The 228633-nt window shown below is 68.7% G+C and carries 199 protein-coding genes (2 of these 199 running past the window's edge); 115 read left to right on the plus strand and 84 right to left on the minus strand.

Annotated features, from left to right (window positions below):
• The 12 genes from AC07OH_RS17595 to AC07OH_RS17650 form a co-directional block, all read left to right on the plus strand.
• Window positions 1-551 carry the 3' portion of a hydrolase gene (locus AC07OH_RS17595; RefSeq protein WP_495301566.1) on the plus strand. It extends 103 nt beyond the left edge of the window, so the window shows 551 of its 654 coding nt (coding positions 104-654); its start codon lies beyond the left edge, outside the window; its stop codon occupies window positions 549-551.
• Between the two features lie 29 nt (window positions 552-580).
• Window positions 581-877 carry a DUF1427 family protein gene (locus AC07OH_RS17600; RefSeq protein ID WP_159273859.1) on the plus strand — a complete coding sequence of 99 codons (297 nt, stop codon included), beginning with the start codon at window positions 581-583 and terminating at the stop codon, window positions 875-877.
• Between the two features lie 80 nt (window positions 878-957).
• Entirely contained in the window at window positions 958-2850 is a 1893-nt protein-coding gene (locus AC07OH_RS17605) for an amidohydrolase (protein ID WP_495272494.1), read from the plus strand.
• A gap of 8 nt (window positions 2851-2858) precedes the next feature.
• Window positions 2859-3257, plus strand: coding sequence for a DoxX family protein (locus AC07OH_RS17610; RefSeq protein ID WP_492679213.1), 399 nt, complete (start codon window positions 2859-2861; stop codon window positions 3255-3257).
• Window positions 3250-4833 carry an MFS transporter gene (locus AC07OH_RS17615; protein ID WP_070060141.1) on the plus strand — a complete coding sequence of 528 codons (1584 nt, stop codon included), beginning with the start codon at window positions 3250-3252 and terminating at the stop codon, window positions 4831-4833. The genes AC07OH_RS17610 and AC07OH_RS17615 overlap by 8 nt, the downstream gene beginning before the upstream one ends.
• Before the next feature lie 60 nt (window positions 4834-4893).
• Window positions 4894-5715, plus strand: a complete 822-nt coding sequence (locus tag AC07OH_RS17620; protein ID WP_495301567.1) for an alpha/beta fold hydrolase — start codon at window positions 4894-4896, stop codon at window positions 5713-5715.
• A gap of 86 nt (window positions 5716-5801) precedes the next feature.
• The gene (gene dapF, locus AC07OH_RS17625; RefSeq protein ID WP_495301568.1) at window positions 5802-6686 is read left to right on the plus strand and encodes a diaminopimelate epimerase; all 885 of its coding nucleotides are present in this window, start codon (window positions 5802-5804) and stop codon (window positions 6684-6686) included.
• The gene (locus AC07OH_RS17630; protein WP_489059355.1) at window positions 6683-7378 is read left to right on the plus strand and encodes a DUF484 family protein; all 696 of its coding nucleotides are present in this window, start codon (window positions 6683-6685) and stop codon (window positions 7376-7378) included. The genes dapF and AC07OH_RS17630 overlap by 4 nt, the downstream gene beginning before the upstream one ends.
• Window positions 7375-8019: a YdcF family protein gene (locus tag AC07OH_RS17635; protein ID WP_495301569.1), complete on the plus strand. Its 645-nt coding sequence runs from the start codon at window positions 7375-7377 to the stop codon at window positions 8017-8019. The genes AC07OH_RS17630 and AC07OH_RS17635 overlap by 4 nt, the downstream gene beginning before the upstream one ends.
• 41 nt (window positions 8020-8060) lie before the next feature.
• Complete coding sequence (locus AC07OH_RS17640) at window positions 8061-8981, plus strand: tyrosine recombinase XerC (RefSeq protein WP_495301570.1); 921 nt, start codon at window positions 8061-8063, stop codon at window positions 8979-8981.
• 61 nt (window positions 8982-9042) lie between these two features.
• The gene (locus AC07OH_RS17645) at window positions 9043-10257 is read left to right on the plus strand and encodes a class I SAM-dependent rRNA methyltransferase (protein ID WP_070060137.1); all 1215 of its coding nucleotides are present in this window, start codon (window positions 9043-9045) and stop codon (window positions 10255-10257) included.
• 101 nt (window positions 10258-10358) lie between these two features.
• On the plus strand, window positions 10359-11411 hold the full coding sequence (locus AC07OH_RS17650) for a CobW family GTP-binding protein (RefSeq protein WP_307695610.1): 1053 nt from the start codon (window positions 10359-10361) through the stop codon (window positions 11409-11411).
• A gap of 71 nt (window positions 11412-11482) precedes the next feature.
• Here AC07OH_RS17650 and AC07OH_RS17655 read toward each other — a convergent pair whose 3' ends face one another.
• Window positions 11483-13000, minus strand: coding sequence for a YdgA family protein (locus AC07OH_RS17655; RefSeq protein ID WP_495301571.1), 1518 nt, complete (start codon window positions 12998-13000; stop codon window positions 11483-11485).
• Window positions 13001-13672: 672 nt separating this feature from the next.
• Here AC07OH_RS17655 and dksA point away from each other — a divergent pair.
• The 21 genes from dksA to AC07OH_RS17760 all read left to right on the plus strand — a co-directional run bounded on the left by dksA (window position 13673) and on the right by AC07OH_RS17760 (window position 37796).
• Window positions 13673-14338 (plus strand): RNA polymerase-binding protein DksA, encoded by a 666-nt coding sequence (gene dksA / locus AC07OH_RS17660; RefSeq protein WP_489059348.1) that lies wholly within the window; start codon window positions 13673-13675, stop codon window positions 14336-14338.
• Between the two features lie 83 nt (window positions 14339-14421).
• The gene (locus AC07OH_RS17665; protein WP_495301572.1) at window positions 14422-16044 is read left to right on the plus strand and encodes an STAS domain-containing protein; all 1623 of its coding nucleotides are present in this window, start codon (window positions 14422-14424) and stop codon (window positions 16042-16044) included.
• 104 nt (window positions 16045-16148) lie between these two features.
• On the plus strand, window positions 16149-16694 hold the full coding sequence (gene hslV, locus AC07OH_RS17670; RefSeq protein ID WP_042578379.1) for an ATP-dependent protease subunit HslV: 546 nt from the start codon (window positions 16149-16151) through the stop codon (window positions 16692-16694).
• Window positions 16695-16696: 2 nt separating this feature from the next.
• Complete coding sequence (hslU, locus tag AC07OH_RS17675; RefSeq protein WP_307583008.1) at window positions 16697-18025, plus strand: ATP-dependent protease ATPase subunit HslU; 1329 nt, start codon at window positions 16697-16699, stop codon at window positions 18023-18025.
• 273 nt (window positions 18026-18298) lie between these two features.
• The gene (gene mraZ, locus AC07OH_RS17680) at window positions 18299-18727 is read left to right on the plus strand and encodes a division/cell wall cluster transcriptional repressor MraZ (RefSeq protein ID WP_056576192.1); all 429 of its coding nucleotides are present in this window, start codon (window positions 18299-18301) and stop codon (window positions 18725-18727) included.
• 8 nt (window positions 18728-18735) lie between these two features.
• Entirely contained in the window at window positions 18736-19659 is a 924-nt protein-coding gene (rsmH, locus tag AC07OH_RS17685) for a 16S rRNA (cytosine(1402)-N(4))-methyltransferase RsmH (RefSeq protein ID WP_062474238.1), read from the plus strand.
• 2 nt (window positions 19660-19661) lie between these two features.
• Window positions 19662-20006 carry a cell division protein FtsL gene (ftsL, locus tag AC07OH_RS17690; RefSeq protein ID WP_489059342.1) on the plus strand — a complete coding sequence of 115 codons (345 nt, stop codon included), beginning with the start codon at window positions 19662-19664 and terminating at the stop codon, window positions 20004-20006.
• Window positions 20003-21757, plus strand: coding sequence for a peptidoglycan D,D-transpeptidase FtsI family protein (locus AC07OH_RS17695; RefSeq protein WP_492679227.1), 1755 nt, complete (start codon window positions 20003-20005; stop codon window positions 21755-21757). The genes ftsL and AC07OH_RS17695 overlap by 4 nt, the downstream gene beginning before the upstream one ends.
• Before the next feature lies 1 nt (window position 21758).
• Entirely contained in the window at window positions 21759-23315 is a 1557-nt protein-coding gene (locus AC07OH_RS17700; protein WP_495301573.1) for a UDP-N-acetylmuramoyl-L-alanyl-D-glutamate--2,6-diaminopimelate ligase, read from the plus strand.
• A gap of 5 nt (window positions 23316-23320) precedes the next feature.
• Complete coding sequence (locus tag AC07OH_RS17705; RefSeq protein WP_495301788.1) at window positions 23321-24760, plus strand: UDP-N-acetylmuramoyl-tripeptide--D-alanyl-D-alanine ligase; 1440 nt, start codon at window positions 23321-23323, stop codon at window positions 24758-24760.
• A gap of 15 nt (window positions 24761-24775) precedes the next feature.
• Window positions 24776-25954 (plus strand): phospho-N-acetylmuramoyl-pentapeptide-transferase, encoded by a 1179-nt coding sequence (mraY, locus tag AC07OH_RS17710; RefSeq protein ID WP_099795073.1) that lies wholly within the window; start codon window positions 24776-24778, stop codon window positions 25952-25954.
• Between the two features lie 10 nt (window positions 25955-25964).
• Window positions 25965-28238 carry a UDP-N-acetylmuramoyl-L-alanine--D-glutamate ligase gene (murD, locus tag AC07OH_RS17715; RefSeq protein ID WP_495301574.1) on the plus strand — a complete coding sequence of 758 codons (2274 nt, stop codon included), beginning with the start codon at window positions 25965-25967 and terminating at the stop codon, window positions 28236-28238.
• A complete protein-coding gene (gene ftsW / locus AC07OH_RS17720) occupies window positions 28235-29530 on the plus strand; it encodes a putative lipid II flippase FtsW (RefSeq protein WP_495301575.1) in 1296 nt (431 codons plus the stop codon). The genes murD and ftsW overlap by 4 nt, the downstream gene beginning before the upstream one ends.
• Window positions 29527-30588, plus strand: a complete 1062-nt coding sequence (gene murG, locus AC07OH_RS17725) for an undecaprenyldiphospho-muramoylpentapeptide beta-N-acetylglucosaminyltransferase (RefSeq protein ID WP_495301576.1) — start codon at window positions 29527-29529, stop codon at window positions 30586-30588. Before ftsW ends, murG begins: the two co-directional genes overlap by 4 nt.
• Window positions 30585-32048 (plus strand): UDP-N-acetylmuramate--L-alanine ligase, encoded by a 1464-nt coding sequence (gene murC / locus AC07OH_RS17730; RefSeq protein ID WP_495301577.1) that lies wholly within the window; start codon window positions 30585-30587, stop codon window positions 32046-32048. Before murG ends, murC begins: the two co-directional genes overlap by 4 nt.
• The gene (locus AC07OH_RS17735) at window positions 32045-33016 is read left to right on the plus strand and encodes a D-alanine--D-alanine ligase (RefSeq protein WP_139703002.1); all 972 of its coding nucleotides are present in this window, start codon (window positions 32045-32047) and stop codon (window positions 33014-33016) included. Before murC ends, AC07OH_RS17735 begins: the two co-directional genes overlap by 4 nt.
• A 3-nt stretch (window positions 33017-33019) precedes the next feature.
• Window positions 33020-33808 (plus strand): cell division protein FtsQ/DivIB, encoded by a 789-nt coding sequence (locus tag AC07OH_RS17740; protein ID WP_062474220.1) that lies wholly within the window; start codon window positions 33020-33022, stop codon window positions 33806-33808.
• A 20-nt stretch (window positions 33809-33828) separates the two neighbouring features.
• Window positions 33829-35058 (plus strand): cell division protein FtsA, encoded by a 1230-nt coding sequence (gene ftsA, locus AC07OH_RS17745; RefSeq protein ID WP_056575685.1) that lies wholly within the window; start codon window positions 33829-33831, stop codon window positions 35056-35058.
• A gap of 170 nt (window positions 35059-35228) precedes the next feature.
• Window positions 35229-36443, plus strand: coding sequence for a cell division protein FtsZ (gene ftsZ / locus AC07OH_RS17750; RefSeq protein WP_495301578.1), 1215 nt, complete (start codon window positions 35229-35231; stop codon window positions 36441-36443).
• Window positions 36444-36670: 227 nt separating this feature from the next.
• The gene (gene lpxC / locus AC07OH_RS17755; protein ID WP_056575680.1) at window positions 36671-37594 is read left to right on the plus strand and encodes a UDP-3-O-acyl-N-acetylglucosamine deacetylase; all 924 of its coding nucleotides are present in this window, start codon (window positions 36671-36673) and stop codon (window positions 37592-37594) included.
• Between the two features lie 25 nt (window positions 37595-37619).
• On the plus strand, window positions 37620-37796 hold the full coding sequence (locus tag AC07OH_RS17760) for a hypothetical protein (protein ID WP_167394968.1): 177 nt from the start codon (window positions 37620-37622) through the stop codon (window positions 37794-37796).
• A gap of 10 nt (window positions 37797-37806) precedes the next feature.
• Here AC07OH_RS17760 and AC07OH_RS17765 read toward each other — a convergent pair whose 3' ends face one another.
• Window positions 37807-38748, minus strand: coding sequence for a LysR family transcriptional regulator (locus tag AC07OH_RS17765; RefSeq protein WP_495301579.1), 942 nt, complete (start codon window positions 38746-38748; stop codon window positions 37807-37809).
• A gap of 123 nt (window positions 38749-38871) precedes the next feature.
• Between AC07OH_RS17765 and AC07OH_RS17770 the strand changes: the two genes are divergently transcribed.
• On the plus strand, window positions 38872-40194 hold the full coding sequence (locus AC07OH_RS17770; RefSeq protein WP_495301580.1) for an alpha-methylserine aldolase: 1323 nt from the start codon (window positions 38872-38874) through the stop codon (window positions 40192-40194).
• A 4-nt stretch (window positions 40195-40198) separates the two neighbouring features.
• Here AC07OH_RS17770 and ruvC read toward each other — a convergent pair whose 3' ends face one another.
• Window positions 40199-40747, minus strand: a complete 549-nt coding sequence (gene ruvC / locus AC07OH_RS17775) for a crossover junction endodeoxyribonuclease RuvC (RefSeq protein WP_062474210.1) — start codon at window positions 40745-40747, stop codon at window positions 40199-40201.
• Between the two features lie 148 nt (window positions 40748-40895).
• Between ruvC and AC07OH_RS17780 the strand changes: the two genes are divergently transcribed.
• The gene (locus AC07OH_RS17780) at window positions 40896-42980 is read left to right on the plus strand and encodes a tetratricopeptide repeat protein (RefSeq protein ID WP_495301581.1); all 2085 of its coding nucleotides are present in this window, start codon (window positions 40896-40898) and stop codon (window positions 42978-42980) included.
• 19 nt (window positions 42981-42999) lie between these two features.
• On the opposite strand, the gene AC07OH_RS17785 is transcribed toward AC07OH_RS17780, so the two are convergent.
• On the minus strand, window positions 43000-43989 hold the full coding sequence (locus AC07OH_RS17785) for a phosphatidate cytidylyltransferase (protein ID WP_489059326.1): 990 nt from the start codon (window positions 43987-43989) through the stop codon (window positions 43000-43002).
• Window positions 43990-43993: 4 nt separating this feature from the next.
• Window positions 43994-44863, minus strand: coding sequence for a lysophospholipid acyltransferase family protein (locus tag AC07OH_RS17790; protein WP_495301582.1), 870 nt, complete (start codon window positions 44861-44863; stop codon window positions 43994-43996).
• Window positions 44864-44872: 9 nt separating this feature from the next.
• Between AC07OH_RS17790 and AC07OH_RS17795 the strand changes: the two genes are divergently transcribed.
• A complete protein-coding gene (locus tag AC07OH_RS17795) occupies window positions 44873-45310 on the plus strand; it encodes a ribosomal maturation YjgA family protein (RefSeq protein ID WP_095747432.1) in 438 nt (145 codons plus the stop codon).
• Here AC07OH_RS17795 and mtgA read toward each other — a convergent pair.
• The 5 genes from mtgA to AC07OH_RS17820 are packed head-to-tail and all read right to left on the minus strand — an operon-like array spanning window position 45255 to window position 50503.
• A complete protein-coding gene (gene mtgA / locus AC07OH_RS17800) occupies window positions 45255-45998 on the minus strand; it encodes a monofunctional biosynthetic peptidoglycan transglycosylase (protein WP_495301583.1) in 744 nt (247 codons plus the stop codon). The two genes, AC07OH_RS17795 and mtgA, sit on opposite strands and share 56 nt — an antisense overlap.
• Window positions 45995-46852 (minus strand): shikimate dehydrogenase, encoded by an 858-nt coding sequence (gene aroE, locus AC07OH_RS17805; RefSeq protein ID WP_495301584.1) that lies wholly within the window; start codon window positions 46850-46852, stop codon window positions 45995-45997. Before aroE ends, mtgA begins: the two co-directional genes overlap by 4 nt.
• Before the next feature lie 35 nt (window positions 46853-46887).
• Entirely contained in the window at window positions 46888-47739 is an 852-nt protein-coding gene (locus tag AC07OH_RS17810; protein ID WP_095948186.1) for an energy transducer TonB, read from the minus strand.
• A 49-nt stretch (window positions 47740-47788) separates the two neighbouring features.
• The gene (locus tag AC07OH_RS17815; protein ID WP_495301585.1) at window positions 47789-49858 is read right to left on the minus strand and encodes a ribonuclease catalytic domain-containing protein; all 2070 of its coding nucleotides are present in this window, start codon (window positions 49856-49858) and stop codon (window positions 47789-47791) included.
• 51 nt (window positions 49859-49909) lie between these two features.
• Window positions 49910-50503 carry a YqiA/YcfP family alpha/beta fold hydrolase gene (locus AC07OH_RS17820; RefSeq protein ID WP_489059315.1) on the minus strand — a complete coding sequence of 198 codons (594 nt, stop codon included), beginning with the start codon at window positions 50501-50503 and terminating at the stop codon, window positions 49910-49912.
• 280 nt (window positions 50504-50783) lie between these two features.
• On the opposite strand from AC07OH_RS17820, the gene AC07OH_RS17825 reads away from it, so the two are divergent.
• The 6 genes from AC07OH_RS17825 (at window position 50784) to AC07OH_RS17850 (ending at window position 58044) form a co-directional block, all read left to right on the plus strand.
• Window positions 50784-51527 carry a response regulator gene (locus AC07OH_RS17825; RefSeq protein WP_495301586.1) on the plus strand — a complete coding sequence of 248 codons (744 nt, stop codon included), beginning with the start codon at window positions 50784-50786 and terminating at the stop codon, window positions 51525-51527.
• 6 nt (window positions 51528-51533) lie between these two features.
• Entirely contained in the window at window positions 51534-53369 is a 1836-nt protein-coding gene (locus tag AC07OH_RS17830; RefSeq protein WP_495301587.1) for a sensor histidine kinase, read from the plus strand.
• A gap of 35 nt (window positions 53370-53404) precedes the next feature.
• The gene (rodA, locus tag AC07OH_RS17835) at window positions 53405-54559 is read left to right on the plus strand and encodes a rod shape-determining protein RodA (protein ID WP_489059309.1); all 1155 of its coding nucleotides are present in this window, start codon (window positions 53405-53407) and stop codon (window positions 54557-54559) included.
• Between the two features lie 48 nt (window positions 54560-54607).
• Window positions 54608-56068: a metalloprotease TldD gene (gene tldD, locus AC07OH_RS17840; RefSeq protein WP_495301588.1), complete on the plus strand. Its 1461-nt coding sequence runs from the start codon at window positions 54608-54610 to the stop codon at window positions 56066-56068.
• Window positions 56069-56150: 82 nt separating this feature from the next.
• Complete coding sequence (locus AC07OH_RS17845) at window positions 56151-56690, plus strand: hypothetical protein (RefSeq protein WP_159278550.1); 540 nt, start codon at window positions 56151-56153, stop codon at window positions 56688-56690.
• Between the two features lie 235 nt (window positions 56691-56925).
• Complete coding sequence (locus tag AC07OH_RS17850; protein ID WP_495301589.1) at window positions 56926-58044, plus strand: 3-deoxy-7-phosphoheptulonate synthase; 1119 nt, start codon at window positions 56926-56928, stop codon at window positions 58042-58044.
• A 16-nt stretch (window positions 58045-58060) separates the two neighbouring features.
• Here AC07OH_RS17850 and AC07OH_RS17855 read toward each other — a convergent pair whose 3' ends face one another.
• Together AC07OH_RS17855 and mpl are read right to left on the minus strand one after the other, a co-directional pair.
• Window positions 58061-58570, minus strand: a complete 510-nt coding sequence (locus tag AC07OH_RS17855) for a cupin domain-containing protein (RefSeq protein ID WP_495301590.1) — start codon at window positions 58568-58570, stop codon at window positions 58061-58063.
• Entirely contained in the window at window positions 58567-59979 is a 1413-nt protein-coding gene (mpl, locus tag AC07OH_RS17860; RefSeq protein WP_495301591.1) for a UDP-N-acetylmuramate:L-alanyl-gamma-D-glutamyl-meso-diaminopimelate ligase, read from the minus strand. The genes AC07OH_RS17855 and mpl overlap by 4 nt, the downstream gene beginning before the upstream one ends.
• A gap of 101 nt (window positions 59980-60080) precedes the next feature.
• On the opposite strand from mpl, the gene AC07OH_RS17865 reads away from it, so the two are divergent.
• The 7 genes from AC07OH_RS17865 (at window position 60081) to AC07OH_RS17895 (ending at window position 66492) form a co-directional block, all read left to right on the plus strand.
• Window positions 60081-60677 carry a hypothetical protein gene (locus AC07OH_RS17865; protein WP_062481235.1) on the plus strand — a complete coding sequence of 199 codons (597 nt, stop codon included), beginning with the start codon at window positions 60081-60083 and terminating at the stop codon, window positions 60675-60677.
• The gene (locus AC07OH_RS17870; protein ID WP_495301592.1) at window positions 60677-61237 is read left to right on the plus strand and encodes a TlpA family protein disulfide reductase; all 561 of its coding nucleotides are present in this window, start codon (window positions 60677-60679) and stop codon (window positions 61235-61237) included. The genes AC07OH_RS17865 and AC07OH_RS17870 overlap by 1 nt, the downstream gene beginning before the upstream one ends.
• Before the next feature lie 101 nt (window positions 61238-61338).
• A complete protein-coding gene (gene accB, locus AC07OH_RS17875) occupies window positions 61339-61797 on the plus strand; it encodes an acetyl-CoA carboxylase biotin carboxyl carrier protein (RefSeq protein ID WP_489059298.1) in 459 nt (152 codons plus the stop codon).
• A 2-nt stretch (window positions 61798-61799) separates the two neighbouring features.
• Window positions 61800-63149, plus strand: a complete 1350-nt coding sequence (accC, locus tag AC07OH_RS17880) for an acetyl-CoA carboxylase biotin carboxylase subunit (RefSeq protein WP_056575613.1) — start codon at window positions 61800-61802, stop codon at window positions 63147-63149.
• Window positions 63150-63169: 20 nt separating this feature from the next.
• The gene (prmA, locus tag AC07OH_RS17885; RefSeq protein WP_159278547.1) at window positions 63170-64060 is read left to right on the plus strand and encodes a 50S ribosomal protein L11 methyltransferase; all 891 of its coding nucleotides are present in this window, start codon (window positions 63170-63172) and stop codon (window positions 64058-64060) included.
• An 82-nt stretch (window positions 64061-64142) separates the two neighbouring features.
• The gene (locus AC07OH_RS17890) at window positions 64143-65531 is read left to right on the plus strand and encodes a zinc-ribbon and DUF3426 domain-containing protein (RefSeq protein WP_495301593.1); all 1389 of its coding nucleotides are present in this window, start codon (window positions 64143-64145) and stop codon (window positions 65529-65531) included.
• Between the two features lie 58 nt (window positions 65532-65589).
• Window positions 65590-66492, plus strand: coding sequence for a carbohydrate kinase family protein (locus AC07OH_RS17895; RefSeq protein WP_153280623.1), 903 nt, complete (start codon window positions 65590-65592; stop codon window positions 66490-66492).
• A 114-nt stretch (window positions 66493-66606) separates the two neighbouring features.
• On the opposite strand, the gene AC07OH_RS17900 is transcribed toward AC07OH_RS17895, so the two are convergent.
• The 8 genes from AC07OH_RS17900 to AC07OH_RS17935 form a co-directional block, all read right to left on the minus strand.
• Complete coding sequence (locus AC07OH_RS17900) at window positions 66607-67167, minus strand: histone H1-like DNA-binding protein (protein WP_489059292.1); 561 nt, start codon at window positions 67165-67167, stop codon at window positions 66607-66609.
• A 199-nt stretch (window positions 67168-67366) separates the two neighbouring features.
• Complete coding sequence (locus tag AC07OH_RS17905; protein ID WP_099795108.1) at window positions 67367-68557, minus strand: ribonucleotide-diphosphate reductase subunit beta; 1191 nt, start codon at window positions 68555-68557, stop codon at window positions 67367-67369.
• 212 nt (window positions 68558-68769) lie between these two features.
• A complete protein-coding gene (locus tag AC07OH_RS17910; RefSeq protein ID WP_495301594.1) occupies window positions 68770-71682 on the minus strand; it encodes a ribonucleoside-diphosphate reductase subunit alpha in 2913 nt (970 codons plus the stop codon).
• A gap of 348 nt (window positions 71683-72030) precedes the next feature.
• The gene (ampD, locus tag AC07OH_RS17915; protein ID WP_495301595.1) at window positions 72031-72648 is read right to left on the minus strand and encodes a 1,6-anhydro-N-acetylmuramyl-L-alanine amidase AmpD; all 618 of its coding nucleotides are present in this window, start codon (window positions 72646-72648) and stop codon (window positions 72031-72033) included.
• Window positions 72635-74185, minus strand: a complete 1551-nt coding sequence (locus tag AC07OH_RS17920) for a sigma-54-dependent transcriptional regulator (RefSeq protein WP_495301596.1) — start codon at window positions 74183-74185, stop codon at window positions 72635-72637. Before AC07OH_RS17920 ends, ampD begins: the two co-directional genes overlap by 14 nt.
• A 5-nt stretch (window positions 74186-74190) precedes the next feature.
• Window positions 74191-75888 carry a two-component system sensor histidine kinase NtrB gene (locus AC07OH_RS17925; protein WP_495301597.1) on the minus strand — a complete coding sequence of 566 codons (1698 nt, stop codon included), beginning with the start codon at window positions 75886-75888 and terminating at the stop codon, window positions 74191-74193.
• Window positions 75885-76142, minus strand: coding sequence for a PP0621 family protein (locus AC07OH_RS17930; RefSeq protein ID WP_495301598.1), 258 nt, complete (start codon window positions 76140-76142; stop codon window positions 75885-75887). The genes AC07OH_RS17925 and AC07OH_RS17930 overlap by 4 nt, the downstream gene beginning before the upstream one ends.
• On the minus strand, window positions 76139-76951 hold the full coding sequence (locus AC07OH_RS17935; protein ID WP_056575582.1) for a cytochrome C assembly family protein: 813 nt from the start codon (window positions 76949-76951) through the stop codon (window positions 76139-76141). The genes AC07OH_RS17930 and AC07OH_RS17935 overlap by 4 nt, the downstream gene beginning before the upstream one ends.
• A 161-nt stretch (window positions 76952-77112) precedes the next feature.
• On the opposite strand from AC07OH_RS17935, the gene ffh reads away from it, so the two are divergent.
• A complete protein-coding gene (ffh, locus tag AC07OH_RS17940) occupies window positions 77113-78501 on the plus strand; it encodes a signal recognition particle protein (protein ID WP_495301599.1) in 1389 nt (462 codons plus the stop codon).
• 74 nt (window positions 78502-78575) lie between these two features.
• On the opposite strand, the gene AC07OH_RS17945 is transcribed toward ffh, so the two are convergent.
• From AC07OH_RS17945 to AC07OH_RS17985, 9 genes are all read right to left on the minus strand, one after another.
• A complete protein-coding gene (locus tag AC07OH_RS17945; protein ID WP_495301600.1) occupies window positions 78576-79715 on the minus strand; it encodes an AAA family ATPase in 1140 nt (379 codons plus the stop codon).
• Window positions 79712-80629, minus strand: a complete 918-nt coding sequence (locus AC07OH_RS17950; protein WP_495301601.1) for an RNA ligase family protein — start codon at window positions 80627-80629, stop codon at window positions 79712-79714. The genes AC07OH_RS17945 and AC07OH_RS17950 overlap by 4 nt, the downstream gene beginning before the upstream one ends.
• Window positions 80630-80939: 310 nt before the next feature.
• Window positions 80940-82958, minus strand: coding sequence for a glucans biosynthesis glucosyltransferase MdoH (gene mdoH, locus AC07OH_RS17955; RefSeq protein WP_495301602.1), 2019 nt, complete (start codon window positions 82956-82958; stop codon window positions 80940-80942).
• A gap of 8 nt (window positions 82959-82966) precedes the next feature.
• Entirely contained in the window at window positions 82967-83167 is a 201-nt protein-coding gene (locus AC07OH_RS17960; protein WP_082818265.1) for a hypothetical protein, read from the minus strand.
• Between the two features lie 193 nt (window positions 83168-83360).
• Window positions 83361-84749, minus strand: coding sequence for a sigma 54-interacting transcriptional regulator (locus tag AC07OH_RS17965; protein WP_070060101.1), 1389 nt, complete (start codon window positions 84747-84749; stop codon window positions 83361-83363).
• On the minus strand, window positions 84746-85354 hold the full coding sequence (locus AC07OH_RS17970; protein ID WP_495301603.1) for a hypothetical protein: 609 nt from the start codon (window positions 85352-85354) through the stop codon (window positions 84746-84748). Before AC07OH_RS17970 ends, AC07OH_RS17965 begins: the two co-directional genes overlap by 4 nt.
• A gap of 85 nt (window positions 85355-85439) precedes the next feature.
• Window positions 85440-86867 (minus strand): sensor histidine kinase, encoded by a 1428-nt coding sequence (locus AC07OH_RS17975; RefSeq protein WP_492698031.1) that lies wholly within the window; start codon window positions 86865-86867, stop codon window positions 85440-85442.
• Window positions 86867-88228: a tRNA (N6-isopentenyl adenosine(37)-C2)-methylthiotransferase MiaB gene (gene miaB, locus AC07OH_RS17980; RefSeq protein WP_159278536.1), complete on the minus strand. Its 1362-nt coding sequence runs from the start codon at window positions 88226-88228 to the stop codon at window positions 86867-86869. Before miaB ends, AC07OH_RS17975 begins: the two co-directional genes overlap by 1 nt.
• An 89-nt stretch (window positions 88229-88317) precedes the next feature.
• Window positions 88318-88776 carry a hypothetical protein gene (locus AC07OH_RS17985; protein WP_492679305.1) on the minus strand — a complete coding sequence of 153 codons (459 nt, stop codon included), beginning with the start codon at window positions 88774-88776 and terminating at the stop codon, window positions 88318-88320.
• A gap of 253 nt (window positions 88777-89029) precedes the next feature.
• Here AC07OH_RS17985 and AC07OH_RS17990 point away from each other — a divergent pair, with 253 nt between their 5' ends.
• The gene (locus AC07OH_RS17990) at window positions 89030-90184 is read left to right on the plus strand and encodes an efflux RND transporter periplasmic adaptor subunit (protein WP_489059462.1); all 1155 of its coding nucleotides are present in this window, start codon (window positions 89030-89032) and stop codon (window positions 90182-90184) included.
• Window positions 90181-93348 carry an efflux RND transporter permease subunit gene (locus AC07OH_RS17995; RefSeq protein WP_495301604.1) on the plus strand — a complete coding sequence of 1056 codons (3168 nt, stop codon included), beginning with the start codon at window positions 90181-90183 and terminating at the stop codon, window positions 93346-93348. The genes AC07OH_RS17990 and AC07OH_RS17995 overlap by 4 nt, the downstream gene beginning before the upstream one ends.
• A gap of 240 nt (window positions 93349-93588) precedes the next feature.
• Here the strand turns inward: AC07OH_RS17995 and AC07OH_RS18000 are convergent, their stop codons facing one another.
• The 6 genes from AC07OH_RS18000 to AC07OH_RS18025 all read right to left on the minus strand — a co-directional run bounded on the left by AC07OH_RS18000 (window position 93589) and on the right by AC07OH_RS18025 (window position 97829).
• Window positions 93589-94281, minus strand: a complete 693-nt coding sequence (locus AC07OH_RS18000; RefSeq protein WP_495301605.1) for a Crp/Fnr family transcriptional regulator — start codon at window positions 94279-94281, stop codon at window positions 93589-93591.
• 45 nt (window positions 94282-94326) lie between these two features.
• A complete protein-coding gene (locus AC07OH_RS18005) occupies window positions 94327-94977 on the minus strand; it encodes a histidine phosphatase family protein (protein ID WP_492698028.1) in 651 nt (216 codons plus the stop codon).
• 22 nt (window positions 94978-94999) lie between these two features.
• Window positions 95000-95596 (minus strand): DUF4136 domain-containing protein, encoded by a 597-nt coding sequence (locus AC07OH_RS18010; protein WP_495301606.1) that lies wholly within the window; start codon window positions 95594-95596, stop codon window positions 95000-95002.
• 73 nt (window positions 95597-95669) lie between these two features.
• A complete protein-coding gene (gene ttcA / locus AC07OH_RS18015; RefSeq protein WP_487848062.1) occupies window positions 95670-96599 on the minus strand; it encodes a tRNA 2-thiocytidine(32) synthetase TtcA in 930 nt (309 codons plus the stop codon).
• A gap of 52 nt (window positions 96600-96651) precedes the next feature.
• Window positions 96652-97029 (minus strand): dihydroneopterin aldolase, encoded by a 378-nt coding sequence (locus AC07OH_RS18020; RefSeq protein ID WP_056576172.1) that lies wholly within the window; start codon window positions 97027-97029, stop codon window positions 96652-96654.
• A gap of 14 nt (window positions 97030-97043) precedes the next feature.
• Window positions 97044-97829 (minus strand): SDR family oxidoreductase, encoded by a 786-nt coding sequence (locus AC07OH_RS18025; protein ID WP_495301607.1) that lies wholly within the window; start codon window positions 97827-97829, stop codon window positions 97044-97046.
• A gap of 42 nt (window positions 97830-97871) precedes the next feature.
• Between AC07OH_RS18025 and AC07OH_RS18030 the strand changes: the two genes are divergently transcribed.
• From AC07OH_RS18030 to AC07OH_RS18065, 8 genes are all read left to right on the plus strand, one after another.
• On the plus strand, window positions 97872-98984 hold the full coding sequence (locus tag AC07OH_RS18030) for a class I SAM-dependent methyltransferase (RefSeq protein ID WP_495301608.1): 1113 nt from the start codon (window positions 97872-97874) through the stop codon (window positions 98982-98984).
• A 375-nt stretch (window positions 98985-99359) separates the two neighbouring features.
• A complete protein-coding gene (locus tag AC07OH_RS18035) occupies window positions 99360-100259 on the plus strand; it encodes a TauD/TfdA dioxygenase family protein (protein ID WP_495301609.1) in 900 nt (299 codons plus the stop codon).
• A 29-nt stretch (window positions 100260-100288) separates the two neighbouring features.
• On the plus strand, window positions 100289-101299 hold the full coding sequence (locus tag AC07OH_RS18040) for an ABC transporter substrate-binding protein (protein ID WP_495301610.1): 1011 nt from the start codon (window positions 100289-100291) through the stop codon (window positions 101297-101299).
• 4 nt (window positions 101300-101303) lie between these two features.
• On the plus strand, window positions 101304-102203 hold the full coding sequence (locus AC07OH_RS18045; RefSeq protein ID WP_495301611.1) for an ABC transporter ATP-binding protein: 900 nt from the start codon (window positions 101304-101306) through the stop codon (window positions 102201-102203).
• Window positions 102200-103069, plus strand: a complete 870-nt coding sequence (locus AC07OH_RS18050; protein WP_492732239.1) for an ABC transporter permease — start codon at window positions 102200-102202, stop codon at window positions 103067-103069. Before AC07OH_RS18045 ends, AC07OH_RS18050 begins: the two co-directional genes overlap by 4 nt.
• Before the next feature lie 99 nt (window positions 103070-103168).
• The gene (gene hisN, locus AC07OH_RS18055; protein WP_495301612.1) at window positions 103169-103945 is read left to right on the plus strand and encodes a histidinol-phosphatase; all 777 of its coding nucleotides are present in this window, start codon (window positions 103169-103171) and stop codon (window positions 103943-103945) included.
• Window positions 103946-103954: 9 nt separating this feature from the next.
• Entirely contained in the window at window positions 103955-104149 is a 195-nt protein-coding gene (locus tag AC07OH_RS18060; protein WP_056575522.1) for a DUF2905 domain-containing protein, read from the plus strand.
• Window positions 104150-104179: 30 nt separating this feature from the next.
• Window positions 104180-105106 (plus strand): ROK family protein, encoded by a 927-nt coding sequence (locus AC07OH_RS18065; protein ID WP_307583105.1) that lies wholly within the window; start codon window positions 104180-104182, stop codon window positions 105104-105106.
• Here AC07OH_RS18065 and AC07OH_RS18070 read toward each other — a convergent pair.
• The gene (locus tag AC07OH_RS18070; RefSeq protein WP_495301613.1) at window positions 105079-106593 is read right to left on the minus strand and encodes an aminotransferase-like domain-containing protein; all 1515 of its coding nucleotides are present in this window, start codon (window positions 106591-106593) and stop codon (window positions 105079-105081) included. The two genes, AC07OH_RS18065 and AC07OH_RS18070, sit on opposite strands and share 28 nt — an antisense overlap.
• 172 nt (window positions 106594-106765) lie before the next feature.
• On the opposite strand from AC07OH_RS18070, the gene AC07OH_RS18075 reads away from it, so the two are divergent.
• On the plus strand, window positions 106766-107104 hold the full coding sequence (locus AC07OH_RS18075) for a hypothetical protein (RefSeq protein WP_495301614.1): 339 nt from the start codon (window positions 106766-106768) through the stop codon (window positions 107102-107104).
• A gap of 39 nt (window positions 107105-107143) precedes the next feature.
• Here AC07OH_RS18075 and glmU read toward each other — a convergent pair whose 3' ends face one another.
• Complete coding sequence (glmU, locus tag AC07OH_RS18080; protein WP_495301615.1) at window positions 107144-108574, minus strand: bifunctional UDP-N-acetylglucosamine diphosphorylase/glucosamine-1-phosphate N-acetyltransferase GlmU; 1431 nt, start codon at window positions 108572-108574, stop codon at window positions 107144-107146.
• Window positions 108575-108623: 49 nt separating this feature from the next.
• Between glmU and AC07OH_RS18085 the strand changes: the two genes are divergently transcribed.
• On the plus strand, window positions 108624-109472 hold the full coding sequence (locus tag AC07OH_RS18085; RefSeq protein ID WP_495301616.1) for a DUF6279 family lipoprotein: 849 nt from the start codon (window positions 108624-108626) through the stop codon (window positions 109470-109472).
• 12 nt (window positions 109473-109484) lie between these two features.
• Here the strand turns inward: AC07OH_RS18085 and AC07OH_RS18090 are convergent, their stop codons facing one another.
• Window positions 109485-110255 (minus strand): Crp/Fnr family transcriptional regulator, encoded by a 771-nt coding sequence (locus tag AC07OH_RS18090; protein WP_495301617.1) that lies wholly within the window; start codon window positions 110253-110255, stop codon window positions 109485-109487.
• A 92-nt stretch (window positions 110256-110347) separates the two neighbouring features.
• On the opposite strand from AC07OH_RS18090, the gene AC07OH_RS18095 reads away from it, so the two are divergent.
• Window positions 110348-110764, plus strand: a complete 417-nt coding sequence (locus tag AC07OH_RS18095) for a BLUF domain-containing protein (RefSeq protein ID WP_495301618.1) — start codon at window positions 110348-110350, stop codon at window positions 110762-110764.
• A 98-nt stretch (window positions 110765-110862) separates the two neighbouring features.
• Here AC07OH_RS18095 and AC07OH_RS18100 read toward each other — a convergent pair whose 3' ends face one another.
• Complete coding sequence (locus AC07OH_RS18100) at window positions 110863-111180, minus strand: DUF2917 domain-containing protein (protein WP_062477930.1); 318 nt, start codon at window positions 111178-111180, stop codon at window positions 110863-110865.
• A 175-nt stretch (window positions 111181-111355) separates the two neighbouring features.
• Here AC07OH_RS18100 and AC07OH_RS18105 point away from each other — a divergent pair, with 175 nt between their 5' ends.
• Complete coding sequence (locus AC07OH_RS18105) at window positions 111356-112339, plus strand: LysR substrate-binding domain-containing protein (RefSeq protein ID WP_495301619.1); 984 nt, start codon at window positions 111356-111358, stop codon at window positions 112337-112339.
• 6 nt (window positions 112340-112345) lie between these two features.
• Here the strand turns inward: AC07OH_RS18105 and AC07OH_RS18110 are convergent, their stop codons facing one another.
• Entirely contained in the window at window positions 112346-112963 is a 618-nt protein-coding gene (locus AC07OH_RS18110; RefSeq protein WP_095743648.1) for a 5-formyltetrahydrofolate cyclo-ligase, read from the minus strand.
• 9 nt (window positions 112964-112972) lie between these two features.
• Between AC07OH_RS18110 and AC07OH_RS18115 the strand changes: the two genes are divergently transcribed.
• The 3 genes from AC07OH_RS18115 (at window position 112973) to AC07OH_RS18125 (ending at window position 116358) form a co-directional block, all read left to right on the plus strand.
• The gene (locus AC07OH_RS18115) at window positions 112973-115003 is read left to right on the plus strand and encodes a lytic transglycosylase domain-containing protein (protein WP_495301620.1); all 2031 of its coding nucleotides are present in this window, start codon (window positions 112973-112975) and stop codon (window positions 115001-115003) included.
• Between the two features lies 1 nt (window position 115004).
• The gene (locus tag AC07OH_RS18120; RefSeq protein WP_495301621.1) at window positions 115005-115562 is read left to right on the plus strand and encodes an MgtC/SapB family protein; all 558 of its coding nucleotides are present in this window, start codon (window positions 115005-115007) and stop codon (window positions 115560-115562) included.
• A 109-nt stretch (window positions 115563-115671) separates the two neighbouring features.
• Window positions 115672-116358, plus strand: coding sequence for a glutathione S-transferase family protein (locus tag AC07OH_RS18125; RefSeq protein WP_495301622.1), 687 nt, complete (start codon window positions 115672-115674; stop codon window positions 116356-116358).
• Window positions 116359-116374: 16 nt separating this feature from the next.
• Here AC07OH_RS18125 and AC07OH_RS18130 read toward each other — a convergent pair whose 3' ends face one another.
• Window positions 116375-117112: an OmpW/AlkL family protein gene (locus AC07OH_RS18130; protein ID WP_489059235.1), complete on the minus strand. Its 738-nt coding sequence runs from the start codon at window positions 117110-117112 to the stop codon at window positions 116375-116377.
• Between the two features lie 165 nt (window positions 117113-117277).
• On the opposite strand from AC07OH_RS18130, the gene AC07OH_RS18135 reads away from it, so the two are divergent.
• The 4 genes from AC07OH_RS18135 (at window position 117278) to otsA (ending at window position 122715) form a co-directional block, all read left to right on the plus strand.
• The gene (locus tag AC07OH_RS18135) at window positions 117278-118549 is read left to right on the plus strand and encodes a multifunctional CCA addition/repair protein (protein WP_495272357.1); all 1272 of its coding nucleotides are present in this window, start codon (window positions 117278-117280) and stop codon (window positions 118547-118549) included.
• Between the two features lie 73 nt (window positions 118550-118622).
• A complete protein-coding gene (gene otsB, locus AC07OH_RS18140; protein ID WP_495301623.1) occupies window positions 118623-119414 on the plus strand; it encodes a trehalose-phosphatase in 792 nt (263 codons plus the stop codon).
• Window positions 119411-121333, plus strand: coding sequence for a glycoside hydrolase family 15 protein (locus AC07OH_RS18145; RefSeq protein ID WP_495301624.1), 1923 nt, complete (start codon window positions 119411-119413; stop codon window positions 121331-121333). The genes otsB and AC07OH_RS18145 overlap by 4 nt, the downstream gene beginning before the upstream one ends.
• A complete protein-coding gene (gene otsA / locus AC07OH_RS18150) occupies window positions 121330-122715 on the plus strand; it encodes an alpha,alpha-trehalose-phosphate synthase (UDP-forming) (protein ID WP_489059228.1) in 1386 nt (461 codons plus the stop codon). Before AC07OH_RS18145 ends, otsA begins: the two co-directional genes overlap by 4 nt.
• An 18-nt stretch (window positions 122716-122733) precedes the next feature.
• Here otsA and AC07OH_RS18155 read toward each other — a convergent pair whose 3' ends face one another.
• The gene (locus AC07OH_RS18155; protein ID WP_495301625.1) at window positions 122734-123216 is read right to left on the minus strand and encodes an Lrp/AsnC family transcriptional regulator; all 483 of its coding nucleotides are present in this window, start codon (window positions 123214-123216) and stop codon (window positions 122734-122736) included.
• A gap of 141 nt (window positions 123217-123357) precedes the next feature.
• On the opposite strand from AC07OH_RS18155, the gene glmS reads away from it, so the two are divergent.
• Window positions 123358-125238: a glutamine--fructose-6-phosphate transaminase (isomerizing) gene (gene glmS, locus AC07OH_RS18160; RefSeq protein ID WP_070060065.1), complete on the plus strand. Its 1881-nt coding sequence runs from the start codon at window positions 123358-123360 to the stop codon at window positions 125236-125238.
• 245 nt (window positions 125239-125483) lie between these two features.
• Here the strand turns inward: glmS and AC07OH_RS18165 are convergent, their stop codons facing one another.
• Together AC07OH_RS18165 and AC07OH_RS18170 are read right to left on the minus strand one after the other, a co-directional pair.
• Window positions 125484-126290, minus strand: a complete 807-nt coding sequence (locus AC07OH_RS18165; protein ID WP_495301626.1) for a DUF1266 domain-containing protein — start codon at window positions 126288-126290, stop codon at window positions 125484-125486.
• 3 nt (window positions 126291-126293) lie between these two features.
• Window positions 126294-126815: a hypothetical protein gene (locus tag AC07OH_RS18170; protein WP_495301627.1), complete on the minus strand. Its 522-nt coding sequence runs from the start codon at window positions 126813-126815 to the stop codon at window positions 126294-126296.
• Window positions 126816-127276: 461 nt separating this feature from the next.
• On the opposite strand from AC07OH_RS18170, the gene AC07OH_RS18175 reads away from it, so the two are divergent.
• Window positions 127277-127663: a hypothetical protein gene (locus AC07OH_RS18175; protein WP_495301628.1), complete on the plus strand. Its 387-nt coding sequence runs from the start codon at window positions 127277-127279 to the stop codon at window positions 127661-127663.
• A 102-nt stretch (window positions 127664-127765) separates the two neighbouring features.
• Here the strand turns inward: AC07OH_RS18175 and AC07OH_RS18180 are convergent, their stop codons facing one another.
• Genes AC07OH_RS18180 through AC07OH_RS18200 form a run of 5 tightly spaced genes read right to left on the minus strand, consistent with a single transcriptional unit; the run spans window position 127766 to window position 135340 of the window.
• On the minus strand, window positions 127766-128263 hold the full coding sequence (locus AC07OH_RS18180; RefSeq protein WP_495301629.1) for a pentapeptide repeat-containing protein: 498 nt from the start codon (window positions 128261-128263) through the stop codon (window positions 127766-127768).
• A gap of 57 nt (window positions 128264-128320) precedes the next feature.
• Entirely contained in the window at window positions 128321-129058 is a 738-nt protein-coding gene (locus AC07OH_RS18185) for a putative type VI secretion system effector (RefSeq protein WP_495301630.1), read from the minus strand.
• A complete protein-coding gene (locus AC07OH_RS18190) occupies window positions 129055-131817 on the minus strand; it encodes a T6SS effector BTH_I2691 family protein (RefSeq protein ID WP_495301631.1) in 2763 nt (920 codons plus the stop codon). Before AC07OH_RS18190 ends, AC07OH_RS18185 begins: the two co-directional genes overlap by 4 nt.
• Before the next feature lie 6 nt (window positions 131818-131823).
• On the minus strand, window positions 131824-132825 hold the full coding sequence (locus AC07OH_RS18195; protein ID WP_495301632.1) for a DUF4123 domain-containing protein: 1002 nt from the start codon (window positions 132823-132825) through the stop codon (window positions 131824-131826).
• 7 nt (window positions 132826-132832) lie between these two features.
• Window positions 132833-135340, minus strand: coding sequence for a type VI secretion system Vgr family protein (locus AC07OH_RS18200; protein ID WP_495301633.1), 2508 nt, complete (start codon window positions 135338-135340; stop codon window positions 132833-132835).
• Window positions 135341-135808: 468 nt separating this feature from the next.
• Here AC07OH_RS18200 and AC07OH_RS18205 point away from each other — a divergent pair, with 468 nt between their 5' ends.
• The 4 genes from AC07OH_RS18205 to AC07OH_RS18220 all read left to right on the plus strand — a co-directional run bounded on the left by AC07OH_RS18205 (window position 135809) and on the right by AC07OH_RS18220 (window position 140034).
• Window positions 135809-136492 carry a response regulator transcription factor gene (locus tag AC07OH_RS18205; RefSeq protein WP_062481198.1) on the plus strand — a complete coding sequence of 228 codons (684 nt, stop codon included), beginning with the start codon at window positions 135809-135811 and terminating at the stop codon, window positions 136490-136492.
• Entirely contained in the window at window positions 136489-137862 is a 1374-nt protein-coding gene (locus AC07OH_RS18210) for a sensor histidine kinase (RefSeq protein WP_495301634.1), read from the plus strand. The genes AC07OH_RS18205 and AC07OH_RS18210 overlap by 4 nt, the downstream gene beginning before the upstream one ends.
• Before the next feature lie 138 nt (window positions 137863-138000).
• Window positions 138001-138489: a tripartite tricarboxylate transporter TctB family protein gene (locus tag AC07OH_RS18215; protein ID WP_139705330.1), complete on the plus strand. Its 489-nt coding sequence runs from the start codon at window positions 138001-138003 to the stop codon at window positions 138487-138489.
• A gap of 33 nt (window positions 138490-138522) precedes the next feature.
• A complete protein-coding gene (locus AC07OH_RS18220) occupies window positions 138523-140034 on the plus strand; it encodes a tripartite tricarboxylate transporter permease (RefSeq protein WP_070060062.1) in 1512 nt (503 codons plus the stop codon).
• 29 nt (window positions 140035-140063) lie between these two features.
• On the opposite strand, the gene AC07OH_RS18225 is transcribed toward AC07OH_RS18220, so the two are convergent.
• Window positions 140064-140576 carry a bacteriohemerythrin gene (locus AC07OH_RS18225; protein WP_495301635.1) on the minus strand — a complete coding sequence of 171 codons (513 nt, stop codon included), beginning with the start codon at window positions 140574-140576 and terminating at the stop codon, window positions 140064-140066.
• A 118-nt stretch (window positions 140577-140694) separates the two neighbouring features.
• On the opposite strand from AC07OH_RS18225, the gene AC07OH_RS18230 reads away from it, so the two are divergent.
• Window positions 140695-141123 carry a YbaN family protein gene (locus AC07OH_RS18230; protein WP_495301636.1) on the plus strand — a complete coding sequence of 143 codons (429 nt, stop codon included), beginning with the start codon at window positions 140695-140697 and terminating at the stop codon, window positions 141121-141123.
• On the opposite strand, the gene AC07OH_RS18235 is transcribed toward AC07OH_RS18230, so the two are convergent.
• Together AC07OH_RS18235 and AC07OH_RS18240 are read right to left on the minus strand one after the other, a co-directional pair.
• On the minus strand, window positions 141124-141543 hold the full coding sequence (locus tag AC07OH_RS18235; RefSeq protein ID WP_495301637.1) for an outer membrane protein assembly factor BamE: 420 nt from the start codon (window positions 141541-141543) through the stop codon (window positions 141124-141126).
• A gap of 44 nt (window positions 141544-141587) precedes the next feature.
• Complete coding sequence (locus tag AC07OH_RS18240; RefSeq protein WP_495301638.1) at window positions 141588-143057, minus strand: YadA family autotransporter adhesin; 1470 nt, start codon at window positions 143055-143057, stop codon at window positions 141588-141590.
• 170 nt (window positions 143058-143227) lie between these two features.
• On the opposite strand from AC07OH_RS18240, the gene AC07OH_RS18245 reads away from it, so the two are divergent.
• On the plus strand, window positions 143228-143620 hold the full coding sequence (locus AC07OH_RS18245) for a carboxymuconolactone decarboxylase family protein (protein WP_062481171.1): 393 nt from the start codon (window positions 143228-143230) through the stop codon (window positions 143618-143620).
• Window positions 143621-143626: 6 nt separating this feature from the next.
• On the opposite strand, the gene putA is transcribed toward AC07OH_RS18245, so the two are convergent.
• Window positions 143627-147367: a trifunctional transcriptional regulator/proline dehydrogenase/L-glutamate gamma-semialdehyde dehydrogenase gene (putA, locus tag AC07OH_RS18250; RefSeq protein ID WP_495301639.1), complete on the minus strand. Its 3741-nt coding sequence runs from the start codon at window positions 147365-147367 to the stop codon at window positions 143627-143629.
• Window positions 147368-147526: 159 nt separating this feature from the next.
• Here putA and AC07OH_RS18255 point away from each other — a divergent pair, with 159 nt between their 5' ends.
• From AC07OH_RS18255 to AC07OH_RS18270, 4 genes are read left to right on the plus strand one after another with little or no spacing between them, the layout of a single operon-like run.
• On the plus strand, window positions 147527-148132 hold the full coding sequence (locus AC07OH_RS18255) for a helix-turn-helix domain-containing protein (protein WP_390346575.1): 606 nt from the start codon (window positions 147527-147529) through the stop codon (window positions 148130-148132).
• On the plus strand, window positions 148129-148680 hold the full coding sequence (locus AC07OH_RS18260; RefSeq protein ID WP_495301640.1) for a GNAT family N-acetyltransferase: 552 nt from the start codon (window positions 148129-148131) through the stop codon (window positions 148678-148680). The genes AC07OH_RS18255 and AC07OH_RS18260 overlap by 4 nt, the downstream gene beginning before the upstream one ends.
• On the plus strand, window positions 148677-149456 hold the full coding sequence (locus AC07OH_RS18265) for a class I SAM-dependent methyltransferase (protein ID WP_495301641.1): 780 nt from the start codon (window positions 148677-148679) through the stop codon (window positions 149454-149456). The genes AC07OH_RS18260 and AC07OH_RS18265 overlap by 4 nt, the downstream gene beginning before the upstream one ends.
• A 44-nt stretch (window positions 149457-149500) precedes the next feature.
• Window positions 149501-149884 carry a PaaI family thioesterase gene (locus AC07OH_RS18270; protein WP_495301642.1) on the plus strand — a complete coding sequence of 128 codons (384 nt, stop codon included), beginning with the start codon at window positions 149501-149503 and terminating at the stop codon, window positions 149882-149884.
• A 7-nt stretch (window positions 149885-149891) separates the two neighbouring features.
• Here the strand turns inward: AC07OH_RS18270 and AC07OH_RS18275 are convergent, their stop codons facing one another.
• Window positions 149892-150866, minus strand: a complete 975-nt coding sequence (locus tag AC07OH_RS18275; protein WP_390346572.1) for a DMT family transporter — start codon at window positions 150864-150866, stop codon at window positions 149892-149894.
• 141 nt (window positions 150867-151007) lie between these two features.
• Here AC07OH_RS18275 and AC07OH_RS18280 point away from each other — a divergent pair, with 141 nt between their 5' ends.
• The 4 genes from AC07OH_RS18280 to AC07OH_RS18295 all read left to right on the plus strand — a co-directional run bounded on the left by AC07OH_RS18280 (window position 151008) and on the right by AC07OH_RS18295 (window position 158743).
• Window positions 151008-151886, plus strand: a complete 879-nt coding sequence (locus AC07OH_RS18280) for a LysR family transcriptional regulator (RefSeq protein ID WP_495301643.1) — start codon at window positions 151008-151010, stop codon at window positions 151884-151886.
• 70 nt (window positions 151887-151956) lie between these two features.
• Window positions 151957-156744, plus strand: coding sequence for a CapA family protein (locus AC07OH_RS18285; RefSeq protein ID WP_495301644.1), 4788 nt, complete (start codon window positions 151957-151959; stop codon window positions 156742-156744).
• Window positions 156741-157700 carry an alpha/beta hydrolase family protein gene (locus AC07OH_RS18290; protein ID WP_495301645.1) on the plus strand — a complete coding sequence of 320 codons (960 nt, stop codon included), beginning with the start codon at window positions 156741-156743 and terminating at the stop codon, window positions 157698-157700. The genes AC07OH_RS18285 and AC07OH_RS18290 overlap by 4 nt, the downstream gene beginning before the upstream one ends.
• Entirely contained in the window at window positions 157697-158743 is a 1047-nt protein-coding gene (locus AC07OH_RS18295; protein ID WP_495301646.1) for an aldose epimerase family protein, read from the plus strand. The genes AC07OH_RS18290 and AC07OH_RS18295 overlap by 4 nt, the downstream gene beginning before the upstream one ends.
• A gap of 7 nt (window positions 158744-158750) precedes the next feature.
• Here the strand turns inward: AC07OH_RS18295 and AC07OH_RS18300 are convergent, their stop codons facing one another.
• On the minus strand, window positions 158751-158996 hold the full coding sequence (locus AC07OH_RS18300; protein ID WP_495301647.1) for a DUF2798 domain-containing protein: 246 nt from the start codon (window positions 158994-158996) through the stop codon (window positions 158751-158753).
• Between the two features lie 233 nt (window positions 158997-159229).
• Between AC07OH_RS18300 and AC07OH_RS18305 the strand changes: the two genes are divergently transcribed.
• Complete coding sequence (locus AC07OH_RS18305; RefSeq protein WP_139700859.1) at window positions 159230-160135, plus strand: LysR family transcriptional regulator; 906 nt, start codon at window positions 159230-159232, stop codon at window positions 160133-160135.
• Here AC07OH_RS18305 and AC07OH_RS18310 read toward each other — a convergent pair.
• Window positions 160132-161076, minus strand: coding sequence for an SMP-30/gluconolactonase/LRE family protein (locus tag AC07OH_RS18310; RefSeq protein ID WP_495301648.1), 945 nt, complete (start codon window positions 161074-161076; stop codon window positions 160132-160134). The genes AC07OH_RS18305 and AC07OH_RS18310 overlap by 4 nt on opposite strands.
• Window positions 161077-161184: 108 nt before the next feature.
• Between AC07OH_RS18310 and AC07OH_RS18315 the strand changes: the two genes are divergently transcribed.
• Window positions 161185-161985, plus strand: a complete 801-nt coding sequence (locus AC07OH_RS18315; protein WP_495301649.1) for an SDR family NAD(P)-dependent oxidoreductase — start codon at window positions 161185-161187, stop codon at window positions 161983-161985.
• Here the strand turns inward: AC07OH_RS18315 and AC07OH_RS18320 are convergent, their stop codons facing one another.
• Window positions 161986-162945, minus strand: coding sequence for a LysR family transcriptional regulator (locus tag AC07OH_RS18320; protein WP_369644706.1), 960 nt, complete (start codon window positions 162943-162945; stop codon window positions 161986-161988).
• Between the two features lie 147 nt (window positions 162946-163092).
• On the opposite strand from AC07OH_RS18320, the gene AC07OH_RS18325 reads away from it, so the two are divergent.
• The 10 genes from AC07OH_RS18325 (at window position 163093) to AC07OH_RS18370 (ending at window position 175824) form a co-directional block, all read left to right on the plus strand.
• On the plus strand, window positions 163093-164547 hold the full coding sequence (locus tag AC07OH_RS18325; protein ID WP_495301650.1) for an aldehyde dehydrogenase family protein: 1455 nt from the start codon (window positions 163093-163095) through the stop codon (window positions 164545-164547).
• Between the two features lie 61 nt (window positions 164548-164608).
• Complete coding sequence (locus AC07OH_RS18330) at window positions 164609-165574, plus strand: ABC transporter substrate-binding protein (protein WP_062480580.1); 966 nt, start codon at window positions 164609-164611, stop codon at window positions 165572-165574.
• Window positions 165575-165586: 12 nt separating this feature from the next.
• Window positions 165587-166657: a multiple monosaccharide ABC transporter substrate-binding protein gene (gene chvE, locus AC07OH_RS18335; protein WP_062480578.1), complete on the plus strand. Its 1071-nt coding sequence runs from the start codon at window positions 165587-165589 to the stop codon at window positions 166655-166657.
• Window positions 166658-166689: 32 nt separating this feature from the next.
• A complete protein-coding gene (mmsA, locus tag AC07OH_RS18340; protein ID WP_495301789.1) occupies window positions 166690-168216 on the plus strand; it encodes a multiple monosaccharide ABC transporter ATP-binding protein in 1527 nt (508 codons plus the stop codon).
• Window positions 168203-169411 (plus strand): multiple monosaccharide ABC transporter permease, encoded by a 1209-nt coding sequence (gene mmsB / locus AC07OH_RS18345; RefSeq protein ID WP_495301651.1) that lies wholly within the window; start codon window positions 168203-168205, stop codon window positions 169409-169411. The genes mmsA and mmsB overlap by 14 nt, the downstream gene beginning before the upstream one ends.
• A 4-nt stretch (window positions 169412-169415) precedes the next feature.
• Entirely contained in the window at window positions 169416-170936 is a 1521-nt protein-coding gene (locus AC07OH_RS18350) for a sugar ABC transporter ATP-binding protein (protein WP_495301652.1), read from the plus strand.
• Window positions 170937-171084: 148 nt separating this feature from the next.
• Entirely contained in the window at window positions 171085-172119 is a 1035-nt protein-coding gene (locus AC07OH_RS18355; RefSeq protein WP_495301653.1) for an ABC transporter permease, read from the plus strand.
• A complete protein-coding gene (gene yjfF, locus AC07OH_RS18360; RefSeq protein ID WP_495301654.1) occupies window positions 172116-173150 on the plus strand; it encodes a galactofuranose ABC transporter, permease protein YjfF in 1035 nt (344 codons plus the stop codon). The genes AC07OH_RS18355 and yjfF overlap by 4 nt, the downstream gene beginning before the upstream one ends.
• A 10-nt stretch (window positions 173151-173160) precedes the next feature.
• Entirely contained in the window at window positions 173161-174897 is a 1737-nt protein-coding gene (locus AC07OH_RS18365) for an IlvD/Edd family dehydratase (protein WP_139700879.1), read from the plus strand.
• 9 nt (window positions 174898-174906) lie between these two features.
• Window positions 174907-175824 (plus strand): dihydrodipicolinate synthase family protein, encoded by a 918-nt coding sequence (locus AC07OH_RS18370; protein ID WP_495301655.1) that lies wholly within the window; start codon window positions 174907-174909, stop codon window positions 175822-175824.
• Window positions 175825-175872: 48 nt separating this feature from the next.
• Here the strand turns inward: AC07OH_RS18370 and AC07OH_RS18375 are convergent, their stop codons facing one another.
• The 5 genes from AC07OH_RS18375 to AC07OH_RS18395 all read right to left on the minus strand — a co-directional run bounded on the left by AC07OH_RS18375 (window position 175873) and on the right by AC07OH_RS18395 (window position 182390).
• Complete coding sequence (locus tag AC07OH_RS18375) at window positions 175873-176142, minus strand: hypothetical protein (RefSeq protein WP_489059158.1); 270 nt, start codon at window positions 176140-176142, stop codon at window positions 175873-175875.
• Between the two features lie 148 nt (window positions 176143-176290).
• Window positions 176291-176776 carry a hypothetical protein gene (locus AC07OH_RS18380; RefSeq protein ID WP_495301656.1) on the minus strand — a complete coding sequence of 162 codons (486 nt, stop codon included), beginning with the start codon at window positions 176774-176776 and terminating at the stop codon, window positions 176291-176293.
• A gap of 91 nt (window positions 176777-176867) precedes the next feature.
• Complete coding sequence (locus AC07OH_RS18385) at window positions 176868-177284, minus strand: hypothetical protein (RefSeq protein ID WP_489059154.1); 417 nt, start codon at window positions 177282-177284, stop codon at window positions 176868-176870.
• A 207-nt stretch (window positions 177285-177491) separates the two neighbouring features.
• On the minus strand, window positions 177492-180059 hold the full coding sequence (gene cphA / locus AC07OH_RS18390; RefSeq protein WP_495301657.1) for a cyanophycin synthetase: 2568 nt from the start codon (window positions 180057-180059) through the stop codon (window positions 177492-177494).
• A gap of 87 nt (window positions 180060-180146) precedes the next feature.
• Window positions 180147-182390 (minus strand): cyanophycin synthetase, encoded by a 2244-nt coding sequence (locus AC07OH_RS18395; protein WP_495301658.1) that lies wholly within the window; start codon window positions 182388-182390, stop codon window positions 180147-180149.
• A gap of 139 nt (window positions 182391-182529) precedes the next feature.
• Here AC07OH_RS18395 and AC07OH_RS18400 point away from each other — a divergent pair, with 139 nt between their 5' ends.
• Both AC07OH_RS18400 and AC07OH_RS18405 read left to right on the plus strand, forming a co-directional pair.
• Window positions 182530-184818 (plus strand): cyanophycin metabolism-associated ABC transporter, encoded by a 2289-nt coding sequence (locus AC07OH_RS18400; RefSeq protein ID WP_495301659.1) that lies wholly within the window; start codon window positions 182530-182532, stop codon window positions 184816-184818.
• Complete coding sequence (locus AC07OH_RS18405) at window positions 184818-185294, plus strand: cyanophycin metabolism-associated DUF1854 family protein (RefSeq protein ID WP_495301660.1); 477 nt, start codon at window positions 184818-184820, stop codon at window positions 185292-185294. Before AC07OH_RS18400 ends, AC07OH_RS18405 begins: the two co-directional genes overlap by 1 nt.
• A 59-nt stretch (window positions 185295-185353) precedes the next feature.
• Here AC07OH_RS18405 and AC07OH_RS18410 read toward each other — a convergent pair whose 3' ends face one another.
• The 4 genes from AC07OH_RS18410 to AC07OH_RS18425 all read right to left on the minus strand — a co-directional run bounded on the left by AC07OH_RS18410 (window position 185354) and on the right by AC07OH_RS18425 (window position 189657).
• The gene (locus AC07OH_RS18410; protein WP_495301661.1) at window positions 185354-186067 is read right to left on the minus strand and encodes a hypothetical protein; all 714 of its coding nucleotides are present in this window, start codon (window positions 186065-186067) and stop codon (window positions 185354-185356) included.
• Entirely contained in the window at window positions 186064-187596 is a 1533-nt protein-coding gene (locus tag AC07OH_RS18415; RefSeq protein ID WP_495301662.1) for an alkaline phosphatase, read from the minus strand. Before AC07OH_RS18415 ends, AC07OH_RS18410 begins: the two co-directional genes overlap by 4 nt.
• A gap of 32 nt (window positions 187597-187628) precedes the next feature.
• Complete coding sequence (locus AC07OH_RS18420) at window positions 187629-189101, minus strand: alkaline phosphatase (RefSeq protein WP_495301663.1); 1473 nt, start codon at window positions 189099-189101, stop codon at window positions 187629-187631.
• 118 nt (window positions 189102-189219) lie between these two features.
• Window positions 189220-189657: a DUF2177 family protein gene (locus AC07OH_RS18425; RefSeq protein WP_495301664.1), complete on the minus strand. Its 438-nt coding sequence runs from the start codon at window positions 189655-189657 to the stop codon at window positions 189220-189222.
• Window positions 189658-189706: 49 nt separating this feature from the next.
• Between AC07OH_RS18425 and AC07OH_RS18430 the strand changes: the two genes are divergently transcribed.
• Both AC07OH_RS18430 and queC read left to right on the plus strand, forming a co-directional pair.
• Window positions 189707-190420 (plus strand): hypothetical protein, encoded by a 714-nt coding sequence (locus AC07OH_RS18430; RefSeq protein ID WP_495301665.1) that lies wholly within the window; start codon window positions 189707-189709, stop codon window positions 190418-190420.
• Window positions 190421-190469: 49 nt separating this feature from the next.
• The gene (gene queC / locus AC07OH_RS18435; protein WP_492742338.1) at window positions 190470-191180 is read left to right on the plus strand and encodes a 7-cyano-7-deazaguanine synthase QueC; all 711 of its coding nucleotides are present in this window, start codon (window positions 190470-190472) and stop codon (window positions 191178-191180) included.
• Here the strand turns inward: queC and AC07OH_RS18440 are convergent.
• Together AC07OH_RS18440 and AC07OH_RS18445 are read right to left on the minus strand one after the other, a co-directional pair.
• Entirely contained in the window at window positions 191156-192973 is a 1818-nt protein-coding gene (locus AC07OH_RS18440; RefSeq protein ID WP_495301666.1) for an ABC transporter ATP-binding protein/permease, read from the minus strand. The genes queC and AC07OH_RS18440 overlap by 25 nt on opposite strands.
• Window positions 192974-193079: 106 nt before the next feature.
• On the minus strand, window positions 193080-193640 hold the full coding sequence (locus AC07OH_RS18445; protein ID WP_495301667.1) for a phosphonate degradation HD-domain oxygenase: 561 nt from the start codon (window positions 193638-193640) through the stop codon (window positions 193080-193082).
• 206 nt (window positions 193641-193846) lie between these two features.
• Here AC07OH_RS18445 and AC07OH_RS18450 point away from each other — a divergent pair, with 206 nt between their 5' ends.
• The 6 genes from AC07OH_RS18450 (at window position 193847) to AC07OH_RS18475 (ending at window position 200342) form a co-directional block, all read left to right on the plus strand.
• Window positions 193847-194881: a putative 2-aminoethylphosphonate ABC transporter substrate-binding protein gene (locus AC07OH_RS18450; protein WP_495301668.1), complete on the plus strand. Its 1035-nt coding sequence runs from the start codon at window positions 193847-193849 to the stop codon at window positions 194879-194881.
• Window positions 194882-194999: 118 nt separating this feature from the next.
• Window positions 195000-196073, plus strand: a complete 1074-nt coding sequence (locus AC07OH_RS18455; protein ID WP_495301669.1) for an ABC transporter ATP-binding protein — start codon at window positions 195000-195002, stop codon at window positions 196071-196073.
• 324 nt (window positions 196074-196397) lie between these two features.
• On the plus strand, window positions 196398-198107 hold the full coding sequence (locus tag AC07OH_RS18460) for a putative 2-aminoethylphosphonate ABC transporter permease subunit (RefSeq protein ID WP_495301670.1): 1710 nt from the start codon (window positions 196398-196400) through the stop codon (window positions 198105-198107).
• Complete coding sequence (locus AC07OH_RS18465) at window positions 198107-199240, plus strand: TIGR03364 family FAD-dependent oxidoreductase (protein WP_495301671.1); 1134 nt, start codon at window positions 198107-198109, stop codon at window positions 199238-199240. The genes AC07OH_RS18460 and AC07OH_RS18465 overlap by 1 nt, the downstream gene beginning before the upstream one ends.
• A 37-nt stretch (window positions 199241-199277) precedes the next feature.
• Window positions 199278-200111: a phosphonoacetaldehyde hydrolase gene (phnX, locus tag AC07OH_RS18470; protein ID WP_495301672.1), complete on the plus strand. Its 834-nt coding sequence runs from the start codon at window positions 199278-199280 to the stop codon at window positions 200109-200111.
• An 81-nt stretch (window positions 200112-200192) separates the two neighbouring features.
• Window positions 200193-200342 carry a hypothetical protein gene (locus tag AC07OH_RS18475; RefSeq protein WP_167394971.1) on the plus strand — a complete coding sequence of 50 codons (150 nt, stop codon included), beginning with the start codon at window positions 200193-200195 and terminating at the stop codon, window positions 200340-200342.
• A 40-nt stretch (window positions 200343-200382) separates the two neighbouring features.
• On the opposite strand, the gene AC07OH_RS18480 is transcribed toward AC07OH_RS18475, so the two are convergent.
• A complete protein-coding gene (locus AC07OH_RS18480; protein ID WP_495301673.1) occupies window positions 200383-200835 on the minus strand; it encodes a GNAT family N-acetyltransferase in 453 nt (150 codons plus the stop codon).
• A gap of 98 nt (window positions 200836-200933) precedes the next feature.
• On the opposite strand from AC07OH_RS18480, the gene AC07OH_RS18485 reads away from it, so the two are divergent.
• Window positions 200934-202205 (plus strand): MFS transporter, encoded by a 1272-nt coding sequence (locus AC07OH_RS18485; RefSeq protein ID WP_495301674.1) that lies wholly within the window; start codon window positions 200934-200936, stop codon window positions 202203-202205.
• Between the two features lie 21 nt (window positions 202206-202226).
• Here the strand turns inward: AC07OH_RS18485 and AC07OH_RS18490 are convergent, their stop codons facing one another.
• Window positions 202227-202610: an Imm1 family immunity protein gene (locus AC07OH_RS18490; RefSeq protein WP_495301675.1), complete on the minus strand. Its 384-nt coding sequence runs from the start codon at window positions 202608-202610 to the stop codon at window positions 202227-202229.
• 256 nt (window positions 202611-202866) lie between these two features.
• Between AC07OH_RS18490 and AC07OH_RS18495 the strand changes: the two genes are divergently transcribed.
• Window positions 202867-203289 carry a tripartite tricarboxylate transporter TctB family protein gene (locus AC07OH_RS18495; RefSeq protein ID WP_373669313.1) on the plus strand — a complete coding sequence of 141 codons (423 nt, stop codon included), beginning with the start codon at window positions 202867-202869 and terminating at the stop codon, window positions 203287-203289.
• A 10-nt stretch (window positions 203290-203299) separates the two neighbouring features.
• The gene (locus AC07OH_RS18500; protein WP_492679449.1) at window positions 203300-204823 is read left to right on the plus strand and encodes a tripartite tricarboxylate transporter permease; all 1524 of its coding nucleotides are present in this window, start codon (window positions 203300-203302) and stop codon (window positions 204821-204823) included.
• Between the two features lie 47 nt (window positions 204824-204870).
• On the opposite strand, the gene AC07OH_RS18505 is transcribed toward AC07OH_RS18500, so the two are convergent.
• Window positions 204871-206289 (minus strand): aminotransferase-like domain-containing protein, encoded by a 1419-nt coding sequence (locus tag AC07OH_RS18505; RefSeq protein WP_495301676.1) that lies wholly within the window; start codon window positions 206287-206289, stop codon window positions 204871-204873.
• 99 nt (window positions 206290-206388) lie between these two features.
• Here AC07OH_RS18505 and AC07OH_RS18510 point away from each other — a divergent pair, with 99 nt between their 5' ends.
• The 3 genes from AC07OH_RS18510 to AC07OH_RS18520 are packed head-to-tail and all read left to right on the plus strand — an operon-like array spanning window position 206389 to window position 208605.
• Window positions 206389-206577, plus strand: a complete 189-nt coding sequence (locus AC07OH_RS18510; RefSeq protein WP_056573062.1) for a DUF2970 domain-containing protein — start codon at window positions 206389-206391, stop codon at window positions 206575-206577.
• Window positions 206577-207299, plus strand: a complete 723-nt coding sequence (locus tag AC07OH_RS18515; RefSeq protein ID WP_495301677.1) for a c-type cytochrome — start codon at window positions 206577-206579, stop codon at window positions 207297-207299. The genes AC07OH_RS18510 and AC07OH_RS18515 overlap by 1 nt, the downstream gene beginning before the upstream one ends.
• Before the next feature lie 7 nt (window positions 207300-207306).
• On the plus strand, window positions 207307-208605 hold the full coding sequence (locus AC07OH_RS18520; protein ID WP_495301678.1) for a c-type cytochrome: 1299 nt from the start codon (window positions 207307-207309) through the stop codon (window positions 208603-208605).
• A gap of 18 nt (window positions 208606-208623) precedes the next feature.
• Here AC07OH_RS18520 and AC07OH_RS18525 read toward each other — a convergent pair whose 3' ends face one another.
• The 13 genes from AC07OH_RS18525 to gspN all read right to left on the minus strand — a co-directional run.
• Window positions 208624-210633: a lipoxygenase family protein gene (locus AC07OH_RS18525; RefSeq protein ID WP_495301679.1), complete on the minus strand. Its 2010-nt coding sequence runs from the start codon at window positions 210631-210633 to the stop codon at window positions 208624-208626.
• A gap of 180 nt (window positions 210634-210813) precedes the next feature.
• Entirely contained in the window at window positions 210814-212250 is a 1437-nt protein-coding gene (locus AC07OH_RS18530; RefSeq protein WP_495301680.1) for an 8-oxoguanine deaminase, read from the minus strand.
• Window positions 212247-213662 carry a nucleobase:cation symporter-2 family protein gene (locus AC07OH_RS18535; RefSeq protein WP_495301681.1) on the minus strand — a complete coding sequence of 472 codons (1416 nt, stop codon included), beginning with the start codon at window positions 213660-213662 and terminating at the stop codon, window positions 212247-212249. The genes AC07OH_RS18530 and AC07OH_RS18535 overlap by 4 nt, the downstream gene beginning before the upstream one ends.
• Window positions 213663-213780: 118 nt before the next feature.
• Window positions 213781-214683, minus strand: coding sequence for a LysR substrate-binding domain-containing protein (locus tag AC07OH_RS18540; protein ID WP_095948271.1), 903 nt, complete (start codon window positions 214681-214683; stop codon window positions 213781-213783).
• Between the two features lie 48 nt (window positions 214684-214731).
• Entirely contained in the window at window positions 214732-216975 is a 2244-nt protein-coding gene (locus tag AC07OH_RS18545; protein ID WP_495301682.1) for a phosphocholine-specific phospholipase C, read from the minus strand.
• Between the two features lie 15 nt (window positions 216976-216990).
• Complete coding sequence (locus AC07OH_RS18550) at window positions 216991-219210, minus strand: phosphocholine-specific phospholipase C (RefSeq protein ID WP_495301683.1); 2220 nt, start codon at window positions 219208-219210, stop codon at window positions 216991-216993.
• Between the two features lie 32 nt (window positions 219211-219242).
• On the minus strand, window positions 219243-219425 hold the full coding sequence (locus tag AC07OH_RS18555) for a hypothetical protein (RefSeq protein ID WP_495301684.1): 183 nt from the start codon (window positions 219423-219425) through the stop codon (window positions 219243-219245).
• A gap of 50 nt (window positions 219426-219475) precedes the next feature.
• On the minus strand, window positions 219476-221533 hold the full coding sequence (locus tag AC07OH_RS18560; protein ID WP_495301685.1) for a LamG-like jellyroll fold domain-containing protein: 2058 nt from the start codon (window positions 221531-221533) through the stop codon (window positions 219476-219478).
• 468 nt (window positions 221534-222001) lie between these two features.
• A complete protein-coding gene (locus AC07OH_RS18565; protein WP_099795206.1) occupies window positions 222002-222901 on the minus strand; it encodes a 5'-nucleotidase in 900 nt (299 codons plus the stop codon).
• Window positions 222902-222923: 22 nt separating this feature from the next.
• Window positions 222924-224168, minus strand: coding sequence for a type II secretion system inner membrane protein GspF (gspF, locus tag AC07OH_RS18570; protein WP_495301686.1), 1245 nt, complete (start codon window positions 224166-224168; stop codon window positions 222924-222926).
• A 9-nt stretch (window positions 224169-224177) separates the two neighbouring features.
• The gene (locus AC07OH_RS18575; RefSeq protein ID WP_062472610.1) at window positions 224178-225569 is read right to left on the minus strand and encodes a GspE/PulE family protein; all 1392 of its coding nucleotides are present in this window, start codon (window positions 225567-225569) and stop codon (window positions 224178-224180) included.
• A gap of 27 nt (window positions 225570-225596) precedes the next feature.
• On the minus strand, window positions 225597-227930 hold the full coding sequence (gspD, locus tag AC07OH_RS18580; RefSeq protein WP_495301687.1) for a type II secretion system secretin GspD: 2334 nt from the start codon (window positions 227928-227930) through the stop codon (window positions 225597-225599).
• A 7-nt stretch (window positions 227931-227937) separates the two neighbouring features.
• Window positions 227938-228633, minus strand: partial view of a type II secretion system protein N gene (gene gspN / locus AC07OH_RS18585; RefSeq protein ID WP_495301688.1) — the 3' portion only. The gene runs 108 nt beyond the window's last position; only the last 696 of its 804 coding nucleotides appear in the window; its start codon lies beyond the right edge, outside the window; the stop codon is at window positions 227938-227940.

Raw genomic sequence — 228633 nt, forward strand, 5'->3', positions numbered from 1 at the left:
ACTCGACCGACGCCGTGAACCTGCGCAACAACGCCGCGCTGGTGGCGCAGGCGGCGGCCGGCTTCAAGGTGTCGACCATCCTCACGACCGTGGCCGAGAAGAGTTTTTCGGGCCCGATGTTCAGCGAGATCACCGACGCCTTCCCCGGCCAGAAGATGCTGGACCGCACCTCGATGAACACCTGGGAAGACGCCGCCGTGATCGAGCGCGTGAACGCCATCGGCAAGCCGCGCATCGTGCTGGCCGGCCTGTGGACCAGCGTGTGCATCGTGGGCCCGGCGCTGTCGGCGCTGGACCAGGGCTTCGAGGTGTACGTGATTGCCGACGCCTGCGGCGACGTGTCCACCGAGGCGCACAACCGCGCGATGGAGCGCATGGTGCAGGCCGGCGCGCAGCCGATGACCTCGCTGCAGTACCTGCTGGAGCTGCAGCGCGACTGGGCGCGTGGCGACACCTACGAGTTGACGACCGGTATTGCGAAGAAGGTGGGCGGCGCCTACGGTCTGGGCGTGACGTACGCCAAGACGATGTTCGGCGCCCACGAGGGTTGAGCGCAGCGCACCCGGAAGGCCGACCGACCATGAAGACCTATGTCGTTTCCCTCGCGCTCGGCCTGCTGGTCGGCGTGATCTACGCGCTCTTCCAGGTGCGCTCGCCGGCGCCGCCGGTGATCGCCCTGGTGGGCCTGCTGGGCATCCTGCTCGGCGAGCAGATCCCGCCGCTGGTGCGGCAGGTGTTCGACCGGCCGGCCGCCACCTCGTGGCTGCATGACCAGGTCAAGCCGCACGTGTTCGGCGAACTGCCGACCTGCGCACAGCCTGGGGCGGTGAAGTCTGCCGCCGCCGGCAGCCGCCCGTCCGAGCGGAGCGACGCATGAACGCCCCCGACCCGCAACGCCGCCACTTCCTGGGCGCCCTCGGCGCCTTTGCAGCCACCTCCCTCGCACCCGCATCCACCATGGCCACCACCCAGACCCCCGACCTCATCCTGCGCAACGGCCGCTTCACCACGCTGGACCGTGCCAACCCCACGGCCGACGCGGTGGCCATCAAGGACGGCCGCTTCACCCGCGTGGGCCGCGCCGAAGACGTGCTGCCGCTGGCCGGCAGCCACACCCGCGTGATCGACCTGCAGGGCCAGCGCGTGCTGCCGGGCCTCATCGACAACCACCTGCACATCATTCGCGGCGGCCTGAACTACAACATGGAGCTGCGCTGGGACGGCGTGAAGAGCCTGGCCGATGCCATGGGCATGCTCAAGCGCCAGGTGGCGATCACGCCCGCGCCGCAGTGGGTGCGCGTGGTGGGCGGCTTCACCGAGCACCAGTTCGTCGAGAAGCGCCTGCCGACCCTGGCCGAGCTGAACGCGGTGGCGCCCGACACGCCGGTGTTCATCCTGCACCTGTACGACCGCGCGCTGCTCAACGGCGCCGCGCTGCGCGCCGTGGGCTACACCAAGGACACGCCCGCGCCGCCCGGCGGCGAGATCGTGCGCGACAGCGCCGGCAACCCCACGGGCCTGCTGCTGGCCAAGCCGAACGCGGCCATCCTGTACGCCACGCTGGCCAAGGGGCCGAAGCTGCCGTTCGACTACCAGCTCAATTCCACGCGCCACTTCATGCGCGAGCTCAACCGCCTGGGCGTGACCGGCGCCATCGACGCGGGCGGCGGCAACCAGAACTACCCCGACGACTACGAGGTGATCCAGAAGCTGCACGACGACGGGCAGCTCACGATCCGCCTGGCCTACAACCTGTTCACGCAGAAGCCCAAGGCCGAGAAGGACGACTTCCTGAACTGGACCGCGAACTCCAGATACAAGCAGGGCGACGACTACTTCCGCCACAACGGCGCGGGCGAGATGCTGGTGTTCTCGGCGGCCGACTTCGAAGACTTCCGCCAGCCGCGCCCCGACATGGCGCCCGAGATGGAAGGCGACCTCGAAGGCGTGGTGCGCATCCTGGCGCAGAACCGCTGGCCCTGGCGCATGCACGCGACCTACGACGAAACCATCAGCCGCTCGCTCGACGTGTTCGAGAAGGTCAACAAGGACACACCGCTGGCCGGCCTGAACTGGTTCTTCGACCATGCCGAGACGATTTCCGAGAAGTCGATGGACCGCATCGCCGCGCTCGGCGGCGGCGTGGCGGTGCAGCACCGCATGGCCTACCAGGGCGAGTACTTCGTCGAGCGCTACGGCCCCGGCGCGGCCGAGGCCACGCCGCCGGTCAAGAAGATGCTCGAGCGCGGCCTGAAGGTGTCGGCCGGCACCGACGCGACGCGCGTGGCCTCGTACAACCCGTGGGTGTCGCTGTCGTGGCTGGTCACGGGCAAGACGGTGGGCGGCATGCAGCTGTACCCGCAGCGCAACTGCCTGGACCGCGAAGCCGCGCTGCGCATGTGGACCGAGAACGTCACCTGGTTCTCGAACGAGGAGGGCAAGAAGGGCCGCATCCAGGAAGGCCAGCTGGCCGACCTGGTGGTGCCCGACCGCGATTTCTTCGCCTGCGCCGAATCGGAGATTGCCGACACCACGGCGCTGCTCACGATGGTGGGCGGCAAGGTGGTCTACGGCGCCGGCCCGTTCGCCGCGCACGACGAAGGCGGCCTGCCGCCCGCCATGCCCGACTGGTCGCCCGCGCGCACCTTCGGCGGCTATGCGGGCTGGGCCGACACGGCAGAGGGCGCACCGCTGCAGAAGGTGATGCGCAACGCCGCGATGTCGTGCGCCTGCGCCAACGACTGCAACGTGCACGGCCACAGCCACGCGACGGCCTGGAGCAGCAAGCTGCCCATCGCCGACCTGAAGAGCTTCTGGGGCGCGCTGGGTTGCGCCTGCTGGGCGGTGTGATGAAGGCCATGCACTGGACCCTGTCGCCCGCCGTGCGCTGGATCGCCTTGCTGCTGCTGTGCGCGGCCTACCTGCAGGGCGGCCTGAACAAGGCGCTGGACTTCAATGCCGCCATCGCCGAGATGAACCACTTCGGCCTGGCGCCGGCCGGCCCGCTGGCCGTGGCGGTGATCGTGCTGGAGCTGGGCGCCGCGGCGCTCATCCTCACCGGCTTCTGGCGCTGGCTCGGCGCGCTCGCGCTGGGCGGCTTCACGCTCATGGCGACCTTCGTCGCGCTGCGTTTCTGGGAGATGCCGCTGGGGCAGGAACGCTTCATGGCGGCCAACTCCTTCTTCGAACACCTGGGCCTGGTCGGCGGCTTCGTGCTCGTCGCCTGGCTCGACCTCCAGGAGCGCCACGATGACTGAGCCCCAAGCCAAAGCCGCCGGCGCCTTCGCGCCACTGCGCCAGCCGGTCTTCGCCGTGCTGTGGGCCGCCACGGTGCTGGGCAACATCGGCAGCTTCATGCGCGACGTGGCCAGCTCGTGGCTGGTGACCGACCTGTCGGCCAGCCCGACGGCGGTGGCGCTGATCCAGACGGCGGCGACGCTGCCGATCTTTCTGCTGGCGATTCCGGCGGGGGTGCTGTCGGACATCCTCGACCGCCGGCGCTTCCTGATCTTCGTGCAGGTGCTGCTGGCTGCGGTGAGCGGCACGCTGCTGGTGCTGTCGCACACGGGCACGCTCACGGTCGAGTACCTGATTGCGCTGACCTTCGTGGGCGGCATCGGCGCGGCGCTCATGGGGCCGACCTGGCAGTCGATCGTGCCGGAGCTGGTGCCGCGCAGCGAGCTCAAGGGCGCGGTGGCGCTGAACTCGCTGGGCATCAACATCGCGCGCTCCATCGGGCCGGCGGCGGGCGGGCTGATTCTGGCGAGCTTCGGCGCGGCCGCCACCTACGGGCTGGACGTGCTGAGCTATGTGTTCGTGATCGCGGCGCTCCTGTGGTGGAAGCGCCCGGCGGCGGTGGACAGCGGGCTGTCCGAGAACTTCTTCGGCGCCTTCCGCGCGGGCCTTCGCTACACGCGGGCCAGCAAGGAGCTGCACGTGGTGCTGCTGCGCGCGGCGGTGTTCTTCCTGTTCGCCAGCTCGGTGTGGGCGCTGCTGCCGCTGGTGGCGCGCCAGATGCTGGGCGGCACGGCGAGCTTCTACGGCATCCTGCTCGGCGCGGTGGGCGCGGGCGCCATCGGTGGCGCGCTGGTGATGCCGCGGCTGCGTGCACGGCTCGATGCCGATGGCATGCTGCTGCTGGCCTCGCTGCTCACGGCCGCGGTGATGGGCGCCCTGGTGTTCGCGCCGCCGCAATGGCTGGCGGTGCCGATGCTGGGCGTGCTCGGCCTGGGCTGGATCATTGCGCTGACCACGCTCAACGGCGTGGCGCAGTCGATCCTGCCGAACTGGGTGCGCGGGCGCGGGCTGGCCGTGTACCTCACGGTGTTCAACGGCGCCATGGCCGCCGGCAGCCTGGGCTGGGGCCTGGTGGCGCAGCAGATCGGCGTGCCGGCCACGCTGGTGGCGGGCGCGGTGGGGCTGGTGGTGATGGGGCTGGTGTTCCATCGCGTGCGGCTGCCCGCCGGCGAGGCCGACCTGCAGGCCTCGAACCACTGGCCCGAGCCGCTCTTGGCCGAGCCGGTGGCGCACGACCGCGGGCCCGTGATGATCCAGGTCGAGTACCGCATCCGCAAGGAAGACCGGCCGGCGTTCCTCGATGCGATGAAGCGCCTGTCGCTGGAGCGCCGCCGCGACGGCGCCTACGCCTGGGGCGTGCACGAGCACACGGCCGACGCCGAGCGCGTGATGGAGTGGTTCCTCGTGGAGTCGTGGGCCGAGCACCTGCGCCAGCACCACCGCGTGTCGCACGCCGACGCCGACCTGCAGGCCGAGGCGCTGCGCTTTCACATCGGCCCGGGCAAGCCCGAGGTGCATCACTTCCTGGCGCTCTGAGCGGCGCGGATTCTTCTTTCTCTTTCCCTTTCACCCTTTTGCCCATCTCAAGGAAAAACCATGACCACACTGACCCTTCGCGACGGCACCGAGCTCTATTACAAGGACTGGGGCAGCGGCCAGCCCATCGTCTTCAGCCACGGCTGGCCGCTGAGCGCCGACATGTGGGACGCCCAGATGCTGTTCTTTGCCGAGCGCGGCTACCGCGTCATCGCGTTCGACCGCCGCGGTTTCGGCCGCTCCAGCCAGCCCTGGACCGGCTACGACTACGACACCTTCGCCGACGACATCGCCGAGCTGATCGAAACGCTCGACCTGAAGAACGTGATCCTGGCGGGCTTCTCGATGGGCGGCGGCGACGTCACGCGCTACCTCGCGCGCAAGGGCAGCGCGCGCGTGGCCAAGCTGGCGCTCATCAGCGCGGTGACGCCGCTGTTCATGAAGACGCCCGACCATCCCGTGGGCCCCGAGGCCTCGCTCTTCGCGGGCATCCGCGCCGGGCTGGCCGCCGACCGGGCGCAGTTCATCGACGACTTCAGCACGCTGTTCTACGGCACCAACCGCCCGGGCGCGAAGGTGTCGCAGGGCGTGTTCAAGCAGACGCTGCAGATCGCGCTGCAGGCCTCGATCAAGGCCACCATCGACTGCGTGACGGCGTTCTCCGAGACCGACTTCCGCCCCGACATGGCGAAGATCGACGTGCCCACGCTGGTGATCCACGGCGGCGACGACCAGGTCGTGCCCTTCGAGGCCACGGGCAAGCTGGCGGCCGAAATGATCAAGGGCAGCCAGCTCAAGTTGTACGCCGGCGCGCCGCACGCCACCTGCACCACGCACGCGGCGCAGGTGAACGCCGACCTGCTGGCGTTCATCCAGGGCTGAGGCCGGGCACGCACACACGCGCAGAAAGGGCCGCGCCCTGCGGCCCTTCCGGCGCGAAGGGCGGCGCCGGTGGCGATAATCCGGCGATGCGAATCCGCTTTACCAAGATGCAGGGAGCCGGCAACGATTTCGTCGTGCTGGACGAAACGCGCGGCACGCTGGGCCTCACGGCCGCGCAGTACCGCTTCCTGGCCGACCGCCATTTCGGCGTCGGCGCCGACCAGATCCTCACGGTGCGCCCGTCGCCCGCTGCAGGCATCGACTTCCAGTACGTGATCCACAACGCCGACGGCGGCGAGGTGGAGCAGTGCGGCAACGGGGCGCGCTGTTTCATGCGCTTCGTGAGCGAGCACGGCCTGACCGAGAAGAAAGACGTGCGCGTGCAGACGCTGGCCGGCGTGATCGAACCCCGCATGGGCGACGACGGCCGTGTGACGGTCGACATGGGCGCCCCGGTCTTCGAGCCGGCGCGCGTGCCCTTCGACACGGCCGGGCTCGACCCGCAGCACCGGGGCGACTGGCAGACCTGGCACCTGGCGCTGGGCACCCGGGCCGGCAGCGCTATCGTTTCGGTAGCGGTGCTGTCCATGGGCAACCCGCACGCGGTGCAGGTGGTCGACAACGTCGACACCGCGCCGGTGGCCGAGCAGGGCCCGCAGATCGAGCATCACCCGCGTTTTCCGCAGCGCGTGAACGCGGGCTTCATGCAGGTGGTCGACCGTACCCACATCAAGCTGCGGGTGTTCGAGCGCGGCGCCGGCGAAACGCTGGCCTGCGGCACGGGCGCCTGCGCGGCCGTGGTGGCGGGCATTCGCCTGGGGCTGCTGGACACCCGCGTCGACGTGCAGACGCACGGCGGCATTCTCACGATCGAGTGGCAGGGCGACGGCCGGCCGGTGCTCATGACAGGACCGGCCACGACGGTGTTCGAGGGCGAGATCGACGTGCCCGACATTTCGGAACAGCCATGACCCCATTCACCCACGACAACAACGCCATGAACCCGATCACCGAAGACGACATCGCGAACTACCTGTCGAACACCCCCGACTTCTTCGAACGCCACGCCCAGCTGCTGGCGCAGGTGCAGCTCACCAGCCCGCACGGCAACCGCGCCGTGAGCCTGCAGGAGCGCCAGGCCGAGATGCTGCGCGAGAAGATCAAGGCGCTGGAGCACCGCCTGATGGACATGGTGCGCCACGGCACCGAAAACGTGGTCATCGCCGACCGCCTGCAGCGCTGGACCAAGGGCCTGTTGACCACGCGCGACCCGCGCAGCCTGCCGTACCGCATTGCGGTCGACCTGCAGTCGCTGTTCCTGGTGCCGCAAACGGCCATCAAGGTGTGGGACTGCGGCACCGAGTACCTGAACGAAGCCTATGCCCAGTGGGTGAGCGACGACGTGAAGGCGCTGGCCACCTCGCTCACCTCGCCGTACTGCGGGCTCAACGCGGGCTTCGAGGCGGCCAACTGGCTGCCCGAGCCGCAGGGCGCGGCGTCGATCGCGCTGATTCCGCTGCGCGCCGACGCCGAATCGCCGGCTTTCGGCCTGCTGGTGCTGGCCTCGCCGGACGCGCAGCGCTTCAACGCCGAAATGGGCACGGACTTTCTCGAGCGCATCGCCGAGCTGTCGTCGGGCGCGCTGTCGCGGCTGCGCCCTTGAGCCGTTCCGCGCGAAGCGGGTGGCGCCGCCGGCCTTGGCTGACCGGCCTGTGCGTGGTCCTGCTGGCCGGCGTGCTGACGTATGCCGCCATCGCGGGCGTGATCTGGCAGCGTGCCGAGGCCGCCCTGGCCGGCCCGCTGCCGCGCGCGGCCGACGTGGCGCTGGTGCTGGGCAACCGCGCCTACCTCGACGGCAAGCCCAACCCCTGCCTCACGGGCCGGGTCGACCAGGGCATCGTGCTGGCGCGCGCCGGTCGCGCGCAGACGCTGGTGTTCTCGGGCGGCGTCGACGTGGAAGACGGCCGCATCGAAGCCGAGGTGATGCGCGACCACGCCACGGCCGAGGGCTACACGGGGCCGATGGTGCTGGAGTCGGTGTCGTCGTCCACGCGCGCCAACCTGTCGCTGTCGCGCACGCTGCTCGAAGCCAACGGCGTGCGCAGCGTGATCATCGTGTCGGAGCCGTACCACCTGTGGCGCATCGAGCGGCTGGTGCGTGCCAGCGGCTTCGACCAGGCCTTCGACGTGCAGTACGCCGCCGCGCCCACCTCGTGCTGGCGCCGCTGGGGCATGCTGTTCAAGGGCGCATTGCGCGAGCCGGCGGCGATCGTGAACAATGCATCGCTGGGCTATCTGTTCTAGTTCTAGCTAACGGGCCCGGGCGCCGCACGGAGCACGACGACATGGAATGGATCGACAAATACCTCGAACACGTGCGCGTGGAGCGCCGGCTCGCGCCGCGCACGGTCGAGCTGTATGCGTTCCACCTGCGCGCGCTGACCGACCACGCGGCCGAGGCCAGCCTGCCGCTGGACCGCGTGCAGACCGCCCACATCCGCCGCTGGATGGCGCAGCTGCACAGCGCCGGGCGCGAGCCGCGCGGCATCGCGCTGGTGCTGTCGTGCTGGCGCAGCTTCTACCGCTGGCTCGGCCATGAAGGGTTGATCGGCTTCAACCCGGTGCAGGACGTGCACGCACCCAAGGCGGGCCGGCCGCTGCCGAAGGCGCTGGGCGTGGACGACGCGGTGCGCCTGGCCGAGCTGTACGACCCCGAGGCCGACCCCTGGACCGAAGCGCGCGACGGCGCCATCGTCGAAATGCTTTACGGCTGCGGCCTGCGCGTGAGCGAGCTCACGGGGCTCGACGCCCAGGCCAGCGCCACGGCGCTCGGCTGGGTCGATCTCGATGCGATGGAAGCCCACGTGCTCGGCAAGGGCAGCAAGCGGCGCAGCGTGCCCGTGGGCAGCAAGGCGGCCGAGGCGCTGCGCGACTGGCTCGCGGTGCGCGGCGAGCGCCAGGAGCCGGCGCTGTTCGTCAGCGCGCGCGGCGCACGCATGTCGTCGCAGGCGGTGTGGAAGCTGCTGCGCGAGCGCAGCCTGAAGGCCGGCCTGGCCGCGCCGGTGCATCCGCACATGCTGCGCCACTCGTTCGCGAGCCACGTGCTGCAGTCGAGCAGCGACCTGCGCGCGGTGCAGGAGCTGCTGGGCCATGCCAACATCGCGACCACGCAGGTCTACACGCGGCTGGACTTCCAGCACCTGGCCAAGGTCTACGACGCGGCGCATCCGCGCGCCAAGGCCCGGCCGGACAAGGACGGCAAGTAGCCACGGCCCGTCGCCTGCATCGTTTTCTTTCGTCTTTCATTTCTTCTTTCATTCATCTCCCATGAAAACCCTCCGCCTCAAGCCGGGCAAGGAGCGCTCGCTCCAACGCCGCCATCCCTGGGTCTTCGAATCCGCCATTGCGCGCGGCGGCGCGGACTCGGGGGAAACGGTGCGCGTGGAGTCGCACGACGGCCACTTTCTCGCGTGGGCGGCCTTCGGCCCGACCTCCAAGATCCGGGCACGGGCCTGGAGCTTTGACGAGAAGCAGCGCATCGACGCTGCTTTTTTTTCCACGGTCTGTGCGCGCGCAGTGCATGCGCGCGGCCTCTTCGACCTGCAGAGCGACGGTGTGCGGCTGGTGCACGGCGAGGCCGACGGCCTGCCGGGGCTGATCGTCGACCGCTATGGCGACACGCTGGTGGCGCAGTTCCTGTCGGCCGGCGTGGAGCGCTGGAAAGACGTGCTGGCCGATGCGCTGCTCAAGGCCACGGGGCTCACCAAACTGTATGAACGCTCCGACGCCAGCGGCCGCGAGCGCGAGGGTCTGAAGCCCGTCACGGGCTGGCTGCGCGGCGAGGGCCCCACCCAGATCACCATCCGCGAGCACGGCTGGCAGCTGTCGCTGGACATCGCCACCGGCCACAAGACCGGCTTCTACCTCGACCAGCGCGACAGTCGCCAGCGCTTTGCCGAGCTGGCGCAGCACCGGCGCTTCCGGCGCGTGCTCAACTGCTTCTGCTACACGGGCGGCTTCACCGTGGCGGCGCTCGCGGGCCTGAAGGCGGCCGGGGCGCTCGAGGGCGCCTCGCTGGTGTCGGTCGATTCGTCTCAGCCCGCGCTTGAGCGGGCGCGCGCGCACCTGGCGCTCAACGGCTTCGAAGGGCAGGGCATTGCCACGGAGTTTCTCGACGCCAACGTGAACACGGTGCTGCGCGAGTTCATCGACCAGGGCCGCACCTTCGACGCCATCGTGCTCGACCCGCCGAAGTTCGCGCCCACGGTGGCGCACGCCGAGCGCGCCGCGCGTGCCTATAAAGACATCAACCGCCTGGCGCTCAAGCTGCTGGAGCCGGGCGGCGTGCTGCTCACCTTTTCCTGCTCGGGCGGCATCAGTGCCGACCTGTTCCACAAGATCGTGGCCTCGGCGGGGCTGGATGCCGGCGTGGACGGTTACATCGCCGAACGCCTGGGCGCCTCGCCCGACCACCCGATGACCATCGAGTTCCCGGAAGGCGAGTACCTGAAGGGGCTGGTGGTGGTGAGAAAGCCCCTGTGAACGAGGGCTTGACCCCGTCGGCAACGCAACTCAGTGGCATTGGCTAAACTGCCCGCCAATCCCCCGCCTTTTTCTGTTTTCCGTTTCCGGAGCACTTTTCCATGGCCCTCATTCCCGCGACCATCCTGACCGGCTTTCTCGGCTCGGGCAAAACCACGCTGCTCAAGCGCATCCTGACCGAGGCCCATGGCCAGAAGATCGCGGTCATCGAGAACGAGTTCGGCGAAGAGAACATCGACAGCGACATCCTCGTGACCGAGTCGAAGGAGCAGATCGTGCAGATGAGCAATGGCTGCGTCTGCTGCACCATCCGCGAAGACCTGCGCGAGGCCCTGCAGCTGCTGGCCGCCAAGAAGCGCCAGGGCCTGCTCGACTTCGACCGCGTGGTGATCGAGACCACCGGCCTGGCCGACCCCGGCCCGGTGGCGCAGACCTTCTTCATGGACGACGAGATCGCCGAGAGCTACCTGCTCGACTCGATCCTCACGCTGGTCGACGCCAAGCACGCGCCGCAGCAGCTCAACGACCGCCAGGAAGCGCGCCGCCAGGTGGGCTTTGCCGACCAGATCTTCATCAGCAAGAGCGAGCTGGTGTCGGCCGAAGAGACCGACGCGCTCATCCATCGCCTGAAGCACATGAACCCGCGCGCGCCGCAGCAGAAAGCGCACTTCGGCGACGTGCCGCTGAAGGACATCTTCGACCTGCGCGGCTTCAACCTGAACGCCAAGCTGGACATCGACCCCGACTTCCTGAAGGAAGACGACCACGATCACCACGACCATGACCACGCGCATGGCGAGGCGTGCGACCACCCCTCGCACAAGCACGAAGGCCACGGCCACCATCACCACACGGACGACGACGTGAAGAGCTTCGTCTACAAGGCCGACCGGCCTTTCGACCCGGCCAAGCTCGAAGACTTCCTGGGCGCCATCGTGAACATCTACGGCCCGCGCATGCTGCGCTACAAGGGCGTGCTGAACATGAAGGGCACCGAGCGCAAGGTGATCTTCCAGGGCGTGCACCAGCTCATGGGCAGCGACCTGGGCCCGGAGTGGGGCAAGGACGAGGCGCGCCAGAGCCGCATGGTGTTCATCGGCATCGAGCTGCCGCGCGAGATCCTGGAGCAGGGGCTGGAGCAGTGCCTGGTCTGAGCACGCCCGCTTGAAATAAAAAACGGCGCTGACCGCGAGGTCAGCGCCGTTTTTCATGGGGCAGACAACGGCTACTTGCCGAAATTCCCCATCGGCTTGCCCAGGAGCTTGAGCTGGCCTTCGCTGAACTCGACCTGGCTGACCACGTCGTCGCCTGCGCGCTTCACGTAGCCGTTCTGCTCGGCCTGTTCGATCAGGCCCGCCACCATTTCAGGCGGCGGCATCTGGCCGCTCTCGGCGCCGGTTTCGGCCAGCTTCTCGATCCACTTCACGGGCACGCGCGCGTTGGCCTTGAGCACGCCGCGCTGGAGCACCAGCGTGTTGCCGGGCAGCTTCAGGTCTTCGTCGGTCACGCCAGCGAGGGCCACCGAGTAGCTGAGTTCGGCGCTCTTGCCGCCGATTTCGATCAGCATGCGGTCCAGGCCTGCTTCGGGGCTGTGCTTGGCCATGGCCTTGAGGTCGGGCGCGAGCTGCTTGATCAGCGCCTGCATCGCGTCCTTCTGGCCCTTGCTGCGCTGGCCGCAACCGGCGCCGTCGGTCGACTGCAGCCAGGCGTCGGCCAGCTTCTTGTAGCCGGCCGTCTGGATGCGGCGCGCACTGCTGGCGATCTCGAACTTGTCGATGGTGGTCTCGTTGACCTTGCCCTTGCCCTTGAAGGCGCCTTCGGAGGCGTACAGGCCGTCCTTGATGGTGGCTTCGCCGGTCAGGTCGATGCTTTGCAGCAGCACCCTGATCGCCTTGGCGGGGGCGGCACCCTCGCCGCCGGGGACCAGGCCCTTGGGCGCGTTCAGCTCGAAGCTGTCGAGCCGGCCTTCGGACTTGCCGGTGGCCAGGAGCCAGCCGGCGCTCCCGTCCATGTCGGCCTTGGCGGTGAGCTTGCCCATCTTGACCTGCACGCCCTTGGAGGCGGTGTTGACGTCCAGGCCGGGCATCGTCATGTCGTAGCGCAGGTGGGTGCGGGCCGCGTTCATGTCCAGGCGGGCCTGTGCGCCTTGCCAGGCGAATTCGCCCTTGCCTTCTTCGACCAGCTTCGCGGGCGCGACGGTGAGGTCGCTGGTGAAGCCGCCGCCGAAGCCGACCTTGGTGTGCGCGGTCAGCGGCTTGGCCTTGCCGAACAGCTTTTCGGCCTCGGCCTGCGCCTTGGCGTCGAGCACCAGCTCGCTGTCGATGACGGCCGCGGCCAGCGTGGCGCCGGCGATCGGGCCGTGGCGGATGGTGTCGCGGAAGGTGATGCGCACGGGCTTGGGCGGGGTGGCCACGGCGTCGCTGTCGTCTTCGCTCGGCTCTTCTTCCTCGCCTTCGGTCGTGGCCTGGGCGGCTGCGGCCGGCGCGGCGGCGGGTGCCGATGCAGCAGGGGCGGTGGCGGCTTCGGCCGGGCAGCCCAGCTCGAGCGTCACCGTGCTCACGGCGCCGAAGAAGTTGCGCTCGTAGCTGCGCTCGATCACGCGCACCAGCGCGGTCTGCTTCGGCAGTTCGCCGAGCGCGACGTCGTAGCTCGATTTGATCTGCGTGCCTGCCCACCAAGTGCTGCCGCCGTAGGCGACGGCGATGGCCGCGGCCAGGACTCCCAATACTGCTTTTTTGCTCAAGATTTCTTTCCGATCAGTTGTATTTGAATGGCGGGTGCGGCGCCTCCCGGCGCGCACACCGTGCCTGCGCCGCCTCCTCCGGCGGCGCCGCAAGATGCTAACGGAGCAGGGCAGTGCGGTACCCCATGGCGCTGCGTTTCGAGTTCTCTATACAATCGCGCGCCTGTTCCGGGAGCCATGCTTCGTCCACAGGGGCGAGATATGACTTACGGCACGGGGCGCCAAGGGTTTTTGGCGGGCTTTCGGGGGTATAACCCCGGGGTTCGCCCACCTGCGGACGCCCCCCGACACGTGGAGCCCGCGCGGCCTGACACCCGCAACGACTCCCTTGGGAGGAGACACCCAGTGAAAGCGCGTTCCAGTTCGTACAAGGAGCCAGTCACCGTGAAGAAACCCGCCGTCAAGGCCACGCCAGCCACCAAGCCCGCCGCAAAGAAGGCGCCGGCTGCGAAGGCTGTACCCGCGGCGAAGAAGGTTTCCGCCACCGCTGCTGCTGCACCTGCCGCGAAAGAGAAAAGCGCTGCCAAAAAGCCTGCGGCAACCCCGGCCAAGACCGGGACCGCGGCTGCCAAGAAGTCCGCCAAGCCCGCAACGAAATCCGCGGGCGCGGCGCCTACGTCATCCCAACCGGTCGGCCGTCCTGCGGCCACCCTTTCTGCTCCCCCGACCCCCATGAAAAAAACGGCTGCCGCCTCTTCTTCCGCCCCGGCGACACCCTCGATCCCCGCTACGCCCGCTCCCGCCGCGCGTGGTGGCCGCGTGTCCCGGCTGTCGCAACTCACCGTGCCCTCGATGCCGCAATCCGTGGCCTCGACCGCCGCCAAATCCAGCTTCTCGCAGGCACCTTCCACCGCGCTGGTGCCGCCGCCGCCCCTGGCCGTCAAGAAGGACCCGAAGCTGGCCAACAACTGGAAGACCAAGACGCCCGCCGAGATGAGCGACGCCGAGGTCATCGCGATGCCCGACGACGAGTACATGAACGACAAGCAGATGGCGTTCTTCCGCCTGAAGCTTGAAGAACTCAAGCGCGGCATCCTCGAGAACGCCGGTGAAACCACCGAGCACCTGCGCGAAGACACCGTGGTCGTGCCCGACCCGGCCGACCGCGCCACCATCGAGGAAGAGCACGCGCTCGAATTGCGCACGCGCGACCGCGAACGCAAGCTGCTCAAGAAGATCGAGCAGTCGATCCAGCGCATCGACGCCGGCGACTACGGCTACTGCGACGAGACCGGCGAGCCCATCGGCGTCGGCCGCCTGCTGGCCCGTCCGACCGCCACGCTCTCGCTCGAAGCGCAGCAGCGCCGCGAGCTGAAGCAGAAAATGTTCGGGGATTAACAGCAGCAAGGTAGAGCGAAATTCGCGCTTTCGATAACCTTCTCTGAATGCCAAAGGAAGAGTCAGGCCGCCTTTTTTCGAAGGTGGCCAAGTTCGTTCGAAATCCCCTGAAAGACTGGTCGGAGCTGGACACCCCGTCCTCCGACTCGTCGCTGCCCGAGCAGACCTACAGCCGCGAGATGCTGAAGGAAATGATCGAGCGGCGTCAGCGCAACGACTTCGTGCGCCGCCGCGAGTTCGACATGCTGCGCAAGCTGCGCCAACGCGAAGCGGCGGCCCATGCCTTCGAGGCGACGGTCACGCCCTCGTCGTTCAACCTCAACAGCACCTCCGAAAAGCCCGAGGGCCGCGCACTCACGCTCAAGAAGATCGACGAGATCGAAGAGCAGATGTCGCAGCAGTGGTGGAAGGGCCGCGGGCCGAACGGCGAGACGCTGGTCAATCCGCCGCCCGACGCCGGCGCTGAAACGCTGCCGCCGGTCGACAGCGGGGGCGACCAGTTGCCGGCTGATCCAGGCGCTCCGGCGGCTTCCGCGCCCGTCGCCGCAGCGCCGGCGGTTGCTGCTGCAGCTGCTGCCCCCGCGCCGCAGCCGTCCCGGCTTGCGCACGACGGCGCGCTTGAAGAAGCCGTGATCCGTTTTGCGCACGGCGACGACACCGGCGCCGAAGCCATCCTGTTGCAAGCACTCGCCGCCGAAGTTGCGCCCGTCACCGAAGACGGCGCCGCCGCCGCCACGCTGGAGCGCGACGACGCCCGCTGGCGCGCGCTGTTCGACCTGTACCGTGCCACCGGCGACGCCGCCAAGTTCGCGGCCGCCCGCATGCGCTACGCGCAGCGCATGAAGCGCATGGGGCCTGACTGGGTCTCGCTCGACGAGCTTGCCCGCAGCGTGAAGGCCGTCACCGCCAGCGAGGACGCCGAAGCGGCTTCCGACACCACCGGCGCCGCCGACTGGGCCAGCCCTGCGCACCTGACGCGCGAGGGGCTCATGGCGCTCACGCGCGCGCTCTCGCAGGCCGGCATGGTCTGGACGCTCGACTGGCGCGCGCTCACCGAGATCGATCCGCCCGCCGCCGCGCCGCTGCGCATCCTGTTCGCGCACTGGTCCGACTCGCCGGTGCAGCTGCGCTTCTTCGGTGCCTCGCAGCTCATGGCGGTGCTGGCCGCGGCCACGCCCAACAACGAGCGCCATCCCGACGACGCCTGGTGGCAGCTGCGCCTCGCGGCGCTGCGCATGATGCACCTGCCCGACGACTTCGAGCTGGTGGCGCTCAACTACTGCATCACCTACGAGGTGTCGCCGCCCTCCTGGCAGGACCCGAAGGGCGAGTGCACCTCGCTGGCCGCGCCGCCGGCGAGCCGGCCGAGTTCGGTCTGGTCGCTGCTGTCGGTCGGGGGCGATTCCGAGAGCTTCCCGTCCACCGACAGCGGCTTTGCCGCGCTGGCGGGCGACCTGCGTGGCGACTCGCTGTCGTGCTGGCAGCGCCTGGACCACGACCTGCGCCACACGACGGCGCCGGTCATCTCGTGCGCGGCCCTGCTGCGCATGGACCTGACGGCGGCCGGCACGCTGCTGAGCTGGGTCCGCGAGCGCGACGCGAACGGCGAGCGGGTGCAGTTCGTCGACGCGCACCGGCTGATTGCTGCGCTCTTTGGGCTGATCGGCATCACCGACCACGCCACGGTCGCAGTCCGCAAGAACTGACCCCGTCACAGGGGTTCCGCGGCCCCGGCGGGGCCGTGTTTTCCGCCAGCAGCTTGTCCGACCTCAGGGGTTGCATTGCCTTGGCCCATCCCCAGATGGCTGCGATGGAACAGTTTCACGGCACCACCATCGTGAGCGTGCGCCGCAAGACCCCCCAAGGCGATCAGGTCGCCATCGGCGGGGACGGGCAGGTCACTCTCGGCAACATCGTCATCAAGGGCACGGCGCGCAAGGTGCGGCGGCTCTATCACGGCAAGGTCCTGGCGGGGTTCGCCGGCGCCACGGCCGATGCCTTCACGCTCTTCGAGCGTTTCGAGGCCAAGCTCGAGAAGCACCAGGGTCACCTGACCCGCGCAGCGGTCGAGCTCACCAAGGACTGGCGCACCGACCGCGTGCTGCGCAAGCTCGAAGCCATGCTGGCCGTGGCCGACGCCACGACTTCGCTCATCATCACCGGCAATGGCGACGTGTTGGAGCCTGAAGACGGCGTGATTGCCATCGGTTCGGGCGGTGCCTACGCCCAGTCGGCGGCCAAGGCGCTGATCGACAACACCGACCTCTCGGCCGAGCAGATCGTGCGCAAATCGCTGGCGATCGCCGGAGAAATCTGCATTTACACGAACATGAACCACACGGTGGAAGCGCTCTGACCATGTCCATGACCCCCCAGGAAATCGTCTCCGAGCTCGACAACCACATCGTCGGCCAGCCCGCCGCCAAGCGTGCCGTGGCCATTGCGCTGCGCAACCGCTGGCGCCGCCAGAAGGTCGACGACTCGCTGCGCCACGAGATCACGCCCAAGAACATCCTCATGATCGGCCCGACGGGCGTCGGCAAGACCGAAATCGCCCGCCGCCTGGCCCGCCTGGCCGACGCGCCGTTCATCAAGGTCGAGGCCACCAAGTTCACCGAGGTGGGCTACGTGGGCAAGGACGTCGACTCGATCATTCGCGACCTCGCCGAGATCGCCGTCAAGCAGACGCGCGAATCCGAAAGCGTGAAGGTGCGTGCCCGCGCCGAAGACGCGGCCGAAGAGCGCATCCTCGACGCGCTGCTGCCTCCGGCGCGTGGCGTCGATGGTGCCGCGCCCGCACTCGACAGCCCCAACCCGACGCGCCAGGCCTTCCGCAAGAAGCTGCGCGAGCACCAGCTCGACGACAAGGAGATCGAGCTCGACCTCGCCGAAACCCGTGCGCCGCTGGAGATCATGGGCCCGGCCGGCATGGAGGAAATGACCGAGCAATTGCGCGGCATGTTCGGCCAGCTCGGCGGCGGCAAGCGCAAGACGCGCAAGCTCAAGATCGCCGAAGCGATGCGCCTCTTGATCGACGAAGAGGCCGCCAAGCTGGTCAATGAGGACGAGATCCGCACGCAGGCCATCGCCAACGCCGAGCAGAACGGCATCGTGTTCATCGACGAGATCGACAAGGTCGCCACGCGCAGCGACGCGCAAGGCTCCGACGTCTCGCGCCAGGGCGTGCAGCGCGACCTGCTGCCGCTCGTGGAAGGCACGGCCGTGTCGACCAAGTACGGCGTGGTGCGCACCGACCACATGCTGTTCATCGCGAGCGGCGCCTTCCACCTGAGCAAGCCGAGCGACCTGATCCCCGAGCTGCAGGGGCGCTTTCCGATCCGCGTCGAGCTGCAGTCGCTCTCGGTGTCGGACTTCGAGAGCATCCTCACGCAGACCCGCGCGTCGCTCGTGAAGCAGTACCAGGCGCTGCTGGCCACCGAAGGCGTGACGCTCGACTTCGCGCCCGACGGCATCACGCGGCTAGCGGCCATCGCCTTCGAGGTGAACGAGCGCACCGAGAACATCGGCGCGCGCCGTTTGTCGACCGTGATGGAGCGCCTGCTCGATGAGGTAAGCTTCGATGCCACCCGCATCGAGGGCCAGACGGTCCGCATCGATGCCGCTTATGTCGACGAGCGCCTCGCGGCACTAAGTCACGACGAAGACCTTTCGCGCTTCATCCTCTGAAGCCGCCTCCCTCGGCCCCTGTAACGGGGTCGTCCTTCACGCATCACTTTCACTGCGTGAGCTAAGTACTTCATTTTCAACACAATTCGCCGATTTCCAGGTTTGGAAATCGGCGCTAAGTCGTTGATTCCATTACAAAAAATACCCCCGAGCCCCAGTTGCGTCGCAAGTGTTTCCTGCTACAGTGGAAAAAAGTGCAGTTAAGTGGGAAAAAGTGCGGGCAACGCCCCTTCCGGGTGTCGCGGCACCTCCCACCACAGGGGTTTCGTGGTCGTGTTTCAAGGCGCTTCATCGCTCAGTCTGGATGCCAAGGGGCGGCTCTCCGTGCCGACCCGGCATCGCGACGTCCTGAGCGCCACGGCAGGCGGCCAGCTCACGATCACCAAGCATCCGCACGGATGCCTGATGGTGTTCCCCCGTCCCGAATGGGAAAAATTCCGCGAACGCATTGCTGCGCTGCCGATGTCGGCGCAGTGGTGGAAGCGCGTCTTCCTTGGTAACGCGATGGACGTCGAGATGGACGGCACCGGCCGCGTGCTGGTGTCGCCCGAGCTGCGCGCCGCCACCGGCATCAACCGCGAGACGCTGCTGCTGGGCATGGGCAACCACTTCGAACTCTGGGACAAGGCCACCTACGAGGCCAAGGAGGCCGAGGCCACCCAGGGCGAGATGCCGGATGTGTTTCAGGACTTCGCGTTCTGAGGAGCCCCGTGAACACCCCCCTGACCCACACGACCGTCTTGTTGAACGAGGCGGTGGAAGCCCTTCTTTCCGGCAGCGCGGCAGCCACGGGCACGTACGTGGACGCCACCTTCGGCCGCGGAGGACATGCGCGCGCCATCCTCGCGCGGCTGGCGCCGGAAGGCAGGCTCATCGCATTCGACAAGGATGCAGAAGCGGTGGCCGAAGCAGCGCGCATCTCGGATGCGCGTTTTTCTATCCGCCACCAGGGATTCCGCTCGCTGGGCGAATTGCCCGACGCCAGCGTCAACGGCCTGTTGATGGACCTGGGCGTGAGTTCGCCGCAGATCGACAACCCGGTGCGCGGCTTCAGTTTCCGTTTCGACGGTCCGCTCGACATGCGCATGGACACCACGCGCGGCGAGAGCGTGGCCGAATGGCTGGCAACGGCTGAACTTCAACAAATTGCAGAGGTGATCCGTGACTATGGCGAAGAACGGTTTGCTGTTCAGATTGCAAAGGCGATTGTTGCTCGCAGACAAGAACGGGGCGCAATTTCAACCACCACCGAACTGGCCGAGCTCGTGGCTGGCACGGTCAAAACCCGCGAGCAGGGCCAGAACCCTGCAACGCGCACATTTCAGGCTTTTCGGATTTTCATCAACGCCGAGCTTGAGGAGCTGCAACAAGCGCTAGAAGCCAGCCTGTCGGTGCTCGCGCCCGGCGGCCGGCTCGCGGTGATCAGCTTCCATTCGCTCGAAGACCGCATCGTCAAGCAGTTCATCGCCAAGCACTCGAAGGAGGTCTACGACCGCCGCGCGCCCTTCGCCGCGCCCAAGGTGATGAAGCTGCACGCGCTCGAGCGCATCAAGCCGTCCGAAGAAGAAGTGCGCGGCAACCCGCGCTCGCGCAGCGCCATCCTTCGGGTGGCCGAACGCACGGAGGCCGGGTAGCCATGGCGCGCATCAACCTGCTCCTTCTGCTGGCCGTCATTGCGACGGCTTTGTACCTTGTGCACACCCAGTACCAGTCGCGCCAGCTCTACACGGAGTTCGACCGCGCCCAGCAGGAGACGCGCAAGCTCGAAACCGAGCATGACCGCCTGCAGGTGGAAAAGCGCGCACAGGCCACGCCGCTGCGTGTGGAGAAGCTCGCCAAGGAGCAGCTGCAGATGCGCACGGCCTCGCCGGCCATCACGCAGTACGTGCGCCCCGACGGCTCGGTGATCCCGGCCATCGCACCGCTGCCGCCCACCACGCCGCCCAAGCCCGGCGCCGCCACCGCGAGGCCCGCCCGATGAGCCGCGGCAACCGCAGCGTGCGCTACACCACCAGCCCCTTGCTCGCGAGCAAGACGCCGGTGTGGCGCAGCAAGTTCATCGTCGCCGGCATCGCCTTCGGCTTCGTCATGCTGGCGGGGCGGGCTGCGTACGTGCAGGTCTTCAACAACAGCTTCTTCCAGCGCCAGGGCGAAGTGCGCTTTGCGCGCACGCTGGAGCTGCCGGCCAACCGCGGACGCATCCTCGACCGCAACGGGCTCATCCTCGCCTCCAGCGTGGTGGCGCCCAGCATCTGGGCCATTCCCGAAGACGTGGAGCGCGACGACCCCGAGGTGCGCGCCAAGCTCAAGCAGGTGGCCAAGCTGCTGGGCATGCCGCAGAAGGACTTCGACAAGAAGCTCGAGGACGAAGACAAGACCTTCGTCTGGATCAAGCGCCAGGTCGACGAGCCCATCGCCAAGCAGATCGCCGCGCTCAACCTCAAGGGCATCTACCAGCGCAAGGAATACAAGCGCCAGTACCCCGAGGGCGAGGCGGCCGCGCACGTGGTGGGTTTCACCAACGTGGAAGACAACGGCCAGGAAGGCATCGAGCTGGGGTTCAACAAGGAGTTGGCCGGCAAGGCCGGCTCGCGCCGCGTCATCAAGGACCGGCTGGGCCGTGTGGTCGAGGGCGTGGGCGAGCAGGTGCCGCCGGTCGAAGGCCGCGACATCCAGCTGAGCATCGACAGCAAGGTGCAGTTCTTCGCCTACCAGAAGCTGCGCGACGCCGTCACCGCACGCCGCGCCAAGGCCGGCAGCGTGGTGGTGCTCGACAGCACCACCGGCGAGGTGCTGGCGCTGGCCAACTACCCGAGCTACGTGCCCGACAAGCGCCAGAACCTCACCGGCGAGCAGCTGCGCAACCGCGCGCTCACCGACACCTTCGAGCCCGGCTCGACCATGAAGCCGATCACCGTGGCGATGGCGCTGGAGGCCGGCCGCGTGAAGCCCTCGACCATCATCGACACCGCGCCCGGGCGCTACCAGCTGGGCGGCTTCACCATCAGCGACACCCACAACTACGGTTCGCTGACCGTGGAGGGCGTGATCCAGAAGTCGAGCAACGTGGGCGCGCTCAAGATCGCCCAGAAGATGACGCCCCACGAGATGTGGGACACCTACACCGCGCTGGGCTACGGCCAGAAGCCGCAGATCCAGTTCCCCGGCGCCGTGACGGGCCGGCTGCGCCCGTGGAAGACCTGGAAGCCGGTCGAGCAAGCGACCATGGCCTACGGCTACGGCCTGTCGGCGTCGCTGTTCCAGATGGCGCATTCGTACACCTCGTTCGCGCACGACGGCTCGCTCATTCCGGTCACCATTTTGAAGAACGCCGAGCCGCCGGTCGGCGTGCGCGTGTTCTCGCCGTCCAACGCGCTCGCCGTGCGCAAGATGCTGCAGATGGCCGCCGGCCCCGGCGGCACCGGCACGCGCGCGCAGACGGTGGGCTACTCGGTCGGCGGCAAGTCGGGCACGGCCCACAAGCAGGTCGGCAAGGGCTACGCCAGCAACAAGTACCGCGCCTGGTTCACCGGCATGGCGCCGATCGAGAAGCCGCGCATCATCGTCGCGGTGATGATCGACGAGCCGACCGACGGCCAGTACTTCGGCGGCCTCGCCGCGGCGCCCGTGTTCAGTGAAGTCGTGCAGCAGACCCTGCGCATGATGAACGTCCCGCCCGATCTGGCGGTCAAACCCCTCGTGCAGACGCAAGACGTCCCCGAGAGCTTCTGACATGCTGACACTCACTTCCCCCACCACCGCCGCGTTCTGGCTGAAAGAACGCGTGCAGGGCGCGCTGCTCGCCGACAGTCGCGCGGTCGGCCCGGGCGATGCCTTCATCGCCTGGCCCGGTGCCGCGACCGACGGCCGCCAGCACGTGGCGGCCGCGCTGGCGCAGGGCGCCGTGGCCTGCCTCGTCGAGCACGAGGGCGTGGACGCCTTCGGTTTCGATGGCGACGAGCGCATCGTGAGCTACCCCGGCCTCAAGGCCGCCACCGGCCCGATCGCCGCCGCCTTCTACGACAACCCCTCGGCGCAGCTCGATCTGCTGGCCGTGACCGGCACCAACGGCAAGACCTCCACCGCGTGGTGGCTGGCCGAATCGCTGTCCACGTTGCGTGCGGCCGGCGGCGTGCGCGCCATGCGCCCCGACGGCACCACCGAGCGCGGCGCCCCGTCGCCTTGCGCCGTGGTCGGCACGCTGGGCATCGGCGTGCCGCCCGAACTCACCTACACCGGCCTGACCACGCCCGACCCCGTGATGCTGCAGCGCGCGTTGCGCGACTTCGTCACCGAAGGCTTCGGCGCCTGCGCGATCGAGGCCTCGTCCATCGGCATCGCCGAACGCCGGCTCGACGGTTGCCGCATCGCGGTCGCCGTGTTCACCAATTTCACGCAGGACCACCTCGACTACCACGGCAGCATGGACGCCTACTGGCAGGCCAAGGCCGAGCTGTTCCGCTGGCCCGGCCTGCGCGCCGCGGTGATCAACATCGACGACATGCATGGCGCCAGCCTGTGCGCCAACCTGCTCGACGCCGGCATCGGCGCGCTCGACGTCTGGACCGTCTCGGCCGTCGGCAAGCCCGCACGGCTCATGGCGCGCGACATCGGCTACGACGCGCAGGGCCTGCAGTTCACCGTGGCCGAGCACGGCAGCACGGCGCCGGCCGAGCGGCTCGCCACCGGGCTGATCGGCCAGTACAACGTCGCCAACCTGCTCGGCGTGCTCGGCACCCTGCGCGCGCTGGGCCTGACGCTCGCACAGGCCGTGGCCGCCTGCGCCCACCTCAGCAGCGTGCCGGGCCGGATGGACCGCGTGCAGCCGACCGAGGGTGCGCCGCTGGCCGTGGTCGACTACGCCCACACGCCCGACGCCCTCGACAAGGCCCTCGCCGGCCTGCGCCCGCTGGCCAAGCAACGCGGCGGCGCGCTGTGGTGCGTGTTCGGCTGCGGCGGCAACCGCGACCCGATCAAGCGCCCGCTGATGGCGGCCGTCGCCGAACGGCAGGCCGACCACGTCGTGCTCACCAGCGACAACCCGCGCAACGAGAACCCCGACGCGATCATCAGCCAGGCGCTGCGCGGCTTCACGCGCGTCGAGGCGGCCCGCGTGCAGGTCGACCGCGCGCGCGCCATCGCCGAAACCATCGCCCAGGCCGCACCACAAGACGTGGTGCTGATCGCCGGCAAGGGCCACGAAGAGTGGCAGGAGATCGCGGGCCAGCGCCTGCCGTTCTCCGACAAGACCCACGCGCTCGACGCGCTCGCGAAGCGGGGTGCCGCATGACCGCCATGGCCACGCCCATCTCCACCCCGTTGAACCTCACGCTGGCGCAGGCGCAGCAATGGGTGCCGGGTTCGCGCCTCGTGGGCGACCCGGCCACCGTGATCGCGCGCGTCCACACCGACACCCGCACCCTGGCCGCCGGCGACCTGTTCGTCGCGCTCAAGGGCGAGCGCTTCGACGCCAACGACTTCCTGGCCGACGCGAAGAAGCAGGGCGCCGTGGCCGCCATTGCGCACGGCGGCCTCGAAGCCGCCGGGCTTGCCGGCCTCGAGGTGGCTGACTCGCTCATCGCGCTCGGTGCGCTGGGCGCCGGCTGGCGCGCGCAGTTCCAGCTGCCGCTGATCGCCGTCACCGGCAGCAACGGCAAGACCACGGTCACGCAGATGATCGCGGCCGTGCTCGCCGCCTTCCGCGCCGACCGCGCGCTGGCCACGGCCGGCAACTTCAACAACGAGATCGGCGTGCCGCTCACGCTGATGCGCCTGCGCGCGCAGCACCAGCTGGCGGTGCTCGAACTGGGCATGAACCATCCGGGCGAGATCGCGCGACTGGCCGCCATGTCGCGCCCGACCATCGCGCTGGTCAACAACGCGCAGCGCGAGCACCAGGAGTTCATGGCCAGCGTCGAGGCGGTCGCCATCGAGAACGCCGCCGTGTTCGCCGAACTGCCCGACGACGGCACCGCCGTGTTCCCCTACGGCGACACCTTCACCTCGCTGTGGACCGACCTGGCACGCCAGAGCGGTTCGCGCCGCTGCCTGACCTTCGGCGAGCACGCCGACGCCGACATTTCGCTCGACGGCGCCGAATGGCAGCAGGGCGCCTGGCGCGTTCGTGTGCGCACGCCGCTGGGTGCCTTCGATGCGCGCCTGCACATCGCGGGCCGCCACAACGTGGGCAACGCGCTCGCTGCCACCGCCTGCGCGCTGGCGGCCGGCGTGTCGCTCGACACCATCGCCGCGGGCCTGTCGGCCTTCGAGCCGGTCAAGGGCCGTTCGCGCGCCAGCGAGATCGTGCTGCCCGGCGGGCACGCGCTCACGCTGGTCGACGACAGCTACAACGCCAACCCCGACTCGGTGATTGCCGCCATCGACGTGCTCACCGGCCTGCCCGCGCCACGCCTGCTGGTGCTCGGCGAAATGGGCGAGGTCGGCGACCGCTCACCGGAATTTCACGCCGAGGTCGGCGCCTGGGCGCGCCAGCGCGGCATCGACGCCGTCTACACGCTGGGCGGCGAGACCGTGCATGCGGCGACGGCTTTCAACAACAACGATGGTGTCGATGGACGCCATTTCGACGATTTCGACACGCTCCGCGCGGCCGTGCTCGCCCGCCTGCCGCAGCTGGGCAGCGTGCTGGTCAAGGGGTCGCGCTTCATGAAGATGGAGCGCGTGGTGCAGGCGATCGAAGCACAACAACAAAAGGAGGCCGGTCATGACGCATGAGCCGCGCAACACAACATGCTGATGTCCCTGGCCCAATGGCTGCAGACGCTGTCGCCCGAGTTCGGGTTCTTGCGCGTTTTCAACTACCTCACGTTCCGCGCGCTCATGGCCGCGCTGACCGCGCTCGTGGTCGGCCTGGTGGCCGGCCCCTATGTGATTCGTCGCCTCGCCGCGCTCAAGATCGGCCAGCCGATCCGCGGCTACGGCATGGAAACGCACCTGACCAAGAGCGGCACGCCGACCATGGGCGGCGTGCTCGTGCTGTTCGCCATCGCCTTCGCCACCTTGCTGTGGTTCGACATCTCGAACCGCTTCGTGTGGATCGTGCTGTGGGTCACGATGGGCTTCGGCGCCATCGGCTGGGTGGACGACTGGCGCAAGGTGGTGCGCAAGGACCCCGAAGGCATGCGCTCGCGCGAGAAGTACTTCTGGCAATCGCTGGTCGGCCTGCTCGCGGGCTTCTACCTGCTGTTCAGCATTTCCGAGAGCTCCAACTGGCGCGTGCTCGAGCTGTTCTACGCCTGGGTGCGCTCGGGCTTCGACCTCGACTTTCCGCCCAAGATCAACCTGCTGGTGCCCTTCTTCAAGGAAGTGAGCTACCCGCTGGGCGGCATCGGCTTCGTGATCCTCACGTACCTCGTGATCGTGGGCGCGAGCAACGCCGTGAACCTCACGGACGGCCTCGACGGCCTGGCGATCATGCCGGTGGTGATGGTGGGCTCGGCGCTGGGCGTGTTCGCCTACGTCACGGGCAGCGCGGTGTACTCCAAGTACCTGCTGTTCCCCAACATTCCGGGTTCGGGCGAGCTGCTGGTGTTCTGCTCGGCCATGGCCGGTGCGGGGCTCGCGTTCCTCTGGTTCAACACCCATCCGGCGCAGGTCTTCATGGGCGACGTGGGCGCGCTCGCACTGGGCGGCGCGCTGGGCACCATTGCGGTCATCGTGCGCCAGGAGATCGTGTTCTTCATCATGGGCGGCATCTTCGTGGTCGAGGCGATCTCGGTGATGGCGCAGGTCATGTACTTCAAGTACACGAAGAAGCGCTACGGCGAAGGCCGCCGCGTGCTCAAGATGGCGCCGCTGCACCACCACTTCGAGAAGAGCGGCTGGCGCGAGACGCAGGTCGTCGTGCGCTTCTGGATCATCACGATGCTGCTGTGCCTCATCGGCCTGTCGACGCTGAAGCTGCGGTAACCACACAACCATGCGGCACCTGAAAGACCTCCCCGTTCTCATCCTCGGCCTCGGCGCGTCCGGGCTGGCGATGGCGCGCTGGTGCGCGCGCCACGGCGCGGTCGTGACCGTGGCCGACACGCGCGAGGCACCGGCCTCGCTCGCGACGCTGCAGGCCGAGCTGCCCGATGTCACGTTCATCGGCGGGCCGTTCACGGCCGCGCTGGTCGAAGGCACGCCGATCCGCGCCGTCTACCGCTCGCCGGGCCTGTCGCCCGCGACGCTGGCACCGGTCGTCGACGCCGCCAAGGCCGTGGGCCTCGTGGTCGGCGGTGAGCTGGACCTGTTCGCGCGTGCGCTGCTCGACCTGCGGACGGTCGAGGTGCCGGTGGTGGAGGCTGAGGCTGACGTGCCGGCTGAAGCCGCTGTCGCCGAACCTGTCGTCGAAACGCCTGCCCAGGCCGAGCTGGCCTTGAGCGAGGAAGCCCCTGTGGCGGATGCTGCGGTGGTCGAGACGCCGGAAGTGCCTGCGCCGGAGACGACAGCGGTTGTCGAAGGCGAGGCCGAAGCGGCTGCACCCGTCGACGCTGTTGAGGCGACCGAGGCCGCTGCACCCACGGAGGCCGTGGTCGCCGAGTCGACCGAAGCCGCACCGCCAGTCGATGCGACTGCCGCAGAAGCCGAACCCGTCGCTTCCGTCGAACCGACCGAAGCCGCCGAACCCACGCCGCCCGCCATGGCCGAAGCCATGCCGCGCGACGCGTCGCTGAGCGTCCCGGTGACGCCACCCACCGAAGACGTCGTCGCCGAAGACGCCGCCACGGAAGAAGGCGCAGCGCCGACCGCCACCGGCGACGCACCCGATGCGCCGCCCGCACCCGCGTCCGCCGCCAGCCTCTCCCGGCTCCCGCCTCCCGGCAAGCCCTACGTGCCCACCGCGGCGCGCGAGGCCGCCGCGTTCGTCGCCACGATCGCCGAGCTCTCGGCCACCAACCCGGCGTCGGCCGCGGTCGAGGAAGACACGCCCCAGATGGTGCTCGTGCCGGAACCCGAGCCCGAAGCGCCCAAGGGTTACACACCGGCCGTGCTCGCGGTCACCGGCACCAACGGCAAGACCACCGTCACCTCGCTCACCGGCCAGCTGGTCGAGCGCGCGGGCAAGACCGTGGCCGTGGCCGGCAACATCGGCCCGACACTGCTCGACACGCTGGCTGCGCACCTCGACGCCGACACGCTGCCCGAGGTGTGGGTGCTTGAACTCTCGAGCTTCCAGCTCGACGGCGTGCAGGGCTTCGAGCCCACGGCCGCGACCGTGCTCAACCTCACGCAGGACCACCTCGACTGGCATGGCGACATGCCGGCGTATGCGGCTGCCAAGGCGCGCATCTTCGGCGCCAAGGGTCTGTTGATCCTGAACCGCGACGACGCCGGGGTGATGGCCATGCTGCCGCCGCCCGTCCGCGTGAAGCTGCAGCGTCCGCAGATCCGCGCCCACGTCACCTTCGGCGGCGCGATGCCGCTGCGTCCCGGCGACTACGGCATCGAGCGCATCAACGGCGTGGCCTGGCTGGTGCGCGCGCTGGAGGCCGACGAAACGCAGAAGCGCAAGCGCGGCGCGGTGGTCGAAGAAGAAATCTTCTTCCAGCGCCTCATGCCCGCCGACGCGCTGCGCATCCGCGGCCGACACAACGCCATGAACGCCCTGGCGGCGCTCGCGCTCGCCAGCGCCGCCGACTGCCCGCTGGGCCCGATGCTGTACGGCCTGCGCGAGTACCGCGGCGAGCCGCACCGCGTCGAACCGATCGCCATCGTGGACGAGGTCGAGTTCTTCGACGACAGCAAGGGCACCAACGTCGGCGCCACCGTGGCCGCACTGAGCGGCCTCGGCGAGGAGCGCCGCGTGGTCGTGATCCTCGGCGGCGAAGGCAAGGGCCAGGACTTCGAGCCGCTGGCCGACCCCGTGCGCCAGTACGCGCGCGCCGTCGTGCTCATCGGCCGCGACGCCCCGCTGATCGAGGCCGCGCTGGCCTCCACCGGCGTGTCGCTGAAGCACGCGGGCTCGATGGAAGAAGCCGTGAAGCTCGCCGCCGCGCGCGCCCACCCCGGCGATGCCGTGCTGCTGTCACCGGCCTGTGCGAGCTTCGACATGTTCAAGGACTACGCGCACCGCGCCGAGGTGTTCTGTGAGGCCGTCGAGGCCTACGCCGACAGCCCGCGCGAGGCCGTGGGTGGCGACGACGCGGTGGTGTCGTACGTGCCCGGCGCGTCGCTGTCCACCGCCGGATCGATGGAGGACCCGATTTGAACTCCGCAGCCGCAGGCCAGGAAACCCGCACCGGCAGCCGTTTCGGCGGCTGGTTCCGGCGCGCCCGCAGCGGCATGGACGCGCTGCCCGTGCACCTGCCCGTGCGGCTGGGCGGCGCCGGCATCGCGCAGACCAAGGCCACGCCGATGCGCGTGCTGGGCTTCGACCAGGCGCTGGTCTGGGTCACGGTCGCGCTGATGACCTGGGGCCTGATCATGGTGTATTCGGCCTCGATCGCGCTGCCCGACAACCCGCGCTTCGCACGCGCCGGCTACAGCGCCTCGTACTTCCTCACGCGACACGCGGCTTCGCTGGTCATCGCCTTCATCGCCGCGCTGCTGACCTTCCAGGTTCCCATGAAGACCTGGGAGCGCGTCGCGCCCTGGCTCTTCGTGGCTTCGCTGCTGCTGCTGGTGGCGGTGCTCATTCCGCACATCGGCATCAACGTGAACGGCGCGCGCCGCTGGTTGCCGATGGGCTTCATGCGCTTCCAGCCGTCGGAGCTGGCCAAGTTTGCGATGGTGCTCTATGCCGCCAGCTACATGGTGCGCAAGATGGAGATCAAGGAACGCTTCTTCCGCGCCGTGCTGCCGATGGGCATCGCGGTGGTGGTGGTCGGCATGCTGGTGATGGCCGAGCCCGACATGGGCGCCTTCATGGTGATCGCCGTGATCGCCATGGGCATCCTGTTCCTGGGCGGCGTGAACGCGCGCATGTTCTTCGTGATCGCGACGCTGGTGGTGGTGGCCTTCGGCTCCATCGTGGCGAGCAGCCCGTGGCGCCGCGAGCGCATCTTTGCGTACCTCGATCCGTGGAGCGAAGAGCACGCGCTGGGCAAGGGCTACCAGCTGTCGCACTCGCTGATCGCCATCGGCCGCGGCGAGGTCTTCGGCGTGGGCCTGGGCGGCAGCGTCGAGAAGCTGCATTGGCTGCCCGAAGCGCACACCGACTTCCTGCTGGCCGTGATCGGCGAAGAGTTCGGCCTGGTCGGCGTGCTGCTGATCATCGGTATGTTCCTCTGGCTCACGCGCCGGATCATGCACATCGGCCGCCAGGCGATCGCGCTCGACCGCGTGTTCTCGGGCCTCGTGGCGCAGGGCGTGGGCGTGTGGATGGGCTTCCAGGCCTTCATCAACATGGGCGTGAACCTCGGCGCACTGCCGACCAAGGGCCTGACCTTGCCGCTGATGAGCTTCGGCGGCTCGGCGATCCTGATGAACCTCGTGGCGCTGGCCGTGGTGCTGCGCATCGACTACGAGAACCGCGTGCTGATGCGGGGAGGTCGCGTATGACGCGCACTGCGCTGGTCATGGCGGGCGGCACGGGCGGCCACATCTTCCCGGGTCTCGCGGTGGCCGAGGCCCTGCGCGAGCGCGGCTGGCGCGTGCACTGGCTGGGCGCGCCCGGCAGCATGGAAGAAAAACTCGTGCCCCCGCGCGGCTTCGCCTTCGAGCCCGTGCAGTTCGGCGGCGTGCGTGGCAAGGGTCCGCTCACCTTGTTCCTGCTGCCGCTGAAGCTGCTGCGTGCCTTCTGGCAGAGCCTGGCCGTGGTGCGCCGCGTGAAGCCCGACGTGCTGGTGGGCCTCGGTGGCTACATCACCTTCCCGGGCGGAATGATGGGTGTGTTGATGGGCAAGCCGCTGGTGCTGCACGAGCAGAACTCGGTGGCCGGTCTCGCCAACAAGGTGCTGGCGGGCGTGGCCGACCGCGTGTTCACGGCCTTCCCGAACGTGCTGAAGAAGGCGCAGTGGGTGGGCAATCCGCTGCGCGCGGCGTTCACCTCGCAGCCCGATCCGGCCACGCGCTTCGCGGGCCGCACGGGGCCGCTCAAATTGCTGGTGGTCGGCGGCAGCTTGGGCGCGCGTGCGCTCAACGCCGTGGTGCCGCAGGCGCTGGCACACATCGCGCCGGCCGAACGCCCGCAGGTGCTGCACCAGAGCGGCGCCAAGCAGATCGACGAGTTGCGCGCCAACTATGCGGCGGCCGGCGTCGAGGGCGAACTCACGCCCTTCATCGACGACACCGCGCAGGCATACGCCGAAGCCGACCTCATCGTCGCGCGGGCGGGTGCCAGCACCGTCACCGAAATCGCGGCCGTCGGCGCAGCAGCGCTGTTCGTGCCTTTCCCCTCGGCGGTCGACGACCACCAGACCACCAACGCGCGCTTCCTCGTGGACGCGGGCGGCGGCTGGCTGGTGCAACAGACCGACCTCACCCCTGAATTGCTGGCTGATTTGCTACAGAAAACCGAACGCGCGACCTTGATCGACCGGGCCACCAAGGCCAAGACCCTGCAGAAGACCGAAGCAGTGGACGCGGTTGTCCGCGCCTGCGAGGAGCTTGCGAAATGAAGCACGCGATCCGTCACATCCACTTCGTCGGCGTCGGCGGCTCGGGCATGAGCGGCATCGCCGAGGTGCTGTTGAACCTGGGCTACCGCATCACCGGCTCCGACCTGTCCGACAGCGCCACGCTGCGCCGCCTCGCGGGCCTGGGCATCGGCACCTTCGTGGGCCATGCCGCCGCGCACATCGACGGCGCGGACGCGGTCGTCACCTCCACCGCCGTGCAGTCGGACAACCCCGAGGTGCTGGCCGCGCGCGAAAAGCGCATTCCGGTCGTGCCGCGCGCGCTCATGCTCGCGGAGCTGATGCGCCTGAAGCAGGGCATCGCCATTGCCGGCACGCACGGCAAGACCACCACCACCAGCCTGGCCGCGAGCGTGCTCGAGGCCGCCGGGCTCGACCCGACCTTCGTGATCGGCGGGCGCCTGAACAGCGCCGGCGCCAACGCGCAGCTGGGCAGCGGCGACTACATCGTGGTCGAGGCCGACGAGTCGGACGCCTCGTTCCTGAACCTGCTGCCCGTGATGGCGGTGGTCACGAACATCGACGCCGACCACATGGAGACCTACGGGCACGACTTCGCGAAGCTGAAGAAGGCCTTCGTCGATTTCCTGCACCGCATGCCGTTCTACGGCGTGGCCATCCTGTGCACCGACGATCCGGCGGTGCGCGAGATCGTGGCCGACGTGACCTGCCCGGTCACCAGCTACGGCTTCGGCGAGGACGCCCAGGTGCGCGCCATCGACGTGCGCGCCGTCGGCGGCCAGATGCATTTCACCGCGCAGCGCCGCAACGGCGTGACGCTGCCCGACCTGCCCATCGTGCTGAACCTGCCGGGCGAGCACAACGTGCGCAACGCGCTGTCGGTGATCGCCATGGCGGTTGAGCTCGGCATCGCCGACGAAGCGGTGCAGCGCGGCCTGGCCGGCTTCAAGGGCGTGGGCCGCCGCTTCCAGAGCTACGGCGACGTGGCCGTGCCGAACGACACGACCGGCGGCACCTTCACCGTCATCGACGACTACGGGCATCACCCGGTCGAGATGGCGGCCACCATCGCGGCCGCGCGCGGCGCCTTCCCGGGGCGCCGGCTGGTGCTGGCCTTCCAGCCGCACCGCTACACCCGCACGCGCGACTGCTTCGAGGACTTCGTGAAGGTCATCGGCACGGCCGATTCGGTCTTGCTGGGCGAGGTCTATGCCGCGGGCGAGGCGCCCATCGTGGCCGCCGACGGCCGCACGCTGGCGCGCGCGCTGCGCGTGGCCGGCAAGGTCGAGCCGGTGTTCGTCGACGACATCGTCGCCATGCCGCAGGCCATCCTGGACAACGCCCGCGCGGGCGACGTGGTGCTGTGCATGGGCGCGGGCTCCATCGGCGCGGTGCCGGGCAAGGTGGTCGAACTCGGCACGCCGCCCGCACCCTCATCAACAACTTCAGAGCGCACTGCGCGCAAGGGGAGGGCCGCGTGAGCCTTCAGGATCCACAACTTTTCGGCAAGGTCGCCGTGCTGTTCGGCGGCAGTTCCGCCGAACGCGAGGTGTCGCTGATGTCCGGTGCCGGCGTGCTGCAGGCCCTGCGTTCGCGCGGCGTCGACGCGCATGCCTTCGACCCGTCGGAGCGCGAGCTGACCGACCTGAAGCGCGAAGGCTTCGCGCGCTGCTTCGTCGCGCTGCATGGCCGCCATGGCGAAGACGGCACCGTGCAGGGCGCGCTCGAGCTGCTCGGCATTCCCTACACCGGCTCGGGCGTGATGGCCTCGAGCGTGGCGATGGACAAGGTCATGACCAAGCGCATCTGGCAGGCCGACGGCCTGCCCACGCCCAAGTACGTGCGCCTGGCCTTCGACCAGCAAAGCCGCGAGCAGATCATGGTCGTGCCCGACGTGCTCGGCCTGCCGCTGATCGTGAAGCCGCCGCGCGAAGGTTCGTCCATCGGCGTGACCAAGGTCGAGGGCTACTCGCAGATGCAGGATGCCGTGGCGCTGTCGGCCAAGTTCGACGCCGACGTGCTGTGCGAGGAGTTCATCGACGGCGAGGAAGTCACCTGCGCCGTGCTCGGCCAGGGCCTGGACGCGCGCGCGCTGCCGGTGGTGCGCATCGCCGCGCCCGAGGGCGCCTACGACTACCAGAACAAGTACTTCACCGACGACGTGAAATACCAGTGCCCGAGCGGCCTGCCCGAAGCCGAGGAACGCGAGATCCAGCGCATCACGCTGGCCGCGTACCACACGCTCGGCTGCCGCGGCTGGGGCCGCGCCGACGTGATGATCCGCGCCAGCGACCGCAAGCCCTTCCTGCTCGAGATGAACACCTCGCCCGGCATGACCAGTCATTCGCTGGTGCCGATGTCGGCGCGCGCGGCGGGCATTCCCTACGAAGAGCTGTGCGTGCGCGTGCTGGCTTCGGCCGCACTCGATGCCAAGGGAGGCGCGAACTAAGCCATGGCCGACAGCATCCCCGCTCCCTTCGACGTCAAGCTGATGAACATCGTCGCGAACGTTGCGTTCGTGCTGGTGGCGCTCATGCTGCTGGCGGCGAGCGCGTGGTGGGTGCTGCGCCAGCCTTTCTTCCCGATCTCGGGCATCAAGGTGGACGGCGAGGTCACGCACAACAACGCGGTCACGCTGCGCGCCAACGTGGCGCCGCAGCTCAAGGGCAACTTCTTCACCATCGACCTGGCGCGTGCGCGCACCGCCTTCGAGACGGTGCCGTGGGTGCGCAGCGCGGTGGTGCGGCGGGAGTTCCCGAACAAGCTGCGCGTGACGCTGACCGAGCAGGTGCCGGTGGCGGTGTGGGGCGACGAGGCCGGCTCCAAGCTGATCAACGGCTTCGGCGACGTGTTCGAGGCCAACGTGGCCGAGGTCGATGCCGACCTGCCGCGCCTGGACGGCCCGATCGAGCAGGCCGGGCAGGTGCTGGGCATGTACCGCGTGCTCGCGCCGATGTTCGAGCCCTACGACTTCGACATCGCCGAGCTGCGGCTGTCCAGCCGCGGCAGCTGGAAGGTGCTGCTGGACAGCGGGGCCGAGATCGAACTCGGCCGCGGCCAGAGCGACGAGGTGTCTGCGCGCCTGCAGCGGTTCCTGAAGACCGTGACGCAGGTCGCGGGCCAGTACCGCCGCACGGTGGCCGACGTCGAACGCGCCGATCTGCGCCACAACGACGCGTATGCCCTGCGGCTGCGCGGCGTCACCACGGTCTCGCCCGAGGCCCCAAGAAAAATCAAGTAGCGAATACCGAGGACATCTACATGCCCAAAGAATACAAAGACCTGGTCGTAGGCCTGGACATCGGAACCGCCAAGGTGATGGTGGTCGTGGCCGAGGTGCTGCAAGGCGGCGAGCTCAAGCTGGCCGGCCTGGGCATCGCGCCCAGCAACGGCCTCAAGCGCGGCGTCGTGGTGAACATCGACGCCACCGTGCAGAGCATCCAGCAGGCGCTGAAAGAAGCCGAGCTGATGGCCGACTGCAAGATCAGCCGCGTCTACACCGGCATCACCGGCAGCCACATCCGCGGCATCAATTCGAGCGGCATGGTGGCGGTGAAGGACAAGGAAGTCACGCCCGCCGACGTGGCCCGCGTGGTCGAGACGGCGCGCGCCATCAACATCTCGAGCGACCAGCGCCTGCTGCTGGTGGAGCCGCAGGAGTTCGTGATCGACGGCCAGGACGTGAAGGAGCCGATCGGCATGAGCGGCATGCGCCTGGAGGCCAAGGTGCACATCGTGACCGGCGCGCAGAGCGCGGCCGAGAACATCATCAAGTGCGTGCGCCGCTGCGGCCTGGAGGTCGACCAGCTGATGCTGAACCCGCTGGCCTCGAGCCAGGCGGTGCTCACCGAAGACGAGCGCGAACTCGGCGTGGTGCTGGTCGACATCGGCGCGGGCACCACCGACGTGGCGATCTTCACCAACGGCGCGATCCGCCACACGGCCGTGATCCCGATCGCGGGCGACCTCATCACGAGCGACATCGCGATGGCCCTGCGCACGCCCACCAAGGACGCGGAGGACATCAAGGTCGAGCATGGCTATGCCAAGCAGCTGCTGGCCGACCCTGAATCGCAGGTCGAAGTCCCCGGCCTTGGCGATCGCGGCCCGCGCATGTTGAGCAAGCAGGCGCTTGCCGGCGTGATCGAGCCGCGCATCGAAGAAATCTTCTCGCTGGTGCAGCAGGTGGTGCGCGAGTCGGGCTACGAGGAAGTGCTGTCGTCGGGCGTGGTGCTCACGGGCGGCAGCGCCGTCATGCCCGGCATGGTCGAGCTGGGCGAAGACATCTTCCTCAAGCCCGTGCGCCGCGGCATTCCGAAGTACTCGAGCGCGCTCTCGGACATGGTGGCGCAGCCGCGCGCGGCCACCGTGATGGGCCTGCTCGAGGAGGCACGTTTTGCACGCATGCGTGGCTTCAAGGTCGCACAGAAGAACGGGTCCGTAAAGACTGCGTTCGGACGTTTCAAGGACTTCATCGTGGGGAACTTCTGACCATGAACCACTCCCCACTCTGGCTCGCACGCGCGGGTCCTCCGCTGCATTTCAACGAGCGATGGCGACGCACCGGTCCACCATCGCGACGGCGATCCCGTTGATCACGTCACGGCAGAAGAAATATTCATAGACACATAACGGCAACTGCAATATTCAAGGAGTTAGAAATGACCATCGAAATGATCGAAGTCGAAGAATTCAACCAGGGCACGCAGATCAAGGTGATCGGTGTCGGCGGCGGCGGTGGCAATGCGGTCGCCCACATGATGGAGCGTGGTGTGCAAGGCGTGCAGTTCGTTTGCGCCAACACCGACGCACAAGCCCTGCAACGCAGCAACGCGCACAAGAACATCCAGCTGGGCATCAGCGGCCTGGGCGCCGGCAGCAAGCCCGAGAAGGGCCGTGACGCGGCCGAAGCCGCAGTGGACGACATCCGCGCCGCCATCGACGGCGCGCACATGCTGTTCATCACGGCCGGCATGGGCGGCGGCACCGGCACCGGCGCGGCTCCCGTGATCGCGCGCGTGGCCAAGGAGATGGGCATCCTGACGGTGGGCGTGGTGACCAAGCCCTTCGACTGGGAAGGCGGCCGTCGCATGACCAACGCCGACGCCGGCCTGGCCGAACTCGAAGCCAACGTCGACTCGCTGATCGTCGTGCTCAACGAGAAGCTGCTGGACGTGCTCGGTGAAGACATCACGCAAGACGAAGCCTTCGCGCACGCCAACGACGTGCTGAAGAACGCCGTGGGCGGCATCTCGGAAATCATCAACGAGTACGGCGGCGTGAACGTCGACTTCGAAGACGTGCGCACCGTGATGGGCGAACCCGGCAAGGCCATGATGGGCACCGCTGCCGCAGCAGGCCCCGACCGCGCGCGCATCGCCGCCGAACAGGCCGTGGCCTGCCCGCTGCTCGAAGGCATCGACCTCTCGGGCGCCAAGGGCGTGCTCGTGCTGGTGACGGCATCGAAGGGCTCGCTGAAGCTGAACGAGTCGAAGCTCGCGATGAACACCATCCGCGCCTACGCCTCGCCGGACGCGCACGTGATCTACGGCGCCGCCTACGACGAAAGCCTGGGCGACCAGATGCGCGTCACGGTGGTGGCCACGGGTCTGTCGCGTGCCGATGCACGCCGCCAGGCCCCGACGCTCGAAGTGATCCGCACCGGCACCGACAACATCCCGTTCACCGTGCCGACGCTCGGCGGCATGGGTCACGCGGGTGGCGGTTCGAGCAGCCAGCCCAACTACGACGGCATGGCCGTGCCCAGCGTGTGGCGCACCAACCGCACGATGGCCGCCGCCAAGGTCGACGCGCTGTCGTCGGGTGGCATGGACGACTTCGAGATCCCGGCTTTCCTGCGCCGTCAGGCAGACTGACCGCAGGCCACCGAACGCAGAGGGCACGAGGGTTCGCAAGGGGACGGGGAAGACCTGAAAGGGACTGCCCCCCGGCTCTAGGCGCTGCGTCCACCTCGTGCCCCTTGCGTCCATCGCCGGGGGCTCCCCGGCTTCTTTGCTCTTTCTTGTCTGACCGGTCCATGTCTATCGCGGCCATAGCGAAGGGAATAGGGCGTCACGGTCGCCGCCCGCCTAAAATCTCGGGCGTGCTGCAACAACGAACCCTCAAGTCGATCAGCCGCGCCGTGGGCGTGGGGCTTCACAGCGGCCAACGCGTGGAGCTGACCCTGCGACCGGCCCCGGCCGACACGGGCATCGTGTTCCGCCGCGTCGACCTGCCCGAGCCGGTCGAGATCCGCATGACCGCCGAATCGGTCACCGACACGCGCCTGGCGTCCACCGTCTCCACGGGCGGCGCCAAGGTGCAGACCGTCGAGCACATCATGTCCGCCTGCGCGGGCCTGGGCATCGACAACCTCTACATCGACATCACGGCCGACGAAGTGCCGATCCTCGACGGGTCGGCTTCGTCCTTCGTGTTCCTGCTGCAAAGCGCGGGCATCGAACTGCAGAAGGCGCCGCGCCGCTTCATCCGCGTGCTGCGCAAGGTCGAGGTGCGCGAAGGCGAGGGCGCCAACGAGAAGTGGGCGAGCCTGGAGCCGTACCACGGCTTCAAGCTGAGCTTCGAGATCGACTTCGACCACCGCGTCGTCAACTCCACCGGCCAGCGCGTGGAGTTCGACCTGGGCACCGACTCGTACAGCCGCGACATCGCACGCGCACGCACCTTTGGCTTCACGAAAGAAGTCGAGTACATGCGCAGCAAGGGCCTCGCACTCGGCGGCGGTCTCGACAACGCCATCGTCATGGACGACACCAAGGTGCTCAATGCCGGCGGCCTGCGCTACGACGACGAGTTCGTGAAGCACAAGATCCTCGACGCCATGGGCGACCTGTACATCATCGGCAAGCCGCTGCTGGCCGCGTACACCGCGTTCCGCTCGGGCCATGCGCTCAACAACAAGCTGCTGCGCGAGCTGCTCTCGCACAGCGACGCCTACGAGGTCGTGACCTTCGAAGACGAGAAGCGCGCACCGCGCGGCTTCGGCGAAGTGGCGCGGGCCTGGTAAGCCCGGCGCAGGCCTTTTCTTTCCGATGCTTCTCTTTCGCTGGGCCATCCTGCTGCTTCTGCTGGTGGCGGGCGTGTCCTTCGCGTTCTATGCGGGCACGGGGCAGGTCAAGTACCGCCGCTTCGGCTGGATCGTGTTCAAGTGGACGGTGCTGGCGGCGCTGGGCTTCTTCGCGGTCCTGATCGCCGAGCGCGTCGCTTAGCGCGAGCCGTTCAATCGACCAGGGCCTGCAAGGCCTGCACCTGCTGCGCAAGCAGAGGCCCCTTGCGGTGCGTGGGCACCAGCAACATCAGCGTGTCTCCCAGCGCCTTCGGCCGCCCCCAGGGCGCGTGCAGCCGGCCTTTCTCGAGCAGCGGCGCCACCAGCCGCTCGCGTCCCATCAGCACCCCTTCGCCGTCGAGCGCGGCCTGCAGCGCGAGGCTGTAGAGCGAGAAATCGGGCCCGGCAGCCAGCGCATCGGCTTCGGTGGAGGTGGTGCCGGGGCGCACGGCCTGCAGCCAGCGCGACCAGTCGTCGTGCCACACCGTGTCGTGCAGGCCGCCGCAGCGCGCGAGCACGTCGAGGAGGTCGTCGAGTGGGCGCGGGCGTGCGCTCTCCAGCGATGCGCGCATGCGCGGGCTGCACACGGGCACGAGGCGGTCGCGTGCGAGCGGGATGCACGTGGCGCCGACGGCGGCTTCGGCGCCGTAGAACAGCCCGAGGTCGAAGGGCTCGCGCCGGAAGTTCGGCGGCTGCTCCAGCGCCGTCACCGACACCTGCACGCCGGGCAGCGCGGCCTTCAGCCGCGAGAGCCGCGGCGACAGCCACAGCTGCGCCATCGCCGGCAGGGCTGCCACCTGCAGCGTGCTGCGGCGCGCGGCGGTCTGGGTTTCCTGGCGCAGCGCCTGCACCGCGAGGCCGAGCTGGTCGACCGCCGCGCTGAGCGCAGGCAGCGCGCGCCGGCCGTGCGCGCTGAGCCGGATGCCCTGGCTGTGCCGCTCGAACAGCGCACCGCCGGCCCAGGTCTCGAGCGCCTTGATCTGCTGCGCGACGGCGGCGGGCGTCACGAACAGTTCCTCGGCCGCGCGCGCGAAGCTGCCGTGGCGCGCCGCAGCCTCGAAGGCGCGCACGGCCGTGTGCGGCGGCAGGCGAGGGCGGGGTGGGGCGAGGGACATGATCTGAATGCCGTGCAGGCCAAGTTTTTCTAGGGCTCAGGCCCAGTTTATCCGTGTTGCCCGTTGGGGCACGGGGCGCGACCATGCGGTCATTCCCTTCCACCACTCCCAGCGAGACACCGCATGCCCGCAGCCCTTCACCGCCGTTCCTGGGTTCCCGCCGCCAGCGAGGACCACGTGCTCGCCATTGCCGCCGACGCCGCCGCGCGCGACGCGGCGGGCGTGGCCGCCGAGATCGAACGCCTCGTGGCCGACAGCCACCGCATCCACGACGTCGAGGGGCTGAACCTCAACCCCGCCACCAACGTGATGAACCCCGCCGCCGAGGCGCTGCTGTCGCGCGGGCTGGGGTCGCGCCCGTCGCTGGGCTACCCGGGCGACAAGTACGAGATGGGGCTGGAAGCCATCGAGCGCATCGAGGTGGTCGCCGCCGAGCTGGCGGCCGAGGTGTTCGGCGCGCGCTTCGCCGAGGTGCGCGTGAGCTCGGGCGCGCTGTCGAACCTCTACGTGTTCATGGCGACCTGCCAGCCCGGCGACACGATCATCGCGCCGCCGCCCGCCATCGGCGGCCATGTGACGCACCACGCCGCCGGCGCGGCCGGGCTCTACGGCCTGAAGACCGTGCCGGCGCCGGTCGATGCCGACGGCTACTCGGTCGACGTGGTGGCGCTGGCCAAGCTGGCGCGCGAGGTGAAGCCAAAGCTCATCACCATCGGCGGCAGCCTGAACCTGTTTCCGCACCCGGTGCCCGCGATTCGCGAGGTGGCCGACAGCGTGGGCGCCAAGGTGCTGTTCGATGCCGCGCACCTCTCGGGCATGGTGGCCGGCAAGGCCTGGCCGCAGCCGCTCGAAGAGGGCGCGCACGCGATCACCATGAGCACCTACAAGAGCCTGGGCGGCCCGGCCGGCGGGCTCATCGTGTCGAACGATGCGGCGCTGATGGCGCGCATCGACGCCATCGCCTACCCCGGCCTCACGGCCAACTCGGACGCGGGCCGCACCGCGGCGCTGGCGCGTGGCCTGCTCGACTGGAAGGTGCACGGCGCAGCTTATGCGGCGGCGATGCGCGACACCGCGCAGGCGCTCGCACGCGCGCTCGATGCGCAAGGCCTGCCGGTGTTCGCCAAGGCGCGCGGCTTCACGCAGTCGCACCAGTTCGCGCTCGAGGCCGCGCGCTGGGGCGGCGGGCAACGTGCCGCGAAGCAGCTGGCCCAAGGCGGGTTGCTGGCCTGCGGCATCGGCCTGCCGATCGCGCCGGTCGACGGTGACATCAACGGCCTGCGCCTGGGCGTGCCCGAGATCGTGCGGCTGGGCTTCACGCCCGAGGACATGCCGCAGCTGGCCGACTGGGTCGCGCGGGCGCTGGCTGGCGATGCGGTGTCGGTGGCCGCCGAGGTGCGCGAACGCCGCCGGCGCCTGGGCGACCTGCGCTACATCGTGCGCTGAAGCCTCAGCGCGAACGCCCTTGCCGGTAGGTGCCGGCGTGGGTCTTCGACAGCTCGGCCGCCTCCGCGAGCCGCGCCATCGAACGGCCGACCTGTGCGTGCGTGATGGCAATGCCCAGCGCGTCCGCCGCGTCGGCGCCCGGCAGGCCGGGCAGGTCGAGCAGGCGCTTCACCATCTCCTGCACCTGCGCCTTCGCGGCCTGGCCGTGGCCGGCCACGGCCTTCTTCATCTGCAGCGCCGTGTACTCGGCCACCGACAGGTTGTGGCTCACCAGCGCCGTCACGCAGGCGCCGCGCGCCTGGCCCAGCAGCAGCGTCGACTGCGGGTTGACGTTGACGAAGATGATTTCGACCGCCGACGCCTCGGGCTGGTAGCGCGCCGTGATCTCGCCGATGCCGTCGAACAGCACCTTCAGGCGCGCCGGCAGGTTGCCGCTGCCCAGGTGCCGGGTGCTGATGGTGCCGCTGGCCACGTAGCGCAGCGCATGGCCGTCCGCATCGACCACGCCGAAGCCGGTGGTCTGCAAACCGGGGTCGATGCCGAGGATCCGCATGAAAAGGAAGCGTAAAGGCCTAAGCCTGGGTGAGGAAGGTTGAAGAAGGTGCGAATTCGCGCGCGATGCGTGGGGGATCGCGGGCAGAATCCGCCGTTCTTGCATTCCGCCCCGCTCCGCGCGGGGCGCGCCACACAAGGAAGCGAAGGTGAATGTAGTCGAGTCCTCCGCGCAGCAGCAACCGAAGCCATTGAACGACGCCCCGGCCTTGCCCGCGCACCTGCAGCAATCTCCTGCCGAACGTGCCGCCGCGAGCTTCCGCCAGGCGGAGCTGTTGAGCGACCTCGGCCGCCGTCGCGAGGCGATCGCCGCCTGCAGCCGGCTGATCGCCGAGTTCGGTGCGCTGCCCGACGCCGCCGTGGTCGTGCCCTGTTGCCAGGCGCTGCGGCTGCTCGCGCACGTGCTGCGCCAGCTGCACCGCCCGGCCGACGCGCTGGCCACGCTCGACCGCCTGGTCGCTGCGCACGGCGGGCGCAGCGAGCCCGAGATCCGCACGCACATCGCCCACGCGCTGTACCAGCGCACCTGGCTCATCGACGACGCAGCGGCGCGCTGCGAGGCCTGCGATTTCATGAGCGAGCAGCTCGACGCGCAGGCCGACGCCGCGCTCGATGCATGGCGGCTCGACGCGCGCCTGCTGAAGGCCGAGATCGAACACCACCGTGGCCTGCCGCAGGACGCATTGGCCACGCTCGAAGCGGCCATCGAACGCTTCGAGGGCGGCGCCGACGCCGGCGTGGTCCTGCGCGTGGCGCGGGCCCGGCTGGCCGCGGTGCTCAACCTGCGCGAGCTGGCGCAGCACACGCAGGCGCAGGTGCTGTGCCTGCAGGTGGCCGACCAGATCGAGGCCGGGCTGGCCGAGGCCGCGCCTGAGCTGCGGCTCGAAGGCGTTCGCGCGCTGGCCCTGTTCTTCGACGGCCTCGGGCTCGACGAGGTCGCGCGCCGCGCCGAGCTGGTCGGCTGGCTGCTCGACCGCTACGGCCACGACGCGTCCGCGCAGGTGCGCCGCCTCGCGGCCGTGCGCGCCCATGAGTGGGCCGTGGGGCTGCGCGACCAGGGCGACGGCGAGGCCGCGCTGGCCGCCTGCGAGCGCCTGCTCGGTGCTTTCGCGCACGACGCCGACGCCGTGGTGCAGCGCACCGTGGCCACCACCTTGCTGCACAAGGGCTTCGTGCTGCTCGACCTGCTGGGGCGGCCCGAGGCGGCGCTTGCGGTGTACGAGCCGCTCGTGGCAGCGTCGCGCGACGGCGCCACGCCGGAACTGCGCGAGCTGCGCGTGAAGGCGACGGCCGGGCGCGAGGCCTGCCTGAAGCGCCTGCGCAAGACCGGCGGGCTCGATGCCGGCGAGTTGCCGGCCGAGCTCTTCGATGCGGCGTGCGACACCGTCCGCGAAGGCCGCAAGCTCGGCGACGCGGGCGCGTCGCGCGAGGCCATCGCGCTGTTCGACGAGGTGCTCGCGGCGCATGCCGCCTCGCCGCACCCGCTGATGCGCCGCCAGTGCGCCCGCGCCCTGTCGCACAAGACCTTCTGCCTGCTGGCGCTCGAGCACTTCACCGAGGTCGTCGAGGCCGCCGACGCGATGGACGCGCGCTACGGCGCCGATGCCTCCACCGAGATGCAGTCGCAGGTGGCGCTGTGCCTGCAATACAAGAGCACCGCGCTCGACCGCCTCGCGCGGCCCGCGGACGAGATGCGCGTGCACGACGAGATCGTTGCGCGCTGGGGCAATTCCGAGCTGCCCGACCTGCGCGCGCGCGTGGCCGGCGCGCTGTTCCGCAAGGGCGCGGTGTTGCGCCGCGCGGGCCGCTTCGCCGAGGCCGTGGCCAGCTACGACGAGGTGATCGCGCGCACGGCAATGGCACGAGACAGCGCCCTGCAGCTGTGGGCCGCCAAGTCGATGATCAACAAGGCCAAGGCCTTCGACAAGATGGACGACGCAGCGGGCCAGGCCAAGGCCTACCGCGTGCTCATCGCGCGCTTCGGCGAGTCGGGCGACGCGGCCTTGCGCGAGCGTGTGGCCAATGCCTGCGAATGGCTGGCCGAGGCTGAAGGGCGGCAGGGCCGGGTGGTGGCACAGCGCGAGGCGCTGGAGCTGGCGCTCGGGCGTTTCGGCACGGCGCTGTCGGCCGAGCAGCGCACGCGGCTCAAGCGCGAGCTTCAGGCGCTGAAGACGAGGGCTCTAGGGCGGCGTGCGAAGCAGGCCTTCGACCGGGTGGTGCGGCGCAAAGTCTGATCGCCCGCCGGCCGGTGCTTCAGACGTTGAAGTACCAGCGGATCGAATGGAAGAAGATCGGCGCCGCGAAGCACAGCGCGTCGACGCGGTCGAGCAGGCCGTTGGCGCCGGTCACGCCCACGCCCTTCTGGCCCCAGTTCGGGATGCCGCGGTCGCGCTTGAGCGCCTTCATCACGAGGTGGCCCATCGAGCCCGCGACGCACGCAATGATCGACACCGCGAGTGCCTGCCCGAACTTGAACGGCGTGATGAACGAGAACAGCGCACCGACCAGGCTGGCCACGACGATGCCGATGCCCCAGCTGGTCCAGTTGAAGCTGCGGCTCACGTTCGGCGCGAACGGCGTGCGCTGCATGCGCCGCGAGATCAGGTGCTGCACCAGCACCGAGGTCTGCACCACGAACACCAGGAAGAACACGAGGAACGCGCTCTTGCCTTCGTAGCCCGGGAAGGTCAGCAGCAGCAGCGCGGGCACGTGGCTCATGCCGTAGACGCAGACCATGATGCCCCACTGCAGTTTGGCGTTGCGCTCGAGGAAATGACTGGGGTCGTTGGCCAGCGCGCTGGCCACCGGAATGGCGAGGAACACGTAGACCGGAATGAACACCGTGAACAGGTCGAAGCGCGCGGTGGCCACCAGCCAGAACTGGATCGGCAGCACCACGAAGAACGCGAGGATCAGGCTGCGGTGGTCGCCGCGGCGCGTCGGCGAGAGCGTGATGAACTCGCGCAGCGCAAAGAACGCGATCAGCGCGAACAGCACGGTGGCCACCGTTTCGCCCAGTGCCCAGCCGATCCAGAACACGATCACCATGAACCAGGTGGTGCCCAGCAGCGCGCGGAAATGCGCCAGCTCGGCCTGCCACGACTCGTCGTGCACCGGGTTGCGCCGCTCCTTGAAGCTCAGGAAGAAGACGGCAGTGCTCACGATGAAGAGCAGGCCGAAGACGATCAGGAAAAGGGCCGCGACCTGCTGGGTCGGGCTGAGGCTGCGCAGGAACTGGTTCATACCTTCAGACGTCGCGCAAGGCGATCACGGCGGCGCGTGCACGGTCGAGGAAAGGGCGGCGCTCTTCGCCTGCTTCGACGCGGATCGGCGCGCCGAAGGTGACGGAGCACAGGATGGGCACGGGCACGATCTCGCCCTTGGGCATCACGCGCTGCACGTTGTCGATCCAGGCCGGCACGAGCACCACGTCGGGGAACATCGTCGCCAGGGCGTAGAGGCCCGACTTGAATTTCTGCGGCTCGCCGGTGTGGCCGCGCGTGCCTTCGGGAAAGATGATGATCGAGTCGCCGCTGCGCAGCGCGTCGATGAGTGGGGCGAGCGGGTCGGCGGCAGGGGGCTCGGGCGCGGCGGCTGGCGCTTCGGGCTCGATGGCGGGCGGCGGTGCGACCGGTGGTGGAGGCGGCGGGGGCGCGGGAAGGTCGAGCTGTCCCTGAATCTCCTGCGGACCTTCCGCAGCCGATGCGTGAACCACCGTTTCGATCGGCAGCAGCGGCTCCATCGACGGCTCGATGCGCTCGGCCGGGGTGATGGGCGCCGCGGGTGGCGGTGCCTGAGGCGGTGCTTCCGGCGCCGGCGCAACCGGTGCAGCCCCCGTGGCCGCCCGCTCCACATACACCGCGTTGAACACCTCCGTCGTGATCCAGCGCTTGACCGGCGTGTTGGCCCAGTAGTCGCGCGCCGCGATGGGCCGCGTGATGCTGCGCAGCTCCTCGGGCAGCGCGGCCCAGATCATCACGAGGTCCGCGTGGCTCTGGTGATTCGCGAAGTAGATGCGCTGCTCGGCCTTCGGTGGACAGCCGTACCAGCGCGCCTGCGCACCGGTGAGCAATCGGACGATTCCCAGCAGCAACCAACCTGTGAGCTTTGCCAGCATATGGAGGCGATGATACGGGCCATGCGATGGCGATTCGATCTTCTTTCCCTGGCGTGGGCGGTGGCCCTCTTCGTGTTGCTCGTGCTGCTGGCCACCGTCGGCGCGCGCTGGGGCTGGGTGCGAAGCTTCTTCGGCGACGTGCTGGCCGTGGCGTGGGTGTACGTGGTGTTCAAGACCTTCGTCGCCGCGCGCGTGCTGCCGCTCGCGCTGGCGGCTTTCGGCGTGGGGCTGCTGGTCGAACTGGGGCAGTTCCTTGCGTCGACGTGGCACCTGCACATTCCGAACCGCGCGCTGCGCATCGTGCTCGGCGCCACCGCCGACTGGTGGGACGTGCTGGCCTACGCGATCGGCTTCGTCGCCGTGCTGGCGGTGGAAGGCGCGGTGCGTAGGCTCAGGGCAGGTCGACCGCCGGCATCCGCGCCACGATCGTCGATGCCCGTCCGTTGATGTACGAGGAGTTGGGCCGCCGCTCGAAGAACTTCGGGCTCGGCAGCATCACGGCCAGGCGCGCGGCTTCGTATGAAGTCAAGCGTGCGGCCGGTTTCCTGAAATAGTACTGCGCCGCGGCCTCGGCGCCGAACACGCCTTCGCCCCATTCGACGTTGTTCAGGTAGATCTCGAGGATGCGCTGCTTGTCGAGCAGCACCTCGAGCAGCGTGGCGAGCACCAGCTCCTGGCCCTTGCGCAGCATCGTACGTTCGCCCGACAGCAGCAGGTTCTTCGCGAGCTGCTGCGTGATGGTGGAGCCGCCGCGCAGCGGGGCCGGCTGCACCGGCTTGCCGCGTGCCGCCGCGCGCGCCATGCGTTTGGCGGCCAGCTGCTCGGCGCGGGCGTTGCGCTGGCGTGCACGCTCGATGGCTTCCCACTCCACGCCGTTGTGGTCGACGAAGCCGGCGTCTTCGCTCGCGATCACGGCGCGCTTGAGGGTGTCGTTGATCTGCGTGTACGGCACCCAGTCCTGGCGCCATCCGCCGTCGCGGCCCTGCGAGAGGGCGACGCGCCAGGCCTCGGAGCGCTGGAAGGCCGTGCTCTGCGGATCGATCACCGCCATGGCCGCGATGCGCACCACGAAGAACAGTTCGAGCGCCAGGCCCGCCACCACGAGGCAGGCGATCAGGCGCAGCAGGCCCTTCATGCGCCGGCGGCGAGCGAGGCGCGCAGCTCGGCCAGCACCTGCGCCGACGGCGGGCGCACGCCGCGCCAGAATTCGAAGGCTTCGGCGGCCTGTTCCACCAGCATGCCGAGGCCGTCGCGCGCGACGGCGCCGTGCGCTTCGGCCCAGGCCATGAAGCCTGCGGCGGCGGGGCCGTACATCATGTCGACGGCCAGCGCGCCGGGGCGCAGCACCTGCGCGCGCACGGGCACCGCGTCGCCCGCGAGGCTGGAGGCGGTGGCGTTGACCACCACGTCGAAGTCGCCCGGCACCTCGTCGAGCGCCCAGGCCTCGAGCGTGGCGCCGTGGCGCAGCGCGAGCGCGGCATGGCGCTGCACCAGCGCGATGGCCTTGTCGAGCGTGCGGTTGGCCACCACGACGTGCGCGGCACCCGCGTCGAGCAGCGGCCCGAGCACGCCCGCCGCGGCGCCGCCAGCGCCGATCAGCAGCAGCGACCGGCCCGCCAGCGGCACGCCGGCGTTGCGCACGATGTCGTTGACCAGGCCGATGCCGTCGGTGTTGTCGGCGTGGATGCTGCCGTCGGCCTCGAAGCGCAGCGTGTTCACGGCCTGTGCCAACGTGGCGCGCTCGCTGGTGTGCTGCGCGAGCGCGGCGGCGTCGAACTTGAAAGGCACAGTGACGTTGCAGCCGCGCGCGGTGTCGCCCTGCGCGGCGGCCTCGCTGCGGAAGGCGGCGAGGCCTTCGGCGAAGGCGCCGATCGGCACTAGGCGCCGGCCATAGGCCATGGGCTGGCCGCAGAGTTCGGCAAAGCGTGCGTGGATGCGGGGCGAGCGGCTGTGCTCGACGGGGTTGCCCATGACGCAGTACTGATCCATGGCCGATGCTCCGTGTTCTGCTGGGGGTGCTGTTGCTACTGGGACGACAGCTCGATCGTCTCGTCGCGCGTGAACTTGAAGCGCGACTGCAGCACGATCTGGTCGGTCTGCTTGCGCATCGCGTCGGTGAAGTTGCCGAAGTTGCCGACGCTGCGCACGATGGCCTGGGCACGGCGGTCGAGCGTGGTGTTGCCCGAGCTTTCGTCGACCACGGTGTCGAGCACGCGCCCGTCGTGGTTGATGGTGACGGTCATCTTGAGTTCGCCGTAGAGCTTCTTGCCGGCCGCGGTCGGGAAGTTCTCGGTGCCCTTGACTTCGATGCGGCGGCGCAGCGTGTCGACGTACAGCGCGTAGGCGGCCTCGCGCGTGGCGGGGCTCAGGTAGCGCTTCTTGGGGCGCGCGTTTTCCTCGTTCACACGGCGTTCGATCTCGGCGAGCAGCGCGACCATCTGGCGGCGCTTTTCCTCGCGCGCGGCGGCCTCGGTCGGATCGCCGGCCTGGCGCGGATCGGGCACGGGCATGGCGGCCAGTTCGCGCTTGAGCTGCGCCAGCATCTGCATCTGCTGGGCCTGCATGGCCTCGACCTGGCGGCGCGATTCCTCGAACGAGTCGCCCATGGTGGTGAAGCTCGACGGCGGCAGAGGGCTGGTGGCCCGGCCCTTGTCGAGGTCGCCGCCGCCCGCGAGCGTGGTCTGTGCCATCACGCGGGCCGCGGGGTCGGGCTTGTCGTTGGTCTTGCTGTTGACCAGGATCACCTCGAGCGGGGTTTCGCTGAAGACCCGGTTGAACGATTCGGGATCGACGAAGCGCACCGCGAGCAACGCGGCATGCGCGATGACCGACACGCCCAGAGCGATCTGCAGCGTGCTGAGGTCCTTGAGATTCATTCTCGAAACTCCTCCAGGGGTCGCGTGTCTCCGGTCGTTCGACCGGGGGTCATGCAGGCGTGGTCGTCGTCGGGTCGGGTGCGGCCTCGGTGTCGCTCAGGTCGACCGCGATGGCGATCGGGCCGGCGACTTCTTCCTCGTCGTCCTCGCCGCCGTCAGCGGCTGCGGCATCGGCCTGCGGCACGTCGAAGCGCTCGAGCACGGTGCCGCTCACGTCGAGTGCGATCTCGTCGATCTCGCCGAGCTTCACGCGCACGCGCGCGCCGCGCTCCTGCTGGCCGGCCACCGGGAACACCAGCGGCAGCGTGTCGGCGCGCACCAGCGCGCCGTTGGGAATGTCCTTGATGACCGTGGCCTCGAGCTCGGTGATGCCCTGCTGCTGCAGGTACTTCAGCGTCCAGAAGCGCTCCATGCCGCCCTGGTAGGCGTTGTACGTGGCGTAGGCCGCGTCGAAGCCCGAGAGGATCGAGAACAGGTCGGCGTCCTTCGGCTTGAAGGGCGCGGCCAGCGCGGCGGTCTTGCCGTGGCGCGCGGCCGCGATGATCTGCCACTGGTTCACGAGGTCGGTGTAGCGGCGCAGCGGTGAGGTGCTCCAGGCGTAGCTCTTCACGCCCAGGCCCGCGTGCGGCAGCGCGCGCGTGCCCATGCGCACCTTGATGCCGGGTGCCAGGCTGGCCTGGCTGCGGTACAGGCCGGGCACGCCGAGCTCGCCGAGCCAGCCGCCCCAGCTGCTGTTGGCCAGGATCATGGCCTCGGACACGATCAGGTCGAGCGGCGCGCCGCGCTGGCGCGTGCTGATCTGCACCTGCTCGTTGCCGGTGGGCTCGGCGCCGTCGTTGCCGACGAGGCGGAAGTTGTAGTCGGGCCGGCTGAAGTTCTCGGGCTTGCCGCGCACCACTTCGCGCTGCGCCTTCAGGTGCTTGGCCAGGCGGAACAGGAAGGACAGCGGCGCGCGCAGCTGCGCGGCGGCGTCGGGGGTGTTGTCCGAGTTGAAGGTGGCGTCTTCGAGCCAGGGCTGCGTGACGACGGCGTCGAGCTGGTCGTGGCGCAGGTTGGCGACGATCGGCACGCGTTCGAGCTTGGTCTCGGTGCCCTGCAGCTCCAGCGTGGCTTCGTCGAAGCGCGCATAGAGCGACACGGCCGGGCGGTCGCCGCCTTCGAGCAGCGTGTAGGTGTCGACCACCTCGTCGGGCAGCATGGTGATCTTGTAGCCCGGCATGTACACGGTGGACATGCGCGCGCGCGCCACGGCGTCGATGGCGCTGCCCGGCGTGAGCGCCAGGCCCGGCGCGGCGATGTGGATGCCGACCGTGATGGTCCCGCTGCCCATGCCCTGCACGGACAGCGCGTCGTCGATTTCGGTGGTCTGCGAATCGTCGATCGAGAAGGCCCGCACGCCGTCGGCCAGCGGCAGGTCGTCGGCGACGGCCGGTGCCGCGAGCGCGGGAAAGCCGGTGCCCTTGGGGAAGTTCTCGAACAGGAAGCGCCGCCAGTGGAACTGGTAGGGCGAATCGATGGCGCCGGCGCGCTCCAGCAGGTCGAGCGGCGGGCGCTGCGTGGCGCGCGCGGCGTCGACCACGGCCTTGTATTCGGGTGCGTTCTTGTCGGGCTTGAACAGGATCTTGTAGAGCTGCTCGCGGATCGCCGGCGGGCACACGCCCTCGGCCAGCTGGCCCGCCCATTCGACGATCTGCGCCTGGATGGCCTTCTTCTTCTCGATGGCGGCCAGCGCCTGCTGCACGATCTCGGCCGGCGCCTTCTTGAAGCGTCCCTTGCCCGCGCGGCGGAAGTAGTGCGGCGCCTCGAACAGCGCGAACAGCGCGGCGGCCTGCTGCGCGAGCGTGGGCTTCTCGCTGAAATAGTCGGCCGCCAGGTCGGCAAAGCCGAACTCGCCTTCGGCCGCGAATTCCCAGGCGAGGTCGAGGTCCATGGCGGCGGCGAGCGCGCGCGCCTCGGCCATCAACTCGGCCGGGGACGGTTTCTCGAAACGCAGAACGATGTTGGCGCCCTTGACCTTGACGCGCTTGCCGGTCTCGAGCTCGACCTGTGCCGAGGCTTCGGCTTCCGACAGGATGCGGCCGCCGAGGTATTTGCCGGCTTCTTCAAACAATACAAACATCCGGCGATTCTCCCACGCGGGATCGGGCGCGCTTCCGGGCCCGGGCGGACGCTAGACGGGGTTGATGAACGCCATCACGTCGCCGAGGTGCGCTTTTTCGAAGTCAGACAGCGCATGGTCGCCGCCCTCGAGCAGCTTGATGCGGCTGTCCGGGTAGCGCGCCGACATCTCGTGCCAGTCGAGCGCTTCGTCGCCCTTGGCGATGATCGCGAACAGGCGCTCCGGCCGCGTGAGCGCGCCGATTTCCATGGCGCGCAATTCCTGGATGAATTCCGGCTGGAAATAGAAATGCTCGGCAGGGTCGTGCCAGGCGGTCTGGCTGCCGATGTAGCGCGTGAGATCGCGCGCCGGGTGCACCGCGGGGTTGAGCAGCACGGCGCGGCAGCGGGTCATGCCCGCGACGTAGGTGGCGTAGAAGCCGCCGAGCGACGAACCGATCACCGCCATCGACTTGCGCGGCCAGTCCGCGATGCCCTTCATCACCATGTCGATGGCATCGTGCGGCGACGGCGGCAGCTGCGGGCACCACCACTCCAGGTTCGGGTGCTCGCGCGCCACGTGCTTCGCCACCAGCCGCGCCTTGGTGGAGCGGGGCGACGAACGAAAGCCGTGCAGGTACAACAGATGGGTGGTTTGCGGGTCCATGGGAGGAGGTGACTGGCGGCGCGCAGATCGCGCCCCGTGGCCGGATTCAGACAATTTTGCATGAGGTCCGCAGCGCCAAAGGCGCGGTGACCCCACAAATCCCTGCGAAACAGGCGACAAGGACGTGTCTGGAATTCGAAAGTACTCACGGTGCGCCCCGCGTGGCGCCTGCAGTGCAGCGAAGGGGGAGAAGAATGAGACAAGTTTCGTGACGCATCTGGCAGGGGGCATCCCATGAACGAGGGAGTCCGGGCCGGCATGGCAGCAGGTGCCGAGGCTTATGCTCCATCCCATGAATACCGAGGTACAGGATGACGGGATGCCACGCCGCTGGGGCGTGCTCGTGGTCGAGGACGACAGCCGCGCACGCGCCTTCTTCGAGGCCAGCGTGCAGCGCAGCCCGCGCCTGTTCTGGCTCGGCAGCGCCGGCACGGTGCAGGAAGCACGCACCTGGCTGGCCGGCACCGCGACCATCCCCGATGTGCTGCTGGTCGACCTGGGCATGCCCGACGGCACCGGCCTGGACGTGATCCGCGACGCTGTCGCCCGCTTTCCCGGCTGCGAGCCGCTGGTGGTGTCGGTCTTCGGCGACGAGGAGAATGTGCTCGCCAGCATCGAGGCCGGCGCCGTCGGCTACATCCACAAGGACGCCGCACCCGAGGACATCGCGCAGACCATCGTCGAGATGAAGGCCGGCGCCTCGCCGATCTCGCCCATGATCGCGCGCCGCGTGCTCGCCAAGTACCGCAGCCTGCAGGCGGCCGTGCCGGGCACAGCCGGCGCGGTGCCGGCAGAGACGGCGCTCGACGAGGCCGACCGCGGCCTGCTCTCGGCGCGCGAGCACGAGGTGCTGACGCTGATTGCGCGCGGCTTCTCGTACGCCGAGATCGCGCGCCTCAAGGGCCTGAGCGTGCACACGGTGCAGACCCACATCAAGAACCTCTACGGCAAGCTCGCGGTGCATTCCAAGAGCGAAGCGGTGTTCGAGGCCACGCGCCTCGGCCTGCTGTCCCACCCGGGCTGAGGGCGGATGCTGCGGCGGCTGGCGTTCCTGTGCCTGCTGGGACTGGCGGTGCTGTTCGCTGCGGGGAGTGCCGCAGCGGCCGGGGCGCAAGGCCCGATCGAGCTGCGTCACGCCATGGTGACCACCACCATCGACGGTGTCGTGCAGACCGAAGCGGTCGACCTGTCCTACCACTGGGACCGCCGGCACCACGGCCGCACCGGCTTTGCGAGCTTCGAGCTGCCGTTCCGGGTCGAGACCCTGCCCGAGGTGCCCTGGGGCATCTTCATTCCCCGCGCCGGCAGCGTCTTCGAGGTGCAGCTCAACGGCACGCTGCTGCAGGCCTACGGCGACCTGGGCCAGGGCAACCGCGCCGACTACGCCAAGGCCCCCATCTACGTGCCGGTGCCCGGGCGGCTGCTGAAAGAGGGCGAGAACCTGCTGCAGATTCGCATCCGCGCCGACAGCGAGCGGCGCGCCGGCCTGTCGCGCGTCACCATCGGGCCGGCGACGCCGGTGCGCACCGCGCTGTTCGAGCGCGCCTACGCCTGGCGCTTCACGGGATCGGTGCTGCTGACGGCGTTCAGCCTGATCGTCGGCAGCATCGCGCTGGCGCTGTGGTTCACGCAGGTCGACACCGGCGCGACCGGCCGCCGCCAGCGCGACGCCCTCTATTTCTGGGCCGCGCTGGCCGAGTTCTGCTGGGCCGTGCGCGTGGCCGACGCCATGATTCCCGAGCCGCCGCTGCCGTGGCAGCTCTGGGGCGTGCTGATGGCCGGCTGCTACGCGGGCTGGGCCGCGTCCGCCATGATGTTCTGCTACCACCTCGCGGACTGGGCGCAGAACCCGCGCATGCGCTGGGCGCGCTGGCCGATGGCGGCCGTGGTGGCCGGCACCGTGGTGTTCACCTGGCTGGCGCTGAACCGCGAGGAGCCGCGCTGGCTCACGGCCTGGCTGGCGGTCGAGATCACGATCGTCGTCGGCTTCGTGATCGCCTTTGCCGTCGCCACGGTGCGCCGGCCCAGCGTCGAGCGGCTGCTCGTGGCCGGCGCCGCGCTGGTCACGGTGGCCTTCGGCACGCGCGACTGGCTGGTGATCCGCCTGAGTGACGCCTACGGCGAAACCACCTGGGTGCGCTATTCCTCGGTGATGTTCGGGGTGGCGCTGCTGCTCATCGTGCTGCGGCGCTTTCATTTCGCCAGCGTGCAGGCGCGCGGCTGGGTCAAGACGCTGGCCGACCGCGTGGCGCAGCGCGAGCGCGAACTGGCCTCCACCTACGCCGAGCTGGAGGAGGTGGCCCGCGACCAGGCGCGCACCCACGAGCGCGAGCGCATCCTGCGCGACATGCACGACGGCGTGGGCTCGCACATCAGCTCGGCGATCCGCCAGCTGCAGTCGGGCCAGACCAGCCCGGAAGAATTGCTGCGCACCCTGCGCGATTCGCTCGACCAGCTCAAGCTGTCGATCGACTCCATCCACCTGCCGCCCGGCGACATCGGCGCGCTGCTGGCGGCGCTGCGCTACCGACTGGAACCCCGGCTGGCCGCCGCCGACATCGCCTTCGAATGGGGCGTGGACGAACTGCCCACGGTCACGCAGCTCGACGCCCATGCCACGCGGCAGCTGCAGTTCCTGCTGTTCGAGGCCATCTCGAACGTGCTGCAGCATGCCCACGCCAGCGCGCTGCGCATCGAGGCCGACGCGCGCGCCGGCGCCGTGCACCTGCGCGTGATCGACAACGGCGTGGGCTTCGACGCCGCCGAAGTGCCGAAGGCGCTGTCGAAGCGCGCCGCCGCCATCGGGGCCCGGCTGGCGCTCGAAAGCCGACCGGGGCGCACGGTCGTTCAGCTCGGTTTCGACTGAAGGGGCGGGCGGGGCGGGGATAATCCGCCCCCATCATGTCTGCCGTGTTCAATCAGCCCTCCCTGGCGCGTCGCATCGCGCCCATCTTCCAGGGCTTCGACGGCTTCCTGGCCTTTGCCGTGATGCTGCTCGCCTTTGCCGGGCTGCTCACCATGTATTCCTCCGGCTACGACCATGGCACGCGCTTTCTCGACCATGGCCGCAACATGCTGCTGGCCGGCGGCATCATGTTCGTGGTGGCGCAGGTGCCGCCGCAACGCCTCATGGCGTTCGCCGTGCCGCTCTATGCGGCGGGGGTGGCGCTGCTGATCGCGGTGGCGCTCTTTGGCATCACCAAGAAGGGCGCCCAGCGCTGGATCAACGTGGGCGTGGTGATCCAGCCCAGTGAAATCCTGAAAATCGCGATGCCGCTGATGCTGGCCTGGTGGTTCCAGCGCCGCGAAGGCCAGCTGCGCCCGCTCGACTTCGTGGTGGCGACGCTGCTGCTGGCGGTGCCGGTCGGGCTCATCATGAAGCAGCCCGACCTGGGCACCTCGCTGCTGGTGCTGGCGGCCGGGCTGGCGGTGATCTTCTTTGCCGGGCTGCCGTGGAAGCTGATCGTGCCGCCGGTGGTGCTCGGCGCAGTGGCGATCACGCTCATCGTGGGTTTCGAGTCGCAGCTGTGCGTCGACGGCGTCGACTGGCGCGTGCTGCACGACTACCAGAAACAGCGCGTGTGCACGCTGCTCGACCCCAGCAAGGACCCGCTGGGCAAGGGCTTCCACATCATCCAGGGGATGATCGCCATCGGTTCGGGCGGCGTCGGCGGCAAGGGCTTCATGCAAGGCACGCAGACGCACCTGGAGTTCATTCCCGAGCGCACCACCGACTTCATCTTCGCGGCGTACTCCGAGGAATTCGGCCTGATCGGCAACCTGACGCTGATTGCGGCCTTCATCCTGCTGATCTTCCGCGGGCTGACCATCGCGCTGAACGCGCCCACGCTGTTCTCGCGCCTGCTGGCCGGGGCGGTGACCATGATCTTCTTCACCTACGCCTTCGTGAACATGGGCATGGTCAGCGGCATCCTGCCGGTGGTGGGCGTGCCGCTGCCCTTCATCAGCTACGGCGGCACCGCCATGGTCACGCTGGGGCTGGGGCTGGGCATCCTGATGTCGATCGCGCGGGCCCGCAAGCTCGCCCAGAACTAGAGTCCCCCGGGGCGGCACGGACGGGGGCGGCTGCCTAGAATGGCAGCCATGATCTCCCGCGAACCCACCATCGAGCGCTTGGCTATAGCGCAACAGCTCCTGCTCACGCCGTTCGGCCTGGACGAATCGCACCTGAGCAAGGCCCTGGCCGAGATCACCGCGCACCGCGTGGACGATGCCGACCTGTACTTCCAGTACACCCGCAGCGAGGGCTGGAGCCTCGAGGAAGGCATCGTCAAGACCGGCAGCTTCAGCATCGACCAGGGCGTCGGCGTGCGTGCCGTGAGCGGCGAGAAAACCGCTTTCGCCTATTCGGACGACATCTCCGAAGCCTCGTTGCTCGACGCAGCGCGCACGGTGCGCTCCATTTCCTCCGCCGGTCGCACCGCGCGCGTGAAGACGCCTGCCCGCAAGATCGCTGCGAGCCGCTCGCTCTACAACGGTGTCGACCCCATTTCCACGCTCGACAGCACCGCCAAGGTGAAGCTGCTCGAAAGGGTCGAAAAGCTCGCCCGTTCGCGCGATCCGCGCGTGGCGCAGGTCATGGCGGGCCTGGCGAGCGAGTACGACGTGATCCTGGTGGCGCGCGCCGACGGCACGCTGGCGGCCGACGTGCGCCCGCTGGTGCGCCTGTCGGTCACCGTGATCGCCGAGCAGAACGGGCGCCGCGAGGTCGGCTCGGGCGGCGGCGGCGGGCGTTTCGGCCTGGCCTATTTCACCGATGAACAGATCGCCGAGTACGTCGACCACGCCGTGAAGGCCGCGCTGACCAACCTCGACGCCCGCCCGGCCCCGGCCGGCGAGATGACCGTGGTGCTCGGCTCGGGCTGGCCCGGCATCCTGCTGCACGAAGCCATCGGCCACGGCCTGGAGGGCGACTTCAACCGCAAGGGCTCGAGCGCGTTCTCGGGCCGCATCGGCCAGCGCGTGGCGGCCAAGGGCGTCACGGTGCTCGACGACGGCACCATCGCCGACCGCCGCGGCTCGCTCAACGTGGACGACGAAGGCCACGCCAGCCAGCGCAACGTGCTGATCGAGGACGGCATCCTCAAGGGCTACATCCAGGACTCGATGAACGCGCGCCTCATGAAGGTCAAGCCCACGGGCAACGGCCGCCGCGAGAGCTACGCCCACGTGCCGATGCCGCGCATGACCAACACCTACATGCTCGGAGGCGACAAGGACCCGCAGGAAATCGTCGCCAGCATCAAGAAGGGCCTGTACGCCACCAACTTCGGCGGCGGGCAGGTCGACATCACGAGCGGCAAGTTCGTGTTCTCGGCCAGCGAGGCCTTCTGGGTCGAGAACGGCAAGATCCAGTACCCGGTGAAGGGCGCGACCATCGTGGGCAACGGCCCCGACGCGCTCACCCGCGTGACCATGATCGGCAACGACATGGCGCTCGATTCGGGCGTCGGCACCTGCGGCAAGGAAGGCCAGAGCGTGCCCGTGGGCGTCGGCCAGCCGACCCTTCGGATCGACGGCCTGACGGTAGGTGGAACGGCTTAGGACTTTCGGCACTTGCCGGCGGTTTCATTCGGTTGCTAAGCTGCGCTCCTTTTTTGCGAACGACGCATCAAGGAGCATTTCAATGGGGAACAGGATCAATTCGCCCGCCGTGCTGTGGGCCGTGACCGCCGTGGTCGCGCTGGCCACCGCCGGTTGCGCATCGCGCGGCGGTTCGGGCAGCCAGCCCGCCGCCGCACCGGCACCCGCCCCGGCCGCCGCCGCGCCTGCGGCGCCCAGCGGTTCGAAGGCCGGCATGGACGCACGCGGCAACGTGGTGGATTCTTCCAAGGTCGAGGCCGGCAGCGGCCGCACGGTCAAGGGCCTGAACGGTTTCGAAGGCGAGATCACCGGCAACCCGGCGCGCAACAGCAAGTTCACGCGCCTGCAGATCGGCATGAGCACCAAGCAGGTCACCGACCTCGCCGGCCAGCCCACCGACCAGGGCGCCTACATCACCGGCAAGGCCTGGATTCCGTTCTACTTCGGCAGTGATCGCCATCGCTTCGAGATGACCTACAAGGGCCAGGGCCGCCTGATCTTCGCGGGCGGCGGCATGGGCGATTTCAGCAGCGGCAACCTGATCTGGATCATTCACAACGCCAACGAATCCGGCTACAGGTAAAAACAACACCGACCCGGCCGCCTGGCCGGGTTTTTGTTTTCCGTGCTACATTCCGCCCACATGTCCGCCCTCCGCGCTTACTTTTTTGCCTACTTTTGGTTCCCGGTTTCCGGCGGACGAGAGGCGAGCGCGTAAAGCAAACGAACACCCTCCCAGAACCGCCGGTGGCTTCCAGCCCCCGGCGGTTTTTTTATGCCCTGACGATTTTTCATTCACACCAACAAGGAAGAGAACCATGAGCACGAACACCCCTCCCACCGGCGACAGCTGGTATGCGAGCGTCGAAAAAACCAGCAAGACCGACGACGAACGCATCAAGGACATCAACGTGCTCCCCCCTCCCGAACATCTGATCCGCTTCTTCCCGATCCGCGGCACGCCGATCGAAACGCTGATCACCGGCACCCGCCGCGGCATCCACAACATCATGGCCGGCAAGGACGACCGGCTGCTGGTGATCATGGGCCCGTGTTCGATCCACGACCCGGCCGCGGCCCTCGAGTACGCCCGCCGCCTCAAGGCCGAGCGCGACAAGTACGCCGGCACGCTGGAGATCGTGATGCGCGTGTACTTCGAGAAACCGCGCACCACGGTCGGCTGGAAGGGGCTCATCAACGATCCGTACCTGGATGAGAGCTACCGCATCGACGAAGGCCTGCGCATCGCGCGCCAGCTGCTGATCGACATCAACCGCCTGGGCCTGCCGGCGGGCAGCGAGTTCCTCGATGTGATCTCGCCGCAGTACATCGGCGACCTGATCGCCTGGGGCGCCATCGGCGCGCGCACCACCGAAAGCCAGGTGCACCGCGAGCTGGCCTCGGGCCTGTCGGCGCCCATCGGCTTCAAGAACGGCACCGACGGCAACATCCGCATCGCTACCGACGCCATCCAGGCGGCGGCGCGCGGCCACCACTTCCTGTCGGTGCACAAGAACGGCCAGGTCGCGATCGTGCAGACCAACGGCAACCGCGACTGCCACGTGATCCTGCGCGGCGGCAAGACGCCGAACTACGACGCCGCCAGCGTCGAAGCGGCTTGCAAGGACCTCGAGGCCGCCAAGCTGCCGCCCGCGCTCATGGTCGACTGCAGCCACGCCAACAGCTCCAAGCAGCACCAGAAGCAGATCGACGTGGCCAAGGACATCGCCGGCCAGATCGCCGGCGGTTCGAAGCGTGTGTTCGGCGTGATGATCGAAAGCCACCTGCAGGCGGGCGCCCAGAAGTTCACGCCGGGCAAGGACCAGCTCTCGGGCCTCGAGTACGGCAAGAGCATCACCGACGCCTGCATCGGCTGGGACGATTCGGTGCAGGTGCTCGAGACCCTGTCCCAGGCCGTCAAGCAGCGCCGGGGCTGAAAGCGCCTTTAGTTAGTTAGAGCATGGTGGCCAGGTCGGGCCAGTGGTGCCGCATCGACGCCGCTTCGTCGCTGCCCTGCGGCACCAGCGAGAAATCGCTGAAGTCGAAGCCCGGCCCGACCATGCAGGCGACCAACGTGTAGTCGCCGCTCGCGTGGCCCTGGATCGGGCGCGCGGCCTGCCACTGGCCGGCGGGCACCACGTGCTGTGGCCGGGTGCCGTGCGCATCGACCGGGCCCAGCTTCACGTGGGCCGGCGCGGTCCGCATCGCGGCATCGCAGGTCCACAGCGCCAGCGGCACGCCTTCCAGGTGCGCCCAGACTTCGTCGGACAGCACGCGGTGCCAGCGCGAATGCTGGTGAACTTCGAGCAGGAAATAGATGCTGGTCAGCGCGCTGCGCGGCGCGCGGCCGTCGGCGGGCGTCACGCTCGCGGCCGACCGGAACACCTCGGCATACCAGCCGCCCTCGGGGTGGGGCTGGAGCTTCAGGGTGTCGATCAGCTCACGCGCGCGCATGCCGTTCATGACGCTTGGGCCGAGCGCAGGGCGTCCAGCAGTTTCTCGTGCACCCCGCCGAAACCGCCGTTGCTCATGCAGACGATGTGATCGCCGGGCCGCGCCGCGGCCACGACCTGCTGCACCAGCGGCTCGATGGCGCCGGCGACCTGGGCGCGTGCGCCCATCGGTGCCAGCGCGGCGGCCGCGTCCCAGTCAAGGCCGGCCGTGTGGCAGAACGACAGGTCGGCCGATGCCAGGCTCCACGGCAGCTGCGCGGCCATCACGCCCAGCTTCATCGTGTTGCTGCGCGGCTCGAAGGCCGCGAGGATGCGCTCACTTTGCTTGCCGGCGTCGTCGAGCTTCTTGCGCAGCCCGTCGAGCGTGGTGCGGATCGCGGTGGGGTGGTGCGCGAAGTCGTCGTACACGGTGATCGCGCCGCCCTGGCCCTCGACCGTGCCGCGCAGCTCCATGCGGCGGCGCACGTTGCGAAAGCGCCCGAGCGCCCGGGCTGCGTCGGCCGGCGGCACGCCCACGTGGTCGGCTGCGGCAATGGCGGCCAGCGCGTTCATCTGGTTGTGCAGACCCGAGAGTGCCCACTCGACCCGGCCGACCACCTCGCCGCGGTGCAGCACGTCGAAGGCGTCGTGCGTGCCGCGCGCCTGCCATTCCGTGGCCGGACCGCCGTCGCCGAAGCGGGCGAGTTCGCTCCAGCAGCCCTGGGCCAGCACGCGCTGCAGGCTCTCTTCGGTGGCGTTCACCACCAGGCACCCGGTGCCGGGCACCGTGCGCACGAGGTGATGGAACTGGCGCTCGATGGCGGCCAGATCGTCAAAGATGTCGGCGTGATCGAACTCCAGGTTGTTCAGCACCGCGGTGCGCGGCCGGTAGTGAACGAACTTGCTGCGCTTGTCGAAGAAGGCGGTGTCGTACTCATCGGCCTCGATCACGAAGGCCGGGCCGTCGCCCAAGCGGGCCGACACGCCGAAGTCCAGCGGCACGCCGCCGACCAGGAAGCCGGGCGCCTTGCCGCCCTGTTCGAGCACCCAGGCCAGCATCGAGGTGGTGGTCGTCTTGCCGTGCGTGCCAGCCACCGCCAGCACATGCCGGCCCTGCAGCACGTGTTCGGCCAGCCACTGCGGGCCGCTGGTGTAGGGCTTGCCGGCATCGAGGATGGCTTCCATCAGAGGGAACTTGGGGCTGCCGTCGGGCAGGCGGGCCCGCGACACCACGTTGCCGACCACGAACATGTCGGGGGCGAGGTCCAGCTGGTCGGCGCCGAAGCCTTCGATCAGGTCGATGCCGAGCGCGCGCAGCTGGTCGCTCATCGGGGGGTACACGCCGGCGTCGCAGCCCGTGACCCGGTGGCCTGCTTCGCGTGCGAGGGCGGCCACACCGCCCATGAACGTGCCGCAGATACCCAGAATATGAATGTGCATCGGCCAATTCTAGGGAGGCGCTGCGGGTGCTCCGGCCGCTTCGCCCCGGGCGCCGTACTGATGTTCATGTGAGGGACGCTCGCAGCGGGCAAAATGCCCCGATGGACACGTCCAAGCGTGAGATCGCCGCCGTTGCCGCCCGACTCGTCGTCGAGGAGGGGCTCGAGTACGGCCCGGCCAAGCGCCGGGCGCTGCGCGAACTCGGCCTCCCGACGCGCACCGCGCTGCCCAACAACGACGAGGTCGAGGCCGAGGTGCGCGACTACATCGCGGTCTTCTGCGCCGACACCCAGCCCCAGGAACTGCACGCGCTGCGCCTGCTCGCGCTCGAGTGGATGGAGCGCATGGCCGTGTTCCGGCCGCATGTGGGCGGCGCCGTCTGGCATGGCACGGCCACACGTTTGTCAGACATTTATATTCAATTGTTCTGCGATGATTCCAAGTCGGCCGAAATCGCCCTGATCGATCACCACGTGGACTACGAGCCGCGCATGGTGACCGGCTTCCATGGCGAGCAGGTCGAAGCCCTCAGCGTCCACGCGCCGAGCCGGGCGCTGGGCGAGGAAATCGGGGTGCATCTGCTGGTGTACGACCTCGACGACCTGCGCGGCGCCCTCAAGCCCGACGCCCAGGGGCGCGCGCCGCGCGGCGACCTGAACGCGCTGCGCCGACGCATTGAACAAGAAAAGGACCAGTAATGACTTCAACGCCCACACGACGCGGCATGCTGTATGCCGGCGTGGCGGCAGTCGCTGCCGCGGCCGGCGTGGCCGGTGCCTGGTGGCGGGAACGCAATGACAGCGGCGTCGCGGCCAGCGGCGGCGAAAAGCTCGATGCGGCCATGTTCTGGGACCAGCGCTTCGAGCGCCCCGAGGGCGGTGAGCTGGCGCTGACGAGCCTGCGCGGCAAGCCCTTGCTGCTCAACTTCTGGGCCACGTGGTGCCCGCCCTGCGTCGAAGAAATGCCGATGATCGACGCCTTTTTCCGCGAACACGGCGCCAACGGCTGGCAAGTGGTGGGATTGGCCATCGACCAACCCAGCGCCGTGCGCAAGTTCCTGCAGCGCACGCCAGTCACCTACCCGACCGCATTGGCCGGGTTGGAGGGCATGGAACTGGTCAAGAATCTGGGTAACACTGGGGGCGGCTTGCCGTTCACCCTGGTGCTTCACGGCGACGGTTCGGTGCTGGCTCGTAAAATGGGCAAGCTTGAAACGACCGACCTGGACGCTTGGCGACGCCAACTTGTTCACGGTTAGAATTTAAATACACAAGCTGGCGTTAGACGCCAAACGCCGAAAATCGACGGTTTTCGGTCAAGTTCTTTCCTAAAGACCGGCAAAGCTGGCACTGGAGTCCCATGGATCTGCGCAAACTCAAGACACTGATCGATCTGGTGTCCGAATCGAATATTTCCGAACTGGAAATCACCGAGACCGAAGGCAAGGTCCGCATCGTCAAGGGTGGCGGTGCCGCCCCCGTGCAGTACGTGCAGACCCTGGCCGCCGCGCCCGCCGTGGCAGCGCCCGCTGTTGCTGGTGCCGCTGTGGCCGCCGCTGCCCCCGCCGTCGAGGCTGCCCCGACCGGCCATGCCGTGAAGTCGCCGATGGTCGGCACCTTCTACCGTTCGTCCAGCCCGGGCGCCGCGGCTTTCGTCGAAGTCGGCAGCAAGGTGAACGAGGGCGACACGCTCTGCATCATCGAGGCGATGAAGATCCTCAACGAAATCGAGGCCGACAAGTCCGGCACGGTCACCCAGATCCTCGGCGAAAACGGCCAGGCGGTCGAATACGGCCAGCCGCTGTTCATCATCGAGTAAGCATGTTCAAGAAGATTCTGGTTGCAAACCGGGGGGAGATCGCCCTTCGGATCCAGCGCGCTTGCAGCGAAATGGGCATCAAGGCCGTGATGGTCTATTCCGAAGCCGATCGCGAAGCCAAGTACGTCAAGCTGGCGCAGGAAGCCGTGTGCATCGGCCCGGCGCCTTCGGGCCTGAGCTACCTCAACATGCCGGCCATCATCTCGGCCGCCGAGGTGACCGATGCCGAAGCCATCCACCCCGGCTATGGTTTCCTGAGCGAGAACGCCAATTTCGCCGAACGCGTGGAGCAAAGCGGCTTCCAGTTCATCGGCCCGACGCCCGACAACATCCGCACGATGGGTGACAAGGTCTCGGCCAAGCAGGCCATGATCAAGGCCGGCGTGCCTTGCGTGCCCGGCTCGGAAGGCGAACTGTCCGACGACGCCGCCACCAACAAGCGCATCGCCCGTGCGATCGGCTACCCGGTCATCATCAAGGCGGCAGGCGGCGGCGGTGGTCGCGGCATGCGCGTGGTGCACACCGAAGCGGCACTGGTCAACGCGATCCAGATGACCAAGGCGGAAGCCGGCGCGGCCTTCAACAATCCGGCCGTGTACATGGAGAAGTTTCTCCAGAACCCGCGCCACATCGAAATCCAGATCCTCGCAGACAAGCACAAGAACGCCGTCTACCTGGGCGAGCGCGACTGCTCCATGCAGCGCCGCCACCAGAAGGTGATCGAGGAATCGCCGGCCCCCGGCATTCCGCGCAAGCTGATCGAGAAGATCGGCGAGCGCTGCGCAGCGGCCTGCAAGAAGATCGGCTACCGCGGCGCCGGCACTTTCGAGTTCCTGTACGAGAACGGCGAGTTCTACTTCATCGAGATGAACACGCGCGTGCAGGTGGAGCATCCGGTCACGGAGTTCACCACCGGCATCGACATCGTGAAGACGCAGATCATGGTCGCCGCCGGCGAGAAGCTGCCGTTCACGCAGCGCCAGATCGAGATGCGCGGCCACGCCATCGAAGTGCGCATCAACGCCGAAGACCCGTGGAAGTTCACGCCGTCGCCGGGCCGCATCACCATGTGGCACCCGCCGGGCGGCCCGGGCGTTCGCGTCGACTCGCACGTGTACACCAACTACTTCGTGCCCCCGAACTACGACTCGATGATCGGCAAGATCATCGTGTACGGCGACACCCGCGAACAGGCCATGGCGCGCATGCGCACGGCCCTGAACGAGACCGTGATCGAAGGCATCCAGACCAACATGCCGCTGCACCGCGAGCTGATGGTCGACGCCAAGTTCATGAGCGGCGGCACGAACATTCATTACCTCGAAGAGTGGCTCGCGGCGCACAAGCGCTGAGTCCATGCGCAACGCCCTGTATGTTTGAACTCCGCCTGATGGCGCCCGAAGACCGGGTCGAAATGCTCGGCGATGCGCTCGACGCACTCGATGCGCTGAGCGTGTCGGTCGAAGACGCCGACGCGCAGACCGATGCCGAACAGGCCCTGTTCGGCGAGCCCGGCATGCCGCCGCCCAAGGAGGGCTGGCAGCGCTCGCGCGTGATTGCGCTGTTCCCCGATGAGGATGCCGCCAACGAGGCCGCCTCGGTGCTCGCGTTGCAGGACTTCTTCGACGGCTGCGCGGTGCTCGGCGTGGCGCCGGTGCCTGATCAGGACTGGGTGCGGCTCACGCAATCGCAGTTCGCGCCGGTCGAGATCACACCCGAATTCTGGATCGTGCCCACCTGGCACGAGCCGCCCGCGCAGGCCAAGCAGGTGATCCGGCTCGATCCGGGCCTGGCCTTCGGCACGGGCACGCACCCGACCACGCGCATGTGCCTGCGCTGGATCGCGACGCAAGGCGAGGGCGCCTTTGCCGACCAGCGCGTGCTCGACTACGGCTGCGGCTCCGGCATCCTGGCCATCGGCGCGGCCAAGTTCGGCGCGCGCAACATCGACGCCGTCGACATCGACGAAGCCGCGGTCTCCTCGACCCGGCTCAACGCCGAGGCCAACGGTGTGCAGCTGAACGCGGGCCTGCCCGAAGCAGCCAAGGGCGAGTACCAGACGGTGCTCGCCAACATCCTCGCGACACCGCTCAAGGTGCTGGCGCCGCTGCTGCGCAGCCATGTGGCCGCCGGCGGTTCGCTGGTGCTGGCCGGCATCCTCGAGCGCCAGGCCGACGAGCTCAAGGCGGCCTACGCGCCGTACGCCGCGCTCGAAGTCAGCGACACCGAGGACGGCTGGATCCTCATGACCGCACGCTGCTGAAGCGTGTGGTCGGGCGCTCGCGCTGCGGGTGCCCCGGGCGCCTGCCTGCACGGCGAGGGCCCAACCCTACAATCGCCCGGTCATGAGCCTCGTCACGCGTTGCCCCGCCTGCACCACCACCTTCAAGGTGGTGCGCGACCAGCTTCGCATCTCGGACGGCTGGGTGCGCTGCGGTCGATGCAGCCATGTGTTCGATGCGACCCTCGACCTGCAGGAGGCGCCCGATGGCACGGTGTCCGCGCCTGCCGCGCCGGCACCCGCGCCCACGCCGTCACCTTCGCCGATGTCGTCGATGGCCGCACTGGTGGCGTCTTTCGAGGACGCGCGCCTCGACCTGGCGGCCGCACGACCGGCGGTCGAGGAGGCGGACTTTCTCGATGACGAGTCCGAGCCGCAGGCGCCATCGCCAGCCCCTCAAGACGAAGCCGGGTTGTCGACCGCCGCCGCCAACGTCGCGCCGGCTGCATCCCCGCTGCCTTTCGAACTGACGCTGCCCGCACACGGCCTTGCCGCGGACGAGCCCTGGTCCGACCTCGACGCCACCGAACCTGCATGGCGTCCGCCCGCGAGTTCGCTGCCGCCGTTTCCGAACATCGACCTGAACCTCGGCGCACCGCCGCCCGCATCGCCGCAGCCTGCGCCGCCCTTGCCCGACCTGCCGCGCAGCTCAGCGCTGCGCGGGCTGGTCGCAGCGACCGGTGAGAACGACGATGGCGCGGCTGCGGAGCGCGAGCAGGAAGAGAAGGACCACGACCAGCTCCTGATCCAGAAGGCGCTGCGCCGTGCGCGCGCCAAGTCGGCCAAGATCGCGAACGCCAAGGCCCGCGACGCGCAACACGAAGAGGCGTCCGCGCCGCTGCCGGGCCCCGGCATCCGTGCCGAAGGCGAGCCGGATTTCTCGCTCTCCGCGACCTTCGAGGCGCCTGAAGACCATCCCTTCGCCGAAGAAGACGAGCCGGCCGAAAAGGCCGCCGGCTTCTGGCAGCGCAAGGGCGTGCGCCGCCTGCTCGTGCTGCTGGCCGTGCTCGCGGCATTGATCCTGGTCGTGCAGGTCGTTCGTCATGAGCGCGACGGTATCGTGGCGCGCCAGCCGAACCTGCGACCCGCGCTGTCGGCGCTGTGCCAGTACGCCGGCTGCGAACTCGCGGCGCTGCGCCAGATCGGCGACATCGTGATCGAAGGCGCGGCCTTCGCGCGCGAGAAGAGCGGCGGCAACGACTACCGGTTGAGCTTCACCTTGCGCAACGCGGCGACCGTGCCGCTCGCGATGCCGGCCATCGAGCTGTCGCTGCTCGACACGCAGGAGCAGGCCGTCGTGCGCCGCGTGCTGACGCCCACCGACTACGGCGCGCCGGGCGTGCTGGCGGCGCGTGCCGACCGCGCGGCCTCGCTGCCGCTGACCTTGTCGGCCGGCGAAGCAGCGGCACTGCCGCCGATCGCGGGCTACCGCGTCGAAGCTTTCTATCCCTGAGCGGAGCGCCGACACGCGCGCCGTTCGTTCTCTTTCTCATCCAACCTACGGTCCACCCATGGCAGCAGTGATTTGCGGTTCCCTCGCGTTCGACACCATCATGACTTTCGAAGGCCGGTTCGCCGACCAGATCCTGCCGGACCAGCTGCACATCCTGAATGTGTCGTTCCTGGTGCCGGGCCTGCGTCGTGACTTCGGCGGGTGTGCCGGCAACATCGCCTACAGCCTCAACGCCCTGGGCGGCACGGCGCTGCCGATGGCCACGCTGGGCAGCGACGGCGCCGACTACGCCGAGCGCATGCGCACGCTGGGCATCAGCACGGAGTTCGTGCGTCAGCTCGACGACACCTTCACCGCGCAGGCGATGATCATGAACGACACGGACAACAACCAGATCACGGCGTTCCATCCCGGCGCGATGCAGCAGGCGCACGTCACGAAGGTGGTGGCGCGCGAAGACATCAAGCTCGGCATCATCGCGCCCGATGGCCGCGACGCGATGCTGCAGCACGCCGAGCAATTCGCCGCCGCCGGCATTCCCTTCGTGTTCGATCCGGGCCAGGGCCTGCCGATGTTCGACGGCGACGCGCTGCGTCACTTCATCGAGCTCGCGAGCTGGGTCGTGGTCAACGACTACGAAGGCAAGATGCTGTCACAGCGCACCGGCTGGAGCCTGGCCGAGATCTCGCAGCGCGTGCGCGGCCTCGTGGTCACGCTGGCTGCCGAGGGCTGCGAGGTGTGGACGAAGGGTGAACGCGAGCACGTGCCCGGCGTGACGCCGACGGCGGTGATCGAGCCCACGGGTTGCGGCGACGCATGGCGCGGTGGCCTGCTCTACGGTCTGGAAAAGGAATGGCCGCTGGCGCGCTGTGCAGCGCTCGGCAACCGCATCGGCGCGCTCAAGATCGCGCAACGCGGACCGCAGAACTACCAGATCGATCGCGCCACGCTCGACCTGTGATTCGCTGACATGCCCGCATCGCTTCGGCGATGCGGCCACAGCGGGCGCCCATGAAAAAAGCCCGGCACCTTGCGGTGCCGGGCTTCATGCCTTTCAGGGCCGCTGAGAATTCACTCAGGGCTTGCTGGCCGTCGGAAACGGCCAAGCAGCCTGGGGATTCAGCGTCGTTTGCGCCGCAGGGGCAGGCGCTACGGCAGCCTTCGCAGGCGCGGCGGCCTTCTTGGCGGCAGGCTTCTTGGCAGCAGCGGCAGGCTTGGCAGCGGGCTTTTTCGCGGCTTTCTTGGCCGCGGCCTTCTTGGCAGGAGCCTTCTTGGCGGCAGCCTTCTTCGCAGGCGCCTTCTTGGCAGCAGCCTTCTTGGCAGGCGCCTTCTTCGCTACGGCCTTCTTGGCAGGCGCCTTCTTGGCGGCGGCCTTCTTTGCCGGAGCCTTCTTGGCAGCGGCCTTCTTCGCCGGTGCTGCCTTCTTCGCTACGACCTTCTTGGCTGCAACCTTCTTGGCCGCGACCTTCTTTGCCGGAGCCTTCTTCGCTACGACCTTCTTGGCGACAGCCTTCTTGGCCGGAGCCTTCTTGGCAGCGACCTTCTTTGCCGGAGCCTTCTTCGCGGCGACAGCCTTCTTAGCCGGAGCCTTCTTTGCAGCGACCTTCTTGGCCGGCGCTTTCTTTGCAGTTGCCATTTCTATTTCTCCTTGATCAAGTTGAAAAAATCAACCTATTGAAGCACTCCACGCGCGTTGGGAGCGTGAAGCGATTCATGGCGTTGGAATCTGAGCCCCAGCACCATGAACACCTGAGCCCTCGTCCATGCCGCGCTCTGTGGCGCGATCGGTGGCAAGGGCAATTCTTGAATTCATGAATTGTTGTGTATCGAAAAATTCAATCCCAGGAGAGCGCACCACCCGACTGGTACTCGATCACGCGGGTTTCGAAAAAGTTGCGCTCTTTCTTCAGGTCAATCATTTCGCTCATCCAGGGGAACGGGTTTTCCTCGTTCGGGAAGAGCGTTTCGAGGCCGATCTGCTGCGCGCGCCGGTTGGCGATGTAGCGCAGGTAGCCCTTGAACATGGAGGCGTTCATGCCGAGCACGCCGCGCGGCATGGTGTCTTCGGCGTATTTGTATTCGAGCTCGACGGCCTTCATGAAGAGGTCTTTGATCTCGGCCTTGAACTCTGCGGTCCACAGGCCAGGATTCTCGAGCTTGAGCTGGTTGATCAGGTCGATGCCGAAATTGCAGTGCATCGACTCGTCGCGCAGGATGTACTGGTACTGCTCGGCGGCGCCGGTCATCTTGTTCTGGCGGCCCAGCGCAAGGATCTGCGTGAAGCCGACGTAGAAGAAGAGGCCTTCCATCAGGCAGGCGAACACGATGAGCGACTTGAGCAGCGTCTGGTCGGTCTCGTGCGTGCCGGTCTTGAAGAGCGGGTCGCTGATGGCGTCGATGAACGGGAGCAGGAACTGGTCCTTCTCGCGGATCGATTGCACTTCGTTGTAGGCGTTGAAGATCTCGCTCTCGTCCAGGCCGAGCGACTCGACGATGTACTGGTACGCGTGCGTGTGGATCGCTTCCTCGAAGGCCTGGCGCAGCAGGAACTGGCGGCACTCGGGGGCCGTGATGTGGCGGTAGGTGCCCAGCACGATGTTGTTGGCGGCCAGCGAGTCGGCGGTCACGAAGAAGCCGAGGTTGCGCTTGACGATGCGACGCTCGTCTTCGGTCAGGCCGTTCGGGTCTTTCCACAACGCGATGTCACGCGTCATGTTCACTTCCTGCGGCATCCAGTGGTTGGCGCAGGTGGCGAGGTACTTTTCCCAGGCCCACTTGTACTTGAACGGCACCAGTTGGTTGACGTCGGTCTGGCCGTTGATGATCCGCTTGTCGGAAGCTTTGACGCGCTGGCCTGCAGCGGCGGCCACCGGTGCGGTGGCAGTGGCGGGTTGTGCAAGCGACGAAGTCGGAGCGGCGACCGCGCGACCTGCGGAAGAACCGCTGGTCGATGCGTGGTGCTGCTGCAATCCTTGTTGCATATCCTTTGGTAAGGAGGGCTTGACTTCTTCGTCCCAGGTCAACATAGAAAAATCCAATGCGCAATTATCGGAGCAACGATGTGAGTTGCAAAGTGCTCGTTCACATCGTGCGCCATTTATGGGGTTGTTATGTTGCTCGCATGCATCGCGAGACGTCAGTCAATGCCTTGATTGATTGAACGTCGCGCGCTTTTTACGTGTGCGAGCACCTCGCTGATCGATCGAAGCGTCTGGTGTGTTGACGCTTCACTTGCACATCACTGGCAGGCTTCGCAGGTCGGATCGTCGACACCGCAGAACGCGATGTCGGTGGCGGGCATCGCGCTCATCTGTGCCTGCGCTGCAGCAGCGGCGGCTTCGAGTGCGCTCATGCCCGAGGGTGCGTCGTTGCCCGACGACACCGCGTTGAGACGGCCCGATTGCACCGTCGACTTTTCAGCGTGCGTTGCGCTCTGCGTGCGCAGGTAGTACGTGGTCTTCAGGCCGCGCAGCCAGGCGAGCTTGTAGGTGTCGTCGAGCTTCTTGCCCGAGGCGCCGGCCATATAGATGTTCAGCGACTGCGCCTGGTCGATCCACTTCTGGCGACGCGCGGCGGCTTCGACGAGCCACGTGGTTTCCACTTCGAACGCGGTGGCGTACAGCGCCTTCACGTCCTGCGGCACGCGGTCGATGGGGCGCAGCGAACCGTCGAAGTGCTTCAGGTCCATGACCATCACGTCGTCCCACAGGCCCAGGCGCTTCAGGTCGCGCACCAGGTAGTGGTTGATCACGGTGAACTCGCCCGACAGGTTCGACTTGACCGACAGGTTGCCGAAGCAGGGTTCGATCGAGGCGTCGACGCCGATGATGTTCGAGATGGTCGCGGTCGGAGCGATGGCCACGCAGTTCGAATTGCGCATGCCCTGGCTCTTGATCTTCTGGCGCAGTGCGTCCCAGTCGAGCGTGGACGAGCGGTCCACCTCGACGTAGCCGCCGCGGGCCTTCTCGAGCAGGTCGAGCGTGTCGATCGGCAGGATGCCCTTGTCCCACAGCGAGCCCTTGTAGCTCGAGTACTTGCCGCGTTCGCGCGCCAGATCGGCCGATGCCGAGTACGCGTGGTAGCAGATGGCTTCCATCGACTCGTCGGCGAACTGCACGGCTTCCTGCGAGGCGTAGGGAATGCGCAGCTCGTACAGCGCGTCCTGGAAGCCCATCAGGCCCAGGCCGACCGGACGGTGGCGCAGGTTGGAGTCGCGCGCCTTCTTCACAGCGTAGTAGTTGATGTCGATCACGTTGTCGAGCATGCGCATCGCCGTGGAGATCGTCTTCTGGAGCTTCTCCTGGTCGACCTTGCCGTCCTTCAGATGCTGCAGCAGGTTCACGGAACCCAGGTTGCACACCGCGGTTTCGGTGTCGCTGGTGTTCAGCGTGATCTCGGTGCACAGGTTCGACGAGTGCACGACGCCGGCGTGCTGCTGCGGCGAGCGCACGTTGCAGGCGTCCTTGAACGTGATCCAGGGGTGGCCGGTCTCGAACAGCATCGTGAGCATCTTGCGCCACAGGTCCGATGCCTGGATGGTGCGCGCGGGCTTGATCTCGCCGCGGGCGGCCTTCTCTTCGTAGGCGACGTAGGCCTTCTCGAAGTCGGCGCCGAACAGGTCGTGCAGGTCAGGCACGTTGGAGGGCGAGAACAGCGTCCAGGTGCCCTTTTCCATCACGCGGCGCATGAACAGGTCGGGGATCCAGTTGGCGGTGTTCATGTCGTGCGTGCGGCGGCGGTCGTCGCCGGTGTTCTTGCGCAGCTCCAGGAACTCCTCGATGTCGAGGTGCCAGGTTTCCAGGTACGTGCAGACGGCGCCCTTGCGCTTGCCGCCCTGGTTCACGGCCACGGCCGTGTCGTTCACCACCTTCAGGAACGGCACCACGCCTTGCGATTCGCCGTTGGTGCCCTTGATGTGGCTGCCCAGCGCGCGCACGCGGGTCCAGTCGTTGCCCAGGCCGCCGGCGAACTTCGACAGCAGCGCGTTTTCCTTGATCGACTCGTAGATGCCGTCCAGGTCGTCGGGCACGGTGGTCAGGTAGCAGCTGGACAGCTGCGAGCGCAGCGTGCCGGCGTTGAACAGCGTGGGCGTGCTCGACATGAAGTCGAACGACGACAGCACTTCGTAGAACTCGATGGCGCGGGCTTCGCGGTCGATTTCGTTCAGCGACAGGCCCATGGCCACGCGCATGAAGAACGCCTGCGGCAGCTCGATGCGCGACTTGCGCACGTGCAGGAAGTAGCGGTCGTACAGCGTCTGCAGGCCCAGGTAGTCGAACTGGTTGTCGCGCTCGGCCTTGAGGGCGGCGCCCAGGCGGGGCAGGTCGTACTGCAGCAGCTTTTCGTCGAGCAGCTCGTTGTCCACGCCCTTCTTGATGAATTGCGGGAAGTAGTCGGCGTAGGCGGTGGCACGGTCGACCGGCATCACTTCGCGGCCGATGATCTCCTTGAAGATCGTGTGCAGCAGCAGGCGCGCGGTGGCGAAGGTGTAGTCGGGGTCCTTCTCGATCAGCGTGCGGGCCGCGAGGATGGACGCCTTGTAGACCTCGTCCAGCGGCACGCCGTCGTACAGGTTGCGCATCGTCTCGGCGACGATGGGGGCGGCGGTGATGCTGTCGCCCAGGCCCTGGCAGGCCGACTCGATCAGGCCCTTGAGCTCGTTCAGGTCCAGCGCCACGCGCTCGCCGTTGTCGAGCACGTGCAGTGCCGGTGCGGCGGGCACGTCCTGCTCGCCTTGCTTGGAGCGTTCCTGGGTGCGGCGTTCGCGGTACAGCACGTAGGCGCGTGCGATTTCATGGTGGCCGCCGCGCATCAGGCCGAGCTCGACCTGGTCCTGCACGTCTTCGATGTGGAAGGTGCCGCCGCCCGGACGCGAGCGCACCATGGCGCGGATCACGCCTTGCGTGAGCACGTCGACCGTTTCGCGCACGCTGGCCGAAGCCGCGCCCTGGGTGCCATGCACGGCCAGGAAGGCCTTCATCATGGCGATGGCGATCTTGTTCGGTTCGAAGGGAACGACGGCGCCGTTGCGGCGAATGATCTGGTAGTGGGCGAGGTTCTGACCGGTGGGCGAGCCCGCAGTGTCTTGTTGCTGCTGCGGCGTCGCGGGGACGGCGCGGGGGGTCGACGGGGTGTTCAGTGCAGTTTGCATTCGCTTCCTCTCGGTTGTGCAATTCTTGTTGGTTGGCAAGGCCTCGCGGGCCTTGCGTCGGCGTTGTTGCCGAACGGGAGGACACTATATCTAGGGTCTGGGAGGGCTACAACCACTAGATGTAGTGTTTGCCCCTGGATACAACCCCTACGGAAATTGCATCGGACTCAGCACATCGCCAGCGATGCCGCGTGAATACTGGCCCATGGTGGCGAAACCCACGTCTGGCGCGGCTTGCAAGGCGATTTGGGCCTGCAGGCCGCATGGTTGCTGCGCTGCGCGCTTGCGCTCATCGAATTGCTGCGCCGCGAGAGCGCCGCATCACGAGGCGCCGCGCGATTGAAAAAATTAGCGCGCCACCACCTGCTCGGGAAACATCTGTGGATTCCAGCCGAGCTGTTCGCGCAGCAGGCGCCAGTCGAAACCGGCGCCGGGGTCCTGCTTGCGGCCGGGCGCGATGTGCTCGTGGCCGGCGATGTGGGCGATGGCGTAGTGCTGCGCGAGCGCGGCGCACAGGCTGGCCAGCGTTTCGTACTGCGCGTCTTCGAAGCGCTCGCCCTCGAGGCCTTCGAGCTCGATGCCGACCGAGTCGTCGTTGCAGTTGGTGCGCCCGCGCCACGACGACACGCCGGCGTGCCAGGCGCGGTCCTCGCAGCTCACGAACTGCCAGAGCTCGCCGTTGCGCCGCACATAGAAATGCGAGGACACCTCGAGCCCGCGGATCGACTGGAAGTACGGGTGCGCGTCCCAGTCGAGCCGGTTGGTGAAGAGCTGCTGCACGGCGTCACCGCCGTATTCACCCGGCGGCAGGCTGATGGAGTGCAGCACGATCAGGTCGGTCTGCGCGCCGACGGGGCGCGGGCCGAAGTTGGGCGAGGGCAGGGCCTTGGCGAAGCGGTACCAGCCGGCGCGCCAAAGTCTGTCGTCGCCGGCCGGTGTCGTGGCGAGGTCGTCAGTCGTCGGCATGCGCGGTGGCACCGTCGTCGCCGTTGGGCGTGGAGATGCCCAGGCGCGCGATGCGGTAGCGGATCTGGCGCAGGCTCATGCCCAGCCGCGCGGCGGCGGCCGTGCGGTTGAAGCCGCTTTCGTGCAGCGCGCGCACGAGGATCTCGCGCTCCTGCTGGTCGAGCCAGGCTTGCAGGTCGGAGGGCAGCGGCGGCGGTGCGGGCTTGGGTTCGACGGCCGGCGCGGGGGGCGCAGCCACCGCAACGGCGGGCGGCGCTTCGGCGGATTCGCTGCGCGGCGCGGCCGGCATCGGCGTCATCGCGCCCATCAGGTCGATGTGCAGCTCGTCGCCGTCGTTCAGCGCCACGGCGCGGTGCAGCAGGTTCTCGAGCTCGCGCACGTTGCCGTCGAGCGGGTGCTGGGCCAGGCGCAGCAGCAGCGCGTCGGACAGGCGCGGCACCGGCAGGCCGCCGTCCTGCGCGATGCGCGCGAGCAGCGCGGTGCACAGCGCGGGCAGGTCTTCGCGGCGCTCGCGCAGCGCGGGCACCGCGATCTCGATCACGTTGAGGCGGTAGAACAGGTCCTGCCGGAAGCGACCGGCCAGCACCTCGGCGTGCAGGTCTTTATGGGTGGCGCTCACGATGCGCACGTCGACCGCGTCTTCTTGCGTCGAGCCGATGGCGCGCACGCTGCGCTCCTGGATGGCGCGCAGCAGCTTCGACTGCATGGCCAGCGGCAGGTCGCCGATCTCGTCGAGGAACAGCGTGCCGTCGCGCGCCGCCTGGAAGTAGCCGTCGCGGTCTTGCGACGAGCCCGTGTACGAGCCCTTCTTGGCGCCGAAGAACTCGGCCTCGAGCAGGTTCTCGGGAATCGCGCCGCAGTTCACCGCGACGAAGGGGCCTTCGCTGCGTTGGCTGCAGCCGTGCACGGCGCGCGCGACCAGCTCCTTGCCGGTGCCCGACTCGCCGCGCACCAGCACCGGCGCCATGCCGCGCGCCACCTTGGCGATGCGCGACTTGACGAGGCGCATCGGGTCGGAGTCGCCGACCAGCCGGTCGAGCGCGGTGGCGCCGCTGCGCGTCACGGCCAGTGCGTCGGGGCGTTCGCCGCCGTGGCCGGCGGCCTGCGGCGGCGCCTTCTGCGGTACGACCACCGCGGCGCGGTTGGCCTGCACGGCCGAGGCCACCACGGCGCGGAACTGCTTCAGGTCGACCGGCTTCGTGAGGTAGTCGAAGGCGCCGGCCTTCAATGCCTCGACCGCGTTCTCGGCCGAGCCGTAGGCGGTCATGACCACGCAGCGTTCGCTGCGCTGGTCTTTCTGGATGCGATGGATGATCTCCATGCCTTCGCCGTCGGGCAGCCGCATGTCGGTGATCACGGCGTCGAAGCGACCGGCCTCCAGGTGCTGCCAGGCTTCGGACACGCTCCCCGCGGCTTCCACCCGGTAGCCTTCACGCAGCAGCGTGAGTTCGTAGAGCGTGCGCAGGTCGGGTTCGTCGTCGATGACGAGGATCTGCGCGGGGCGCGGGGCGGCGGCGGAAGGCGGGAGGGAGCTCACGGCCGCTATTGTGTCAGCCGGTTTTCGCTCGGTGCGAAGCTGACGAAGAATTCATTGCCCTCGGGCCCGCCCGGCACCAGCGCGCGCCGTTCGTAGCCGATGGTCGCGCCGTGGCGCCGGCACAGCTCGCGGCACAGGAACAGGCCCAGGCCGCTGGAGCGGCTCTCGGACGAGAAGAAGGGTTCGAACAGGTGGCGCTGCACCGCCGGTTCCAGCGGCGCGCCGTCGCTCCACACCAGCAACGCGGCGCGCTGCACGCCAGCGCGCTGCACCGTGGTGATGACCTGGATCGCGCCCTCGCGCTGGCTGGCGTAACGGGCCGCGTTGTCCAGCAGGTTCACCAGCAGGCGGCGCAGGTGCTCGGCCTCGAAGCGCACCTCGCTGCCCGGCGCGTCGAGCGCCACGCGCACGCCCTTGCGCTGGGTCTGGCGTATCCATTCCTCGGCCAGGATCTGCGCGGCCGGGTCGAGCACCAGCTGCTCGCCGAGCGAGAGCACGCGCTGCTGGCGCGCGCGCGAGACGTCGAGCACGTCGTCCACGATGCGCGCCAGGCGCTGCGCGTTGTGCTGCACCATGTCGGTCAGCTTGCGGTGCGCCGGGTCGGTCAGGTCTTCGCTGAGCAGCGCGCTGGCCTGCGCGATGGCGGCCAGCGGGTTGCGGATTTCATGCGCCACCGCAGCCGACATGCGGCCCATCGCGGCGAGCTTTTCGGTGCGGATGCGGGCTTCGAGCTCGCGCAGGTCCTGCAGGAACATCACGCACAGGCTGTCGGCGCGCCGGTCGTCGGTGGGCGTGAGCCGGGTGCGCACGCGCACCTCGCGCGCCGCGCCGCGGGCCTGCGCCACCGGGATTTCTTCGGTCTGCGGCGCGCGCCGCGCGAAGGTCTGGCGCGCGAGCGCGGCCAGCGCATGCCAGGCCGGCTGGGTGTGCAGCGGGAACGGCATTGGCAACTGCGCCAAGCCCTGGCCGAGGATCGCGTCGGCCGCCGGGTTGGCGGTGTGCACCAGGCCCTCGGCGTCGATCACCAGCACGCCTTCGGTGAGCGTTTCGATCACCAGGTCGTTGACCTGTGCCTGCATCTGCGCATGGGTGCGGCTGCGTTGCGCCACCGCCTCTTCGCGTGCCAGCCGGCGCGCCAGCTCGTGCGCGAGCAGCGCCACCACGAACAGGCCGGTGCCGGTGAGGGCGGCCTGCACGAAGCGCGCCGAGGCGTCGCCGGGTTGCTGCAGCCAGTGCCAGCCGGCGTCGGCCAGCAGCAGCAATGTCACGGTGGCCGTGGTGCCCAGGCCGACCAGCAGCGTGCCGAGCACCGCGCTCATCAGCACCGGCAGCGCGAACAGCGGCGTGTAGTTGACGCTGCCGCCCTGCAGCACCTGCAAGGCGCTGAAGATGCCCAGGTCGACCCCGATGGTCAGCAGCCAGAGGGTGGAAAAGCCGCGGATCGGCGGCGCGAAGTGCGCATAGCGCATCTCCAGCCAGGCCAGCACGAGGTAGCCGCCCGACAGCACGATCGGCAGCGGCTGCACCGTCTGCCCGATGGCGAAGGCCACGCCCTGCAGCAGCACCAGCACCAGCGCCACGAAACAGCGCGCGGCCATGAAGCCGCGCCACAGCCGCAGCAGTGCCGTGCTGTCGCCAGCGCCCAGGTCGAGCACGTCCCAGTCGGTGGCCGGCTCGCCGCGCGACCGGCGCAACGAACTCATGAGGCGGTGCCGGCCTGACGGTGCGCGGCGCTGCAGAACACCGCGCCGTCCGGCCCGGGGAGCGCGTCGGCCGCGGGCAGGTGCAGTCCGCAATGGGCGCAGCGCACCATCGCCTGCGGCGGGCCGACGGCCGGCGTGCGCTGTTGGGCCTTTTTGGCGCGTTCCTGTTGCGCGTCGCGCATCTCTTCGCGCCGGTTCTTGCGCCAGAGCCAGATCGCGACCCACACTACCGCGAGGACGAGCAGGTACTTCATGCGGGCAGGCGTGTCAGCACGACTTCGAGCACAAAGCGCGAACCCACGTAGGCCAGCAGCAGCAGCGCCGCGCCCGCATAGAGCACGCGCCGTGCGGTGCGTCCGCGCCAGCCGAAGCGGGCGCGGCCAGTCAGCAGCACGGCGAAGCTGAGCCAGGCGAGCACCGAGAAGATGGTCTTGTGGTCCCACTTCCAGGCACGGCCGGCGGCGCCGTAGAGCTGCTCGCTGAACAGCAGGCCGGCCAGCAGCGTGGCCGACAGCAGCACGAAGCCCGCCGTCACGAAGCGGAAAGTGAGCCGTTCCAATGTGAGCAGCGGTACGCCGGCCTGCGCATCGGCGCTGGCCAGGCGGATCTGCTTTTCGGCCCGCGTGATCAGCCAGGCGTGCACCACGGCGGCGCCGAACAGGCCGTACGAGGCGATGCCCAGCGCCAGGTGCAGCGGCAGCCAGGGCGAGGCACTGACATGCAGCGGCGTGCCCGGAAACAGGAGCGCCAGCAGCACGGCAGCCGCGCCCAGCCAGGCCAGCGCACGGCGTGCCTTCAGTTGCGGGTACAGGCGGCTTTCGACCGCGTAGACCGTGAGCACCAGCCACGCCGTGACCGACAGCGCCGGCGCGAAACCAAAGCGAGGGTCGCCGCCGATCAGCCCGTGGCCGAGCACCGCAGCGTGCAGCAGCCATGCGATGCCGAGCGCCCATTGGGTGGTCTGGCGGCTGAGCCGCGCACCGGCGGCAGCGGCAAAACCGTAGGCTGCCGCGGTGGCGATGCCCAGCGCCACGCCGAGTGGGGAGGGGATCGCTAAAATCATCGCTGGAGTGTATAGGCTCGCCCCCCGGCTTCGCGCACGTCGCGTCGCTTCGCCCACCCCCGCCGGGGGCCACCCCCGCGAGAGAGCGGGCCCACGTACCGCTTCCAGGTTTTCACGACTTTCCATCGGTCCGCTGCCGCGGACAACAAGGTATTTCCTTCATGGCCACCGCCCTCACCGAAAAGTTCTCCCGCCTCGTCAAGACGATGAGCGGCCAGGCGCGCATCACCGAAAGCAACGTGCAGGACATGCTGCGCGAGGTGCGCATGGCGCTGCTGGAGGCCGACGTGGCGCTGCCCGTGGTGCGCGACTTCGTCGCCCGCGTGAAGGAGAAGGCGCTCGGCCAGGAAGTGCTGGGCTCGCTCAAGCCGGGCCAGGCGCTGGTGGGCATCGTCAACCGCGAACTCGCCGCCACCATGGGCGAGGGCGTGTCGGACATCAACCTCGCGGCCCAGCCGCCGGCGGTGATCCTCATGGCCGGCCTGCAGGGCGCCGGCAAGACCACCACCACCGCCAAGCTGGCCAAGCACCTGATCGAGAAGCGCAAGAAGAAGGTGCTCACCGTGTCGGGCGACGTGTACCGCCCCGCCGCCATCGAGCAGCTCAAGACCGTCACCAAGCAGGCCGGCGCCGAGTGGTTCCCGAGCACGCCCGACCAGAAGCCGCTGGACATCGCGCGCGCCGCGCTCGACCACGCCAAGCGCCACTACTTCGACGTGCTGCTGGTCGACACGGCCGGCCGCCTGGCGATCGACGAAGTGCTGATGACCGAAATCAAGCAGCTGCACGCCGAGCTGAATCCGGTCGAAACCCTGTTCGTGGTCGACGCCATGCAGGGCCAGGACGCGATCAACACCGCCAAGGCCTTCAAGGAGGCGCTGCCCCTCACCGGCATCATCCTGACCAAGACCGACGGCGATTCGCGCGGCGGTGCAGCGCTGTCGGTGCGCCAGGTCACGGGCGTGCCGATCAAGTTCGCCGGCACGAGCGAGAAGATCGACGGCCTCGAAGTGTTCGACGCCGAGCGCCACGCCGGCCGCATCCTGGGCATGGGCGACATCGTCGCGCTGGTCGAGCAGGTCACGGCCGGCGTCGACGTCGAAGCGGCGCAGAAGCTCGCGGCCAAGGTCAAGAGCGGCGCGGGCTTCGACCTCAACGACTTTCTCGGCCAGCTGCAGCAGATGAAGCAGATGGGCGGCCTCTCCAGCCTGATGGACAAGCTGCCCCAGCAGATGGCCGCCAAGGCCACCGAGGCCGACATGACCCGCGCCGAGCGCGACATCCGCCGCAAGGAGGGGATCATCCAGAGCATGACACCGCTGGAGCGCCGCAAGCCCGAGCTGCTCAAGGCCACGCGCAAGCGCCGCATCGCGGCCGGCGCCGGCGTGCAGGTTCAGGAAGTGAACCGCCTGCTCAACGAGTTCGAGCAGATGCAGGGGATGATGAAGAAGATGAAGGGTGGCGGCCTGATGAAGATGATGAAGAAGATGGGCGGCATGAAGGGCATGGGCGGGATGGGTGGTCCCGGCGGGCCGAAGCTGCCGTTCTGAGCCGCACACACATATATATAGACATACGGACAGAAGCCCGCCGGGGGATGCCCCGGCGGGCTTCGTCGTTTTCTTCAGGTCTGCACGTCGTAGACCGTGGCGTGCGCTTCGACGGGCGCCGGCAGCTCCCAGCGGTGCAGCATGCGCTCGATGCCCGCGTTCGACAGCGTCGTGTCGCGCGCGCGGTTGCGGCGCATCAGCTCGGCATGCGGCACCTCCAGGTACACCAGCTCGGTCTGTGCGTGGTACGCCCAGAGCAGGTCCAGCGTCTTGGTGCGCATCTGCTGGCTCAGGTGCGTGGCGTTCCAGACGAAGCGCTCCTGCTTGCGCAGCAGTGCCTTCGCCTGGTCGACCGCGTGGTGCGCGGCGAGCCCATCGTTCTCGCCGTACCTGAGGCCCAGCTCGGCGCGCGCGTCGTCGAAGGAAACCACCGGCCAGCCCTTGCGGTGCTGCGCCACCCAGTGGTTCTTGCCGCTCGCGGGCAGGCCGCACATCACCGTGACCTGCGAGCCTGCCGTCTGGAACAGCGGGTAGTCGGGGCTGGTGTCGGCGCCGCGGAAGTAGGCCAGGCGCGTGTGCGCATCGGCCATCTGTCGCGGGCCTTCCCAGCAGCCTTCTTCCTGCGCCAGCTGCTCGAAGAGCGCGATGTCGGCCAGGCTGTCGGCGCGCTTTTCGTAGTGGCGCCCCCGCATGTCGCAGCGCGCCACGCAGCACAGGTCGGGCAGGCTCAGCTCCCACGAGAGCTTGTGCACCAGCCACTCGGGCCGCACGCCCTTGCGCGAGGCAAAAGCGTGGAACGGCACCTGGTGCACGGCGATGATCCGGCACACGGCCTCGCGCAACGCGAAGGGCACGCGGGCCTTCCACATCAGCACGCGCACGTCGACCGATCCGCGGCGCGAATGGCCGGGCTGGCCGATGCGGCCGCTGGCCTCGTCGATCACGGTGGTGTCGGGCTTGGCGATGTCGTGCAGCAGGCAGGCCATGAACAGCACGAAGCGGCCGTCGGCGTCGGCGCGCTGGTAGTGCGCGTCGGCCAGGAGCGCGTCGAGCACCATGCGTGTGTGGAGGCCGACGTTGCCTTCGGCGTGGTAGTACGGGTCTTGCGGCGTCTCTTCGAGGCGCAGCAGGGCCGGCAGCAGGTCGCAGCACTGCGCCCAGTCGTAGCTTTGCGCGGTCGCGGGGACCAGCGCGCGCAAATCGTCGTAGGTCATCGCGGCCTCCTTGCGTTGGTTGCCAGTTCGGTGGGATCGCACAGCGTGCGCAGCCCCAGGTCGTGCCAGTTCACTGGCGGTGTCGGCGCGTAGAGGTCCACGCCCGGCGCCAGCTGGTTGGGCAGCACCGGCCGGCGGCTGTGGTGCGAGCCCGAGTCGAGGATGGTCTGCACGAAGTCCGGTCGCACCCATTTGTAGCGGCCCGTCACTTGATTGCCGGATTCGGTCTTGAGGTACAAGCCCTCGGCGAGGTCGGACAGGTCGGTCTGCTGGCGCACCAGGTCGAGCGGCTGGCCCTCGTGCTGCACGGCCTGCTCGAAGGCCGGCTTCCAGTCGGCGCTGCGTGCCAGCGATGGTTGCACGAGCGAACGCAATGCCTTCGCGCTGCGCGGCATTTCGCCCTCGTACAGCACGGGCACCGACAGCACCGGCCCCTCGGCCAGCAACGCATGCCGCGCGGCGGTCGACAGGAAGCACTGCGCCTGACGGTCGTAGAGGTCGAACTCCAGGAAGAAGGCCGGCAGCCGGTCGTACCAGCAGCTGTGCTTGGCAAAGCACCACTCGCCGTACATCACGTAGCGGTCTTCGAGCCGTTCGAGCAGCGCCGCTTCATGGGCGGCGGCCCAGTGCTTGAACAGGTTGAACTGCCGCTCGCCGGCGCCGCCTGCGAGGTAGTGGCCGCGCGATTGCAGCAGCAATTCGCCTGCCGAGGTGAACGACACGGCCGCATTCGCGCCATCGAGTTTTTCCTCGATGACCACATGCTGGCCTTGCAGCGCGGACAACGACGTCTGGCCGTCGTCGGTATCGCCGGCCTGCAGCCGCGAGCCTTCCAGGTGCGCCGTACGTGGGTACTTGAGCAGCGGGATCGACGAAAGAGAAAGAGAAAGAGAAAGAGAAGAAGGGGGAAACACGTTGGTTCTCCAGATGCAAATCAGGAAAGACCGACAACGTGCGGGAGCGAAGCTGGAAGAGAGATCGACTCGGCGGCCGCAGCGGGCGGCCGTGCCTGGTCAGTGTGGGAACGCAGCTTGGCGCCCGACATGACCAGCGAGTGGTGTTGTCGGCGTCAGAGGGTGATGACGGCGAATCGGGGCACTTGGCGCTCCAGGGGATCGAAGGGATCCGTGGGTGGATGAAAAAACGAAGGCGCGATTCTAGCGATGCGCCATGAAAAAAGCCGACCCTGAGGCCGGCTTTTTGGAGGGCTGTGTCTTCAGCGCATCAGGCCGTGGCCAGCGCCGCCGGGCGCGCCAGGCGCAGCGCATGCATCCAGGCGCGGCGCAGCACGGCGGGCGAACGCGATTCCTCGGGAATCAGCAGGAAGCCGCGGTCGCGCAGCGTGGTGCCCAGCGCGATCTGGCTGGTCAGCACGGTCAGCGGAATCGCCAGCAGCAGCGGCAGGCCGACGGGCATGAGCCAGATCAGCGCGCTCGGGTCGATCATCGCGACACCGACGGCCAGCATGGCGATCACCAGCGACATGGGGGCCAACTGCGAGGCAGCGACCTTCCACGGCACGGCGGCGGCTTCACGCGGGGGCGACTTCCAGTCGAGCTTGATGCCGGTGAGGGCGACCAGCACGAACAGCGAGTGGGCCAGCATGCGCACCGGAGCCTGCACGATGGCCAGGCCGGCTTCGAGCACCGAGCTCTTCACCAGGCCCCACACACCGCCGTACTGGCGTTGCTCGCCGCGCATCAGCACGGCAGCGATGCCCAGCACGCGCGGCAGGAACAGCAGGCACAGGGTCCAGACCCACAGGCCGGCCAGTTCGGCGGGCAGCACGTTCCAGCTCGACACCAGGCTCGAGCCGCTCAGCCACAGGGCGGTGCCCAGCGTCAGGAATGCGAGCCACAGCGGGGCCGAGACGTACGCCATGGTGCCGGTCACGAACATCGCGCGGTGCACCGGGTGGATGCCGGGCTCGGCCATCAGGCGGGCGTTCTGCAGGTTGCCCTGGCACCAGCGGCGGTCGCGTTGCAGCTCGGCCAGCAGGTCCGGCGGTTGCTGTTCGTAGCTGCCGACCAGGTCGGACACCAGCCACACGTGGTAGCCGGCGCGGCGCATCAGCGCGGCTTCGACGAAGTCGTGCGACATGATGCCGCCCGACATGCCGCCGGTGCCCTTGATCGGGGCCAGCGCGCAGTGCTTCATGAAGGCTTCGACGCGGATGATCGCGTTGTGGCCCCAGTAGTGCGACTCGCCGAGCTGCCAGAACTGCATGCCCAGCGTGAACAGGCGACCCGTCACGCGCGAAGCGAACTGCTGGGCGCGGGCGTGCAGCGTGACGTGGCCGATGGCCTGCGTCGCGGTCTGGATGATGCCGGCGGTGGGGTTGGCTTCCATCAGCTTGACCATCGAGGCCAGGCAGTCGCCGCTCATCACCGAGTCGGCGTCGAGCACGACCATGTAGCGGTAGTCCTTGCCCCAGCGGCGGCAGAAGTCGGCGACGTTGCCGGCCTTGCGGTGCGTGCGGCGGGTGCGCAGGCGGTAGTACACCTCGACCTGCGGCTGGTTCGGGCTCTCGGCCAGCGCGGCGCGCAGGTCTTCCCAGGCGGCGCGCTCGGCGGCGGCGGTCTCGGGGTTGTAGCTGTCGGACAGCACGAACACGTCGAACTGCTTGGCGTGGCCCGTGGAGGCGACCGATTCGCAGGTGGCGCGCAGGCCGGCGAACACGGTGGCCACGTCCTCGTTGCAGATCGGCATGATGATCGCGGTGCGTGCCTCGGGGTTCATCGGGTGGTGGGCCACCTGTTTCGCCGAGAGGGCGTGCTTGTCACCGCGCACGGAGACATAGAAGCCCATGAGCGCGGTCACGAAGCCGGTGACGACCCAGCCCGAGAGCAGGCCGTACAGGCCGATCTGGCCGTATTCGAGCCAGACGTTGTCGTAGTCGGGTTGCACGCTGGCGAACAGCGACGACGCGATCACGGTGCTCAGCAGCGTGAGCAGCATGAAGGCGAGGCGGCGCTGGCCGGCGGCGCGTTCCCAGGCCTGCGGGGCCGGGGCGGCCTGCTTGGCGGCGGGGGCGCTGTCGGCGTTGCGGCCGGCGCCCAGGCGCACGAGCATGGCGGTGCCGATGCTGTTCCAGAAACCACGCCAGGGGCGCGGTGCCATGGAACCGCGGTTCAGCGGCGGTGCGGTGACGGCGTTGGGGTGGCGTTCTTCGCGCAGCGCGCTGCGGTGCGCGAAATCGGATTCGGCGAGGACGTTGAGGTGGGAGAAGTCGTTCGGCTTCATCGTTTCATTCACCAACGTTGCTTGTCCAGGGGGGTGTCGCCAATGGCCGGAAGGCGCTTGAAGACGCAGTCCGTGGCGGCGCCGCCGACGCCGGAGAGCGCGGTCAGCGAATGGCCCGCGGCACGGGGCCGCGAGGAGGAAAACTGCTTTTGACGCAGGCCGTCGCGCTGCGGACGCAGTGCGAAAGATGGGCTGGTAAGTGCTGTCATGCCAGTACAGGGGCAAACCCTGTGCCAGCCTGGAAAAACGCTTTCAAATCAACGACTTGGCGCGACTCGGAACCGTTTTCCGTGGGGGAGGGGCCTGCCGGGCCCTCGAAACCCCCGTTTTTGTCGCCGAATCCCGACAAGCCGGGGAGGCCCTCGGGGAACAGCCTTTCAAATCAACGACTTAGGCCTGTCGCTACTCGGCGACAGGGTCGCCACCGGGAGCGACAACGTCGGCCTTGAAGTTGCCCGGCGTGAGCTCGTGCTTCTGCAGCAGGCGGTAGAACTCGGTGCGGTTGCGGTCGGCCAGGCGGGCCGCGTCGGCCACGTTGCCGTCGGTCAGCTTGAGCAGGCCGACGAGGTAGTCGCGCTCGAAACGCTGCTTGGCCTCGGCGTAGGTGAGCACCTCCACGCTCGGTACGCGCAGCGCGCGCTGCACCAGCGCCAACGGGATCAGCGGCGAGCCCGACAGCGCGCAGACCTGCTCCACCACGTTGTAGAGCTGGCGCACGTTGCCCGGCCACGCGGCGGTGGTCAGTGCCTTCAGCGCCTCGGGCGCGAAGCCCGACAGCCGCTTGCCGTACTTGGTCGACAGCTTCTGCAGGAAGTGGTTGGCCAACAGCGGAATGTCCTCGCGCCGCGCCGACAGCGGCGGCAGCGTGAGCGTCACCACGTTCAGGCGGTAATAGAGGTCTTCGCGGAACTGGCCGGCTTCCATCGCGGCGTCCAGGTCGCGGTGGGTGGCCGAGACGATGCGCACGTCGACCTCGATCGACTGGCTCGCGCCCAGTGGGCGCACCGCGCGCTCCTGCAGCACGCGCAGCAGCTTGACCTGCAGCGCGGGCGGCATGTCCCCGATTTCGTCGAGCAGCAGCGTGCCGCCGTCGGCCTGCTGGAACAGGCCCTTGTGGTTGGCGTGGGCGTCGGTGAAGGCGCCCTTCATGTGGCCGAACAGCTCGGATTCGAGCAGCGCTTCGGGAATGGCGCCGCAGTTGACCGCCACGAAGGGCTTGTCGGCGCGCGCGCTGGCCTTGTGGATGGCGCGCGCCAGCAGCTCCTTGCCGGCGCCGGAGTCGCCGCGCAGCAGCACGGACGCGTCCGACTTGGCGACCATGCGCGCCTCGGCCAGCAGCTCGGCCATGCGGTTGCTGCGGCTCACGATTTCCGAGCGCCAGCTGTCATCGCCGGTCTTGCTGGGCGTGGTGGTCGGCGCGCCGAGCGCCAATGCCTGCGCGATCTTTTCGAGCAGCTCGCGCGCGTCGTAGGGCTTGGTGAGGTAGGTGAACACGCCGCGCGCCGTGGCCTCGACCGCGTCGGGGATGGTGCCGTGCGCGGTCAGCAGGATCACCGGCAGCGTCGGGTGGCGCTTGCGGATCTCGTCGAACAGCTGCAGGCCGTCGCGCCCGGGCAGGCGCACGTCGCTGAGCACCAGCTGCGGGTGCTCGATCTCGAGCTGCGTGAGCGCGGTCTCGGCCGAGGTGACGGCCGTGACCTGGTAGCCCGCCGACACCAGCCGCATCGAGAGCAGCCGCAGCATGTCCGGGTCGTCATCGACCACGAGGAGGCGGGCACCAGCAGTACTCATGGGTTGGATCTGCTTCCGTTGGAGGGCGTGGGTGGCGGCGTGTTCGGCCGGGCGAAGCTGCGCTCGATGGCGCGCAGCGCCTCGATGCGGTCGTTGAGCTGGTCGATGCGGCGCTGGCTGTCGCGCAACTGCTGCACCTGCTTGTCGCGGTCGTCCTCGACGCGGCGCTGCTCGACATAGCGCGCGGCCAGCGCCCGTGCGAGCGGGTGCAGCGGCTGCGCCTCGGGCGCGGGGTTGGCGATCACGCGCTGCAGCAGGCCCAGCGCGCGCGCCAGGTCGGCCGGCACGCGGGTCTGCGCGAGCAGGAGCGCGAGCTGCATCTGCGCCGCGGGCGTCTCGCCCTGTTCGCTGACGCGCGCAATTTCGGCGCTCAGGTCGGCGCCGCCCAGCGGGCGCACCTTGTCGGCGTAGGCCAGCATGGTCGCGAGGGGCCCCTGCGTGAGCTGCGTGAACAGCGACGCCGGCTGCGTGGCCGGCGCGCGGGGCTCGGCCTCGACCGGCACCACGCGCGGCGCGGCCACGGGCGGCGGCAGCGCGTCGGCTTCGGCCGGAGGCTTGGGCTGGGAGGCGCAGGCTGCCAGCAACAGGGCGCATGGCACGGCCATGGCCCCGGCGAAGGTGGATCTGCGGACGAACGAAAGGAACATGGGTCGAAAAAGCGCGGGGCGGTGTTGGAGGGGGAGTCCGGGGTCAGGTCGTGCGCGGCAGTTCGATGCGAAAGCGTGCACCGGGGCCGTCCGGCAGCAGGGCGATGCGGCCCCCATGGGCTGCAATGTACTCCTGCACGATGGAAAGTCCGATGCCGGTGCCTTTCACCGTGTGCTCGGGCTGGCGCTCGCCGCGGAAGAAGGGTTCGAAGATGCGGTCGCGGTCGTTCACGGCAATGCCAGGGCCGGCGTCGCACACGTCGATGTGCACCGCCTCGGGTGTGCCCGACACGGCCAGCGTGATCACGCCGCCCGCGGCCGAGAAACGGATCGCGTTCGACAGCAGGTTGGCGATGGCGGTGCCGAGCTTGGTGCGGTCGACCGTGAGCGTGATCGGCTCGCCCTCGGCGCGCACGCGCAGGCCATGCGCCTGCCACTGCAGGCGCTGGGCCTCGATCTGCTCCTCGATCAGCGGCAGCAGCTCGGTGCGCTCGCGGCGCAGCTCGCGGGCCTCGAAGGCGGCGGCGTTGAAGCGCAGCAGCGCCTCGATCTGGTTCTGCAGCGACACGGTGTTCTGCTGCAGGATCTGCGCGACTTCGAGCTGCGCCGGGTTCAGCGGGCCGGTCACGCCGTCCTCGAGCAGCGACACGCCTTCGCGCAGCGCCGCCAGCGGCGTCTTCAGCTCGTGCGACACGTGGCGCAGGAAGCGCGCCTTGTCGGCGTCGAGCTCGGTCAGGCGCAGGCGCAGCCATTCGAGCTGCTGCGACACGCGCCGCACGTCGGCCGGGCCGCGGATGTCGATGGGTTCGTCGAGCCGGTTCTGGCCCAGGCCGACGATGGCGTTCTCGAGCCGCTTGAAGGGGCGCGCCAGCCAGATGCCGAAGGCCAGCGCCAGCGACACGGCCAGCACGCTGGCGGCCACCACCTCGCGCATCAGCCGGCGGCGCGCGTTCTCGATGCGCTTGGCCAGCGCGTCGTTCTGCGTTTCGATCAGGAACTGCGCCTGCTGGGCGATGTTGGTGTTCAGGGCGTCGAGTTCGCGGAACTGCATCGCCATCGTGCTTTCGCGCGCCAGGGCGCTGTCGGGGCTGCCGCCGAGCAGCCCTTCGATCACGCCGAGCTGGCTGCGCCACATGTCGATGCCGGCGGCCGGCAGGCCGTTGCGTTCCAGGCGCTCCAGCACCTGGTGGGCCTCGCGCGCCGCTTCGTCGAAGCGGCGGCGCAGCACGGCGTCGTTGAGCACCAGCGACTGGCGTCCCGCGCGCTCCATGGCCGCGCTGCGTTCGGCCAGCGACTGCGAGGCGCCCGACAGGCGCAGCGCGCGCGCGGCGGCGTCGCGGCTTTGCGTGACGAGCGCGTCGTACTGCAGCACCGAGCGCAGCGCCACGCCCACCAGCAGGGCGGTGATCAGCAAAAAGGCGAACAGCAGGAGCTGCTGGAACGAGCCCCGGACGGACGGACGTTTCGCCATCAGTGGGCGAGCACCGTGGCGGCGGCGGCCAGGGCCGATTCGCGCGTGACCACTTCGCCGCGCAGCGTGTACGCCAGCGAGCGGGTGATGCGCAGGTCGGCCATCTGGCCCACGAGGCGGGCGTCGCCTTCGAAGTTGACGACGCGGTTGCAGGCGGTGCGGCCCATGAGTTCGTTCGCGTCCTTGCGCGAGGCGCCCTCGACCAGCACGCGCTGCGTGCTGCCCACCAGCGCATCGCCGAAGCGGCGCACGTTGCCGTCGATCACGCGCTGCAGCGTCTGCAGGCGCGCCAGCTTCACCTCGTGCGGCGTGTCGTCCTGCAGCGCGGCGGCGGGCGTGCCGGGGCGCGGGCTGAAGATGAAGCTGAAGCTGTTGTCGAACTGGCAGTCGTCGATGAGCTTCATCATCTTGTCGAAGTCGGCATCGGTCTCGCCGGGGAAGCCGACGATGAAGTCGCTGGACAGGGCCAGGTCGGGCCGGATGGCGCGCAGCTTGCGCACCGTGCTCTTGTATTCCATGGCGGTGTAGCCGCGCTTCATCGCCATCAGGATGCGGTCGCTGCCGTGCTGCACCGGCAGGTGCAGGTGCGAGACGAGCTGCGGCACCTTGGCATAGGCCTCGATGAGCCGGGGCGTGAACTCGTTCGGGTGGCTGGTGGTGTAGCGGATGCGCTCGATGCCGGGGATCTCGGCGACGTATTCAATCAGGAGCGCGAAGTCGGCGATTTCGGCGGTGTCGCCCATCTTGCCGCGGTAGGCGTTCACGTTCTGGCCCAGCAGCGTGATCTCGCGCACGCCCTGGTCGGCCAGGCCGGCGATCTCGACCAGCACGTCGTCCAGGGGGCGGTTCACTTCCTCGCCGCGGGTGTAGGGCACCACGCAGTAGCTGCAGTACTTGGAGCAGCCTTCCATGATCGACACGAAGGCGGTCGCGCCTTCGACGCGGGCGGGCGGCAGGTGATCGAACTTCTCGATCTCGGGGAAGCTGATGTCCACCTGCGGGCGGTCCAGGCGCTCGCGGTCGTTCAGCATCTCGGGCAGGCGGTGCAGCGTCTGCGGGCCGAACACGATGTCGACGTAGGGCGCGCGCGCGATGATGGCCTGGCCTTCCTGGCTCGCCACGCAGCCGCCCACGCCGATCTTCACGCCCTTGGCCTTCAGGTGCTTCACGCGGCCGAGGTCGGAGAACACTTTTTCCTGTGCCTTCTCGCGCACCGAGCAGGTGTTGAACAGGATGAGGTCGGCCTCGTCCACGTTCTGCGTGGGCTCGTAGCCCTGCGCGGCGTGGAGCACGTCGGCCATCTTGTCCGAGTCGTACTCGTTCATCTGGCAGCCGAAGGTCTTGATGAATACTTTTTTCATGGGGAGCTCTCTGTGCCCTTCGAAAGGAGGAAGGGCTGCGGGGCGCGCGTGGCGCCCGCGGATTTTTGCTTGCGTGCGGGGTGGCCGCGTTACTGCGTGTTCAGCGTGTCGTTCGAGACGAACGGCCAGATGTTCAGGAACGGCTTGTTCAGCGATTCACGGCTGGCCAGGGCCTCGTCGGGCGTCAGGATCCAGACCTCGCGCAGCAGCCCGGCGGCGTCGCGCGTGTAGTTCACGAGGTACTTCTGGCCGACGATGGCGCCGGGCATCACCAGCATGTTCTGCGGGCTGCGGATGCGCGCGCCGGCGCCCAGGCGGTCGGCCCGGCCGTCGAGTTCGACGTCGGGGGCGCTGGTCACCATGAACTTGCCGCGCAGCGTGCCGATGGGGAAGTTGCGCCCGCCATTGAGCGACTCGTTCTGCGTCTGCGGACGGGGCACCTCGTCCTGGGCGCTGGCCTGGAGGGAGAAAAGACCGGCGGCGCCAGCAAGGGCGGCGCAGATAGCGAGGGAAGTGAGCGTTTTCGTGGGTGTCTTGCAGCGGTTCATGGGGTATATCCAGAGGCTGTGGACCGGCGATTTTAGCGAGGGGGTGTTTTCCCTCATACCGGGTGCAGCGGGTGGTGCGGGGGCTTTGCGTCGGCCTGCTTTACATTTCTTTACGGCGCCCGTGAACACTGTGCGCCGGCCACTGCTCCAATAGCTGCTGTCAGCCCAAAGTGCACAAGAACCCATGAAGAAAACTGCCGCCTTCGCCCTCGCGGGCGTGTTGATCGTAGCCGTCGCGGGCGGCTGGTGGCGCATGTCGGGCGATCGGCCCGTCACGAAGGACACGAAAGACGCCAAGTCCGCAAATGCCGGGCCTCCCGCCGCGCTGGTCACGCTGGCCACGGCTGAAAAGCAGGACGTGCCGGTGACGGTGCAGGTCAACGGCAGCGTGGTCTCGCTCAACAGCGTCGACCTTCGTCCGCAGGTCACCAACACCGTGAGCGCGGTGCACGTCAAGGAAGGCCAGTTCGTGAAGGCAGGGCAGCTGCTCTTCACGCTCGACGACCGCAACGACCAGGCCAACCTGGCGCGCGCCCGGGCCCAGCAGCAGAAGGACGAGGCCACCATGGCCGACCTGGAGCGCCAGTACAAGCGCAGCCAGGACCTGGTGGCACAGAACTTCATTGCCAAGAGCGCGGCCGACGCCACGCTGTCGCAGCTCCAGGCGCAGCGCGCCGCCGTCGCGGCCGACCGCGCCGCCGTGCAGTCGGCGCAGGTGGCGCTGGGCTACGCCACGCTGCGCGCACCCATCGCGGGGCGCATCGGCGCCGTGAACATCTACCCGGGCACGCTGGTGCAGCCCACGCTGTCGCTGGTCACCATCACCCAGCTCGACCCGATCGCCGTGAGCTTCCCCGTGCCCGAAGGCAACCTGCAGGACCTGCTGGCCGCGTCGCGCACGCGCGCCAAGGTCGAGGCGCTGGTCACGGGCCGGCGCGAGCCGCTGTTCGGTACGCTCGATTTCGTCGACAACACGGTCGACCCGCAGATCGGCACCGTGCGCGCCAAGGCCGTGTTCGCCAACGCCGACCAGAGCCTGTGGCCCGGCCAGTTCGTCAACACGCGCATCACGGTGCGCATGCTCGACGGCGTCACGGTGGTGCCGGCCGCGGCGCTCATGATGCTGTCCGACGGCACCTCGCTGTACGTGGTCGATGCCGAACGCAACGCGGCCCGCCGCCAGGTCAAGGTGCTGCACACCTTCGGCACCAAGGTCGCGGTGAGCGGCGTGACGCCCGGCGAGCAGGTGGTGATCGAAGGCAGCCAGAACGTGCGCCCGGGCGGCAAGGTGCGCGTCGACGCCAAGGCGCCGGCCGGACCCGGCGGGGCGCCCGCCAACGGCACCACGGGCGTCACGCCCGGCAGCGCGGCTTCGTCGGACATCAAGCCGGTGCGGGAACGCGCATGAACATTTCAGAGCTCTGCATCCGCCGTCCGGCGATGACGGTGCTGCTGTCGGCGGCCGTCGTGGTCATCGGCATCTTTGCGTACTTCAGCATCCCGGTCGCGGCGCTGCCGAGCTACAACACGCCGGTCATCAACGTCAACGCGCAGCTGCCGGGCGCCAGCCCCGACACCATGGCGAGTTCGGTCGCGCTGCCCCTCGAAAAGCAGTTCTCGACCATCCCCGGCCTGCAGACCATCAGCTCGGTGAACACGCAGGGCGTGACCTCGCTCACGCTTGAATTCGTCAGCAGCCGCGACATCGACGCCGCCGCCGTCGACGTGCAGGCCGCGCTGCTGCGCGCCCAGCGCCAGCTGCCGCAGGAACTCACGCAGCTGCCCTCGTACCGCAAGGTGAATCCGGCCGACGCGCCGGTGCTGTTCATCGCGCTGATCTCGCCGTCGATGAACCCGTCGGAGCTCAACGACTACGCCGAGAACCTCATTTCGCCCACGCTCTCGACCATCGACGGCGTGGCGCAGGTGGGCGTGTACGGGCGCAAGGCCTTCGCGGTGCGCATCAAGGCCAATGCCGACCTGCTCAACGCGCGCAACATCACGCTCGACGAGCTGGCCAAGGCCGTGAACTCGGCCAACGCCAACACGCCGGTCGGCACGCTCGACGGCCCGCGCCAGACGCTCACCATCCAGGCCAACCGCCAGCTCATGAAGGCGGCCGACTTCGCCAAGCTCATCATTGCCCAACGCAACGGCGCGCCGGTGCGGCTGGACGAAGTGGCCACGCTCGAAGACAGCTTCGAGTCGGTCAAGACCGGCAGCAGCTTCAACGGGCAAGACTCGATTTCGCTGGCCGTGCAGCGCCAGCCCAATGCCAACACCGTGCAGGTGGTGGACGCGGTGCGCGCGCTCATCCCGCGCTTCAAGGCCGAGCTGCCGCAGTCGGTCGAGATCCAGATGGTCAACGACCGCTCGATCTCCATCCGCGAGGCGGTGCACGACGTGCAGCTCACGCTGCTGGGCACCATCGCGCTGGTGGTGCTGGTGATCTTCCTGTTCCTGCACCGGCTGGTGGCCACGTTGATTCCGGCGGCCACCATCCCGATCTCGCTGATCGGCGCCGTGGCGCTGCTGTATGCCTTCGGCTACAGCCTGGACAACGTCTCGCTGCTGGGCATCACGCTGGCCGTGGGCCTGGTGGTGGACGACGCCATCGTGGTGCTCGAGAACATCATGCGCTACGTCGAGAAGGGCATGGAGCCGATGGCCGCCGCGCTGCGCGGCGCGCGCGAGGTGGGCTTCACCATCGTGTCGATCTCGATCTCGCTGGTGGCCGTGTTCATCCCGATCTTCTTCATGCCGGGCGTGATCGGCCTCTTGTTCCACGAGTTCGCCGTGGTGGTGGCGCTGGCCGTGCTGGTGTCGGCCGTGGTGTCGCTCACGCTCGTGCCCATGCTCGCGAGCCGGCTGCTCAAGCACGTGCCGCGCAAGGAAGGCGCACTCGATCACGAAGAAGAGCACCCCGAGCCCGGCACGGCGATCGGCCGTGCCTTCGAGCGCGGCTACCGCGCGGTGCACGGCGGCTACATGCGCACGCTCGACTGGACGCTCGGGCACCGCGCGCTGATGCTGGCGATGGCGGGCCTGACCTTCGTCGTCACGGCGTGGCTCTTCGTCAGCATTCCCAAGGGCTTCTTCCCCGAGGAAGACATCGGCCAGATCCAGATCACCACCGAGGCGGCCGAAGACATTTCGTTCACCGCCATGAAGGCGCTGCAGGACCGTGTGGCCGCCGCGCTCAAGGCCGACCCGAGCGTGGACTACGTGAGCTCCTTCGTCGGCGTGGGCGGCCCGACCGCCACGCAGAACTCGGGCCGGCTGTTCGCGGTGCTCAAGCCGCGCAGCGAGCGCCCCAAGATGGCCAAGGTGCTCGAGTCGCTGCGCCAGCGCTTCCGCGAGATCCCGGGCATTGCCGTGTACATGCAGCCAGTGCAGAACCTGCGCCTGGGCGGGCGCCAGAGCAAGGCGCGCTTCCAGTACACGCTGCAGAGCGTGAACGCCGGCGAGATGGTGCCGTGGTCGACCCGGCTCATGGAGCGCATGCGCGCCGACCCCGACTTTCGCGACGTGACCAGCGATTCGCAGAACCGCGGCCTGCAGGCCACGCTGGAGATCGACCGCGACAAGGCCGGCGTGCTCGGCGTGGCCGTGGGCGACCTGCGCACCGCGCTGTACAACGCCTACGGTGACCGCCAGATCGGCAGCATCTACGGCGCCAGCAACACCTACCAGGTGATCCTGTCGGCGGCCGACAGCGACCGCCAGTTCGAGGAAGACGTGGCGCGCCTGTCGGTGCGCAGCACCACCGGCAAGCTGGTGCCGCTGTCGGCCTTCTCGACCGTCAAGCGCACCGTGGGACCGACCTCGGTCAACCACCAGGGCCAGCTGCAGGCGGTGACGGTGTCGTTCAACCTCGGCCCCGACGTGCCGCTGGGCAACGCGACCGCGAAGATCGACCGCTTCAAGGAAGAGCTGAAGATGCCGCAGTCGATCATCACGACCTACGGTGGCGACGCGGCGGTGTTCCAGAGTTCGCAGTCGAGCCAGGCCGTGCTGCTGGTGCTCGCGGTGCTGGTCATCTACGTGCTGCTGGGCGTGCTGTACGAGAGCTACATCCACCCGATCACCATCCTGGCGGGCCTGCCCTCGGCGGCGGTGGGGGCGTTGCTCTCGCTGAAGATCTTCGGCTTCGACCTCACGCTGATCGCGACCATCGGCATCCTGCTGTTGATCGGCATCGTGAAGAAGAACGCGATCATGATGATCGACTTCGCCCTCGACGCGCAGCGCACCGAGGGCATGCAGCCGGTCGACGCGATCCGCGAGGCCTGCCGGCTGCGCTTCCGCCCGATTCTCATGACCACGCTGGCCGCGCTGATGGGCGCGCTGCCGCTCGCGCTGGGCCTGGGCGCCGGCGCCGAGCTGCGCCAGCCGCTGGGCGTGGCGGTGGTGGGCGGGCTGATCTTCTCGCAGGTGATCACGCTGTACATCACGCCCGCGATCTACCTGGCGCTCGACCGCTACAGCGGCAGCGGGCCGATGGTGGAACTGCCGGGCGAGGCGAAGGCCGAGGCTGCGGCGGCTGGCGGTCACGCCGCCTCGCACGCCTGACGGCAATTCAAAAGATGCCGGATGGCCATGAGCGTGAGCCACCCGGCCAGGAAGGACTTGTGCAGTCCCGCGTTACGCCACACCCGGACCATCGCCCATTGAAGGCGCTCCGGCCTCTCTCCTCAACGGCTCTCTCCATTCCCTCCGCCGCTGCTCTTCCCATGTGTGTGACGGGATGAATGATCGCGAGGGGGTGAGGGTGTTGCCGGTATCCAGCGATACAGGACGTGGGCTTTTTCCTTACGGTGTTGCATCACGGAAACAACGCAAGGCCGGCGCATCCGGGATGGTGACCTGCCGGGCCCGCGTTTCGATGAGCCCCTGTCCCGCCAGCGCATTCAGCGCGCGCGTGACGGTGACGCGGCTCAAGGCCGTCATGGCGCCGATCTGCTCGTGCGTCAGATCGACGGTGAGCGTGTGCGATGCCTGCGTCGACGGCGGGCGCGCCACACGCAGCAGCAGATCGACGATCCGCTCCTTGGGCGCCGCCGAGGCCACCCCGGCCAGCTTGGCGACGATCATGTGGTTCTTGAAGCCGAGCAGCTGGATCAATGAGGTCGCGAGCTCGGGCAGCGCCGAGAACTGCTGCGCGACATCCGCCGGGCGATAGCGGCTGAGAACGGCCGGCGCGACCGCCCGGGTCGTCGTCGGTCGGGGGCTGTCGGCAAACGCCGGGCCTTCGCCGAAGATCGCACCGGGCCCGAAGATCTCGAGCAGGAACTCCGAGCCGTTGCTTCGGTGGACCGTGGAGTGCACGAAGCCCGACCGCAAGAGATAGAAGTAGTCGTGCCGTTCGCCTTCGCGCGCAATGGTGTCGCCGGCCTCCAGGGTGACGAAGCTTCCCAGGTGCGTGGCGTCGATCCACGGCGCAGACAGCGACTGGGAGGCGTCCCAGCTGGCGTAGGCCGAGGGCGTGGGATTCGTTCTTTTCATGGGAGCGTCTTGCCCGGGGCGAAGAAAGGCAAGCGGCTCACCCCACTAGGTCGTGGTCTCGTCCAGCGGCGCGTCCGTCGCGAGGTGCGCGATGTCGCTCCAGCCGACGAGGCTGAAGCCCTCGGGCGTCCACAGCATGCGGTTGATGGCCGCGTTGCCGAGCTGCCAGGTGCGCGGCGCCTGCAGCTCCTGGCGCGTGGCGGCGCGGTAGAGCACGTCCATCACGCCGCCGTGGGCCACCAGCACCACCAGCTGGCCCGGGTGGCGCGCGGCGATGGCCGAGGCGGTGCCTGTCACGCGGTCGCGAAAGGTCAGCAGGCTCTCGCCGCCGCCTTCGGGTTCGAACTCGGGGTCGCGCTCGCGCCAGCGGCGCGCGTCCTCGGGCAGCGTGGCCTCGATCTCGGCGAAGCTCATGCCCTCGAAGCGGCCGAAGGCGCGCTCGCGCAGGCCCAGGTCGGGCTGCACGGCGAGGCCGTGGGGCTCGGCGATGGCCTGGGCGGTCTGCCAGGCGCGCGAGAGGTCGCTGGCATAGACCGCCGCGATCGGCTCGTCGGCCAGCGCCTGTCCGGCGCGTTGCGCCTGCCAGAGGCCGGTGGCATTGAGGCCGATGTCGAGGTGGCCCTGGATGCGGGTGTCGACGTTCCAGGCGGTTTCGCCGTGGCGCACGGCGATCAGGCGGGTGAGATTGGCTTCCATCCGTCCGAATTCTAGAAGTGCGTCATTTCTTGGCAGCCGGCGTGAGCTCGATGTTCACACGGCGCTCGCCCGGCGGCGGGTTCGGAAAGCCCTGCAGCGCGGCCTCGAACATCACCGGCAGGATCGCCGCGCTCGAACTGTAGGGGCCGTCGTTGCGCGCGCGGGTCTCGTACACCACGCGGTGGCTGCCGCCCGCCTCGCGCAGCACGAGGCTCACTTCGCGCTGGTACCAGGGGTTGGCCGGCGGCGTGAACATCGGGCCGCCGTACCAGCCGCTGCCATACCAGCGGTGGCCGTAGTAGCCGCCGTAGCCGTAGCCCCACGGGCCGGGCCCGTACAGCCACGGATCGGCCCAGGGCGACAGCGCCGCCGTGACGCGCGCACCGATCTGCGCCGTGTACTGCGGCCTTGTGTCGTCGCGGCGCAGGCCGACCTTGTCGAGCGCGGCCGCGGCCATGCCCTCCAGGCCTTCCTGGCGCGCCGTGTCGGCCTGCTGCGAAGGCAGGCGCTCGAAGCGGTAGGTGGCGCCGGGCGGCACGGTCGTGCCCGGCGTGGCAAAGCTCTTGACGTTGCTGTCGACCACCCAGGAGGTGGCGCAGCCGCTCAGGGTTGCTACCAAAAATAGAGCTGAAAACGCACGATACATAAGGGTCTCCGGGCCAAGTGCCCTAAATTCCCCTGGGTTGCCCGAGTCAGCCTTGAACGATGCGCAGGGCCGAGGGTGCCTGGGAGAGCAGGTCGAAAGCGGGCGTGTCGAAGGCCTTGTCGCCGTTCTCGTCGGCCACGCCCGTCGCCTTCAGACCCTGGAAGTCGTGCAGCGTTCCGTCCAGCAGGTGCGAAGGCACGACGTTCTGCAGCGCGGTGAACATGTTTTCCACGCGGCCCGGGTACTTCTTGTCCCACTCGCGCAGCATTTCGCCGACCTGCTTGCGCTGCAGGTTCTCCTGGCTGCCGCACAGCGTGCAGGGAATGATCGGGAACTCGCGGTGCTGCGCCCAACGCACCGTGTCTTTTTCGGCCACGTAGGCCAGCGGGCGGATCACGATGTGCTTGCCGTCGTCGCTCACCAGCTTGGGCGGCATGCTCTTGAGCTTGCCGCCGAAGAACATGTTGAGGAAGAAGGTCTGCAGCATGTCGTCGCGGTGGTGGCCCAGCGCGACCTTGGTGGCGCCCAGCTCGTCGGCCACGCGGTACAGGATGCCGCGGCGCAGCCGGCTGCACAGGCCGCAGGTGGTCTTGCCCTCGGGGATCACGCGCTTGACGATGCTGTAGGTGTCCTGGTTCTCGATGTGGAAGTCCACGCCGAGCTCGCTCAGGTACTTGGGCAGCACCTCTTCGGGGAAGCCGGGCTGCTTCTGGTCGAGGTTGACCGCGACGATGTCGAAGTGGATGGGCGCGCGCGCCTTCATCTTGAGCAGGATGTCGAGCAGCGCGTAGCTGTCCTTGCCGCCCGAGACGCACACCATGACCTTGTCGCCCTCTTCGATCATGTTGTAGTCGACGATGGCCTGGCCGACCTGGCGGCACAGGCGCTTCTCGAGCTTGTGCGTCTCGCGTTCGATCTTCAGCGAGTTGGAGGGCGCACCGGCTTCGGGCGTATCGTCGATCCAGACGGCGTTCATTGGGGGGCTACTTCGGGCAAATCAGGGGAAAGACCCCCGATTTTGCCTTGGATCACCATTCCCCGGCTTCGATGCGGATGGCGACTTCGCAGTCGTCGAAGATTTCGAGCTTGGCGATCTTCACGCGCACGCCCCGCACGCCGGGCAGTTGCAGCAGGCGCTGCGCGAGCTTGCCGATCAGGCTTTCGAGCAGGTTGACGTGCTCGGCGGTGCACTCGTCGATGATGATGCGGCGCACCTTGCGGTAGTCCAGCACGTGAAAGATGTCGTCGTCCTGCGGCAGCAGCGGCTGCGGGCCGAGGTTGAGCTCGGCGTCCACCAGGATCGGCTGCGGCGCGGTTTTTTCCTGCTCGAGGATGCCCAGGTTGGCGTCGAAGCGCAGGCCCTGGAGGGTGAGTGTCTGGTGGCCGTGCGGTGTGTTCGTGGACATGGTGGTGGTGCTCGTCACATGAGCGAGAAGTCGCGCTCGAATTTCATGAGGTGCTGGCCGCCGTCGACGAGCAGCGTGGTGCCGGTGATCGAGCCGTTCTCCAGCGCGAACTTCACGGTGGCGGTCACGTCGTCCGGCGTGGACGAGCGGCCCAGCGGCGACAGCTTGTGCAGCTGCGCGAACTTGTCGTCGTCGAGCATGTGGCTCGCCAGCGTGAGGCCGGGCGCCACGCCCACCACGCGCACGCGCGGCGCGAGTGCCAGCGCCAGCATGGGGGTGGCGGCTTCGAGTGCGGCCTTGGAGAGCGTGTAGCTCAGGAAGTCGGGGTTCGGGTTCCACAGCTTCTGGTCGAGCAGATGCACCACGGCTCCGCCGTGCGCATCGCGCCGGGCCAGGTGGTCGTGCAGCGCCTGCGCCAGCAGGATGGCTGCGCCGGTGTTGCTGCGCGCGTGGCGCTCCATGAGTGCGTAGCTGAAGCTGGCGGCGTCGTCGTGCTCGAAGAGGGCGGCGCTGTGCACCACGGCATCGACGGCGCGAAAGCGCGCCGCCACGCGCGGCAGCAGGGCGCGCGTGGCCTGCTCGTCGGCCAGGTCGGCCTCGAACAGGGCCGAGTCGCCCGAGCGCGCGGCGCAGTCGGCCACGGTCTGCTCGGCTTCGGCGCGCGAGCTGCGGTAGTGCACGGCCACCTGCCAGCCGCCCGCGGCGAGCGCCAGCGCGATCTCGCGGCCCAGCCGGCGGCCCGCGCCCGTGACGAGGACGGTGCGACGGCGATCGGGGGAGGAGGGGGGGATGGCGCTCATTCGGAGGAAGAAGACAGAAGACAGGAAGAGGACAATGGCGCCGTGACGACGCCAACGACAAACAGTTTACCCATCGCCCTCGACCATCTGATTGCCCGCTCCGTCGAGCGCGCGGGCGGATGGATCGGCTTCGACCGCTTCATGGCCCTGGCCCTGTATGCGCCGGGGCTGGGCTATTACGCCAACACCTCGGCCAAGTTCGGCCACATGCCCTCGTCCGGCAGCGACTTCGTGACCGCGCCCGAGCTGACGCCGATGTTCGGCCATACGCTCGCGGTGCAGGTGCTGGAGGCGCTGGAGAAGACCGGCACCGACACCGTGTGGGAGTTCGGTGCGGGCTCGGGCGCGCTGGCGGTGCAGCTGCTGCATGCGCTGGGCGAGATGGGGCGCAGCGATGTCCGCTATCGCATCGTCGATCTGTCGGGCACCTTGCGGGAGCGGCAGCAGCAGGCGCTGGCGGGGCATGCGGGGCGGGTTGAATGGCTCGGGGAGTTGCCTGAGTCCATGCAGGGCGTGGTGGTCGGCAATGAGGTGCTCGATGCGATGCCGGTGCAGTTGCTGGCGCGGGTGAAGGGGGCTTGGTTCGAGCGGGGGGTGGTGCGGAATCCGGCGGGGGATGGGTGGACGTGGGCGGACCGGGCTACCGAGTTGCGGCCGCCGGTGGAGGTGTCGGGGGTGCATGACTACCTCACCGAGGTGCATCCGCAGGCGCAGGCTTTTATTGCGACGCTCGCGGACCGGCTTGAGAAGGGGGCGGCGTTTCTCATCGACTATGGGTTTCCCGAGGGGGAGTACTACCACCCGCAGCGGCACATGGGGACGGTGATGTGCCACCGGGGGCATCAGGCGGATGGCGATCCGCTTTCGGAGGTTGGGTACAAGGACATCACTGCGCATGTCGACTTCACGGGGATTGCCGTGGCGGGGCAGGAGGCGGGGCTTGCTGTTCTTGGCTACACGAGCCAGGCGCGGTTTCTTTTGAACTGCGGGATGTTGGGGCTGATGGAGCAAGGGACTGTGGCGCAGCGGGGGATGGCGGCTCGGTTGATTCATGAGCATGAGATGGGGGAGTTGTTCAAGGTGGTGGGGTTTGCTGTGGGGGAACCCTGGGATGCCGTCGGGTTCGCTGAGGGGGATCGGAGTCATACGCTCTGACTGTTTGGGTTTTGGCTGGGCGTTTGCTTCCTGAGGCCGGGACTCGCCCCGGCGGGCGACTTACTTTCTTTTGCTTCGCCAAAAGAAAGTAAGCAAAGAAAAGGCGACCCCACTGTCTGCGTCCCTCCGCTTCGCTGCGGGCAACCTGCGGTGCTCGCGCTTCGCGGGGTCTCGCCCAAACTCGCTTCGCTCAAACAAGGGCGAGCCCTGATCCGCGAAACGCTGCGCTCCTCGGCGCAGCCAGAGGGGCTTGGATACCGGGCGGGCCGTCGCTGCGCTCGGCCCGGGGCTTGTGCTTTCAACGGAAAGAGTTGGTCATAAGCAAGCAACAAAGACTTCGTTGGGGAATGGAGGGCGCGCTTCTACATTCGCGGCATGACTGCCGTTCTTTCCCGTGCAACCTCCACTGCCGAGGCCCCGGCGCAGCCCTTCGAGGTGCGGCCTTTCGATGCGCCTGTGGGTGCGGAGATCGTCGGGCTCGACATCGCTGAGCCGATCAACGCCGCCGACTTCCAACGCATCCACCGCGCGCACCTGGACCACCACGTGCTGGTCTTTCGCGACCAGCGCATCACGCCCGCGCAACACATCGATTTCAGCCGCCGCTTCGGGCCGCTCGAGATCCACGTGCTGCACCAGTTCCAGCTGAAGAACCACCCCGAGATCCTGATCGTCTCGAACATCAAGGAGAACGGCGAGCCGATCGGTCTTGGCGACGCGGGGGTGTACTGGCACTCCGACATTTCGTACAAGCCCCATCCCAGCCTGGGCTCGCTGCTGCACGCGCAGGAACTGCCGAGCGAAGGCGGCGACACGCTGTTTGCCGACCAGCACCTGGCATGGGAGGCGCTGCCTGTCGAGCTGCAGCAGCGCATCCTGCCGCTGAAGGCCGAGCACAGCTACCTCGCGAAATACGAGGAGCTGCGTGCGAAGAATCCGTGGCGCCCCAAGCTTTCACAGGCGCAGATCGACCAGGTCGCACCCGCCGTGCAGCCCGTGGTGCGCACGCACCCGGAGACGGGGCGCAAGGCGCTGTTCGTCAGCGAGCACTTCACGACGCGCATCGTCGGCCTGCCGCAAGGCGAGAGCGATGCGCTGCTGGCCGAGCTGTTCGCGCACAGCACGCGGGCGGAGTTCGTGTACCGCCACACATGGGCGCCGCACGACCTGGTGTTCTGGGACAACCGCTCGCTGATGCATCTCGCGGCAGGCACGCCCGACCACCTGCGCCGCCGGCTCAACCGCACCACCATCGTGGGCGACACGCCTTTCTGATTTCTTCCTTCCTTCTTTCGGACTTTTCAATGAACCGCTTCACCCGCCGCGCCGCCGCGCTCGTCACCGGCCTCGGCCTGCTCGCCGGCAGCCTGGCCGCACACGCCGAAGGGCAGATCCGCATCGCCGAGCAGTTCGGCATCGTCTACCTGCTGCTCAACGTGGCGCAGGAGCAGAAGCTGATCGAGAAGCATGCGAAGGCCGCGGGGGTGGATGCGAAGGTGGAGTGGGTCAAGCTCTCGGGCGGCTCGGCGGTGAACGACGCGCTGCTGTCGGGCAACATCGAGATCGCGGGTGCCGGCGTGGGGCCGCTGCTCACGCTGTGGGACCGCACCAAGGGCAAGCAGAACGTGAAGGGCGTGGCTTCGCTGGGCAACTTCCCGTACTACCTGGTGAGCAACAACCCGAACGTGAAGACGATCGCCGACTTCACGGACAAGGACCGCATCGCGCTGCCTGCCGTGGGCGTGTCGGTGCAGTCGCGGGTGCTGCAGATCGCCTCGGCCAAGCTGTGGGGCGACAAGGAGTTCAACAAGCTCGACAAGATCAGCGTGGCGCTGCCGCACCCCGACGCGGCGGCGGCGATCATCAAGGGCGGCACGGAGATCACGGGGCACTTCGGCAATCCGCCGTTCCAGGAGCAGGAGCTCGCGGGCAACCCGAACGCGCGCATCGTGCTGAACTCGTACCAGGTGCTGGGCGGGCCGTCGTCGGCCACGGTGCTGTACGCCACCGAGAAATTCCGCAACGAGAACCCCAAGACCTACAAGGCGTTCGTCGATGCGCTCGACGAGGCGGCGAAGTTCGTCACGGCCAACCCCGAGAAGGCGGCCGACATCTACCTGAAGGTGAGCAACGCCAAGCTCGACCGCGAGCTGCTGCTGAAGATCATCAAGAACCCCGAGGTGCAGTTCAAGACCGCGCCGCAGAACACCTACGTGTTCGCGGAGTTCATGCACCGCGTGGGCGCGATCAAGAACAAGCCGGCGTCGGTGAAGGACTATTTCTTCGACGACGCGCACACGGCCTCGGGGAACTGACGCGATGCTGTCCCGGCTCGAGCGCCTGGCGGGGCCGCCCGCCGCGGCCTTCCTCGGCGGCAGCGTGGCGCCGCAGCGGCCGGCCCGGCGGCGCGGCGTGGTGGCCACGGGCGACGCGGCACCGCCGTACGTGCACGAGGCGCTGCTGCAGGTCGACGGCGTCAGCCTCGAGTACCGCACGCCCGAGCGCGTGGTGCGCGCCACGCACCGCGTGAGCTTCGACGTGCATGCCGCCGACCGCTTCGTGCTGCTCGGGCCCTCGGGCTGCGGCAAGTCGACGCTGCTCAAGGCGGTGGCCGGGTTCATCCCGCCGGTCGAGGGCGAGATCCGGCTCGACGGCCGGCGCGTGTCGCAGCCGGGCCCCGACCGCATCGTCGTGTTCCAGGAGTTCGACCAGCTGCCGCCGTGGAAGACGGTGAAGCAGAACGTGATGTTCCCGCTGCTCGCGTCGCGCACGCTGGGGCGCAAGGAAGCGGCCGAGCGCGCGCTGCACTACCTGGACAAGGTGGGCCTTTCGAAATTCGCCGACGTGCACCCGCACCAGCTCTCGGGCGGCATGAAGCAGCGCGTGGCGATTGCACGTGCGCTGGCGATGCAGCCGCGCGTGCTGCTGATGGACGAGCCCTTTGCCGCGCTCGACGCGCTCACGCGCCGCCGCATGCAGCAGGAGCTGCTCGAACTGTGGGACGAGGTGCGCTTCACGCTGCTGTTCGTCACGCACTCGATCGAGGAGGCGCTGGTGGTCGGCAACCGCGTGGCGCTGCTGTCGCCGCACCCGGGGCGCATGCGCGCAGAACTCAACAGCCACGGCTACTCGCTGGACAGCTTGGGCGGTGCGGACTTCCAGGCGACGGCGCGGCGCATCCACGACATGCTCTTCGAGGAAGAACAGGGCACCCCATGAGCACCCTGACGCCACCCATCCGCCCCGAATACGAACGCACGCTCGAGCCCTTCACCGAATTGCCGGTCGAACGCGCGCTGCCGCTGGCCACGCGCGTCGCCTCGCACACCTGGCTGCGCAAGGGCCTGATCCTTGCCGTCATCGCCGTGCTGTGGGAGCTGGCGGCGCGCTGGCAGGACAACGACCTGCTGCTGCCCACCTTCACCGCCACCGCCCGTGCATTGATCGAAGGGCTGGCCAGCGGCGAGCTGGTCGAGAAGGTGCGCATCTCGCTGGCCGTGCTGCTGCAGGGCTACCTCGCGGGCGTGCTGCTGGCCTTCGGGCTCACGACGCTGGCGGTGTCCACGCGCATCGGGCGCGACCTGCTGGACACGCTGACCTCGATGTTCAACCCGCTGCCCGCGATCGCGCTGCTGCCGCTGGCGCTGCTGTGGTTCGGGCTCGGGCGCGGCAGCCTGGTGTTCGTGCTGATCCATTCGGTGCTGTGGCCGCTGGCGCTCAACACGTACGCGGGCTTCCAGGGCGTGCCCGAGACGCTGCGCATGGCGGGGCGCAACTACGGGCTGAAGGGGCTGCGCTACGTGCTGCAGATCCTGGTGCCGGCCGCGCTGCCGTCGATCCTGTCGGGGCTGAAGATCGGCTGGGCCTTTGCGTGGCGCACGCTGATCGCGGCCGAGCTGGTGTTCGGTGCCTCGTCGGGCAAGGGCGGGCTGGGCTGGTACATCTTCCAGAACCGCAACGAGCTGTACACCGACCGCGTGTTCGCCGGCCTCGCGCTGGTGGTGCTGATCGGCCTGCTGGTGGAAAGCCTGGGCTTTCGCACGCTGGAGCGGCTCACGGTGCGGCGCTGGGGCCAGCAGCGCTAGCCCGCAGGTGAAGGGGCCGGGCGCACGAATGCCCCGGCGATGGCGCAAGGGCCGTGGGCTCGGGTCTAATCGCAGCTTTTGGCACGCGTTCTCCTTCCCATGAGCTCTTCCGCCCCCGACCTTTCCGCGATCGCCGGTGCGCTGGCCGATGCCGCCGCCGCCCAGTCTATGCGCTACTTCCGCACGCCGCTGGACATCATCACCAAGGCCGACGAAAGCCCGGTCACGCTGGCCGACCGCGCCGCCGAGACAGCCATGCGCGAGATCCTCGGCGCACGCGTGCCCACCGACGGCATCTTCGGCGAGGAGCACGGCCCCGAGCGGCTCGACGCCGACCGCATCTGGGTGCTCGACCCGATCGATGGCACACGCAGCTTCATCACCGGCTCGCCGCTGTGGGGCACGCTCATCGGCGTGCTGCAGGGCGGTCGCGTGGTGCTGGGCATGGTCGACATGCCGGTGCTGAAAGAACGTTGGGTGGGCGAGGCCGGCAAGGGCGCCACGCGCGACGGCCAGCCCGTGCGCGTGAGCGGCTGCACCGAGATCGCCAAGGCCCGCATCGTGACCACCTCGCCCGACATCTTCTCGCCGGCCGACTGGAGCGCCTTCGACCGCCTGAGCCGCCAGTGCGCGATGCGCCGTTTCGGCGGCGACTGCTACGGCTACGCGCAACTCGCGGGTGGCACCATCGACCTCGTGGTCGAGACGGGGTTGCAGCCCTACGACTTCCTGGGCCCGGCGGGCCTGATCGAAGCCGCCGGCGGCGTCGTCACCGACTGGGAGGGCCGGCCGCTGGGGCTGAACCCCGACCAGCGCGTGATTGCGGCAGCCACACCCGAACTTCACCGACAAGCCCTGGCCGTGCTCGCGGCCTAGACTGTCTGCATGTTCCGCTGGCTGATCGTCGTCGTCCTGGCGCTGGTGCTCATGAGCGGCCTGACCGCCTGGCTGCGCCGCTTCGGCTTCGGACGGCTGCCCGGCGATTTCGAGTTTCGCGCCTTCGGCCGCGACTGGCAGCTGCCGATCGCGAGCACGGTGGTGCTCAGCATGATCGCGGCGCTGGTGGCGCGGCTGCTCTGAGAAACGCCTGAGAAAGAAGAGAACCCCGCAATGAGAGCCTGCGTAGACATCGGCGGCACCAAGGTCGCCGTGAGCCTTTCCGCTTCGAGCGACGCGCCGCTGATCGGCCGCCGCAGCGAGCCCACCGCCAAGACCGGCAACAACGACGCCGTGGCGGTGCAGATCCTGCGGCTCATCGACGAGGTCTGCGCCGAGCAGGGCATCGATCCGGCGAGCATCGACCGCGTGGGCGTGTCGTCGACCGGGCCCTTCGAGCTGCACGACGGCATGGTCGAGCTGGCCACGCCCAACATCTGCGGCGGCATCGCCGGCCCCTCGCGCGGGCTGCCCAACAACTGGATGACAGCCATCGTCGAGGCGCCGCTGGCGCGCCGCTTCGCCCGCGTGCGCGTCGAGAACGACGCCGTGGCCGCGCTCGAGGCCGAGCGCCACTGGGGCGCGCTGAAGGGGCTCGACAACTGTGCTTACGCCACCTGGAGCACGGGCGTGGGCGTGGGCCTGTGCGTCGACGGCAAGGCGCTGCGCGGCAAGAACGGCAACGCCGGCCACGCGGGCCACAGCTTCGTGGTCGACGACGACAGCGGCGCGCTGTGCGGCTGCGGCAATCTGGGCGACGTGGAAGCGCTGGCGGGCGGCAATTCGATCGCGCACCGCTTCGGCCAGCCCGCGGCCGATCTGTTCACGGCCGCCGCGGCCGGTGACGCCGCGGCACTCGAGAAGGCCGATGCGCTGTGCCGCGTGATCGGCCGCATGCTCTACAACCTGGTCATCACGCTCGACCTGCAGCGCATCAGCCTGGGCGGCAGCGTGTTCTGGCACCACCGCGACTTCGTGCTGCCGCGGCTGCAGGCGCAGGTCGACGGCAAGCTGCCGCCGCTCACGCGCGGCGTGCTGCTGGTGCCCGCCGGGCTCGGCGACAAGGTGGGCGACTACGCGGCCCTGGCGCTGCTGGACTGAGCCGCGGCGCGCGGCGATCGCACCCCCGTCGCCGGTGGGTGCTTCTGCGCCGCGCAGCCTTCCTCGACGATCCGCCCGAGCCGCCGCAGCCCCGCATCGACCGCTTCGCTGAAGGGCCAGCCGCAGTTGATGCGCAGGTAGTGGTCGAAGCGCGAGGCGTTCGAGAACTGCGCGCCCGGCGCCACCAGCATGTGCTCGCGCAGGGCCGCCTCGAACACGGCCACCGACGACAGCCGCTCGGGCAGTTCCACCCACAGCTGGAAGCCGCCGCGCGGCAGGTTCAGCCGCGTGCCGGCCGGGAAGTAGCGGGCGATGGCGTCGGCCGTCTGGTCGCGCTGCGTGTGCAGGCGTTCGCGCAGCCGGCGCAGGTGGCGGTCGTAGCCGCCGCTGGCAATGATCTCGCCCGCGGCGATCTGCGCCAGCGCCTCGTTGTTGCGCGTCTGCGCGTACTTGAGCATCTCGACCTGCGCATGCCAACGCCCGGCCGTGATCCAGCCCAGCCGCAGGCCCGGCGCCAGCACCTTGTGCAGCGAGGCGCAATACACCACGTTGCCCGTGCGGTCCCAGGACTTGATGGCGCGCGGCGGCACCTCGGTTTCCACCAGGTCGCTGTAGGTGTCGTCCTCGACCAGCGCGATGCCGTGGCTTTCGCACATCTGCACCAGCCGCTGCTTGTGGGCGTCGGGCATCACGCTGCCGATGGGGTTCTGCAGGTGCGGCACCACCACCACGGCCTTGATGTCGTCGTAGGTGTGGATGGCCAGGTCGAGCGCTTCGAGCGAAATGCCGGTCTGCGGGCTGGTGGGAATCTCCAGCCCGCGCAGACCCAGGCTCTCGAGCACCTGCAGCAGGCCGTAGAAAGTGGGCGATTCGACGGCCACGGTGTCGCCCGGCTTGGCGATGGCGCGCAGCGCGAGGTTCAGCGCCTCGATGCAGCCGTTGGTGACCAGCACGTCGTCGGGCGCCACCGTCATGCCCACGCGCAGGTTGCGCTGGGCCACCACCTGGCGGAACTGTTCGTGGCCTTTTTGCGAGGAGGCCGTGGTCAGCAGTTCGGGGCGCTGGCGCAGCGCGCGCGTCATGGCGTTGCGCAGCGCCTCGGCCGGGTAGAGCTCGGGGGCGGCGCGCGAGATCGCGAAGTTGAGCTTCACGTCGTTGAGCCGTCCGCGCGCCATGAAGTTGGCCATGCGCGTGCGCATGTTGACGAACTGCGCCGGGTCGGGCGGCAGGCCGGACACGGGTTCTTCCATGGCCGCGATGGCCAGCCGCTGCGGGCGGCGCACGAAGTAGCCGGAGCGGTCGCGCGCCTCGACCCAGCCTTCGCTTTCCATGGCGCGGCACACCTGCAGCGCGGTCGAGAGGCTGATGTCGTGCAGCCGCATCAGGCTGCGCAGCGAGGGGAGCTTGTCGCCGGCCTTGAGCGAACCGGCGTGGATCGCGTCGACGTAGTGCGCCGCGAGCTGGCGGTAGAGCGGTAGCGAGTCCATGGGTCGATGTTCCCCGCATCGGGCATCCGAAAACAGATGCAGTTGACTGGGAAAAAGACCATAACAGATGGCGTGGCGGCCCGGCTGTTCCGGTCGCAATAGCCATCGGGTGTGCCTGTTTTTCGGGCGACGGAATTCCTACGATGAAGCCCACATCTACCCGAGGTCCGCCATGATCACCACCCTGTCCGAAGCCCCCGATTCCATCGTCCTCGAACCCGGCCAGTCGCTGCGCACCGCCGTCGATGCGGGCGCCTGGCTGCAACTGGCCGAGGGCCGCGCCCGCGTGGTGTCGCCGCCGGGCTGGCTGGGCGAGAGGGTGTTCATGACCGAGACGCTGCTCGGCGAGGGCGACATGCACTGCGTGCCGCAGGGCGGCTGGATCGAGGTGTCGGCGGTGACGGCGGTGCACCTGCGGGTGCATGCGCCGGTGCGGGCGGTTCGGGCCACAGCGCCGGTCGAAGAGGCGCGGCCGGTGATGCGCTTCGTGCGCCTGCTGACGGGCTGGTGAGGTCCGGGGCAGGGCGCCTGCCCCGGACCAAAGCCGCCGTCAGTTCTTCGGCAGCTTCTGCGGCCGCTTCCAGTTCGCGAAGCTGACCTGCTTGCCCCGTGCGACGGTCAGCGCGCCCGGCTCGGTCGACTTGTTCACCGTCGAGCCGCCGCCGATGGTGCCGCCCGCGCCGATGGTCACGGGCGCCACGAGCACGCAGTTGCTGCCCACGTGCACGTCGGCCTCGATCACGGTGCGGTGCTTGTTGGCGCCGTCGTAGTTGGCCGTGATGCTGCCCGCGCCGTAGTTCACGCGCTCGCCCACCGTGGCGTCGCCCAGGTAGGCCAGGTGGTTGGCCTTGGCGCCCGCTGCCAGCGTGGAGTTCTTGACCTCGACGAAGTTGCCGATGTGCACCTCGGCGCCCAGCTGGGCGCCGGGCCGCAGCCGCGCAAAGGGCCCGACCAGCGCGCCCGCGCCCACCGTCACGCCGGCCTTCTCGCCGTCGATGTGGGTGAAGGGGTGGATCACCGCGCCCGCCTCGATGCGCACGTTGGCGATGACGCAGTTCGCGCCGATGCGCACGCCTTCGCCCAGCGACACCGTGCCTTCGAACACGCAGTTGACGTCGATGTCGACGTCGGCGCCGCAGCTCAGCGTGCCGCGCAGGTCGAAGCGCGCCGGGTCGGCCAGGCGCACGCCCTGTTCCATCAGCGCGTTGGCCTGGCGCAGTTGCCAGGCGCGTTCCAGCGCCGCGAGCTGGGCCGGGCTGTTGATGCCCGCCACCTGCAGCGCGTCGGTCGTGACATGCGCCACCACCGGCACATGGTCGTCGGCCGCGAACTTCACGATGTCGGTCAGGTAGTACTCGCCCTGGGTGTTCTTGTTGTCCAGCCGCGCCAGCCAGCCCTTGAGCAGCCGCGCGGGCGCGGCCATCACGCCGCTGTTGATCTCGCGCACGGCGCGCTGCGCCTCGGTGGCGTCCTTGTGTTCGACGATGGCCGTCACTTCACCGCCCGCCGTGGTGCGGATGATGCGGCCGTAGCCGGTGGGGTCGTCGAGTTCGATGGTCAGCAGCGCGAGCCGTTCGCCGCCGCTGGCGGCGATGAGGGTGCGCAGCGTGTCTTCGGCGATCAGGGGCACGTCGCCCGACAGGATCACCACCGTGCCGTCGTCCGGCAGCTGCGGCGTGGCCTGCTGCACGGCGTGGCCGGTGCCCAATTGGGGCTCCTGGCGCGCGAAGCCGAGCGCGGCGGCGTTCACGGCCGTGGCCTTGATCGCGGACTCGACCTGCTCGGCGCCGTGGCCCGTCACGACCACGACATGGCGCGCGCCGATGCGCGCGGCGGTGTCGGTCACGTGGGCCAGCAAGGCGCGGCCGGCCAAACGATGCAACACTTTGGGCAGCTTGCTCTTCATGCGCGTGCCCTTGCCGGCCGCCATGATGACGACGTCGACCGGTCCCTGGTTGCTCTGCTGCGGAGTCTGATTCATGCGCTTTTCTTCCCGGATTCGTTGTGCTGGACTGGCCCGAATTATCGGTGTGCTGCTGCTGGCCGCTGCCCTGGAGGCTTGCAGCGCGGTCAAGCTGGCCTACAACAACCTGCCCGAGCTGAGCTATTGGTGGCTCGACGGCTACTTCGACTTCGACGGCGCCCAGACCCCCAAGGTGCGCGACGAACTCACCCAGCTGCTGGCCTGGCACCGCCAGAACGAGCTGCCGCGCATCATCGGCCTGCTGCAGGAGGCCCAGGGCCTGGCGAGCGCCGAGGTGACGCCGACCCAGGCCTGCCAGCTGGCCGACCGGGTCCGCGAGCGGCTGCTGGCTGTCACCGAGCGTGCCGAGGCCGCCGGCGCTGAATTCGTGCTGAGCCTGAGCGACGCGCAGCTGCAGCAGCTCGAGCGCAAGTACGCGAAGAACAACACCGAGTACCGCAAGGACTGGCTCGACCGCAGCCCCGCGCAGGTGCAGGACAAGCGCTACGACCAGTTCCTTGAGCGCCAGGAAGACTTCTACGGCCGCCTGACGACCGAGCAGCGCGCGCTGCTGCGCCAGCAGGTGGCGCAGTCGGTGTTCAGCCCGCGGCTGGCGTTCGAGGAACGGCGCCTGCGCCAACAGGAGGCGCTGGTGCTGCTGCGGGGCTTTCTCGGCGCCAATGGTGCCCCGCGCACCTCGCCGGCCGAGGCCCGCGCCGCGCTGCATGCCTATATCTTGCGCATCGCCGATCCGCCGCCCGGCCCGTGGCGCGACCAGCAGCAGGCGCTGCTGCAGGAGGGGTGCCGCAACCTGGCGGCGCTGCACAACACCACCAGCGCCACGCAGCGCGAACAGGCGGTGCGGCGGCTGCAGGCCTACCAGAGCGACCTGCGGCAGCTGGTGGCCGCGCGCTGAGGCGACCGCCCCTCAGATCATCGGCACCGGCCGCAGGGGGCGCTCGAAGTAGTCGCCCAGCGTTTCGAGCGCATGCGGCTCCAGGATGCGCAGCCAGCCGCCGTCGAGTTTGTAGAGGCCCAGGCGCTGCAACCGCCGCATCGTCTTGTTGGTGTGCACCAGCGACAGCCCCAGCGCGTCGGCGATGTGCTGCTGGTTGAACGGAAACTCCACCCAGCCGTCGCGCACCATGCCCACGCGCTGGGCGCGGCGGTACAGGTGCATGAGCAGCATGGCCACGCGCTCGCCCGCATTGCGGCGCCCGGCGCTGACGAGGTGGTCGTCCACCAGCTTTTCCTCGCGCGCGGCCAGCCAGGTGATGTCGTAGCCGAGCCGGGGCTGGGTCTGGAACAGTGCCCACAGCCGCTCGCGCGCGAAGGTGCAGAGCGTGGCGTCGGTCACGGCCTCGACGCCGTGGGTCTGGCCGTCGGCAAACTCGTCCTGCAGGCCGATGAAGTCGCCGGGCAGCAGGAAACCCAGGATCTGCCGCCGGCCGTCGCTCAGGGTCTTGTAGCGGAAGGCCCAGCCCGCGTAGAGCGTGAACAGCTGCGGGCTGGCGCGGTGCTCGTCGACGATGGTGCCGCCCGCCTCGACGCGCCGGGTGCCGGTGCGAAAGGACTGGATCGCCTGCAGCTGCTGCGCCGTCACCGGCAAAAAGGCCTCGAGGCGCCGCAGCGCGCAGTTTTCGCAGGGGTTCGTGCCCTGTGGCGGGGAGGCGGCGACGGGGTAGTCCTCGAACTTCACGCCGCACTATAGGCTGGCGTTGCTATGTCTTTTGACATTTCGGGGCGTGCGGCGGGCCTCTAGACTCGAAGCGACTTCCCCTTTCGCACCGCATGACCCAAGAACAAGCACCCGCAGAACCGTTGCACGAATTCCTCTATTGCAGCCTGCTCGCCCCCGACCTGCCGCCCGCCACCGTGGGCGCGATCGTCACGCAGGCCCGTGCGCGCAACGCCGAGGACGGCATCTCCGGCCTGCTGGTGTTCGACGGCCAGTGCTTCTGCCAGCATTTCGAGGGGCCGCGCGAGGCGGTACAGGGGCTGATGGCGCGGCTGCAGCACGACCCCCGGCACGTGGCGCTCGTGGTGGTTCATGAAGGCCCGCTGGCCGAGCGGCGCTACACGGGCTTCGCCATGGGCCTGGCCGAATGCGAGGGCCCCGACCCGATCTCCGCGCTGCAGACCCTGCGCGGGGAGGCCGCGTTGGCGCACTTCCTGGCGCTGCGCGCCAGCTTCGACATCAGCGGCTGAACCCCGGGGCCCCGGCGGCGGGGCACGAAAACGGCAGGCAAAGAAAAAGGCGGCCGAAGCCGCCTTTGTTCAGAAGAGCCGGGAGTGCAGGCGGTCGGTCAGACCGGGTCCCACACGTAGGTGGCACCGTAGCCATCCCAGGCTTCCATGACGATGCGCTGGCCGGCGGCCACGGTGAGCGACTCGCCCGGGGCCAGCACGATGTCTTCGCTGGGGCCGTGGGCGGTGGCGTCGGGGGTGACCCACACGCGGCCCTGCTTGACGCGCAGCACGCTCGCCGACCGCGCCTTCAGGCTCATCGCCTCGCCGGGCGCAATCTGCCAGGCGCCACGGCGCACGGCCGGCGGAATGGCCGCGGTGCGGGTGGAACGGGACAGGGAAGCGAGCGATTCGTTGGTGCAGACGGCGGTGGACATGATGAGGACTCCTTGGCTGATCCGAAGCGCCGTTGACAGACAGAGAGGTTGGCGCAGTTCGGGAATGAATGATCGTTTTTGCGGCCTTGGAGGTCCAATGAAAACGAGGTAGCCTACTGATGCGATTCCCGCATCAATCAACTGGCCGCCGGGAACGCACACCAAAGTCATACCCATGCAACATTCGCAAACCCACCTGCGCTCCCGCCCCATTTCGGCGGGGCACCTGCGGGCCTTCGAGGCGGTCGCACGGCACCTCAATTTCCGCGCCGCGGCCGAGGAAATGGCGCTCACCCAGTCGGCCGTGAGCCGGCAGATCCAGTCGCTCGAGGAAGAAGTGGGCGTGTCGCTGTTCCTGCGCCACACGCGGGCCGTGGAGCTGACCAGCGCCGGGGCGCAGCTGCTGCTGTCGGTGCAGCAGGCGCTGCCGCGCATCGACATGGCCGTGCGGCAGATCCGCCAGAGCGCGGGGCGCAAGAGCGTGGCGCTCACCACCTTTGCCTCGTTCGCGTCGATGTGGCTGATCCCGCGGCTGGAGGCCTTCCAGCGCGACAACCCCGAGATCGACATCCGCATCGACGCCAGCGACATCGCGGTCGACCTCGACGTGGCCGACGTGGACATCGCGCTGCGCTACGGCCCGCCCGAAGGCATGCCGCCCGGTGCCGTGCGGCTGTTCGGCGAGACGCTGACGCCGGTGGCGAGCCCGTGGCTCATCAAGAGCAACCCGCCGATCAAGACGCCGGCCGACATCGCCCGCTTCACGCTGATCGAGGCGGGCGACGCGCACCGCACGCACCTGGAATGGCTCACGTGGCGGCGCTGGTTCGAGGTGAACGGGCTGGAGCGCGCGCAGCCCAAGCGCTGGCTCTATTTCAACTATGCGTACCAGATGGTGCAGGCCGCGCTCACGGGCCAGGGCCTGGTGCTGGCGCGCAGTTCGCTCATTGCCGAAAGCCTGGCCAACGGCGACCTGATCGAGGTGCTGCCGCAGCACCGCCTGGATTCACCGATGGCCTATTGGCTCATCTCGGGGCCGCGCAATGCGCTGCGGCCTGAGATCAAGGCCTTTTCCGACTGGCTGGAGGCGCAGGCCGTCACCACGCGCCAGACCATCGGCGAGGTGCCCGACCCCGACACGATGGACAACCTCGACTGAGCCGGCTCAGGAGGTCGGCCAGACGACGCCGTTGTCGTTCAGGATGGCGTCCAGCGGCAGGTCGTGCGCCTCGGGCTCGAAGTCTTCCAGGAAGCCGTTCGTGAAGCCCAGCCCCACCGTGAACGGTCGGGGCTCGAGCGCCGCCAGCGTGCGGTCGTAGAAGCCGCCGCCGTAGCCCAGCCGGTAGCCGCCCGCGCTGTAGCCCACGCAGGGCACGAACAGCAGGGTCGGCACGATCAGCTCGGTGTCCTTGGGCTTGGGAATGCCGTAGGCGTCTTCTTCCATCTGGCAGCCCGGGTACCAGGCATGGAAGGTGAGCGTCTTGTGAACTTTGTCGATCACCGGCAGTCCGATGCGGCGGCGCTGCGTTTCTTCCATGAGTTCGCCGTCTTCCTTCCAGCGATGCAGTGCGGGCAGCGGGTCGAACTCGCCCTTGATCGGCCAGTAGGCGCCGATCACGGTGTCGGGCCGGCCGACCAGCCAGATCCGCATCACGCGCTGCAACAGGTCGGCCCGCGCGAGGCGGTCGGGCAGCGCCAGGCGTTGCTCGATGAGTGCCTTTCGCAGTTGACCCTTCAGAAAACTCGCCGTGGCCGAGGTGTCGGCATCCTTTGACTTGTCCATAATCCCCCGATGCAGTTCCCAAGCATTTTGGCATCCGCGCGCGCTCGTCAGCGTCGCGGCGCGCCCGCCCTGGTTTTTTCCGCCGTTCTCGCACTCGCCGCGCTGCTGTCGCAACAGCCCGCCGCCGCCCAGAACAACACCAACGACGACGTGCTGGTCCAGATGAAGCAGGCCTTCCAGCGCGGCGACAAGGCCCGCCTCACGGCCCTGCTGCCGCAGGCCCGCGGCCATGCACTCGAACCCTGGGCCGCCTACTGGGAGCTCAAGGCCCGCCTGCAGGAAGCCGCGCCCAACGAGGTGCAGGACTTCTACGCGCGCTACCCCAACACCTACCAGGAAGACCGCCTGCGCAACGACTGGCTGCTGCTGCTCGGCCAGCGCCGCGACTGGGACGGCTTTGCCGCCAACATCGCCGGCTTCCGCATGGGCGACGACGCCCAGGTGCGCTGCTACGCGGTGATGGTCGACACGCTGCGCACCGGCACGGCCACGCAGGCGCAGGCCGACGAGGTGCGCCGCAACTGGTTCGCGCAGAAGGACAGCGACGACGGTTGCCTCACCGCCGCCGACCGCATGGTCGCGGCCCGCCTGATGACGACCAACGACGCCTGGAAGAAGGCGCGCCTGGCCATCGAGGCCAACCGGCCTGCCGCCGCACGCGGCGCCGTCACCATCGCCGCCCCCGATGCGCTGCCGCTGTTCGAAGAGGTCAACGCCAGCGCCGCCAAGTTCCTCACCGGCCGCGCCTTCGTGGCCGCCAAGTCGCGCAAGGAACTGGTGGTGCTCGCGCTCATCAAGATCGCGGTCGCCGATCCCGACCAGGGCGCCTCACAGCTCGAGGGCAAGTGGGGCCCGATGCTCTCCGCCGAAGAGCGCAACTGGGTCTGGGGCACCATCGGCCGCGCCGCCGCGAACAAGCTCTCGCCGATGGCCGTGAGCTATTTCGGCAACGTCACGAAGAACAGCGACCTGTCCGACGACATGCTCGGCTGGCGCGTGCGCGCCGCACTGCGCGCCAGCCAGTGGAAAGACGTCGCACCCGCCATCAACGCCATGAGCGACGCCGCCCAGCAAGACCCCACCTGGGTCTACTGGAAGGCCCGCGCACTGAGCAGCGCCGGCGGCGACGAGCGCCGCGCCCAGGCCCGCGAGCTGTACACCAGCATCGCCGGCACGCGCGGCTTCTACGAAATGCTGGCGCTCGAAGAGCTGGGCCAGCGCGTCGTGGCCGCCACGCGGCCCGCGCCGCTCACGCCCGAGGAAAAGAACGCCGCGCGCACCAACCCGGGCCTGCAACGCGGCCTGCAGGCCATCGGCATGGGCCTGCGTTCCGAAGGCACGCGCGAGTGGAACTACGCCACCAACCTGCACGACAAGGGCGGCATGGACGACCGCGCCCTGCTGGCCGCCGCCGACCTGGCCTGCCAGCGCGAGGTGTGGGACCGCTGCATCAACACCAGCGAGCGCACCAAGGGCGTGATCGACGTCGAGCAGCGCTTCCCCATGCCCTTCCACGACACGGTGCTGCGCAAGAGCCAGGACATCGGCCTGGACCCGGCCTACGTGTACGGCCTGATCCGCCAGGAAAGCCGCTTCATCATGGACGCGCGCTCGGGCGTCGGCGCCTCGGGCCTGATGCAGGTCATGCCCGCCACCGCGCGCTGGACCGCCCGCAAGATCGGCCTGACCGACTTCACGCCGGGCCAGATCAACGACCGCGAGACCAACATCACCATCGGCACCAACTACCTGAAGCTCGCACTCGACGACTTCGACGGTTCGATGGCGCTGGCCGCCGCGGCCTACAACGCCGGCCCGGGCCGCCCGCGCAACTGGCGCAACGGTCCGGTGATCGACGCCGCCATCTGGGCCGAGAACGTGCCTTTCAGCGAGACGCGCGACTACGTGAAGAAGGTGCTGGCCAACACCACCCACTACGCGGCCATCATCAGCGGCAGGCCGCAGTCGCTGAAGGAGCGCCTGGGCCGCGTCGGTCCGCGCAACGCCGCCGAGCCAGAGCCGAACAAGGACCTCCCCTGACATGAGCTGGCGCGACGAGGTGCTCGACACCGTCGCGTCCGAATTCTCGGACGTGGGCGACGTCGCGCAACTCACGCGCATCTCGGTGCGGCTGCTGCTCGCGGCCGTGCTGGGCTTTTTCCTCGGCTTCGAGCGCGAGCAGCAGGGCAAGGCGGCCGGCGTGCGCACGCACATGCTGGTGGCCATCGGCTCGGCGCTCTTCGTGCTGATCCCGCAGCAGACCGGCATCGTGCCGGCCGACATGAGCCGCGTGATCCAGGGGCTGGTGGCCGGCGTCGGTTTTCTGTGCGCCGGCACCATCCTCAAGCAGGGCAAGGACGAATCCCACGTGCAGGGCCTCACCACCGCCGCCGGGCTGTGGATGACCGCCGCCATCGGCATGGCCTGCGGGCTCGGCCGTGAGGTCACGGCCGTGTTCAGCGCGCTGCTGGCGCTCGCCGTGCTGTCGCTGGTGCCGCGCCTCGTGGGTCTGATCGAGCGCGTTGTGAAGCCAGCCACGGACGCCTCCGGCCCGCGCGTGATCGTCCCGCCGGAATCCCGCCAGGGCGACCAACGCTGAAGCGGCCCGCATCAATTCGCGCCGCCTTCGTCATCAATCGCAGCCCGCCGCCCGGCTAGCATCGACGGCTTTGCCCCGCATTCCCGCACTGACCCGGAGACCCTGACAGATGTCCAAGCTCTACATCGGCAACAAGAATTACTCGTCGTGGTCCATGCGCCCCTGGGTGCTCATGACGCAGGCCGGCATTCCCTTCGAGGAGGTGATGGTGCGCTTCGATTCGTTCGACGCCACCTCGCAGTTCAAGCACGTGATCGGCGCCATCAACCCCGTGGCCAAGGTGCCGGTGCTGGTCGACGGCGACCTCGCCGTGTGGGACACGCTGGCCATCGCCGAGTACCTGGCCGAGCGCTTCCCCGAGAAGCAGCTGTGGCCCCAGGGCGTGACCGAGCGGGCCCGCGCGCGCAGCATCTGCGCCGAGATGCACTCGGGCTTCACCAATCTGCGCGGCAACTGCCCGATGAACATCGAGGCCTCGCTGCCCGAGGTGGGGGCGCGGCTTTTGGCCGAGCAGCCCGGCGTGCAGGAAGACCTCGACCGCATCGTGCAGATGTGGACCGAGCTGCTCGAGACGCACGGGGGCCCGATGCTGTTCGGCGCCTTCACCATCGCCGACGCCTTCTTCGCGCCGGTGGGCATGCGCATCCGCGGCTACGGCCTGCCGGTGCCGCCGGCCATCGACGCGTACATCGCGCGCGTGACGGCCCTGCCGGGCGTCGCCGCGTGGATCGCGGGCGCCCTGGCCGAGAAGACCTTCGTGGCCTTCGACGAGCCCTATCGCACCTCGCGCGACTGAGGCTCGCCGGACCTCATCAGAACCGGTACGTCGCCGCCAGGTAGGTGACGATCGGGTTCAGCTTCAGGCTTGCCTCGCTGCGCGCCACCGGCAGGCCGGTGATGCTGGTCGTGGTGAGCTTGGCCTTGGTCTTCAGCGGGATGTAGGACACCGAGAACGACACGCCCCAGTGCTTGTCGAACTGGTAGGCCACGCCGGCGTTGAGCACGGGCGCGAACGAGCTGTCGAGCTTGGCCGTGGTGTTCACCGAGTACGGCGACACGTGGAACTGGCTGGCCAGCGCGCCCTGCAGGTTCGACGTGAGCTTCACGTCGCTGTACCAGACATAGGTGGCGCCCAGGCCCACGAACGGACGGAAGGCGTCGTTGCCTTCGTTGAAGTAGTACTTGGCCAGCACGGTCGGGCTCCACTGGCGGGCCTGGCCGAGTTCGCCCACGCGCGCCAGCGTGCCGCTGCCGTTGAGCTTGAACTTGGGCGGCACGCCGAGCACGCCCTCGACGGCCCAGTGGGGGTCGATGAAGTAGGCGATGTTCATGCCCAGCGTGTCCGAGTCGGTGACGCTCGCGCCCGAGCCGGCCAGCACGCTGTGCACGGGCGAGGTCACGGTCAGCGGCTTGCTCGAATCCTGCGGCGACAGGTGGAACCAGCCCGTGCCGACGACCCAGTCGCCCGCGTTCTGCGCCAGGGCGCTGCCCGATGCCAGGACCCCGAGTGCCGCCAATGCCAACGATGCTGTTGTTGTGAGTTTCTTCATAGCTGTGAATGCTCCTTGGGTATTGAAAACAGCCCCGCGCACGGGGGCGCCGGCCAGCGACCGGTGCTTCGCGCGACGCGGATTTACGAACGACCGTTCGCATCGCTCGTCGATTATCGAACGACCGTTCTTTTTGTGCCTAGCGAGTATCCCTACACTGCACTCATGAACATTTTTCTCGTCGGCGGTGCACTGCGCGACCGGCTGCTGGGCCGCCCCGTTTCCGACCATGACTGGCTGGTGGTGGGCGCCACGCCCGAGGCCATGGTGGCGCGCGGCTACCTGCCCGTGGGGCGCGATTTCCCCGTGTTCCTGCACCCGCGCACGCGCGAGGAGTACGCGCTGGCCCGCACCGAGCGCAAGAGCGCGCCGGGCTACCGCGGCTTCGTGGTGCATGCGGCGCCCGACGTCACGCTGGAGCAGGACCTCGCCCGACGCGACCTGACCGTCAACGCCATCGCGCTGCCCGCCGAGCACGTGGGCGCCGACGGCAGCTTCGAGGCGCGCCCCGAAACTCTGGCCGACCCCTTCCACGGCCAGCGCGACCTGCGCGACAAGGTGCTGCGCCACGTGACCGACGCCTTCCGCGAAGACCCGGTGCGCATCCTGCGCGTGGCGCGCTTTGCCGCGCGCTTCGACGACTTCACCGTCGCGCCCGAAACCATGGCGCTCATGCGCGAGATGGTCGCGGCCGGCGAGGTCGATGCACTGGTGCCCGAGCGCGTGTGGCAGGAGCTCGCGCGCGGCCTGATGGAAACGCGGCCCTCGCGCATGTTCGAGGTGCTGCGCGACTGCGGCGCGCTCGCCGTGCTGCTGCCCGAGGTCGACCGGCTCTGGGGCGTGCCGCAACCGGCGCAGCACCACCCCGAGATCGACACCGGCGTGCACCTGATGATGGTGCTCGACACCAGCGCGCGGCTGGGCGCCACACTGCCCGTGCGCTTCGCCTGCCTGATGCACGACCTCGGCAAGGGCACCACGCCCGCCGACATGCTGCCGCGCCACATCAACCACGAGCTGCGCAGCGTCGATCTGCTGCAGGCCGTGTGCGAACGCTGGCGTGTGCCGGTCGAGTTGCGCGAGCTGGCCGAGGTGGTGGCACGCGAGCACGGCAACATCCACCGCAGCGGCGCGTTGGACGCGACGCCGCTGGTGCGCCTGCTGGAACGCTGCGACGCCTTCCGCAAGCCGGCGCGCTTCGCCGAGGCGCTGCTGGCCTGCGAATGCGACGCGCGCGGCCGGCTCGGCTTCGAAGACACGGCCTACCCGCAGCGCCCGCGCCTGCTCGCGGTGCTCGCCGCGGCCCAGGCCGTGGCCACCGATGTGGTGGCGCGCGAGGCGCAGCAGGCCGGTGCCACGGGGCCGCGCATCGGCGAGGCGATCCATCGTGCGCGCATCGCGGCGGTGAAGGCGTCCTTGCCCGCCACGGCCGACTGAATCCCCGCCATCGGCGCACGCCGGGACTTTGGCCGACACGCGCCGCGTGCGAGCCGTGCTATGGTTTTTCCCAATGCCAAAGTCCTCCAGCAGCAACGCCCAGTTGCCACCTCCGCCGGGCCGGGACGCCGCCCTTTTTCTCGACTTCGACGGCACGCTGGTCGGCCTCGCGGCCACGCCGGAAGCCATCGAGGTGCCGCCCGCCCTCGTGCCTCTGTTGAGCGACCTGCGCGACCTGCTCGGTGGCGCGCTCGCCGTGGTGTCGGGCCGCCAGATCGATGCCATCGACCGCTTTCTGGCGCCGCTGCGGCTGCCTGCCGCGGGTGAGCACGGCGTGCAACGGCGTGATGCGAAAGGCGGCATGCAGGAGCAGCGCGCGCCCGACCTCGTGCCCATCCTGGACATCGCCAACGAACTCGCACGCATCCACGAAGGCCTGCTGGTGGAGCGCAAGCACGCCGCCATCGCGCTGCACTACCGGCTCGCGCCGCAGCTCGAAGCTGTCTGCCGTGACGCGATGACGCGCGCCATCGAAGGCCATCCGCAGCTGGAGCTGCTGCACGGCAAGTTCGTGTTCGAGGTGAAGCCTGCGGGCGTGAACAAGGGCCTCGCGATCGAAGCCTTCATGAACGAGGCACCCTTCGCGGGCCGCACACCGATCTTCGCGGGCGACGACACCACCGACGAGAGCGGCTTCGCCGTCGTGCAGCCGCGCGGCGGCGTCGCGATCAAGGTCGGCACCGGGCCGAGCCTGGCGCTGCACCGGCTCGAATCGCCGCGCGCGGTCTACGAATGGCTGGTGCAGGCACGCGACCTGCTGGCCGCACCCGATCACCACAAAGCATCACCGAGGAGCCCCGCATGAGCGAACAACAACTGCCGGTGGCCCCCGAGGACCGCGCGGGCAACGCCCTGGCCGGCGCGGCGGGCCCGGACGACCAGGCGCCCGTCGATGCCGCGAAAGTGGCGGCAGCCCTGCCGCGCGGCTTTGCGCCGCCGGCCGAGCCGTCGCTCAATGTCGGCGTGATCGGCAACTGCGCCTACAGCGCGCTCATCGATGCGCGCGCCCGCGCCGTCTGGTGCTGCCTGCCGCGCTTCGACGGCGACCCGGTCTTCAACGCGCTGCTGCACCCCGGCGAGGAAGCCGGTGCCTGGGCCATCGAGATCGAGGACTTCGCCTCCAGCAAGCAGTGGTACGAGCCCAATACCGCCGTGTTGCGCACGCAGCTGTTCGACAGCGCAGGGCAGGGCATCGAGATCACCGACTTCGCGCCGCGCTTTCACAGCCGCTCGCGCTATTTCCGTCCGCTGATGATGGTGCGCCGCGTGCGCCCTATTGCCGGCACGCCGCGCATCCGCGTGGCGCTCGACCCGCGCTTCCAATGGGGCGCCTCGGAACCCATCGAGGTCACACGCGGCAGCAACCACATCCGCTACGTCGGGCCCGACGTGACCTTGCGGTTGAACACCGACGCATCGATCTCGCACATCCTGTCGCGCCAGCCCTTCGTGATCTCGCGCGAGTACAACTTCATGTTCGGCGTGGACGAGACGCTGCTCGAAGGCATCGCCGACACCGCGCGCAAGTTCGAGCAGGAAACCATCGCCTACTGGCGCACCTGGAGCAAGCGCCTGGCCATTCCTTTCGAGTACCAGGACGCGGTGATCCGCGCGGCCATCACGCTCAAGCTCTCGCTGTACGAGGACACCGGCGCCATCGTCGCCGCCATGACCACCAGCATCCCCGAAGCGCCGGGCAGCCAGCGCAACTGGGACTACCGTTACTGCTGGCTGCGCGACGCCTTCTTCGTGGTGCGCGCGCTCAATTCGCTGAGCGAGGTCGGCACCATGGAAGACTATCTGCGCTGGCTGGCCAACGTGGTGATCGGCTCGCACGGCGAGCACATTCAGCCGCTGTACGGCATCGGGCTGGAGCGCGAGCTGCCCGAGTCCTTCGTCGACGGCCTGCCCGGCTACCGCGGCATGGGCCCGGTGCGCGTGGGCAACCAGGCGCAGGAGCACTTCCAGCACGACGTGTACGGCAACATCGTGCTCGGCGCGGCGCAGGCCTTTCACGACCACCGGCTGCTGAGCCGCGCGGGCGTGGCGGAGTTTCCGCACCTGGAGGCCGTGGGCGAGCAGGCGGTGCGCGTGTACGGCACGCCCGACGCCGGCATGTGGGAGCTGCGCACGCGCGCCCGCGTGCACACCAGCTCGGCGCTGATGAGTTGGGCCGCTTGCGACCGGCTCGCCAAGATCGCGCGCACGCTGGAGCTGCCCGAACGCGCGGCCTACTGGCACGGCCATGCGGCGCGCATGAAGGAAGAAATCCTGGCCAAGTCGTGGAGTGAAGAGCGCCAGGCCTTTGCCGAGAGCTTCGGCGGCAACGAGCTCGACGCGAGCATCCTGCTGATGGTCGAGGTGGGCCTGATCGACGCGCGCGACCCGCGCTTCATCTCCACCGTCGACGCCATGGAAAAGTCGCTGTGCGACGGCCCCTACATGCGCCGCTACGAAGCGGCCGACGACTTCGGCAAGCCCGAGACCGCCTTCAACATCTGCACCTTCTGGCGCATCGACGCGCTGGCCAAGATCGGCCGCAAGGCCGAGGCGCGACAGATCTTCGAGACCATGCTCGCCGCGCGCAACCCGCTGGGGCTGCTGTCGGAAGACACGCACCCGGTCACGGGCGAGATGTGGGGCAACTTTCCGCAGACCTATTCGATGGTCGGCATCATCAATGCGGCCGTGCGCCTGTCCGCCCCCTGGGATTCGTGCATATGAGTCGACTTGTCGTTGTTTCCAATCGAGTGGCCGACCCACGCAAGCCGGCCGCCGGCGGCCTGGCCGTGGCGCTCGGGGAAAGCCTGCAGCAAAGCGGCGGCCTGTGGTTCGGCTGGAGCGGGCAGATCGTCGAGGGCGGGCCCACGGGCGAAGGCGAGATGCACAAGCAGCAGGCCGGCAAGGTGACGCTCGCCACGCTCGACCTGAGCCGCGACGACCACGACAGCTACTACCTGGGCTACAGCAACGACGTGCTGTGGCCGGTGTTCCACAACCGCCTGGACCTGGCGCATTTCGATGCCGGCTTCATCGGCGGCTACCGGCGCGTGAACCAGCTGTTCGCGCGCAAGCTGATGCCGCTGCTGAAGGACGACGACATCATCTGGATCCACGACTACCACCTGATGCCGCTGGCCGCCGAACTGCGCGCCATGGGCTGCAGGCAGCGCATCGGCTTCTTCCTGCACATTCCGCTGCCGCCGCAGATCATCATCGCGGCCATTCCGCAGCACGAATGGCTGATGCGCTCGCTGTTCTCGTACGACCTGATCGGCTTCCAGGCGCAGCAGGACGTGCAGCACTTCGAGCATTACGTGCGCAACGAGGCCCACGGCGAGTACCTGGGCAACGACATGTACCGCGCCTACGGACAGACGGTGCGCTGCAACGCCTTCCCCATCGGCATCGACGTGGACGAGTTCGCGGCGCTCACGCACGCCAAGGAATCGCGCGACATGTACGAGACCATGAAGCGCGAGTACTCGAGCCGCCGGCTGCTCCTGGGCATCGACCGGCTCGACTACTCGAAGGGCATCCCGCAGCGCGTGCGCTCGTTCCGCGAGCTGCTGGCCAACTACCCCGAGAACCGCCGCAGCGCCACGCTGATCCAGATCGCCTCGCCCACGCGCGAGACGGTCGATGCCTACGCCGACATCCGCCGCGAACTCGAATCGCTGTGCGGCGCCATCAACGGCGACTACGGCGAGCTCGACTGGATGCCGGTGCGCTACATCCACCGCATGGTGGCGCGCCGCCGCGTGCCCGGCCTGTGCCGCGCGGCGGCCGTGGGGCTGGTGACACCGCTGCGCGACGGCATGAACCTCGTGGCCAAGGAGTACATCGCGGCACAGGACCCGGCCGATCCCGGCGTGCTGGTGCTGTCGCGCTTTGCCGGTGCGGCCGAGCAGCTGAAGGAAGCGCTGCTGGTGAATCCGTACGACACGCACGGCACGGCCGAGACGGTGCAGCAGGCGCTGCAGATGCCGCTGGAAGAGCGGCGCGAGCGGCACCAGAAACTGCTGTCGCGCATTCGCGAGCACGACATCCACTGGTGGCGGCGCACCTTCCTCGAAGCGCTGCGCGAGGCGGCGAGCGAGCGCTGATCGGGTCAGGAACCCGCTTCAGCCCAGCGGAATGCGGGCGCCGAACTTCGCGCGCTTCAGGCTGAAGAACGCCTTCACGTTGCGCACGTTGGCGTCGGCCGTGAACAGCCGCTGCGTCAGCGCGCCGTAGCCGGGCATGTCGCGCGCCACCACCACCAGCACGAAATCGGGGCCCGGCGACACGCGCCAGCACTGCTGCACCGCGTTGTCCGCGATCACGCGGGCCTCGAAGGCGTCGAGCGCGGCGGCGTCCTGCCGGTCGAGCGAAATCTCCACCACCGCCTGCAGGCCATGGCCCAGCACCGTGGCGAGCCGGTCGGGCGAGAGCAGGGCGACCTGGCGCTCGATGAGGCCTTCCTGCCGCAGCCGCTGCACGCGGCGCAGGCAGGTCGGCGGCGAGATGCCGACCTCGGCCGCCAGGCGCTGGTTGGTCTGCGAGGCGTCGTGCTGGAGCGCGTCGAGCAGCTTGAGGTCGATGGCGTCGAGGGAGATTGATTCCATATCGGTTGAAATTATGGAATAAAACTCCATCTATGGGTTTCGATGAAATAAAAGTCCGAAATTGAGGAAATTTAGACGCCATATTTCTTGGTAGTCTCCCTACCATCGAGCCCTTCTGTTCTTCAAGACAAGGTACATCCCATGTGCGGCATCGTCGGCGCAGCCTCCCATCGCGACATCGTTCCGGTCCTGGTCCAGGGCCTTCAGCGGCTCGAATACCGCGGCTATGACTCCTGCGGCGTCGCGGTGCATGCCGGCGGCCTGAGCCGCGCACGCACCACCTCGCGCGTGGCCGACCTGCTGACGCAGGTGCGCGACGACAAGGTCGAAGGCCTCACCGGCATCGCCCACACGCGCTGGGCCACCCACGGCGCACCGGCCGTGCACAACGCCCACCCCCACTTCAGCCACGGCGTCGGCGCCGATGCGCCTGCCGCGCGCCCGGGCCGCATCGCGCTCGTGCACAACGGCATCATCGAGAACCACGAGCCGCTGCGCGCCGCGCTCGAAGCCAAGGGCTACGTGTTCGAGAGCCAGACCGACACCGAGGTCATCGCCCACCTCGTCGACAGCCTCTACAACGGCGACCTGTTCGAAGCCGTCAAGGCCGCCGTGCTGCAGCTGCACGGCGCCTACGCCATTGCCGTCATCTGCCGCGACGAACCGCAGCGCGTGATCGGCGCGCGCGCCGGCTCGCCGCTGATCCTGGGCGCCGGCAAGGACGGCACCGAGAACTTCCTGGCCAGCGACGCGATGGCACTGGCCGGCGTGACCGACCAGATCGTGTACCTCGAAGAAGGCGACGTGGTCGACCTGCAGCCGGGCAAGTACTGGATCGTCGACAAGAACCACAAGCCCGTCACGCGCACCGTGCGCACCGTGCACGCCCACAGCGGCGCGGCCGAGCTGGGCCCGTACCGCCACTACATGCAAAAGGAAATCTTCGAGCAGCCGCGCGCCATCGGCGACACGCTCGAAGGTGTCGAGGGCATCGTGCCCGAGCTGTTCGACGGTATCGGCCAGGACGGCGCCACGGGCGCGAGCGCGCACCGCGTGTTCCAGGACATCGACAAGATCCTCATCCTGGCCTGCGGCACCAGCTACTACAGCGGCTGCACCGCCAAGTACTGGCTCGAGAGCATCGCGAAGATCTCCACCCAGGTCGAGATCGCCAGCGAATACCGTTACCGCGACTCCGTGCCCGACCCGAAGACGCTGGTCGTCACCATCAGCCAGTCGGGCGAAACCGCCGACACGCTGGCCGCGCTCAAGCACGCGCGCTCGCTGGGCATGGAACAGACGCTGACCATCTGCAACGTCGCCACCAGCGCCATGGTGCGCGAGTGCAAGCTGGCCTACATCACGCGCGCCGGCGTCGAAATCGGCGTGGCCTCGACCAAGGCCTTCACCACCCAGCTCGCGGGCCTGTTCCTGCTCACGCTGGCCATCGCGCAGTCCAAGGACCGCCTGAGCGCGCTCGACGAGGCGCGCTACCTGAAGGAAATGCGCCACCTGCCCGTCGCGCTGCAGTCGGTGCTCGCGCTCGAGCCGCAGATCATCGGCTGGGCCGAAGACTTCGCGCGCAAGGACAACGCCCTGTTCCTGGGCCGCGGCCTGCACTACCCGATCGCGCTCGAAGGCGCGCTCAAGCTCAAGGAAGTGACCTACATCCACGCCGAGGCCTACGCCGCCGGCGAACTCAAGCACGGCCCGCTCGCGCTCGTCACGAGCGAAATGCCCGTGGTCGCCGTGGCGCCGAACGACGCCCTGCTCGAAAAGCTCAAGAGCAACCTGCAGGAAGTGCGCGCCCGCGGCGGCGTGCTCTACGTGCTGGCCGACGGCGACACGCAGATCGCCAGCGGCGAAGGCCTGCACGTGATCCGCATGCCCGAGCACTACGGCGCGTTGTCGCCGCTGCTGCACGTGGTGCCGCTGCAGCTGCTGGCGTATCACACGGCGTGTGCGCGCGGGACCGATGTGGACAAGCCGCGGAATCTCGCGAAAAGCGTGACGGTGGAGTGAGCGTGCGTGGGTGGCGCGATCCTGATGATCGCGCCAAATAAAGTTTTGAACGCGCAAATAGCGTCTTGAATACTTTGAATTTGTTGATTTCCGTTTACGAGTAATCCACTCCTCCATGCGAACAACGGCCGCAAGAAATTGCGGCCGGTCAGTTCGCGATGGACAGGTGGATCAAACGTCCACGGAAATCAACATGGAGCAATCCGACGAGCTGGATATTTTCCAGCGCTGTCGTCGAATGCAACTCACAGAGGCGACAGCACCCAAGGGCTCCGCTCATCGGTCATGAGATCTTCGGCAATACCGATGATTCCGCCCAGCGTCATATTCTGACCAGCCCAGCTGGCCCGGCCGATGATGTAGCTTTTTGCAAACTGCGGCCAGGACGAAAAATTCGAGCGTAATTCTTTGTCTGCATGCGAAAGAATGCGATCGAATTCAGCCTGCTCGATGTATTTGCGGTCCAATGACATCCTCGCAACCGTGACGAGGCGGCCCAGATCCCAGGCAAGGATGCCGGCGCTGTAATCCTTGGGAAGGTACGAGCCATTGACTTTGTCTTCGAGAAGACGAAAAACGGATCGCAGATTTTCCAGCATCTCCATGGCCTGCGCCAAAGCCGAGAAAACGAGGTCTTTTTCCTCGTTCGACCCCTGTGCGGCGATCTGCTCGCGCACCGTCTCCGGGGAGCCGTACCGCCCACTGGCGATCAAGGCCTCGAGAACCTCCTGGCGCTCGTCTCCTGAAGCACCATCGCTGTAAATACGAAAAACAATGTCGTAAAAAAAGCGATGGCCATGGCGACCGAGTGACGCCAGGGTTTCAGCAGCCTCCTGGGGCGAGCGTATGCCCCAGTGCGAGCCAAGTCCCTCGGCGAGCGCATCGTCCGACAGCCCCGTTGCGTAGCTGTCGCAATACGCCATGATCTGTTCGGAGTTGATGAGCCCCGCTTGAAGGGCTCGCTGCGCGACCGGATCCACTGCCGCCCCATCGGGGCAATTCCTGTATTTCTTGCCAGAAACTACCTGGAATAACTTCTTCAAGAAACCCATGGGTCAGATTTGCTTGAAGGTGGCATTGACGGCGCGATGCTTGAGCGCATTCACAAGAACTTCAAAGTCTGAATCCTTCACCATGTGAATGGCATCGAATTCGTGCTTCTTGGGTGCCATCGACGGCGTGCTGATTTCTATTGTTTTCTCTGCACTCGATGTGGAGGTTTCCGGAATGTCCGTGATGGTGACTTGCTTGATGGCGTCATAGCCCACGGTGGTCAGTACGCCCGAGAATTTCTTGACGGTCGTGAAAGACATGCCTTTTTCATCAAGAACAATGCTGGCGCCCTGGCTGTTGGCTGCCCGCTTCTTGAAAAGAGTTCCCACCGTAAGGTACGTGAAATACGCCCCGATCAACATGAGAATTCCATTGGCCACGCCGGTCGGCAGGTGAAGCCGAAGGGTGCCTATTTTCAGATCGGCAATCGGATAAAAAATGGCGGCAATGATGATTGCCGGGCCAATCAGGCCGAAAACGTACTCGAGAATCGAGTATTCCATCTTGTAATTGATGGTGTGCATGTAGCATTTTTCCTTATAGTTGATTTGGCCGGGCGATCGCCCGATAGGTAGTCGGTCCTGCAAAATTCCTCCAACCCCCGGACTAATGTAACAAATCGCGTCTTGGTGCCGACAGCCTGCTGTGCCTTCAATGCGCCTGCACAGGCTTCGCATCCCACCCATGTCGAACGCGAGACAGGAACGCCCACGATGAGAAAGCCGTCCATTGGCCGCATGGCCTTTGCCAGAACGCGTGTCCGCGCAGCGCTGGACCGTGGTCGAAGTCTTCACGCCCCCTCGGTTGATCGATGACAGCGGGACGATCCGTGCGCACTGCGTGCATCGCGATGGCGGTGAGCGCACTTCTGGCTGCTTGCGGTTCACACGATTCCCAGCCGCCCGAGCGAATGCCACCGGCGCCTGCTGCCCCCGCCACAGTGACGCTGCCGTCGGTCGCGTACGGGCATGACCAGGGCCGCCCGATGTCTGAATCCGATGACGCGTGCGGCGTGCCGGGCCCGCTGCGTCAGGCCGTGCAAGATCAGTTGAAGGCGCGGTATGAGGTTGTGCGCCCCGTGCCGGGGCCCGGCAGGGAAGCCGCCCTTGTGCTGAAGATCGACATCATGGACATCGTGACCGTCAGCGCCGGCGGCCCCACGATCGTGGTCATCCATGCGGTGCTTGAACAACCGGGACTGCCCCCTGCGCAATTCAACGCTCTGCGCCAAGTGCACACCCCGTACGCTGATATCACGGCGGAGACGACCGAATGCAGCGCCATGGATGCAGTGATTCACGGGTTGGGCGTGGACGTTGCGAAATGGATGCGCAAGCCGGTGGACGGGGTGTCTCTGGTGAACGGAGAGTGAGCCCCGTCGCGTTCATTCGCGCGTGATCTGAGCTGCCGGGTCTGACTGGATGACCGTGCGATCCGGCGTTGCTGCAGTTCGCTGGCGTGGATGGCGATCGCGTCAGCTGTTGATCCTGGCGTTGGTGAACTCGAGTTGCTCGAAGCAGCTGCCGGTGAAGTCCACGCGCTCGCCGGTCAGCGCGTCGCCGCGCAAGGTGGTGCCTGTGCCATCGAGCACCTGCACGTTGTCCCAGCGACTGCCATGGAAGGTCAGGTCGTCCCACGTGCAGTGCGTGAACCGGGTGTCGATGAAGCTGCTCTGATCGAATCGGCTGGCGCTGAAGCTGCAGTGGGAGAAGGTGCAGCCGCTGATCGCGATGGACTGGAAATCGCAGCGCGTGAAGGTGCATCCGACGAAGGTGCAGCCGGTCCATCCGGCCTGCCGGAAGGTGGTGTCCGAGAAGCGCGTGCCGGAAAAACTGCTGCTCGCGAACTGGGCCAGGTTCAGGTCCAGGCCCGCATAGGCCAGGCTGTCGGCCTGGCCGACCAGCCCCGCAGGGGCGCCGCCGGCACCTTGGCGCCAGAGGTCGTGGTCGGTGATGATCTGTTGTGAACTCATGAGGATGCAGGCGCAAGCCGAGCGACCATCGTCGTTGCCGGCTGGCTGGCCTGCCGGTCAGTACCGGAAATAGAAGGTCCCGTATTCACCCGGATCCTCCGGCTTTCGCTGCGCCTTGGCCGACCGCACGAAGTCGATGTTCGCCGGGTTCGGCAGTCCCAGGGCCTGGCCGACCTTCTCGGTCAGACGCGCGAACGGCATCCACTTGCGCGTGAGGCTGAAGGTCATCAAGCCGAAGAAGGCGTAGGAAATCGGTGCGCCGTAGGGAAACCCGAAAGCGATCATGTCCAGGCCCCTTGTCAGTCCGAGGAGCGCAAGGCACACCGCCGCAAGGACGGCAAGCCACAGCGTCACGCCGATGAACCACCACTTGACCGCATTGCGGACGTGCGTGCGCCGGCTCCTGGAGCAATGCGGATACAGCGCAATGGTGCGGTCCGATGGACGTGCCATCCCCATGGCTTCGTAGTGCTGACCTGTCCACTGCGCCGCCACCCGCACCTCGTCGCCTTCCTTGAAGGGGCTGCGCCACAGCCACCCTGTGACTTGCTGGCCGTCGAGCTCGAACTCGACACGGTCCGCGTCCTCTTCCAGGCTCGTTGCGCTCGCCGCCGTGGAGACCGCCTGGCCGCTGAGCCCGACCGCCGCGGCGGCGACGGCCACCACGCCCAGCTTGGACTTGTCGCTGTCGTCGAAGACAAAGCTCGCGCCCGCCCGCGTGCTGCGGTAGTTGCGAATGACACCGTTCAGTGTCACCAGGCCGGAGGCTACCGGTGTCGCCGTACTTTCGCTCATTGGAATCCCATCTCCACCAGGGCCTCTTGCAATTTCTTGTCCTGCTCGTCAGCGCTCTTGTAGCCTTCGTTCCGGCGCTCTTTTCCAAACGCCGAATGGTCGATCCACACCTGCAGCGCATCGGGCGTGACCCACCAGATTACCAACTGAATGGCGAACAGCCCCACAGTGATCCAGCCGCCCAGCGCCATGCCGACGATGCGCAGGCCCACGAACGCCGCAGCGCGCGCACCCACTGCACGCACGGCCGTGCCCACGGCAGCCTGGCCTGCCAGGCGACTCACCAGCGGCGCCGAGTACGTGAAGGCCACGGCGAGCGTGAGGACCCCCGACGCGACGCCCAAGGTACCCTTGGTCAGATACAGGAACGCGAGCATCCGGTATCCGCGATCCGTCTCCTTCACGCCCTGGACGAGATCGAAGGCACCGGTGACGATGCCGGCGGCGCCGCTGAGCACGCCTCCCCACAGCTTCAGATGCTGGTAGCTCCAGCTGTTGTTTCCGATGCTCGGCAGATTCTTGGCCACCGTCGCAGCGATGTCGTACATGGCACTGGTGATCGCCATGCCCGACGCCAGCAGGGTGCAATAGCTCTTGGCGTCGCCCTTGGTGATGCACTCCGTCAGCAGCTTGGCGAAGTTGACCCCCTCGATCAACGCGACCACCACCGCGAGCCGTGCGTCCTTGATCGCACTCACGCTGTTGGCGTTGCTACTGGTCCTGAACCGCCCCCATTCGGCCCTCAGGCTCTCGGCCTCGGCGCTGCGCATCGCGGGCGTATTGGCGGCCATGAAGGCGCGCGCGGTTCTCACACGCTGGAGCAATTGTCCGCGCAGGAGCTCCTCATTGTTCGCCTGGCTGATGATCAGGTTGGTCGAGTCGGCTGGATTGACGAAGGCCCGGATGCTGAACATCCACTGGATGAGCTTTTCGGAGGCGAAATCCGCAAGCTTGTCGATCCGAAAGGCCTTGAAGACGGCGTCGCCGACGCTGATGGCGAACTTGTCCGTTTGTCCCATCAACCGGGTCGGCTGGAGCCGTGCGCCGAACGCGTGGTTCCCGCCCTCGGCACTGGCCTTCGTGTTGGCATCGAAGATGCCCTGCGCCTTCTTGTACGTGTCTGCAAAGGCCTTGAGGCTCTTGGCGGTGTAGTTGGTCCACTTCAGGTTCGAAGCCAGGGTTTGCTCATCTTTGTGCTTCCTGACCTCGACAAGGACCTTGTCGAGTTCTTCTCGAGCGTCGTCCTGGTTCAACGTCAGGACACGCCACAACAGGTTGTCCTCCGAGGTTGCCTTGCCTTCGTTGATCCACTGGTTGATCTTGTCGGAACCCGTCTTGCATGCGCCCATGCCGAAGATCGCCTCGCTGACGGCGGCATCGAACAGGAGTCCGTCCTCGATGTTCTGGCAGTTGAAGTCGTTCAGCATGTCGATCAGAAGCGGCGCCTCCAGCCATTGCACGAGTGGAGGGGCCCGTCTTTCGCACAGTGCGACCGAGGCGGTCTGGAATTTCTCGAGGTTCTTCGTGAAGGTGCGCAGCGCCGGATAGTCGATGCGTTCAGCGTACTTCGGCCAGGCTTGTGCGGCGGCATGCCTGCCCAGGGCCTGGCCCACGGCGGGCGCCGCGGCCGTGAGCCGCTTGTCCAGCGAGCGCAGGAAGTCCAGCTGATTCTGGATGCTCTGGCGCTCGCTGTCGTAGATGGAGCCATCGTCGCTCCAGGTGGGAGGCAGGCGCTCCTGCCGCTTCTCCAGTTCCCGGATCTGCTCCTTGATTTCGTTGTCGCCCTCGACCCCGCGGCGCACCTGTTCCTCGGCCTGCGTCTGCGCCCGGGTTTCCAGGGACTTCTGCAGTCCCGCGTAGAGGAACGTGAGCGAGATCTGCTGGGCCCGTTCGGCTTCATACCGCTTGATCCAGCCCGCTGCGTCGTTGCGGTAGCCGCTGAGCTCGTGCGCGATGCCCATGGCATCCCACAGCGCCAGGACATGGGGCTGCCCGGGCTTGCCACCCTCGAGCTTGGCGCGCCCCTGCATATGCTGGACCGTGGACTCCGCCATCTGCATGCGCAGCACCCAGGGGTAGCGCGTGCTCATCTGCTCGAGCGAAGCCGTCTCGAACGTACCGTCCTCCTTGGTGAAGTCTTCGAGGGTTGTGCCGTGGGGCAGTCTGGTGGTGTTGAAACGGCCGGAGTACTCCAGCACGTCCTCCAGTGCGGCCCGGGTGGCGATGGCGCCGTGGCTGTGCTTGGCCCCTTCAACCATGGCCGCGGGATGCAGCGTCTGCATGCGCTTGTCGCGCAGCTTCTTGCTGGCGGTGTAGTCCTCGAGCGTCTCGTCGCTCCACTTGTGCTCGCTGAAAGCGATCCATGCCGTCCCGCACTTGTGGGTCTGTTCGATGACGAAATAGTGCTTGTGGGCAGGGTTGCTTTGGAGGTTGCACTCCTTGCGCTCGAGCGGCGGCGTGTGCGCCGCCTTGGGGCTGGGCTGCAGCGACAGGCCGCCGTCGGCGTGCACCATGTAGCACTCCCAGTAATTCCGCCCGCGCGCATGGTGGTCGTAGAAGAGATAGATGTAGCCGCTGCGCACCGTGCGCAGGGCGTACTCGAAGTCATCGCCCAGGGCGACGCTCGTGACGCGGTCACCGCTCGCCCAGCCGGGCAGACCCGGCTGGAGGCCTTTGGGCACGACGGTGTAGCGCACCGGCAGGATGGGCAGTCCGAAGGGCTTGCATTGGGCACAGGTGCCGGGGACAACTTCTGACATGGGTGATCAATGGGTTGAAGTGGGGGCCGGCCATGGCGTCGCGGCCAGGTGTTCAGGCTCGTCGCCGACCGGTACCGCGTTCACGCGGAGATCGGTCGCGATCTGCTGCCACTGCGCTTCGTCGAGATCCGCCACCAGGCCGCTGAAATAATCTTCCGGCGCTCGCTCGTCGAGCCGCTGCGTCACCCACGGGTGGCGGTCGAAGCGGGGGTGAACCGTCAAGGCGAGCCGTGCAAAGAGCGCCTGGTCGTTCGTGTCGTCGAAACCCCGCAGTGCGGCGCGCTTCACCGCCGCCACGGCCACCTGCGCATGCAGGCGGATCGGGGTGTCGGCAGGCATGGACGACCAGTCCCTCAACGCCTGATTGGCCGCGCCGGTCGCGTCGACCGTGGTCCATTGCTGCGGCGTCAGTTCGAGCCCGTGGGCCGAGGCTGCCGCGGCAGGGCGGCGAATGATCTCGATCTGGCCGAGCGGGTCCAGCAGGTACGCCGCCTCGATCGGCCCCAGCAACGCCGTCTGCTGCTGCGCGGACAGTTCGGGCCAGATCAGCCACAACACGGCAGGGTCGTGCAGCCGAAGCCAGACCTGCGCGTGGGTGAGGGCGTGTCGCTGGAGCATGACCCGCCCCAGATGGGCACCCACTTCCGATGCAGGGGCCGTGGTGACCAGCCAGGCGCCGATTCGTCTTCCGCGGCCGTGGCTCAGCGACTCGCGGTCGCAGTCGGCCTGCGCCTCGTCCAGCGTGTACGCCAGCATCCGGGCATGCGATTCGTCGTTCGGGCGCAGCGTCAGCAGGTGCGGCACGACACTGGGATCGATCCGCGGATGCGCCATGGCAATGGAGACAGGCTCCTGCGCATCGTCTGCCGGCCAGGACGGGTCTTCGGCGGGGGGACGCAGCGCGGGGTCCAGCAGGACCATGCATCCCCGCGCGCCCAGGGTCGACAGAACCGACGCCCGGTCCAGGGCATCGGCGTGGGCAGGCGAGGTCGCCGTCTTGGATGTCATCGGCACCTCAACCCAGGATCACGGTGGCCGCCTGCGAGGCCGACGCACCTTGCGCTGCAACGGCGCACCCCTTGTACCTGGACTCGGGAAGATGGCCCTCGGCATTCACGCTGTGGGGGCCGACAAGCGAGTGGCTCGCCGCATGTTCACGCCACACGCCGCTGGTCCCGCTCACGATGCCCGAGGCGTTCCAACGCGTATAGCTGGTCCCGCCATTGATCACGATCTCTTCCTTGGCGGTGATCGTGATGCGCTGGGCCTCCATCTTGATGTTCAGCCTGGCCAGCACGTTGATGCTGTCCTTCAACGCCTGAAGGTCGATGTCCGCGTTGGCGGCGATCAGCCGCATCCCCTGTTCGACGGCCGCGATGCGTACCGCCTCCTTGGCGCTCACCAGCAGGCTCTTGCCTGCCGCGACGCTCGTGTGGCCTGCGCTCGTGGTGGCGATGTGTTCGGTGGCCGCGATGTGCGTGGAGCCCGCCGTGGTGGCCTCGATGCCCGCCGGGCTGGCGATCGTCAGATGCGGAGCCTGGAACTCCGGGAACTGGCCTTGCGCCTTGTTGCCCGGGCCGGTGCCCTTGACCTCGTCGTTCTGCTTCTTCAGTTCCTTGGTGACAGCGTCCGAGTCCCCGCCCTCGTGCGCCTTGGCCTGCATCGCCGCCTCGCTCAGGCCCTCGTGCAGGTCCCTGGCGGCCGTGAGCCGGGCCACGGTCTCGCCCATGTCCGTCAGGTGGGCGTCCGCGTTGGGCCGGGCCTCTGTCGTGAGGAGCAGACCGCTGGCGGCCCGGATGGCGCCATGTCCGTCCGTTCTCAGTTCCGCCCCTTGTCCCCCCTGGTGCTTGCGCCCCAGGGTGCTGTCGATGCGCACGATATGCCCCAGGCTCAGTTCGCTGGCCTGCTCGTCGCTGCGCAGCTTGACCTGGATCTGCTTGTCGGTGTCGTCCAGGATCAGGTGATTGCTTCTGCCTCCCGGCTGATTGCCCCCGTCGCCCTGCAGCTCGCGGCTGCGGATGCCCGTCAGGCTCTTCTGGCTGGGCACCGTCCACGGCGGCATGTGGGCCTGGTTGTAGACCACGCCGGTGACCAGGGGGTGGTCCGCATTGCCGTCCAGGCACTGCACGATGACCTCCGAGCCCACCCGGGGCCAGGAGACCATGCCGGTCTCGCCCCCGGCCCAACCGCTGGACACCCGAACCCGGGCGCTGTACCTGGCTTCGCGGTCCCAGTGGTACTGGATCAGGATGCGGCCGTACTCGTCGATGTCCAGCGCGCCCATGCCGCCGTCGCCCATCACGGTGGCGGTTTGCGGGGCCAGCACGCGCAGCGGCTGGCTGTTCAAGCCCAGGCCGGGCCGCCAGGGGACCGCGCGCCGGCTGGCCACGAAGCTGTTGCGGTACTCGGACTTGCTGTCCGTCTGGAGGTAGTTGTTGGCGGCCACATGCCGGGCTTCGACGACCAGGTACTGGTTGTCTTCGGCCGGGCTGCCCTCGCAGCTGAAGTGGTCGGTGAGCTCGAACCAGCGCCCGGACTGGATGCCGTGGTGGTTGCCTTCGGCCTCCTGGCGCTTGGCACCGGCCTCGATCTCTTCCATGCGCAGGCGCACGAAGGCATCGCCACCCGTGTTCTCCTTGCGGAAGCCGTAGGCCCCGGCGTAGGCGTGCACGTCCAGGCTGGGGACCTCTCCCTGGCGGTTGAGCGTGGGCACCTGGGCGTGGCGAGGCGTGGGACTCTTGAAGTTGAAGGCGCTGGCCGAAAAGGTGCCGGAGGCGATCTCGCGCACGGGGGAGAAGGCCTGGATGCCTTCTTCCTCGGCCGGCCCGCCCTTCGCCTGGAAGCGCACGCGGGGTGAGCTTGCGTCGACAGGCTTGCACTGCGTGGTGGTGTCGTCGGTGAGGACCAGCGTGTGGCCGTCCCGGGCGTGCTCCCAGTGGTAGCTGTAGCCGGCCTGCTCCCAGCGGCGATGAAGGTAACTGTGGTCGCTTTCGCCCCAGCCGGCGCCTTGCACGGCCATGGTGACGAGCGGATCGTCGCCGCGCACGCACCATTCCCAGCGGGGCAGGGGGCTGTGGTCTTCGAGCACCGTGGCCGTGATCTGCCGCAGGCTCTGGTCACGAAACACGCGGTTGTTGATGCGCAGCGTGGTGAACCACAGCCAGGGGCGCAGCACGGCCCGGTAGGTGGCAACGCCGGCGTCCGAGCCGGCCAGTTCGAACTCGAAGACATGGCCGGTGAACCAGCGCAGCGAGCCATCGGGGCGCACCAGCGACACGGCCAGCAGCTTGCCCAGCATGTCCTTGAGGGCGATGCCCGCACTGTCGGCCAGAAGGGTCAGCGTGAATTTGAAGTCGCGGGACAGGCCCTCTTCGGCTTCCAGGCGCTCGATGACGATCGTGGGGGTGCTGCTGCGGCCGTAGGCATCGGTGGCGCCCGGCACATCGTCGTGGGGGAAGCTCAGCCTGAGTAGACGTTGCCCCTGGCTGTACGGAGACGAGAAGACATTGGCGACGCTGCCCATGGTGTTGTCCGGCGTTGATCACGTTCATGGACAACCTCGGCCCGATCAGGCTCCCGCCCTGCCAGGCAATGGCGTGCGGCTTTGTGATGTCCTCCCCGTGCCGCAGGATCTGCGTGCACAAATGCAATCGTACACGTGCACATTGGTCACAATTGCCGCTTGTTGAAGCGATGTGTACCTGTCGTATCGAAACATTTCCCGGCATCGCAACGGCGCTTCTTTTTCTAATGAAAAAGTGTTGATCGCCTGCGAGATTTCGCGAGATTGCAAGGTGTGCCGGGCTGCATCGCAACGCGCCGTTCATGGACAAACGGTAATGAAGCGCAGGCCTTTCCCGCTTCCACCTGGGCTAGCATTTGCGTTGCAGGCCCCCGCATCCCAGGGGGCGCAATGTGAGCACAACCGCACCGCCATCCATGGGTATTTCTTGCCGTGGCCGCACCGACTGACGTGCTCGGCCCCACCGTCATCTGGAACTGCCTCATCGTCGAGGACGACGCCGACAACGCGCGCTACATCGCCGAAGGTTTCCGTTCGCTCGGCCATGTGGCGGTGATCAGCCGCGACGGCGCGGATGCGTTCGCGCGCGCCACGGGCGAGACGTGGGACCTCGTCATCCTCGACCGCATGCTGCCCAACGACGTGGACGGCCTGTCGATCCTCACCACGATGCGCGCGCTCGGCAAGAAGACGCCGGTGCTGGTGCTCAGCGCCTTGAGCGCGCTCGACGAGCGCGTGCGCGGGCTCAAGGCCGGCGGCGACGACTACCTGGCCAAGCCCTTCGCCTTTTCCGAACTCGCGGCGCGCGCCGAGGCGCTGGTGCGCCGCTCGCGCACCGGGCCCGAGATCCGCACGCTGCAGCTGGCCGATCTCACGCTCGACCTGGCGCGCCGCCATGTGGAGCGCGGCGGCCGGCCCATCGCGCTGCAGCCGCGCGAGTTCAGGCTGCTGGCCTATCTCATGATGCATCCGGGGCAGGTGGTCACGCGCACCATGCTGCTCGAGGCCGTGTGGGACTACCAGTTCGATCCGCAGACCAACGTGATCGACGTGCAGGTGAGCCGCCTGCGCGGCAAGCTCGATGCGGGCGGCGCGCCGACGCTGATCCACACCGTGCGCGGCGTGGGCTACACGCTGGCCGCGCCGCAATGACCCGGGCCCTGCGCCAGCTGTGGCGCTCGGTCGGCTTCCGGCTCGCCTTCTACTACGGGCTGCTCGTCGCGATCACCATGCTGGCCGCGCTGGCCATCGTCTACATGCAGACCGTCGGCGTGCTGCAGCAGCGCATGGTGCGGCAGGTGGCCGCCAGCGTGCAGCAGCTGGTGGTGCGCTACGAAGCGCGCGGCGCCGAGGGCGTGGCGGGCGAGATCGCCCATGCGCTCTCCGACGGCCGCAACTCCGACAACGAGATCTACCTGCTCACCGATCGCGAAGGCCACAAGCGCGCGGGCAACCTCGACCAGATGCCCTCGCTGGCACCCGACGCGGGCGACGGCGTGCACCGCCGCGTGGTGCGCGCGGGCCAGACCGTCATCGCCTACCTCGTGATGCGCCCGCTGCCCGACGGCGGCATGCTCGTGGTGGGGCACGACCTGCGCGACCAGGAGTCGATCGAATCATTGGTGGCGAGCGCCAGCGCGGCGGCGGGCATCGTGGCGGTGCTGCTGCTCATCGGCGGCACCTTCGTCTTCCGCCAGGAGCTGGAGCGCAGCGTGGGCGCGGTGCGGCGCACGGCCGCGCGCATCGCGGCGGGCGAGCTGCAGGAGCGCGTGGCGCCGTCGGGCCAGGAGGACGAGTTCGCGCTGCTGGAGGGCGACATCAATGCGATGCTCGACCGCATCCAGTCGCTGATGGACGGCGTGCGCCATGTGTCCAACACCATCGCGCACGACCTGCGCACGCCGCTCACGCGCGTGCTGGTGCGCCTGCGTGCGGTGGAGGCGGGGCTCGGCGATGCCCACCATCCGCAGCGCGAGCCTGTGGCCACCGCCATCCGCGAGCTCGAGGAGCTGGCGGTGATGTTCGAGAAGCTGCTGCAGATCGCCGAGGTCGAGGCCGGCGCGCGGCGCCAGCAGTTCGCGCCGGTGGCGCTGCACGTCATCGCCGACGACGTGGCGGAGCTGTACGAGGCGGTGGCCGAGGTGCGGGGCATCGCGTTGTTGCGCGAGCCGCCCGACCGCGCCATCGCGCTCGGTGACCGCGACCTGCTCGCGGGCGCAGCGGCCAACCTGCTCGACAACGCGCTGAAGTACGGCGGGGCTGGCGCCACCGTGCGCATCGGCACGCACACGGTCGACGGGCGTGCGCAGCTGTTCGTGCAGGACGACGGCCCCGGCATTCCGAGCGCCGAGTACGAGCGACTGGGCGTGCGCTTTCACCGGCTGGACCACAGCACGCCGGGCCACGGCCTGGGGCTCGCGAGCGTGCAAGCGGTGGTGGCGCTGCATGGCGGGCGCCTGCAGTTCGGCGATGCCCGACCGGGCCTGCGCGCCTGCATCGACCTGCCGGCAGCGGACGCCTGAGCGGCGCCTTCTTCGTCTCCTCGCGCCTCGAACATTGCCGAATGGCAATGCTTTGTTCATACACACCGCCGCGCTGAATTCCTAGGATCGCTGACGCACATCGTGTGCCGATCAACGCAGTTCCAGGAGACATCAACGGTGAGAATCAAGAGTCAGAGAGACTTCTGCTCGGGCGTGCTTTTCAGCGCCTTCGGCGTGGCCTTCGCATGGGGCGCCACGACCTACAACGTGGGCACCGGCGCCCGCATGGGCCCCGGCTACTTCCCGCTCATCGTGGGCATCCTCATCGCCTTCATGGGCGTGCTGATCACGTTCAAGGCCCTCACGGTCGAGACCGACGACGGCGAACCGGTGGGCCGCATCGCATGGAAGCCGCTGCTGTTCATCATCGGCGCCAACCTGATCTTCGGTGTGCTGCTCGGCGGCCTGCCGAGCATCGGCCTGCCGTCGATGGGGCTCATCGTCGCGATCTATGCGCTGACCTTCATCGCGAGCCTGGCGGGCGACAGCTTCGGCTGGAAGGGCGTGACCCTGCTGGCGACCGTGCTCGCGCTCGGCAGCTACCTGGCCTTCGTGGTGGCGCTGAAGCTGCAGTTCCAAGTGTGGCCCACCTTCATCGCCGGCTGACCCGCGCAGAACAACAAGAAATCCAAGAGAACAATGGACCTGATTACCAACCTCTCGATCGGCTTCGGCGTGGCCTTCACCGCGCAGAACCTTGTCTATGCCTTCGTCGGTTGCCTGCTGGGCACGCTGATCGGGGTGCTCCCGGGCATCGGCCCCGTCGCCACCATCGCGATGCTGCTGCCCGCCACGTACGCGCTGCCGCCTGTGTCGGCGCTGATCATGCTGGCCGGTATTTATTACGGCGCGCAATACGGTGGCTCGACCACCGCGATTCTGGTGAACCTGCCGGGCGAATCGTCGTCGGTGGTGACCGTGATCGACGGCTACCAGATGGCGCGCAAGGGGAGGGCCGGGCCGGCGCTCGCTGCGGCGGGCCTGGGCTCGTTCTTCGCGGGCTGCGTCGGCACGCTGATCCTTGCGGCCTTCGCGCCGCCGCTGACCGAGCTGGCCTTCAAGTTCGGCCCGGCCGAGTACTTCTCGCTGATGATCCTGGGCCTGATCGGCGCCGTGGTGCTGGCCTCGGGTTCGCTGCTCAAGGCCATCACGATGATCCTGCTCGGACTGGCGCTGGGGCTCGTGGGCACCGACGTGAACTCGGGCGTGGCGCGCTACAGCTTCGACATCCCTGAACTCACCGACGGCATCGGCTTCATCGCGATCGCCATGGGCGTGTTCGGCTACGGCGAGATCATCGCCAACCTGGCCGTGCCCGAGCACGAGCGCGAGGTGTTCACCGCCAAGGTCAAGGGCCTGTGGCCCACCAAGGAAGACTTCCGGCGCATGACGCCCGCCGTGCTGCGCGGCACCGCGCTGGGTTCTGCCCTGGGCATCCTGCCGGGCGGCGGCGCGCTGCTGTCGGCCTTCGCGGCCTACACCATCGAGAAGCGCATCAAGCTCAAGCAGGGCGAGGTGCCCTTCGGCAAGGGCAACATCCGCGGCGTGGCGGGGCCGGAGTCGGCCAACAACGCCGGCGCGCAGACCTCGTTCATTCCGCTGCTGACGCTGGGCATTCCGCCCAATGCGGTGATGGCGCTGATGGTGGGTGCCATGACCATCCACAACATCCAGCCGGGCCCGCAGGTGATGACCAGCAACCCCGAGCTGTTCTGGGGCTTGATCGCCTCGATGTGGATCGGCAACCTGATGCTCATCGTGCTGAACCTGCCGATGATCGGCATCTGGATCAAGCTGCTGACCATTCCCTACAAGTGGCTCTTTCCGTCGATCGTGCTGTTCTGCGCGGTGGGCGTGTACTCGGAGAACAACAACACCTTCGACGTGTGGATGGTCGCCATCTTCGGCATCGTGGGCTACCTGTTCCTCAAGCTCAAGTGCGAGCCCGCGCCGCTGCTGCTGGGCTTCATCCTCGGGCCGATGATGGAAGAGAACCTGCGCCGCGCGCTGCTGCTGTCGCGCGGCGACTGGAGCGTGTTCGTCATGCGCCCGCTGTCGGCGGGGCTGCTGGCCGCCGCGGCGCTGCTGCTCATCGTGGTGCTGCTGCCTTCGGTGAAGGCCAAGCGCGAAGAGGCTTTCGTCGAGGAGTGACGCGGCGGTGGCGCGGCGTCATGGCCGCGTCACCCGCCGAACAAGCGCCGCATCCACCCCATCTTGACCTGCCCCGCGGCGCCGCCTTGCTGCACCGCCTTGCGCACCTGCGCATGCACCAGCACCTGCGCCGACGAATCCGTGGTGTGCAGGTGCGCTTTCACGGTCGGCACGTAGGCACCGTCTTCATGGCGGATGTGGTTGAACAGCCAGCGCGAGAGCATGTCGTGCAGCTCCGCCAGCACTTCTTCGCCGTTCTCGAAGCGCGCGCGGAACTCGGTGACGCGGCGCACGAAGATCTCGTGCACCTTCCGGTGCGGGCCGGTGAAGGGGTAGCCTGCGTCCTCGATCATGGCCTCCTCGAACGCGAAGTGCGAGGCGGTGTAGTCGATGGTCTCCTCGATGATCCGGCCCACGGCCTGGCGGTCGTTGGTGCGACGGGCATCGTCCAGCGCATTGATGTACTGCACGATGCGCTGGTGCTGCATGTCGATCTCATGGATCCCCGTATTGAGCTCGGTCTTCCATACAAGGTGGGCCATGGTCTTCAGAACTTTGCAGGTGGATGTAAAAGTCCAGTATCGGCAGCCGAAAGCGGCGCGCGGTTGATCTGAATCAAGCGCGTCGGTGCGGTGAAAGAGAAAGAAAGACAATCGGCCCGTGACGCCCGCCGAAGACCCCCAGAACCCGCCCGCTGTCGAGCCCCGGCCGTTGCCGCTGGTCGTGCGCTGGCTGCTGATGGTCTTCGCCGCGCTGTGCCTGGTGCTGGCCGCCATCGGCGTGGTCGCGCCGGGCATGCCGACCACGGTCTTCGTGCTGATGGCCGCGTGGGCCGCGGCGCGCAGCTCGCCGCGACTGCACCGCTGGCTGCTCAACCACCGGCTCTTCGGTCCGCTGCTGCGCAACTGGGAGAACGGCCGCACGGTGAGCCGGCGCGCCAAGTGGAGCGCCACTGCGGCGATGGCGTTCTGCGCGGTTGTCATCGTATTGACGGCACACAAGCCGTGGCTCGCAGGCGTCGCCATCGGCTCGATGGCGGTCGTGCTGGCGTGGCTGTGGCGGCGGCCGGAGCCGCCGCAGGGCGGCTGATCAGCCCTTCACCAGCTCCGCGCAGATCGCCGGGTTCCAGTGGAAGCTGCGTGCCTTGTAGTCGGTGTCGAAGATCACCTTGTAGCGGCAGCTCGTGGCGCCGCCGCCCGAGCGGAAGTGAAAGACGTAGTCCCACTCGCGCACGGCCGCCATGCCTTCGTCGAAGTGGGGGCGGCCGATGAGGGCGTACAGCTGGTCCTTGGTGGCGCCGGGGCCGATGGCGCGCAGGTTTTCGCGGTTCGGAAAGCTGCCTTCGGTCTGCCACGTTTGCTGTTGATCAGCGCCGGGCCAGACGAGTTCGGCGGCCTTGCCGTCGTTGTCGATGCCGCGGCTCACGTAAGAGGTGCAGCCGGGCAGGGCGAGCAAGGCGAACAGGGCGGTGGCGCCGAACAGGGCGGCGCGGGGGAGTGTGCGTGTCATGAAAGAAGAATTCCTGTAGCCCGGAGCGATGGCGTTCATGCGGCTCACCACTGGAAGCCCGCACCGGCCGAGACGCCGACGTTGCCGCGCGAGTTGGCCGAGCCGGTGAACTTCATCACCCACTTGCCGTTGTCCGAGATGCTCGAGAAGCCGACCGCGAGCGCGCTCTGGCCCTCGTAGCCGGCGATGCCGGCCGCGATCATGTTCTTGCCCGGCATGTAGGCCTGCGGCATGCCGGCCATGGCCATCGCACCGGCGGTGCCGGCATTGGCGTCGCGCTGGTTCACGCGGATGGCGTCGCGCCACTGCGCGCTTTGGGCGTTGAGCTGGTTGACGTTGACCGCATCCGTGCCGGCCACGCCGGGCGCCACGTTGGACACGGTGGTGCCGTTGGGCGCCTGTCCGTTGCCCAGCACGATCTGGTTGTGGTTCACGCTGCCGTCCACGTTGGTCACGTAGTTGACCGCGCCGGCCTGCACCGCCTGCAGCTGGCGCACGTTGACCGCGTCGGTCGCCTGCGTGCCGCCCGCCACGTTCGTGATCTGCCGCTCGCCACCCGCGCTGCCGACCGAGACCGCGCCCTGCGTGGAGCCCACGGCGACGTTCGAGAAGCGCTCTTGCTGGCCGTTCATGCCTGCGCGGTCGGCGGTGGCGCCGGCGCCCAGCGCCACGCCGTTGACGGCGCTCGCTGTCGCGCCGGTGCCGATGGCCACGGCGGACGCGGCCGATGCGGTGCTCTGGCGGCCCACGGCCACGGCCGATTCGGCGCCCGCGGTGGCGCGGTCGCCCACGGCCACGGCGCTGTCGGCCAGCGCCTGCGTGTTCGCGCCCAGCGCGGCGGCGTTGATGCCGTCGGCAATCGCCTTGTCGCCGGCCGCCAGGCTGCTCTTCTTGCGCGCCTGTGTGTTGGCGCCGAGCGCGGTCGAATTGATGTCGCTCGCGGTGGCGCGGTCGCCCACTGCGACGCTGCTGGTGGCCACGGCCGTGCTGTTGGCGCCGATGGCCGTGGCGTTGGTGCCGAAGGCCTGGGCCACATTGCCCACGGCGGTGCTGCTGACGCCCGCGGCCACGGTGGTGGAACCGATGGCGGTGGCGTAGGTTTCGGTGGCGCGTGCGTCGGAGCCCGCTGCCACGCTGCCGAAGCCGGTGGCCTTGGCAGCGGTGCCGCCGAGCAGCAGCGCGTCGCCGCCGAGGTTGCCGCTCACCATGCCTTGCAAGGCCGCGGCATCGGGGCCGCCGTTCACGGGGTCGGTCGGCACGCCGGTGATGAGCGCGAAGCCGCCGTTGCCGTTGGGCACCTGGCAGGCCCACGTGGGACCGGCGCCGCCCGAACTGCAGACCGCGCCCGAGCCGGTGGTGTAGCTGGCACCGCCCAGGCTCACATCGGCCCAGGCCGACGGGCCGGCAAGGCCGGCGGCCAGTGCGAGCACGGCGCCCGCGATGCCTCTGGTTTTCTTCTTGTGGACGAATGCGACGCGCGCACCGCCTCCCACGTGCTGGATGACGTGTTCCATGGTTCTCTCTGCTCCCTGAGATGGCGCCTGATGGCGCGCTTGATGTGTGACGCTTCGACTGTATGAACCGCAGGGCGCGTGAACCTAGGACCTAATTCACAATAAATGTGAACGACCCGAAAGCAATTGTTGCTTTCCATCGCGCATTCACACTTCCCTCAGGAGATCGCATGAAACCCCAGCCCATCGAGCACGCCGCCGCCTCCGACGAGGTCCGCGCGGTGTTCGACGACATCAAGGCCTCGCGCAACGTGCCCGACGTCAACAACTTCTGGAAGTACCTGGCCAACGACCCGGCCACGCTCAAGCGCACCTGGGCCAGCCTCAAGGAGGTGATGGCGCCGGGCGCGCTCGACCCGGTGGTGAAGGAAATGATCTATCTGGCGGTGAGCGTCACCAACAACTGCGGCTACTGCATCGCGAGCCACCACGCGGGCGCGGAAAAGGCCGGCATGACGCCGGCCATGTTCGCCGAGCTGATGGCCGTGGTGGGCATGGCGAACGAGACGAACCGACTGGTCAACGGCTACCGCGTGCCGATCGATCCCGCGTTCGATAAGTAAGCCTGCTCAACCGATCGTCATCAGGCTCGCATTGCCGCCGGCCGCGGCGGTGTTGACGCTCAGCGCGCGCTCCAGCACCAGGCTCTCGAGCGGGATGCCGGTGTCGCCCGGCGCGAAGCCGCGCACGCCGACGAGGGGGCCGGGCCGCGCCGCCACCTGCTGCAGCACGCTGGCAAGGTGGCCGGCGTCGCCGTGGTGCAGCACGGCATCGAAGACCACAGTGGGCGCGCGCCAGTCGTTGGCGAGCACGACCGCGTGGCGCGCCTCGTCGGGCAGCGCCGCCAGCAGCGCGTGCGCGCCGGGCGCATCGGCGGGCCAGATGGCGGTGCTGCCGACCGACAGCACGGCCGCCAGTTGCACGAGCCGGTCGGCTTCCGCATCGGCGAGGCACAGCACGGCCTCGCGCGGCTGCAGCGTGTAGACGTTGCGCTCGCCGGTCGGGCCGACCAGCGTGCGCGCGCGGCCCACGTGGGCCAGGCCGGCGAAGCGGCGGCACTGCGCGGCCAGCGCGTCGCGGCCCGTGTCGCGCGCCCAGCCTTCGAGCGCCGCGAGGCCGGCGGATGGCGAGACGGGTACGTCGTCCGCCACGGCGCGCGCCAGCACGTCGTCGGGCCGCGTCGACAGCAGGCGCGCCATGTACAGCGGCCCGCCGGCCTTCGGCCCGGTGCCCGACAGGCCTTCGCCGCCGAAGGGCTGCACGCCCACCACGGCGCCGACCATGTTGCGGTTCACGTAGACGTTGCCGGCCTGCGCCTGCGCCACCACCTGCGCGATGGTCTCGTCGATGCGCGTGTGCACGCCCAGCGTGAGGCCGTAGCCGCTGCCGTTGATCTGGCCGATGAGCGCGCCCAGGTCGCGGCGGCGGTAGCGCAGCAGGTGCAGCACGGGGCCGAACACCTCGCGCTGCAGCTCGCCCAGGTGTTCCAGCTCGACCAGCGTGGGCAGCACGAAGGTGCCGTGGCGTGTGTCGTGGCCGAACTCGCGGCCCTGGCGGAACACGCGTCGGCCGCGCCCGCGCATGCCGGCGATGTGGCGCTCGATGCCGTCGCGCGCCTCGTCGTCGATGACGGGGCCCACGTCCACTGCGAGCCGCGCGGGGTTGCCGATGCAGCTCTCGGCCATCGCGCCCTGCAGCATCGCCACGAGGCGGTCGGCCGCCTCTTCCTGCACGCACAGCACGCGCAGCGCCGAGCAGCGCTGGCCGGCGCTGTCGAAGGCCGAGGCCATCACGTCGGCCACCACCTGCTCCACCAGCGCGGACGAGTCCACGATCATCGCGTTCTGCCCGCCGGTCTCGGCGATCAGCGGCACCGGCGCGCCGTGCGCACCCAGGCGCATCGACAGCGTCTTCTGCAGCAGGCGCGCGACCTCGGTCGAGCCCGTGAACATCACGCCCTGCACGCGCGCGTCGCCGACCAGCGCGGCGCCGACGGTCTCGCCGCGCCCCGGCAGCAGCTGCACCGCCGCGCGCGGCACGCCGGCCTCCCACAGCACGCGCACCGCTTCGGCCGCGACCAGCGGCGTCTGCTCGGCCGGCTTGGCCAGCACCGGGTTGCCGGCCGCGAGCGCGGCGGCCACCTGGCCGGTGAAGATCGCCAGCGGAAAGTTCCACGGGCTGATGCACACCACCGGCCCGAGCGGGCGGTGCGTGGCGTTGGCGAAGTCGGTGCGCGCCTGCGCCGCGTAGTAGCGCAGGAAGTCGACCGCTTCGCGCACCTCGGCGATGGCATTGGCGCCGCTCTTGCCGGCCTCGCGCATCAAGAGGCCGAGCAGGCGCGGCTGCTGCGTTTCGAGCAGGGCGGCGGCGCGCTCGAGCATGGCGGCGCGTTCGGCGGGCGACGTGGCGGCCCACGCCGCGGCGACGGCTTCGGCCTGCGCAATGGCCGAGGCCACGTCGCCCGGCACCGCGTCCTGCACCTGGCCGACGAGGTCGCGGCGGTCGGCGGGGTTGCGCACCTCGGCCCAGGTGCGGGCGGCTTCGTCTTCGGCGCGTGGCGCGGCGAGCATCGGCGTCGCGCGCCAGGGTTCGGTCGCGCTGGCCTGCAGCGTGGCGGCGAGCGCATGCAATGTGGCTTCACTCGCGAGGTCCAGGCCCTGCGAGTTGGCGCGTTGCGTGCCGTAGAGCGCGGCCGGCAGCGGAATGGCCGCGTGCGGCAGGCCCATCGCGCCTTCCTGCGCGGCCATGCGATCGACCGTCGCGACCGGGTCTTCCACCAGCGTGTCGAGCGGAATCGACGCATCGGCGATGCGGTTCACGAACGAGGTGTTGGCGCCGTTCTCCAGCAGCCGCCGCACCAGGTAGGCCAGCAGCGTCTCGTGCGTGCCCACCGGCGCGTAGATGCGGCAGGGCCGCCCGAGCGGGCCCACCACCTGCTCGTACAGCGGCTCGCCCATGCCGTGCAGGCACTGGAACTCGTACTGGCCCGGCGTGTAGCGCGACGGGTCGGCCATCGTGTAGATCGCGGCCAGCGTGTGCGCGTTGTGCGTGGCGAACTGCGGGTACACCGCGTCGGGCGCGTCGAGCAGGCGGCGCGCGCACGCGAGGTACGACACGTCGGTGTAGGCCTTGCGCGTGTAGACCGGGTAGCCCGCGAGCCCGTCGAGCTGCGCGCGCTTGATCTCGCTGTCCCAGTAGGCGCCTTTCACGAGGCGCACCATGAGCCGGTGGCCGCTGCGGCGCGCGAGGTCGATCACCCAGTCGATCACGAAGGGGCAGCGCTTCTGGTAGCCCTGCACCACGAAGCCGATGCCCTGCCAGCCCGCGAGCGCGGGCTCGAAGCACAGGCGCTCCAGCAGGTCGAGCGACAACTCGAGCCGGTCGGCTTCTTCCGCGTCGATGTTCAGGCCGATGTCGTAGTGCAGCGCCAGGAGCGCCAGGTCGCGCAGCACCGGGTACAGCTCGGCCATCACGCGCGTGTACTGCGCGCGGCTGTAGCGCGGGTGCAGCGCCGACAGCTTGATCGAGATGCCCGGCCCGCCGTACACGCCGCGCCCGTTCGAGGCACGGCCGATGGCGTGGATCGCGTCTTCATACGCGGCGCGGTAGCGGCGCGCGTCGTCGGCCGTGAGCGCGGCCTCGCCGAGCATGTCGTACGAATAGCGAAAGCCCTGCGCCTCCAGCGTGCGCGCATGCGCCAGCGCCTGGGCGATGGTTTCGCCGGTGACGAACTGCTCGCCCATCATGCGCATCGCCATGTCCACGCCCTTGCGGATCAGCGGCTCGCCGCCCTTGCCGATCAGCCGCGTGAGCGTGGCCGACAGGCCCGTCTCGCTGTGCGTGGCCACCAGCCTGCCGGTGAGCAGCAGGCCCCAGGTGGCGGCGTTGACGAACACCGAGGGGCTGTGCCCCGCGTGCGCCTGCCACTGGCCTTGGGCGATCTTGTCGCGGATGAGCGCGTCGCGCGTGTCGGCGTCGGGAATGCGCAGCAGCGCCTCGGCCAGGCACATCAGCGCCACGCCTTCCTGCGACGACAGCGCGTACTCCTGCAGCAGGCCCTGCACGAGGCCCGAGCGGCCGCCGCCGTGCTTGCGCTGGCGCAGCTGGTGGGCGATGCGATGGGCCAGGGCGTGGGCTTCGTCGGCCTGGTCGGCCGGCAGCCGGGCCTGCGTGAGCAGCGGTGCCAGCGCCTGCGATTCGGGCGGCCGGCAGGCGGCCGTGATGCGGGCGCGCAGCGCGGAAGGCGCGGCGGGGCCGTCGGCGAAGGTGACGAAGGTCGAGGGCAGGGGGGCGGGATCGTTGGCGCTCATGGTGCGTCGATGGTGGTGATGTGTTGGATGATTTCAGCGATTGGCATGAATATTTCTCCAAAGAACAGTCACTTCGACGAGCAAGTCTCTGCGGTCGAGACGAGCCGCTTCGACCCTGGGGTTGACTGAATTTCTATTTAATTGGATATTTCATCCAATATGAAAGAAGAATCAGCTTCGATCCCCAGTCTCAACGACCGCATCGCCCAGCGTGTGCGCGCCCTGCGCGCGGCGCGCGATCTCTCGCTCGACGCCCTGGCCACGCACTGCGGCGTCAGCCGCTCCATGATCTCTCTGATCGAGCGCGGAGAGAGCAGTCCGACGGCCGTGCTGCTCGAAAAACTCGCGACCGGCCTGGGCGTGCCGCTGGCTTCGCTGTTCGAGTCCGACGCGCCGGCCGCCAGCCCGGTGTCGCGCCGCGCCGACCAGCTCGAATGGCGCGATCCGCATTCGGGCTACCTGCGCCGCAATGTCTCGGCCGGCGGCGACGCCTCGCCGATCCAGATCGTCGAGGTGCTGTTTCCGCCCGGCGCGCGCGTGGCCTACGAAACCGGCGCGCGCGAGCCGCGCATCCACCAGCAGGTGTGGGTGCTCGAAGGCTGCATCGAACTCGCGGTCGGCGACCAGCAGCACCGGCTCGAAGCGGGCGACTGCCTGGCGCTCGTGCTCGACCAGCCGACGAGCTACTTCAACCCCACCCGCGAGACGGCGCGCTACGCGGTCGTCATCACCAGCGCGCCTTCTCACGCATCCAACCGGAAATGACCATGACTGCTGCCACCCCCACCCCGCGCCTGCGCGCCCTTTCTTCCGTCACCGAGGCCGAGCTGAACGCGCTGGCCGACGTGCTCATCGATTGCGTCGAGGGCGGCGCCTCGGTGAGCTTCATGCAGCCGCTCACGCCCGAACGCGCACGGGCCTTCTGGCGCCACGTGGCCGACGGCGTGGCGCGCGGCGAGCGCGAGCTGCTCGTGGCCGAGGACGACGCGGGCATCGTCGGCACCGTGCAGTTGGTGCTGGCACAGCCCGAGAACCAGCCGCACCGCGGCGAGGTCGCGAAGATGCTGGTGCACCGCCGCGCGCGCCGGCTCGGCCTCGGCGCGCTGCTGATGAAGGGCGCCGAACAGCGCGCGCGCGACCACGGCAAGACCCTGCTGGTGCTCGACACCTCCAGCCCCGAGGCCGAGCGGCTGTACACCCGCTGCGGCTGGCAGCGCGTGGGCACCATTCCCGGCTACGCGCTGCTGCCCGACGGCACGCCGTGCGGCACCACCTACTTCTACCGCGCACTCGACGGCGCCACCGCGGCATGAGCGCATTCGACGACCTGCTGCGCGACGCCCAACAGCGCCCGCTGACCGGCTGGGACCTGTCCTGCGACGGCCGCATCGTCACCACGCCCGCGCCCTGGCATTTCGAGGATGCGGTTGACCGGCTGGCCCGCCTTTCGCCCGACCTGCTCGACATGGGCACCGGCGGCGGCGAGTGGCTGAGCCGCCTGCCGCACCGGCCCGCGCGCACCGTCGCCACCGAGGGCTGGGCGCCGAACGTCGGCATCGCGCGCGAGCGGCTGGCGCCGCTGGGCATCGAGGTGATCGAGGTCGAAGGCGCCGACGACAACGCGCTGCAGGCGGACGACGATGCGCAACCGAAGCTGCCGTTCGCCGATGCGTCGTTCCATCTCGTCGTCAACCGCCACGAGTCCTTCGCGGCGCGCGAGCTGCAACGCATCCTTGTGCCGGGCGGGCACTTCCTCACGCAGCAGGTCGCGTCGGATTTCAACGCGGGCTTCCACGCGCTGCTCGACCTGCCGTGGTCCGCGCCGCCGCGCTGGCAGCTCGACACCGCCACCGCGCAACTGACGCGGGCCGGGCTGCGCGTGGTGCACGGCGAGGCGGGCGCGGAGCGCCTGCGCTTTGCCGACATCGGCGCCTTCGCCTGGTACCTGCTGCAGGTGCCGTATGTGTGCCCTGGCTTTCGCATCGACGCCTGCCGCGCGGCGCTGCAACGGCTGCATGCGCGCATCGCGCAGGGGGAGGCGCTCGAGGTGCGGCAGACGCTGTTCTGGCTCACGGCCGAGCGGCGCTGAGCCGTGCGGTCTACAGTCGGCGGGTCCTTTCATTTCCCGTCGCCATGAAACATCCCTTCGCCGAACTGATCGACCTGCACTGCGAGGAAGCCTCCGCCGGCGCCAGCACCATGACGCTGGTCGTCGCGCCGCAGCACCTGAACCCGCATGAAGTAGTGCATGGCGCCGTGCTGTATGCGCTGGCCGACACGGGCATGGGCACGGCGCTGTACCCCACGCTCGAGGCGGGCGAGATCTGCGCCACCATCGAGATCAAGATGAACTACTTCAAGCCCGTGTTCGAAGGCAAGGTCGTCTGCAGGACCACGCTGCTCAACCGCGGGCGCACCGTCGCCAACCTGGAGTCGCGGCTGTACGTGGGCGAGGTGCTCGTGGGGATGGCGAACGGCAACTACGCGATCTTCCGGCGCAGCCGCGCCGAGGGCTGACCGCTGTTCAGGGCGTGACGCCGCAGGTGCGCTGACCCGGCGCCGGCACGCGAACCGGCGCCACCGGCGTCGCCGCCCGCTTCGCTGCCGCCACATGCAGCAGCAGCGCCACCACCACCATCGCCACGCCGACGATCTCGTGTGTCGCGGGCGGCTTGCCCAGCGCCACCCCCATCAGCAGCGCTGACACCGGCACGAAGTTCAGGAAGGCCGTGCCCGTGACCGCGCCGAGCGCGCGCACGCCGTGGTTGAAGGCCAGCACCGCGAGCGCCGACGGCACCAGCCCCACGTACAGCAGCACCTGCCACGACAGGCGCAGCCCCTGCGCGTCGGGCGCGGGCGAGGCGCCCAGCGCGGTCATGCCCACCGCCACGGCCAGCAGCAGCGGCCACGAGGCCAGCACCGTGAGCGCGGTGTAGTCCACCGTGTCCAGCGTCGGGAAGCGCGCCGCGCCGCGCGTGTAGACGACCCAGCCCAGCGTGCCGACGAAGGCGATGGCATCGCCCAGCAGCGTGTCGTGCGACAGGCCTGCGCCACCGGGCGACAGCAGCCCAGCCACCGTCGCCACGCCGGCCAGCGCCAGCGCGGCGGTCAGCAGGGTGGTGCGCGTCGGGCGCACACCGTCGAGCCACCAGCGCAGCAGCTGCGTGGTGATCGGCGTGGTGGCGATCAGCACCGCGCCGTGCGAGGGCACCGAGTGCGAGAGCCCGACGAACAGCAGGATGCTGAACACGCCGAAGCCCGCAAAACCATGCAGCGCCAGCGGCACCGCGTGCTGGCGCAGCTTGTGCCAGCCGCCGCTGCCGCGCAGGCCCAGCAGCGCGGCGAACACCAGCGCCGACAGGGTGTAGCGGATGAGCGTGAGCCACACCGGCGCCACGTGCTGCAGCACGCCCTTGCCGACGAGGAACAGGCTGCCCCAGCTGGCGGTGGCGAAGAGCAGGGCCGCGATGCCCGGCAGGCGTGAGGAAGGGGAGGACACGGGGAAACCTTTCAAGGAAACGGTGAGTGCGTGACCTGAAGGATGGGGATGCGCCGCCGCGAAGGCCATTCGTTTCTTTGGACCGGGGCTTCCGAAAAAGCGAACGGACCGCCGCGTCGCACGCGCTCACAATCCGCAGTCATGGAGCTGTACCAACTGAAGACCTTCGTCGCCATCGCGAAGGAGGGCAACCTGACCCGCGCCGCCGAACGCGTGTTCACCAGCGCCCCGGCCGCCAGCGCGCAGCTCAAGGCGCTGGAAGACGAACTCGGCGTGCGCCTGTTCGAGCGCACGCCGCGCGGCATGTCGCCCACCGCGGCCGGCCGGCGCCTGCTCGAGGAGGCCGAGCGCACCCTGGCCTCGGCGATGCGCATGCAGTCGGCCGCCGACCAGCTGCGCGGCGCGGCGCAGGGCGTGGTGCGCTTCGGCACGGTGGTCGATCCGGTGGCGCTGCGCCTGGGCAGCGTGCTGGTCACGCTGGCGCAGCAGCACCCGCAGGTCACGCTGCAGCTCAAGCAGGGGCTGTCGTACGAAACCCTGGCGGCCGTGCAGCGCGGCGAACTCGACTGCGCCTATGTGCTCAGCGATGCCGAGCGGCTCGAAGGCTTCGAGCTGCGCCGCCTGGGCGTGGTCGACCTGGCCGTGGGCCTGCCGCCGGCGGTGGCGCAGGCGCACCCCGAGCTCACGCTCGAACAGCTCACCGACCTGACCTGGGTCGGCACGCCGCCCTCGTGCATCCTGCGCGCGCACCTCGAAAAGCTGTTCGCCTCGGCCGGGCGCGACTACCGCCAGGGCGTCACCGCCGACGGCGAGAGCGCCATCCGCAGCATGGTCGCCAGCGGCATGGGCGCGGGCCTGATGCGGCTGGACCAGGCCGAGCAGGGCGAGCGCCAGGGCGAGCTCGTGGTCTGGAACGGTTGGCGCTCACACACGTGGCTGTGCTGGGTCGCGCCGGCCGGCGGCCAGCGATCGGCGGCGGTCGAGGCCGTGCGCGGCGCGGTGTTCGACGCCTGGGCCTGATCCGGGTCCGACGCCGCCCCGGATTTCCGCAGTGGCAGGCTGCGCCGTGGCCTGTCATCATTCGCGGCGCATGACTCACCAAGCTCCCGTCCCCCTCGCCGATCTGTTGAACCGCGCCAGGCAGGCCCTGGCCACCCCGGACGGGGCGTTGCCCCCGGTCCCGCCCGCCACCGACGAGGCCGGCTGCGTGGTGTTCCTCGCGATGGGCGAGGGCGAAAGCCGCGCCCGCGTCGTCATGGGCCGCGGCCCCGACACCGAAGCTGCGTGGCAGGCCGCCGCCGAGGCGCTGGCCGTGAAGGCCCAGCGCGCCGAGCGGCCCGCGCAGCGGCTGCGCGCGGAGATCGTCGAGCGCGCCACGCCCATGACCTGGGGCGAACTGAAGGCGCGGCTGGCGCTGACCAAGCGCAACTACTTCAACGAAGGCATCGCGCTCGACGCGCGCTTCGAGACCGCGTTGCTCGCGCAGGAGATGCACGGCAGCGCCGTGCTCTACAACGGCACGCTGGACCATGCCGACCCCAACAGCGGCAACCTGCGCACACACACGAAACGCCGCTTCGGCGACGAGCGCGACTTTCCCACCGACGACGCCGCGCCCGTGTGGTGCTTCACCACGCGCGCCGTGTACGTCGACGCCGAGGGCGCCTGGCCGCTCACCGCGCAAGGGCAGGCCGCGGGCTTTCGCACGCTCACCGACTGGAACGCAAAGCAGGTGCGCGCGCTGGTCGACTCGGCGAGCGACTACCTGGCCGAGCAGGTCAAGCCCACGGGCGAGTTCCACTACGGCTGGTTCCCCTGCTTCGATCGCGCGATTCCCACCTACAACACGCTGCGCCACGCCAGCTCCACCTACGCGATGCTCGAAGGCTGGGAGCTCACGCGCAGCGACGTGCAGAAGGCCGCCATCGACCGCGCGCTGGCCTTCCTGAGCCAGCGGCTGATCCGCCGCGCCACGCTGGCCGACGGCACGCAGGCCGCCTTCCTGGTCGACATCGGCAACGAGATCAAGCTCGGCGGCAACGCCGTGTGCCTGCTGGCGTTCGTGAAGTACACCGAGCTCACCGGCGATGCGCAGTACCAGCCGCTGATGGAGCAGCTCGCGCTGGGCATCCGCTCCATGCAGGACCCCGAGACCGGGCGCTTCGTGCACGTGCTCAACCACCCGGGGCTCGACGTGAAGGAGCCCTACCGCATCATTTACTACGACGGCGAAGCGGCCTTCGGGCTGATGCGGCTGTACGGCCTCACGCGCGACGCGCGATGGCTCGCGGTGGTCGAGAAGGCCTTCGAGCACTTCATCGCGGCGGGCCACTGGCGCGCGCACGACCACTGGCTGAGCTACTGCGTCAACGAACTCACGCGCTTCAAGCCCGAGACGCGCTACTACCAGTTCGGCCTGCAGAACATGGCGGGCCACCTGGACTTCGTGCTGGAGCGCATCACCACCTTCCCCACGCTGCTCGAGCTGATGATGGCCGCGCGCGAGATGGTGCTGCGGCTCGAAGCCGACCCGGCCCTGCGCCCGCTGCTCGCGGGGCTCGATCGCCACAAGTTCGACCGCGCGCTGGAGCACCGCGCGCGCTACCTCGCCAACGGCCACTTCTGGCCGGAGCTGGCGATGTTCTTCCGCCACCCCGACCGCATCGCGGGCGCGTTCTTCATCAAGCACCACAGCTTCCGCGTGCGCATCGACGACGTGGAGCATTACCTGTCGGGCTACGTGGCCTACCACCGGCTGCTCGAAGCGCGTGAGGCGCAGCAACAGAGCGCACAGCTCTCGCAAGCCGCCACCGAGCCAGCCGCACCGCGCGGGCTCGAAGGCACCGTGCTGTGGGGCGGCGACGTCAACCTGGGCCGGCGCCAGCACTACCGCATGCACGAACTGGGCGGCCCCGCCCGCATGCTCGGCGACATCCCCGCGCTGCGCGAGGCCGACCTGCGCATCGTGAACCTCGAATGCGTGGTCGCCACCACGGGCGCGCAGGGCGTCGAGAAAGACGAGGGCGGTCCTTATTACTACCGCGCGCGGCCCGAGATGCTCGCGGTGCTGACCGAGGCCGGCATCGACATGGTCGCCACGGCCAACAACCACAGCGGCGACTACGGCCCCGAGGCGCTGCTGGAGCAGCACGGGCTGCTGAACGCCGCCGCCATCGCCTTCGCCGGCACCGGGCCCGACCTCGATTCCGCGCTGAGCCCCGCTTTCCGCCAGGCCGGCGGGCTGCGCGTGGCGCTGTTCTCGCTCGACGCCACGCAGCCGCGCTTTGCGGCCACCGCGAAGCTTCCTGGCGCCGCCTGGCTGTCGCTCGATGACCCCGCGGCCTGGCGCGCCACGCTCGCGCCGCGCATCGCCGCCGCGCGCCATGAAGCCGACGTGGTGTTGGTGGCCGTGCACTGGGGCGAGAACCTGGAGACCGAGCCCTCGCGCGCCGAGATCGCCGTCGGCCACGCCATCGTCGAAGCCGGCGCCGACGCGGTGCTCGGCACCTCGGCGCATGTGCTGCAGGGCATCGAGGTCTACCAGGGCCGGCCGATCCTGCACGACGCGGGCGACCTGCTGTTCGACGCCATCCGCAACGACCTCGCGGACTCCGGCGTGTTCTCGTTGCGCCTGGGGCCGCATGGCGTCGAGGAGGTGGTGTTCACGCCGGTGGGCGTGGGCTTCGGCTTCTCACAGCAGCTCGCGGGCGAAGCGGCCGAAGCCGCAAGCGCGCGCTTCGCCGAACTCTGTCGTGCGCTCGGCACCGAGATGACGGCGCGGCCCGATGGGCGCTGCGCGCTGCAGCTGTCGCCACCCGAACGCACCGCGCCGGCCGGGCGCCCGCCGCTGGCGCCGCTGTCGGCCTCGCGCCCGCCCGCGCTCGTCGGCCCCGTGCTCGCGCCCCGGCCCGAGTGGTCGGTCGATGCGGTACCGGCCGACGCGCAGATGCGCCCGATCCAGATCGGCCCGCTGCGTCTCGTGGGCATCCGCTGCGCGCCGACGCAGATCGTGGGGCGCCGGCTGCTGTGGGTCGAGTCGTTCTGGACCGTCGATGCGCCCGTGAGCGCCGACCTGCGCGTGCAGTTCCGCGCGCTGCCGATGCGCAGCAGCACCATGCCGCCGTGGGGCGAGGCCATGGACCACGACCCCTGCGACTGGATGTGGCCCACCAGCCGCTGGACGCCGGGACGCATCTACCGCGACCGCTACGGCCTGCGCGCGCCGCGCCTGGGCCTGCTCGAGAACGATGTGCTGCAGATCGAGGTGCGCGTGCGCGGCAGCATGTCCGACCTGCCGGGCGCGCGCCGGCTGCCCGTGTGGTGCGGCCTGCGCGTGCCGAAATTCCCAACGCCCCTGCCCCAGCGCCCCGCGCCCGTGCTCGCCGCGCTGCGCCCCGGCGCAACGCCGCAGGCGTCGCCCGTGTGGACCGCCGACGAGCTGCAGCGCGTGGTCGGCGGGCAGTGGCTGGTGCCGCCGCCGCCGGGCTGGTTCGTGAACGCGGTGGTGCGCGGACCGGCGCACATGGCGCGGCTGCCCAAGCCGGCGCTGTTCATCGCGTCCGACTACCGCACGCTCGCCAAACACGAGAACTACAGCAAGCCGCGCAGCGACAACCCCGACCGCCACGACGATCTGCCCGCGCTGCAGCAGGCGCTGGCGGGCGCGGTGGTCGCGCACCCGGTGGCCGGGCTCGACCCGTCGCTCCCGCTGCTGCAGGTCGACGATCCGATCCGCGCCATGATCGACCTGGGCATCGCTGCGCGTGCGCGCTTCCAGGGCCGCGTGGTGGGCGTGACCGGCACGGTCGGCAAGTCGTCCACCATCGCCATGGTGCGCGACCTGCTGCCCGAGGCGGCGCGCGTGCACACCACCATCGACAACTACAACTCGCGCGTCGGCGTGCCGGCGATGCTGGCCAACCTCGCGGCCGATGCCGACGTGTGCGTGCTCGAGATGGCGCAGAGTTCGCTGTGGATGGACCGCGGCCCGATCTCGCTGCTGGCGCGCCCGCACGTGGCCATCCTCACCGAGATCGGCCTGTCGCAGACCCGCCAGACCGCCACGCTCGAACAGACGGCCGAGTTCAAGTCGCGCATCTTCCTCGGGCTGGAGCCCGGCGGCGTAGCGATCGTGCCCGACCACATTCCCTGCCTGGCGCAGGTGGTGCGGGCCGCGGCGCGCACGGCCGGCGCCATCTGGGTCGTGGGCAGCGGGCCCGACGCCAACATCCGCATCGTCGACACCCGGCCCGAGCCCGACGGCGGCTGCCGCGTGCGCATCGCGCTGCCGGGGCGCACCGTGGAGTACCTGTTCCCGATCGCGAGCGCCGGGCTGGTGCGCAATTCGTCGCTGGCCTTCGCCGCGCTGCTGGCCATGGGCTTCGACGCCGAGGCCGCGTGCGCACGCATGCCTTTCGTGCGCCTGCCGGCCTCGGTGATGCAGGTGCGCGCGCTGCGCACGCCGACCGGCGTGCAGGCCACGCTGATCGACGACAGCTGGAACGCCGAGGTCATGTCGATGCGCAACGCGATGGAGTTCGTGCGCACCTACCAGCGCGCGGTGCACGGGCCGGTGACGCGCAAGATCGGCGTGCTCGGGCGCATCATCAACCTCGACAAGGAAGCCGAGGCTATGCACCGCAGCCTCGCCGCGCCGCTGCTGGCCTCGGGCATCCAGCACCTCGTGACGCACGGCGCCGAGATGCGCTGGCTGCGCGAGGAGGTGCCGGCCGAGCTGCTCGGCCCGCACTTCGAAGACGCCGCGCAGCTCACCGGCTACCTCGTCGACTTCCTGCGCGACGGCGACCTGGTGCTGGTGAAGGGCGACCGCCAGCAGTCGGACTTCGGCCTCATCTCCGAACTGCTGCAGAAGCTATGAAGCCGCGCACGCGCCTGGCCTGCCTGCTGCTGGTGATCGCGCTCGTGCAGACGGCCTGTGCGCAGCGCGCCGACGCACCGAAGGCCGCCGCGCCGCGCGAACCGGCCGCCGCCGCGTCGGCCGAGGGCGCGCTGCTGCACTGGAACCAGCCCGCCGTGCGCGCCAACTGCCCCGACCGCCCGGGCTTTCTCTGGGTGCAGGCGGTCGAGGGGCCGTCGTGCATCCGCTACTTCGCGAGCCGCGACATCGACGACGCGCGCATCGCCATCGTGCAGTTCTCGGGCGACCGCGACAGCGTGATGAACCAGTCACCCACGCGCATTCCCGGCAACACCGAGCCGCTGCGCACGCTCGACGCGCAGGCCGCGGGCGACCGCGCGGGCATGCCGTGGATCTTCATGGCGCGCCCCGGCACCTACGGTTCGTCGGGCGACCACCGCCGGCGGCGCGAGGCGGTGGAGTTCCATGCGCTCGATGCGGCCCTGGAGGCGCTGATGCAGCGCCACCGGCTGCAGCGCGTGGTGCTCTTCGGCCACAGCGGCGGCGCCACGGCCGGCGCCGCGCTGCTCACGCTCGGGCGCACGCGCGTGGCCTGCGCGGTGCTCACGTCGGGCGCGTTCGACCTGCTGGAGCGCGCGCGGCTGCTCGGCCGCTCGAAGGACGGGCGCACCGACACCACGGGCAGCTCGCAGGTCTACGACCCGCTGGACCACGTGGCCGGCATCCCGCGCGATCCGCAGCGGCGCATCGTGCTCATCGGCAACCCCGACGACCGCAACACGCCGTTCGCGCTGCAGCAGCGCTTTGCCGATGCGGTGCGTAAGGCAGGCCACCGCGTCGAGGTGATGACCTACGCGGCCGAGCCGCCGACCTTCCACGACCTGAAAGACCGCATCGGCCTGCGTACCGCGTCGCAGTGCGCGCGCGAAGCGCTGCAGTCGCAAGAAGCCCGATGACGCTCACCTCGCGCCCCTTCGGCGCCATGCCCGACGGCCGGCCCGTCACCGAATACACGCTCGACAACGGCCACGGCCTGCGCTTGAGCGCCATCCACCTCGGCGGCATCGTCACCGCGCTGCATGTGCCTGATCGGCAGGGGCGCAGCGCCAACGTGGTGCTGGGCTTGCCCTCGCTCGATGACTACCTGAAGCCGCACCCGCACTTCGGCACCATCGTCGGCCGCTACGCGAACCGCATCGCGGCGGGCCGCTTCACGCTCGACGGCACGCCTCACCAGCTGGGCCTGAACGATGGCGTGAACACGCTGCACGGCGGTGCCACGGGCTTCGGCAAGCGCTACTGGGAGATCGTGCCGGTGCCTGATGCGCTAGCCCTCGAACTGCGCTACACCAGCGCCGACGGCGAAGAGGGCTACCCCGGCGAGGTGCAGCTGACGGTGCGCTACACCTTGAGTGCCACGGCCAACATCTGGCGCATCGACTACCGCGCCACCACCGACCGGCCCACGGTGCTCAACCTGAGCCACCACGACTACTTCAACCTCGCCGGCAGCGGCTCGGTGATGGACCATGTGCTGACGCTGCCCGCGAGCCGCTACTGCCCGGTCGATGCCACGCTCATCCCGCTCGGGCTGGGCGAGGTGGCCGGCACGCCTTTCGATTTCCGCACGCCGACGCGCATCGGCGAGCGCATCCGCGACGGCCACGAGCAGCTGCTGCGCGCGCATGGCTACGACCACAACTGGGTGCTCGACCGCAGCGGCACGGGCCTGGCGTTTGCGGCGCGCCTCGCCCACGAGGCCTCGGGCCGCGTGATGGACGTGCACACCACCGAGCCCGGCGTGCAGTTCTATTCGGGCAACTTCCTCGACGGCAGCCTGCTCGGCAGCGCGGGCGCGAGCCTGCGCCAGGGCGACGGCCTGTGCCTGGAGACGCAGCACTTTCCCGATGCGCCGAACAGGCCAGCGTTCGTGTCGACCGTGCTGCGCCCCGGCGAGGTGTTCGCCAGCACGACCGAGCACCGCTTCGGCATCGGCTGACCACGGATCAGCGGGTCGGGCTCTGCACCGTTGCCGCCACGATCCGGCGCACCACCGGCAGCACCACGAGCAGCGACGGAAACGCGGCCAGCCACGACACGCCCCATGCGGCCATCCACATCTGGAAGAGGCCCGAGGCCAGCCCCACGCTCTTGAGCGTGGAGATGCCCGCCACGATGCACGACATGAAGATCGACAGCAGGAAGGGCATGACGATGCCCGCATAACGGGCCGGCAGTTTTCTTGTGGTCATGGTTGGGCAAGCTCCTGGATGTGGTTGTTCAAGGTGCGCGGACGGGGTTGCAGCCCCTCTGAGTCGTCGGCGCCGATCACCGGCACGGTGGGTCTGTGTCGTTGTTTCATGGAATGATTCCTTCGTTTGTGGCCATGCGGCCTGCGACCGCGAGGCCTCGAAGATACGAACGGCAGGCGCCATCGGGAAGCCACGCGCGCCGCCATAGACCTTCATCCAGACCGAGAGAATCCATGGACCAGATTCAGGACATCCGGGCCTTCGTGGCCATCGTCGACCACGGCAGCCAGAGCGCGGCGGCCCGGCACCTGGGGCGCTCGGTGCAGTCGATCAGCCGCTCGCTGAGCGTGCTCGAGCGCAGCCTGGGCGTGCAACTCCTTCGCCGCACCACGCGGCAGTCGTCGGTCACCGAAGTGGGGCTGGCCTACCACCGCCGCGTGCAGGCCGCGCTGGCGGAGTTCGATGCGGCGGCCGTCGAGGCCAGCAGCCAGCTCGCCTCGCCGCGGGGCCTGCTGCGCGTGGCCGCGCCGGTGCAGTTCGCGCCGGCCTTCGTGGTGCCGCTGATCGGCGCGTTCATGCAGCGCTACCCGGACATGGAGGTCGAGCTCACGGCCTCCGACCGTTTCGTGGACCTGATCGAAGGCGAGCTGGACCTGGCCATCCGCATCGGCGAGCTGCCCGATTCCGAACTGGCGGCCAAGCCGCTCGGCGAGCTGCGGCTGGTGGTGTTCGGCTCGCCGGCGTACTTCGCGCGGCACGGGCGGCCGCAGCGGCCCGAAGACCTGGCCGACCACCAGTGCGTGGTGCGCACCACGCACGGCAGCGACGCGCACTGGCCCTTCACGGTCGACGGCACGCTGCAGCGCGTCAAGGTGGCGGGGCGCTTCCGGGCCGACAACACCGCCGCGATCTATGCGGCCGTGCTGAGCGGGCTGGGCCTGTTCTTCACGCCGCTGTGGCAGATCCGCGACCTGCTCGACAGCGGGCAGGCCGAACTGGTGCTGACCGAGTTCGAGTCGCCGAGGATTCCGGTCCACGCGGTGTGGCCTTCATCCCGCGGCAGCTTCGCGCGGGCCCGGCTGTTCGCCGATTTCGCGGCGGCGCACCTGCCGTCGCTGCAGCCGCGCGAGGGCGCCTAGCCGGCGAACAGCGCCGCCGGCACGCCGGGGCTGTCGATGCGCACCGAGAAGAGCCCACCGGCCAGCGGCTCGCTCTTCAGCTGTTCTTCGGTGCGGCCGTTGCGCGCGGTCGTGATGTAGAGCGTCTGCATGTCGGCACCGCCGAAGGCGCAGTCGGTCACGTTGCTCGCGGGCAGCGCGATGCGGCACAGCTCGGCGGCGCTCACCGGGTCGTGGCAGGTGACGCAGGCGCCGTCCCAGTGCGCGATCCACAGGCGGCCGGCCGCGTCGGTGGTCATGCCGTCGGGCAGGCCGTCGCCCTTCGGGAAGCGGTGCCACACGCGCTTGTTCGACACCGCGCCGGCGTCCATGTCGAAGTCGTAGGCGTACAGCTTGTTGATCGCCGTGTTGTTGAAGTACATGGTGCGGCCGTCGCCCGACCACGTCGGCCCGTTGGTCACCTCGAAGCCGTCGTCGTGCCGCGTGCAATGGCCGTCGGCGTCGAAGCGGTAGAGCGCGCCGGTGGGTGCCTTGCAGTCGAAGTCCATGCTGCCGGCCCAGAAGCGGCCGCGGCTGTCGCACTTGCCGTCGTTGAAGCGGTTGCCGGTGCGCTCGGGTTCGGGCTGGTGCAGGTAGCGCGGCTTCGTGGTGTCGCCGGGCACGGTGGTGTCGAACAGCGCGAAGCCGCGGCGCAGCGTGAGGAACAGGCCCGGCGCCGACGCACGCTCGGAAATTGCGGTGATCTCTTCGTCGAAGTGCCAGGTGCGCTGCGCGCCCGTGGCCGGGTCGTAGCGGAACAGGCGCGGCTGCAGGATGTCGATCCAGTACAGCGCCTGCTCGCGCACCGACCACAGCGTGCCTTCGCCGAGGTCGGCGGCTGCCGGCCAGAGGCATTCGGGGGTGCCGAGCACGCGGGGCGCTGCGAGCGGCGAAGAAGGGGCGCTTGTCTCTTGCATGTTCATTTGTTCTTTCTGTGGGTCATGTCGCCTTGACGCGGCGGATCGTATCAAGGCATATTGATAATAGAAATTGAAAATAACTGAATCGATTGATATGTATTTTGCAATGTCATGAGATGCCCCCTGGAGACCTTTTTCTTGAATTCCCCCCAGCTTTCCATCCATCCCAGCCTGAAGGGCCGCACCGTGTTCGTCACCGGCGGCGGCAGCGGCATCGGTGCGGCCATCGTCGCCGCGTTCGCGGCGCAGGGTGCGCGCGTGGCCTTCGTTGATATCGCAGAAGGTGCCAGCGCAGCGCTCGCCGCGCAGATCGCCGGGGCCGGCCACGCCGCGCCGTGGTGGCGCGCCTGCGACGTGCGCGACATCGGCGCGTTGCAGCAGGCCATGGCCGACGCGGCCGCCGAGCTCGGCGACTTCGCGGTGCTGGTCAACAACGTGGCCAGCGACGACCGCCACACGCTCGCATCGGTCACGCCCGACTACTACGACAACCGCATGGCCATCAACGAGCGGCCCGCGCTGTTCGCGATCCAGTCGGTGGTGCCGGGCATGAAGCGCCTGGGCTTCGGCTCGGTGATCAACCTCGGCTCCACGGGCTGGCAGACCAAGGGCTCGGGCTACCCCTGCTACGCGATCGCCAAGTCGTCGGTGAACGGCCTCACGCGCGGGCTCGCGGTGGAACTGGGCAAGGATCGCATCCGCATCAACACCGTGTCGCCCGGCTGGGTGATGACCGAGCGGCAGGTGGCACTGTGGCTCGACGAGGAGGGCGAGAAGGCGCTGCACCGCAACCAGTGCCTGCCCGACAAGCTGATGCCGGAAGACATCGCGCGCATGGTGCTGTTCCTGGCGTCGGACGACGCGAAGATGTGCACCGCGCAGGAGTTCACCGTCGATGCCGGTTGGACCTGATCAGTCCATCTCGAGTTTGCGTCCGTAGACGCTCATGCTCGCGGTCTTCAGCGCCTTCATCATCACCTTCGCGGCCGGCGACAGCAGCCGGTCGGTGCGCGTGATGATGCCGAAGGCGTCCATGTGGCAGGGCATGTCCAGCGGCAGCAGCGACACGATGCCGTGCGAGGCGTAATAGCGCGCCACGTCGGTCGCCAGCACCGCGACCATGTCGCTCTGCTGCAGCATGCGCGTGATGAACAGCAGCGCCGGGCTCTCGATGATGTTGCCCGGCGGCGCCAGGCCTTCTTCCTGGAACATCAGCTCGAAGCGGTGGCGCAGCACGCTGCCCGCGGGCGGCACGATCCAGCCGGCGCCCACCACGTCGCGCAGCGTGAGCCCGCTCACGCCCAGCAGCGGATGGCCGGGGCGCACCAGCGCGCACACGGGCTCCTCGGTGAGCGCTTCGTAGCGCAGCTGCGATTTGTCGTGCTCGGCGAACAGCCGCGCCACGAGGATGTCGAGCTTGCCCTGCTCGAGCCGCTCGAGCAGCACCGGGCTGGTCTCGATTTCCAGTGACACGCGCAGGTCGGGCTGCTCGCGCTTGACCATCGCCACGGCCGGCGGCATCAGCGTGAGGCCCGGCGCGGTGATGGCGCCCACGTTCACCTGGCCGAGGCGCCCAGCCTTCAGCGCGGTGAGCTCGTCGTGCGCCTGGTTCAGGCTGGCCAGCGCCACGCGGGCGTGGCGGATCATGGTCTCGCCGTACCAGGTGGGGCGCATGCCGCGCGGCAGGCGCTCGAACAGCGGCACCTCGAGCACGTCTTCCAGGTCTTTCAGCAATTTCGACGCGGCGGGCTGCGTCATGTTGAGCACCTGCGCCGCGCGGTGGATGTTGCCTTCCTCGGCCAGCGCCACCAGCAACAGCAGCTGGCGGGTCTTGAGGCGGGCGCGGATGAACCAGTGGTTGTAGGTGTTCATGAAGAGGCTGCGAACGAAGGTCTGACGGGGTTTTCCAGAATCCACCGATTGATATGCATTTTGTCTAAAAAACGATTGGATCGATATCGAAATCGTTTCTAGACTCCCGCCCCAGTCCCATCACAACAGAGACAAGGCAACGCCACGGTGATCCACGGCGAGCTTCGGCAGAGCGTGCGCCAGTACATCAACGGCCGCTGGGAAACCAGCGCGACCACCGGTGTCAGCGTCAATCCATCGGACACCAGCGAAGTGGTGGCCGAGTACGCACGTGCCGACCGGCGCCAGGTGGAGCTGGCGGTCCGCGCGGCCAGCGAGGCCTTCGTGCACTGGAGCCACAGCACGCCGCAGCGGCGCGCCGACGTGCTCGACCGCATCGGCGCCGAGCTGCTCGCCCGCAAGGACGAGCTGGGCCTGCTGCTGGCGCGCGAGGTCGGCAAGACGCTGCCCGAGGCCGTGGCCGAGGTGGCGCGCGCGGGCCAGATCTTCAAGTTCTTCGCGGGCGAGGCCCTGCGCGGCGGCGGTGGCGAGAACGTGGCCTCGGTGCGCGCCGGCGTGCAGGTCGACGTGACGCGCGAGCCGGTCGGCGTGGTGGGCCTCATCACACCGTGGAACACGCCCTTCGCGGTGCCGGCCTCCAAGATCGCCGCGGCACTGGCGCACGGCAACAGCGTGGTCTTCAAGCCGGCCGAGCTGGTGCCGGCCTGCGGCTGGGCGCTCGCCGACATCATCGGCCGCGCCACGCTGCCGGCCGGCGTGTTCAACCTCGTGATGGGCAGCGGGCGCGAAGCGGGCCAGGCGCTGGTCGACAGCCCGCTGGTCGATGCGCTGAGCTTCACCGGCTCGGCCGCCAACGGCGAACGCGTGCTGCAGGCCGCCACCACACGGCGCGCCAAGGTGCAGCTGGAGATGGGCGGCAAGAACGCGCTGGTCGTGCTGGCCGATGCCGACCTGGACCGCGCCGTCGACTGCGCGGTGCAGGGCGCTTATTTTTCGAACGGCCAGCGCTGCACCGCATCGAGCCGCCTCATCGTCGAAGCCGCCGTGCACGACGCCTTCGTGGCGCAGCTGCGCCAGCGCCTGAAGACACTGAAGATCGGCCACGCACTGGAACGCGGCATCGACATCGGCCCCGTGGCCGATGCGCAGCGGCTGGCGCAGAACCTCACGTGGATCGACATCGCGCGCGAAGAGGGGGCTGAGCATGTGTGGGGCGGCGAGGCACTGCAGCGCGCCACCGCCGGCCACTACATGAGCCCCGCGCTCTTCCTGGCCCAACCCGAACACCGCATCGCACGCGAAGAAATCTTCGGGCCGCTGGCCTGCGTGCTGCGCGCCGACGATTACGACGAAGCGCTCGCGCTGTGCAACGACACGCCCTTCGGCCTGTGCGCGGGCCTCTGCACCAACTCGCTGAAGCACGCGATGCACTTCAGGCGCCATGCCGTGGTCGGCATGACGATGGTCAATCTGCCGACCGCGGGGGTGGACTTTCATGTGCCCTTCGGCGGTCGCAAGGGGTCGGGCTACGGGCCGCGCGAACAAGGGCGCCACGCCGCGGAGTTCTACACGACGGTGAAGACCGGCTACATGCTGGCCTGAGCTGAAAGCCAACGGTTCTCGAACGGTTTCTTAAAAGCAAGTCAACAGAAGGAGACATCCCATGACCATGAATCGCCGCACCCTCAACACCGCGCTCGCCGCCGCAGCCCTGGGCAGCATGCTGCCCGTGTCCGCCCTCGCGCAGAAGAAACTCGTGCTCGGCTTCGCGCAGGTGGGCGCCGAGAGCGAATGGCGCACCGCCAACACCGAGTCGATCAAGTCCTCGGCCAAGGAGGCGGGCATCGAGCTCAAGTTCTCCGATGCGCAGCAGAAGCAGGAAAACCAGATCAAGGCCATCCGCTCGTACATCGCGCAGAAGGTCGACGTGATCGCGTTCTCGCCCGTGGTCGAGTCGGGGTGGGAAACCGTGCTGCGCGAGGCCAAGGCCGCGAAGATCCCGGTGGTGCTGACCGACCGCTCCGTGAACACCAAGGACGACTCGCTCTACGTGACCTTCATGGGCTCCGACTTCACCGAGGAAGGCCGCAAGGCCGGCCGCTGGCTGGTCGAGAAGATGAAGGACCAGAAGGGCGAGGTGAACATCGTCGAGCTGCAGGGCACCGTGGGCTCGGCCCCGGCCATCGACCGCAAGAAGGGCTTCGAGGAAATCATCAAGGCAGACCCGAAGTTCAAGATCACCCGCTCGCAGACCGGCGACTTCACGCGCGCCAAGGGCAAGGAGGTGATGGAAGCCTTCCTCAAGGCCGAGGGCAAGAAGATCAACGTGCTCTACGCGCACAACGACGACATGGCCATCGGCGCGATCCAGGCGATCGAAGAGGCCGGCATGAAGCCCGCGAAGGACATCACCATCATCTCGATCGACGGGGTGAAGGGCGCCTTCGAAGCCATGATCGCCGGCAAGCTCAACGTGTCGGTCGAATGCAGCCCGCTGCTCGGGCCGCAGCTCATGAGCGCGGTGAAGGACATCAAGGCCGGCAAGACGCTGCCCAAGCGCATCGTCACGGAAGAAGGCATCTTCCCGATGGAAGTCGCCGCCAAAGAGTTTCCCAATCGCAAGTACTGAGGACCGACCGACATGAAACGCAACTTCCTCAAGGCCTCGCTCGCGGGCCTGGCCTTCGCCGTCGTCGGCTTCACGCCGCTGGCCCACGCGCAGGACAAGGGCCTCATTGCCATCTCGATGCCCACCAAGTCGTCGGCGCGCTGGATCGCCGACGGCGCGAACATGGTCAAGTACTTCAAGGACAAGGGCTACAAGACCGACCTGCAGTACGCGGACGACGACATTCCCAATCAGCTTGCGCAGATCGAGAACATGGTGACGAAGGGCTCGAAGGTCCTGGTCATTGCCGCCATCGACGGCACCACGCTCTCCGACGTGCTGCAAAAGGCTGCTGACAAGGGCGTGAAGGTCATCGCCTACGACCGGCTCATCAAGGGCTCGAAGAACGTCGACTACTACGCCACTTTCGACAACTTCCAGGTCGGCGTGCTGCAGGCGCAGTCCATCGAGGCGGCGCTGGGGCTGAAGAGCGGCAAGGGCCCGTTCAACATCGAGCTGTTCGGCGGCTCGCCGGACGACAACAACGCCTTCTTCTTCTACAACGGCGCGATGTCGGTGCTCGACCCGTACATCAAGAGCGGCAAGCTCGTGGTGCGCAGCAAGCAGATGGGCATGGACAAGGTCGGCACGCTGCGCTGGGACGGCGCGGTGGCGCAGGCCCGCATGGACAACCTGCTGTCGGCCTACTACACGAAGGACCGCGTCGATGCGGTGCTGTCGCCGTACGACGGCCTGTCGATCGGCATCCTCTCGTCGCTCAAGGGCGTGGGCTACGGCTCGGGCTCGCAGCCGATGCCGGTGGTGTCGGGGCAGGACGCGGAGATTCCCTCGGTCAAGTCGATCCTGCGCAAGGAGCAAAGCTCCACGGTGTTCAAGGACACGCGCGAGCTGGCCAAGGTGACGGTCGCCATGGTCGACGCCATGCTCTCGGGCAAGGCGCCCGAGGTGAACGACACCAAGACCTACAACAACGGCATCAAGGTCGTGCCCTCGTACCTGCTCAAGCCGGTGAGCGTGGACGGCTCCAACTGGAAGCAGGTGCTGGTGGACAGCGGCTACTACAAGGAAAGCCAGGTCAAGTGAGCCCGACCGGCGAAGCGCGCACGATCCTCGCGATGCGCGGGATCACCAAGACGTTCCCGGGCGTGAAGGCCCTGAGCAACGTCAACCTCGCCGTGCGCGCGGGGGAGATCCACGCGGTGGTCGGCGAGAACGGCGCGGGCAAGTCGACGCTCATGAAGGTGCTCAGCGGCGTCTACCCGTGCGACTCGTACACCGGCGAGATCCATTTCGAGGGCGAGCTGCGCCGCTTCAAGGGCATTGCCGACAGCGAGAAGCTGGGCATCATCATCATTCACCAGGAGCTGGCGCTGGTGCCGCTGCTGTCGATTGCCGAGAACATCTTCCTGGGCAACGAGATCGCGAGCGGCGGCGTGATCGACTGGTTCGCCGCCTATGCGAAGACGCGCGAGCTGCTCGCCAAGGTGGGCTTGAAGGAGCCGCCCACCACGCTGGTGACCGACCTGGGCGTGGGCAAGCAGCAGCTGGTGGAAATCGCCAAGGCGCTGGCGAAGGAAGTGAAGCTCCTGATCCTCGACGAGCCCACCGCGAGCCTGAACGAGAACGACAGCGATGCGCTGCTCGCGCTGCTGCTCGAGCTGAAGCGCCAGGGCATCGCCTCGATCCTCATCTCGCACAAGCTCAACGAGATCGCCAAGGTGGCCGATTCGATCACCGTGCTGCGCGACGGCGCCACGGTGGAGACGATGGACTGCCGCGGCGCTCCGATCAGCGAAGACCGCATCATCCGGGGCATGGTGGGCCGCGACATGGAACACCGCTACCCGCAGCGCTCTCCGAAGATCGGCGAGACCGTGCTGGAGGTGCGCGACTGGCGCGTGCACCACGCGCTGCATGCCGACCGCGAGCAGATCAAGGGCGTGAACCTGCAGGTGCGCCAGGGCGAGATCGTCGGCATCGCGGGCCTCATGGGCGCGGGGCGCACCGAGCTGGCGATGAGCGTGTTCGGCAAGTCGTACGGCCAACGCATCAGCGGCACGGTGCTGATGCACGGCAAGCCGGTGGACGTGAGCACGGTGCGCAAGGCCATCGACCACGGCATCGCCTACGTCACCGAAGACCGCAAGGGCCTCGGGCTGGTGCTGGAGGAAGGCATCCGCAAGAACATCAGCCTCGCGAACCTCGATGCGATTGCCGAACGCGCGGTGATCGACGATGGCCGCGAGTTCAAGGTGGCCAACGATTTCAAGAAGGCGCTGAACATCCGCTGTTCGGGCGTCGAGCAGCTGGTGGTCAACCTGTCGGGCGGCAACCAGCAGAAGGTGGTGCTGAGCAAGTGGCTCTTCACGAAGCCCGAACTGCTGATATTGGACGAACCCACGCGCGGCATCGACGTGGGCGCCAAGTACGAGATCTACACCATCATCGACCAGCTCGCGAGCGAGGGCAAAGGCATTCTCATGATTTCTTCCGAACTGCCCGAGCTGCTGGGCATGTGCGACCGCATCTATGTGATGAACGAGGGCCGCTTCGTGGCCGAGTTCACCGCGGCCGAGGCGTCGCAGGAACGCATCATGCATGCCATCGTGAGCGCAGGGAGTTCTGTCCATGTCGCCGCCTGAAGCCAACGCGGTGCAGGGCGCCGCACCCGCCGCCACCCCGAAGCTCCACGTGGGCTTCCTGAAGAACAACCTGCGCGAATACGGCATGCTGATCTCGCTGGTCGCGATCATGGTGCTGTTCCAGGTGCTGACCGACGGTACGCTGCTGCGGCCGCTGAACCTCACCAACCTGCTGCTGCAGAACAGCTACGTGGTCATCATGGCGCTGGGCATGCTGCTGGTGATCGTGGCGGGGCACATCGACCTGTCGGTGGGCTCGGTCTGCGGCTTCATCGGCGCGCTCGCGGCGGTGCTGATGGTGGAGTACGAATGGCACTTCGTGCCGACGGCGCTCATCAGCATCGCGGCCGGCGCGGTGATCGGCGCCGCGCAGGGCTGGTTCGTCGCGTTCCGCAAGATCCCCTCGTTCATCGTCACGCTCGCGGGCATGCTGGTGTTCAAGGGGCTCACGCTGGCGCTGCTGGCGGGGCAGTCGGTGGGGCCGTTTCCGGTCGAGTTCCAGCGCCTGAGTTCGGGCTTCATTCCCGATCCACTGGGCGGCGAAACGCTGCGCACCACCTCGCTGATCGTGGGCGCGCTGGCCGCAGCGGCGCTGGTGTTCTTCAAGCTGCGCGGGCGCGCCAAGCTCAAGGCGCACGGCATGGAGCAGGAGCCCTACGCCTTCTTCCTCGTGAAGAACCTGTTCTTCGCGGCGATCATTCTTTTCTTCAGCTACCTGCTCTCGACCTACAAGGGCCTGCCCAACGTGCTGGTGGTGATGGCGGTGCTGATCGTGGTGTACGACTTCGTCACCAACCGCACCACCATCGGCCGGCGCATCTATGCGCTGGGCGGCAACGAGAAGGCCGCGCGGCTGTCGGGCGTGAAGACGCAGCGGCTGGCGTTCCTCACCTTCGTGAACATGGGCGCGCTGGCGGCGTTGGCGGGGCTCGTGTTCGCGGCGCGGCTCAACACGGCCACGCCCAAGGCGGGCCTAGGTTTCGAGCTCGATGTGATTGCTGCCTGCTTCATCGGCGGCGCCTCGGCCTCGGGTGGCGTGGGCCGCGTGATGGGGGCGGTGATCGGCGCCTTCATCATGGGCGTGATGAACAACGGCATGTCGATCCTGGGCATCGGCATCGACTACCAGCAGGTCATCAAGGGGCTGGTGCTGCTGGCGGCAGTGTTCATCGACGTCTACAACAAGAACAAGTGAACGCATGACCGACAGCGGCGTCACCCCCGTGCTGGAGTTGCGGGGCATCCACAAGCAGTTCGCCGGCATCCCGGTGCTGAACGGCGTGCAGCTGAAGCTCTACCCGGGCGAGATCCATGCGCTGATGGGGCAGAACGGCGCGGGCAAGTCCACGCTCATCAAGGTGCTCACGGGCGTGCTGCCTTCCAGCGGCGGCGAGATGTGCCTCGATGGCCAGGCCATCCGGCCCGGCTCGCCGCTGGAGGCGCAGAAGCTGGGCATCAGCACGGTCTACCAGGAGGTGAACCTGTGCCCGAACCTCTCGGTGGCGGAGAACGTGTTCGCGGGGCGCTATCCGCGCTGCGGCGCGCTGCAGGGCTTTCGCATCGACTGGGCCGCGGTGAACCGTCGGGCAGAAGAACTGCTGGCGCGCATCGGGCTCGACATCGACGTGACGCGGCTGCTATCGAGCTATTCGGTCGCGGTGCAGCAGATGGTGGCGATCGCACGCGCGCTCGGCGTGTCGTCGAAGGTGCTGATCCTCGACGAGCCGACGTCGAGCCTCGATGACGACGAGGTGGAAAAGCTCTTCGAGGTGCTGCGGCGCTTGCGCGGCGAAGGCCTGGCCATCGTCTTCGTGACGCACTTCCTGAACCAGATGTACGCGGTGTCCGACCGCATCACCGTGCTGCGCAACGGCAACTGGGTGGGCGAATGGAAGGCTGCGGACCTCGGCCCGCAGGCGTTGATCGCGGCGATGCTGGGTCGCGAGTTGGCTGCGCAGTCGGCACGACCTGCCGCGCTGCCCGCGTTCGATGAAGCAGCGCCCGCGCTGCTGCAATCCGAAGGACTGGGGCAGGCCGGGCAGTTGCAGGCCACCGACCTGCGCGTGCGTGCCGGCGAGGTCGTCGGCATCGCCGGCCTGCTCGGCGCGGGCCGCACCGAACTGGCGCGCCTGCTGTTCGGCCTCGAATCGCCCGACCGTGGCGTGCTGAAGATCGACGGGCGCTCCGTCAGCTTTTCGAATCCCGCCGACGCGATCCGCGAAGGCCTTGCGCTGTGTCCCGAAGAGCGCAAGACGGATGGCATCGTGGCCGAGCTGTCGGTGCGCGAGAACATCGCGCTGGCGCTGCAGGCCCGGCTGGGCACGCGGAAATTTCTTTCGCACGCCGAGCAGACCGCGATGGCCGAGCGCTTCGTCGCATCGCTGGGCATCAAGACGGCCAGCGTCGAAACGCCCATCGGCCTGCTCTCGGGCGGCAACCAGCAAAAAGCCATGATCGCGCGCTGGCTCGCGACCGAGCCGCGCCTGCTGATCCTGGACGAGCCCACGCGCGGCATCGACGTGGCTGCCAAGCAGGAAATCATGGAAGAGATCCTGCGGCTCGCGCGCGCGGGCATGGCGGTGATCTTCATCTCGTCGGAGATGAGCGAGGTGGTGCGCGTGGCGCATCGCATCGTGGTGCTGCGCGACCGGCAGAAGGTGGGCGAACTGCCGGGTGGTTCGACCGAGGACGAGGTCTACGAAATGATCGCTGCCGCATGACGCGCCACGATCTCTCCTCGTGTTTCTCCCTCCCCTTCCGGGGGAGGGTCGGGGTGGGGGCTCGCGGCCTTCACCGCCGCGCAGCATCAGAGGCCGCGTGCCCCCATCCCAGCCTTCCCCCGGAAGGGGAAGGAGCAAGGCAGAAGCCATGACGCGCCTTTCATCCCTCATGCAGCATCGGCTTGCATGGCCGGTCATCACGCTGCTGCTCCTGCTCGCCATCAACACCGCGTTCAACGCCAGCTTCCTGCACCTCGAATGGCGCGACGGCCATCTCTACGGCAGCCTCATCGACATCGTGAACCGCGCGGCGCCGCTGGTGCTGGTCTCGCTGGGCATGACGCTGGTGATCGCCACGCGCGGCATCGACATCTCGGTGGGCGCGGTGGTGGCCATCGCGGCGGCGGTCGCGGCCTGGATGATCGGCGGCTCGGTGTCCAGCGGCGTGAGCCGCTTCCCGATGCCGCTCGCGATCCTCGCGGCGCTGGCGGTCGCGCTGCTGTGCGGCCTGTGGAACGGGTTGCTGGTCGCCAAGGTCGGCATGCAGCCGATCATCGCGACGCTGATCCTCATGGTGGCGGGGCGCGGCATCGCGCAGCTCATCGCGGACGGGCAGATCATCACGATCTACTACAAGCCCTTCTTCTTCCTCGGCAGCGGCTACCTGCTGGGGCTGCCGTTCTCGTTGTTCATCGTGGCGGCGGTGTTCGCGCTGCTGTACCTGGCGATCACGCGCACGGCGCTCGGCCTGTTCATCCAGGCGGTGGGCATCAACCCGACGGCCGCGCGCGTGGCGGGCATCCAGGCGCGGCGGCTGGTCGTCGGCGCGTATGCGTTCTGCGGCGTGTGCGCGGGCGTGGCGGGGTTGCTGATCAGCTCGAACGTGAAGAGCGCGGACGGCAACAACGCCGGCCAGCTGCTGGAGCTGGATGCAATCCTCGCGGTCACGCTCGGTGGCACGGCGCTCACGGGCGGTCGCTTCAGCCTCGTGGGCAGCGTGATCGGCGCGCTCATCATCCAGACGCTGACCTACGCGATCTATTCGCTGGGCGTTCCGCCGGAGATCAATCTCGTGGTGAAGGCGGTGGTGGTGTTCGTGGTGATGCTGATGCAGTCGCCGGAGTTCAGGGCGGAGGTTCGCACGCTGGTGCAGCGGCCGGTGCATGACGGGAGCAGGGCATGAGCGCGGTGATCGACGCCAACGCGGCACCCTCACCCCAACCCTCTCCCGCAAGCGGGAGAGGGGGCAAGAAGGGGCTCAATCCGAAGTACCTGCCGCTCACTGCGACCATCTCGCTGTTCGTGCTGATGGCGACGCTGGGCTCGGTGTTCTACGACGGCTTCTTCTCGGCGCAGGTGTTCCTCAACCTGCTGATCGACAATGCCTTCCTCATCGTCGTCGCGGTCGGCATGACCTTCGTGATCCTCTCGGGCGGCATCGACCTGTCGGTGGGATCGGTGATTGCGCTCACGACGATGGTGTCGGCCTCGCTGGTCGAGAAGCACGGGTGGAGTCCGGCGGTGGTGATTCCGCTGGTGCTGGCGATGGGCACGGCCTTCGGTGCGTTCATGGGGCTGCTCATCGAGCGCTTCCGGCTGCAGCCCTTCATCGTCACGCTGGCGGGCATGTTCCTCGCGCGGGGGCTGTGCTACCTCATCAGCATCGACTCGATCAGCATCACCAACGCCTTCTATTCGGAGGTCTCGCAGATCCGCATTCCCATCTGGGGCGAGGCTTCGGTGTCGGTCAGCGCGGTGATCGCCATCGCCGTGCTGCTGGCCGCGGTGTTCGTCGCGCACTGCACGCCGTTCGGGCGCGCGGTGTACGCCATCGGCGGCAGTGAGCATTCGGCGATGCTGATGGGCCTGCCGGTGCGCCGCACGCTCGTGGGCGTGTACACGCTCTCGGGCTTCTGCTCGGCGCTGGCGGGCGTGATCTTCACCTTCTACATGCTCTCGGGCTACGGCCTGCATGCGCTCGGGCTGGAGCTCGATGCGATTGCCGCGGTGGTGATCGGCGGCACGCTGCTCACCGGCGGCGTGGGCTACGTGGCGGGCACGCTCTTCGGCGTGCTGATGCTCGGGATCATCCAGACGCTGATTTCCTTCGACGGCACGCTGAGCTCGTGGTGGACGCGCATCGTGGTCGGCGCGCTGCTCTTCGTGTTCTGCCTGCTCCAACGCTTCTTCACCTCGCGCGCTCCGCGCCGCTGACCACTTCCCCATGACAAAGAAACTGCGCTCGACCGAATGGTTCGGCTCCGCCGACAAGAACGGCTTCATGTACCGCAGCTGGATGAAGAACCAGGGCATCCCGGACCACGAGTTCGACGGCCGCCCCATCGTCGGCATCTGCAACACCTGGTCGGAACTCACGCCCTGCAACGCGCACTTCCGCAAGATCGCCGAGCACGTCAAGCGCGGCATCTCGGAGGCGGGCGGTTTCCCGGTCGAGTTCCCGGTGTTCTCGAACGGCGAATCGAACCTGCGGCCCACCGCGATGCTCACGCGCAACCTCGCGAGCATGGACGTGGAAGAAGCCATTCGCGGCAACCCGGTGGATGCGGTGGTGCTGCTCACGGGCTGCGACAAGACCACGCCCGCGCTGCTGATGGGCGCGGCCAGCTGCGACATCCCGGCCATCGTGGTGACGGGCGGGCCGATGCTCAACGGCAAGCTCGACGGCAAGGACATCGGCTCGGGCACGGCCGTGTGGCAGCTGCACGAATCGCTGAAGGCGGGCGAGATCAACCTGCACCAGTTCCTCTCGGCCGAGGGCGGCATGTCGCGCTCGGCGGGCACCTGCAACACGATGGGCACGGCCTCCACCATGGCCTGCATGGCCGAGGCGCTGGGCACCTCGCTGCCGCACAACGCGGCGATTCCGGCGGTCGATGCGCGGCGCTACGTGCTGGCGCAGATGTCGGGGGCGCGCGCGGTGCAGATGGCCAAGGACGGGCTCACGCTGTCGAAGATCCTCACGCGCGAGGCCTTCGAGAACGCGATCCGCGTGAACGCGGCCATCGGTGGATCGACCAATGCGGTGATCCACCTGAAGGCGATCGCGGGGCGCATCGGCGTCGAGCTGGAGCTGGAAGACTGGACGCGCATCGGCAGCCACACGCCGACGATCGTCGACCTCATGCCCTCGGGGCGCTTCCTGATGGAAGAGTTCTATTACGCAGGTGGCCTGCCTGCGGTGTTGCGCCGTCTCGGCGAGAACGGGCTGCTGCCGCACCCCGGCGCGCTCACCGTGAACGGCCAGTCGCTCTGGGACAACGTGCGCGAGGCACCGAGCCTCAATGACGAGGTGATCCGCCCGCTCGACAACCCGCTCATCGCCGACGGCGGCATCCGCATCCTGCGCGGCAACCTGTCGCCGCGCGGCGCGGTGCTCAAGCCCTCGGCCGCCACGCCCGAGCTGCTGAAGCACCGCGGCCGCGCCGTGGTGTTCGAGAACCTGGAGCACTACAAGGCGCGCATCGTCGATGAAGACCTCGACATCGACGCGAGCTGCGTGATGGTGCTGAAGAACTGCGGCCCCAAGGGCTACCCCGGCATGGCCGAGGTCGGCAACATGGGCCTGCCGCCGAAGCTGCTGCGCCAGGGCGTGAAGGACATGGTGCGCATCTCCGACGCGCGCATGAGCGGCACGGCGTACGGCACGGTGGTGCTGCATGTCGCGCCCGAAGCGGCCGACGGCGGGCCGCTCGCGGCGGTGCGCGACGGCGACTGGATCGAGCTCGACTGCGATGCGGGGCGCCTGCACCTGGACATCAGCGACGAGGAGCTGGCGTCGCGCCTCGCGTCGCTGTCTGCATCCGACGCGCAACCCATGAGCACGCGCGGCGGCGGCTACCAGAAGCTCTACGTCAACCACGTGCTGCAGGCCGATGAAGGCTGCGACTTCGATTTCCTCGTCGGCTGCAGAGGCTCGGCCGTTCCCCGCCACTCCCACTGATCACACGTCATGACCCCCCGATACCGCGGCATTTTCCCGGTGGTGCCCACCACCTTCACCGAACAGGGTGCACTCGACCTGGAGAGCCAGAAGCGCTGCGTCGATTTCATGATCGACGCGGGCTCCGACGGGCTGTGCATCCTGGCGAATTTCTCCGAGCAGTTCGTGCTGTCCGACGAGGAGCGCGAGGTGCTCACGCGCACGATCCTCGAGCACGTGAAGGGCCGCGTGCCGGTGATCGTGACGACCACGCACTACAGCACCCAGGTCTGCGCCGAGCGCAGCCGCCGCGCGCAGGACATGGGGGCGGCGATGCTGATGGTGATGCCGCCGTACCACGGCGCGACTTTCCGCGTGCCCGAGCCGCAGATCCACGAGTTCTACGCGCGGCTGTCGGATGCGGTGACGATTCCGATCATGGTCCAGGACGCACCCGCGAGCGGCACGGTGCTGTCGGCGCCGTTTCTCGCGCGCATGGCGCAGGAGATCGAGCAGGTCGCTTACTTCAAGATCGAAACCGCCGGCGCCGCGTCGAAGCTGCGCGAGCTGATCCGCCTGGGCGGCGATGCCATCGAAGGGCCGTGGGACGGCGAAGAAGCGATCACGCTGATGTCCGACCTCGACGCCGGCGCGACCGGTTCGATGACCGGCGGCGGCTACCCCGACGGCATCCGTCCGATCATCGAGGCGCACCGTTCAGGCGACCGCGACCAGGCCTTCGCGCTGTACCAGCGGTGGCTGCCGCTCATCAACTGCGAGAACCGCCAGGCGGGCCTGCTGGCCTGCAAGGCGCTCATGAAGGAAGGCGGCGTGATCGCCTGCGAAGCGCCGCGGCATCCGCTGCCCGCGCTGCATCCCGAGACGCGCGCCGGCCTCATCGAGACCGCGCGGCGGCTCGATCCGTTGGTGTTGCGCTGGGGGAAATGAAAAAGGCGGGCCCGGGTACGCCAGGTACCGGACCGCCATGGGACGGGCTCAGGAAGCGGCGTTGTTGCCCGCTTCGAGCTCGGTGACTTGCAGCGAGAGATCGAACAGCTTGGACTTGCTGGCGTAGTAGCGGTCCAGGCGCCACTCCTTCAGGATGTCCATCGCAAGCTGGAAGCTCTTGTAGTCGAGGCTGTAGAGCGTGATCAACTCGAAGCTGCGTTCGGCTTCGAGCGCCAGCACCAGTTGGGCAAGGATCTTGGCCGATTCGTTGGCCGGGTCCGTTTCAATGAATCGGCGAGCGACCTTGATGGCATTCATGGGAAAGTGTTCCTCGGTTGGCAGGGACCGGGAACTATAGCTAGCACCTGCCTGTATTTTGTGACGATTTGATGACAAACGAGGGCATCGCCCGCGAACGTGTCGTCGGTGTTATCACCGAGGCGCATTCCGGGCGATACGCGCCGGGTCACTGCACCGGAACAGGGCGCGGCATGGGCATCGGCATCGGTTCCGCAGGCATGGGGGCGACCATCGGCGGCGGCAGCGTCGCGGCCGGCATCGTCACCACGCGGGTCGAGACCGACTCGCGGATCACGCCGCCGCCCATCACGCTGCCATCGACATTGCTGCGGATGTTGCCTGCGCTGCCCAGCACGCGGGCTTCGCAGTCGGCGCGCTCGACCGGCGGCTGCAGGCCGCAGCGGGCCACGGCGTTGGCGCGGTAGTCGGGCGCGGAGGTGAGGCCGCCGCGCGCCGCGGCCTGGCGCGCGGCGCCGGCCTCGCGGATGCAGGCGGCACGGTCCTGCTGGTTGTGGCCGCAGACCGCAATCTCCTGCTGGTAGGTGCTGTTGCCGCCGCCCGCATCCCCGCGGGCGGCCGCGGCGATGGTGGTGGTGGCCAGCCCGCTGATCGCGAGCAGGGCGAAGATCATCGAACGCACATTGTTGGACATGGTGTGCTCCTTGGCTATCGGGACGAAAGACTGGGATCAGGCCCGGAATCGTTGGACCGGCGCTGGGCGTCGAGGTTCAGGGCCGGGTGCTTCAACGCACCGGCTGCACGGGCTGCGGCGGCAGCGGGGTGACGGTTTCGCGGATCACGCCGCCGCCCATCACGCTGCCTTCGGTGGTGGTGCGCGCACCGCCGCGCATGCGCGCCTCGCAGTCCGCGCGGTCGGCCACGGGCTGTTCGCTGCAGCGCGCCATCGCGTTGGCGTCTTCACGCGCGGCGCCGGGGGCGGTCAGGCCGTTGCGCCCGGCTTCCTGGCGCGCGGCGCCGGCTTCGCGCAGGCAGGCCGCGCGGTCCTGTTGCACGCCGTCACACGTGGCACGTTCTTTTTGCATCCGCGCGTCGCTGCCCGGCGCCTGGGCCGAGGCCAGCGGCGCGCCGGCCATGAAGAAGCCGCCGACGGCCACGAGGGCGGCCGTCGAGAGCGTGGAACGGAAGGTGTGGATCGTCATCGGGGCTCCTGAAGCGGCGCGCCGTGCGAACAGAAAACAGAAAGCAAAAGAACGCAGGGTGCGACCGGTGCCCCAGTGTGGGCCGGCTGATGGCGCGGGGCTGTGGGACAAGCCGCGCGCCGTGGAGCGGGCCGGACGCGCCCCTGCGTGTGGGACACGTCCGGCAGCGCCAGGAGGGCGGGCCTCCCGCGCTGCGGGGCGGGCGGATCAGCCCTGCGCGATGCGTTGCGCGAGGTGGGCCAGCGCTTCTTCGACCTGGTCGACCAGGATGAGCGACAGGTCGCCCGGCTGCAGCCGCGCCAGCGCGGTGTCGATGGCGACGAACTCGCCGCGGATCTCGTCGATCTGGCGCGTGCGCGAGGCGCCCTGCAGGCCCTGGCGCAGCAGCGCCATCACTTCGCCGTCGGCCCGGCCGCGCTGCGCCGCGTCCTGGTACAGGATCACGTCGTCGAAGGCCTGGCCGAGGATCGCGGTCTGGTCGCGGATGTCCGAATCGCGCCGGTCGCCCGCGCCGCTGATGACCACCGAGCGCTTGTTGGCGGGCATGGTGTCCACGGCCGACACCAGCGCCTTCATGGCGTCGGTGTTGTGGCCGTAGTCGGCGATCACGGTGGCGCCGCGGTAGTCCATGACGTTGAAGCGCCCCGGCACGCCGGCCGCGTCGTTCATGAAGCTCGACAGGCCGCTGCGGATGGTGTCCCAATCGAGGCCCACGGCCCACGCGGCGGCCACCGAGGCCATCACGTTGTCGACCTGGAAGCCGATGGTGCCGCCGCGCGTGATGGGCACGTCGCGCAGCGCGATGCGTTCGCGCCACGAGCCTTCGGCGGCCACCAGCGTGTCCTGGTCGACGTACACGGTGCGCTTGCCTTGCGCGCGGTGCGTGGCCATCACCGGGTGCATGCGGTCGGCGGTGAAGAAGATCACGTTGCCGGGGCAGCCGGCCGCCATGGCGGCGACGTTCACGTCGGCCGCGTTGAGCACCGCGTAGCCGTCGGGCGCCACGTTGCGCACGATCACGCGCTTGAGCACCGCCAGGTCTTCCACCGTGGTGATGTAGTTCAGGCCCAGGTGGTCGCCGCTGCCGATGTTGGTGACCACGGCCACTTCGCAGCGGTCGAAGCCCAGGCCTTCGCGCAGCACGCCGCCGCGGGCCACTTCGAACACGGCCGCGTCGACGTCGGGGTGCATCAGCACGTTGCGCGCGCTCTTGGGGCCGCTGCAGTCGCCGCTGTCGGTCTGGCGGCCGTTGACGTACACGCCGTCGGTGTTCGTCATGCCGGTGCGCAGGCCGCTGGAGGCAATGATGTGATTGATCAGGCGCGCGGTGGTGGTCTTGCCGTTGGTGCCGGTGACGGCCACCACGGGAATGCGGCCGTCGTCGCCGGGGGCGAACAGCGTGTCCATCACCGCCTCGCCGACCGCGCGGCCGCGGCCGAACGAGGGCGAGATGTGCATGCGCAGGCCGGGCGCGGCGTTCACTTCGACCACGCCGCCGTGCTGTTCCTCGAGCGGGCGCAGCACGTTCTCGCAGACCATGTCGACGCCGCAGATGTGCAGGCCGACCATCTGCGCCGCATCGACGGCGCGCGCGGCCACTTCGGGGTGCACGGTGTCGGTGACGTCGGTGGCGGTGCCGCCGGTCGAGAGGTTGGCGTTGTTGCGCAGCACCACGCGCTGGCCCAGCTCGGGCACGCTCTCGGGCGTGAGGCCCTGCGACTCGAGCCGGCCGATGGCGATGTCGTCCAGACGGATCTTGGTGAGCGAGGTGGCGTGGCCCTCGCCGCGGCGCGGGTCGAGGTTCACGGTGTCGACCAGCTGGCGCACGGTGGAACTGCCGTCGCCGATCACCTGCGGCGGGTCGCGGCGTGCGGCGGCCACGAGGCGGTCGCCCACCACCAGCAGGCGGAAGTCGAAGCCGGGCAAAAATTTCTCGACCATCACCTCGCCGTACACGGCGGCCGAGTCGTAGGCCGAAGTGAGTTGCTCGCGCGTGGTGATGTTCACCGTGACGCCCTTGCCCTGGTTGCCGTCCTGCGGCTTCACCACGACCGGCAGGCCGATTTCTTCGGCGGCGGCCCAGCCGTCGTCGGCGCTGCTCACGGGGCGGCCCAGCGGCACCGGCACGCCGGCGGCGTTGAGCAGCTGCTTGGTGAGTTCCTTGTCCTGCGCAATCGATTCGGCCACGCCGCTGGTGCTGTCGATCTCGGCGGCCTGGATGCGGCGCTGCTTGGAGCCCCAGCCGAACTGCACCAGGCTGCCGCTGGTGAGGCGGCGGTACGGAATGCCGCGCGCCACGGCGGCGTCGACGATGGAGCCGGTGCTCGGGCCCAGGCGCTCCGATTCGTCGAGGTCGCGCAGCTCGGTGATGGCGGCGTCGGCGTCGAAGGGGGTGTCGGCCAGCGCGGCCTGGATCAGCGCCTCGGCCAGGGCGAGGGCGCGGCGGCCCACGTCTTCCTCGGTGTACTGCACGGTGACCTGGTAGACGCCTTCTTCGGTCGTGGGCGCGGTGTTGCCGAAGTTGACGGCGCAGCCGGCCTGCGCCTGCAGCGCCACGGCGGCGTTCTCGAGCACATGGGCCAGCGCCAACGGCTGGCCGAGCACCATCGGGTGCAGCTCGCCGATGGTCGGGAAGCGGGCGCGCAGGCGGGCTTCGAACCCGTCGAGCTTGCCGACGGCGTTCTCGTCGCCTTCGCAGGCCACGACGGCCTCGATGGTGGTGTGGCGGCTCCAGAGATTGGGGCCGCGCAGGGCGCGGATGCGGGTGACTTTCATGGGGCTACGGCACGGGGCGCGCGGTTGCAGTGATCTTGCGGTGTGACCGGGGCGCCGGCCCCGCGGGTGGCGGGGCGGCGCATCGTGTCATGCCAATTGTTGTTGGGGCGAAAGGGGCGAGGCCTGCGACAGCTGCAGCGAGGCCAGGGCCGCCTGCAGGTCGGCTTCGAAGGCCTCGACGCCGGCGCCGATCAGGTTGAGCGGAATGCCCATGGCCCAGCCGGCGGCCACGGCGGCCAGCAGGCTTTCGAGGCTCACGCCGACGTGGGTCGCGCGCCAGATGGTCAGGCGGCCCAGGCCGGGCAGGAACGATTCGCTCGTGCCGTTGGCCAGCACCACGCGGTCCTGGCGCACCAGCACGGCCTTGCCGCCGGCGGCCTGGTGCGCGGACAGCGCGGCGGCCTGCGGGTCGGCCGCATAGAGGATGACCGAGCCGTCGCACAGCGGCGCCAGCGCGGCGATGCGCGGCTCGTCGGCGTTCAGCACGGCCGTGCCTTCGCCCAGCACCACGTCGACCTGGGTGCGCAGCACCTTGACCATCTGGTCGCTCTCGGTGATGTCGTAGTCGGCCAGGGCTTCGCAGCCTTCGAGGTCGGTCACGATGCCGACTTCGCAGCGGTCGTAGGCCAGGCCGTCGCGCAGGATGGTCTCGGCGCCGTTCTCGATCACCACGGCCTCGACGGCGCGGTTCACGAGCAGGCGGTGGCCGGCGTCCCAGTTGGCGCTGTCGCGTGCGTCGACGCGGCGGCGTTCCAGGAACAGGCCGTCGCGGCAGGCCAGGCCGGTGTGGCGCCCGCCCAGGTTGATGAGCCAGGCCACCAGCCGCGCGAGCACGGCGGTGTCGCGCGAACCGGCCACGCCCACCACGGGGATGCGGCCAGGTGCGTCGTTCGGGAACAGGTGGTCGCAGATGGCGCGGCCCACGGGGCGCGGCGAGCCGATGGCCGGCTTCAGGTGCATCAGCAGGCCGGGGCCGGCGTTCACCTCGACGATCGCGCCGCCCTGCGGGCCCAGCGGCTTGGAAATATCTTGCGCGACCATGTCGATGCCCGCGATGTCCAGGCCGACCACGCGGGCGGCGAGCACGGCGGCGTGCGCCACCTCGGGGTGCACGAGGTCGGTGCAGTCGTAGGCCATGTTGCCGTTGCGCTGGATCGTGACCACGCGGCCGGCGGCGGGCACCGAGGTGCCGTCCAGTTCCTGACGCTTGAGCTCCAGCTGCAGCTTGGCGTCGGTGGCCAGCACGATCACGTCGAGCGGGAATTCTTCTTCGGCGCCGCGGCGCGGGTCGCTGTTGAGCTGCTTGTCGATCAGCCCGGCCACGGTGCTGGTGCCGTCGCCGGTCACGGTGATGATCTCGCCGCGTGCCGCCGCCACCACCTCGCCGCCCACCACCAGCAGGCGGTGCTCGTGGCCGCGGATGAAGCGCTCGACCATCACGTCGCTGCCTTCGGGCTCGGCGACCGCGAAGGCGGCCATGACTTCCTCGCGCGTGGTCAGCTCGAGCGACACGCCGCGGCCATGGTTGGCGTCCGACGGTTTCACGACCACGGGCAGGCCGATGTCTTCGGCGGCTTCCCAGGCTTCTTCGGGCGACTCGACGACCTGGCCGTGCGGCACGGGCACGCCGCAGCTGGCGAGCAGCGACTTGGTCAGCTCCTTGTCGCTGGCGATCGATTCGCCGATGGCGCTGGTGTAGTCGGTTTCTGCGGTCCAGATGCGCTGCTGGTTGGCGCCGTAGCCCAGCTGCACCAGGTTGCCGCTGTTCAGGCGCATGTGCGGAATGCCGCGGTCGGTGGCGGCGGACACGATGGCCGCGGTGCTCGGGCCGAGGTAGCAGTCCTCGACCTTGGCCTTGACGGCCTCGACGGCGGTCTGCACGTCGGCGGCGGTGAACGGGTCGTTGTTGATGGCCGCCATCAGCAGGCGGTGGCCTTCGGCCAGCGCCACGCGGGCGACCTGCTCGTCACGCGCGCGGAACACCATGCGGTACACGCCGTGCTCCGAGGTGCTGCGGGTCTGGCCGAAGCCGGTCGGCATGCCAGCCAGGTTCAGCAGTTCGATCACGACGTGCTCCAGCACGTGGCCCGACCAGGTGCCTTCGGTCAGGCGCTGGATGAAGCCGCCGCGCTCGCCCACGCCGCAGTGGTGCTCGATGAGCGCCGGCAGCAGGGTGGTCAGCCGGTCGGTGAAACCGTCGATCTTGTTGGAGGGGAAGTCCTCGAGCTTGCCCAGGTCGAGCCAGACTTCGAGCACCGGACGGTAGGTCCAGAGGTTGGGACCGCGCAAATAGTTGATGCGCAGCAATTGGATGTCGTCGAAACGGGTCATGCAAACGTTCGATGTGCTTTGGCCGAGCACCACGGCGCCTTCAAGCGCTCCCATGGCGATCGGTCAGAATCGGCGCCCGACCAAGGGCGCCATGACGCGGTCCCTGCGGCCCGCGACGGGCAAGAGTCAAATAAACACAATGCAACATCACGATCCAGTCGGCGCCCAGGCGGGCGAAACGGAGGCGGTCTCAGGCGTGCTGAAAAGCCGACTCGCAGGCACTGAAAACGTTTCGGTAACACTTGCGGTTGACCTCGACGACCAACTTCGCTTCGCCACGGGCCTCGTCGCCCTGACCGACCAGCGCCTCATTGCCCTGGAACCCGGTGGCGAGTGGCGTGAGTGGCCACTCACCGAGCAGGCCTTGGAAATGCGCCTTTCCGATCACGCAGGCGTCGGAACCCTCGACCTCATCGGGCCCGCCGGACAGCTCGCCCGCTGGCGCTACACCCTGGCCGGCCAGCCGGCGGCGCTCAAGCTGCTCAAGTTGTTCGGCCAGCGCGCCGCGCCGGCTGTCACGAAGGCGACAGAAGAGGTGCCCGAAGGTCTCGAGGCCGAAGGCACCGACACCGAGCTCCAGACCCCGCCTTCGACCTGGGTGCTGCTGCGCCTGGGCCGCTTCGCCGGGCCGTACCGCAAGCAGCTGATCCTCGGGTTTGTTCTGACCCTCATTTCCACCGCCGCCACGCTGGTGCCGCCGTACCTGACCATCCCGCTGATGGACGACATCCTGATCCCGTTCCAGAACGGACAGAAGATCGACTCCGCCCGGGTCGGCCTGTACCTGGGCGGCCTGCTGATCGCGGCGCTGGTCGGCTGGGGGCTCGGCTGGGCGCGCACCTACCTGCTGGCGCTGGTGTCCGAGCGCATCGGCGCCGACCTGCGCACCACCACCTACGAGCACCTGCTGACCCTGCCGCTGGACTATTTCGGCGGCAAGCGCACCGGCGACCTCATGGCGCGCATCGGCTCCGAAACCGATCGCATCAACGTCTTCCTGTCGCTGCATGCGCTCGATTTCGCGAACGACGTGCTGATGATCGTCATGACGGCGGTCATCCTGTTCTCGATCAACCCGCTGCTGGCCGTGGTCACGCTGGTGCCGCTGCCCTTCATCGCCTGGATGATCCACGTCGTGCGCGACCGCCTGCGCACCGGCTTCGAGAAGATCGACCGCGTTTGGTCCGAAGTGACCAACGTGCTGGCCGACACCATCCCCGGCATCCGCGTGGTCAAGGCCTTTGCGCAGGAGCGCCGCGAAGCCGAGCGCTTCCGCGTGGCCAATGCCTACAACCTGCAGGTCAACGACAAGCTCAACCGCACCTGGTCGCTGTTCACGCCGACCGTGTCGCTGCTCACCGAAATCGGCCTGCTCGTGGTCTGGGCCTTCGGCATCTGGCAGGTGGCGCGCGGCCACATCACAGTGGGTGTGCTCACCGCCTTCATCGCCTACATCGGCCGCTTCTACACACGGCTCGACTCGATGAGCCGCATCGTCTCGGTCACGCAGAAGGCCGCCGCCGGCGCCAAGCGCATCTTCGACATCCTGGACCACGTGAGCAACGTGCCCGAGCCGGCGAACCCGGTGAAGGTGGAGCGCGTGCAGGGCCGCATCGAGATGAGCGGGCTGGGCTTTCGCTACGGCTCGCGCGCCGTGATTCACGACCTCGACCTGACCATCGAGCCCGGCGAGATGATCGGCCTCGTGGGCCACAGCGGCTCGGGCAAGAGCACGCTGGTCAACCTGATCTGCCGCTTCTACGACGTGACCGACGGCGCCATCAAGGTCGACGGCACCGACATCCGCCGCTTCGCCGTGGCCGATTACCGCCGCCACGTCGGGCTGGTGCTGCAGGAGCCCTTCCTGTTCTTCGGCACGATCGCGCAGAACATCGCCTACGGCAAGCCCGACGCCACGCGCGAAGAGGTGGTGGCCGCAGCCCGCGCGGCCCACGCGCACGACTTCATCCTGCGCCTGCCGCACGGCTACGACTCGCTGGTCGGCGAGCGCGGCCAGGGCCTGTCGGGCGGCGAGCGCCAGCGCATCAGCATCGCGCGCGCGCTGCTCATCGACCCGCGCATCCTGATCCTCGACGAGGCCACCTCGGCCGTCGACACCGAGACCGAGAAGGAAATCCAGAAGGCGCTCGACAACCTCGTGCAGGGCCGCACCACCATCGCCATCGCGCACCGTTTGTCCACGCTGCGCAAGGCCGACCGCCTCGTGGTCATGGACCGCGGCGAGGTGGTCGAGGTCGGGCCGCACGACGCGCTCATGGCCAAGCAGGGCGCCTACTGGCGCCTGTACCAGGCGCAGCTGCGCCAGGGCGACGAAGACGATGTGAGCGAAGGCGCCGCCGACGAGCGCGCCAACGCCCAGGCACCGCTGGCCGTGAGCCACGCGGCCCATCCGGCAGGGGACGTGTGATGAGCAGCAGTAACAACAACTTCGAACTCGCCCGCGACACCTTCGGCCGCCTCGTGCTGACCGACGCACAGGGCGAGCGCCACGTGGGCGTGACGCCCGTGCGCGCCTTTCCGCTCAGCGCGCCCAACGAGGGCGTGTCGCTCGTCGGCAGCGAAGGCCGCGAACTCGTGTGGGTCGACCGCGTCGACCAGCTGCCCGCACCCACGCAGGCGCTGCTGACCGAGGAACTCGCGGTGCGCGACTTTGCGCCGACGCTGCTGAAGCTGCACCGCGTGTCGAGCTTCGGCGTGCCCAGCACCTGGACCGTGAGCACCGACCGCGGCGACACCAGCTTCGTGCTCAAGGCCGAGGAAGACATCCGCCGCCTCGAGGGCGGCGCGCTGCTCATCGCGAGCGCGCACGGCGTGCAGTTCCGCATTCCCGATGCGAAGGTGCTCGACCGCGCCTCGCGCAAGCTGCTCGAACGCTTCCTCTAAGAAGTACCAGGGCCTGTTCACGCTGTTTCCGGCGACGCCGGAAATAGCGTGCACAAGCCCTAATCCAGCAGGTCCGAGTAGTCGCCGCGCGCGTAGCTTTCGACCTGCTGCCACGGCAGCACCTTCGGCGCGGCGATGGCCGAAGCGGTCATCACGTTGAGCGAGGTGCCGTGCGCGTCGCGCTGCTCGATCTTGCGCGCATAGCGGCCCGCCACGTCCCAGTCGACGCGCAGCGTGCGTTCGCCTTGCGGCAGCTCGTAGCGCTGCACGCCACCGCGCGCCGTGCCGAGCGCCTTCATGCGCGGCAGGCTGGCCGGGTCGATCAGCCAATAGGCGTTGGCCCACGAGCCGCTGTAGCCGACGTTGCCGTAGTTGGCCGCGTCCACCTCGATCACCTTGCGCTGTTGGCGCAGCACCATGTTCACCTGCACCGTGCCGGCCGCATCGCGGCGCAGCCACAGCGGCGCGGCCGTGTTGTCGGCGTGCGCGTGGCCGATGTGCACCTTGCCTTCGCTGGCCTCGTGGTCATGGCCGGCGCGCAGCGTGGGCGGCAGCTCGCGCTCGATCCACACCGTGCCGGCGCGGCGCACCATGCGGTCGGCGTAGCGGCTTTCGCGCTGCACGCCGTCCTTGCCGATCGACATCACGTGGTGCGTGATGCGCAGGGTCTGGTCGGGCGCGGCGGCATCATCGCCTGCCGCGCCGGCCACCAGCGGAAGGGCCGCGAGGGCCGCCGCCGCCAGCAGCGTCTTGAGCGTCACGGCAGCGTTCACAGGCCCGCCGCTTCCTTGACCTTGTTGAACACCTTGATGTTCTCCACGGTGCCCTTGAAGAGCTTCGCGCCCGCGCCGCCCGCGAACAGCATCACGTCGCCGCCGCCGTGCGTTTCCGAACCCGGCGTGCCCAGGTTGATGCCAACTTCCTGCAGGAAGTTGTCGTCCGTGGTGTCCATCGCGGTCTGGTCGTCGCGCGAGGCGCCGCGCGCCGGCGCGATCCACGGCTTGTTGTTGTCTTCCGGGTTGATCTGGCTGGCGGCCGTCGCGTTGGGCCGTCCGCCGTTGCCGAACACCAGCGTGGTGTAGGGCTTGCCGTCCGCCGCCTTCGAGGGCTTGCCGTCGGCGTAGCCGTTGACCTTGCCCAGGATCGGGTTGCCGATCTTCGGGTAGCCGTTGAAGGCGATCGCGTGGTCGTGGTCGGCCGTGACCACCACCAGCGTGTTCTTCAGGCCTGGGTCCTTCTTGTTCATGTAGTCCAGCGCGGTCTGGATGGCCGTGTCGAAGGCCAGCGTGTCTTCCAGCGCGCGCTTGGCGTTGGTGCCGTGCAGCGCGTGGTCGATGCGACCGCCTTCCACCATGAGGAAGAAGCCCTTGTCGTTCTTGCTGAGCACGCCCAGGGCCTTCTCGGTCATTTCCGACAGGCTGGGCTGGTCGAGGTTCTGCTTCACGCGGTCGAGTTCGTAGGCCATTTCGCTCGGCGTGAACAGGCCCAGCAGCTTGCCCGTGGCGCCCGCGTCGACGGCGCGCAGCTTGGTGCCCGTGTCGACGTAGGTGTAGCCCTTGGCCTGCATCGCCGTCACCAGGTTGACGCCGTCGGTGCGCTTGCTGCCTGCCAGGACCGTGGTCGGCAGGTAGTTGCGCTGGCCGCCGCCCAGCAGCACGTCCACGCCGTCGAGCAGCTTGGGGTTGTAGTTGGCGTGGCCCGGCACGCTCTGCTCGGCGATGGTGTTGTAGCCGTTGCGGTTGCAGATGTGCGCGTAGGTGGTGGCCGGCGTGGCATGGCCGACGCGCGTGGTCGACACCGCGCCGACCGCGCGGCCCTTGGCCTTGGCGAGCTCGAGCAGCGTGTCGGCGGCCTGGCCGTTGGTCGGCGGGCAGGTGGTGTTCTCGCCGTTGATGTACTGCTTGCCGGTGCTGTCGACGGCGACCGTGTCGCTGGACATCGAGATCACCTCGTTGCGCATCTTCACGCCGGTCATGTAGGCGGCCATCGAGGGCGCGCTGTCGGTGGTCTGGCCGTCGAGCGAGAAGGTCTTCACGCGCGCCGCATACGGCAGCGACTGCATCGTGAGGTTCGCGCGCTCGGGGCTCACCAGCGAGCCGGGCTTGGCGGCCAGCTGCTTCTCGCCCTTGTAGATGCGCGCGGCGGTCACGGTGACGGGGCCCATGCCGTCGCCGAGGAAGAAGATCACGTTCTTGGCTTCGCCGGCGGCGTGGGCGCCGGTGGCGAGCATGCCGGCGGCGGCGCAGACGAGCGCGGCGGCCAGGCGGGGGGTGCGGAGGGTGCGGTTCATGGTCGTGTGCATGGTTGTGTTCGTCCGTGAGTGGCAGCCGCCCTTCACAGGCCGACCGCCTTCCTGATCAGGCCGAACACGTCGGTGTTGGTGATCACGCCCGAGAAGTTGTCGGCGCCCAGGCCCTGCGCGCCCAGGAACACGTCGGCGCCGCCGTGGGTTTCGGAATCGCTCGCGGGGTCCATCGGCACCACGGCTTCCTGGCGGTAGTCGGGCAGCTCCAGGTCGGCCTCGCTGATGGCGATGTCACGTGCCGTGCGGTTCGGACCGTTGCCGAAACCGATGATGGTGTAGGGCATGCCGTTCACGTCCTTGCTGGTCTTGCTGGTGTCGACGTAGTCCTTCACCAGGCCGAGCACGCCGGGCTTGCCCGATTCGGTCTTGCCGGTGCGTGCGGCATAGCCGTTGAGCTGCAGCGTGTGGTCGTGGTCGGCCGTGACCACCACCAGCGTGTTCTTCAGGCCTGGGTCGATGGCCTGCATCTTCTGCAGCGCCAGCTTGATGGCGTCGTCGAAGGCGCCGGTGTCCTGCAGCGCACGGCGCGCGTTGGTGGCGTGCAGGGCGTGGTCGATGCGCCCGCCTTCCACCATCAGGAAGAAGCCCTTCTTGCGCGCGGCCAGCGCGTCGATGGCCTTGCCCGTCATCTCGGCCAGGCTCGGCTCCTTGGTCGGGTTGCGGTCCAGGTCGTAGGCCATGTGGCTCTTGGTGAAGAGGCCGGCGATCTTGGTGTTGCCGTCGGCCGGCAGCTTGTCGAACTCGGCCCGGCTGGCGGCGAAGCTGTACTTGGCGGTCTTCAGCTCGGCGATCAGGTCGCGCTTGTCGTTGCGCTTGCCGCCGGCTTCCTTGGCCGTGAAGTAGTCGGTGCCGCCGCCGAAGAACACGTCGACGCCGTCGCCCAGCTTGCCGTTGTAGCCGGCGCCGCCCGGCACCAGCGCCGCGGCGATGGTGTTCTCGGCGTCGCGGTGGCACACGTGCGAATACGTGGCGGCGGGCGTGGCGTGCGTGATGCGCGTGGTGGTGACCACGCCGGTGGCATAGCCCTTGGCCTTGCTCTGCTCGAGCAGCGTGTCGACGGCCTGGCCGTTGCCCGAGGGGCAGGTGCTGTCGAAGTTGAGGTGGTAGGCCTTGCCCGCAGCGTCGGTGGCCTTGGTTTCAGCACTCATCGAGATGACTTCGTTGTTCATCTTCACGCCGGTCATGTAGGCCGACATCGAGGGCGCGCTGTCGGTCACCTGCGCGTCGTTCGAGTAGGTGTGGACGAAAGCGGTCTCGGGCAGCGTGTCGATCGTCAGGTCGCCGTCCTCACCGACCTTGTAGATGCGCGCGGCGGTCAGCGTGGTGATGCCCATGCCGTCGCCCAGGAAGAAGAGGATGTTCTTCTGTGCCTGCGCGGCCGGTGGCGGCGTGGTGGGCGGCGGAAGGAACGGCAGCGACGGGCTGTTGTTGTTGCTGCCGCCGCAGGCGGACAGCATCAGTGAAGCGCCCAGCAGCGCCGGGGCGATCAAACGGTGATTCATGCAACGGACTCCCTCGAAGGTCGTGACGTTCGGCGCGCGTGCTGCGCACCGACTCAGGGAGTGCAATCTAGAGACCTCCGGTGACTCGGCCGTGACGATGCGGGCCGGCCGCGAAAGTTCAGTCTTTGTTTGCGCGTGACTGTCTTGCGCGTGTCACGTTGCTGCGCAGGGCCAGCGCGCCCGCACCGGCGGCCGCGCCGCTCACGAGCGTGCCCCAGGCCATGTCGATGAACGACAGCGCCAGCGGCCAGTCGCGGATCGTCGCGAGGTTCGTCAGGTCGTAGGTGCCGTAGCAGAAGAGGCCGAACAGGCTGCCGAGCAGTGCGGCGCGCAGCACGCCCTGCGCCTGCAGGCCTGGCACGATGGCGAAGACCAGCAGGCCGATCGGATAGAGCAGGTAGAACGCCGTCGCCACGCCCAGCCGCGGGTCGGGCGCCATCAGGTCGCCCATCTCTCGCTGGTAGAGGCCGTCGGCGACGAAGCCCAGCCAGAGCGTGTCGAGGGCCAGAAGGACCGCGAAGGTGGCGGCCCATGCGGCAAGGCGTCGGGTGTTCATGCGCGGCATCGTATCCGGGTGTCGGCGCGCTGAATAAAATCAGCCCGCCATGGTCAATCTCTACCTCGTCTCCAGTGCCCTCAACACGAAGATCGGGGTGTTCGACAGCGACCAGCGCCTGGCGCAGACGCTGTACACCCTGGCCAGCATCCGCCTGCAGGACCCGGGCGCCCGCATCTACCTGGTCGAAATGGGCGCCGTGCCTTACAACGAACTCCAGCGCGTCGTGCTCGCGCGGGCGGTCGACCGGGTGCTCGACTTCTCGGGCGACGGCGAGGTGCAGCGGATCGCCGCGGGTTACGACCTCAGCATCGTCAAGAACCTGACCGAGACCCTCTGCCTGGAGGTCATGTTCGGTTTCCTGCGTTCCGAAGGCCTGCTGGCCGACGTGTCGCGCGTCTTCAAGGTCAGCGGTCGCTACCAGCTCACCGAGCGCGCCGACATCGGCCGCTATGCCGATGAACGTTTCGCGGGCAAGGTGGTGTTCGCCCAGCGGCGCCCGCCGGGCACCGTCACCGCGGTCGTCGGCATTCCGGGGCAGTACATGAGCCGCCTGTGGAGCTTCGACGCCGTGCTGATCGACCACGTCGTGACCGTCTACCAGCAGATCCTGGCGCACATGCTGGCCGTGGTCCATGCCGGGGAGTACATCGACATCGAGCATTGCCTGTGCAAGTTCTTCCCGGCGGAGCAGATCGCCGAGGTCGAGGCCGTCGGCGTGCGCGGCCCCTCCGGCGGCAGCGGCATCCTGCTCGAAGATTGACCGGGCGCGCCGGCCGCTTTTTCTTTTTCCCCTATTTCCCGGAGGCTCCATGCCCCTGCACACCACCGCCCTCGTTCTGTTTTCCGGCGGCCAGGACTCGGCCACCTGCCTGGCCGAGGCCCTGTCCAAGTACCAACGTGTCGAAACCCTGGGCTTCGACTACGGCCAGCGTCACCGCGTCGAACTCGACGTGCGCGGCACCGTGCTCGCGAAGATCCGCGAGCGCTTTCCCGAATGGGCGCCGCGCCTGGGCGAAGACCACGTGCTCACGCTGGCCGCGCTGGCCCAGCTCGGCGGCTCGTCGCTCACCGAGGAAGTCGCCTTTGCCATGCAGGCCGACGGCCTGCCCAACACCTTCGTGCCGGGGCGCAACCTGCTGTTCCTCACGCTCGCGGGCGCGCTGGCCTACCGGCGCGGGCTGCAGGTGATCGTCACCGGCGTGTGCGAGACCGACTTCTCGGGCTACCCCGACTGCCGCGACGACACCATGAAGGCCATGCAGCTCGCGCTGTCGCTCGGCCTGGAGCGCCGCCTCGTCATCGAGACGCCGCTCATGTGGATCGACAAGGCCGAGACCTGGGCGCTGGCCCACCGCCTGGGCGGCCAGCCGCTGGTCGACCTGATCGTGGAAGAAACCCACACCTGCTACCTCGGCGACCGCGAGCACCGTCAGGCCTGGGGCTACGGCTGCGGCGAATGCCCGGCCTGCGACCTGCGCAAGAAGGGCTGGGAGCGCTACGCCGCCGCCGCTGCGGGCTGAGCAGCCGCAGAGGTATCGAGCCGGTAGCGCGCGCCACCGGCGGCACTTTCTTCCTGCGGCACCAGCGTCCACCGCTGGCCATGGAAATCACCCACGGCCGGGCGGTGCGCGATCGACACCATCGCGCCGCCGCCCGCGCGCACCGTGTCGGCGAGCCGCTGGTAGAGCACGGCTTCGGCCGGCGCATCGAGCGCGCTGGTCACTTCGTCGGCGAAGAGCCAGGCCGGTTTCTTCAGCAACACCCGCGCGATGGCCAGCCGCTGCTGTTCGCCGCCCGAGAGCTTCTGGCTCCAGGCATCGCTGTCGTCGAGCCGGTTCGCCAGGTCGGGCAAGAGCGCATCGACCAGCGCCCGGCGCAGTTGTTCATCGCTGAAGCCGGCGGCCGGGTGCGGGTAGGTCAGCGCCTCGCGCAGCTTGCCGTCGGGCAGGTAGGGGCGCTGCGGCATGAAGACCGCGTCGGCCGGGGCTTGCACCTTGCCGCTCGCGAAGGGCCAGATGCCTGCGAAGGTGCGGAACAGCGTCGACTTGCCGCTGCCCGAGGGGCCTTGCAGCAGCACGCTGTCGCCGGGGCGCACCGCCAGCGCGGCACCGGCCAGCAGCTGCGTGCCATTGGGCAGCGCCACCGTGAGACCGGAGGTGTCCAGCGCGGCGGCGCCGTCTTCGCGCTGCAGGGCGTCTTCGCGCGTGGCGTGGGCGCGCATCGCGTCGTCGAAACTGATCAGGCGGTCGGTGGTGGCGCGCCAGACGGCCACCTTGTCGTAGTTTTCGACGAACCAGCTCAGCGATTCCTGCACCTTGTCGAAGGCCGAGGAAATCTGCATGAGGGCACCCAACTGAATGGCGCCGCTGAAGAAGCGCGGTGCCGACACGAGGAACGGGAAGATCAGCGAGGCCTGCCCGAACATTGCGGTGAAGGTGACCAGGTTCTTCTTTTGCTTGATCAGCTGCAGGTAGTTGCGCAGCACCGCGCCGAAGCGTACGTCGAGCTGGCCGCGCTCCACCGTCTCGCCGCGGTCGAGCGCGATGGCTTCGCTGTACTCGCGCACGCGCACCAGGTGGTGGCGGAAGTCGGCCTCGAAGCGCTGCTGGCGAAAGTTCAGGCCGATCAGCGGCCGGCCGATGAAGTGCGTGATGACCGTGCCGACCACGCAGTAGACCAGCGCCAGCCACACCATCGAACCGGCGACCTGGTAGGTGCTGCCGCCCAGCGACAGGTCGAAGGTGCCCGACAGGCCCCACAGGATGCCGATGAAGCTCAGCAGCGTGACCACCGCGTTCAGCAAATCCATCGACAGCACCATCGTGGCGTTGGTGAACATCTGCAGGTCCTCCTGGATGCGCTGGTCGGGGTTGTCAGGCGTGAGGCCGTCGGCCTGCGCGTAACGCGCCAGCTCCAGGTGATAGAAGGTCCGGTCGGCCATCCAGCGGCCGAGGTAGTTCCGGGTCATCCAGGCGCGCCAGCGCAACTGGAGCATCTGTGTCACGTAGAACTTCAGCACCTGGATCGCGATGTTGAAGAAGGCCAGCACCGCGAACACGCGGATCTCGCGCCAGAACACCACCGCGTCCTTGTTCTGCAGCCCGTCATAGAAGCGCCCGTACCACTGGTTGAAGAGCACCAGCGCATACACGTACGCCAGGTTCAACGCCACGATGCCCGCGAACATCAGGCGCGCCCGCCACTTCTCTTCGTCCGAGTTGAAGTAGGGCGCCGCGAGCCGCAGCACGCGGCGCACGACCTGGACGAACGTGTGGGCACGCGCCGCGACGGTGGGGGATGGGGCAGATGACATGCGGATTTCCTCGCAGGCGCAGGGGCGCCGGACCTCGTGAGGGGCCCATCGTAGACAACTGCGTCTTAAGCGGGGCTGAAGGCGGGGCCCGCCGCCCCGCCAGCCCTCAGCGCAGCATCACGCGCGCCGCCGTCGCCAGGAAATGCGCCAGCGGCGGCGTGCGCAGCCCCTCGGCCTTGGCTGCTTCGTCCCACAGCCGCAGCCGCACGGCGTCGCCCGACCACGGCAGGCCGGCAAAGCGCTGCGCCGCGTCGTCGTCCATCACGCCGCCCTGCAGCGCCAGGCTGCGCACCGAATCGGGCGAGAGCTTCGACGCGTAACCCGGCCGCGTCGCGCACAGGTAGCGCTTGGCGTCCACGTGCAGGCGGATCGGCTCGCGCACCGCCACGTCGAAGGCGCCGCGCAGCAGCGGCAGCGCGATGTACTGGTGGCGGTCGTCAAGGCCCAGTTCGGTGGGCGAGTGCGACAGCGTCTGGTGCTCGGCGATCAGCAGGTGCCCCAGGTCGTGCAGCAATGCAGCCGTCACGAGCGTGTCGCCGGCGCCGGCCTGTTCGGCCAGCCAGGCGCATTGCAACGCGTGTTCGAGCTGCGACACCGGCTCGCCCGCATACGCCAGCCCGCCGCGTTCGGCGAACAGGCGAGCGATCTCGGCGAGGTCGAGTGTCATGGGATTGCAAAAGAACGGGTGCGACAGCCTGTACAGGCTCGCGTCGCTCGATGACAGCCGTGTGACGAAAGTGCAAACGCCGCGGCGCGGGTACGGCCATGTGACAAACCTTTGTCACATACCGCTGCGAGCATCGCTGCGTTCACGGCCCCGGCCGTGTTTTCTTTTTGCGTACACCGCCTGTTCTTACCTCGAGGGAATCTCCCATGCTGCATCGTCGTCTGATGTGGGCCGCCGTGCCCGCCGCCTTGTTCTCGCTGGCTTTCGCCGCCTCGGCCCAGGGCCGCACCGAGCTGCTGGTCTACACCGCGCTCGAAGCCGACCAGGTGCAGGCCTACAAGGCTGCCTTCGAAAAGGAGAACCCCAACATCGAACTGAAGTTCGTGCGCGACTCCACCGGCATCGTCACCGCCAAGCTGCTGGCCGAAAAGGCCAACCCGCAGGCCGATGTGGTGTGGGGCCTGGCCGCCACCTCGCTGATGCTGCTGGACAAGGAAGGCATGCTCCAGCCCTACGCCCCCAAGGGCCTGGACGCCATCAAGCCCACCATGCGCGACACCGCCAACCCGCCCAAGTGGGTCGGCATGGACGTGTGGTCGTCGGCCATCTGCTTCAACACCGCCGAAGCCACGAAGAAGAGCCTGCCCAAGCCCACCAGCTGGGCCGACCTGAGCAACCCGGTCTACAAGGGCCAGATCACCATGCCCAACCCGGCCGCCTCGGGCACCGGCTACCTCATGGTGTCGGGCTGGATCCAGATGATGGGCGAGGACAAGGCCTGGAAGTACATGGACGCGCTGCACCAGAACATCGGCGTGTACAGCCTGTCGGGCAGCAAGCCCTGCCGCCAAGCCGGTGCCGGCGAGTTCGCGCTGGGCATGTCGTTCGAGTACCGCGCCAACAAGACCAAGCGCGACGGCGCCCCCATCGACATCGTGCTGCCCAAGGAAGGCCTGGGCTGGGACATGGAAGCCACCGGCATCATGAAGACCAGCAAGAAGCAGGACGCCGCCAAGGCCCTGGCCGACTGGGCTGTGACCAAGCAGGCCAACGAGCTGTACGCGAAGAACTTCGCCGTGCTCGCGCTGCCGGGCATCCAGGAAAAGCTGGAGTTCGTGCCGGGCGACGTCGAGAAGCTGCTGGCCAAGAACGACTTCAACTGGGCTGCCGCCAACCGCGACCGCATCCTGACGGAATGGTCGAAGCGCTACGACGCCAAGGCCGAAAAGAAACCCATGTGATGGGCTCTCCCCCAGTCTTCGCGCACTTCGTGTCGCTACGCCAACCCCCTCACCGGGGGCAACACCAGCGGCCCGGCAAAGCCGGTTCCGCGGTGTTTCTCGACTGGGGCCACTGAACATGACCAGCTTTCTTTCTCTTCGCGGCATCGGCAAGTCCTTTGGCGCCACGCGCGTGCTCGACGGCATCGACCTGGACATCGAGCCCGGCGAGTTCGTCTGCCTGCTCGGCCCTTCGGGCTGCGGCAAGACCACGTTGCTGCGCATCGTGTGCGGCATCGAGCGCGCCGACAGCGGGCAGATCCTGCTCGGTGGCCAGGACATCGCGGGCCTGCCGCCCGCGGCACGCGGCTTCGGCGTGGTGTTCCAGTCGTATGCGCTGTTCCCCAACCTCACGGCGGCGCAGAACATCGCCTACGGCCTGCACCCCACGGGCGCCCTGGCACGCGAAATGGCCAAGCGCTCGCGCGAAATGCTCGACCTCGTCGGGCTCACCGCGCATGCCGACAAGTACCCGGTGCAGCTCTCGGGCGGCCAGCAGCAGCGCATCGCGCTGGCGCGCGCCCTGGCGCCCAACCCGCGCCTGTTGCTGCTCGACGAGCCGCTGTCCGCGCTCGACGCGCAGGTGCGCGCCACGCTGCGCAGCGAGATCCGCGCGCTGCAAAAGCGCCTGGGCATCGTCACCATCATGGTCACGCACGACCAGGAAGAAGCGCTGTCGATGGCCGACCGTGTGGTGCTGATGCACAACGGCCGCATCGAGCAGGCCGGCACGCCCGACGAGCTGTACCGCAAGCCGCGCACCCGCTTCGTCGCGGGCTTCGTGGGCCGCATGAACATGCTGCCCGCCACCGTGCTGGCCGACGGCAAGGTGCGCGTGCGCGACAGCGAACTGTTCTGCGCACCGGGCAACCTCAGCGTCGGTTCGCAAGCCACCGTGGGCATCCGGCCCGAGCATGTGGTGGTGAAGCGCTTCGGTTCCGAGCTCGGCACCAACAGCTTCGCCGCGCGCCTGCTCGACACCGAGTTCTTCGGCAACCGCACCTCGGCCCGCCTGGCCTGCGAGCCGCTCGGTATCGAGATCGAAGCCAAGCTGCCCGCCGATGCGCGCAGTGGTGGCGAAGAGCCGCTGGTGCCCAGCAGCATGGTGCACATCCAACTGCCTTTGAACGCGCTGTCGGTCCTGGCGCAATGAAATGACATCGGGCTTGTCGGTGCCTTGTCGTTGGGAGCACAGTCTTTCAGGGCGCGCTCCCGCCGACGGGGCACCTTGCTCCGCGAATGTCCCCCGCCCTTCGGGCTCCTCCTTGATTTCGCTGCGCAAGGCACCCCATCAGCGTGAGCGTTGTCAGCAGCGGTCGTTGATCGGCTGCGAACGCAGAGCGTGCCCTGGTGCGCAGGGCACTGGGTGCTCCCCGCAGCGAAATCAAGGAGGAGGCCGCAGGCCGGGGGACATTCGCGGAGGGGAGTACCCGGTGTCCTGTGCACGCGCCCCGAACAACGACACAAGAACAACAACATGAGTACCCCTTCCGAAGCCCTCGCCCCGATCGCCATCCCGCGTTCGAATCACTTCGACCGCGAACGCTGGCTCACCGGCGCCGCCGTGCTGCTCGTCGTGCTGCTGCTCGTCGTGATCGTCGCACTCCCCGTCGGCGCGCTGGTCGGCCAGAGCTTCTACGACCGCACCGGCGCATTCGTCGGCCTGACCAATTTCGCGCGCTACTTGGAGAGCCCCGCGCTCGTGCAGTCGGCCTTCAACAGCGTGCTGCTCGCGGTGATCAGCGCCGTGCTGTGCACCGCCATCGCCTACGTGTACGCCTACGGCCTCACGCTCTCGTGCATGCCTGCCAAGGGCCTGCTGCGCGCCGTGGCGCTCATGCCGCTGCTCGCGCCCTCGCTGCTGCCGGCCATCAGCCTGATCTACCTGTTCGGCAACCAGGGCCTGTTCAAGGGGCTGCTGGGCGACCTGTCGATCTACGGCCCGCTGGGCATCGTGCTCGGCTCGGTGTTCTGGACGCTGCCGCATGCGCTGCTGATCCTGACCACCGCCATGGCCACCTCGGACGGTCGCCTGTACGAAGCCGCCCAGACCCTGGGTGCTTCGCGCTGGCGCATCTTCCGCACCGTCACGCTGCCCTCGTCGCGCTACGGCCTCATCGTGGCCGCGATGGTCGTGTTCGTGCTCGTCATCACCGACTTCGGCGTGCCCAAGGTCGTGGGCGGCCAGACCGGCGTGCTCGCGACCGACATCTACAAGCAGGTGGTCGGCCAGCAGAACTTCCAGATGGGCGCGGTGGTCGGCCTCGTGCTGCTGATTCCGGCCGTGCTGTCGTTCCTCGTCGAGCGCCGCGTGCGCCGCAAGCAGGCCGCCGCGCTGTCGGCGCGCGCCACGCCCTACCAACCCGAGCCGGTGAAATCGCGCGACCGCGCACTGCTCGTGTTCTGCATGCTCACCGCCATCGCCATCGTCGTGATGATCGGCATGGCCGTGTTCGCCTCGCTCGCCAGCTACTGGCCCTACAAGCTCACGCCCTCGCTGAAGAACTACGACTTCAGCAACATGGACGGCGGCGGCTGGGGCAGCTACGGCAACTCGCTGCGCCTGGCGCTGTGCGCGGCCGTGGCGGGCGCGCTCGCCACCTTCGTGTCGGCCTACTTCGTGGAGAAGCCGCGCCACTTCGGCCTGCTGCGCGAGCTGCTGAACCTGCTGGCCAACCTGCCGCTCGCCGTGCCGGGGCTCGTGCTCGGCGTGGGCTACATCTTCTTCTTCAACTCGGCCTCGAACCCGCTGCACGGCCTGTACGGCGGCATGGCGATCCTGGTGATCTGCACCGTGGCGCACTTCTTCTCGGTGGCGCACCTCACCTCGCTCACCGCGCTGCGCCAGCTCGACCGCGAGTACGAGCTGGTGTCCGAATCGATGGGCGTGCCGTTCTGGCGCACGCTGTGGCGCGTGCACCTGCCGGTGGCGCTGCCCACCGTGCTCAACGTGGCCGGCTACTTCTTCGTCAACGCGATGACCACCGTGTCGGCCGTCGTGTTCCTCTATTCGCCGCAGACCACGCTGGCCGCCATCGCCGTGCTCAACATGGACGATGCCGGCGACGTGGCGCCCGCCGCCGCCATGGCCTCGCTCATCATGCTCACGGCCGCCGTCGGCCGCGGCCTGTTCGCGCTGGCCGGGCACTGGGCGCTGAAGCGCACGCAAGCCTGGAGACAACGTTGATGAACCCCAGCATGTCGGTCGAGAGCTTCGACGTGATCGTGGTCGGTGCCGGCATCGTCGGCCTGGCCCATGCCTACACCGCCGCGCAGCGCGGCCTGCGCGTGTGCGTGGTCGAGCGCGATGCCGCGTGCCTGGGCGCCTCGATCCGCAACTTCGGCTTCATCACCGTCACCGGCCAGGCGCCGGGCGACATGTGGCGCCGCGCCATGCATTCGCGCGACGTGTGGCAGGCCATCGCGCCGCAGGCCGGCATCGACATCGTGCACCGCCACCTCTGGCTCGCGGCCTACCGCCCCGAGGCACATGCCGTGCTCGAAGCCTTCCTGCGCACGCCGATGGCCGAGGCCTGCGCGCTCATCGATGCCGTGGACGCGCAGGAGCGCGCGCCCGGCCTCAACCTTGCGCAGGCGCGCTCGGTGCTGTTCAGCCCGCACGAGCTGCGCGTCGAATCGCGCACCGCCGTCGGCCTGCTCGCGCGCTGGCTGGCCGAGATGCACGGCGTCGTGTTCCGCTTCGGCGAGACGGTGCACGACATCGAAACCCCGCGCGTGCGCACCTCGCGCGGCACCCTGCGCGGCGAGCGCGTGGTGGTCTGCACCAACACCGAACTGCACGGCCTGTTCGCCGGCCGCATCGCCACGCACGACCTCACGCTGTGCCGCCTGCAGATGCTGCGCGTGCAGCCCGAGGCGGGTTTTCGCCTGCCGGGCGCGGTCATGACCGACCTGAGCCTGGTGCGCTACGAGGGCTACAGCAGCTTGCCCGAAGCGGCGGCGCTGCGCGAACGGCTGATGCAGGAAGAGCGCGCCTCGCTCGACCACGGCATCCACCTCATCGTGGTGCAGAGCGCCGACGGCTCGCTCGTGGTCGGCGACTCGCACCACTACGGCGATGCGCCCGAACCCTTTGCCATCGAAGCGGTCGACCAGCTCATCCTGCGTCACCTGCGCAGCACGCTCAACCTCGAGACCGCGCAGGTCACCGAGCGCTGGACTGGCGTGTACCCGTCGTCGAAAACTACGCCTTGCGTGATCGACGCGCCCGACGACGCCACGCGCGTGGTGCTGGTCACCAGCGGCAGCGGCGCGAGCACGGGCTTCGGCATTGCCGCCGACGTGTTCGACGCGTGGTGAGCGCCGCCACCTTCCTGACCTTTCCTCCCTTTTCGCCATGAACGCCCATCACCATTCCAAGCTGCAAGCCGTCGTCTTCGACTGGGCCGGCACCATCCTCGACTTCGGTTCCTGCGCGCCGATGGGCGCCTTCGTGAAGCTGTTCGAACAGTTCGGCATCGACATCACCATCGACGAGGCTCGTGCCCCGATGGGCATGGCCAAGTGGGACCACATCAAGGCCCTGGGCACGCCGCCGCGCATCGCCGCGCAGTGGGAGGCGAAGCATGGCCATGCCTTCAGCGACGCCGATGTCGACCGCCTGTACGAGGTGTTCACGCCGATGAACGCGGCCAGCGTGCGCGACCACACCGACTTCATTCCGGGCGCCCTCGATGCCGTCCACGCGGCGCGCGAGCGCGGCCTGAAGATCGGCTCCACCACCGGCTACAACCGCCCGATCATGGACGTCGTCACACCCATCGCCGCGGCCGGCGGCTATGTGCCCGACAACCTCGTGTGCGCCGGCGACCTCGCGGCGGGCCGCCCGTCGCCGCTCATGATGTACCGTTGCTTCGCCGACCTCGGCGTGTGGCCGCCGCACGCCGTCGTCAAGGTCGACGACACCGGCGTGGGCCTGCAGGAGGGCCTGAACGCGGGCACCTGGGCCGTGGGCGTGTCGGTCAGCGGCAACGTCAACGGCCTGACGCTGGCCGAATGGCAGGCGCTCGACGCCGACAGCCAGCAGGCCCGCCGCGCCCGCGCCACCGCCGAGCTGCAGGCCGCCGGCGCGCACTACGTGATCGACAGCGTGGCCGACCTGCCGAACGTGCTCGAAGACATCGAGCGCCGCCTGCAGGCCGGCGAGCGGCCGGAAGTCCTTTTGCGCTGAAGCAGAAAGCTCGCTTTACCGACGGTGGCTGGCGCTGCCGTCCGACTTGACGCGTCACTTCGCGGGCTTAGCATGCGCCGCATGCGAAGCACAGCCTTTGTTCTTCTGCTCTGTCTCGGCCTGCTGACCGCGGCCTGCGACGGCAAGCGCAAGCCCGGCATTCCGATGCCGAAGGCCTTCTTGTCGTCGAGCGTCGTGGTGGTGATGGCACCTGCGCCGTTCGTGGGTTGAGGCTGCCGGCGCGTTCAGCGCACCGGCCGCGGCGAACGTCTCAGGACGGGACGTACGCCAGCACTTCATCGCCCGCTGCATCGAATTCGCCCGTGGGCTTCCAGCCCAGGTGCCGGTAGAACCCGTGCGAGCGCACCTGCGGGTCGGGCGAACAGCCCAGGAAGAGCCGCTGGAAGCCCAGCCCCTTGAACTCTTCGACCATCCGCGCGAGCAGCGCCTTGCCGATGCCCAAGCCTTCGTACGCAGGAAGCAGGGCCAGCACCGCGATCTCGCCGGTGTCGCGCTCGCCGAAGCAATAGCCCGCCAGCTCGCCGTCGACGAGCGCAACGTAGCCGGGCAGGGAGCCGTCGGCGATGCCGGCTTGCCAGCTCTCCAGGGTGATGCCGAGCGCCTCGAGCTCGGCGACCGAGAAGGCGTTCTCTCGCGTGCGGCCGCGCAGGTCGAGGCACGCGGGCGTGTCTTCGGGAATGGCTTGTCTGTAGGTAATTGGCATGCGTCGGGTTCTCGAGGGCACGCGCAGCAGGCGGCGCGGCCTTCCGCGAGAATGCCACACGACGTGCGCCACCTGATGCACGCGTGGAGACAAGAAGAATGAAGACGACACCAGAGACAACCATCGTCCACCAGCCCGACTCGCGCTACGCCATGGTGCGCCTGGCGCTCACGCTGCTGGTCATGACGGTCGGCAGCAGCGGCATGTACGTGGTGTCGGTCATGCTGCCCGCCGTGCAGGCCGAGTTCGGCGTGGCGCGCGCCGACGCCTCCATGCCCTACACGCTGCTGATGCTGGGCTTCGGTTTCGGCGGCGTGCTCATGGGCAAGCTGGCCGACCGCATCGGCGTGATGAAGCCGCTGCTGATGGGCTCGGTCTTCCTGGCCGCCGGCTACATCGCCACGGGCATGTCGCAAGGCATCGTGTCCTTCACCATCGCGCAGGCGCTGCTGGTCGGCCTGCTCGGCAGCTCGGTGGCCTTTGCGCCGCTGGTGGCCGACACCTCGCTGTGGTTCGTCAAGCGGCGCGGCATCGCGGTGGCCGTGTGCGCCAGCGGCAACTACCTCGCGGGCGCGGTGTGGCCGCCCATCGCGCAGCACTTCGTCGAGCAGGTGGGATGGCGCCAGACCTACGTCGGCATGGGCATCTTCTGCGGCGTGACGATGGCACTGCTGGCGCTGTTCTTCCGCGCGCGGCCGCCGGCACTGGCCGAGGTGGCGCCGGTGACGCACGCCTCGGGCGGCAGCACCCTGGTGCGCGACATGACGCGCCCCTTCGGCCTGAGCATGGGCACGGCGCAGGGCCTGCTGTGCGTGGCGGGCGTGGCCTGCTGCGTGGCGATGGCGATGCCGCAGGTGCACATCGTGGCCTACTGCGGCGACCTGGGTTATGGCCCGGCGCAGGGCGCGATGATGCTGTCGCTGATGCTGGGCTTCGGCATCGTGAGCCGGCTGGTGTCGGGCGCCATCTGCGACCGCATCAGCGGGCTGCGCACGCTGATGCTGGGCGGCGTGCTGCAGTGCGTGGCGCTGCTGCTGTTCCTGCCCTTCGACGGGCTGGTGCCGCTGTACGTGATCTCGGCGCTGTTCGGCCTGTTCCAGGGCGGCATCGTGCCCTCGTACGCGATCATCGTGCGCGAGCACTTCCCGCCCAAGGAAGCCGGTGCGCGCGTGGGCACAGTGCTGATGTTCACGCTGTTCGGCATGGCGCTGGGCGGCTGGATGTCGGGCAAGGTGTTCGACCTGACGGGCAGCTACCACGCGGCCTTCATCAACGGCATCGGCTGGAACCTGGTGAACGTGAGCATCGCGGCGTTCCTGCTGTTCAGGGTGCGCCGGATGCGGCGGGGTGGGGTGGCGGTGGCGGCCTGAGGCCGCGAAAGATCGCGCCGCCTAGCTTTCGCACCACGTGATCGATTCGGGCCGCGCGCCGTTGCGGTCGCGGAAATCGGAGAGGGCCTGAAGGCACTGTGCAAGATCGATGCACCACGCGCGCGGGTACTCGTCGACCTGTCCGTTGCCCAGCGTGAAGACTTCCACGCCCGGCCGGTGCGTGTCGCCCACCGACCTGAAGCCGCTGTCGCCCGGCTCCCGCAGGTACATGAGCCATGCGCTCTCCCCGTTGCGCAGCATGCACATCGAAGGGCCGTCCGGCACGCAGACCCACAACTCGAACCGGGACGTCGACCGGACCAGGTCCAGTGCCAAGGCCCATGCGCCCGGCGACGCGAGGTCGAGGGGGCGGTCGTCGAGGGTCATCTGAATCACGTGCGTCATCTCGCGGGGGCTTCTCGGGGCAGGCGCTGCATCGGTGTCCTGCCTCCCTGCGGGAGGCGGCCCCGCGCATTGTGACCCGCCCGCGCGCACCACCCGCCCACCCGGTACGTAGTTCCCCTCGCGCCCGCGTCAGATTCCGATCAGCTTGCGAAAAGAGCATCGATCCGTCCGGAACTTCCCTCCGGGCGGAGACACGCCCGCGCCGGTTCCACCGGTCGCGGGCGCATTCGAATCACAACATTCCGTGAGCGTATGAATGAAAAATAGAAACCTTGTCAGAGGTCTGTTCCTCATGGCGATCGCGCTGGGCTTCGGCCTGACCGCGCTGAGCTATCCCATCGGCGACTTCAGCCGGGCGGGGCCGGGCCTGTTCCCCGTGATGGTGAGCGGCCTGCTGCTGCTGATCGGCGTGGCCACGGTGGTCCGGTCGTTCGTGGTGGCGCCGGTGACGCTGAACCTGAACTTCAAGAACATCGGCCTCATCCTGTCGAGCCTGTGCGGGTTCGCACTGATCTCGATGTACGTGAACATGATCGCGGGCATCGTCTTCATGGTGTTCTGTTCGGCCTTCGCGGGCAGCTCCAACTCGTGGGTGCGCAACGTGAAGATCTCGGCGGGCCTGATCGCCATGGCGCTGGCGCTGCAGAAGCTGCTCGGCCTGAACCTGCCGCTTTTCTGAGGTCACGACCATGACGGAAGTCCTGAACAACCTGGCGTTCGGTTTCTCGCACGCCCTGACACTCCACAACCTGATGTACTGCGCCATCGGCTGCACGGTGGGCACGCTGGTCGGCCTGCTGCCGGGCCTGGGCCCGCTGGCCACCATCAGCCTGCTGCTGCCGCTGACGTACTCGATTCCCACCACCGGCGCGCTGATCATGCTGGCCGGCATCTACTACGGTGCGCAGTACGGCGACAGCGTGAGCGCGATCACGATGAAGATCCCGCACGCCAGCAGCATCGTGGCCTGCATCGACGGCTACGCGATGACGCTCAAGGGCCAGACAGGGCTGGCGCTGTTCACGGCCGGCTTCTCCAGCTTCATCGGCGGCACGGTCGCGATCCTAGTGCTGTCGTTCCTGGCGCCGACGCTGGGCGAGGTGGCCTTCCTGTTCGGCCCGGCGGACTACGTCGCGATGATGCTGGTGGGCTTCGTGTGCGTGAGCTTCGTGACCACGGGCAGCCTGCTGAACGGGCTGGCGATGTGCATGATCGGCGTGCTGCTGGGCACCATCGGCACCGACGTGAACAGCGGCATGGCGCGCTTCACGATGGACATGCCGTTCCTGACCGACGGCGTGGGCATCGTGAGCATTGCGCTGGGCTGCTTCGGCATCGCCGAGATCACCAAGAACCTCGACTCGCGTGAAGAGCGCTCGCCCTTCAACGGCAAGATCAACCTCATTCCGACCTGGGCGGAGTTCAAGCGGATCATTCCGAGCGCCTTGCGCGGCAGCGTGGTCGGCTCCATCCTGGGCATCCTGCCCGGCGGCGGCCCGACGATTGCGCAGTTCGCGGCGTATGCGCTCGACAAGAAGGTCAGCAAGTACAAGCACGAGATCGGCACCGGTTGCATCGAGGGCGTGGCCGGCCAGGCCGCAGCCGACGAAGCGGCGGCGCGCACGAGCTTCATTCCGCTCATGAGCATCGGCATTCCCGAGAACGCGGTCATGGCGCTGATGCTGGCGGCCTTCATCATCAAGGGCATCCAGCCGGGCCCGAACATGATCGCCAGCCACCCCGAGCTGTTCTGGGGCCTGGTGGCCAGCATGTGGATCGGCAACGTGTTCCTGCTGGTGCTGAACGTGCCGCTGGTGCGCTACTGGCTCTCGGTGTTCAAGATCCCGTACAGCGTGCTGTTCCCGTCGATTTTGTTCTTCTGCTGCATCGGCACCTACAGCGTGAACAACAACCTGCAGGACGTGTTCATCACCGCCGCGTTCGGCTTCATGGGCTACATGTTCATGCGGCTGGAGCTCGACGCCGCACCGCTCATGCTGGGCTTCATCCTCGGGCCGATGCTCGAGGAGAACTTCCGCCGCGCGATGCTGCTCAGCCGCGGCAGCTTCGGCACCTTCGTCTCGCGGCCCATCAGCGGCACGCTGCTGGGGCTGATCGCGGTCTTCGTGCTGTGGCAGCTGGTGGCGTTCGTCCTGCAGGCACGCAAGAAGAACGGGGCGCCGGCGCCGGTGGCGCTGGAACCGCAAGAGTAAGTCGACAGGCCCGCACAACGCCCGCCCTTTCGGCGGGCGTTGTCGTTTCAGCTCGCTTCTGCCACCAGCCGCCCGAGCGTCTGCAGGGCCTGCTCGCTGTGCGCGTCCCACGCGTGGCCGTAGTTCAGCCGCAGGCAGTTGCCGAACGCACGCGTGGCCGAGAAGATCGGGCCGGGCGCCACGCTGATGCCGCGCTCCAGCGCCAGGCGATGGATCTCCAGCGCATCCACCTGCGCCGGCAATTCGACCCACAGGAAGTACCCGCCCAGTGGCCGCGTGGCGCGCGTGCCCGCCGGAAAGTAATGCCCCACGGCCTGCGTGAAGCTGGCCTGCTGCATCGCCAGCGTCTGGCGTAGCTTGCGCAGGTGCTTGTCGAAGCCGCCCTTCTCAAGGTAGTCGGCCAGTGCCAGCTGCGCGGGCACCGAGGTGCTGAGCGTGGTCGTGAGCTTCTGTCGCGCCACCTTGCGCGCGAAGCGCCCGGCCGAGGCCCAGCCGATGCGGTAGCCGGGCGCGAGGCTTTTCGAGAACGACGAGCAGTGCAGCACCAGCCCCTGCGTGTCGAAGGCCTTGGCCGGCGGCGGGCGGCGCTCGCCGAAGTAGAGCTCGGCGTACACGTCGTCCTCGATCAGCGGCAACTCATGGCGCGCGAGCAGGTCGACCAGCGCCTTCTTCTTCGCATCGGGCATCAGGCTGCCCAGCGGGTTCTGGAAGGTGGTCATGAGCCAGCAGGCGGTCGGCTTGTGCGCGGCGATGGCCTGCGCCAGCGCGTCGAGGTCGATGCCTTCGCCGGGGTGCGTCGGCACCTCGATGGCGCGCAGGCCCATGCGCTCGAGCGCCTGCAGCGCGGCATAGAAGGTGGGCGACTCGACGATCACCGCGTCGCCCGGCCGCGTCACGGCCGAGAGGCACAGGTTGAGCGCCTCGAGCGCGCCGTTGGTGACCACGATCTCCTCGGCCGGCACCGGCAGGCCGTCGGCCAGGTAGCGCAGCGCGATCTGCCGGCGCAGGGCGGCGCTGCCGGGCGTGAGGTCGTCCACGGTGCGCCACGGGTCGAGCGCCTTGGCGCTGGCTGCCATGAACTGGCCCAGCCGCGCCAGCGGAAACAGCAGCGGGCTCGGAAAGGCCGAGCCGAAGGGCACGACCTGGCGCGACATGCTGGCTTCGAGGATGTCGAAGACCTGGTCGCTCACCTCGAGCGCGCGCGGGCCTTCGGCGGGGCGCGAGGTCAGGGTGGTCTCGGGCGGCGCGTCGCGCAGGCCGCCGCCGGCCACGTAGTAGCCCGAGCGGTCGCGCGCGCGCACCAGCCCGCGCGCCTCCAGCAGGTAGTAGGCTTGGAACACGGTGGAGGCGCTCACGCCGCGGCTGCTGCCCGTGTGGCGCACGGAGGGCAGGCGGTCGCCGGTCTTGAGGGTGCCGTTGCGGATCGAGGCCTCGATGTCCGAGGCCAGGGCTTCATAACGCTTCATCGGTGGGCCGTTGTCATTCGCGGGGACTCTAATCTGATATGGTGAATCGAGCTGGATCTGCATCTGTTTTTTTTGACCCGTTTGCGCGACAGTGGACCCATGTTCAATCTGATGCGCGCGGTGCGCGCCGTACTCTGGAGCTTCATCGGGCTGGGTGGTCGCCGGGCCGACGCCGACAAGCGGACCGCCCAGCTGGGCATCCTGCCGCTGATCGGCGTGGGGCTGTGCATGGCCCTGCTGCTGATCGCGGGCCTGCTGGCCCTGGCGCATTTCGCGGCAGGCACGTGATGAAGGCCGTGCTCCACCGGGCAGCGCTGGCCCTGGCGCTGCTGTTGCCGCTCGCGCCTGCGATGACGCGCGCAGCCACCACCGTGCCCGACACCATCGAACAGCGCGTAGCCGCCTGCATCGCCTGCCACGGGCGCGAGGGCGCCACCACCAACGCCGGCTTCTTCCCGCGCCTGGCGGGCAAGCCGGCGGGCTACCTGTTCAACCAGCTCGTGAGTTTTCGCGACGGGCGCCGCTTCAACAGCGACATGACCTACATGGTCCAGCACCTGTCGGACGACTACCTGCGCGAGATGGCCGAGTACTTCGCGAACCTGTCGCTGCCGTACGCGGCGATCTCGCCGCAGAGCGACGCCTCGCCGGAGCAGCTGCGCCGCGGCCGCCAGCTGGCGCTCGAAGGCGATGCCGCGCGCCAGATCCCGGCCTGCGTGCAGTGCCACGGCGCCGCGCTCACGGGCGTGCAGCCGGCCATTCCGGGCCTGCTGGGCCTGCCGCGGCTGTATGTGTCGTCGCAGCTGGGCGCCTGGCTCACCAAGGAGCGCCATGCGCCCGCGCCCGACTGCATGGCGCAGATCGGCCAGCGCATGACCACCGCCGACATCAACGCCGTGGCCAGCTGGCTGGCCGTGCAGCCGATGCCGGCCGACACCCGCCCGGCGGCCTCGCTGCCCGCGCCGCTGCCCGTCACCTGCGGCGGCATGCCGACCGCAGCGAAACCCTGAGAACCCGATGACCGCGCGACTGAGACATTTCGGCTGGGCCCTGCTGGGCCTGGTCACCCTGGCGGCCGTGCTGGCCGGCGTCGTGCTGGCGCTGAACCTGCGCGGCGAAGACCCGCTGCCCGAAGGCGCCGAAGCCTTTCAGGCCACGCCGCAGCTCGTCGAGCGCGGGCGCTACCTCGCGCTGGCGGGCAACTGCGCCGGCTGCCACACCACGCGCGGTGGCCAGCCCTATGCGGGCGGCGTGCCGCTCGAAACGCCGTTCGGCACCATCTACGCGACCAACCTCACGCCCGATGCGACGCACGGCATCGGCGGCTGGAGCAGCGCGCATTTCTGGCGCGCCATGCACAACGGCCGCAGCAAGGACGGGCGCCTGCTGTACCCGGCCTTCCCGTACCCGAACTTCACGCAGGTCACGCGCGAGGACTCCGACGCCCTGTACGCCTACCTGCGCAGCGTGGCGCCGGCCGCCACGGAGAACCAGGCGCACCGCCTGCGCTTCCCGTACGACACACAGGCCGCGCTCGCGGTGTGGCGCGCGCTCTCGTTCAAGCCGCAGCCCTTCGTGGCGAACGCGAACAAGCCGGCCGAATGGAACCGCGGCGCCTATCTGGTGGGCGGGCTGGGCCACTGCATTGCCTGCCACGGCAGCCGCAACTCGCTGGGCGCGACCGAAACCAAGCTCGGGCTGTCGGGCGGCCTGATCGCGGTGGAGAACTGGTACGCGCCCTCGCTGGCCGATCCGCATGAAGCGGGCGTGGCCGACTGGCCGGCGGCCGACGTCGTGGCGCTGCTCAAGAGCGGCACGGCCCCGCGCGGCTCGGTGATGGGGCCGATGGCCGACGTCGTGTTCCGCAGCACGCAGTACCTGAGCGACGCCGACCTGGGCGCGATGGCCATCTACCTGAAGGACCTGCCCGAGGCCGTGAAGCAGGACGCACCCGAAGCAACCAAGGCCCCCGCCGCGCCGGTGCGGCGCGATGCCGGCACGATGGTGCGTGGCGCCAAAATTTACGACCAGCGCTGCGCCTACTGCCACGGCGACCAGGGCCAGGGCGCGGCCGGCGCCTACCCGCCGCTCGCGGGCAACCGCGCGGTGACGATGGCGCGGCCCACCAACCTGATCCAGGTGGTCGCGCACGGCGGCTTCCTGCCCGCGACGGCCGGCAACCCGCGCCCCTACGGCATGCCGCCGTTCGGGCACGCGCTCGACGCCACCGAGGTGGCCGAGGTGCTCACCTACATCCGCGGGTCGTGGGGCAACAACGCCGCGCCGGTCACGCAGCTCGACACCATGCGCCGCTGAGCGGCGCCCGCGCCGGCGTCAGATGTTCGTGCTCGAAGGAATGCGGCTCGGCAGCAGGTGCTCGTAGGGCCGCGCACGCGCGGTGTTGCGCTGGCGGATGGTGGCCTCGACGCCCACCAGGGCATTGCGAAAGCGCTCCAGCGGCCCGCCGGGCCCGGCAATCGCCGGGTCGAGCAGCACCGGCAGGTGCGGGAACGTGCTGTCCTTGTACTCGCCCAGCGGTCGGTAGTACACGCCGCCCAGGATGTGGAACAGCAGGATTTGCTCCTGCGCCGCCAGCCGTGACGGCAGCATCTGCGACCAGCTCGCTTCGCTCTGTCCCGCCGTGCTCGTCGGCGCCGGCACGCCGGCCGCGCCCGCGCTGAAGGGCGCATAGGTCATCACCGAGTACTGCGGGAAGTTCACCGCCGCATGCTGTGCGCTGGCGTTGAAGATGATCGCGGTCAGCACGTCGGCCAGCTGCGCGCGTGTGGTGATCGGCCGGAAGCCGTGCACCTTGCCGCTGGTCGCGAGCTCGGTGGCCCAGGCCTTGAGTTCATGGTCGCCGGTCACGTCGGCGTCGCTCAGGTAGTAGGTGCCGACGTAGTCGCCCACCCACTGCGCGATGGCGTTCCACACCAGCAGTGCATCGTCGCGGTACGGGTAGTCGGGCAGCGCCGCCGCGTCGTCCACGCCGCGCGTGCGCAGGTCGTTGGGCAGCACCATGCGGTCGTAGAAGTCGTAGGCCAGCCGGTCGCGCCCGCACTGCTGCTGCAGCGTCTCGATGGGCGCGGCCAGGATCACGTCGCCCGTGGTCAGCGGCGCCATGATGATCAACGTCGCGAACTCGTTGATGAACATCGCGCCCTCCAGGTGCGGCGACAGCAGCCGGCTCAGCGGGTGCGCGGTCGCGAGCTGGCGCTGCGTGGCCATCGCGAAGGCCTCCGACATCAGGTGCGTGCGGCCCAGGTGCACGAACATCTCGTGGTAGTTGAAGTCGGCCACCTGCACGGCGGTCTTGGCCGATTGCCAGGCCCAGTAGGCGCCGGCGTCGGCCGTGTCGTCCACGCGCAGGAAGATCGGGTTCAGCGTCGGGTCCTGCCCGCACTGGATCGCCACCGGCACCAGCGAGCGGCCGGTCTTCGGCCGTGCGAACAGCGCGATGGGTGCGTGGATGTAGGCCGTGCCCGTGAGCGGCTTGCTCACCGGGCCCGCCGGCGCCATGTCGCCCAGGCCTTCGTAGTCCAGCAGGTAGAGCCGGCCCGAGGCGGCGGCATCGGCCAGGCTGTCGCCGGCGCCCATCACCTGGCGGTAATGCGCGTCGCCCAGCGGGAACTTGGTGGGCAGCGCCGTCGCGCGCTGGAGCAGCATCGGGTTGGGCCCGGCCACGCGCATCGCCGCGAACAGGTCGTTGTCGTGCAGCAGCTGCGCGATGGCGGGCTTCTCGATGGTGACGAACAGCGCGTCGTACTGCGCCACCGTCTTCGGTCCGTTCAGCGCGCCCAGCGGACCTTGCGAGAGCAGGTCGTGGTGGATCTGCCTGAGCTGCGTGGCGATGTCGCCCGCCGTGCCCGTGAGCGTGCCCAGCAGGTTCAGCACCGCGGTCGGCAGCGTGGCCAGCCCGCCGTTGGCGGCCAGCAGCTGCTCGAAGCTGGCCTGCAGGCCGGCCAGGCGTGTGCGCAGGGTGTCGAGCGACTGCAGGCTGCCCGAGGCCAGCGCGCTGGTGGCGAACGAGGCCGCGAAATTGGTGACGGCCTCCAGCGCCTTGGCGATGGTCTTGAGCTGGTGCTCCAGCGCCGGCAGCTCGGTGGGTGGCACCACCGCGCCCATCGGCACGCCGGCCAGGTTGATGTGCGATTCGGTCCAGAGGTAGGCCGACTGCCGCCCCAGCAGCTCGAGCCGGCGCAGGGTGGCGCTGATCGGGTCGATCTTCTGCGGCAGCGTGGGCCTGGGCACAGGCAGGGCCGCCGAGGCGGTGGAGGTCTTGCCGGCCAGCAGGCCCAGGCCGCCCGCCGAGGCGGACCATTTGAGGATGTCTCTGCGCTTCATCGGAAATTTCCCTGTCGTTATGCATCTGGGGAAGGCCGACGGGGGTGTCCCGCCACGAAATAGAACGCTCGTTCTATTTGGTGGGCGGATTCTGCGGAGGGGCTCTGGCGTTGGCAATGAGGGTTGCTGCCTACCTCGAAGGTGCACATCCGGCGGGGCCGGAATGGGGTCAGGTCATGGTCAGGCTGTGTGCGGGTGTCGCGCGCTTTCATACAGCGTGCGCGCCAGGTCGCGGTGCGTGGCCAGCAGCGGCGCCAGCTCGAAGCCCGTGAAGCGCCCGTCGCGGATGCGGACCACGCCGTCGATCACGCTCAGCGCCGCCGCCACCGGCGTGCAGAACACCAGCGCCGCCACCGGGTCGTGCCAGGCGCCCGCGTGGTCCACGCCGCGCATGTCGAAGGCCACGAGGTCGGCCGACATGCCCGGCGCCAGCGCGCCGATGTCGTCGCGCCCGAGCACGCGGGCGCCGCCGACCGTGGCGATCTCCAGCGCCTCGCGCGCCGTCATGGCGGCGGGGCCGTAGCCCACGCGCTGCAGCAGCATGGCCTGGCGTGCTTCGCCCAGCATGTGGGCGCCGTCGTTCGACGCGCTCCCGTCCACGCCCAGGCCCACGGGCACGCCCGCGCGCCGCATCGCGCCGATGGGCGCGATGCCCGAGGCCAGCCGCATGTTCGAGCACGGGCAGTGCGCCACGCCGGTGCCGGTGCGCCCGAAGAGCGCGATGCCGGCGTCGTCCAGCTTCACGCAGTGCGCGTGCCACACGTCGCGGCCGACCCAGCCGAGGTCTTCGGCGTATTCGGCCGGCGTCATGCCGAACTTCTCGCGCGAGTACGCCACGTCGTTGTCGTTCTCGGCCAGGTGCGTGTGCAGCGACACGCCGCGTTCGCGCGCCAGCTCGGCCGACAGCCGCATCAGGTCGCGCGACACCGAGAACGGCGAGCAGGGCGCGAGCACGATGCGGCGCATCGAATGGCGCGCGGGGTTGTGCCAGCGGTCGATGAGGCGTTCGCTGTCGCGCAGGATCGCGGCCTCGGTCTCCACCACCTCGTCGGGCGGCAGGCCGCCGGCGCTGCGGCCCACGCTCATGCTGCCGCGCGCGGCGTGGAAGCGCATGCCCATGGCGTCGGCCGCCTCGATCGAGTCGTCGAGCCGCGACCCGTTGGGGAACAGGTAGAGGTGGTCGCTGGTGGTGGTGCAGCCCGAGCGCATGAGCTCGGCCATGGCGGTCTGCGTCGACACGCGGATCATCTCGGGCGTGAGCCGCGCCCACAGCAGGTACAGGTTGGTGAGCCAGCCGAAGAGTTCGGCGTCCTGCGCCTCGGGCACGGCGCGCGTGAGGCTCTGGTACATGTGGTGGTGCGTGTTCACCAGCCCGGGCATCACGACATGGCCGTGCATGTCGATGGCCTCGGCCTGGCCGCTGCGCAGCGCGTCGAGGTACGCCGCCGGCAGTTCGGCCGTGGCGCCCACCCAGGCGACGGCGGGGCCGTCCATCACCACGGCGCCGTCGGCGATCTCGCGCCGGGCGGCGTCCATGGTGACGAGCACGTCGGCGTGGCGCACGATCAGCAGCGGCGGGCGCTGCGGTGAAGAGGATGAAGGGTTCTGGAAGGTCATTCGGTGCCGTGCGAAGTGCGTGCCGCCATCGCGAAGGAGCGTTCCTTCGACAGCACGCCGTTGTAGAAAAGATTGAGCAGCACCGCGGCCAGCGTGCCCAGCACGATGCCGCTGTGCGTCAGCGGATGGGTCCAGGCGGGGAAGTGCTGGAAGAAGTTGGGCGACAGCGTGGGCACCAGGCCCAGCCCGATCGAAATGGCGATCACGTACAGCGCGTGGCGGTTCTGCGCATAGTCGATCGCACCCAGGATGCGCACGCCCGTGGCCGCCACCATGCCGAACATCACGATGCCCGCGCCGCCGAGCACGAACTGCGGCACCGAGGCCACGATGTGCGCGATCTTCGGAAAGAGCGCCAGCGCGATCAGCATCAGGCCACCGCCCGCCGCCACGTAGCGCGAGCGCACGCCCGTCACCGTGACCAGCCCCACGTTCTGCGAGAACGAGGTGTAGGGGAAGGTGTTGAACACGCCGCCGATGACGGTGCCCAGCCCGTCGGCGCGCAGCCCGCGCGTGAGCGCGTCGGTCGTCACCTTGCGGCCGGTGATCTCGCCCAGCGCGAGGAACATGCCGGTGGATTCGACCAGCGTGATGAGCATCACGATGCACATCGAGGCGATGGCCGTGAGCTCGAAGCGCGGCAGGCCGAAGTGGAAGGGCGTGGTCACGGCCATCCAGCTCGCTTCCTCGAGCCCGTCGAAGTGCATGCGCCCGAGCGCCAGCGACAGGCCCACGCCGAACACGATGCCCAGCAGCACCGCGATGTTGGCGATGAGGCCCCGGCCGAAGCGCGTGATCGCGATGATCACCGCCAGCACCGCCGCGGCAATCGCCAGGTTCACCGGTTCGCCGTAGGCCGGGTTGGCCACCGCGTGCGCCACGCCGTCGACCATGCGGGTCGCGCTGGGCTGGCCGCCGGCGGCCCAGTTGATGGCCACGCCCATGAGCGACACGCCGATCAGCGTGATGACCGTGCCCGTGACCAGCGGCGGAAACACGCCCAGCACGCGCCCCATGAGCGGCGCGACCAGCATGCCGAACACGCCCGCCACGATGGTCGCGCCGTAGATCGCGGGCAGCCCGAGCGACGGGTCCATGCCGATGGCGATCATCGGCCCGACGGCGGCGAAGGTCACGCCCATCATCACCGGCATGCGGATGCCGAAGCGCCAGAAGCCGACGGCCTGCACCAGCGTGGCGATGCCGGCGGCGAACAGGTCGGCGTTGATGAGGAACGCGATGTCGGCCTTCGAGAGGCCGAGCGCGCCGCCCACGATGAGCGGCACGGCCACCGTGCCGGCATACATCACGAGCACGTGCTGCAGGCTCAATGCGCCGCAGCGGGCGAGCGGAAGCTTCTGGTCGACCCCTTCGCCGTCTCCTGCGGGGGTCTTTTTATCGTTCGAGAACATGGGAACCTTTCCTGCCGATGAACCGGCGCGGCAGTCTAGGAGCAATGTCTTTGCACATGCAAAGTCAATAAATGACGCGCCCTGTGCACAAAAAGTGGACGGTCATTCAGGGGGCACTTCAGGGCGCCAGCAGGTCGTCCAGGCAGGCCACGACATGGTTCGCGAACAGCTCGGCCGCGGCGCTCGGCGCCTGCGCGGCGCGGGTCTCGAGCGTGAGCGTCTGCGCGCGCAGCGTGGTGTCGCGCAGCGGTACGAAGACCAGGCTGCCGTCGTTGCGCTCCTCGTCCACGTCCAGGCGGTTCAGCAGCGTGATGCCGCCGCCGTCGCGCACCAGCCGGCGCATCAGCGCGGTGGACGTGGTCTCGACCACCGGCGACACGCGGATGGCCGAGCGCTCGAAGGCGGCGTCGAGGATCGGGCGGATCGACAGCGAGGGCGCGGGCAGGATCAGCGGGTAGCCCACGCACTCCGCCAGCAGCGCGGTCGCATGCGCCGTGAGCGGATGGCCCGGCGGCACCACCGCGCCGATCGGCCACTCGCTGCTGAACAGCGTGCGAAAGCCGGCCGTGCCGGGCACGTCGTAGGCCAGCGCCAGGTCGGCATCGCCTTCGGCCACGCTGCGCAGCACGGCCGCGATGGGCAGCCCGAGCAGCTTCAGCTGGATGCCCGGGTGCGCCGCGCGAAAGCGCTGCACCACGGCGGGCAGGAAGGCGTCGGCCAGGCCGGCCGTGGTGGCCAGCGTGACCTCGCCCTGGCGCAGGCCGCGCACGTCCTCGATGCGCTGGCGCACCAGGTCGAACTCGCGCAGCGTGCCGCGCGCATGCGCCAGCACGATCTCGCCCACGGGCGTGAGCTTGAGCGTGTTGTGGATGCGCTCGAACAGCGGCGCGCCCAGCTCTTCCTCGAGGTTGAGGATCTGGCGGTTGACGGCCGTGGGCACCACGTGCAACTGCTCGGCCGCCTTGCGGATCGAGCCCGCGCGAACCACTTCGACGAAGTACCGGATGACCTTGGCGTGCATGAATTCCCCCGCGCCGCTGGCGGGCGCGGGGGGATCATGCCTACGTCTTCAGAGGTCGGGCAAGCCCATCGCCGGATCGCTGACCGTGTGCTTGCCGGTTTCCACGCGGCCGGCGAAGCGGCGGTAGAAGGCCGGGTCGCTGTCGCAGGTGACGGCGAAGTCGTACCACTGGCCGCTGGCGGCGAGTTCCCAGTGCTGCTCGGCCTGGGCGCCACCGTTCACCGTCGCGTTCCACGGGCCGTCGTCGCGGTAGGCCTTGGCACGCACCGTGAACTTGCAGGGGGCCTTGCCGTCGTTGCGCATCTGCAGGTAGACGTTGCCGTTGGCGATGTCGTAGCAGACACGCACCTCGGGCGCGGCCACGCCGCCGGCGCGCAGGCGGTTGAGGTCGCCCTTGAAGTGGCGGTGGTAGCCGTTGGGGCCGAGCACCCACAGGTCGTAGAAGCCGCTGTTGTCGATCGCAGCGGTCCAGCTGTCGTCGAGCGTCTTGCCGGCTTCCACCATGTAGCGGCGCGGCAGGCGGTCGAGGTTGAGCTTGTCGTACACATGGAACACGGCGGCGGCCTTGCCGGTGTTCGAGAAGATCAGCTTCACGGTGCCGGCGAGGGTGTCGGCCCTGGCGCTCGTGTGCAGCTCGTAGGGCAGGGCACGCGACGGGCGCGTGCCGGTGGCCTGGCGCGGCAGCTGCGGATCGGTCGGCAGCGGCACCAGCGGCAGCGCCTGCTGGTCGTTGCGCACCTTGTCGGCGTCGGTCCGGCTCAGTTTGCCCGCGAGTGTGGGCGGGGCCTCGGTGTTCGGCGTGGCGAAGTTGAAGGCGCTCGTGAGGTCGCCGCACACTGCGCGCCGGAACGGCGAGATGTTGGGCTCCTTCACACCGAAGCGTGTTTCCAAGAAGCGCAGCACCGACGTGTGGTCGAAGGCCTGCGAGCTGACCCAGCCGCCGCGGCTCCAGGGCGAGATCACGTACAGCGGCACGCGCGGGCCGGGGCCGAACACGCGGTTGTCGGGCTTCGGTTGCGAGGTGCTGCCGTCGGGTGCCGGCTGCGTGAAGTACTCGGCCTTCAGGTCGTCGGCGGCGAGCGTGGTCTTGCCGGCCGGCGTCTTGTCGGGGTTGAGCGAAGGCGCCGAGGGCGAGGGCATGTGGTCGAAGTAGCCGTCGTTCTCGTCGAAGTTGACCAGCAGCACGGTCTTGCTCCACACCTCGGGCACGGCGGTGAGTGCATCGAGGATTTCCTGGAGGAACCACGCGCCCTGCACCGGGCTGGACGGGCCCGGGTGCTCGCAGTAGGCGGAGGGCGCGTTGATCCAGCTCACCTGCGGCAGGCGGCCGGCCTTGATGTCGCGCCGGAACGCGTCCAGGTAGTCTTCGGGCTTGTCGCCGGGCAGCGTGTTGGCGATGCCCTTGTACAGCGGGTTGCCCGGGTTGTCGCTGGCCGCGTCGTAGGCGTGGAAGGGAAGCTTCTGGCCCGTGTCGGAAAACGGCGCCTTGTAGTAGCCGCTGGTCACCGGGTAGGGCGACGCGCGGTTGGCGCGGCGGAACTGGCGGAACGCGCCCAGCATGTTGTCGCCCCATTCGTCGGGCATGTTCTGGTAGCAGATCCAGCTCACGCCGGCGTCTTCGAGGCGCTCGGCGTAGGTCTTCCACGTGTAGCCGGTGTCGACCTTGCTGGGGGTGGCGTCCAGCCAGTCCCACTCGTTGCTGACGAAGGCCACGTTCTGCGCGGTCGGGCCGTTGGTGCCGGTGATGTGGAACGAGCGGTTCGCGTCGGTGCCGGTGTGCATCGCGCAGTGGTACGCGTCGCACAGCGTGAAGGCATCGGCCAGCGCGAACTGGAACGGGATCTCGGCCTGCTTGTGGTAGCCCATGGCCTTGGGCGTCTTGTAGCGCGCCCATTCGTTCATGCGGCCGCCGCCCCAGGCCTGCTGGCTGTCGTCCCAGTCGTGCGGCGTGCCGCCGTCGCGCTGCGCGTTGCCCTTGCGGCTGTCGAAGTGGTACGGCAGCACCACGTTGCCGTTGGCATCGCTTTGCTGCCAGACGTTGAGGCCCTTGGGCAGCGGAATGGGGAAGCGGTCGCCGAAGCCACGCACGCCGGCCAGCGTGCCGAAGTAGTGGTCGAACGACCGGTTCTCCTGCATCAGGATCACGACGTGCTCGACGTCCTTGATCGTGCCGGTCTTGTTGTTGGCGGGAATGGCCAGTGCGCGCCGGATGCTCGGCGGGAAGGCCGAGAGCGCGAGCGCGGCGGCACCGGTGGTGGCGGTGCCGGTGAGGAAGTGGCGGCGGGAGGTCATGGTGTCACCCTGGCCTCAGGCGGCGGCCGTGCCCATGGCCGGGTCGCTCACCGAATGCCGGCCGGTTTCCACGCGGCCCGCGAAGCGGCGGTAGTAGCTGGTGTCGGCGTCACAGGTCACTTCGAAGTCGTACCAGGCGCCGCTGGCGGCCAGGTCCCAGTGCTGCTCGGCCGAGGTGCCGCCGGCCACGGTTGCGGTCCACGGGCCGTCGGTGCGGTAGGCCCGGGGGCGCACGGTGAACTTGCAGGCGTTGCGACCGCCGTTGAGCATCTGCAGGTAGACATTGCCGTTGGCGATGTCGTAGCACACGCGCACTTCGGGGTTGGGCGCATCGCCGGCGCGCAGGCTGTTCAGGTCGCCGCGGAAATGGCGGTGGAAGCCGTTGGGGCCGAGCACCCACAGGTCGTAGAAGCCCGTGTTGTCGAGCATCGCGTTCCAGGTGTCGTCCAGCGTCTTGCCGGCCTCGACCATGTAGCGGCGCGGCAGGCGTTCCAGGTTGAGCTTGTCGTACACATGGAACACGGCGGCGGCCTTGCCGGTGTTGGCGAACAGCAGCCGCACCTTGCCGCTGGTGGCATCGTTGCGCGCGCTCACGTGCAGCTCGTAGGGCAGGGCGCGCGAGGGGCGCGTGCCGGTGGCCTGGCGCGGCAGCTGCGGCGTGGCGGGCATCGGGACCTGCGCCTGGGCTTCCTGCGCCGCGCGCTTGTCGTTCGCCTGCGTGCGACTCGTGCGGCCGGCCAGCGTCGGCAGCACTTCGTTGTTGGGCGTGGCGAAGTTGAAGGCGCTCGTCAGGTCGCCGCACACCGCGCGGCGGAACGGCGAGATGTTCGGCTCCTTCACGCCGAAGCGCGCCTCGATGAAGCGGATCACCGAGGTGTGGTCGAAGGCCTGCGAGTTGACCCAGCCGCCGCGGCTCCAGGGCGAGATCACGTACATCGGCACGCGCACGCCGGGGCCGTAGACGCGGCCGTCGGGCGCGGGCTGCCTGGTGGTGCCCGGCGGCTTGGGGTGCGTGAAGCGTTCGAAGGCAATATCGGCTTCGGGCAGCGTCGTCTTGCCGGCGGGCGAGCCGTCGGGGTTGAGCGAGGGCGCGGCGGGCGAGGGGTAGTGGTCGAAATAGCCGTCGTTCTCGTCGAAGTTGATGAGCAGCACGGTCTTGCTCCACACCTCGGGCACGGCGGTGAGGGCATCGAGCGTTTCCTGGATGTACCAGCCGCCTTCCACCGGGCTCGACGGTCCGGGGTGCTCCGAGTAGGTGGCGGGCGCGATGATCCACGACACCTGCGGGAGCTTGCCGTTCTTCACGTCGTTGCGGAAGGTGTTCAGGTACTCGTCCACGTTGGCGCCGGGCATGGTGTTGGCGATGCCCTTGTACAGCGGGTTGCCGGCGTCGTCGCTGGCCGGGTCGTAGGCCGGCACCGGGCCGGTGTTCTTGATCGGCTTGCCCGAGGCCTCGCTGGCCTGGCGGTACTGCTTGAAGCCGACCAGCGGGTTGTCGCCGAAGTTGTCGCGCATGTTTTCATACACGATCCAGCTGATGCCGGCCGCCTGCAGGCGCTCGGGGAAGGTCTTCCACTCGTAGCCGCTGGTCGACGGCGGCGTGTAGCTGTCGTCCCACTCGTTGGTGACCGAGGCCACGTTCGCACCCGTGGGGCCGTTGGTGCCGGTCCAGTGGAACATGCGGTTCGAGTTGGTACCCGTGTGCATGCTGCAGTGGTAGCCGTCGCACAGCGTGAAGGCATTGGCCAGCGCGAACTGGTACGGCAGCTCGGCCTGCTCGAGGTAGCCCATGGCCTGGGTGTACGGCGCGGTGCCGGTCTTCTTGTACTTCACCCACTGGTAGGCGCGGCCGCCGTCCCAGGCGTTCTGGCCGTCGTTCCAGTCGTGCGGCGTGCCGGCGACGCGCTGTGCGTTGCCCTTGGTCTGGTCCAGGTGGTAGGGCAGCACGGGCGCGCCCGTTTCGTCGGCCTGCTGCCACACGTTGCGCCCGCCCGGCAGCGGAATGGTGAAGCGGTCGCCGAAACCACGCACGCCCATGAGCGTGCCGAAGTAGTGGTCGAACGAGCGGTTTTCCTGCATCAGGATGACGATGTGCTCGACGTCCTTGATGGTGCCGGTCTTGTTGTTGGCCGGAATGGCCAGCGCGCGGCGGATGCTCGGCGGGAAGGCCGAGAGGGCGAGGGCGGCGGCGCCGGTGGTGGCGGTGCCCGTGAGGAATTTGCGGCGTGAATTCATGGTCTTGTCGTGGGATGTCATGACGTCGCGGGTCACGGTGCGCAGCGCATCTCGGGCTTCACGCCGGGCTCGGGTTGGGGCTGGGGCTGCGGTGGCGGCGTGATGACGGGCGGAAGGCCGCCGCCGCCGTTGTCGCTGCCGCCGCAGGCGGACAGCGTGCAGGCCAGAAGGAAGGCGGCCAGCAGGCGCGCGGGGAGGGAAGCTTGAAGCAGCATGGGGTGATCCTCTCTTGGTGATGTCGTGGAGATCGGGGTGATCGGAGCAATCAAGGGGCCAGTGCCGACAGCGGCTGGCCCGAGGTGTAGATGGCCGTAAGCTCTTCGGCGGTGAGCGCGCGGTTCCAGATCGCGAAGTCGTTGAAGTCCATCGCGCCGCGCGGCGAAGCCGACCAGCGCTGGTAGTACAGGCCGGTGGCGTCTTCGTTCAGGGCGATGCCCTTGCCCAGGCCGCCGAGTGCGGCGACCAGTGCCGTCGAGAGCGTGATGCTGCCGGTCTGCGTGCCCTTCACCGGGTCGAACACGTAGCCGCTCATGTTCTTGCCGGCCTTGTCGACGACCATCGCCACGTAGGCCCAGCGGCCCGCGCTCAGGAAGTGCTTGCCCTTGATCTCGCCGCGGCCACTGCCGGTGCCGGTGTTGAAGCGCAGCTCGCAGTTGCTGAACAGGCCGATCGCCAGGCCGGCGTTGTCGCCGGTGTCGTAGTTCTTGTTGGCGATGACCGAGGCGCCGTTGCTCACGCCCTGGCTGCAGGTGGCGTCGGTGCGCAGCCAGAAGCCGAAGGTGAAGGCGGCCACGGCGGGGGCGGTGGTCACGTCGCGCGTCTGCAGCAGCTTGTAGCCGGCCATGCCGCTCGCGTTCTTGATGCGGCTGTCCACGCGCAACGCCTGCACGCGGTAGGGCGGCAGGAAGTTGTCGTCGGCCACGAGCGAACCGCCATCGGCATCCGCGGCCATGGGCACGAGCGTGGCGGTGGCGTTGAGATCCAGTGCGGGCAGCGCGTCGAGCGGGAAGAGGTTGACCAGTCCCACCTTCACGTAGGCGATCTGCGCGGAGACCGAGACATTGGCGCCGCCGGCGGCGACCGTGTACTGGAACGCGTAGAGGCCGTCGGCCGCGGCCTTGACCGGGTCGGTGTAGCGCGTGGCGCCGGCCGGCAGCGTGGCGATGGGCTTGCCGTCGCGCAGCACCTGCACCGGGCCGCCGAGGTCGCCTGCGAGCGTCCACGAGAGTTCGATGCTGCTGCGGTCGGCGCTGGTGCGGGCCGCGAGCTGCTGCACGGCGGTGGTGGCCTGCAGGGCCTGGCCGTTGAGGTTGTAGGCCGCGGTCGCGGGCAGCGCGCCGAGGTGGCGCAGCACCGTGGGTGCGATGTCGGTCGCGGCGGCCGACTGGCGCAGCGCGGTGTCGTCGGCCGGCGAGGCGGCGCCGACGGCGGGCAGCGCGGGCAAGGTCTTGTTGCTGGCGATGAAGACGGTCTTGTTGTCGACGTCCTTCAGGCTGGTGACGCCGCCGAAGGCATCGAGGCCGTGGCCGGTCGTGAGGATCACGAGCCAGTCTTCCTTCGCGTCGTTGGCCGTGCGTTGCGCGATGCGCGCGAGCAGCTGGCCGACGGCCGTGGCGGTGTCGGAGACGGCGCGCTGGTAGCTCTCGCTGCGCAGGCCGTTGGCGGCTGCGGCGGCAGGTGCGCTGTACTGCGCCACGAGCAGGTCGTAGCCTGCGCCGATGAGGCGCGTGGTGTTGGCGGTCACGCAGGCGTCGGCACCGGCGCAGTCGACGGCGGCGTCGAGCGTGCCGGTTTCCGCGAGCAGCAGGTTCGGATACAGCGTGTTGGCGGTGACCGATGCGGTCAGGTAGCCCGCGTCCTTCTTCTGCTTCGCGAAGGCGAAGACCGAGGGTGCGAGCTTGGCGTCGATGCGTTGGTCCGCAGCGTCGGCGCGCACTGCATGGCGCGGCACCCAGGTGCCGGTCAGCAGCGTGGCCCAGCCGGGGCCGTCGGTGGCGGGCTGCTCGCTGAGCGCGCCGTCGGTGCCACCGGTCCATGCGGGGGCGAGCTGCAGCGACTGCAGCGCGGCCGGCACTTTCTTCTGCGCGATGGCGTCGCGCAAGACGGCATGCGTGAGACCGTCGATCTCGACGATCAGCGCCTTCGGGCCGCTCTTGCCTTCGTTGGGCGTGCTGCTCGGGGGCGGCGTCGGGGTGCCGCTGATCGGGGGAAAGGCAACGCCACCGCCGCCTCCACCGCCGCAGGCCGCGAGCGCGGCGGAAATCGCAAGGGGCAACAGCCAGCGCGTGAGAGGCGCGGCGTGCGTGAGGGAGTTCGGACGCATCGGAAAAGCCGTTCGGTTCTTGTTGTCTGTCGAAGGAGGTGAAAGGCCGGCGCGAAAAAAAAGTGCCACGAAGGCACTGCGCACCGGACAGGCGACAAGACTAGGGAGAACCCGTTACTCGGCAGTGAACGAGCGATGACAGTGGGACGAAACGCGTGTGACAACGCGCTGGTCTGCGGCTTCGTGGAGACCGCGAAAGAGGGGCTGGGGCGCGTGCACAGGACACCGGGTACTCCCCTCCGCGAATGTCCCCCGGGGCTGCGCCCCTCCTCCTTGATTTCGCTGCGGGGAGCACCCAGTGCCCTGCGCACGAGGGCACGTTGCTGGTGTGCGGCCGATCAACGACTGCACTGCCCATCGATCACGTCGATGGGGTGCCTTGCGCAGCGAAATAAAGGGGGAGCCCGAAGGGCGGAGGACATTCGCGGAGCAAGGTGCCCCGTCGGCGTGATCGCGCCCTGAACAGCGTCAGGACTCGTTGCTGATGCCGCTCGACACATGCCCCGCAGGCACATGCCGCGAGGCCGCGTCGACGTGGCCGGTCTGGTCGTCGAAGAAGAAGTCGGGTTCGAACTCGCGCAGGAACTCGCCCTTGGGCAGGCCGCCGAGGAACATCGCTTCGTCGACGCGGATGTTCCACTTCATGAGCGTGCGGATCGCGCGCTCGTGTGCCGGCGCGCTGCGCGCCGTGACCAGCGCGGTGCGGATGCGCATCTGCGCATTGCCCGCCATCTGCAGACGGTGCAAGGCCATCAGCAGCGGCTTGAACGGGCCTTCGGGCAGGGGCAGGTCGGCCTTGCTGAGTTCGTGCGCCTGGAAAGCGTCGAGGCCCTCGGCCTGGAAAACGCGCTCGGCTTCGTCGCTGAACAGCACGGCGTCGCCGTCGAAAGCGATGCGCACTTCGTTCGGCCAGGCGTCGCTGGCCTTCACCGATTCGACGAGCACGCGCGCGGCCGGAAAGCCCGCGGCGAGTGCCTCACGCACGTCTTGTGCGTTGACCGACAGGAACAGGTGCGCGCGCAGCGGGCGCAGGTAGCCGAAGGGCGGGCGGCCTTGGGTGAACACGCCGCGCTGCAGCTTGATGTCGGCCGCGGCGCTCGACTTGAAGATGCGCATGCCCGACACCGGGTCGTTGCGCGAGAGGATGACCACCTCGACGCGCTGCACGCCGTCTTCGTTGAAACGCAGCAGCTTGCGGATCAGCGACGACGCGATGCCGGGGGCGGCCGGCTCGTCGATGCGGTCGAGCTGCAGCTTCATGTAGCCCTCGTTGTCGCCGGCCTCGAAGATCTTGTTTTCTTCTTCGAGGTTGAACAGGGCGCGCGAGGAGATCGCGACCACGAGTTTGTCTTCGAGCGTTACGGGCATGTGAGGGGCTCCCCGTCCGTCGTCACTTGACGAACTGATTGAGCTGGATGATAGGCAGCATGACGGCCAGCACGATGAGCATCACCACGCCGCCCATGGCGACGATGAGCAGCGGCTCCAGGATGGTGGCCAGGTGCATGGCGCGGCGCTGCACTTCGGCGCCCAGCTGGTTGGCGGCGCGCTGCAGCATCACGGGCAGCGTGCCGGTCTGCTCGCCCAGTCGCGCGAACATCGACACCAGCCCGGGAAAGCGTTTCTTCTGCGCCAGCGCGGAGGCCAGCGGCGCACCTTCGCGCACCAGCACCAGTGCGTCGAGCGCGTCGGCGCGCATGGCGCGGTTGCCCAGCGTCTCGGAGGCCGCCTGCAGCGCGCGCAGGATCGGCACGCCGGCCGTGGCCAGCATGGCGAGGGTGCTCGCAAAGCGCGCCGCGTTGTAGCCGCGCGCGAGCTTGCCGACCAGCGGCAGCTTGAGCCAGGCGGCATCGAACTTGAGACGGAAGGCTTCCTGCGCCAGCGCGACGCGCACACCGACGGCCGCGAGCACGATGGCGCCCAGCATCCACCAGCCATAGTTGCGCACGGCCGCGCTCAGCGACAGCATCACGGTCGTGAGGAAGGGCAGCGAGCGCTTGGTGCCCGCGAACACCTGCGCCACCTGCGGCACCACATAGCTCACGAGGAAGATCACGATCACGATCGCCACCAGCGTGACGATGGCCGGGTACAGCGCGGCGCCGATCAGCTTCTGCTGCAGCACCTGGCGCTCTTCGAGGTCGTCGGCGAGGCGTTCGAGCACCAGCCCGAGGTTGCCGCTCTGTTCGCCGGCGCCGATGACGGCGGTGTAGATGGGCGAGAACTCACGCGGGTGCGCCGACAGCGCGCGCGCGAAGGGCGAGCCCGCGTTGACCTCGGCGCGCAGCGAGGCGACGAGGTTGCGCTGCGGTTCCGATTCGGCCTCGTCGGTGAGGGCCGTGAGCGCGCGTTCCAGCGGCAGGCCGGCCGAGATGAGGCCGGCGAGCTGGCGTGTCCACACGGCGAGGTTCGTCGAGTTGAAGACCCGCTTGCCGCCGCCGAGCCAGCGCGTGAGCGCGTTGCTCCCGGCGCCGCCACCACCGGCCGCATCGCCGCTGCCGACCGGCTTGACCGACAGCGGGATGAGCGCCTGCGCCCGCAGCAGGCCGCGTGCGGCGCGTGCGGTGTCGGCCTCGAGCACGCCTTCGCGCGACTGGCCGCTGGCATCGATGGCTTCGAAGGAATAGGCGGGCATCGCGGGTCGCTACTCGCGGGTGACGCGCAGCAGTTCGGCGCGCGAGGTGATGCCGGCCTGCACCAGCCGTTCGCCGTCTTCGCGCATGGAGCGCAGGCCGCCGCGCGCGCCGGCTTCGAACAGCGCGCTCTCGGCGGCCTTGCCGTGGATGAGGGCCTGCACTTCGTCGTCGGCCACGAGCAGCTCGAAGATGCCGGTGCGGCCCTGGTAGCCGGTCTGGCCGCAGGCCTCGCAGCCCGCGCCGCCGCAGGCCGTGCAGACCTTGCGCACGAGGCGCTGGGCCAGCACGCCGAGCAGCGACGAGCTCAGGAGGAAGGGCTCCACGCCCATGTCGGTCAGGCGCGTGACGGCGCTCACCGAGTCGTTGGTGTGCAGCGTGGCCAGCACGAGGTGGCCGGTGAGCGAGGCCTGGATGGCGATCTGCGCGGTTTCGAAGTCGCGGATTTCGCCGATCATGATCACGTCGGGGTCTTGCCGCAGGATGGCGCGCAGGGCCTTGGCGAAGGTGAGTTCGATCTTTGCGTTGATCTGCGTCTGGCCCACGCCCGGCAGCTCGTACTCGATGGGGTCTTCGACCGTCATGATGTTGCTACGGCTCGCGTCGAGGCGGGCCAGCGCGGCGTACAGCGTGGTGGTCTTGCCCGAGCCGGTGGGGCCGGTCACGAGGATGATGCCGTGCGGCTGCGCAATGAGCTTTTCGAAGCGCGCCAGCGAATCGCCCTGCATGCCGACCGATTCGAGCGTGAGCTTCGATTCGCTCTTGTCCAGGAGGCGCAGCACGGCGCGTTCGCCGTGTGCGCTGGGCAGCGTCGACACCCGCACGTCGACCGCGCGCGTGCCGATGCGCAGGCTGATGCGCCCGTCCTGCGGCAGCCGCTTCTCGGAGATGTCGAGGTCGGCCATGATCTTCAGGCGCGAGATCAGCGCGGCGTGCAGTGCGCGGTTGGGCTGCACCACTTCGCGCAGCGTGCCGTCGATGCGAAAGCGCACGGACGACGTGCGCTCGTAGGGCTCGATGTGGATGTCGCTGGCGCCGTCGCGCGCGGCCTGCGTGAGCAGCGCGTTGAGCATGCGGATGATGGGCGCGTCGCCGGCGCTGGCCAGCAGGTCTTCGACCGCGGGCAGCTCCTGCATCATGCGCGAGAGGTCGGCGTCGTTCTGCACTTCGCTGACCACCGCGGCGGCGCTCGATTCGCCCTGGGCGTAGGCGGCGCTGATGCGCTGGGCGAGCGGGCCGTCGTCGAGCACCTCGAAGGCCTGCACGCCGTACTTGCGGGTCACTTCACCGACCGCGCTGCGTGCCGGGTGGGAAGACATCCACAGCGTGTGGCGGCCGTCGTCCGTGGCTTCGAGCAGCAGTTGCTGGCTGCGTGCGAACGCGTAGGGCAGGGGGTAGCGCATGGGTGGCGGGCGTGTGCGGGACGGGGCTCAGGGCAGCTCGCGCGAGCTGGTCGGGTCGGCGGTGGGCGGCAGCGCGCCGCGCAGCGGGCTGGGCGCGAGCCGGCGGTTGTCGGTGGCGGGGCGCGGCGGCGGGATCAGCTGCGTGCCTTCCATGCGGGTCTCGCTGGTCTTCTTGCCGCTGTCGTTGCTGTTCAGGCGGTTGATGCGCACCAGCGGCGCCTCGGGCAGCACGGGCGCCGAGTCGACACCGCGCAGCATGATGTTGTCGGTGTTGGGCTGCGTGCGCTGCTGCATGCCGCGGATCTCGTCGTAGCGGTCGTAGGCAAAAGCTTCGGTGGAGGCGCCGTCGCGCATCACGGCGGGGCGCAGGAACATCATGAGGTTGCTCTTGTCGCGCGTGCGCACCTCGTTCTTGAACAGGTTGCCGAGCACGGGGATGTCGCCGGCCACGGGCACCTTCTCGACGGTGTTGCCGTAGTTGTCCGACAGCAGGCCGCCGAGCATCACGAGGCCGCCGTCTTCCACCAGCACGCTCGACTCGATGGAGCGCTTGTTGGTGGTCGGGCCGTTGGGGTCCTTGGCCGTGTTCTGGTCGACCGTGGAGGTCTCCTGGAAGATCGTCATCTTCACGGTGCCGTTCTCGTTGATGGTCGGACGCACGCGCAGCGTGAGGCCCACGTCCTTGCGCTCCACCGTGGTGAACGGGTTGATGCCGACCGAGCCCGAGGTGCTGGCGTACTGGCCGGTCACGAAGGGCACGTTCTGGCCGATGACGATCTTGGCTTCTTCGTTGTCCAGCGTCAGCAGGTTGGGCGTGGACAGCACGTTGGCGTCGCCGTCGCTGTTGAAGAAGTTGGCGATGGCGCCCAGGATGTACTGGCCGCCGATCTTGCCGGCAATGCCCAGGTTCAGGCCGGTGGAGGGGCGGATGCCGGCCACGTCGCGCGTAGCCAGCGCCTGCGTCAGCGCCAGGATGTTGGCGCTGGCCAGGCTGGAGTTGGTGCCGATGACGGCGTTGTTGCCCAGCGCGCTTTGCCACTGCACGCCGAAGTTGGCGGCCTTCTTGGCGCTGACCTCGACGATGAGCGCCTCGATCATCACCTGTGCGCGGCGGCCGTCGAGCTTGTCGATCACGGCGCGCATCTGGCGGTACTGCGGCTCGGGCGCGGTGATGATCAGCGAGTTGGTGCTCGGGTCGGCCTGGATCTGGCCGCCGGTGGACGGTTGGTTGGCGTTGTTCAGCGGCGCGTTGGCCGCGGCCGAACCGCCGCCCTGGCTGTTGTTGCCGCCGAAGCCGGCCTGCGTCATCGGCATGCTGGCCGGCGGCACCGACGAACCCGCGCTGCCCGCGGCCCCGGGCGCGCCCGGCACCTGCGACTGCTGCTGGCTCGCGGCCATCGCGGCGCGCAGCGTGGCGGCCAGGCGCACCGCGTCGGCGTTCTTCAGGTAGACCACGTAGATGTTGCCGGCCGCGCCGTTGCTGCTTTCGGCCGGCGCACGGTCGAGCTTCTCGACCAGCGTGCGCACGAGCTGCGCGCGCGCGGGGTTGGCGGCGCGAAGAATCAGCGAGTTGCTGCGCGGGTCGGCCATCAGCGTGGTGCGGAACGAGGCGTCGGCACCGCCCGGTGCGGCCGCGCCCGGCGCACCCGCACCGCCGCCTTCGACCAGCCGCGTGACCAGCGGCACCATGTCGGTGGCGACCGAGTGCTTGAGCTGGATGACTTCGATGTCGGACGCGTTGGGCACGTCGAGCGACGCGATGATGCGCGCCAGCCGGCGCATGTTGTCGGCGTAGTCGGTGATCACGAGCGAGTTGTTGCCCGGGTTCACGTTGATGGTGTTGTTCGGCGGAATCAGCGGGCGCAGCACCGGCAGCAGGCTGTTGGCCGACTCGTAGTTCAGGCGAAAGATCTGCGTGACGATCTGGTTGCCCGCGGCCGAGCTGGCGCCGCCGATGGAGGTGTTGACGGTGCTGGTCTGCAGCTTGGCGTCGGCCTCGGGCACTACCTTGTAGAGGCCGTCGGCCTCGACCACCGCGAAGCCCTGCAGGCGCAGCGCGGCGGCAAACTGGTTGAAGGCGGCGGCCGGCGCCAGCGGGCGGTCGGTGACCAGGTTCATGGTGCCCTTGACGCGCGGGTCGACCACCACGTCGCGCCCGGTGACCACGGCCATGGTGCGGGCCACGGCCTCGATGTCGGCGGCGGCAAAGTTGAGCGTGATCGGTTCGCCGCGCCGCGGGGCGTCGCCGGTCTGTGCGTAGGCGGCCGGCAAGACCGGCACGAGAGACGCCGCGATCAGCAGGCGTACCGCGAGCGCGACGAGGCCGGGGCGGGCGCCGGACGAGGACAGAGGCTTCTTCATGGTTGGATCAACCCAGGGTGATGATCGAGCGCGCACCGTCGCGCCGCCCGATGATGTTCAACAAATTGGAAAGTGCGTCTTCGCGGCCCGGTGCCGCGCTGGCTTCGCCGTTGAAGCGCAACGCGGTGCCGCTCCAGTCGCCGCTGCCGTTCAGTTCGAGGCTGCCTTCGCGCGTGCTCAGCAGCAGCGTGGGGCGCGTGCCGCCTTCGAGCGACAGGCGGTAACTGCCCATCGGCCGCAAGGTCGACAGGGCGGATGACACATCGGTGGCGTCGAGCGTGGCCTGGCCTTCGATGCGCAATGCGGGGCCGTCCCACTGCATGGCGAAAGCGCGGGTGTTGAGGTCGAGCGCGCCTTCGAGCTTGAGCGTGTTCCAGGGCGCACCCAGGCCGGTGAGCAGCGTGGCGGGCCAGCGCGAGCGGGCGTCCTGCCAGACGAGCTGCAGGCCGTTGGCGCGCGGGCTGGCCTGCAGGCCGAGCGGTTGCGCCGCGCAGCAGGAGAGGTCGAGGCGCGCCGACAGGCCGCGCCAGTTCGGCCACATGCGCCAGTTCAAGAGGCCCGGCAGAGAGACGGCCTGCGTGCCGCCCGCGCCGCTGGCGAACACGACGGCGGCGGTGCCGTTCCAGACCGTGCCGCGCGGGTTGACCAGCAGCAGGCGCCCTTGCGTCCAGCCTGAGAGTGCCGATGCCAGCCAGCGCGCCGG

Source organism: Variovorax sp. GW821-FHT10C12 (genome assembly GCF_059415405.1).

Coding starts and splice junctions, on each gene's coding strand:
- AC07OH_RS17935 (WP_056575582.1), bottom strand. CDS start 76,951: ATGATTTTAGCGATCCCCTCCCCACTCGGCGTGGCGCTGGGCATCGCC.
- AC07OH_RS18075 (WP_495301614.1), top strand. CDS start 106,766: ATGATCACCACCCTGTCCGAAGCCCCCGATTCCATCGTCCTCGAACCC.
- AC07OH_RS17640 (WP_495301570.1), top strand. CDS start 8,061: ATGGAATGGATCGACAAATACCTCGAACACGTGCGCGTGGAGCGCCGG.
- AC07OH_RS18130 (WP_489059235.1), bottom strand. CDS start 117,112: ATGAAGAAACTCACAACAACAGCATCGTTGGCATTGGCGGCACTCGGG.
- AC07OH_RS18465 (WP_495301671.1), top strand. CDS start 198,107: ATGAACCCCAGCATGTCGGTCGAGAGCTTCGACGTGATCGTGGTCGGT.
- gspF (WP_495301686.1), bottom strand. CDS start 224,168: ATGCCCGCCTATTCCTTCGAAGCCATCGATGCCAGCGGCCAGTCGCGC.
- AC07OH_RS17610 (WP_492679213.1), top strand. CDS start 2,859: ATGCACTGGACCCTGTCGCCCGCCGTGCGCTGGATCGCCTTGCTGCTG.
- AC07OH_RS18050 (WP_492732239.1), top strand. CDS start 102,200: ATGAGCACCCTGACGCCACCCATCCGCCCCGAATACGAACGCACGCTC.
- ftsA (WP_056575685.1), top strand. CDS start 33,829: ATGCCCAAAGAATACAAAGACCTGGTCGTAGGCCTGGACATCGGAACC.
- AC07OH_RS18165 (WP_495301626.1), bottom strand. CDS start 126,290: ATGGGTTTCTTGAAGAAGTTATTCCAGGTAGTTTCTGGCAAGAAATAC.
- mpl (WP_495301591.1), bottom strand. CDS start 59,979: ATGCACATTCATATTCTGGGTATCTGCGGCACGTTCATGGGCGGTGTG.
- otsA (WP_489059228.1), top strand. CDS start 121,330: ATGAGTCGACTTGTCGTTGTTTCCAATCGAGTGGCCGACCCACGCAAG.
- AC07OH_RS17985 (WP_492679305.1), bottom strand. CDS start 88,776: ATGAACCGCTGCAAGACACCCACGAAAACGCTCACTTCCCTCGCTATC.
- AC07OH_RS18295 (WP_495301646.1), top strand. CDS start 157,697: ATGACGCTCACCTCGCGCCCCTTCGGCGCCATGCCCGACGGCCGGCCC.
- AC07OH_RS18245 (WP_062481171.1), top strand. CDS start 143,228: ATGAAACCCCAGCCCATCGAGCACGCCGCCGCCTCCGACGAGGTCCGC.
- ampD (WP_495301595.1), bottom strand. CDS start 72,648: ATGCCGACGACTGACGACCTCGCCACGACACCGGCCGGCGACGACAGA.
- ftsL (WP_489059342.1), top strand. CDS start 19,662: ATGGCGCGCATCAACCTGCTCCTTCTGCTGGCCGTCATTGCGACGGCT.
- cphA (WP_495301657.1), bottom strand. CDS start 180,059: ATGAAAGTCACCCGCATCCGCGCCCTGCGCGGCCCCAATCTCTGGAGC.
- AC07OH_RS18475 (WP_167394971.1), top strand. CDS start 200,193: ATGCGAAGCACAGCCTTTGTTCTTCTGCTCTGTCTCGGCCTGCTGACC.
- AC07OH_RS18575 (WP_062472610.1), bottom strand. CDS start 225,569: ATGCGCTACCCCCTGCCCTACGCGTTCGCACGCAGCCAGCAACTGCTG.
- AC07OH_RS18485 (WP_495301674.1), top strand. CDS start 200,934: ATGAAGACGACACCAGAGACAACCATCGTCCACCAGCCCGACTCGCGC.
- AC07OH_RS17830 (WP_495301587.1), top strand. CDS start 51,534: ATGCTGCGGCGGCTGGCGTTCCTGTGCCTGCTGGGACTGGCGGTGCTG.
- mtgA (WP_495301583.1), bottom strand. CDS start 45,998: ATGAAGGGCCTGCTGCGCCTGATCGCCTGCCTCGTGGTGGCGGGCCTG.
- AC07OH_RS17970 (WP_495301603.1), bottom strand. CDS start 85,354: ATGGCCGTGCCATGCGCCCTGTTGCTGGCAGCCTGCGCCTCCCAGCCC.
- AC07OH_RS18540 (WP_095948271.1), bottom strand. CDS start 214,683: ATGCACGCCAAGGTCATCCGGTACTTCGTCGAAGTGGTTCGCGCGGGC.
- AC07OH_RS17605 (WP_495272494.1), top strand. CDS start 958: ATGGCCACCACCCAGACCCCCGACCTCATCCTGCGCAACGGCCGCTTC.
- AC07OH_RS18265 (WP_495301641.1), top strand. CDS start 148,677: ATGAGCGCATTCGACGACCTGCTGCGCGACGCCCAACAGCGCCCGCTG.
- AC07OH_RS17790 (WP_495301582.1), bottom strand. CDS start 44,863: ATGCTGGCAAAGCTCACAGGTTGGTTGCTGCTGGGAATCGTCCGATTG.
- mmsA (WP_495301789.1), top strand. CDS start 166,690: ATGCGCGGGATCACCAAGACGTTCCCGGGCGTGAAGGCCCTGAGCAAC.
- AC07OH_RS18005 (WP_492698028.1), bottom strand. CDS start 94,977: ATGGAAGCCAATCTCACCCGCCTGATCGCCGTGCGCCACGGCGAAACC.
- AC07OH_RS17785 (WP_489059326.1), bottom strand. CDS start 43,989: ATGAACCAGTTCCTGCGCAGCCTCAGCCCGACCCAGCAGGTCGCGGCC.
- ffh (WP_495301599.1), top strand. CDS start 77,113: ATGGCCACCGCCCTCACCGAAAAGTTCTCCCGCCTCGTCAAGACGATG.
- chvE (WP_062480578.1), top strand. CDS start 165,587: ATGAAACGCAACTTCCTCAAGGCCTCGCTCGCGGGCCTGGCCTTCGCC.
- AC07OH_RS17865 (WP_062481235.1), top strand. CDS start 60,081: ATGGACACGTCCAAGCGTGAGATCGCCGCCGTTGCCGCCCGACTCGTC.
- AC07OH_RS18270 (WP_495301642.1), top strand. CDS start 149,501: ATGAAACATCCCTTCGCCGAACTGATCGACCTGCACTGCGAGGAAGCC.
- AC07OH_RS17630 (WP_489059355.1), top strand. CDS start 6,683: ATGACCCCATTCACCCACGACAACAACGCCATGAACCCGATCACCGAA.
- AC07OH_RS18365 (WP_139700879.1), top strand. CDS start 173,161: ATGACAAAGAAACTGCGCTCGACCGAATGGTTCGGCTCCGCCGACAAG.
- miaB (WP_159278536.1), bottom strand. CDS start 88,228: ATGAAAAAAGTATTCATCAAGACCTTCGGCTGCCAGATGAACGAGTAC.
- prmA (WP_159278547.1), top strand. CDS start 63,170: ATGTTTGAACTCCGCCTGATGGCGCCCGAAGACCGGGTCGAAATGCTC.
- tldD (WP_495301588.1), top strand. CDS start 54,608: ATGATCTCCCGCGAACCCACCATCGAGCGCTTGGCTATAGCGCAACAG.
- AC07OH_RS18505 (WP_495301676.1), bottom strand. CDS start 206,289: ATGAAGCGTTATGAAGCCCTGGCCTCGGACATCGAGGCCTCGATCCGC.
- AC07OH_RS18180 (WP_495301629.1), bottom strand. CDS start 128,263: ATGAGTTCACAACAGATCATCACCGACCACGACCTCTGGCGCCAAGGT.
- queC (WP_492742338.1), top strand. CDS start 190,470: ATGCCCCTGCACACCACCGCCCTCGTTCTGTTTTCCGGCGGCCAGGAC.
- AC07OH_RS18095 (WP_495301618.1), top strand. CDS start 110,348: ATGACCCAAGAACAAGCACCCGCAGAACCGTTGCACGAATTCCTCTAT.
- AC07OH_RS18170 (WP_495301627.1), bottom strand. CDS start 126,815: ATGCACACCATCAATTACAAGATGGAATACTCGATTCTCGAGTACGTT.
- AC07OH_RS18545 (WP_495301682.1), bottom strand. CDS start 216,975: ATGACCTCCCGCCGCCACTTCCTCACCGGCACCGCCACCACCGGTGCC.
- AC07OH_RS18385 (WP_489059154.1), bottom strand. CDS start 177,284: ATGACGATCCACACCTTCCGTTCCACGCTCTCGACGGCCGCCCTCGTG.
- AC07OH_RS17810 (WP_095948186.1), bottom strand. CDS start 47,739: ATGAATCTCAAGGACCTCAGCACGCTGCAGATCGCTCTGGGCGTGTCG.
- AC07OH_RS18070 (WP_495301613.1), bottom strand. CDS start 106,593: ATGGACTCGCTACCGCTCTACCGCCAGCTCGCGGCGCACTACGTCGAC.
- AC07OH_RS18375 (WP_489059158.1), bottom strand. CDS start 176,142: ATGAATGCCATCAAGGTCGCTCGCCGATTCATTGAAACGGACCCGGCC.
- AC07OH_RS18565 (WP_099795206.1), bottom strand. CDS start 222,901: ATGCCCGTAACGCTCGAAGACAAACTCGTGGTCGCGATCTCCTCGCGC.
- AC07OH_RS18530 (WP_495301680.1), bottom strand. CDS start 212,250: ATGACCTTCCAGAACCCTTCATCCTCTTCACCGCAGCGCCCGCCGCTG.
- AC07OH_RS18330 (WP_062480580.1), top strand. CDS start 164,609: ATGACCATGAATCGCCGCACCCTCAACACCGCGCTCGCCGCCGCAGCC.
- AC07OH_RS18120 (WP_495301621.1), top strand. CDS start 115,005: ATGAGCTGGCGCGACGAGGTGCTCGACACCGTCGCGTCCGAATTCTCG.
- murG (WP_495301576.1), top strand. CDS start 29,527: ATGACGCGCACTGCGCTGGTCATGGCGGGCGGCACGGGCGGCCACATC.
- AC07OH_RS18105 (WP_495301619.1), top strand. CDS start 111,356: ATGCAACATTCGCAAACCCACCTGCGCTCCCGCCCCATTTCGGCGGGG.
- AC07OH_RS18305 (WP_139700859.1), top strand. CDS start 159,230: ATGGACCAGATTCAGGACATCCGGGCCTTCGTGGCCATCGTCGACCAC.
- AC07OH_RS17845 (WP_159278550.1), top strand. CDS start 56,151: ATGGGGAACAGGATCAATTCGCCCGCCGTGCTGTGGGCCGTGACCGCC.
- AC07OH_RS18300 (WP_495301647.1), bottom strand. CDS start 158,996: ATGACCACAAGAAAACTGCCGGCCCGTTATGCGGGCATCGTCATGCCC.
- AC07OH_RS18290 (WP_495301645.1), top strand. CDS start 156,741: ATGAAGCCGCGCACGCGCCTGGCCTGCCTGCTGCTGGTGATCGCGCTC.
- AC07OH_RS18240 (WP_495301638.1), bottom strand. CDS start 143,057: ATGGAACACGTCATCCAGCACGTGGGAGGCGGTGCGCGCGTCGCATTC.
- hslV (WP_042578379.1), top strand. CDS start 16,149: ATGGAACAGTTTCACGGCACCACCATCGTGAGCGTGCGCCGCAAGACC.
- AC07OH_RS17900 (WP_489059292.1), bottom strand. CDS start 67,167: ATGGCAACTGCAAAGAAAGCGCCGGCCAAGAAGGTCGCTGCAAAGAAG.
- AC07OH_RS18110 (WP_095743648.1), bottom strand. CDS start 112,963: ATGGACAAGTCAAAGGATGCCGACACCTCGGCCACGGCGAGTTTTCTG.
- AC07OH_RS18280 (WP_495301643.1), top strand. CDS start 151,008: ATGGAGCTGTACCAACTGAAGACCTTCGTCGCCATCGCGAAGGAGGGC.
- AC07OH_RS17890 (WP_495301593.1), top strand. CDS start 64,143: ATGAGCCTCGTCACGCGTTGCCCCGCCTGCACCACCACCTTCAAGGTG.
- putA (WP_495301639.1), bottom strand. CDS start 147,367: ATGAGCGCCAACGATCCCGCCCCCCTGCCCTCGACCTTCGTCACCTTC.
- AC07OH_RS17650 (WP_307695610.1), top strand. CDS start 10,359: ATGGCCCTCATTCCCGCGACCATCCTGACCGGCTTTCTCGGCTCGGGC.
- AC07OH_RS18185 (WP_495301630.1), bottom strand. CDS start 129,058: ATGAGCGAAAGTACGGCGACACCGGTAGCCTCCGGCCTGGTGACACTG.
- AC07OH_RS18405 (WP_495301660.1), top strand. CDS start 184,818: ATGAGCAGCAGTAACAACAACTTCGAACTCGCCCGCGACACCTTCGGC.
- AC07OH_RS18555 (WP_495301684.1), bottom strand. CDS start 219,425: ATGCTGCTTCAAGCTTCCCTCCCCGCGCGCCTGCTGGCCGCCTTCCTT.
- AC07OH_RS17925 (WP_495301597.1), bottom strand. CDS start 75,888: ATGAGTTCGTTGCGCCGGTCGCGCGGCGAGCCGGCCACCGACTGGGAC.
- AC07OH_RS18420 (WP_495301663.1), bottom strand. CDS start 189,101: ATGAATCACCGTTTGATCGCCCCGGCGCTGCTGGGCGCTTCACTGATG.
- glmU (WP_495301615.1), bottom strand. CDS start 108,574: ATGAATCAGACTCCGCAGCAGAGCAACCAGGGACCGGTCGACGTCGTC.
- ruvC (WP_062474210.1), bottom strand. CDS start 40,747: ATGCGGATCCTCGGCATCGACCCCGGTTTGCAGACCACCGGCTTCGGC.
- AC07OH_RS18260 (WP_495301640.1), top strand. CDS start 148,129: ATGACCATGACTGCTGCCACCCCCACCCCGCGCCTGCGCGCCCTTTCT.
- AC07OH_RS18135 (WP_495272357.1), top strand. CDS start 117,278: ATGAACATTTTTCTCGTCGGCGGTGCACTGCGCGACCGGCTGCTGGGC.
- AC07OH_RS17825 (WP_495301586.1), top strand. CDS start 50,784: ATGCTCCATCCCATGAATACCGAGGTACAGGATGACGGGATGCCACGC.
- AC07OH_RS18190 (WP_495301631.1), bottom strand. CDS start 131,817: ATGTCAGAAGTTGTCCCCGGCACCTGTGCCCAATGCAAGCCCTTCGGA.
- AC07OH_RS17850 (WP_495301589.1), top strand. CDS start 56,926: ATGAGCACGAACACCCCTCCCACCGGCGACAGCTGGTATGCGAGCGTC.
- AC07OH_RS18350 (WP_495301652.1), top strand. CDS start 169,416: ATGACCGACAGCGGCGTCACCCCCGTGCTGGAGTTGCGGGGCATCCAC.
- AC07OH_RS18550 (WP_495301683.1), bottom strand. CDS start 219,210: ATGAATTCACGCCGCAAATTCCTCACGGGCACCGCCACCACCGGCGCC.
- AC07OH_RS17990 (WP_489059462.1), top strand. CDS start 89,030: ATGTCGGGCGATCGGCCCGTCACGAAGGACACGAAAGACGCCAAGTCC.
- AC07OH_RS18460 (WP_495301670.1), top strand. CDS start 196,398: ATGAGTACCCCTTCCGAAGCCCTCGCCCCGATCGCCATCCCGCGTTCG.
- AC07OH_RS17620 (WP_495301567.1), top strand. CDS start 4,894: ATGACCACACTGACCCTTCGCGACGGCACCGAGCTCTATTACAAGGAC.
- AC07OH_RS18040 (WP_495301610.1), top strand. CDS start 100,289: ATGAACCGCTTCACCCGCCGCGCCGCCGCGCTCGTCACCGGCCTCGGC.
- ftsZ (WP_495301578.1), top strand. CDS start 35,229: ATGACCATCGAAATGATCGAAGTCGAAGAATTCAACCAGGGCACGCAG.
- accB (WP_489059298.1), top strand. CDS start 61,339: ATGGATCTGCGCAAACTCAAGACACTGATCGATCTGGTGTCCGAATCG.
- AC07OH_RS17615 (WP_070060141.1), top strand. CDS start 3,250: ATGACTGAGCCCCAAGCCAAAGCCGCCGGCGCCTTCGCGCCACTGCGC.
- AC07OH_RS18355 (WP_495301653.1), top strand. CDS start 171,085: ATGACGCGCCTTTCATCCCTCATGCAGCATCGGCTTGCATGGCCGGTC.
- AC07OH_RS17740 (WP_062474220.1), top strand. CDS start 33,020: ATGGCCGACAGCATCCCCGCTCCCTTCGACGTCAAGCTGATGAACATC.
- AC07OH_RS18535 (WP_495301681.1), bottom strand. CDS start 213,662: ATGTTCTCGAACGATAAAAAGACCCCCGCAGGAGACGGCGAAGGGGTC.
- AC07OH_RS18210 (WP_495301634.1), top strand. CDS start 136,489: ATGACCCGGGCCCTGCGCCAGCTGTGGCGCTCGGTCGGCTTCCGGCTC.
- AC07OH_RS18315 (WP_495301649.1), top strand. CDS start 161,185: ATGAGATGCCCCCTGGAGACCTTTTTCTTGAATTCCCCCCAGCTTTCC.
- AC07OH_RS17895 (WP_153280623.1), top strand. CDS start 65,590: ATGGCAGCAGTGATTTGCGGTTCCCTCGCGTTCGACACCATCATGACT.
- AC07OH_RS18065 (WP_307583105.1), top strand. CDS start 104,180: ATGAGAGCCTGCGTAGACATCGGCGGCACCAAGGTCGCCGTGAGCCTT.
- hslU (WP_307583008.1), top strand. CDS start 16,697: ATGTCCATGACCCCCCAGGAAATCGTCTCCGAGCTCGACAACCACATC.
- AC07OH_RS18515 (WP_495301677.1), top strand. CDS start 206,577: ATGAAGGCCGTGCTCCACCGGGCAGCGCTGGCCCTGGCGCTGCTGTTG.
- AC07OH_RS17705 (WP_495301788.1), top strand. CDS start 23,321: ATGGCCACGCCCATCTCCACCCCGTTGAACCTCACGCTGGCGCAGGCG.
- mraY (WP_099795073.1), top strand. CDS start 24,776: ATGCTGATGTCCCTGGCCCAATGGCTGCAGACGCTGTCGCCCGAGTTC.
- AC07OH_RS18415 (WP_495301662.1), bottom strand. CDS start 187,596: ATGCACACGACCATGAACCGCACCCTCCGCACCCCCCGCCTGGCCGCC.
- AC07OH_RS17815 (WP_495301585.1), bottom strand. CDS start 49,858: ATGTTTGTATTGTTTGAAGAAGCCGGCAAATACCTCGGCGGCCGCATC.
- AC07OH_RS17945 (WP_495301600.1), bottom strand. CDS start 79,715: ATGACCTACGACGATTTGCGCGCGCTGGTCCCCGCGACCGCGCAAAGC.
- AC07OH_RS18025 (WP_495301607.1), bottom strand. CDS start 97,829: ATGAGCGCCATCCCCCCCTCCTCCCCCGATCGCCGTCGCACCGTCCTC.
- murC (WP_495301577.1), top strand. CDS start 30,585: ATGAAGCACGCGATCCGTCACATCCACTTCGTCGGCGTCGGCGGCTCG.
- AC07OH_RS18320 (WP_369644706.1), bottom strand. CDS start 162,945: ATGAACACCTACAACCACTGGTTCATCCGCGCCCGCCTCAAGACCCGC.
- AC07OH_RS18395 (WP_495301658.1), bottom strand. CDS start 182,390: ATGACCCGTTTCGACGACATCCAATTGCTGCGCATCAACTATTTGCGC.
- ttcA (WP_487848062.1), bottom strand. CDS start 96,599: ATGAACGCCGTCTGGATCGACGATACGCCCGAAGCCGGTGCGCCCTCC.
- AC07OH_RS18035 (WP_495301609.1), top strand. CDS start 99,360: ATGACTGCCGTTCTTTCCCGTGCAACCTCCACTGCCGAGGCCCCGGCG.
- hisN (WP_495301612.1), top strand. CDS start 103,169: ATGAGCTCTTCCGCCCCCGACCTTTCCGCGATCGCCGGTGCGCTGGCC.
- AC07OH_RS18100 (WP_062477930.1), bottom strand. CDS start 111,180: ATGTCCACCGCCGTCTGCACCAACGAATCGCTCGCTTCCCTGTCCCGT.
- AC07OH_RS17645 (WP_070060137.1), top strand. CDS start 9,043: ATGAAAACCCTCCGCCTCAAGCCGGGCAAGGAGCGCTCGCTCCAACGC.
- AC07OH_RS17960 (WP_082818265.1), bottom strand. CDS start 83,167: ATGACAGCACTTACCAGCCCATCTTTCGCACTGCGTCCGCAGCGCGAC.
- AC07OH_RS17905 (WP_099795108.1), bottom strand. CDS start 68,557: ATGTTGACCTGGGACGAAGAAGTCAAGCCCTCCTTACCAAAGGATATG.
- AC07OH_RS18425 (WP_495301664.1), bottom strand. CDS start 189,657: ATGAACACCCGACGCCTTGCCGCATGGGCCGCCACCTTCGCGGTCCTT.
- AC07OH_RS17855 (WP_495301590.1), bottom strand. CDS start 58,570: ATGAACGGCATGCGCGCGCGTGAGCTGATCGACACCCTGAAGCTCCAG.
- mmsB (WP_495301651.1), top strand. CDS start 168,203: ATGTCGCCGCCTGAAGCCAACGCGGTGCAGGGCGCCGCACCCGCCGCC.
- AC07OH_RS18155 (WP_495301625.1), bottom strand. CDS start 123,216: ATGGAATCAATCTCCCTCGACGCCATCGACCTCAAGCTGCTCGACGCG.
- AC07OH_RS18175 (WP_495301628.1), top strand. CDS start 127,277: ATGTCTGAATCCGATGACGCGTGCGGCGTGCCGGGCCCGCTGCGTCAG.
- AC07OH_RS18060 (WP_056575522.1), top strand. CDS start 103,955: ATGTTCCGCTGGCTGATCGTCGTCGTCCTGGCGCTGGTGCTCATGAGC.
- AC07OH_RS17700 (WP_495301573.1), top strand. CDS start 21,759: ATGCTGACACTCACTTCCCCCACCACCGCCGCGTTCTGGCTGAAAGAA.
- AC07OH_RS18495 (WP_373669313.1), top strand. CDS start 202,867: ATGAAAAATAGAAACCTTGTCAGAGGTCTGTTCCTCATGGCGATCGCG.
- otsB (WP_495301623.1), top strand. CDS start 118,623: ATGCCAAAGTCCTCCAGCAGCAACGCCCAGTTGCCACCTCCGCCGGGC.
- AC07OH_RS18045 (WP_495301611.1), top strand. CDS start 101,304: ATGCTGTCCCGGCTCGAGCGCCTGGCGGGGCCGCCCGCCGCGGCCTTC.
- yjfF (WP_495301654.1), top strand. CDS start 172,116: ATGAGCGCGGTGATCGACGCCAACGCGGCACCCTCACCCCAACCCTCT.
- AC07OH_RS18450 (WP_495301668.1), top strand. CDS start 193,847: ATGCTGCATCGTCGTCTGATGTGGGCCGCCGTGCCCGCCGCCTTGTTC.
- AC07OH_RS18370 (WP_495301655.1), top strand. CDS start 174,907: ATGACCCCCCGATACCGCGGCATTTTCCCGGTGGTGCCCACCACCTTC.
- AC07OH_RS17975 (WP_492698031.1), bottom strand. CDS start 86,867: ATGGCGAAACGTCCGTCCGTCCGGGGCTCGTTCCAGCAGCTCCTGCTG.
- AC07OH_RS18500 (WP_492679449.1), top strand. CDS start 203,300: ATGACGGAAGTCCTGAACAACCTGGCGTTCGGTTTCTCGCACGCCCTG.
- AC07OH_RS17770 (WP_495301580.1), top strand. CDS start 38,872: ATGCCCGCAGCCCTTCACCGCCGTTCCTGGGTTCCCGCCGCCAGCGAG.
- AC07OH_RS17760 (WP_167394968.1), top strand. CDS start 37,620: ATGCTTCTCTTTCGCTGGGCCATCCTGCTGCTTCTGCTGGTGGCGGGC.
- AC07OH_RS17870 (WP_495301592.1), top strand. CDS start 60,677: ATGACTTCAACGCCCACACGACGCGGCATGCTGTATGCCGGCGTGGCG.
- AC07OH_RS18020 (WP_056576172.1), bottom strand. CDS start 97,029: ATGTCCACGAACACACCGCACGGCCACCAGACACTCACCCTCCAGGGC.
- AC07OH_RS18225 (WP_495301635.1), bottom strand. CDS start 140,576: ATGGCCCACCTTGTATGGAAGACCGAGCTCAATACGGGGATCCATGAG.
- AC07OH_RS18560 (WP_495301685.1), bottom strand. CDS start 221,533: ATGCGTCCGAACTCCCTCACGCACGCCGCGCCTCTCACGCGCTGGCTG.
- AC07OH_RS18195 (WP_495301632.1), bottom strand. CDS start 132,825: ATGACATCCAAGACGGCGACCTCGCCTGCCCACGCCGATGCCCTGGAC.
- rodA (WP_489059309.1), top strand. CDS start 53,405: ATGTCTGCCGTGTTCAATCAGCCCTCCCTGGCGCGTCGCATCGCGCCC.
- AC07OH_RS18490 (WP_495301675.1), bottom strand. CDS start 202,610: ATGACGCACGTGATTCAGATGACCCTCGACGACCGCCCCCTCGACCTC.
- aroE (WP_495301584.1), bottom strand. CDS start 46,852: ATGGATCAGTACTGCGTCATGGGCAACCCCGTCGAGCACAGCCGCTCG.
- AC07OH_RS18440 (WP_495301666.1), bottom strand. CDS start 192,973: ATGTCATCTGCCCCATCCCCCACCGTCGCGGCGCGTGCCCACACGTTC.
- AC07OH_RS18235 (WP_495301637.1), bottom strand. CDS start 141,543: ATGACACGCACACTCCCCCGCGCCGCCCTGTTCGGCGCCACCGCCCTG.
- AC07OH_RS17965 (WP_070060101.1), bottom strand. CDS start 84,749: ATGAGTACTGCTGGTGCCCGCCTCCTCGTGGTCGATGACGACCCGGAC.
- AC07OH_RS18520 (WP_495301678.1), top strand. CDS start 207,307: ATGACCGCGCGACTGAGACATTTCGGCTGGGCCCTGCTGGGCCTGGTC.
- AC07OH_RS18510 (WP_056573062.1), top strand. CDS start 206,389: ATGTTCAATCTGATGCGCGCGGTGCGCGCCGTACTCTGGAGCTTCATC.
- AC07OH_RS18220 (WP_070060062.1), top strand. CDS start 138,523: ATGGACCTGATTACCAACCTCTCGATCGGCTTCGGCGTGGCCTTCACC.
- glmS (WP_070060065.1), top strand. CDS start 123,358: ATGTGCGGCATCGTCGGCGCAGCCTCCCATCGCGACATCGTTCCGGTC.
- AC07OH_RS17600 (WP_159273859.1), top strand. CDS start 581: ATGAAGACCTATGTCGTTTCCCTCGCGCTCGGCCTGCTGGTCGGCGTG.
- AC07OH_RS18115 (WP_495301620.1), top strand. CDS start 112,973: ATGCAGTTCCCAAGCATTTTGGCATCCGCGCGCGCTCGTCAGCGTCGC.
- dksA (WP_489059348.1), top strand. CDS start 13,673: ATGAAAAAAACGGCTGCCGCCTCTTCTTCCGCCCCGGCGACACCCTCG.
- AC07OH_RS17910 (WP_495301594.1), bottom strand. CDS start 71,682: ATGCAAACTGCACTGAACACCCCGTCGACCCCCCGCGCCGTCCCCGCG.
- AC07OH_RS17765 (WP_495301579.1), bottom strand. CDS start 38,748: ATGTCCCTCGCCCCACCCCGCCCTCGCCTGCCGCCGCACACGGCCGTG.
- AC07OH_RS18125 (WP_495301622.1), top strand. CDS start 115,672: ATGTCCAAGCTCTACATCGGCAACAAGAATTACTCGTCGTGGTCCATG.
- phnX (WP_495301672.1), top strand. CDS start 199,278: ATGAACGCCCATCACCATTCCAAGCTGCAAGCCGTCGTCTTCGACTGG.
- AC07OH_RS18400 (WP_495301659.1), top strand. CDS start 182,530: ATGCAACATCACGATCCAGTCGGCGCCCAGGCGGGCGAAACGGAGGCG.
- AC07OH_RS17930 (WP_495301598.1), bottom strand. CDS start 76,142: ATGAAGTACCTGCTCGTCCTCGCGGTAGTGTGGGTCGCGATCTGGCTC.
- murD (WP_495301574.1), top strand. CDS start 25,965: ATGCGGCACCTGAAAGACCTCCCCGTTCTCATCCTCGGCCTCGGCGCG.
- AC07OH_RS18310 (WP_495301648.1), bottom strand. CDS start 161,076: ATGAACATGCAAGAGACAAGCGCCCCTTCTTCGCCGCTCGCAGCGCCC.
- AC07OH_RS18145 (WP_495301624.1), top strand. CDS start 119,411: ATGAGCGAACAACAACTGCCGGTGGCCCCCGAGGACCGCGCGGGCAAC.
- gspD (WP_495301687.1), bottom strand. CDS start 227,930: ATGAAGAAGCCTCTGTCCTCGTCCGGCGCCCGCCCCGGCCTCGTCGCG.
- AC07OH_RS18000 (WP_495301605.1), bottom strand. CDS start 94,281: ATGAAAAGAACGAATCCCACGCCCTCGGCCTACGCCAGCTGGGACGCC.
- AC07OH_RS17995 (WP_495301604.1), top strand. CDS start 90,181: ATGAACATTTCAGAGCTCTGCATCCGCCGTCCGGCGATGACGGTGCTG.
- AC07OH_RS18430 (WP_495301665.1), top strand. CDS start 189,707: ATGGTCAATCTCTACCTCGTCTCCAGTGCCCTCAACACGAAGATCGGG.
- AC07OH_RS18480 (WP_495301673.1), bottom strand. CDS start 200,835: ATGCCAATTACCTACAGACAAGCCATTCCCGAAGACACGCCCGCGTGC.
- AC07OH_RS17820 (WP_489059315.1), bottom strand. CDS start 50,503: ATGGACCCGCAAACCACCCATCTGTTGTACCTGCACGGCTTTCGTTCG.
- AC07OH_RS17695 (WP_492679227.1), top strand. CDS start 20,003: ATGAGCCGCGGCAACCGCAGCGTGCGCTACACCACCAGCCCCTTGCTC.
- AC07OH_RS18380 (WP_495301656.1), bottom strand. CDS start 176,776: ATGTCCAACAATGTGCGTTCGATGATCTTCGCCCTGCTCGCGATCAGC.
- AC07OH_RS18445 (WP_495301667.1), bottom strand. CDS start 193,640: ATGACACTCGACCTCGCCGAGATCGCTCGCCTGTTCGCCGAACGCGGC.
- AC07OH_RS18455 (WP_495301669.1), top strand. CDS start 195,000: ATGACCAGCTTTCTTTCTCTTCGCGGCATCGGCAAGTCCTTTGGCGCC.
- mdoH (WP_495301602.1), bottom strand. CDS start 82,958: ATGAAGCCGAACGACTTCTCCCACCTCAACGTCCTCGCCGAATCCGAT.
- accC (WP_056575613.1), top strand. CDS start 61,800: ATGTTCAAGAAGATTCTGGTTGCAAACCGGGGGGAGATCGCCCTTCGG.
- AC07OH_RS18285 (WP_495301644.1), top strand. CDS start 151,957: ATGACTCACCAAGCTCCCGTCCCCCTCGCCGATCTGTTGAACCGCGCC.
- dapF (WP_495301568.1), top strand. CDS start 5,802: ATGCGAATCCGCTTTACCAAGATGCAGGGAGCCGGCAACGATTTCGTC.
- AC07OH_RS18255 (WP_390346575.1), top strand. CDS start 147,527: ATGAAAGAAGAATCAGCTTCGATCCCCAGTCTCAACGACCGCATCGCC.
- AC07OH_RS18200 (WP_495301633.1), bottom strand. CDS start 135,340: ATGGGCAGCGTCGCCAATGTCTTCTCGTCTCCGTACAGCCAGGGGCAA.
- AC07OH_RS18525 (WP_495301679.1), bottom strand. CDS start 210,633: ATGAAGCGCAGAGACATCCTCAAATGGTCCGCCTCGGCGGGCGGCCTG.
- AC07OH_RS17795 (WP_095747432.1), top strand. CDS start 44,873: ATGATACGGGCCATGCGATGGCGATTCGATCTTCTTTCCCTGGCGTGG.